Genomic DNA, 229,091 nt, shown 5'->3' on the forward strand with positions numbered 1-229,091 from the left:
CACGCCCGCACGCACGGCAACGGCGTGGGCTACGCGACCATCGTGGGCAGCGGCAAGCACGCCCCCACCCTGCACTGGGTGCGTTGCGACGGCCCCGTCCTGGAGGATGCGACGCTCCTGCTGGACATGGGCGTGGAAACCAACAGCTTCTACACGGCCGACGTGACCCGCACCTTCCCGGGCTCCGGCACGTTCAGCCCCATCCAGCGCCAGGTGCACGACCTCGTGGAGAAGTCACACCGCGCCGGCCTGGCCCAGGTGGGCCCGGGCAAGTACTTCGCCGACTTCCACGAGGCCTGCATGGAGGTCATTGCCAACGGGCTCAACGACTGGGGCCTGCTGCCGGTCTCCGTGGACGAGGCGCTTTCGCCCAAGGGCCAGCACCACCGCCGCTACCTGGTGTGCGGCGTGGGCCACCACCTGGGCCTGGACTGCCACGACTGCGCGCAATCCAGCTACGAAAGCTACCAGGGCGCCCCCATGGTGCCCGGCATGGTGCTCACGGTGGAGCCGGGCCTGTACTTCCACGAACACGACCTCACGCTGCCGCCGGAACTGCGCGGCATTGGCGTGCGCCTCGAGGACGACATCGTGGTCACGGCCACCGGCTCCGATGTCATCTCCGACGCCTTGCCGCTGGATGCCACCGGCATCGAGGCCTGGATGAAGCTGGTGCAAAAGGCCTAGCGCCACCGGCTGGTTGAAGCGCCCGCGGACCATGTGTTCCGCGGGCGCTTCCGTGCATTTGGGCCCTTTGACCCTTGAGGAATTTGTCCCTTCCATCACTTGTGTAATGTGACATTGCACTGTTAGTGTGAAGGCAGTCACTTTTCGATTCGACCACACCTGGCAAGGGAGCCTTTCATGACCAACCGCACGCAGCCCTGGCGGGGCATCCACGTAGCCACCGCCCTTCCGTTCAACGATGACCTGAGCGTCGATTACGCGGCCTTCGCGGACAATGTGGCCTGGCTTGCCGCCAACGGCTGCGACGGCGTCTGCCCCAACGGCTCGCTCGGCGAGTACCAGACCCTGACCGATGAAGAGCGGGCCAAGGTGGTCGAGACCGCCGTCGCCGCCGCACCCGTTGGCTTCACCGTCATGCCCGGAGTTGCCGCCTACGGTGCCGCCGAATCCCGCCGCTGGGCCGAGCAGGCCCGCGACGCCGGCGCGGCCTCCGTGTTGGCGCTGCCGCCGAACACCTTCCGCGCCGACGAGGAAACCGTCACGGCCCACTACCGCGAAGTGGCCAAGGCCGGCCTGCCCGTGGTGGCCTACAACAACCCGATCGACACCAAGGTGGACCTCACGCCCGCCCTCCTGGCCCGCCTGCACGGCGAGGGTCTGATCGTGGCCGTGAAGGAGTTCACCGGCGACGTCCGCCGCGCCTACGAGATCGCCGAGCTGGCCCCGGACCTGGACCTGCTGGTGGGCTCCGACGACGTGCTGCTGGAACTGGGGCTGGCCGGGGCCGTCGGCTGGATTGCCGGCTACCCCAACGCCATTCCGGAAAGCACCGTGGAACTGTACAACCTGGTCACGAGCGGCAACATGGATGACATTGCCACCGCGCTGCCCATCTACCGCGACTTGCACCCGCTGCTGCGCTGGGACTCCAAGACCGAATTCGTCCAGGCCATTAAACTGTCGATGGACCTTGCCGGTCGCAAGGGCGGCGCCTGCCGCCAGCCGCGCCTGCCGCTCAACGAGGACCTGACGGTGAGCATCAAGGCCGACACCGAAGCCGTGCTGGCCAAGGGCTACAAGTAAGACCAATCCGGACCACCACGTAAGGGACTTTAGCGATGCGCTCCAAACGGGTATTTCATGCCGTGGATTCCCACACCGAGGGGATGCCCACCCGGGTCATCACCGGCGGGGTGGGTACCATCCCCGGTGCCACGATGGCCGAACGCCGCCAGTGGTTCATGGAGAACAGCGACGACGTCCGCACACTGTTGATGTATGAACCCCGCGGGCATGCGTCCATGAGCGGGGCCATCCTGCAGCCGCCCACCCGGCCCGACGCCGACTACGGTGTGCTGTTCATCGAAGTCTCCGGATTGTTGCCCATGTGCGGCCACGGCACCATCGGGGTGGCCACCGTACTGGTGGAAACCGGCATGGTGCCCGTGGTGGAGCCCGTGACGACCATCCGGCTGGACACCCCGGCGGGGCTGGTCATCGCCGAGGTTTCCGTGGTGGACGGCGCGGCCAGGTCCGTCACCATCCGCAACGTGCCGTCCTTCTCGCTGGCGCTGGATCAGAGCGTCGCGGTGGAGGGCTTCGGTGAGGTCCGCTATGACATGGCGTTTGGCGGAAACTTCTATGCCGTCGTCGAACTGGCCGAACTGGGGTTGCCGTTTGAACGCGCGGCCAAGGACCGGCTGCTGGATGCCGGGCTGAAGATCATGGACGCCATCAACGCCCAAAACCCGCCCGTGCACCCCGAGCGCGCGGACATCACCGGCTGCCACCACGTCTACCTCAAGGCGCCCGGCTCGACGGCGGAACACTCCCGGCACGCCATGGCCATCCACCCCGGCTGGTTTGACCGTTCCCCGTGCGGCACCGGCACCAGCGCCCGCATGGCCCAGCTGCACGCCCGCGGGGAACTGGCGCTGGACACGGACTTCATCAACGAGTCCTACATCGGCACCACGTTCACCGGCCGGCTCGTGGCGGAAACCACGGTGGGCGGCCTGCCGGCGGTGATCCCCACCATCACGGGGCGGGCCTGGGTGACGGGCACGGCGCAGTACATGCTGGATCCCGAGGACCCCTTCCAGGCCGGATTCCTGCTGTGAACGCCCCGGCGCCGCACCGCACCTCCGCCGACGGACGCCCATGACGCTGCCGTACATCGACGCCGCCACGATCGCCGGACTGTTGCCCCCGGCGGCGGCCGTCGCCGCGCTGGAAGACGCCCTGCGCGGCGGCCAGGACCCGGAGCTGGATACGCCGCGCCTGTTTGCGCCGCTGGACGCAGGGGAATTCCTGCTCATGCCGGCACAGTCGGCCAGGTATGCCGGCATCAAGGTGGCTACCGTGGCGCCGGGAAATCCCGCCAAGGGCCATCCGAAGATCCAGGGAACGTACCTGCTCCTGGACCGGGCGACCCTGACGCCGCTGGCCGCGATGGACGGGGCGGAGCTGACCCTCATCCGCACGCCCGCCGTCACCACCCTGGCCATCAAGCACCTGCTGGCCGTTGGCTCCGGGCCGACTGCCGGCGCGCCATCCGCCGGAACCGTTGCCATCATTGGCACCTCATTACAGGCGGAGCGGCACATTGCGGCGCTGCACGAGGTGTGCGGGATTGGCGCACTGACAGTGATTGGCCGTCGCACCGAGGCGGCCGAGGCGTTGGCGCTCAAATGGACCGCCCGAGGGGTGCCGGCTCGCGCCGGTTCGCCCGCGGACGTGGCCAAGGCTGACGTGGTGGTGTGCGCAACGTCGTCATCCGTCCCTGTTTTTGACGGAAACTTAGTTCGGGACGGGGCCGTGGTGGCCGCCATCGGCTCCCACGGGCTGGCGGCGCGGGAGGTCGACACCGTCCTGGCGCGCAGGGCATCGGTGGTCGTGGAGGGCCTCGGTTCGGCATTGCGCGAGGCCGGGGACCTGATCCCCGCCCGGTCCGCGGAAGAATGGCGGGAGCACGGCCTGGCCACATTGTCCGATCTTGTCAACGGCCGCTTTGTTCCGGAGTCGGGCGCCCCGCTGCTGTACACCGGCGTCGGAATGTCCTGGGAGGACATCGTGGTGGCCGGAAGGGTTTTTGAAACATTTAGCGGTGCCGGGCCAAGCGTGGACTAAAATGTCATATTGTAGCGGGGCGCATGCTCCGTTTTGCCGAGTTACTTGGAGGGGACATGGGCTCGTTGGAAAATTCTCATCTGACCATGGTCAAGAAGAACGTCAGCCTGCGGGAAACGGTGACCCTGGCCCTGCGCGCGGCCGTCATCTCCGGGGAGATGAAGCCCGGCGAAGTGTATTCCGCACCCACGCTCGGCAAGCGTTTTGGCGTCTCGCCGACCCCCGTGCGCGAGGCCATGCTTGATCTGGCCAAGGAAGGCCTGGTGATCTCGCTGCCCAACAAGGGCTTCCGCGTCACCGAGGTCTCCGACGACGACCTGGATGAGATCACGGCGCTGCGCCTGCTCATCGAGCCGCCCACCGTCCGGGACGTGACGCCCTTGATTGACGACGCCGGACTGGCCCGCCTGCGCGAGATGGCCGTGGCGATCGTCGATTTTGCCAGTGAAGGAGACCTGATTGCGTACACCGAGGCGGACCGGAAATTCCACATCGCCGTCCTTGGCTACAGCGGCAACAAGCGCCTCGTCTCGCTGATCTCCGAGCTGCGTTCCCACACCCGACTGCTGGGCCTGGCCCCCCTGGCCGCCACGGGCGAGCTGGGTGAGATGGCGCTCGAGCACGTGGAACTGGTGGACCTGATGGCGGCTGGAAAGGCCGCCGAGGCGCAGGAGCTGATGACCCGGCACATTGGCCACGTCCGCGGGGCGTGGGCCCAGCACTAACGCGCCGCCAATTTCGGCGGGCGGAGTGAATTCTCATCGGCGGAGCCACTGTTTTTGATCAGTGACATGTGACATACTACTGAACATGAGTCTTCCCCGATTCGCCGACGTCGTGGTCATTGGCGGTGGCGCCGTGGGCGCCGCCTGCGCGTACTTTGCCGCGCAGGCCGGCCTGCGGGTCGCCGTCGTCGAACGCGGGCCTATTGCCGGCGGAACCTCCAGTGCCTGCGAGGGAAACCTGCTTGTCTCAGACAAGGAGGCCGGCCCGGAACTGGCCCTCGCCCAGTACTCGCAGGGCCTGTGGCGCGGTGAACTGGCCGAACACGGCCGGCTCTGGGAATTTGAGTCCAAGGGCGGGGTGGTGGTCTCGGCCCGCGAAGGGACCCAGGCCAACCTGGCCCGGCTGGCCCGCCGGCAGCGCGCCGTCGGCATCGACGTGGAACTCCTGGACGGCGCACAGCTCCTGGAACTGGAGCCCCACCTGAACCCGGCCATGGTGGGTGGTGCCTTCTACTCGCAGGACGCCCAGGTCCAGCCCATGCTCGTCACGGCCCACCTGCTGCGGCTGGCCCGGACCATGGGTGCCACCGTGCACACCGACACCCGCGTCACGGGGTTCACCCGTGCGGGGGATGCCGTGACCGGCGTCGAAACCAGCCGCGGCACCATCTCCGCCCCGTCCGTGGTGAACGCCGCCGGAACATGGGGCGGCGCCATTGCGGACCTGGCCGGCGTGAACGTCCCCGTCCACCCCCGCAAGGGCTACGTGATGGTCACCGAACCCCTGGCCGAGCTGGTGCGGCACAAGGTGTACGCGGCCGAATACGTCGACAACGTGGCCAGCTCCGACGCCGGGCTGCAGACCTCGCCCGTGGTGGAGGGGACCGACGGCGGCACCATCCTGATCGGTTCCAGCCGCGAACGCGTGGGCTTCGACAAGACCGTTGACCCGCGGGTGCTCGCCCAGATGGCCGGCAAAGCCATTGCGCTTTTCCCGTTCCTCGCGGACGTGAAGGCGCTGCGCAGTTACTTTGGCTTCCGGCCCTACTGCCCGGACCACCTTCCCGTCATCGGCCCGGACCCCCGGGCGCCCGGGCTGCTTCACGCCTGCGGCCACGAAGGCGCCGGCATCGGCTTGTCCGTGGGGACGGCGGCGTTGATCGCCCAATCCCTCACGGGTGCCGCGACAGCCCTGGACATGGCCCCCTTTGCCCCCGAACGCTTCGAGACCCCGCAGGAGCACGCGCATGCCTGAGCTTCACCTGACCCTTGACGGCGTGCCGGTGCCCGCGCGGCCCGGCCAAACCGTGGGTGCAGCGCTCACCGAGGCAGGCATCCTGTCCTGGCGCACCACCCGCAACGCCGGCCGCCCGCGCGGCTTGTTCTGCGGTATCGGCGTATGTTTCGACTGCCTGCTGACGGCCGACGGCGTGCCCAACCAGCGAGCCTGCCTCACCCCGGCGCGCGAGGGCATGGTGCTTCAAACCGGTGCGGAGGCCCCGGAATGAGCGTTGACGTTGCCATCGTGGGCGCCGGCCCGGCAGGCCTGTCCGCGGCCGTCCATGCGGCGGATGCCGGCCTGTCCGTGGTGCTCGTGGACGCCGGCACCCAGCCCGGCGGCCAGTTTTGGCGCCACCCAGACGAGGCCTCCGTTGACGCGACAAATCAACGTGACGACGAGGCCGACGGGCATCACGATTGGAAGCGGTTTGCCGGCCTCCGGTCCCGCCTGTACGCCCACGAGGCTGCCGGGACGCTCCACTACTGGCGCAACTCCGCCGTCTGGCTCATTGAGTCCTCCCCGGGCGGGACCACCACGCTGCGCCTGGCACCCACCGTGGATCCGGCTCCCTCCGTTGACGGGCCGGATCACCCCCGCGACGGCGGTGTCCCTGACACCGTCACCGCCCGGCACGTGATTCTGTGCCCCGGCGGGTACGACCGCCAGCTGCCCGTCCCCGGCTGGGACCTGCCCGGCGTCATGGCCGCCGGGGGAGTCCAGGCGCTCCTGAAAGGCAACCGGACCGCTGCCGGGCGCGTCGCCGTCGTCGCCGGCACCGGGCCGTTCCTGCTTCCCGTGGCCACGGGCCTGGCTACGGCGGGCGTGAAGGTGGCCGCCATCTGCGAAGCCAACAGCCCCACCGGCTGGTTGCGAAACCTGCGCGGGGCCGTCCGCGCCCCGGAAAAGATGCCCGAAGGCATCGAATATGCGGCGGCCCTGGCCCGGCACCGGATTCCGTACAAGGTGCGCACGGCCGTCACCGAAATCCACGGCACCGACCGCGTCGAGGCGGTCACGCTCTCCAAGCTGACCGCGGACGGCGCGGTTGTTGCCGGCACCGGGCGGCGCGTGGCGTGCGACGTCGTGGCCCTGGGCTGGGGTTTCACGGCGCAGCTGGAACTGGTGCTCGCCGCGGGGGCCGAGACCGCCGTGGACGTAGACGGCTCCCTGGTGGCAGTGGTCGATGAACGGCTCAAGAGCTCCGTTGCCGGCGTCAGCGTTGCCGGCGAGGCCACAGGTGTGGGTGGCGCGGCCATGGCCGTCGTCGAGGGCGAGCTGGCTGCCCTGTGCGTTGCGGCGGACAACGGCGGCCGGGCATCGGCCGGGGCCCCGGGCCTGGGCACGCGCATCAGCCGGCTGCAGCGTGACCGTGCCCGGTTGCGGAAATTTGCCGTGGCCATGCACCGCGCCAACCCGGTCCCGGGCCACTGGCAATCCTGGCTCACCCCCGCCACCGTGGTGTGCCGCTGCGAGGAAGTCAGCTACGGGGCGCTGTGCACGGCCCACACCGAGCTGGGGGCCGAGGATGCCCGCAGCCTGAAGTCGTTTGCCCGCCCCGGCATGGGCTGGTGCCAGGGGCGCGTGTGCGGCTTCGCCACGGCGGAAATCGCGGCGGACTTCGCCTCCCGCCCGACGTCGGCGGACGACTTGCGCGCCATGGCCAAACGCACCCTGGCCGCACCCGTGACCCTGGGCCGGCTTGCCGCCCTTGAATACTCCGACCCACCCGCAGACACCGCCCCACCCGCAGACACCGACCCACCCGCAGACACCGACGAAGGACACCGCTCATGACCAGCCCGGACCTTGGCGACACCACCCCCGCCGACCTCGAACACATCCTCGCCACTGCCAACACGGCTGCGAGCGAGTGGGCGCAGCGCCCGGCCGCGGACCATGCGGCCGCTCTGGTGGCCGTGGCCGACGCCCTCGACGCTGCCGGCGCCGAACTCATCACGGTGGCACAGGCGGAAACCAACCTGCCGGAAGCCCGGTTGACGGGCGAGCTCAAGCGCACCACGTTCCAGCTGCGTCTCTTTGCCGAAATGCTCGGCGACGGGGACTACCTGGATGCCCGGATCGATCACGCCGATCCCTCGTGGCCCATGGGTGCCCGGCCCGACATCCGCCGCGTCCTGGAGCCGTTGGGTCCGGTGCTGGTATTCGCCGCCAGCAACTTCCCGTTTGCCTTCAGCGTCATGGGCGGCGACACCTGTTCGGCGCTCGCCGCCGGGTGCTCGGTGGTCCTCAAAGCCCATCCCGGACACCCGCAGCTCTCCGCCGCCGTCGGCCGCATTTGTGCGGACGCCCTGGCCACGGCCGGCGCGCCCGCCGGGCTGCTGCAGCTGGTCTATGGCACGCAGGCAGGCCGGGACGCCCTGCTGGACCCGCGTGTCAAGGCCGCCGCGTTCACCGGCTCCATCCCGGGCGGCCGGGCGTTGTTTGACCTGGCCAATTCCCGCCCCGATCCCATCCCTTTTTACGGTGAGCTGGGCAGTGTGAACCCCGTGTTCGTCACGCGGGCCGCAGCCGCTGCCCGGGGAGCCGGGATTGTCCGGGAATTTGTGGCGTCCTACACGATGGGCGCCGGGCAGTTCTGCACCAAGCCGGGCATACTGCTGGTCCCGGCGGAGTCCTCCATGGTGGGCCTGCTGGCGGAGTCGGCGCGCCCCGCCCCGGCCAGGCTGCTCAATGACCGGATCCAGTCCGGATACACGGAGGCCCTGCAGCAACTGCGCGGGCACGGCTCCGTCCAGGTACTTGGCGCCGGAGACGGTGCATTTGACGCCCCTCCCGCACCTTCGCTGAGCACCACCACGGCCGAGGCCATCCTGGCCGATCCTGAAGGGCTGATCACCGAGTGCTTCGGGCCGACGGCGCTCGTGGCAACGTATCGCGACGAAGCGGAAATGCTGGCCGTGGCACGGATGCTTGACGGCCAGCTGACGGCCACCATCCAGGGCGAGGATACCGATTCCGTGGCCCCCGAGCTGGTGCGGGTGCTGGCCCGGAAAGCCGGACGGGTGCTGTGGAACCAGTGGCCCACCGGCGTTTCGGTCACCTATGCCCAGCAGCACGGCGGCCCTTACCCGGCCACCACGGCGCCCACCTCAACGTCCGTTGGAACGGCCGGAATAAGCCGTTTCCTGCGCCCCGTGGCCTACCAGGGACTGCCGGCGCACCTGCTGCCGGGCGCGCTGCGCGACGAGAACCCGCTGGGCATCCCGCAGCGCGTGAACGGCGTGCTCTGATTCACCGGTGATCGGGCCTGTCGGTGATCGAGCCTGTCGAGATTGGTGGTTTCGACAAGCTCAACCACCGGTGATCGAGCCTGCCGGGATCCGTGGTTTCGACAAGCTCAACCCCCGGTGATCGAGCCTGTCGGGATCGGTGGTTTCGACAAGCTCAACCCCCGGTGATCGGGCCTGTCTGGATTGGTGGTTTCGACGAGCTCAACCCCCGGTGATCGAGCCTGTCGAGATCCGTGGCCGCGCCCCGCTCCGCTTTTCGCACCCGTTTCCGGTTGGTGCGCCCGGTACACGGGGCGCGCCAACCGAAAACGGGCGCAGAAGTGCCGGTGCAACCACCCGGCGCGCTGCTAGAAGCCCGACGCCTTGCGGAAGCGCTGCATCTGCTGGTGCCGGCGCTGCAGGCTGTCGCGCCGGGGCGTCTGCTCGGCGGCGGCGTCCTCGGCGGTCAGGTCGATGTGGCTTTGGCCAAACTGCCACAGCAGCAGGTCATCGAGCAGCCGGTCGGGGCCGGGGGAGTACCTGTGGTCCAGGGCCTGGCGGACGTTGGAGATGATCTGGGGCTGCAGCAGGGCCGCCAGGTCGATCGTCTTGGTGAGCCCGTGCGCGGCCACGAGTTCGGCCGCCCAGCCCCAGTCGTCGTCGGCCTTCCTGTCGACGTGCGGCAGCAGGGTCTGCCAGACGGCCTTGATCCGGTTGGGGGTCAGCGACTCCCCGCCCTCGCCGTCGGCGTCCCAAAAACTCGTGACGGTTTCATACCTGTCGTGCAGTTCGGAGAATGCCTGCTCCACGGTCTCCAACATGGCCGCCGTGGCCGTGAACTGCCGGTCAAAGTAGGGGCTCCAGGCGCGCGGATCCTGGGCCTTGAAGCGGATGTCGTGCTCGATCTCGCTCCAGGCATGGGCAAAAATGGTGCGGATCTGGCATTCAAAAAAGTAGCTGCCGTTGGTCTTGGTGTCCGGATCCAGGATCTCCTGGTAGGCGCGGACAACTTCGTTTTGGATGCTGCGCAGGATCAGGTGCCGGCTGGAGTACCCGTAGGTTCCGGACTCGATGGAACCAATGTCCTTCTCCCTGTCGCCGCGGCAGTCAAAGATGTTCCGGCGCCGCTTGATCAGGTTCGCCGCCTGCGCATTCTCGCCCGGCAGCGTGGTGATGACGCGCACGCCCACCATGTCCGTGAGGTTGCGCAGCGGTTCCGGGAACTGCAGCGAAGGCGCGGCGTCGGGTTCCGGAACGGCCATCCGGGAGGCCTTTTCGCGGAACGACTCCACCGTCTTCGTGCGGCTCGTGACGAACAACGGCTTGTCGTCCGCGTCGTCCATGACCGCGCGCACCAGCGATTCCATCTCCGCGGTGACGCGTTCCAGCTGCGGGCGAATACGCTCATACTCCGCAACGGAGGCGCTCACGGCAGGGCGTAGCGAATCGTCGAGGCGGTCCCAATGGCTGCTCATATATTCGAGCCTATGCGCCGCGCCCCCGCAAGGTCGAGCGGCACCGCCGCCGGGCGACGTAAAACTACGGCTTAAAAGCGGCTGTGGCGGAGCGAAGGAATCCCTCCACACCGCCACAGCACTGGTTCTAGCCTTGGTAGCGTCCGCGTGATGAACGACGACGGCGGCCCAGGGTCAGGGTGCCGACCCCCAGCAGGAGCATCCCACCAAGGACCAGGGCCGCGACGTTCGCGCCGGTGCTGGCCAGCCCGCCCTCCGCACCGGCGCTGGTCGATGCCGCGGCGGCGGGGCTGAGCGGGGTGTCGGAACTGCCGCCAGCCGATGGAACTGTCGACGGAGTTGCGGTCGCGACGGCCGATCCCGAGGGCGCGGCCGAGGTTGAGTCGGTGGCGGTAGCCGTTGCGGTGGGCCCCGCCGTCGGTTCATCCGTAGGATCCGCAGTCGCAGTCGCAGTCGCAGTCGCCGTCGCCGTTGCCGTCTCGGACGGTGAAGGTGACGGCGAGGCGCCGGGCGTGTCCAGATCGAGGACCGCGTACCCGGCGGACGTCTCCGTTCCGGCGGTGGCCCGGTACTCAACCGTGGTGGGCTGGTAGCCGGCCAGTTTCACGGGCGCCGAGTAGGGCAGCCATGCGCCGGAACCCACCTTGTACTCGATCGCAGCCCCGGCCGCGGCGGCACCCGTGGCCGTCAGCGCCAGGGTTGGTTCGGCGTCGTACTTGCCGTCGCCGTTGGGGGCAATATCCAGCGCACCGGACACTCCGAGGCTGGTGAGGGCAGTGTTGCGGACCTCGATCTCGTAGGCGGAAAGGTAGATGCCCATGGTGGCGGCCTGGATCTCGACCTTGACGTAGCGGGCCGTAGTGGGCGCAAAGGACACCACGTCGGTGCGCTTGCCGTCGGCCAGGCCCGTCTTGCCGGCCACCACCGTCCACGCGGCGCCGTCCGTCGAGGTCGAGACGGTGTAGTCCCTGGCGGATGCGGCCTCCCAGGCGATCGTGACCTCGTTGACGGTCTGGGCCTTGCCGAGGTCGCCGGCAATCCAGCGGACGCCGTCGTAGTTTGCCGACCAGCGGGTGGCGAGGTTCCCGTCAAAGACCTGGCTGGCGGGCAGGCTCGGGGCCTCGACGCCGGAGGCCGTGGCGGCGGCGCCGAGGGCCACGTTCGTCACGCCCTGCACGCCGACGCTCCAGGCGCCAACATTGCCGGCGCTGCTGCCCGCCGCGCGGTTAGTGCTGCCGGCTGGTGCCAGCCCGGCCAGGCGCACGTAGCGGGCCATCGTGGTGGGGAATTGGACGGTGTCGGCGCCGGGCCCGGCCACCGTATGCGTGGCCGTGCGGTTCCAGAAGACGCCGTCGGAGGAGGTTTCCACGGTGAAGGAGGCCGGGGCGTTGGCGGCCCATTCGGCGCTCACGCCGCCCACCTTCTGTGCCGTGCCCAGGTCGATCGTGATGCCGGCAGGGTCCGCGCCGGCGGATTCCCAGCGGGTGTTCAGCACGCCGTCGGTCAGGTTCGACGCCGGGTGGCCGGCCGCGCTGGAGGACGCGGCCACGGCGGCACCGGCGGCAAGGTCGCCCGAGCCGGCAACCGCCGTCGTGCTCTTGACGGTGCCAAGGCCCGGGCCCATGCCCACCTTGTCGAGCGTGGTGTTAAACGTGGCAAACGGCACCGTCGGCGCCTTGGCGGTCCAGGTCTTTTGGGCCACGGAGGGGAAGGACCGCTCGATCAGGCCGTGGACGTCCTGCTGCGTGTACTTCAGGTCGACCTTGTCATTCCAGACGGCAAACATGGCGCCCATGACCTTGTCGGGGGCCACCGTCTGGTCGCCGGCCGTGTTGGGCAGCCAGTCCGTGTACAGGTACTGGTTGTTCAGCCCGGAGCCGTGGTAGTAATCGGCAAACGGCACCACGTACAGGGAAGCGTCGTTGGTGTTGATGAACTTCATGCCGTCGGCCGCCGCGGAGGTCAGACCGTACCAGGAGTTGTTCCACGAGTTGATCGTGACGTCCTTGTCGTAGCCGGCCACGCTGCCGCCCATGTAGCTGAAGCTGCCCCAGGCGTTGGGCTGCTTGCCCAGGGTGCGCAGGTAGGCGGCCATGGTGTTGTAATACGTGCGGAAGTCCGTGGTGAGGCTCGACGGGTATTCGTCGGCGCCAAAGCTGACCTCGGGACCCTTGAACCACGGGGTGAACTCGGCGAAGATCTCCTTCATGGCGGCGGTGGTTTCCGGCTTGCTCAAGTCCAGGTGGTCGGACTTGCCGTTGTCACGGCCAATGGCGGGACGCCAGGCGATGATCGCGGCGGCGTGCGCCGGGGCGTCGATCTCGGGGACAATTTGCACGCCGCGGCCGGCGGCGGTGGCCTCGAAGCCGTCCCAGTCCTTGCGGTCGTAGGAGCCGTCGGTCGCGGCGAGGCCCGCGAGGGCGGGGTTGTCGGACTTGAGCCGGAACGCCTTGTACGACTTCGTCCAGTCGTTGTTGGCCGGGGCGATCTCGTTGTCGTTCAAGTGGATTTGGAAGCGGTTGAGCTTGTAGTAGCTCATCATCTTGATGTAGTCGTTGATGAAATCCGCCGTGAAGAAGCGCCGTCCCACGTCCAGGATGAAGCCGCGGGCCGCATAGTCGGGCCAGTCGACGGCCCCGCCCACGGGCAGCTTGTTGCGGCCGTTGGACTGGGCCATGATCTGCAGGATGCTGCGTGTGCCGTAGTAGGCGCCGGTCTCGGTGGGGGCCGTGACCGTCACCCCGCTCGCGGATACGTCGAGCCGGTAGCCCTCCTTGTCGTAGCGCGCCCCACCTGCCGCGTACTTGTTGGCGAGGTCCAGCACCAGGGAGATGTCCCCGGCCCTGGCCGCGCCGGTGGTCACGGGCAGGGACAAGCCCGTCATCTCGGCGAGGTCCGCGGAAAACTCCCTGCCCGTATCGTCCAGGGCCGCGGAGACCACGATCCTGTTGGCTGGGGTGATTTCCAGCGCGCCGGTTCCCCCTGTCCATTCGTGCAGGGACGGCACGACGACGGGGGCCGGGTTGGGTGCCGGATCCGGCGCCGCAGCGGCCGGACTGACGGCCGCGATGCCGGCCAGGGGCATGCTCAGGGCGACCACCATCGCGATCTTGCGCCAAGAATGTGTCATGTTCAAAAGGCCTCTCCATCCATTGATTCGTGCTGGAATATGACGGTAAACAAAATGAAAATCTCACTAAAGATCATTGAAATTCGTTATTGAGGGGCATGTTCCCGCCAGTGGATATGAGTCGGAAGCCCCGGAAATCGGCGGTTTTTGGGTGGGATCCACCCCGTGTTTGCCATCACAATTGGTGCTCGGATTATAAGAGACCTGGATCACTTATGGGCCGGGTTCATAAAGTGTGACGAAGCCGGCCAACCCGGGGCCGCACCGTAGGCTGGTGGAATGTTGACGGTAATTGGTGAAACTTTGATCGATGAAGTGGTGCGGCCGGGCCTGGAGCCCGTCCCGCACGTGGGCGGCAGTCCCATGAACGTGGCTGTGGGGCTGGCCCGGCTGGGACACCCCGTGCAGTTCCTGGGCCGTTACGGCAAGGACGCCTACGGCGACATGGTGGCCGGCCACCTGCGTGATAACGGCGTGCTGGTGCCCGTGGCCCCCGATTCCCTGCCCACCTCCGTGGCCCGCGCCGTCCTCGACGCCGACGGTGCCGCCGTCTATGAGTTCGACCTTGACTGGGAGCTGCCCGCCGTGGCCTCCGGCGCCGACGGCAAGCCCAACTTCATGCTTGCCGCCACCTCGCTGCTGCATGTGGGATCCATCGCCACCATGCTGGCGCCCGGTGCGGACCACGTTTTCGGCGCCGTCGTGGCGGCCCACCCGTCCGCCACCATTTCCTACGACCCCAACGCGCGGCCCACCATCATCACCGACGTCGACTACGCCCGCGAGCAGGCGGAAAAGTTCGTGCGGCTTTCCGACGTCGTCAAGGCCTCCGATGAGGACCTTCAGTGGCTGTACCCGGGCGTCGATCCCAAGGAGTCGGCCCGCAAGTGGTTGGCCCTGGGCGGCGCGGAAGGCCCCGCCGTCGTGGTTGTCACGCAGGGCGGCGGAGGCCCGTGGGCCGTGTGCGCGGCGGGGGAGGCTGCCTGCCCCGTGCCGGCCACCACCGTGGTGGACACCGTGGGCGCCGGGGATTCCTTCATGGCAGCCCTGTTGTCGGCGCTCGTGGACCGCGAGCTTGACGGGGCACAGCGCCGCGACGCCCTGCGCGCCATCACCCGCGAGCAGCTGGCGGACGTGATCCACTTTGCGGCCCGCGCCGCAGCCATCACGGTGTCCCGGGCCGGCGCGAACCCGCCCAGCCGGGCCGAACTGCAGAAAGGCTAGAACCATGTACGACTACGATCCCTATGAGTTCCTGACCCCCGTGCCCGAATTCACGCTGGAGAGCTCCTCCATCACGGACGGCGCCGTGATGCCCCTGGCGCAGGTCAATCCCGGCGGCCACCCCGACGGCGGAGACCTGTCCCCGCAACTGTCATGGTCCGGTTTCCCGGAAGGGACGCGCGGCTTTGCCGTCACCATGTACGATCCCGACGCGCCCACGGCCAGCGGCTTCTGGCACTGGGCCGTGACGGGCATCCCCGCCACCGTCACCTCCCTTCCCGAGGGCGCCGGTAGCGCCGGTTCCACGACTCTGCCCGCCGGCGCGCTGACCTTGAACAACGACGGCGGCTACCCCGCGTACATGGGTTCCGCCCCGCCCGCCGGCCATGGCCCGCACCGTTACATGGTGGTGGTGCACGCGCTCGACGTGGAATCGCTGGACGTGCCGGCGTCGGCCACCCCGGCAGTGCTGGGTTTCAACCTGCACTTCCACACGCTGGGCCGGGCCCGGCTGACGGCGGTGTACGAGGCGTAGGAGCCGTGCCCGGCGTCGAACCATGAAGTTGGATAGCCTTGGGTATGCGATTAATTGCCAGTGACATTGACGGGACCATCCTCGGCCACGACGGATCCATCAGCGACCGCACCATTGCGGCGTTCAGGGATGCCGCGGACGCCGGGATCGACATCGTCTTCGTCACGGGCCGCCCGCCGCGCTGGCTGGACCCCATCCGTGAGCAGATTGGCCACACGGGGACGGTGATCTGCTCTAATGGCGCCGTCACCTACGACCTCCCCACCGAGGCCGTCATCACCTCGCACCTGCTGGATTGGGACACCGTGCAGCAGGTCCGCGACGTCATCACCGCGCTGGCGCCCGAAGCCCGTTTCGCACTGGAGAGCCTGGCCGGATTCCACGCCGAGGAGGGCTTCTACCCGCCCGGCGGGCCGGCCGTGGGCGAACGCATGGAACCCACGGTCCTGACCCCTGAGATGGCCGACGGCGGCATCGTGAAGATGCTGGCCGTGGTGCACACCGGCAACGCCGACGAGTTCCTGCATTTGGTCCAGCCCCGGGTGGGAGGACTCATTGCGCTGACCCATTCGGCGCCGGAGCTGGCCCTGTTGGAAATGGGGCCGCTGGGCGTCAACAAGGCAGTGGCGCTCGCCGAATATGCCGCCTCCAAGGGCATCGACGCCGCAGACGTGGTGGCCTTCGGCGACATGCCCAATGACATTGAAATGCTCGGCTGGGCCGGTGCAGGCTACGCCATGGCCAGCGGCCACCCGCACGCACTCGCCGCCGCATCGCTGACGGCGCCCGCCTTCGCCGACGACGGCGTGGCCCGGATCATCGAGGCCCGCCTGGCCGCGCTGCGACGGGCCTGAGCAGCCATGGATGCCGGAGCCGCCAAGCCATACCTGGAATCGCAGGCGCCCCTGGCCATTGCGCACAGGGGTTTCAGCCCCGAGGGCCTGGAAAACACCATCCCGGCGTTCCAGGCCGCACTGGACCTCGGATACACGCACGTGGAAACGGACATCCACACCACGGCCGACGGCGTGACGGTGGTCTTCCACGACGCCTCCCTCGACCGAGTCACGGACCGGGCCGGCGTTATCGCGAAACTGCCCTATTCGGCCGTCGCGAAGGCCAGGATTGGCGGGACGCAGCCCATTCCCACGTTGCGCGAACTGTTCGAGGCGCTCCCCACGGCCCGGTTCAACATTGACGTCAAGGATGCCGGCTCCGCCGCGCCGCTGGCCGCGTTGATCGAGGAGCTGGGCCTGCACGAGCGGGTCTGCGTGGCCTCGTTTTCCGGGGCGCGCCGGCGCCAGGTGTTCTCGCGCCTGACCCGCCCCGTTGCCGCTTCCCCCGGACAGGGCTTGTTGGCGGCCTACACCTTCCTGGCCTCGTGGCTGCCGGCACCGCTGGCGCGCTCGCTGATGCGGCGGGTGGATGTGCTGCAGATTCCGCGCAGCTTCGGCCCACTGACGCTGGTGAGCCGCCGCTCGGTGGCCCGCGCCCACCGGCTCGGCCTGAAAATGCATGTCTGGACCATCGACGATCCCGCCCAGATGCATGAGCTCTTCGAGCTGGGGGTTGACGGGATCATGACGGACCGGGCGGACGTGCTGGCCGCCGTCATGCGGGAGCGCGGCTACTGGAAGCAGTAACCGCGCCCCGGGTGAACGCCTAGATCCGGTCGTCCGTCAGTTCAAGCTCGACGCCGGGCCCAAAGCGGGCCTGGAATGCCGATCGGAGCATGGCCTCGATGGCGGCGGTGGGCATGACGCAATCCGAGCACGCCGCCCCGCTGGTCACCAGTTTCAGGCCCAGCTCGCTCGGCGCGATCCGGGACAGCAGGATCTCCGTGCCGTCGTTGTTCAGGGCCTCCCGGAATTCCGCCAGGATCGCGTCCACGGCGTCGTCATCCCGGCCGGGCACGATGCCGTCGGAAACCGGCTCCTCGGAGTCCGTGCCGTGGCCGTTGAGCAGGATGTCCTCGATCTCCACGGCCGCGGTGGCGGCGTCCGCCAGCAGCGCCGCCTCGTCCTTGCTCGTGACGGGGTGGCCGATCGCGACGACCCGGAAGTTCGCGGCCCCGTTGACGCGGGCGATCGCCGCGGCGGTGGGCAGGAACGGCTTGGAGATCACGATGGCGCTGGGGATCCCGGCGCGTTCGAAGTTCATGCCGTCAAATACGGAGCACGAGCTGCACGAGCCGCAGTCGCCGATGGCGCTGATGACGACCGTCGCGAACTCCTTGATCTCGGCCATTTGCTGCTGCGTGGGCGGGCCGCTGGGGTGCGGCTTCGTCCAGACCCGGACGTCGTCAATGCCGTATTTGGCCTGCAGGGCCGCGGCGACGTTGGCGAGCAGGAACTCGCCGTGGGTCTTGCCGTTGGCCAGCAGGGCGATCCGGGCCCCGTTGAGGTCCAGCGGGCGGGCCGCCTCCCGGAACGGTGCGGCGTCGGAGGAGGTGGTGGGGTTGACCAGGCGCAGTGTCATGGTGGTGTCCTTTCAGTCGATTGCCGTGGTGGTGGCCAGGCTGCCGCGGATCCGCGACCAGGACGGGAAGAAGGCGGAGTGCCCGCCCGCCTCGCCTCCGCCCACGGCGATGAGGATGTCCGCCGGCGAATGCCCGCGGTGGACCCATTTGGCGTCGTCGCCCGGTTCGGGGACGCTGCCGGCGCCTTCGAGCTTTCCCGACCTTTTCAAATCCGCCAGCGGGCGCTTGACGTTTTCGTACAGGTAGTCCGCCACCATTTCCCGGCTCCAGCCGCGGTCCGCCAGGTACTTGGCGTGTTCGGGGGCCATGACGATGAGGGATTCGCCTTCGCTGAAGCTGCCCCAGGAGCGCATGACGTCGACAAAGACGTCCAGGAGCTGTTCCGGGGACGTCATGCCGTGCATGAGGATGTTGTGGCCGGATTCGCCGGCAAACACTGTCACGGCGCTTTGTTCCGCCGCCAGGCCGCGGGTGGTGTGGAACGCCGGCCATGGGCTCAGTTCCTCGTTTTCGCCGAAGCAGCCCGAGTACTTGCCGAAGTTGCCCTGGGTGGACCGGTCAAGGGTGCCGGGGGTGGCGTCGAGGCAGTTGAGCAGGACCAGCCGGATGGCCCGGCCAATGCTCGAGTTGGCCCGGTTGCCGGGGCCAAAGAGGTTGGTGGAGCTGTTGATGCCGATGCCGGCGCGGATGGGGCCGTTGACCAGGATGAACGGGGCGGCCCCGCCGGTGCTGGTGACGGTGCCGTGCAGCACGTACTGGTCGGCGCTCATGGACGCCAGCGCCGCCTTGACCACGGGCAGGTAGCCGGGCTTGCAGCCGGCCATGATGGCGTTGGCCACCACCTTCTCGGCCGTGATGGAGCGGCCGCGGACCGGCTCGTAGGCCAGCACGTCGGCGCCCTGCCAGCCGGCAGCCGCCAGGAATTCCTCCACGAGTTCCTGCGTTGGCGGGATCACGGGCAGGCCGTCGGTCCAGCCCTGTTCGTGGCAGTATTCGATCGCGGACGCGAAGTCCTCGGTGACGTCCGGCTCGGCCGAAAACATGGTGCTCATGGTGCCAACTCCTGGAAAAGTGCGGTCATTTCATCGCGGGTCTTGCCGCCGGAGACGGTCTTGATGCGTTCGCCGTCGCGGTAGAACGCCAGCGTGGGCACGCTCATGACCCGGTGGTCGGCGGCGAGGTCGGGCTCCTCCTCGATGTTGGCCTTGTACATGGTCACAGTGCCGGCGTATTCGTCGCTGAGCTGGTCAAGGACGGGGGCGAGGGCCTTGCAGGGCCCGCACCAGGACGCCCAGAAGTCGATCAGGACGATCTTGCCGGGTTCGGCCACGGCCTGGCCGAAGCCGGCCTTGGTGACGGTGTTCAGTGACATGGTTCGACGCTCCCCTAAAGTGTTGCAAGCTCGGATTCGATGGACTCGCTGCTGTGCTCAGCGAGGAAGTGCTGGACGTCCAGTGCGGCGACGCAGCCGGAGCCCGCCGCCGAGATGGCCTGACGGTAGGTGGGGTCCACGAGGTCGCCGCAGGCAAATACGCCCGGGTGGGCGGTGGCGCCGCTGCGGCCGGCAACCTTGACGTACCCGCCGCCGTCGAACTCCACGGCGCAGCCACCCGCCGCGTTGGCCAGCAGCGACACTTGCGGGTCATGGCCGACGGCGGCAAACAGGCCGTCGATGTCGATCTCCATGGTTTCCCCGGTGGGGATGTGGCGCAGCGTGAGCCCGGACAGGGCGTCGTCCCCGTGCAGCCGCAGGACCTCCGTGTTGGTCTGCAGGGTGATCTTTGGATGGTTGCGGACCCGGTCAAGCATGATGGGACTGGCCTTGAACGTGTCGCGGCGGTGGATGAGCCGGACGCTGGTGGCGAAGCGGGTCAGGAACAACGCCTCCTCCATGGCCGAGTCGCCGCCGCCGACGACGGCAACCTCCTTGCCCCGGAAGAAGAAGCCGTCGCAGGTGGCGCACGTGGACACGCCCTTGCCCGTCAGCTCGGTTTCGCGGTCCACGCCCAGCGTGCGGGCAACGGAGCCGGTGGCCATGATGACGGCGCGGCACGAGTAGCTGCGGCCGTTGGCCGTGACCCGCTTTTCGCCGCCGCTGACGTCGATCGAGTCGACGTCGACGGAGACCAGCTGGGCGCCGAACCGTTCAGCCTGGAGGCGCATGTTGGCCATGAGTTCGGGACCGTTGATGCCCTCCGGGAAGCCGGGGAAATTTTCCACCTCGGACGTGCCCATCGGGGCCCCGCCGAACTGGGAGCCCTCCAGGACCAGGGTCCGGATTTGGGCCCGGGAAAGGTAGATCGCGGCCGTGTATCCGGCGGGCCCGGAGCCGATGATAATAGCGTCGAAGTACTCCATGATGACTTTCCGTTTCGGTGTGAAAACAACCCTGTCGGGGGCGGTGAATCAATTCCACCAACGCTTTGGACGGTTGTCTAAGACCTAGATGCGATAGCCGCTTAGGTGGAGGCTATGGCGTGGACCGGCGTATCGCCTCGGGGCTGAAACCAGCTGAAATCCAGCGGAAAACGGGCGGAAACTAGGCGAAAAGGTTCGCCCCGAGGCCGCGCCGGCAGGTTTCCAGGTACAGGGAATTGCCCCACATGTCGTTGGCGATGTTGACGTTTCCGCCAAAACGCTTCAGCAGCCACATCTCCATGGCCAGCACGTCGTGCTGGTGCACGCCGGGGATCCACGGCCCGGGAAGCTCAAAGACGCAGTCGTCGATCGTGGTGCCCTCCTCCAGCTGGCGGATCAGCTCCTCGTCGATGGCGCCGTCCACCATGAGTTCGGCGGCCTCCACGAGCACCTTGGAGCAGCCCAGTTCCATGAGGACGTTGACGTCGTCGACGATCTGGGCCGCGGTGCTCTTGACGTGCTTGCTGCCCACCTCGCCCAGCACCTCGAAGCCCATGTCGAGGGAGCAGGCGATGATGTCGGCCCGAGCGCCGCGGTCGATGGTCCGGGCGTTCTCGGACACCTCGAGGACCTCGTAGCCGAGGGCCCGGGTTTCCTTCAGGTATTCGGACACCAGGGAGTTCGCGTGGGCGTATTCCAGGAACATGCCGCCCGGGAAGGGTTTGACCGAATGCGCCTTGAAGATCTCGATCTTCTCGCGCATCTGTGCCTCCGGGATGACCCCGGCGATGCTGACCACCTGTTTGGCGTAGTCCAGGGTGTGCCCGGCAATGGCCAGGAAGTCCTGCTGGGCGGCCGGTCCCACGCCGAATTCGACGGCGATGGTCAGCCCCGTGGTGCGCGGTTTCGCGGGCCGGTGGCCCATCGGCACGCTTTGGTAGGCGCGGGTTTCCTCAATATCGGCAAGCATTTCAGGCCTCCTGGGCGGGCATGACCGGCAGCACCAGTTCGGTGGCAAGGCCCTGGCTGTGGTGGACGGTTTGGCGGGCCGTGCGCAGTTCCGCGGACACGGCGAAGTCGTGCTCCGTGTTGTGGTTCCGGTCGAAGTTCGGGAAGTCGGAGCTCGTGATGTCCAGCCGGATGCGGTGGCCGGGCTGGAAGCTGTAGCTCGTGACGGACATGTCGATGACGAATTCGGTGGGCGTCCCGGGAACCAGGAACTCCTCCTTCTCGTAGGAGTTCCTGTACCGGGCGCGCATGATCCCGCTGCACACGTTGATCGCGGAGTCCGGGCCGGCGTCGATGAGCCGCACCACCCAGTCTGTGTCCGGGGCGTCGGTGCTGGCCCAAAGCCGCACGCGCGGTGTGCCGGTGACATCCACCGGTGCCGTCAGGACGGGGCCCTGGTAGTGCAGCACGTCGGGCCGGGAGTCGTTGGGGGACTGGTCCTTGGGCGCGTGGTGGGAGTCGTCGAGCATGAGGCTCATGACCGGGTCGCGGGGGTCGTAGGAGTACTGGTCGGCCGGCTCGTCCCCGGGCGCCGGCGCGGACAGGGTTCCGTCCGCGCCGTCCAGGTTGGCCGCGGAGCCGCCGGAGTGCAGGAACAGGGACTGCTCGACGACGGCGGCTGGCGGCCAGGCGGGCGAGGTGCGCCAGGCGTTCTCGCCCACGTTGAAGTAGCGCACCGGCTCGGCGAGGGCGGCGTCGTCGTTCTTGAGCCGGGCGTCAAACCAGTCCACGAGGGTTTGCAGGTAGTCGAGCCCGCCCTGGCCGCCGGTTTCGGCGTCGCCCAGGTCGGGGACGAAGGTGTCCGGGTTGTGGCTCCACGGCCCCATGAGCAGGGTGTGCCGGGCTGCCAGTTCCGCCGGGCCGGCGGCAACGAGGTTGTTGTAGAGCTTGGCGGTGTCGGAGAACCTGTCCCACCAGCCGGTCAGGAATGCGGTGGGGACCTGGACCTTGTCCAGGACCTGATCGAAGCCCCACACCTCGACGTTGACGCGGGCCAGGTAGTCCTGGAAGAACTTGGACGCTCCGGTCAGGGCGTGTTCGGGCAATTCGGCCAGCGGCAGGAACCACAGCCACTTGCCGCGCTCGAAGTTGGCCCACCGGTCCGTCAGCTTCTTGTCCCGGTCCACGGGAACGCCGGCCGTCACGGTCTGCCGGTTGGCCAGGTCGGCACCGAGCGTGTAGCACCATTCCATCCGGCGGCCCGGGTCAAGGATGCCGCGGGTCATGTCCAGGAAGCGGGCAGTGATGCCGGCAATGTGCATGGTGGCCAGGCTGGGCGGTTGCAGGGCGGCGGTGCGCAGTTGCGACCAGCCGTCGTAGGAATGCCCCCAGGTGCCAACGGCGCCGTTGGAGTATTCGTAGCGTCCGCACCATTCCACGGAGTCGTAGCCGTCCAGGCCTTCAACGGTTTGGGCCTCGTCGGCGAAGGACCAGATGAACTCCCCGTCGGAGGCGCCGCGGCCGCGGATGTCCTGGATGATGACCACGTAGCCGGCCTCGGCCAGGCGGCGGCCAAACGGGCCCCAACCCTCCTTGCGGTACGGGGTCCGGCGAAACAGCACCGGGTACTTGTTGCCGTCGTCGGGGCGGTAGACGTCCGCGCGCAGCACTGTGCCGTCGCTCATGGCCATCTCGACGTTTTCTTGGATGATGTTCACTGCAGATCGTGTCCTTCGCATCAAAAAATTGGTGGGGAAATCCGGCAAGGCTTCAAGGGGCGGTTAATGCCCTTCCAGGCCCTGCATCTCAATGACGCGCCATCGCAGCAGCCGGCGTTCCACGAGCTCCAGGATGGCGGAGCAGAACAGCGAAACAATGACCAGCGCCAGCATGGCGCCAAAGAAGTTGTCGGTGTCAAAGGTGTTCATGGTCAGGGCCAGGTAGCCGCCGATGCCCTGGTTTCCACTGAGCATTTCACCGGCCACCGCACCCATGAATGAGTAGGTCAGGGCCAGCTGGATACCGGCGAACGTGGACGGCAGGGCCGCGGGGAGGATGAATTTGCGGAACCGTTCAAGGCGGGAGGCGCCCAGCGTCTTGGCGAGCAGCAGGTGGTCGCGGTTGGCCGACTGCATGCCGGCCCGGGTGTTGAAGGCGACGATGAAGAACGCCATGCTGACCACCAGGGCGATCCGGGACAGCGAACCGAGGCCGAACCACAGGATGAACAGCGGCGCCAGGGCGATCCGCGGAATGTTGTTGAAGCCCGTCATGAAGGGGCGCAGCACGTTGTCCAGCAGCTTCGATTCGGCCAGCAGGAACCCGGCCACGAGGCCCAGCACCACGGCCAGGGCGAAGCCCACGAACACCTCGAACAGCGTGGCGCCGAGGATGGGCCAGTATTCCCCGCTGGAGAACCCGACCACGAAGGCCTTGAAGAACAGCGAGGGCTGGCTCGTGAAGTTGGGGTTGATGAGCCCGGCGCGGGCCATGAGTTCCCAGGAACCGAAGAGGAGCACCGCGGCCAGCCCCTGGTACAGGCGGGTGCGGCCGCGGCCGGTGGGACGACGGGATTTGGCCGGTGCCGCCGTCGTTCCCTGGGAACTGCGGGTGGCGGCGCGGGAACTGGTCAGGGCGCTCATTGGGTTACTTCCTCACGCAGCAGGTTCCAGATGCTGTCATATAGTTCGTGATACTCCGGATCGGACTGCAGATCCAGCGGGTTGCGGGGCCTTTGCAGCGGGACCTCGAAGTCCTGCCGGAGCCGGCCGGGCCGGGAGGAGAACAACAGGACCCGGTCGGCGAGGGTGATGGCCTCGCCGAGGTCGTGGGTGATCAGGATGACCGTGGCCTTGATGTCCTCCCACAAGTCCATGAACACGCCCTGCAACAGGATCTTCGTCTGCGCATCCAAGGCCGAGAACGGCTCATCGAGCAGGATGATCTTTGGCTGCTGGGCGATGGTCCGGGCCAGGGCCACGCGCTGGCGCATGCCGTGGGAGAGCTGGGCCGGGTAGGAGCCGGCGTAATCGCCCAGCCCCACCCGGTCCAGGTAGTCCAGCGCCCGGCGCCGGCGCTCGGCCTTGGCCACGCCGCGCAGTTCCATGCCGAGTTCCACATTGCCGGCCACCGTGCGCCACGGCAGCAGGCTGTCGCGGGCAAACAGGTAGGCGATGTCCGGGTGGCCCGAACTTGGCGCGCCGCCGGAGATGCTGATGGCACCTTCCTGGAGCGGTTCCAGGCCGGCCAAAAGGTTCAGCATGGTGGTCTTCCCGCAGCCGCTGGCACCGACAATGGCGACGAAGTCGCCCGATTGGAGCGAGAATCCGACGTTGTCCAGTGCCGTGACACTGCCGGGGCCGCTGCCGAAGCGGTGCGAGACCTGGTCCACGGAGATGGCGCCTGCGGCATCGTTCGCCGGGCGGCGGGTGTTGTGAGTGGCCGTGACTGTCATTTTCTCAATCCTCAATATCGGGGTACTACTTGGCCTGCGCCGTGGTTTGCTCGGCGGTGGTGGCCATGGTTGGCGAGAGCAGGCCGGCACCCGTGACGTCGGCCTTGAGCAGTCCGTTCGACTTCCAGAAGTCCACATAGGCCTGCATGTTCGCGGGGGATGCGTGGGTGGTCAGGAACGTGACGGCGTAGGCAACATAGTTTTGCAACGCCTTCTGGTCGGTGATCTTGGCCGGCAGCAGCTTCATCTGCTGGAGCATGGTGGTCAGTGCCGGCAGGTTGGCCGGATCGTGGGCCCAAACATCGGCCTGGGCGATGGACCGCTGCACCTTCTTCACGAGCTCCGGGTTGCCCTTGGCCCAGCTGGACTGGGCAAAGTAGAACGCGCCGGGGGTGCCAATGACCTTGGCCAGTTCGCTGTCCACCTTGGCGCGGTCCTTGACCGCGGAGAACAGCACCTTTACGGACCCGGCCTGCTCGAGCTGGTACGTCTGGTCCGGGGTGATGACGGCGGCGTCGACCTGGCCCGTTGCGATGACGGCGGGCACCTGGGCGAACGGTCCGACGGCGACGAACTGGACGCTGGACGGGTCAACCCCGGCGGCCTTCAGATACGCCTGGGCGTAGTAGTAGGCCACCGATCCAAGTGAGGGGACGCCGATCTTCTTGCCCTTCAGGGACGCCACGGACGCGGGGAAGTCGGTGGGGCTGCCGGAGCTCTTGGGGGCCACCACGTCCCAGGACAGCTGGCCGGTGGCCGTGATGGCGGTGAACTTCTGGCCCTTGTTCAGGTAGGGGGAGACAAGGCTCAGGTCCTGGAAGGCCATGGTGATGTCGCCGCTGGCCAGGGCCGTGGTGGCCAGGGTGCCGTTGTCGATCTGTTTGAGTTCGGCGTTGACGCCGTTCTTCTTGAAGAAACCCTCGTTCTGGGCGATGATGCCGGCCCACGAGTAAAGCGTCGGGTTGTACTGGATGACGACCGGGCCCGTGGCGCTGACGGCGTCGGCGGAGCTACCGCCGGGGCTGGAGCAACCGGTGAGTGCGATCAGGCCGATGGTTCCGGCGGCAACAGCCTTGGCGGCTAATGTGGCAATTTTCAAAACGGGTCTCCTAGCCAACTGAGATGGGCCGCCGACGTCGTTCGCAGCCTGGGGAGGGAGACCTGCGTCACAACACGGTGGGGGTAGGTAAAGGCTAGGTGTCGGCGCTGCGGCCAGTCCAAGACGTAGCTTCAATGAGCCCATAGGCGGCGCCTACGTACCCCTGGGATTGCGGTGGCTTAGGCCTCGGGGTCGTGCAGCATGGCCAGGTTGGTGAAGGCCGTGACGGCCGGGGCCACCTCGCCGCGGCGGTGCCCGGTGCCGACGCTGTGCACCACCTGCGGTTCCAGCCGGAAGATCGTGGCACCGTCGCGCTGGGCCATGAGCGCGTAGGGCTCCACGAGGACGCCCACGCCGGCGCCCAGGCGCACCAGTTCAACGGCCGCCTCGATGCTGTGGACCTCGATCCCGATATTGCCGGACAATCCGTGCCTCTCGATCATCTTCCGGCTCACGGTATAGGGGGCCAGGCTGATCAGGCGGTGCCGTTCCAGCGCGGACCAGCTGATGATCTCCACCTGCGGGTCCGGGGCGTTGGGGGTGCCGGCCGGAAACACCGCGTACAGCTCGTAACTGAACAGCTTGTGCCGGACGATGCCCGTGGCACTGCCGGTCATCTCGAAAACGGCCACCTCGGCGCGGCCGTCGAGCAGCTGGTTGGCGGCCTCGGCGGAGTCGGCGGCTTCGCGGACCGTCACATTAACCCTGGGGTATTCGCGGTTGAAGCGGTGCACCAGCCGCGCGGTGGGGTAGGTGATCAGGGAAGCGGGTGCCACAATGTCCAGGGTGCCGCCCTGCACGTCGGTCAGTGAGCGCACCATTTCCCGGGCATCCTTGAGCGCCCGCAGGGCCCGGGAGGCGGGGGACATGAGCGCCTTGCCGCCGGGGGTCAGTTCCAGGCCGGACGGGAGCCGGACAAAAAGGTCCGTCTTCAACTCGCGTTCAAGGCTCTTGATGGACTGGGACAGCGACGGCTGGGCGATGTGCAGGGTCTTCGCGGCCTTAGTGAAGCTCAGCGAGTCCGCCACGGCCAGAAAATGTTCGAGTTTGCGCGGGTCCATCCCCTGCCTCCTTGACTGTGGTGGGCGCGTCGTTGCGCCGCCGACTATGGTTCCCCCGTCACCGCCGACAATACCGCCCCGGTCCCCGGGCGGCGCCATCGAGGTCACACATTGCACAACATGCGGGCGCTCGCAGGTGTGGCTGGCAGGATAGGGGCATGCGAATTTTGATTGCACCTGACAAGTTCAAGGGCACCCTGACCGGCGTCGAAGCGGCCGCCGCGATGAGCGAAGGCGCTCTGCGGGTCTACCCTGACGCCGTCGTGACTACGCTGCCCGTGGCCGACGGCGGCGAGGGCACCCTGGAGGCGGCCGTCGCGGCGGGCTTCGAGGAACGGCTCAACGCCGTGGTGGGACCCATCATCAAGCCCGTTGGCGCCGCGTGGGCGCTGCACGCGGAAACCCATGTGGCCGTCATCGAGACGGCGCAGGCCAGCGGCTACCTACTGGCCGAACCGACAGTGGAGAACGCGCTGCGGGCGCACTCCTACGGCTCCGGCCAGCTCATCGCCGCGGCCCTGGATGCCGGGGCCACGGAGATCATCATCGGCCTGGGCGGTTCGGCCATGACCGACGGCGGAACCGGCGCCCTGCGCGCACTTGGCCTGAAGCTGCTGGACGCCCACGGCAACCTGGTGCCGCTGGGCGGCGGCTCCTTGACCGAGGTGGCGGGCATCGATGCCTCCGGCCTGGACCCGCGCCTGGCCGCGACCCGCATCCGGATGGCCGTGGACGTGGACAACCCGCTGTACGGCCTCAACGGCGCCGCGCACATCTTCGGGCCGCAGAAGGGTGCCGACGCGGACTCCGTGGAGCTGCTCGACGCCGGATTGCGCCACCTGGCGTCGCTGGTCCGCGCGGACACGGGCGCCGACATCGACATTGCCGGCGCCGGAGCGGCCGGCGGGTTCCCCGCCACCTTCGTCGCCTATGCGAACGCATCCATCGAGCGCGGCTTCGACCTCGTGGCCGAGATGATCAACCTCGACGCCGCCCTGGCGGACGCGGACCTCGTCATCACGGGTGAGGGGTCCATGGACAGCCAGTCACTGTCCGGCAAGGCGCCCATCGGCGTTGCCGACGCCGCCCACGCGCGCGGCCTGCCCGTCGTCGTCGTCGCCGGGCGGATCCTGGTGACACCGGCCGAACTGGCAGCCCACGGCGTGGTGGCGGCCGTCAGCGCCACCGACGTCGCCGGTTCCCCGGAGGCCGCCCTGGCCGACGCCGCCCGCTATACGGTCATGGCCACGTCGGAGGCGTTGAACGGGATCTAGTGGTGTGCCGGCTCGGCATCCGGCAATTTGGGATCCTCGGCCGTGCCGCGCCATCTCGCGAGGGCGCTCATGCCGTGGTAGGTCACCAGGGCCGCGGCCGTGCCCAGGGCGATGCCGGCGAACTGCAGGTTGCCGATGGTCCAGGTGTAGTCGGCGATGCCGATGATGAGGGCGACGGCGGCCGTGGTCAGGTTGATGTTGTTGGAGAAGCTGACCTTGTTCTGCACCCAGATCCGCACGCCCAGCACACCGATCATGCCGTAGAGCAGGGTTGCGGCGCCGCCCAGCACGCCCACGGGAACGGTGGCGATCATGGCGCCGAACTTCGGCGAGAAGCTCAGCAGGAGGGCGGTGCACGCGGCCACCCAGTAGGCGGCCGTGGAGTAGACCTTCGTGGCGGCCATGACGCCGATGTTCTCGGCGTAGGTGGTGGTACCGGAACCGCCGCCGAAGCCGGCCAGCGTGGTGGCAACGCCGTCGGCGATCAGGGCGCGGCCGGCGTAGGGGTCAAGGTTCTTGCCCGTCATCAGGGCGACGGACTTCACGTGGCCGATGTTCTCGGCCACGAGCACCAGCACCACGGGGACGAACAAGCCGATCACGGCCACATGGAACGTGGGTGTCTGGAAGTCCGGCACGCCGAGCCAGGCCGCCTTGCCGATCTTGGAGTAGTCCACCTCGCTGCGCAGCACGGCCACGCCGTAACCGGCAAGCACGCCGACCAGGATGGACAGCCGGCCCAGGATGCCGCGGAACAGCACGCTGACCAGGATGATGACCACCAGCGTCACGGTGGCCGTGACGGGTGCCAGCAGGAAGTTTTTCTTCGCGGCCGGGGCCAGGTTCAGCCCGATCAACGCCACGATGGTGCCCGTGACGGCCGGCGGCATGAGCCGGTTGATCCAGCCCGCGCCAAACGCCTGCACAATCAGGCCGATCGCGGCCAGGGTGACGCCGGCCATGACCACCCCGCCCAGGGCCCCGGCCACGCCGAACTGCGTCTGTGAGGCGAGGATCGGGGCGATGAAGGCAAAGCTGGAACCCAGGTAGCTGGGCACCTTGCCGCGCGTCAGGACCAGGAACAGCAGGGTTCCGATGCCGGAGAAGAACAGTGTGGTGGCCGGCGGCATGCCGGTGAGGATCGGCACCAGGAACGTGGCGCCAAACATGGCCACCACGTGCTGGAGGCCAATCCCGATGGTGCGCGGCCAGCTCAGGCGCTCGTCGGGGCGGACCACCTCACCGCGCTTGATGGTCCTGCCGTCCCCGTGGACGCTCCATTGTGTTCCCAGTAAGCCCATAGTTGCCTTTCCAAAGCGTGGTCAAGGTGTGATCCGGCCACCGACAACACTATCCCCTGGTGGCATCGCCGGCAGCCGGATCTGGTGCTCCGTGGAACTGGCGGGTCAGGCCGTGGCGCGACGGGCGGACACCCGCGTGGACGCCCAGAACAGCAGGACCATGACGGCAATGCCGGCGGCCGCCAAAACGGCATGGGTGTAGTGCATAAGTGTCATTCTGTTGTCCCAGTGGTTGATTCCGGCGCAGTGCACGGAAGATGGGCGTGCCGGGGATCCGGCAGGCCTGGGCAGGTGTTCTCGCGAGGAACAAGTTTACTTAGGTTAGCTTAAGCTAACTTTTTGGGTTTGCCGTGATTGTGAAGGAGTGTTCCACCGCTCGGTCCGGACGCTAGGATCGCACTAGGTCCGGCATCCCGTGGCGCGTATCCGTCCGCGGCTTATGAGTCGGATCGGAGCGGGGTGGCGCATGTGCCGTTTGTTTGGACTCCACGCCGGGCCGGACCCGGTCAAGGCAACATTCTGGCTGCTCAAGGCTCCGGACAGCCTGGCCCTGCAGAGCCGGCGGGAGCCGGACGGCACGGGCATTGGCGTGTTCACCGCAGACGGCGAGCCGGAAATTACCAAGCAGCCGCTCGCGGCCTTTGCGGACCCGGAATTCGCCACGGCGGCCCGGGAGCTCAAGAGCCGGACGTTCGTGGCCCACGTCAGGTACGCCACCACGGGCGCGCATACCCTGGAGAATACGCACCCCTTTGAGCAGGATGGGCGGATCTTTGCCCATAACGGCGCGTTCGGTGAGTTGGAGAAGCTCGACGCGCGGCTGGCCGGGCTTGGCGGCGCGGACCTGGTCCGGGGGCAGACCGACAGTGAACGGCTGTTTGCCCTGATCACCGTGGAGACCAGGCGCCACGACGGCGATCTGCACGCCGGAATCTCCGCCGCCCTGGCCTGGATTGCGGAAAACCTGCCGGTCTACAGCCTCAACTTCATTCTCGCGTCGGCCACCGACATGTGGGCCGTGCGGTACCCGGCGACCCACGAACTCTATGTCCTCGAGCGGGCGCCCGGCGGGCATCGCAGGGGCCTGCCATTGAAGGCCGAGAGTGGCCGAATCCACGCGCACAGCCGGGAATTGGCGGGGCGGGGATCGGTGGTCATCGCCACGGAGCGCATGGACCACGATCCCGGCTGGCGGTTGTTGGCGCCGGGGGAGCTGCTGCACATTGATGCCGACCTCAACGTCAGCAGCAGCCGCCCGGTGACGCAATCCCCAGCCCGGGTGCTTGTGGTGGAGCCCCAAGCGACCCCGCCGGGCACCTGAGCCGCGGGCGCCCTAGGGGTGCCCGGCGTTGTGCTCCGGGTTCACCTGCAGGACGACGCCGAGCAGGTCGTTGAGTGCGTGGGCCAGGGCCGGGTGGGCCAGCTCGTAGCGCGAGCGGCGGCCTTCCTGGACGGCCACGGCCAGCCCACAGTCGCGCAGGCAGGAAAGATGGTTGGACATGCTCTGGCGGGACACGTCCAGCTTTTGGGCCAGTGCGGCCGGGTAGCTCGGGGTGATGGCCAGTTCCATGAGGATTTGCGCCCGGGTGGGGTCCGAGATGGCGTAGCCAAACCGGGCCAGGACCGCCGCGTTGCTAATGGGCTTCATTCTCAATATGGTACACCTTTTGATGGATTCAGCAATCGATGTACTATTGAGGCATGTCGGGACACGATCACTCACACGGCCACTCGCACGCGGGCGCACCCGGGGAAAGCCACCAGGGACGCATTGCCGTCGCGCTGGGCATCACCCTGGCCGTCTTCGTGGTCCAGCTCATCGGCTCCTGGCTGACGGGCTCACTGGCGCTGCTCTTCGACTCCGCCCACGTACTCACGGACGCCGGCGGCCTGGCCATGGCCCTCGTCGCAGCCCGGCTCATGGCCCGGCCCTCCACCAACCGGCGCACCTGGGGCTTTGCCCGTGCGGAGGTCCTGGCCGCAACCGCGCAGGCCGCCATACTTCTCGCCGTCGGGCTGGTGGTTTTGGTGGAAGGCGTGCAGCGGCTGTTCCATCCGGCGGACATCGCCTCGCAGGAGATGATCATTTTTGGCGTCGTCGGCCTGGTGGGCAACGTGATCTCGCTGTTTGTCCTGCTGGGCGGGCGCAGCAAGAACTTCAACATGCGCGCCGCGTTCCTGGAGGTCATGAACGACGCCCTCGGCTCGGTGGCCGTCATCATCGCGGCGATCATCATCACCACCACCGGCTGGGTGCAGGCCGACGCCGTGGTGGCCATGCTCATTGGCGCGCTGATCCTCCCGCGCACCGTCAAACTCCTGCTGGAAACCATCGGCGTGCTGCTCGAATCCACGCCCGCCGGGCTGGACCTGGCCAAGGTGCGCGAACACATCATGGAACTGGACCACGTGCACGGGGTCCACGACCTCCACGCGAGCCAAATCGCCACCGGGCTGCCCATCCTGTCGGCCCACGTGGTGGTGGACGAGGGCTGCTTCCACGACGGCCACGCCCCCACCATGCTCGACGCCCTGCAAAAATGCGTGGCCGGGCACTTCGACATCAGCATCGAACACTCCACGTTCCAGCTGGAGCCCGTGGGCCACGCCGAGCACGAGCCCGGGGCGCACCACTAGGATTCAAGCATGCAATATGTGGCGTTCTACTCTCCCAGCCCCACCGGATTCGGCAAGGTCGCCGAGGTCTATTCGCGGCACCTGGCCTACGTCAACGAACAGGGCGCCCTGGGCAAGATCATCGGGATCGGCACGTTCGACGCGCCCGAAACGAACGGCGCCATGTGCATTTTCACGAGCAGGGCCGCCGCCGAGGAATTCCTCGCCGGCGACCCGTTTGTGCAGGAAGGCGTGGTTGACGCCAGCGGGATCCGCGAATGGGATCCGCTGACGTTCACGGGCGCTACGAAATAACGCCGTCCACCAGCGCCTTCGCCTCGGCCTGGACCTGCGCCAGGTGCTCGGCCCCCTTGAAGGACTCGGCGTAGATCTTGTACACGTCCTCGGTGCCGGAGGGACGGGCGGCGAACCACGCGTTTTCCGTGGTCACCTTCAGCCCGCCAATGGCCGCGCCGTTGCCGGGCGCCTCGGTCAGCTTGGCCGTGATGGCCTCGCCGGCCAGGGTCGTGGCCGTGACGTCGGCGGCGGAGAGCTTGCCCAGCGCGGCCTTTTGCTCCCGGGTGGCGGCCGCGTCGATGCGCGCGTACGACGGCGCCCCAAAGCGGGCGGTCAGCTCACCATAGTGCTGGGACGGGGACTTGCCGGTCACCGCGGTGATTTCCGAGGCCAGCAGGGCCATCAGGATGCCGTCCTTGTCGGTGGTCCAGACGGAGCCGTCCTTCTTCACGAACGATGCGCCGGCGGACTCCTCGCCGCCAAACACGCCCTCGCCGGAGAGCAGCCCGGGCACGAACCACTTGAAGCCCACCGGTACTTCCACCAGTTTCCGGCCAAGATCGGCGGCCACCCGGTCGATGATCGAGGAGGACACCAGGGTCTTGCCCACGCCCGCCGTGGCCGGCCACTGTGAACGGTTCGTGTAGAGATACTGGATGGCGACTGCCAGGTAATGGTTCGGGTTCATCAGCCCGGCGTCCGGGGTGACGATGCCGTGGCGGTCGGCGTCGGCGTCGTTGCCGGTGGCAATGTCGTAGGGTGCGCCGTCCGCCAGCTTGTTGATCAGCGAGGCCATGGCCGACGGCGACGAGCAGTCCATGCGGATCTTCTCGTCCCAGTCAAGGGTCATGAACGCCCACTGGGGGTCCACCGTGGGGTTGACGACGGTCAAGTCCAGGTTGTGGCGTTCGCCGATCTCGCCCCAGTAGTCAACGGAGGCCCCGCCCATGGGGTCGGCGCCGATCCGGATGCCGGCGGCGCGAATCGCGTCAAGGTCCAGCACCGACGGCAGGTCGTCAACGTAGCTGGAAAGGAAGTCGAACTTGCCCGTGGACGGGGCGGTAAGCGCCTCGGCAAGCGGAAGCCGGCGCACGCCACGCAGTCCACCCTCCAGGAGTTCGTTGGCGCGGTTGGCAATCCAGCCCGTGGCGTCCGAATCGGCCGGGCCGCCGTGCGGGGGGTTGTACTTGAAGCCGCCGTCGCCGGGCGGGTTATGCGAGGGCGTCACCACGATGCCGTCGGAGAGGTCCGTGCTGCGGCCCTTGTTGTAGCTGAGGATCGCGTGCGACACGGCGGGGGTGGGCGTGAAGCCGTGCCGGGCGTCGATGAGCACCTGAACGCCGTTGCCGGCCAGCACCTCAAGGGCCGTATTCTGGGCCGGTTCGCTCAGCCCGTGCGTGTCCTTGCCCATGAACAACGGGCCCGTAATGCCCTGCCCGGCACGGTATTCAATGATGGCCTGGGTGATGGCGGCGATGTGGCCCTCGTTGAAGGAGGACTTCAATGACGAACCCCGGTGCCCGGAGGTGCCGAAGGCCACGCGCTGGGCGGGGTCGGCTAAATCCGGGGTGAGATCGTAGTAGGCGTCAATCAACGCTGTGAGGTCAACAAGGTCCTGGGGAAGGGCAACAGTGCCCGCGCGGCTAGCCATGCCACCCAGCATGCCAGAGCGGGGACGCCGCCGCACACGATTGTCACAGTGTGGACCGTTTGGGGCCGCAAGTCCGCGGGGATGGCCGCATGCTGGACTACGATGGGAGGCACGATTCCCCCTTTCCCCTTGACCCTTCATGAATGGGGTCCCTCGCGCAGGAGCCAGCAGTGTCCAATCAACCGGATCAGCCGCAGCAATACTCCGGAACACCGCCGGACCACACACCCCCGAGCTATGCGCCGCAGCCCGCAACACCGCCGGCCGGCAGTGAAAACCCGGCAGGCGGCCAGAACCCCTACGGGCAAAACGCCTATGGGCAAAACGCCGCCCAGAACTACGGGCAAAGCCCCTACGGCCAGAACCCCTATGGCCAGAACCCGTACAGCGCCCCGCAGACCGGCCAGTTCACCGCGCCACAGTTCGCCGCACCCACCTACTACCAGGGCGGTCCGGGCTATGTTGACGCCACGAGCGGTCCCCGCGGCCTGAGCCTGGCCAGCATGATCATCGGCCTGGGGTCACTGTTCCTCGCCGGATGGCTCATCATTCCGCAGATCGTCGGAATCGTGCTGGGCCATGTGGCATTGAAGAAGGAAAGCCCGCAGGGCAACCCCTTCTCCATCACGGGACTGATCACCAACTACCTGGCCCTGCTGATCTACATCGGCATCTACGCCTTCGTGATCTTCGCCCTGATGACCATGGGTGACTTCTCCAATGGCTCGGAAGCCACCTGGTCGGCCCGGCGCTAGAAAAGCAAGCCGAAAGCTGCCTTAACGTCCGGCGGCACCCAACCCTTCGCTCACGCGAAAGGAAAGGTGCCGCCGTCGTGCTTTAAGTGCTTGCCTTAAGGGCCTAGAGCACCCCGGCCATGAGCTTCTTGATGGGCTTTTGGCCCACCAGCAGCAGCACGCCGAAGCCAATCGAGACGAGGCCGATCACCATGAAGTACGGGGACTCGTTGGCGGGGTCGTACCACTGGGCCAGTACGCCGGACATGGCCGTGCCCAGGGAGACGGACAGGAAGAACAGTGCCACCATCTGGGTCTTGAACGCGGCCGGCGCCAGCTTGGTGGCCAGCGAAAGGCCCACGGGGGAGAGCATGAGCTCGGCCACCGTGAACAGCAGCAGGATGACCACGATGGCCAGCATCGGCACGGCGGCCATGCCGGCAAACGGGATGAACGCCAGGTAGGCCAGGCCCATGACCATCAGCGACACGGCGAACTTCACCGGTGTGCCGGGCTGGCGGGCGCCCCACTTGGTCCAGACCGCCGCGAACACGCCGGCCAGGATGATGATGAAGACGGGGTTGATGGACGTCACCCAGCTGGCCGGCATTTCCCAGCCAAACACGTTCCGGTCCAGGCGCTTGTCCGCATACAGTGCCACTACGGTGAACTGCTGCTGGAACAGGGACCAGAACACGGCGCTGGCAATGAACAGCGGAATGAACGAGTACACGCGGCTGCGGTCCACGCCGGTCACGGTCTTGTTGGCCAGGATCACGGCAAAGTAGGCGATCGTGGCGAGGATGACCACGGTCACGATGATCCATTTGAGGTTCTCGGCGGTGATGAGCTTCAGGACCACCGCGGCAACGATGAGTACGACGGCGGCACCGGCGAGGGCGCCGACCTTGCCGTAGCTCTTGGCCGGCAGCGGGTTCGGGATCAGGTGGGCGGATTCCGGCAGGTTCTTGCGGGTCAGGCCGTACTGGAGCAGGCCCAGTGCCATGCCGACGGCGGCGGCGGCGAAGCCGACGTGGAAGCCCCAGGTGACCTGCAGCCAGCCGGTGGCCAGCGGGCCGACAAGGCCGCCGATGTTGATGCCCATGTAGAAGATGGAGAAGCCGGCGTCGCGGCGTTCGTCGTCCTTGGCGTAGAGCGTTCCCACCAGTGAGGTGGCGTTGGCCTTCAGCCCGCCGGAGCCGACGCCGATCAGGATCAGGCCAATGGCCAGGCCCGCCGCGCCGGGGATCAGGGCCAGTGAGAGGTGGCCGGCCATGATCAGGATGGCGCTGTAGAAGAGCACCTTTTCGGAGCCCAGGAGCCTGTCGGCCACCCAGGCGCCCAGGATCGTGGAGAGGTACACGCCGCCGCCATAGGCGCCGACAATCCCCAGCGCGGTGCCGGTCTCAATGCCCAGGCCGCCCTCGGTGACGGAATAGTACATGTAGTAGGCGAGGATGCCCTGCATGCCGTAGAAGGAAAAGCGTTCCCAGAGCTCGACGCTGAAGAGGTTCAGCAGCATCTTGGGCTGTCCGAAGAACGAGGTGTCGCGGTGGTTTTGGGTGGCCGCAGCGTCAGGCGCCGGACTCTTTTGTAAGCTCACAGGACCAATTTTCGCATTTATGACGTGGGACGTCACATTGGGAGCTGGCCGGCTGCGCGTTCGCGGGGTGCTTTCCCGGCATCCGCGTGGCTCGCAGCGACTACGCTTGAGCTTAAAAGCAGCCCCCTTTTGCACAGGAGAAACCCCCATGAGCGACATCATGAACGTTACCGTTGCCGAGTTGGCCGATGACGCCGTGATCCTGGATGTCCGCGAAGACTACGAGTGGGAGGCCGGGCATGTTGACGGCGCCCTGCACATCCCGCTGGAACAACTGCCCGCGCGCCTCGACGACCTTGACCCGGACGCCGACCTCAACGTCATTTGCCGCACCGGCGGGCGCTCCTTCCGTGCCACCGCCTGGCTCACCGAGAACGGCTACACCGCGTTTAACGTGGTGGGCGGCATGGGTGCCTGGTTCGAGGCCGACAAGCCCATGGTCGCCGAAAACGGCGAAACCCCGCGCGTCCTGTAGTCCCCCACCTCCCCTCTCCCGACAGGCACCCCATGACTTCCGAGCCCGGCACCTCCTCCCTGCCCTACACCTTCCTGGGACCGGAGGGGACGTTCACCGAATCCGCCCTGCTGCAGGTTCCCGGCGCCGCGGATGCGGAGCGGATCCCCTCCACCAACGCCGCCGCCGCGCTGGCCAAGGTGCGCTCGGGCGCGGCCCGGGCCGCCATGCTGCCCATCGAAAATTCCATCGAGGGCGGTGTTCCGGCCACCCTCGACGCCATTTCGAACGGCTTGGAACTGCGGATCCTGCACGAGGTGGTGGTGCCCGTCAGCTTCGTCCTGGTGGCCCCCGCGGGCGTAACCCTGGCGGACATCACGCACGTGGGCACGCACCCGCACGCCTGGGCGCAGACCCGGGACTGGTTCCAGGACCACCTTCCCCACGCCGCCTACGTGCCGGCCAATTCGACGGCGGCCGCCGCCCACGAATTGTTGGGCGACGAACCGGCGTTCCAGGCCGCCGTCTGTGCGCCCCTCGTGGCCGAGCAGACGGGGCTGAGCATCCTCGCCGCCGGCATCGAGGACAACCTGGGCGCCGTCACCCGTTTTGTGCTGGTGGGCAAGCCCGGCCACCTGCCCGAACCCACCGGCGCGGACAAAACCACGCTGGCCATCCCGCTGCCGGAGGACCACCCGGGCGCGCTCATGGCGATCCTGGAGCAGTTTGCCAGCAGGGGCGTGAACCTGAACCGGATCGAGTCCCGGCCCACCGGCCAATTCCTGGGCCACTACATCTTCAGCGTGGACGTGGACGGGCATATTCGTGATGCCCGCGTGGCCGACGCGCTCCGCGGCCTGCACCGGGTCAGCCCGGAAATGCGCTTCCTGGGGTCGTACCCGCGGGCGGACAAGCAGCCGCCGATCATCCGTTCCTACAATTCCGACGGCGCCTTCGGCGAGGCGGCCGCGTGGGTTGAGTCGCTGCTGGGCTAAACGCCGTAACGGCTTTTCCGCAGGCTCTATCCGTGCGGGCGGTGCAAGCCTATGCTTTGCATATCCACACGCCGAACGGCGTGAGCGGAGGGATTCTTCCCACGAGGCAAGGCAAGGAGGCGACTGAGAATGGACCCGCATGGAGCCAAGGACAGCAGCCAGGAAGGCACGATCGTCAATCCGGGCAGGGATGAGGGTCGCGACACCTCCGTGGGGGACGAAGGCGACGACGCGAACGAGTTGCGTTTTGACGAGGAGCAGCGGCTGATCAACGAACAGTCGCATCGGCAGGAAGACGACTAGCAGCCGGCAGGGGCCCTTACGCCGGGGTGTTCGGCGCGGCCACGCGCACCAGCACGGCCTTCGGCTCCACGGACACCCGCACCACGGTCGCCGTGCCGCAGGGGTCGCCGTCGACCTGGGTTTCCACCGGCAGCACCGTGCGGATCACCAGGTTTTGGGACCGGTAAAAGTCAATGACCGGCAGGTGGTTCTTGTGCTGGAACACCACTTTTCCGGCCATCGCCATCCAGCCCAGGGCGCTGCGCGGGCTCACCACCACCACGTCCAGGACGCCGTCGTCGATCATGGCGGAGGGCACAAAGTCGATGCCGCCCGGCAACAGCCCGCAGTTGGCGAACAGGACCGAACGGACCTTGCGCTGCTGGGCGGGTTGATCGTCCAGGGCGATGCTGACCTTCTTGCGCCGCCCGGCCATGTGCCGCAGCCCGGCCTCACTGTAGGCGAGCCAGCCCACGTGCTCCTTCAGCTTCGAGTTGGTGTCGTTCATGACCTCGGCGTCCATGCCCAGGCCCGCAATGACCATGAAGGACTGCACGGACACGGCGCCGGTGACCTCGTTCTCGAGCTCCATCAGCCCGGCGTCGATGTGCCGCTGGTGGCCGAACAACGCCACCTGGACGTTGGCGGCAATGTCGTTGACGTCCAGGTCAAGGTTGCGGGCCAGCAGGTTTCCCGTGCCCAGCGGGATGATCGCCAGCGGCACCTCGGTGCGGCGCAGGGTCTGTGAGACGGCGCGAACCGTGCCGTCGCCGCCGCCCACGATGACGACGTCGACCTTCGCGTCGAGCGCGGCCCGCGCCATGGCGTACCCCGGGTCCGCGGCCGTCGTCTCAAGGAAAATCGGCTCCGGCCAGCCCGCCACGGAGGTGGAGCGCAGCAGCAGCGTCTTGGCCGCCTCGGCACCGTTCTTCGTGGGGTTGTAGATGAACGCAACCCGTTGGGCGGCCGCGTGGATCTTGTGCGGGACTCGGCCACGGCACTGCGCGTGTGCTTTTGGGCGAGCTTGCGCACCCCCAGCCAGCTAAAGACGACAGCGAGCAGGAAAATGAGCGCTATGACGGCGATAAGGACTTCAGTTGGCATGATTACACAACCATAGCCGTTCGACTTGGATTGATTGGATAGGCTTAGGGCGTGATCGATGTAAGAGACCTCTGCGAAAATCCTGCCAAATACCGCGCCAGCCAAAGTGCCCGCGGAGCCGACTCGTCCGTGGTGGACTCCATCATCGCCGCCGACGCCGCCAGGAAGTCCGCGATCAGCTCCTTTGAGGCCCTGCGCGCCGAGCAAAACGCCTTCGGCAAGAAGGTGGCCGCCGCCAAGGGCGAGGAAAAGCAGGCCCTGCTGGCCGAGGTCAAGGAACTGGCACAACAGGTCAAGGCCGCCTCGGCCGCCTCCGACGCCGCCAGTGCCGAACAGGACGCCCTGGTGCGCGCCCTGCCCAACCTGATTTCCGATGGCGTCCCCGAGGGCGGCGAGGACGACTTCATCGTGGTCAAGACCGTCGGCACGCCGCGCGCATTCCCCGACTTCACCCCGAAGGACCACCTGGAAATCGGTGAACTGATCGGTGCCATCGACATGGAACGCGGGGCGAAGGTCTCCGGTTCACGCTTCTACTTCCTCAAGGGTGTTGGCGCTCGCCTGGAAATGGCGTTGCTGCAGATGGCCATGGACCAGGCCATCGAGGCCGGGTTCGTCCCCATGATCACCCCCACCCTGGTGCTGCCCGAAACCATGGCCGGCACCGGCTTCGACGTGGCGCACGACGCCGAAATCTACCGCCTGGCCGAGGACGACCTCTACCTGGTGGGCACCTCCGAGGTGGCCTTGGCCGGCTACCACGGCAACGAGATCATCGACGTCAACGAGCCCATCCGCTACGCCGGCTGGTCCTCCTGCTACCGCCGCGAGGCCGGTTCGCACGGCAAGGACACCCGCGGCATCATCCGTGTCCACCAGTTCAACAAGGTGGAGATGTTCGTCTACACCACGCCCGAGAAGGCGGCCGAGGAACACCAGCGGCTGCTCGCCTGGGAAGAGGAAATGCTGGCCAAGGTGGAACTGCCGTACCGCGTCATCGATACGGCCGCCGGCGATCTTGGCGGCTCCGCGGCCCGCAAGTTCGACTGCGAGGCCTGGGTGCCCACGCAGGACGCCTACCGCGAGCTGACGTCCACCTCCAACTGCACCACCTACCAGGCGCGCCGCCTGAACATCCGTGAGCGCGTTGTCGCCGAGGACGGCGGCAAGGGCGGCACCCGCGCCGTCGCCACCCTCAACGGAACACTGGCCACCACCCGCTGGATCGTGGCCATCCTGGAACACCACCAGAACGCCGACGGTTCCGTCAACGTTCCGGTGGCACTGCGCAAGTACCTGGGCGGCATGGAAGTCTTCCCGGTCCTCTAATCCAGGGCCGGCACCCGCTTGGCGGGTGACGCCCGGGTAACGCCTGGGTAAACATCCACAGTGTGCATAACGCTGTGGGTGTTTACCTAGGCGTTTGCCTTTTCTGTGGAAAAGTCCGACGCCGGCGCCGCCTCCGCTGCGATCGCCGCGGCAACGGTGCGGGCCCGGCTCCGGGACGGCAGCCAGAATGCGGCCACCGTGGCGACGGCCAGGACCGAGGCTCCCACATAGATGGCCGGGATGGCCGCGCCGACGTATCCGGTGGGCGTCAACTGTCCGCCGGCGCCCGTGAAGACCGCAGTCAGCACGGCAACGCCGAGCGCCACACCCACCTCGCGCAGGGTTGAGTTGGCGCCGGAGGCCTTGGCGTGGTCGTCGTGGTGCATATTGGCCAGCACGGCCGTCGACATGGGAGCGAACACCAGGCCCATGCCGATGCCCGCGGCGAGGAAGCCGGGCACCAGGTCCTGGTAGGCGACCGTGGCGGTCATGACGGCCGCGAGCCAGAAGATTCCCGCCGTGAGCAACGCCAGGCCGGTGATCATGAGGGTGCGGGTGCCCAGGCGCGGGGCAAGCATGCCGGCCAGGGGAGCCACGAACATGGGGGCCAGCGTCCACGGCATCGTCATGACGCCGGCCTCCAGCGGGCTGTGACCCTGCACCACCTGCAGGAACTGGATCAGGATGAACACCGAGCCGAAGATGCCGAAGCTGAAGGTGATGCCCACAATGTTCGCCACCGTGAAACTACGGTCGCGGAACAGCCGAAGCGGCAGCAGGGGAGCGGCGGCCCGGGTTTCCCACACCACGAACGCCACGAGCAGGGCCCCGCCGCCCACCAGGGCCGCCAGCACCTCGGGACTTGACCAGCCGGCGTCGTTCCCGCGCACAATGCCAAACACCACGGCCAGCAGGCCAACGCCGGAAAGCAGCAGCCCGGCGACATCGGCCCGGACGCGGGCGCCAAAGCTGTTCGGCAGGGCCAGGAACACCAGCGGCATCGACACGATTCCCACCGGCACGTTCAGCCAGAAGATGGCCTCCCAGTTCCAGCCCTGCACCACGGCCCCGCCAATCAGCGGGCCCAGGGCAACACCCAATCCGGAGACGCCGCCCCAGATGCCGATGGCCAGGGGCCGGCGCGCGGCGCTGACGGAGCCCACCAGCAGCGTCAGGGACAGCGGCATCAGGGCCGCCGAGCCTACACCCTGCACGGCCCGGGCGGCAATGAGTTGGGTGGGATCGGAGCTGAGGGCGGCCGCGGCCGACGCCAGGGTGAAAATGGCAAGCCCGGCCAGAAAGACGCGGCGCCGGCCAAACCTGTCGCCGAGGCCCACGGCCAGCAGCATGAAGGTGGCAAAGCTCAGCGTGTAGGCGTTGACCACCCATTGCAGCTGTTCGACGCTGGCACCCAATTTTTCGTGGAGGACCGGCAGGGCGTTGGTGACCACCAGGTTGTCCAGGGTGGCCATGAACACGGGCAGTGAGGCGGCCAGGACGGCCAGCCAGACGGGAATGGGCTTTTTCATGATGGTTCCAGACGTTTCCTCGAGCGTTGTGGTAATCGAATGATTACTACGCCTGCAAATTTAGTTATCAACTGATAACATGTCAAGTGTGGTGAAGAAAACTAGCGAAGTTACCCCGGCAACCCGCATCCCGGCCGCCGAGCGCCGCGGGCTCATCCTCGAGGCGGCCACCGGCGTGTTCGCCCAACGGGGCTACGCCGGTGCCACCACAGACCAGATTGCCCGGGCCGCCGGCATCAGCCAGCCCTATGTGGTGCGCATGTTCGGCAGCAAGGAACAACTGTTCCTGGAGGCCTTCGACCGGGCCCTGGGCACCGTGCTCGACGCCTTCCGCGCCGTCATCGCCGCCTACGACGCCGGCGAGCTGGCCGAGCAGGTCGCGGCCATGGACCCCGCCGCGGGCACCCGCCGCGAGGACCACCTGAAGTACTTCATGGCGGTGACGTATGTGGACCTGATTGAGGACCGCGGCATCCTCATGATGCTCATGCAGTCGTTCGTGGCCGGCCATGAACCCGTGATCGGCCCGCGCTCCCGCGACGGTTTCTTGGCGATGTTCGCGCTCATCCGCGAGGAGGCCGGCATGGACGCCGACGCCGCCCGCGACTTCCTGGCCCAGGGCATGCTCATGAACACGCTGATCAGCCTGCGCCTGCCTGAGCTTTACGGGCAGGACGCCGGCGCCGACGAGCTCCTTGAATGCACGCTCAGGGCCAAGCTGTCCATGGTGCTGGACGCCAGCCGGGCCGAGGCCGCCTTCCGCTGAGTCGCTGCCGCGGCTTGTTTTTGAGCGCTGCCGGACGTGCGCCGGCTGCCGTGCGTTGGCGCGCTCCGTTCACCGAATGTTCATGGTTCCCGCAGCTGTTTGGCAGACTGGGTCCAACCCTTGATGCTTCACTGGAGATATGACTATGACAACGAATATGGCAGGACCCGGCATCGACGACCGGGCAACATCCGCACAAATCACCACTTTCAACCGCTACCTGGTGGCCCTTGACGTCGACGGCACGCTGGTGGACCACGACGGCATCATGAGCGACGCCGTCCGCGCCACCACCCGCGCCGTGGTCAACGCCGGGCACGAGGTCATCATCGCCACGGGCCGCTCACTGGGCGCCGTCTTGCCGATCGTGGAGATGATCGGCCTGGAGCGCGGCTACGCCGTCTGCTCCAACGGCGGCGTCACCCTGCGCCTGGACCCCGCACTGGAGCGCGGCTACGAAATCATCGACCGGGTCACCTTCAGCCCCCGGGACGCACTGACCACGCTGCGCGAGAAAATCTCCGGGGCTCGGTTCGCATTGGAGGACGCGGACGGGAACTTCCTGGCCACCTCCCGCTTCCAGGACGCGAGCTTTGGCATCGAGGCCCGCGAAGTGGACTTCCACCACCTCCTGGAGGCCAACGCCGTGCGCGTGGTGGTCAACAGCGCCGAGGCCAGCATGGAGGAATTCTCCGCCGCCATCTCCGCGGCCGGGCTGCAAGGGGTGACCTACGCCGTCGGCTGGAGCGCCTGGCTGGACATTGCCGCTGCCGGCGTCACGAAGGCCACCGCCCTGGAAAAGCTGCGTGCCCGCCTGGGCGTTGCGCAGCCCCGGACCGTGGCGATCGGCGACGGAAGCAATGACATCCAGATGCTCCGCTGGGCCGGGCGCGGCGTCGCCATGGGCCAGGCCGAGGCCGACGTCAAGGCTGTTGCCGACGAGGTCACCACCTCCGTGTACGACGACGGCGCCGCGGCGGTCCTGCGCAGCCTGCTCGGCTGACGTTCCCCCACCCGTTTTCGGGCAAATCAGGCGAATGCGACCCAACCGACGGCCACGACCAGGGCGACGACGCCGAGGATCAAGCTGGGGAGGAACGGTTCCTTCCGGCGCAGGTGCAGGGCCACCGCAACGACCATCATGGCGAGAAGCGCAACAGCGGCCACGGGCGTAAGCCAGGGCGCGATTCCCGTCGCGGCCGGCAGGATCATGCCGGCGGCACCGAGCACCTCGAGCGCGCCGATCGTCTTCAATTGCCCGGCGTTGATCGCCTCCACCCACTCCATCTTCTCGCGCACGTCACCGTAGGGCGTGATGACTTTCATGGATCCCGCCATGGCGAAGAGGGCTGCAAGGATACCGGTGACGATCCAAAGGGCGATCAACATATATATACTCCAAACTCGTTAGTTACTTATAGTGCATAACGCACCAGATGTTAGAGTATTCCATTCAAGGGGGACGCACTTTTTGCTTCGTCACGCACCTTTAGGTGCGTATTGGAGAGGAATGGACATGCAAAGCGGTCTTGAACAAACACCCGAACCCATCCACGTGCACGGCGACACCGAAGGTGCCGCGATGTGCAGCGTGGAGAACCCCGCCAGCCGGGTGATCCGCGAGGTCCTTGCCCGCGTCGGAGACAAGTGGAGCCTGCTGGTCATTGGGCTCCTGCATGACGGACCGTTGCGGTTTACCGAAATTCAACGCAGCGTCGACGGAATCTCGCACCGGATGCTCACCCAGACGCTGCGCAGCCTGGAACGTGACGGGCTCGTCTCACGAAAAAGCTACGCGGAGATCCCGCCGCGGGTCGAGTACGCGGTAACCCCGCTGGGCCGCTCCCTGTCCGAGCCGGTCATCACCCTCGTGGGCTGGGCAGCGGACAACCACCGTTCGATCCTCGACGCACGGGCAACATATGACGGCCCCGGCGCCTAGCTCACCACGCCTGGTTTATGACGTCCAGGGCGGCTGCGTAGTGGGCTGAGACGGCGACGGAGCCGGTTCGACGGCGACCGTACCGGCGGCGAGCACCCGGGCGGCCTTGGCGTGGCGCCGCAGGACCGTCCACAGCACCAGGATCCCGGCCACTGCCGTGAGGGCCACCCCCACCACGTAAAGGACCGACCCCAAGGGCGCGGCGGCCGCCTGGGAACTGGCCGGGATGAAGCCGAATCGCATGTCGGAGATGGTGGTCCCGGTCAGCAGCAGGGCCACCAGGGAAGTGATGCCGCTCATGGAATCCCACAGCCCGTGCAACAGGGCCACCACCACATAGGCGGCGATGATGGTGAAGCTGAACCTGTACCGGGCGCGCCCGCGGGCGGCACCGAACAGGACTGCGCCAAGGATTGCCGTCCACAGCACGTGGCCAACGGGCGTAAGGATGGCGCGCAGGGCCTCCGTCTGCAACATGGTGCCCAGGTCAAAGCCCTCTGCCGTGATGACGGCGTTGAACGCATAGCCGGCCGATTCAAACGCGGCGAACCCGGCGCCGACGGCGGCCCCGAGCAGGGCGCCCTGCCTGGCGGTTTTCGGCAGCACCTTCCAGCCGATGATGACGAGGATGGCGCCCTTGACGAATTCCTCGATGAATCCCACGCCAACGTAGGTGAAGACATTCGCCGGCAGGTCGGCTTCCAGCAGTGATGCGCCCAGGACTCCGCAGATCCCGCCGACCAGGAAGGCCAGGATCACCTGGAGGGTGGTGACGTTGCCGACGATGCGTTCAAGGACAAACAACACGACGCAGAACGGCACCAGGAAGCTGCCCAGCAGGATGAGTGTGGGAATCAGGTTGCTGTTCATGGTCACGGCCGTGACCCACACGGTCAGCCCCCAGAGGACAAGTCCTGTCAGCAGGGCCTTCCACCACCAGCCGTGCCGGTGATGGTGCGCTAGGGCCGCGGGTGGCGCCGCAATGGTGCTCATATTCTGTTGTCCCCTCATCCCGGGCCCTGTCCGGTGCGGTGGGCGGTGTTCCGGTGCAACCAGTCTTCGGGGCGGGCGGCACGGCGTCAACCCGCCCGAGGGGCCGGGCCCGCTCCCGCCGGTGGGGGTGCGGGAACGGGCCGGCTTCCTTCGTGGCACAGGCAGGAAAGGGAGGTCTCAGCTCCTTCGACTGCCCGTGCGGCTCCAGGACCTCCCGCGGCATCTGGGGGGCGGCCGGTCGGTGCTGAAGCATGGGAGGCGTTCCGCTCGTTTCCTTGTTCCGCGGCGGATAAATCAAGCCGGCGGCAGGGAATGACCCAACGGGGCCGAGGATCGAAACCCTCCCACGGGTATATGAGAGAGCGTTTCGCCGGATCGTGACGCCATTTTCGGAAGAAACAATGTTGCAGGCACGGAAATGGCAATAGCCCCCTCCCGAGGGAGGAGGCTATTGCGAACAGGGCTGCGAAATGTTGGGCCCAGGCATTTCCGGATCCGGAAGGACCTCGACAAGCTCGATCACCGAACTTTTGGGCCCACCCACGGCCGGATCCGGAAGGACCTCGACAAGCTCGATCACCGAACTTGAACTGCTCCCCGAAAGTTGGACTGATTAATTCGGTTCCTTACTTTCGGGGAGTTTTTTATGGATTCGCGGAGTTCGTTGAGTGCTCGGCAGCGGGTTGCTGCCATAGGGTTGTTCGAGGAAGGCTTCGGCTATGGTGCGGTTTCTTCTCGGCTGCAGGTCAGCAGGGATGCCTGTAAGCGCTTGGAGCAACGTTTCAAGATTTGGGGTAGGGCCGCTTTGGATAGACGACCGGCTGTGCCAGCGTATTCATTTGAGTTCAAGATCAAGGTGGTTCGTCAGTTCCTCGCTGCTGAAGCAACATCGACGGAACTGGCCCAGTTGTATCACTTGAGTTCGCCGAAACTCGTTCAAAGCTGGGTTCGGCGGTATCGCCAGGACGGTGAGGACGCTCTCAAGCCCCGGCCGAGGGGCCGCCCACACACCGCCGTGGACCAATTGCCTACCGAGGTTAGCGAGCTTGAGAAGCTGCGCCTTGAGAACCAGCGGTTGCAGGCCGAGAATGCCTACCTAAAAAAAGTACGGGCCCTGAGGAACCAACCACCGCGTTGAAGGTTAGCGCCGTGATCGCCCTCAGGGCCTCTCACCCCTTGCCCCTGCTCCTGGCCGCGGCCGGGCTGCCCCGCTCTACGTTCTTCCACCGCCAGGCCGCGCTCACGGCCCCTGACCGGCACGCAGAACTCCGTGCCCGGATCCACGAGGTCTTCACCGAGGCCAAGGGCCGCTACGGGCACCGACGCATCCATGCGTTCCTGCGCCGCCAGGGATGGCAGGTGGCGAAGAAGACCGTGTTAAAGCTGATGCGCGCCGAGAATCTGGTCTGCAAGGTCCGCAGCAGTCGCCGCAGGTATTCCTCCTACAAGGGCCAGGTCGGCAAGATCGCTGAAAACCTACTCAAGCGCCAGTTCGTCACCGCGGCACCGAACCTGACGTGGGTGACCGATGTGACCGAGTTCAAGGTCGCGGACCGCAAGGTCTACCTCTCCCCGGTCATGGACCTGTTCGACCGCTCCGTGGTCTCCTTCGCGGTCTCCGAGTCGCCCAACACGGCCTTCACCAACCGATCGCTCAGCGAGGCGATCAGCACTCTGGGACCGGGTGAGGCACCAATGGTGCACTCGGACCAAGGATTCCAGTACCAACACGCCAGCTGGCAGAAGCTGCTCAGCAACGCCGGCATGACCCAATCGATGTCCCGCAAGGGCAATTGCCTGGATAACTCAGTGATGGAGAACTTCTTCGGACACTTAAAAGAAGAGATGTTCCACCACCAAGAACACACCAGCCCCGAAAGCTTCATCACTGAACTCGAGGACTACATCCGCTGGTACAACAAAGACCGCATCTCGTTAACACTCGAGTGCCTGAGCCCGATGGAATACCGGGCCCAGGCACTCGCTACCTAGACTCTTATTTACCAAGTCCAACATTCGGGGACCAGTTCAAACTGTTGGGCCCACAGCTCCGAGGGGCCCCAATCTCGGCTCGCTCTAGCGAGACGGGATTGGGGAGGAGCTGGGGACTAGTGGCCCTCGGCCTCGAAGCGCTTGATGGAGGCTTCCAGCTCGGCTTCGGCGGCGGCGCGGTCGGCCCAGCCGTCGGCCTTGACCCACTTGTTGGGCTCCAGGTCCTTGTACGTGGTGAAGAAGTGCTCGATCTCCTTGATCAGGAAGGGATCGAGGTCACCGGCTTCCTGGATGTGGTCGAAGCGCTTGTCGGCGGGCACGCAGACCAGCTTGGCGTCTCCACCGGACTCGTCCTCCATGTTGAAGATGGCGATGGGGCGGGCATCCATCACGATGCCGGGGAACAGGTCCACGTCGGGGTACCAGACCAGGGCGTCCAGCGGGTCGCCGTCTTCGCCCAGGGTGTTGTCGAAGAAACCGTAGTGCGTGGGGTACTGCATGGACGTGAACAGCACGCGGTCCAGGCGGACACGGCCGGTCTCGTGGTCGACCTCGTACTTGACGCGTGATCCGCGGGGGATCTCGATGGTGACGTCGTGCTTCATCTGATGCTCCTCATGAGGGGGTGTGCGCGGCCCGACACGGCCGATCGCGTAATTTCCGTCTAGTATGAGGATATAGGCGCTTTTGTCGCGCTAAAAACCCACCCGTGTCATCCGTTGCGGGTTCCCTGCCGCCCGAACGTGTTTTTCCGTGCCGGGCCGCATCGCCGTAAAGGAATTGCCGCCACCATGGGACGCACGTCAAAAGTCGTGACGAGCGGTTTGCTCATCCTGGCCCTGGCCGCCGTCACGGTGCCGGCCGGAATCAACCTTGTGCCGGCCCTGCTGCCCAAGGATCCAGCCGCCGTCGTCGCCGCTACACCGGCCGCCCAACTGGCTCCGCGCACGCTGTCCACGCTCACCGGCATTGCCCCGCCCGCGGCCGATGCCCCGCTGCCCAAGGCGGGAACGCTGGCGGCGGACATGGCTGCGGCCCTGGCGTTCGACGGCGCCGGCCAGTTCAGTGCCTATGTTGCCGATGCGTCCACGGGCAAGGCACTCTATTCCGACGACGGCGACGAACTGCGCGCGCCGGCGTCGAACCTGAAACTCCTCACGGCCGTGGCGGCGCTTAAGACTCTCGGCCCCGCGACCCGGCTGAGCACGTCGGTGGTTGCCGGGGCAAACCCGAACACCCTGGTCCTGAAGGCTGGCGGCGATTCCATGCTGACCCCCGGCGACAGCGATCCGAATGCTGTCATGGGACACGCCGGGCTGGCCACGCTGGCCAAGGACACAGCGACCGCCCTGGCCAAGGCCGGCGTCAAGGGCCCTGTCACGATCTCCGTTGACGACACCCTGTTCACCGGCCCGGCGCTGAACCCGCACTGGGACTCCGGCGACGTCGAGGTGGGGGAAATCGCCCCGATCTACCCCATGGCCCTCTACGGTGGCCGCAGCGCCCCCGTCGCCGCGGCCGCACCCCGCCCCGCGGATTCGGCCCTGGCCGTGGCCGACGCGTTCACCGACGCCCTGCATGCGGCCGGCATCAACACAGCGGGGGAAATCGCCCGCGCCAAGGCCCCGGAAACCCCCGCAGCAGGCACGGCAAAAACCGCGCCCGGGACGGTGCTCGCCTCCGTCAGCTCCGCCACCGTGGCGGAGCAGGTGCAATACCTGCTGGTGGAGTCGGACAACTATGTTGCCGAGGTCATGGCCCGCCTGGTGGCCGCCCGGGAAAACCTGGAGGCGACAAATTCGGGTGCCGTCACCGCGGTCCGCCAGGTGCTGGCCGGGCTGGGCCTGCCGCTGGACGGCGCCACCTCGGTGGACAACTGCGGCCTGGGGCGCGGCAACCTGATCAGCGCCCACCAGCTCGCGCAAGTGGTGTCCTACATCGTGGCCCATTCCGACCAGGAGGTCGGGGCGGCCCTGCCGGGGTTCCCCATTGCCGGGCTCACCGGAACACTCGACAACCGCTTCGCCAGCCCCAACGCGCAGGCCGCCGCGGGCCTGGTCCGGGCCAAGACGGGCACGCTGAACCAGGTCTCCGCGCTCTCCGGATACGTCATCAACGCCCAGGGGCGCCTGCTGGTGTTCTCCATCATCGGCAACAAGCTCACGGCGGGCCCGGGATCGGCAACCCCCGTCATCGACGCCGCCGCGGCAGTCCTCGCGAAAAGCTGAACGCCGCTGCGGCCCCGCGCGGAAAGCTGCCAGCTAAATGTGATCTGATGGTTTTCATGAGCCAGCAGAGCAGCGACACCGCCGCACCGTCCACTCCCGCCAGCATGGTCAATTGGGATTTGGCCGCCAAAACGGCCGCAAACCTGGCCCCGGCGGGCCCAGCACTGAAGGCGGCGGAGATCTCCCGCGCCGTGGAAAACCTGCGCCTCATGGCCGACAAATCGGTGCACCACGTGCACCAGATCAGCAAGCTCGAGGCCGCACGCGACCTGCGCGACTCCGAGGTGCTGGTGGTGGACAGGGCGTCGTGGGCGAAGGCCAACACGCAAAGTTTTGCCGTCATGATGGACCCCATCATGGGCGCCCTTGCCGCAAAAGCGGCCGCGAACCGGACGGCCGGGACGCCCGCCAACTCGGCCGTGAGCGCCACCGTGACGGGCGCCCAACTCGGTGCCGCCCTGGCCTTCCTCTCCAGCAAGGTCCTGGGCCAGTACGACCCCTTTGCCTCCCTTTCCCCCGACGCGGCCGGCCGCGCGCAGGCCACCGGCGGGCGGCTGCTGCTGGTGGCCCCGAACATCATCACGGTGGAACGCGAACTGAAGGTTGACACCGACGACTTCCGGCTGTGGGTGTGCCTGCACGAACAAACCCACCGCGTGCAATTCGCGGCGGCCCCGTGGCTGCGCCACCACATGCTCTCCGAGATCGAAAAACTGGGCGGGCTGCTGGTGGGCGACACCGACAAACTAGGCGAACGGCTGATGCAGGCCGCCAAGTCGGTGGGCGGGCGCAAGGCCGCCGGCGACGGCACACCCAGCCGCGGCGGCGTCCTTGACCTGCTCCAGGACCCGGAACAAAAGGCGGCGCTGTCCCGGGTCACCGCCGTCATGAGCCTGTTGGAGGGCCACGCAAACGTCGTCATGGACGGCGTGGATCCCTCGATCGTGCCCACCGTGCGCACCATCCGCCAGCGCTTCAACAACAGGGGCAAAGAGCGCGGCGTCCTGGAAAAGTTCATTCGCAACCTGATGGGACTCGACGCAAAAATGCGCCAGTACAGTGACGGGGCCAAATTTGTCCGCGACGCCGTGGCGATCGTCGGCATGGAAGGGTTCAACACCGTTTGGACCCGTGCCGAAAACCTCCCCACCGAGGCGGAAATCCACAACGCCCGCCTGTGGGTTGACCGGATGGGCCTGTAAATGACGTCGGCAGCCAACCACCAGCCCCGGCGCCGCCTCGACCCGACAGTGGGCAAGGCCCGCGCCATGGTCGCATCCCTGCTGGGGCTCACCAGCACCGGCAAGTACCGCCCCGTGGACAACCCGCCGCTGGTGCTGGTGGGCTGCAGCGGTGGCCCCGATTCGCTGGCCCTGGCCGCCGTCACCGCCTTCTTCGCCACCCGCGGGGAAATCCGGGTCGGCGCCGTGGTGGTCGACCACCAAATGCAGGAGGGCAGCGCCGAGGTCGCCGCCCGGACCGCCGCCAAGCTGCGCGGCCTTGGACTGGACCCCGTTCAGGTCCGCACGGTCGACCTCAAGCACGACGGCGGCGGCCCGGAGGCCGCGGCCCGCGCCGCCCGCTTTGGCGCCCTCGACGCCGCGGCCCGGGACCTCGACGCACAGACCGTGCTGCTGGGCCACACCCTGGACGACCAGGCCGAATCGGTGCTCCTGGGCCTGGCCCGCGGCTCCGGCACCCGCTCGCTGGCCGGCATGCGCCCGCGCCGCGAACTCTACGCACGGCCCTTCCTGGGCCTGCGCAGGGATGAGACATTGGCCATATGCGAGGCCCTGGACCTTGACCCCTGGCATGACCCGGCCAACTCCGACGACGCCTACCTGCGGGTGCGTGTGCGGCAGAACGTGCTGCCGTTCCTTGCCGCCGAACTGGGGCCCGGTGTGCGCGAATCGCTGGCCCGCACCGCCATGATCCTTGGCCAGGACGCCGACCTCCTGGACGAGCTGGCCGGGGCCGAATATCGGCGCATTGCCGAGCCCGTTGCCCCCGGAGACGGGGGGCCCGTGCACGAAATCCGGCTCGACGCCGACGCGCTCCGGCTCCTGCCCCCGGCCCTGAGGATGCGCGTGTTGGCGCTGTCCGTCGTCGAACTTGGCGGCTACCAGCCCAGCCAGGAACGGCTCGCCTCCGCCCAGGCCCTGCTGGAGCGGAAGGGCTCCGCCGGGCCGGTGCAAATGGCCGGAAAGGTCAGTGCGTACCGAATATCGCGCAGCCTTGGAGTTCCCCAAGACGGGGCAGGCTATGGGAAGCTTGTCTTCAGACGCAGCGCGTAAGCTGCACCTGTACCAAACCAGTCAAAAAGTCCTTCACATTCAGGAGTCATTGGTGGATTCACAAGACGTCCAGGCCGATCTCAAGCACGTTCTCTACACCAAGGAACAAATCGACTCGCGCATCGCCGAACTGGCTGCCGCGATCGATGCGGACTACGCGGGGCGCGACGTCCTGCTGGTCGGCGTCCTCAAGGGCGCCGTCATGGTCATGGCGGATCTGTCCCGGGCCCTGCACAGCCACGTCACGATGGACTGGATGGCAGTTTCCTCCTACGGTTCGGGCACCCAGTCCTCCGGCGTCGTACGGATCCTCAAGGACCTCGAGACCGACCTGATGGGCAAGCACGTGCTGATCGTCGAGGACATCATCGACTCCGGCCTGACCCTGTCCTGGCTCAAGGCCAACCTGATCTCCCGCGGCCCGGCCTCGGTGGAAATCTGCACCCTGCTGCGCAAGCCCGACGCCGCCAAGGTCGACATCGACGTCAAGTACGTCGGCTATGAGATCCCCAACGAATTCGTGGTCGGCTACGGCCTGGACTTCGCCGAGAAGTACCGCAACCTGGACTTCATTGGCACGCTGGCACCGCACATTTACGAATAAGGCCCTTGCCGCACCGTACGTTCCCGCCCCTTGAAGCCACGGGGAGCGGGGGCGTACGTTCGTGCTTTAAGTAAAGATTTCCGCCTACAGGGAACTAATGGGCGTTCCCGTGCGTGTTGCACTACAAACGGTGCAAAGCTTGTACCGCTGGTGGTGCGTCTGCGCAGGCATGACGCCGCCACGGGATGAAAGTTTTCAAATTGGTTGAGCGGGAGGGACGGGGCCTGGCCCCGAACACATGAATGTGAAGAAACTCTTCAAGGGTCCGTTGATCTGGATCATTGTGGTGCTGGTGCTCATTGGCGCAGGACTGGCGACGCTGGCCGGTGGCGGCCCGACCACCATCCAAACCTCCGAGGCGCTGACCCTGCTCAAGGGCGACAAAGTGGTCTCCGCGAAGGTGTTCGGGTCCGAGGGCCGTGTGGACATGACCCTGAAGGACCCGTACACGACGGCGTCCGGCACGAAGGCCGGCACCGACGTGCAGTTCTACTACGGCGCCTACCGATCCGATGCGATGGTCACCATCATCGACAACTCCGGCCTGAAGTCCTTTGACGACCAACCGGCGTCGAACAACTTCTGGTCGAGCATCCTCTCGCTGCTGATCCCCTTCGCCATCATCGGGCTGATCTTCTGGTTCCTGTTCTCCCGCATGCAGGGCGGCGGTTCCAAGGTCATGCAGTTCGGCAAGTCCAAGGCCAAGCTCATCACCAAGGACCACCCGCAGGTCACCTTCAACGACGTTGCCGGTGCCGACGAGGCCGTGGAGGAGCTCCACGAAATCAAGGAATTCCTGCAGGACCCCGCCAAGTTCACCGCGGTTGGCGCCAAGATCCCCAAGGGCGTGCTGCTGTACGGCCCTCCCGGAACCGGCAAGACCCTGCTGGCCCGCGCCGTGGCCGGCGAGGCCGGCGTGCCGTTCTACTCCATCTCCGGTTCCGACTTCGTCGAAATGTTCGTCGGTGTGGGTGCCTCCCGTGTCCGCGACCTGTTTGAACAGGCCAAGACCAACTCCCCGGCCATCATCTTCGTTGACGAGATCGACGCCGTCGGCCGCCACCGCGGCGCCGGCATTGGCGGCGGCAACGACGAACGCGAGCAGACCCTTAACCAGCTGCTCGTGGAGATGGACGGCTTTGACGTCAAAACCAACGTCATCCTGATCGCCGCCACGAACCGTCCCGACGTGCTGGACCCGGCACTGCTGCGCCCCGGCCGCTTTGACCGCCAAATCCCCGTCGAGGCCCCCGACCGCCTGGGCCGCGAGCAAATCCTCAAGGTCCACGCCAAGGGCAAGCCCATGGCACCCGGCGTCGACCTGAACGCCGTCGCCAAGAAGACGCCAGGTTACACGGGCGCCGACCTTGCCAACGTGCTCAACGAGGCCGCCCTGCTGACGGCCCGTTCCAACGCCCAGCTCATCGACGACCGCGCCCTGGACGAGTCCATCGACCGCGTCATGGCCGGCCCGCAGAAGCGCACCCGCGTCATGAAGGAACTCGAGCGCAAGATCACCGCATACCACGAGGGCGGGCACGCGCTCGTGGCCGCGGCCATGCACAACACGGCCCCGGTCACGAAGATCACCATCCTGCCCCGCGGCCGCGCCCTGGGTTACACCATGGTGGTCCCGGAGGACGACAAGTACTCGGTGACCCGCAACGAGCTGCTCGACCAGATGGCCTACGCCATGGGTGGCCGGGTGGCCGAGGAGATCGTGTTCCACGACCCCTCCACCGGCGCCTCCAACGACATTGAAAAGGCAACCGGCACGGCCCGCGCCATGGTCACCCAGTACGGCATGAGCGAGCGTATTGGCGCCGTGAAGCTGGGCGCAGCCGGGGGCGAGCCGTTCCTGGGCGGCAGCGCCGGCCACGACCGCGACTACTCGGAATCGGTCGCCGCGATCGTCGACGAGGAAATCCGCAAGCTGATCGACCGCGCCCACGACGACGCCTACGAAGTCCTGATTGAAAACCGCGACGTCCTGGACCGCCTGGCCCTGGAACTGCTGGAACGGGAAACCCTGAACCAAGCCGAAATCGCCGTCATCTTCCAGGACATCCGCAAGCCCGCCGAGCGCCAGGTGTGGCTGTCCAAGGACTCCCGCCCGGTCTCCTCGCTGCCGCCCGTGGTCACGGATAAGGAACGCCGCGACGCCCTGGCGGCGGGCGAGCCCGCACCGGACTCCGTATCCCCGCAGGACCAGCTGGCCAACGCCCACCTGCAGGGTGAGGTCGACGCACCAAACCGCACCCCGGGCATCGACCTGGGCGGCGGAGACGGCGAAGCGCTGCCGGGCCGGCCCTCCTAACCGATAAGATCACATCCGTGACCAATTACAACGACGAAATTTCCGCAGCGGCCCCCGAAGCCAAGGGGGCCGCCACCGACGGCCACGGCGGGCACATGGACCTGCCCCGCATTGAGGCCGCCGTGCGGGAGATCCTGCTGGCGGTCGGGGAGGACCCCGACCGCAGCGGACTCGAAGACACCCCCAAGCGCGTGGCCAAGGCTTACGCCGAGGTCTTTGCGGGCCTGCACCAGGACCCCGCCGACGTCTTGGGCACCACCTTCGACATCTCCCACGAGGAGATGGTCCTGGTCAAGGACATCCCGTTCTACTCCACCTGCGAACACCACCTGGTGCCGTTCCACGGCAGCGCCCACGTCGGATACATCCCGTCCGCCGACGGCCAGGTGACCGGGCTGAGCAAGCTGGCCCGGCTCGTGGACATCTACGCCAAGCGCCCGCAGGTCCAGGAGCGGCTGACCAGCCAGATCGCCGACTCCCTCGTCGAACACCTCAAACCACGCGGCGCAATCGTCGTCATCGAATGCGAACACATGTGCATGTCCATGCGCGGCGTGCGCAAACCAGGGGCCAAAACCGTGACAAGCGCGGTACGCGGCCTGCTTCACGAGCCTGCAACCCGGGCCGAAGCCATGAGCCTGATCCTCGGAAGGTAACAAACACATAATGGATTCCCTCGCAGCCGCCCCGGGCACCGGTCCGGCCACCTCACCCCTGCCCGTGCTCCGGGCGCGCACGGCCGTGGCCGCGTTTGCCGGCCTGCCCACCGACCGCACCGTGGTGATGGGATTCTTAATTGCACCCCCGATTCGTTCAGCGACGGCGGCGAGTACAACTCGATGGACACCGCGATCGCGCACGGCCTGCGCATGTTCTACGGCGGTGCCGACATCATCGACGTCGGCGGCGAATCCACCCGCCCCGGTGCCGAGGACGTCGACGAGCTCCAGGAGCAGCAGCGCATCCTGCCCGTCATCGAGACGCTCGCCAAGGCCGGCGCCCTGATCAGCGTCGACACCCGCCACGCCTCCACCGCCGCCCTGGCCCTCGACGCCGGCGCCGCACTGATCAACGATGTCTCCGGCATGCACGTCCACCCGGACATGATCGCCCTGATCGCCGAACGCCAGGTGCCGTACGTGCTCATGCACAGCCGTGGCAACTCCCGCTCGATGGACTCACTGACCAAGTACGACGACGTCGTCGAGGACGTCGTGAAGGAACTTGGCGAGGTGCGTGAACGGTTCTACGCCGCCGGCGTCAAGCCCGAAATGCTCATCCTCGACCCGGGCATCGGCTTCTCCAAGAACGCCGAACAAAACTGGGAGCTGCTGGCCAACCTCGACCAGGTCGCCGCAATGGGCAACCGGATCCTGGTGGGCACGTCCCGCAAGCGTTTCCTCGGCTCGCTGCTGACCACGGCCGGCAAGGCCGCCGCGCCCAAGGAGCGCGACGACGCCACCTCGGCCACCACGGCGCTGGCCGCCGCCCAGGGCATCTGGGGCGTGCGCGTGCACGACGTCGGCGCCAGCCTTGACGCCGCCAAGGTCGCCGCCCGCCAGCTGGCCGGCAAGCGCAGCCGGGCCGCCCGCCTCGCTGCCCGGGACGCCCAGTGAGCGCCCCCGCACAGACGGACATCATCACGCTCACCGGCATCACCGCCATCGGGTACCACGGTGTCTTTGACCACGAAAAACGCGACGGCCAGCCCTTCATCGTCGACGCCGTGCTGCACACCGACATTTCCGCTGCCGCGGCCACCGACGACCTGACGAAGACCGCCCACTACGGTGAGGTGGCCGAGGTCATCGCGGCGCTGATCCGCGGCGACGCCTTCGACCTGATTGAAACCCTCACGGTGCGCATTGCCGAGGCCATCCTCGACGGCTTCCCCGGCATCTCCGGCGTCCAGGTGACGGTCCACAAGCCCAAGGCGCCCATCCAGGTGCCCTTCGGCGATGTGAGCATCACCGCGTACCGGGGCCGGTCATGACCCCAGTCCGACCGCTCACCCGGGTCATTCTGGCGCTTGGCAGCAACCTGGGCGAACGCCGCGGCACGCTGTCGGCCGCCGTCGGCGATCTGGTGGACCGCCCCGAGGTGCGCCTGCGAGACGTCTCCCCGGTGGTCTCCACCAAGCCGGTGGGCGGCCCGGCCGGGCAGCCCGACTTCCTGAACATGGTCATCGCCGTGGACACCACGCTGGATCCGTACGAGCTCCTGGCCCATTGCCAGGCCGTGGAGCTGGCCCACCACCGGGTGCGGGAGGTCCGCTGGGGTGCCCGCACGCTGGATGTGGACATCATTTGCTACGGGGAACTGCACAGCGACGATCCCGTCCTGACACTGCCGCACCCGCGCGCCGCGGAACGGGCGTTCGTGCTGTACCCGTGGTCGCTCATGGAACCCAACGCCACCCTGGCGGGCCGTTCCGTGGCAGCCCTGGCCGCCGACGCCGCGGACATGCCCGGCATCGAGCACGCCGAGCTGGAATCCCTGGGCGGGGAGTTCCCGCCGGCCTAGGTTTCGGCCGCCAAACCCGGCGCCGGGCTGGTGAAAGAACTGTACGGTTGAAGTAGAAAACGCAAGAGCAAATCGGTGAGGGAAAAATGAGGAGCACAATGCGGACCATCAGGCCTGCATGGTTGATAGCCGTGACGGTCGTCCTGGCCGCGGCCGGCTTCCTGGCCACGGAACTGACCAGCCGCGCCAGCCAGCCGCTTCCCGTGCTTCCCTTGAGCTCCCTGATCACGATGGGTCTGATCGTGGTGGTTTGCCTGATCCTGGGGCTGAAGGTGCGCCGCTGGCGGGATGGGAACCGGAAGAAGTTCCTGGACCCGCTGCTGGCCGCCCGCACCCTGGTCCTGGCCCAGGCCTGCGCGTACGCCGGTGCCGTCCTGTTTGGCTGGCACGCCGGCATCATCCTGGACCAGCTGCCCACCCTTGGGCTGCGTCCGGACCTCGGCGTGATCTGGCGGATCGTGGCACTCCTGGCCGGCGGCATCGTCATGGTGGCCGTGGGCCTCATGGTGGAGCGCTTCTGCAAGATTCCGCCCGAGGACAACGACCCGGACAATACAACCAAGCTGCGCGAAAAGCATGAAGGACGGGGGGACGAGGAATTTGCCTAGGCCACAAGGTTCCGGCACTGTCCACACCAGCGCCATCGACCCCGGGGACGTCACCTTCCTGCGGGTCTCCAACAAACTCATCATCGCCCGCCTCATCCAACGCGGAATCGGCGGGCTGGTGTTCCTGGCCATTTCGGCCCTGCCGTTGGTCCTGCACCTGACCGGGGTGTGGGACAGCTACCCGGCCGTCCTGGCCTGGGCCGTGCCCGCCGCGGTCCTGGCAATCGTCCTGTGGGTCCTTGCCCTGGTGCCCCGCCAGGTCCACGCCATCGGCTATGCCGAACGCAACGACGACCTGCTGATCCGGCACGGCATCATGTTCCACCGGATCATGGTGGTTCCCTACGGGCGCATGCAATACGTGGATGTCACGATGGGCCCGCTGGAGCGGATCCTGGGGTTGAGCACCATCCACCTGCACACCGCCTCGCCGGGCACCAACGCCATGATCTTCGGGCTGCCGGCCACCGAGGCCGCCCGGCTCCGCGAGCAGTTGTCCGCCCGCGGTGAGGCGAAACTGGCCGGCTTGTGAGCGAGCACGCGGCGCTACCCGGGACCGCCGGCGCACTGCCCGGCACCGGATTCCATACCGACAGCGCTGACTCCTGGCACCGGGTCCACCCCGTCTCCCCGCTGGTGCGCGGCTGGGTCGCCGTGGCCGCGGTGCTGTTCATCTTTGGCCGCAACTCCCTCGAATCGCTGTTCTCGGGCGGGCCCAACGGTGGCGGTTTCAGTGCCCCCGTTGGCGTGATCCTCGCCGTGGTGGGGGCCGCCGTCGTCGTCTTTGGCATTGGCTTCTTCCTCTCCTGGCGGTTCACCCGCTATCAGGTCACCGACCACCACGTGAACATCAACTCCGGGATCATCTTCCGCCAGCAACGCCGTGCCAGTATTGACCGCGTCCAGGCCATCGACGTGGTCCAGCCGCTCGTGGCGCGCGCGTTTGGGCTCGCGGAGCTGAAGTTTGACGTGGCCGACGGCGGCAAATCGGCGTTCAAGCTGTCCTTCCTCAAGCTTGACGAGGCCAAGCGGCTGCGGGCGGCCATCCTGGCCCGTGCCGCCGGCGTCGCGATCGACCCGCAGGCGCCCGCCCGGGTCACGGAGGCGCCCGAACAGCACGTGCTGGCGTTGTCGCCCGGACGGATCATCGGCTCCGTCGTGTTCAGCAGCCTCAGCGGCGCGGTCCTCGTGGTCCTGGCCGGCGCCATCGCCCTGACCGTGTGGAGCGGGGAACCCGGCGTGCTGATCGGCTTCGTCCCCATCTTCATCGGCCTCGGCGCCTCCTATTGGAGGTCCATCACGGGGGACTTCAATTTCCGGGTGGCGGTTTCCCCCGACGGCGTCCGGCTCCACTACGGCATGCTCGAAACCCGGGCCCAGACCATCCCGCCGGGCCGCGTGCAGGCCGTCGGCATCAGCCAGGGCCCGCTCTGGCGGCCGTTTGGCTGGTACAAACTGCACGTCAACGTGGCGGGCTACGGCTCCGGCGGCGCCGAAAACCGTTCCCGCACCGTGCTGCTGCCCGCCGGAAAACTCGACGAAGTCATGGCCGTGCTGGCCCTCGTCTTCCCCAACCCGGGCGTGGACAACCCCCGCGAGGTGTTCGCTGCCGGGCTGCGCGGTCCCGGCAACCGCCACGGCTTTGTCCACTCGCCACGCAGCGCGATCTGGATCGACCCCTTCGCCTGGCGCTACAACGCCTACCGGGCCACCGACACCGCCCTGCTGTGCCGGCACGGCATCTTCTTCCGCCGCCTCGAAGTGGTCCCGCACGAACGCACCCAATCGCTGAGCCTGCACCAGGGCCCGCTCATGGCCGCCCTGGGCCTGGTCAACTTCGAACTCCACTCCACCGTGGGACCCATCCGGCCCGTGGTGCACCACATGGCCGTCGACGCCGGCCGCCGGCTCTTCGACGAACAAGCCGCCCGCGCCGCCGTCGCCCGCCGCATCCACTCCGCCGAGCACTGGCTGGCCCCTGCAGACGATCCCCAGACACTTCCCAGTCTCGCAAGCTCGGCCGGGGACCTCTCGCGCCTGGGGCCCCATGTCGAGGCTCTTGTGGTCGACTCACCACCGGCGCCGGCTCCGGCTCCGGCGCCGGCGCCACCACGTCGCGGACGGCGGGCCGCCGGGCCTGTCGATGGCGGCGCGTCCGATCCCTTCATTTCACCCCAACAGGAGCAGCAACGTGGTGATTAAGCCTGGACGCCTTGGCGTTGGAATCATTGGCGCCGGCAAGGTTGGTGCCGTGTTGGGCGCCGCCCTGCGCGCGGCCGGACACGCCGTCGTCGGCGTTTCGGCAGTATCCGATGCTTCCCGCGACCGTGCCGAACTGCTGCTGCCCGGCGTGCCGGTGCTGGAGATCCCGGACATTGTGGAACGCTCCGAGCTGGTGCTGCTGGCCGTGCCCGACGACGCCCTCCCGGAACTGGTTGCCGGCCTCGCCAAGACCGGCGCCTGGCAGGCCGGGCAGCTCGTGGCGCACACCTCGGGACGCTACGGCATCGGCGTGCTGGCCCCGGCCAAGGCCGCCGGCGCGATCACCCTGGCGCTCCACCCTGCCATGACGTTCACCGGCATGAGCCTTGATCTGACCCGGCTCGCCGACTGCACCTTCGGCATCACCGCCGAGCCCGCCATGCTGCCGATCGCCCAGGCCCTCGTGGTGGAAATGGGTGCCGAGCCCGTGGTCATCGCCGAGGCCGACCGCGTCCTGTACCACGCGTCCCTGGCGCACGCGGCAAACCATATGGTCTCGATCGTGGCCCAGGCGGCCCAGATCCTCGGCGACATTGGTGTGGAGGCGCCCAACCAGGTGCTCGGTCCGCTGCTGCGCGCCGCCCTGGAGAACGCCCTCGCCTCCGGGGAGTCGGCGCTGACCGGTCCCGTGGCGCGCGGCGACGCCGGCACTGTGGCCGCCCACACCCAGGCCCTGCGCGAGCACTCCCTCGACACCGGATCCCCGGACATCATCGACGCCTACGTCGCGTTGTCCTCGGCCACGGCGGCCCGGGCGGCCCGGCGCGGCCTGCTCTCCGCCGCAAGTTTCCAGGCGGTCCGTGACGCGCTTTCCGCAGACGACGCCGGCCCGGACACCGGCGTCGATCCCGCCTCCTGACCCCACGCACCAACAAGTACGCACCAACGAAAGCGATTGACATGAGCATCACCCTGGTCACCACCCTTGCCGACTTGAAAGCCGTGAGCGCCGCGCTGTTGGCGGCAACGCCGGGCGGGGCCGGCACGCTGGGGCTGGTGCCCACCATGGGTGCGCTGCACTCGGGCCACGCCACGCTGGCGGCGGCCGCGGTGGCCGCGAACGACGTCGTCGTGGCCAGCGTCTTCGTGAACCCGCTGCAATTTGGCGATGCCAACGACCTGGCGCGCTACCCGCGCACCACGGAGGCGGACCTGGCCCTGCTCGACGCCGCCGGGGTGGACATCATGTTTGCCCCGTCCGTGGCGGAGATGTACCTGGGCGGCGAACCGGCCGTGCGCGTGACCGCTGGCCCGCTCGGGAACCTGTATGAGGGCGCTTCACGGCCCGGTCACTTTGACGGGGCCCTGACCGTGGTGGCCAAACTGCTGCACGTGGGACGCCCGGAGACCGGGCTTGCCGCACCGGACGCGGCCGGCCGGCCCGCCTACCGCGCCTACTTCGGCCAGAAGGACGCACAGCAGCTGGCCCTGGTGCGGCGCATGGTGGCCGACCTGAACTTCCCGGTGGACATTGTCGGCGTCCCTACCGTGCGCGACGACGACGGCCTGGCCCTGTCCAGCCGCAACAGGTTCCTGTCCGCCGAACAGCGCGAATCCGCGCTGGTGCTCTCGCGGGCGCTGCGGCTGCTGGCCGGCCGGGCCGCGGCCCACGAACCGCTCGACGTCGCTTCCGCCGCGGAACTGATTCGCAGCGCACCCGGCGTGGAACTGGACTACCTGGAGGTCGTGGACCCACAGACGCTCGCCGTCCGTGCCGAAAACTGCCAGGACACGCCCTTCACGGGTGAGGCGCTGGCGCTCGTGGCGGCCACCGTGGGCCCGGTCCGGCTCATCGACAACCTCCCCCTCGGCTAACCCAACGTTGAGAGCCCAGATAATCCCCGCACCCTCCCAACACTCGCAAGCTCGTGTCGGGTCCCTCGGGCGCGTGGGCCCAAAGCAACGTTGAGAGCCCAGATAATCCAAGGATTATCTGGGCTCTCAACGTTGGTGCAAGGGATGATCTGGGCCCTCAACGGGGGTTACAGCTTGGCGGCAACCTCGTCGGCGCTCGGGTACGCGGTCTGCGTGCCCTTGCGGGTAGCGGCCAGGGCGGCGGCCACGGACGCGAAGCGTGCCGCGGCAACCAGGGAGTCCCCGGCCGCAAGGCGTGCGGCGACCGCGCCGGTGAAGGCGTCGCCGGCACCCGTGGTGTCCACCGCGGTCACGACCGTCGGCGCAATGCGCACCACGGGTTCGGCCGGGTTGGTCGAATCCAGCACCACCGAACCGGCGGAACCCAGCGTCACCAGGACCTGCTTGAGCCCGCGCCCGGCAAACAGTTCGACGGCGTCGCGCCAGTCGCCCACCGGGGCGTCGGCCCCGGGCATTGAGGCGCCGCCCAGGAACTGCGAGGCCTCGTGGGCGTTGACCAGCAGGACGTCGGTCAGCCGCGCCAGCTCATCCGCCACGGGAGCGTAGGGCGAGAGGTTCAGCAAAACCGTTGCGCCGGCGTCGTGCCCGGCCTGGGCGGCAGCCTGCACCGTCTCAAACGGCACTTCCAGGCACAGGCACACGACGCCGGCCCCGGCAAACAGGGCCGGTTCCATCGAGGCGGGGGCCAGGGTGCCGTTGGCGCCGGAGGAGATGATGATGCTGTTCTCCCCGTGGCTGTCCACGGAAATCACGGCGACGCCGGTGGGCTCGGTGACCCGCCGGACGTGGCTGACGTCGACGCCGGCACCTGCCGTGGAAGCCACCAGCATGTCGCCGTTGGCGTCCTGGCCCACGGCACCGATCAAGGTGACGTTGCCGCCCAGCCGGCCGGCGGCCACTGCCTGATTGGCGCTCTTGCCGCCCGGGTTGACGGCGAATCCGTTGCCGTGCAGGGTTTCGCCCGGCTGCGGCAGACGGTCCGTGTAGATGGTCAGGTCGGCGTTCAGTGAACCGGCCACAATGATGCGTCGGGAATTCATGGCATGCCTTTCAAGGCTGTCGGCGGCAGTGTGCGTTGCGCGGGCTTAGGCGTGGACTTCGGCGTCAACCGGCTTGGGGATCAGCAGCGAAGCGGCCAGGCCCAGCGCCGTGACCACGAGGGCCACAACGATGACGGTGGTGTAGGACGCCACGACCCCCATGGAGCCGGCGGCCACCAGGATGGCCGGCAGCACCAGGAAGCTCAGCCCGGCACCCAGGTTGAATGCGCCGGCGTTCATGCCCGGCAGGAAGCCGGGGTTGCCCTTGGGGGAGTGGACCACGCCCAGGCCGTTGAGCATGATGTTCACGGTTCCGGCGTACATGATGCCCAGCAGCACGGTTCCGGTGATCAGCAGGCCCAGGTTGTGCAGGCCGAAGAAGCCGATGATGGCCAGGGCCACCAGGGAGCCGATCATGCCGATGCGCAGCACCGTGGTGTAGCCGAGGGTGGGTGCGAGGCGGCCGGTGATGGGGCCGAAGACCCAGCCGAGCAGCGCGTACGGGGTCAGGATGAGCAGCGACATTTCCGTGGCGCCAATCCCGAAGCCGGGGTCCGCCGCCTGCACGAAAGCGGGCACGATGCCGTTGATCACGGCGAAGATGCCGGTCATGGTCAAGGTGGTGGTCAGCAGGGTGGCCCAGGTGGAACGCTGGCGCAGGTGCACGATCTCCACCATGGGGTGGTTGGAACGCTTTTCCATGTTCCAGAACAGGATGAAGGCGATCACGGCGACAACGATCAGGACGATGGCCTGGGTCAGGATGCCGGCGTCGAATCCGCCCAGCAGGGTCGAGGCCTGGTTAAGCGCGGTCAGCAGGGCGCCGACGGCGACCACGATGAACAGCACGCCCCACCAGTCCATCTTGGTGCCCTCGGACGGCTTGGATTCGCGAGCCAGGAAGGCCACCAAAGCTGCGGCCACTGCGCCAAGGACCACCATCAGCCAGAAGATGCTGCGGAAGCCGTAGTGCTGGGCCATGAAACCACCCACGAACGAGTCAATACCGGCGATGCCGCCGTTGACGGCCGTGATGAGGCCCATCAGCACGCCGTACTTCTTCGGGTCCCGGACCTCGGAACGGAGCATGATCAGGGCCAGCGGCACGGTGGGGCCGCTGACGCCCTGGATGATGCGGCCAACGAACAGCCAGGTGATGTCCGGTGCCATGGCGGAGACGGCGGAGCCGATTGCCATCAGGATCATCATGCCCAGGAGCACCTTCTTGCGGCCGATGATGTCGCTGAGGCGGGGCAGGAACAGGGAGAACAGGGCGGCCGCGGTGAAGAACCAGGTCTGCGACAGGCCGATCACGGCCTGGTTGGTGTGCAGTTCCTCGCCCATGGTGACCAGCGCGGGGCTGAGCATGGAGGCGTTGAGCTGGAAGGCGACGCAGGCGGCCAGCAGGGCCACCATCAAGGCTGTGACGCTGGCTGCCTTGGAGGTTTTGTTGATCATCGTGTTGCTCATGCTTCCACTTCACCAATCCGGACGAGTGCGTCGGTGACCATGTTCCAGAACTTCTCGTGGTCCAGCTTGACGGCGACCGAGGTGTTGCAGTCGGCGGGGGCGGGGGCGCGGAAATCGGCCACGGTCATGCCCAGGGTCAGGGTGCCGGTCAGCTCGATGTCCACCGGGACCTTTTGGGTGGTCATGACCGTCGGGTCGATCACGTAGGCCACGGCGCACGGATCGTGGACCGGCGGGTAGTCGAAGCCCTGGGCGTCCTTGTAGGTCTTCGTGAAGAACTCCATGAGTTCCATGACGAACTTGGCCGGCTTGGTGCCGACGGCTTCGATCGCGGCGACGACGTCGGGGGTCGCCAGCGCCTGGTGGGTCAGGTCGAGGCCGACCATGACGACGGGCCACTTCTCGTTGAATACGATGTGAGCGGCTTCGGGGTCGATCTTGATGTTGAATTCGGCCACGGCGCTCCAGTTGCCCACGTGGTAGCCGCCGCCCATCAGGACGACTTCCTTCACGCGCTCAACGATGCGGGGTTCCTTGCGGGCGGCCATGGCGATGTTGGTCAGGCCGCCGGTCGGGACCAGGGTGATGGAGCCGGGCTCGTGCGCCATGATCGTTTCGATGATGAGGTCGACGGCGTGGCGCGGGTCCAGTTCGATCTTGGACTCGGGCTGGGCGGGGCCGTCCATGCCGCTGTCGCCGTGGATGTCGGGGGCGTTCTCGATGGTGCGCACCAGGGGGCGGTCGCAGCCGGCGGCGAACGGCACGCCGGTGATGCCGGCGATGGTGCCGACCGAGAGGGCGTTGCGGGTCACCTTGGCCAGCGTCTGGTTGCCGACGACGGTGGTCACGGCAAGCAGTTCGATGTTCGGGTTGCCGTGGGCCAGCAGGATGGCGACGGCGTCATCGTGGCCGGGGTCGCAGTCCAGGATGATCTTCCGGGGTGCGGTGGCGGTGCCGGATTCGTTGCCGGCGGGGGTGTGCAGTGCCGAGTTCACTCTAATTCTCCACGTCTTTGGGGCCGATACTAAAGGGCCGGGGGTGATTACAGCCCAGTTTGACATTGAAATCCTTGGCACGTCAAGCGCTTAACGTGATGTTCGTCAAGCGCTTGACGCGATAGTATCGATGAATGCACCAAGCTCAAGCACCCATCACGGCGCCTCCGGCCGCATCCGCGGCCCGTGCCACTGCCTCGATGGTTGCCGCCCGTGCCGGGGTCTCCGCCGCTACGGTTTCGCTGGTAACCAACGGCAAGACGGCCGGCCGGGTGTCGGCGGAGAACATTGCCAAGGTCGAAGCCGCCATCGCCGAATTGGGCTATGTGGTGGATGGATTGGGCAGTTCGCTGGCCAAGGGTCGCAGCAACATTGTGATCTTGGTTGCACCGGACGTCTCCAACCCCTTCTTTGCCAAGGTGATCGCCGGGGTCCGTGAGGCCATCGGCGACTCGTTCCAATTATTGCTCTCGGTAACCGATGCAGGCCAGACCCCGTCGTCGGCCGACGTGCGGAACCTGCTCTCGCTGCGGCCCGCCGGCCTGCTCGTGGACGCGCCGAGCGCGCAATTCCTGGCCGAACTGCCCGCCGCCGGCCCCATGGTGCTGCTGGATGCGGCCGGTGTGGCCAGTGACGCCCCCTCGGTGAACTTTGACGTGGCCCGCGGTGCCGAGATGCTCGCGGACCACCTGGGCAGCCTCGGCCACCGCACCGTGGCGTACCTGGACAGCGTGACCGGCACCGAGACGTTCAGGGTGCGTCGCGAGGCATTTTCCCGCCGGGCCGAGGCCCTGGGCATGAGCGTTGCGGCCTCGGAGGCCACCACGATCGACGTCGGCACCGCCGCGATGGCCTTCGCCGGGGCTTGGCCGGCCTGGGCGAAACTGGGCGTCACCGCAGTCGTCTGCTGCACCGACACCCACGCCTACGGGGTGCTGCAGGAAGCCCGCGTGGCACGGCTGGACGTGCCCGGTCAGCTGGCCGTAACAGGCTTTGACGACCTGCCCTATTCGGAAACCTCCAACCCCGGGTTGACCACGCTCAGGCTTCCCGCCGGAGAACTGGGAAAGGCTGCCGGTGAGCAATTGCTCCGGCTGCTGGACCGGGAGCACATCCCGGCGTCGAGGCTGATGCTCCAAGGCACCCTGGTGGTCCGCGGCTCCACGGTGGCGCCGGGTCCGGACTGAGTGGCCGGGCCGGCCCAATGACCTGGGCAGGGTAATCCGCCTCCTCAACGGAAACGCGGAGGATTCACCCAGATTCACCAACTAAACTAATCGATTGTGAGCGCAGAAAATACCGTGACCCTCGAACCCAGCGACGTTTCAGAGCAAATGCTTGTCCGATTGGATAAGCGTGCCAAATTGCTTGAACGGGGTGGGCAGGCCTACCCGGTTGGTGTTGGCCGGACCCACACCCTGGAGGAAATCCGGGCCAAGTACCCGGAATTGGAAGCCGATTCCACCACGGGTGAGATCGTCGGCGTCACCGGTCGGGTCGTGTTTGTCCGCAACACGGGCAAGCTGTGCTTTGCCACGCTGCAATCAGGTGCCGGAACGCGCCTGCAGGTCATGCTGTCCCTGGCCAACGTGGGCGAGGAACCGCTGGCCGACTGGAAGGCACTTGTCGACTTGGGCGACCACGTGTTCGTCAAGGGCGAGGTCATCAGCTCCCGCCGCGGCGAACTTTCCATCATGGCCGATTCCTGGGCCATGGCGTCCAAGGCCCTGCGCCCCCTGCCCGTACTGCACGCCGACCTTTCCGAGGAAATGCGCGTGCGCCAGCGATATGTTGACTTGATTGTCCGCGATACCGCGCGCGAGCAGGTTAAGACCCGCTCCGCCATTGTCAAAGCTATTCGCGACACCCTCCACGGCGAGGATTACATTGAGCTGGAAACCCCCATTCTCCAGCTCATTCACGGAGGCGCCGCCGCACGGCCTTTCCGGACGCACCTGAATGCCTTTGACCAGCCCATGACGCTGCGCATTGCCATTGAACTTTATTTGAAGCGTGCCGTGGTGGGCGGCATGGACAAAGTGTTTGAAGTGGGACGTATTTTCCGCAATGAGGGCGTTGATTCAACCCACAGCCCCGAATTCACCATGCTGGAAGCCTATGAAGCCTACGGCGACCAATTCAGCATGGCGAAAATCATGCAGCGAATCATTTTGGCTGCGGCGGATGCCGTGGGTTCCCGAAGCATTGAAACCGAACGCGGAACCATTAACCTCGACGGCGAATGGCCGTGGCTTCCCGTGTACCAGGGACTTTCCGAGGGTGTCGGCCAGGAAATCACACCCGAAACAACGGCGGAACAATTGCGCGCCATTGCGGTTGCCCATGACGTGAAAATTGATCAGGCATGGGACGCCGAGAAGCTCGTCGTGGAATTGTTTGGCGAAATTGTTGAACCAACCCTGATTCAGCCCACCTTTGTTTGTGATTACCCGCCCTCCGCCCAGCCGCTGGCCCGCCCGCACCGGGACAACCCGAACCTCATTGAGGCGTGGGACCTCATTATTGACGGCAAGGAAACGGGAACGGCATTCTCCGAACTGGTGGACCCCGTCATCCAGCGCGAAAGGCTTACGCAGCAATCACTGGCTGCGGCGGCCGGCGACCCCGAAGCCATGCAGCTAGATGAAGATTTCTTACGTGCCCTTGAATATGGTGCCCCGCCCATGGGTGGACTCGGTTTGGGTGTTGACCGCCTGGTCATGCTCTTTACCGGTGTGGGAATCCGTGAGGCAATCCTCTTTCCCCTGATGAAACCCGAGTAGGAGCGGCAGGATTATGGAATATGTTGCAGTTATCGTCCCTTCGTTGGGCGTTGGCGTTCTCTTTTACTTCGCCATGAAGGCGATTTTCAATGCCGACCGTTCGGAACGTGAGGCACTTGCGCGGGCTGAACAAGAGTCCGAGCACAACTCAGAGCACCCCTGATATTAGTTTCGGCAATAATTCTTTGACGCGGACCGGATTTCGCAGCATAATTTAGTTGAAGCAATCATCCAACATTACGTGAGGCGATTTCCCCATGGCACAGAAGATTCATGTCACCCTTGTCGACGACATTGACCAGAGCCCCGCAGATGAGAGCGTCACGTTTGCACTTGACGGGATCAATTACGAGATTGATCTCTCCGCCAACAACGCCGAGGAATTGCGCAACGCGTTGGCAAAATTCATTGACGCCGGGCGCCGCGCCGGTGGCCGCGCAGTTCGTGGCCGCGGCCCCGCAGCTGCACCCAAGGGTAAGAGCGACGTAGGTGAAATTCGCGCTTGGGCCAAGGAAAACGGTTACGACGTGCACGAGCGCGGCCGTATCCAGGCTGAAATTCGCAACGCCTACTACGCCGCACAGGGCTAGTCCCCAAAACTTTTGGGATGGCCCATAGGGCATGAACGACGGCGGGATTCCTTGGGGAGGATCCCGCCGTCGTTCGTTTAAGTGGCCGCCATTAACCGGATGGTGGGTGATATTGACCACCCGGCTGATTTCATATTTCCCGCCCAATTCAATGGAGTAATTGCAGTGGGCTGCATTTCTGTGAATTGCCTAGGAATATAACCGGAAATTGCCGGGACTCTTGACGATCCTGCTCAGAGTCCCCGACTGTCCGGGCTCGTCGGAAGCCGGGTGCGTGCCGGCCTAGGCGGACCGCGCCAGGCTGTGGCCGCGAGACACCCAACCAGGGCCCGGAATGGCGCCCCGGCGGGGCCGCCGTCGTCCCCGCGGAGGCCGGCGGGAAACGGCCGGTATTTCCCCTGTGGCGAACAAGCCCCCACGACGGCCCGGCACTGCGTAGCATCAAGGTACGCAGTAAAAGGAGTGTGGCGAAAATGTTTGAGCGATTTACCGATCGAGCCCGACGCGTTGTTGTGCTGGCCCAAGAAGAGGCCCGCATGCTCAACCACAATTACATCGGCACCGAGCATATTCTGCTCGGACTCATCCACGAGGGTGAGGGTGTTGCCGCCAAGGCGCTGGAGTCCCTAAACATCTCACTTGATGGTGTCCGGGAGCAGGTCCAGGAGATCATTGGGCAGGGCCAGCAGGCTCCCAATGGCCACATTCCGTTTACGCCGCGCGCCAAAAAGGTGCTGGAGCTCTCGCTGCGCGAGGCCCTGCAGCTTGGCCACAACTACATCGGCACCGAGCACATCCTGCTCGGCCTCATCCGCGAGGGTGAAGGCGTTGCCGCACAGGTTTTGGTGAAGCTGGGCGCCGATCTGGGCCGTGTGCGCCAGCAGGTCATCCAGCTGCTCTCCGGCTACCAGGGCAAGGAGCCCGTGGCCAGCGGAGGCCAGCAGCAGGAAGGCACCCCGGCCGGTTCGGTGGTGCTGGACCAGTTTGGCCGGAACCTGACCCAGGCTGCGCGCGAAAACAAGCTCGACCCCGTCATTGGGCGCGAGCAGGAGATGGAACGCGTCATGCAGGTCCTCTCCCGACGAACCAAAAACAACCCCGTGCTGATTGGCGAGCCCGGCGTCGGCAAGACCGCCGTCGTCGAAGGCCTGGCACAGGCCATTGTGCGCGGCGACGTCCCGGAAACCATCAAGGACAAGCAGCTGTACACGCTTGACCTGGGTTCCCTGGTGGCCGGTTCCCGGTACCGCGGCGACTTTGAAGAGCGCCTGAAGAAGGTGCTCAAGGAAATCCGCACCCGCGGCGACATCATCTTGTTCATCGACGAGATCCACACGCTGGTAGGTGCCGGTGCGGCCGAGGGCGCCATTGACGCGGCCTCGATCCTCAAGCCCATGCTGGCCCGCGGCGAGCTGCAGACCATTGGTGCCACCACGCTCGACGAGTACCGCAAGCACATTGAGAAGGACGCCGCACTTGAGCGACGCTTCCAGCCGATCCAGGTGCAGGAACCCACGGTTCCGCTGGCCATCGAGATCCTCAAGGGCCTGCGCGACCGCTACGAGGCACACCACCGCGTGTCCATCACCGACGGCGCCCTGACGGCGGCCGCGACGCTGGCCGACCGCTACATCAGTGACCGCTTCCTGCCGGACAAGGCGATCGACCTGATCGACGAGGCCGGCGCCCGCCTGCGGATCCGTCGCATGACGGCTCCGCCGGAGCTCAAGGCCATGGACGGCGAAATTGCCGCGGTCAAGAAGCGCAAGGAAGACGCCATTGACGCCCAGGACTTCGAGGGCGCCGCGGCACTGCGCGACGACGAACAAAAGCTCATCACGGCACGCGCCGAGAAGGAGCGCCTGTGGAAGTCCGGCGGACTTGATGACATTTCCGAGGTCGATGAGGAACTCATCGCCGAGGTTCTGGCAAACTCCACCGGCATCCCGGTCTTCAAGCTGACCGAGGCCGAGTCCTCGCGCCTGCTGAAGATGGAAGACGAACTGCACAAGCGCGTGATCGGCCAGAACGAGGCCATCAAGTCCATCTCGCAGGCCATCCGCCGCACGCGGTCCGGCCTGAAGGATCCCAAGCGCCCCGGTGGCTCGTTCATCTTCGCCGGCCCCACCGGCGTCGGCAAGACCGAGCTGGCCAAGGCACTCGCCGAGTTCCTGTTCGGTGAAGAGGACGCCCTGATCACGCTGGACATGTCCGAGTACTCGGAGAAGCACACCGTGTCCCGCCTGTTCGGTGCCCCTCCCGGCTACGTCGGCTACGAAGAGGGTGGGCAGCTGACCGAAAAGGTTCGCCGCCGTCCGTTCTCCGTGGTCCTGTTCGACGAGGTGGAGAAGGCCCACGCGGACCTGTTCAACTCGCTGCTGCAAATCCTTGAGGACGGCCGCCTGACCGACAGCCAGGGCCGGGTGGTGGACTTCAAGAACACCATCATCATCATGACCACGAACCTCGGTACGCGGGACATCTCCAAGTCCGTCTCCACCGGATTCAACTCCGGCTCGGACACCCAGACCGGCTACAACCGGATGCGGGCACGGGTCACCGAAGAGCTCAAGCAGCACTTCCGCCCCGAGTTCCTCAACCGTGTTGACGACGTCGTGGTGTTCCCGCAGCTGACCCAGGACGAGATCATCGAGATCGTCGACCTCATGGTGGCACGCCTTGAGGGCCGTCTGGCGGACAAGGGCATGGGCATCGTGCTCACGCCGGCCGCCAAGGTCCTGCTGGCTACACGCGGTTACGACCCCGCCATGGGTGCCCGGCCGCTGCGCCGGACCATCCAGCGCGAGATCGAGGACCACCTCTCGGAGAAGATCCTGTTCGGCGAGATCAAGAGCGGCGACATCGTGGCCGTTGATGTCGAGGGCGAGGGCGACGACGCGCAGTTCACGTTCGTCGGCACGGCCAAGCCGAACATCCCGGACGCCATCACGGCTTCCGCATAACAGTCCCAAAGTTGCGGGGGCACACCCCCGTAAACACGTTGAGAGGCCAGATAATCTAAGGATTATCTGGCCTCTCAACGGCTTTAACGGTGGACTATCTGGGCCCTCAACGGCTAGGCGGACCTGGGCTGGTGCTGGGTGATGCAGTGGATGCCGCCGCCGTGGGCAAAGATCTCCCGGGCATCGACCGTGACGACCTTCCGCCCCGGGTACACCTCCGCCAGGATTTGCGCGGCCACGGCATCATTTTCATCGTCGAAGGAGCAGGCGATGACGCCGCCGTTGACCACCAGGTGGTTGACGTAGCTGTAGTCGACCCAACCGTCGTTGTCCTTGAGCACGGCCGGGGCCGGAATGTCCCGCACCTGCCACGGTTGGCCGTCGGGCGCCGTGGAGTCCTCGATGGCGGCCCGGACGACGTCGTACAGGAAGAAGTCGGGGTGTTCCGGGTTGTGCTGGCGGTGGAGCAGGATGGTGTCGGGTGCCGGGATGGTGGCGACAATGTCCACGTGCCCGCGGGTGCCAAAGCGCTGTGTGTCCCGGTAGAGGCCGCGCGGCAGCCAGACGGCGGACGTGGCACCAAGGGTGCGCTCCAGCTCGGCCTCGATGGCGTTGCGGGACATGCCGGGATTGCGGAACCTGTCCAGTTGCACGGTGTCGGTGAGCAGCACCGTGCCTTCGCCGTCGACTTGGATGCCGCCTCCCTCATTGACCATGGGGGAGTCGATGAGCTGCGCGCCTGCCAGTTCGGCAACCAGTTTGCCGAGCTTGGCATCCTTCTCCCACGTGGCCCATTCCTGCTGGCCCCAACCGTTGAAAACCCAGTCGACGGCGCCCAGCGCACCCTGTTCGTCGAGCACGAACGTGGGGCCGGCGTCGCGCAGCCAGGCATCGTCGAGCGGTGCCTGGACGATGTCGATGTCCGCGTGCAGCAGCTCGCGGGCCAGTGCCGCGTCCCGCGGATCGGCCAGCATGGTGACGGGCTCGAATTCGAGGACGGCGTGGGCCACGGCAACCCAGGCCGTGCGCGCCTGCGCGGCGTCTTCATCCGTTGCGCCAAAGGTTTCCCCCAGTGGCGGGAACGCCATCCAGATCCGTTCCTGCGGCGCGCATTCGCTTGGCATTTTCCAGTGGCTCACTGGCTTGTCTCCTTTGATTCAACCAACGGTAGGTTCCGTTGGTTATTGGCTTGTAGTTGTCAGGATTTCCCGGGGCAGGGTGCTGTCCAGGCCGCGGCCCAGGGCGGCCCGGGCCTCCTCCGTGGTGATGAGGCCGGAAAGCCAGCGTCCGGACAATCCTTCGACGAGCGCCGTCAGCAGCAGCGCAATTTCATCGGCCCGCTCCTGGGGGATCCCCGACTGTTGCGTCAACAGCCCGGCAAGATGGTCCTGCCACACCTTGGTGGAGTTCGCCAGGTGCTCGGCAAGCAGGGGTTCAAAGACGGCGATGGCGCGGATTTCATTCCACACGATCGACTTGGCGCGCACGGATTCGTCGTCCCTGATCTCATCCAGCAGCAAGGTGCGGATGGCGCCGAATGATCCGGTGTCACCGGAGGCGGCTGTGCCGTGGTCCGCCAGCGAGGAGACGTTGACGTATTCCAGGGTTGCGGCCAGGAGCCCGTCGCGGTCGGTGAAATGGTAATAGAGGAGGCCCGAGGAAACCCCGGCCTTCCTGGCCACGTCCTGGACGCGCATTCCCCGCACGCCGTTCTCGGCGATGCAGCTGCTGCACGCCTCCAGGATGCGCGTTTGGTTATCCAGTGCCACGTTGTGCCTTCCTAAGATTCTTTGCCAGCGCCAACGGATGTGGCGGCTGTGCCCTCCGGGAACAACCGTATCGACAGCGCATACAGGGCGCCAGCCACCACGGCGGCGACCGGCAGGCTGATGTCAACGCCTCCTGCGATGTTTGCCCAGGGTGCGGCATAAAAGTCGTTGCTGACGATCAGCAGCCCCACCACGGAGCCGACGGCGAAGGGGACCACCGCGCGCAGGTTCCAGCCGCCCGTGAACCAGTATTTGCCGCCTTTGAAGCCGGTGCTGAAGACCTGGAGGTCGTGCGGATCGTAGACGCCCTTGCGGGCCATGAAGAAGCCAACCACGTTGATGGCGATCCACGATCCGGCGACGGCGTTCAGGAGCACGGTCATGCCGGTGATCGAATTGATCGCGTTGGCCGAGACAACGCCCAGGTACATGACCGCCATGGCAATGCCGGAGGTGATGAGCGTGGTCTGCGTCCGGCTCAGTTTCGGAATGATGGCCTCCAGGTCCAGGCCGCTTGCGTAAATGTTGATGACACCCTGGCCGAGGCCGCCGGCGAGGGCCAGGATAAGGATCGGGACCACGTACCAGACGGGCGCGTAGTGGATCAGGTCGGCCACATAGGATGCGGACAGTTTGCCGAAAGTGCTGGCCGTGTAGGCGCCAAAGACGGCGGCCGCAAACAGGCCAAGGAAGATGCCGCCGCAGGCCGCTACGACGATCTGCCGGTCGCTGAAACGCTTGCGGGAGATGCGGCGCGTGTAGTCGCCAAGCGATGGTGCATAGGAAAGCGGGCCGCCCATGGAGATGGTCACGGCAAAGAGCCAGGTTGGCCAGAAGCCGCCCATGAGGTAGCCGGTGTGTACGGCCGTCGGATCAAAATGCGGGGAGAAGGCAATGACGCCGGCGATCAGCAGGATAGCAGCCACCGGGATGACGAACTTCTGCATGGCCACCACGGTGCCGTGGCCGAAAAGGGCAATGACGACAATCTCGACGGCGATGATCGCGTAGCCGACCATCAGCGCGCTCTGTCCGTCAGGGGTGCCGAACAGGCGGTTGAATCCGACGATCAGCGCCTCCCCTGACGTCCAGACGGCGATGGCCGCGTAGGCGATGGCGAAAAGCAGGGTGATTCCGGAGCCAATCAACCGCCCGCGGATGCCGAAGTGGGCGCCGCTGGAGACGGGGTTGTTGGTTCCCGTCCGCGGCCCGAGGAGCGTCATGGGGAAGATCATCAGCAAGCCCAGGACGAGGCCTGCCGCGGCCGATGTCACGGCCTGCCAAAAATTCAGTCCAAAAGTGATGGGCAGCCAGCCGAAGATAATGACCGAGAACGCAAGGTTTCCGCCGACGAACACGGAGAAGACGTTTCGGGGCGAGGAATGCCGGGACTCCTCGGGCAGGTACTCGACACCGGCCTGTTCGATCTGCCCGAACTTGTCGCTTCCGGCGGGCTTGTCCTGCTGCAAATGCTCTACTTCCAGGATTCGTGGCACTTCCGTCATGGCAGTCCTTCCGCAGAAATTGTTAAGTGGGTCACATGGTGATGTGGATTACAAATTAGCATTAACTGAAAATCCAGTCAATCGTGTTTTTGGGCTACACTTCCTAGCAGATACGCAGTTCAAACACGCTGCGTAGACCTGCCCGTACACATGGAAATTCCAAGGAGTGCCCAACGATGACTGCACCGTTCAACCTTTTTGAGGCCTCGATTGACCAGGTCCTGGACGCGCTGGACCGGGGCGCCGTGACCGCCGTCGAACTCGTTGGCAGCTACCTTGCCCGGGTGGGTGGCTATGACCGTTCGGGGGTGCGGCTGAACGCCATCCCCGTCCTGAATCCGAACATTTTCGCGGAGGCGGAGCGCTCAGACCGACGCCGCCGTGCCGGCGTGGCGGGCGCGCTGGAAGGCGTCCCGTTCACCGTCAAGGACAGCTACATGGTCAAGGGCCTCACGGTGGCCGGCGGGTCCCCGGCATTCAAGGACCTTGTGGCGGGCCACGACGCATTCACCGTGGCCCGCATCCGGGCCGCCGGCGGCGTCCTGATCGGCAAGACCAACATGCCGCCCATGGCCGACGGCGGAATGCAGCGCGGCGTCTACGGCCGGGCCGAGAGCCCCTACAACTCCGGCTACCTGGCGGCGGCGTACGCCTCGGGCTCCTCGAACGGCTCCGGCGTTGCCACGGCCGCCAACCTCGGAGTGTTTGGCATGGGCGAGGAGACCGTCTCCTCCGGCCGCAGCCCGGCCTCCAACAACTCCCTGTGCGCCTACACGCCCTCGCGCGGGGTCCTCTCCATCCGCGGCAACTGGCCGCTGTTCCCCACCCGCGACGTGGTGGTGCCCCACACCCGGACCATGGCCGACATGCTGGCGCTTCTTGACGTGATCGTCGTCGACGACGAGAAGACCGAGGGCGATTTCTGGCGTGAGCAGCGGGCCGTCACCCTGCCCGCCGCATCCGAGGTCCGCCCGGAGAGCTACCGCGCCCTGGAAGACGCACGCTCCCTGGCGGGGAAAACCTTTGGCGTGCCAAAAATGTACCTGGGCAAGGACCCGGCCTTCCCCATCGACGTGCGCGAATCGATCCTGACGCTCTGGGAGAACGCACGCACCAGGCTCGAATCGCTGGGGGCCACGGTGGTCGAGGTGGCGCTGCCCGTCGTTGAAAAGTACGAAGGCGCCATGCCGGGCGGGGAGCAGCTGGGGAAGCTGGGCGTCCTCCCCAAGCCGTGGATGGACTACGAGTTCAATGAATTCATCACCTACGGGTGGGACGCGTTCCTGCGCATCAACGGCGATCCGGCCCTCCACCACCTTGCCGACGTTGACCATGCGCGGATCTTCCCCAACCCGCCGGGCGGGCTGCCCGACAGGTATTCCGAGGTCGACGACTACGAAAACCGGTACCGGGACGTCGTGGCGATGGCGGCCGACGGGGTGCCCGATCTTGGATCCCTGCCCGGATTCGCGGACGGACTGCGGGCGCTGGAGGCGATGCGCAAGGAATGGTTCGAGGATTGGCTGCGTGCGGAAGGCCTTGACGGAATCGTGTTCCCCGCGAACGCCGACGTGGCACTGGCGGACTCCGACCTGAACGTCGAGCCCGCGGACCTCGCCTGGAAGAATGGCGTGTTCTACTCAAACGCCAACTACGTCCTGCGACACCTTGGCATCCCCAGCATCACGGTTCCCATGGGCGTCATGGCCGACACCGGCATGCCCGTGGGGCTGACGATCGCCGGCGCCGCCTACGACGACAACGCCCTGCTCGCCTACGGCTACGCCTTCGAGGCTGCCGGGTCAATGCGCCGGGCGGCACCGCTGGCCCCGCCGCTGCCGTCGGACACCTTTTGCCCGCGCCAGTCCCGGCCAGCGTCCGACGACGCCGTCGCACCGGAGCTCACCGTCGCCGCGAGCTTCGCGGACGGCCCGCTCAACGAGGGTGCCCGGCTCGTCAACGTCCGGGGAACCGTCACCGCCGATCCGGACGCCCAACTGCACCTGACCATCAACGGGGTGCCCGCGGCCGCCATCCGCACGGGTGGCACCTGGAGTGCGTCGGCCGTACTGCCCGCGCAAGCCGAACCGCAGGAGATCGGCGGGAACCCGCTGGCCAGCCGGGCACTCGTGGTGGTGCACGTCGTCGAACCAAACGGATTGGCGGCGGGGGCATTTATGGAACTGTAGCCAGCGCCGCGCGCATCCCCTAGATTTGGGCTTGTGGGCAGCCATCGGGGAAGTCGCAGGAACGTCGCACCGCAATCAGATCCGGCGAAGCATGCGGAGCTGATTGCGGAGCACGAGGCACGGTTGCGCCACGGTGCGCACACCGACAGGACGGTGTTCTTCAGCGATGCCGTGTTCGCGATCGCCATGACGTTGTTGGTGCTCGATCTGAAGCTGCCCGCCATGCCGGCCGACATTACGGGAGCCCAGCTCAACCGGATCCTGCTGGAGCAGCGCGACCCGCTGGCCGGATTCATCCTGAGTTTTGTGCTGGTGGGTCGCCTCTGGATTTCCCACCACCGGCTGTTCAACGCGATCAAAAGCTACGACGCCGGGCTGCAGGTCATCAACCTCGTGGCGCTGTTCTTTGTGGTGTTCCTGCCCGTGCCCACCTCGCTGCTGTTTGAGGCAAATTCACAATCGCCCTGGCCGCCGGTGATCTATGCCGTGACCATCTCGGGCAGTTTCCTGAGCCTGAACTGGCTGTGGCGGCATGCCTACCGGGCCGGCCTGATGCACCCGTGGGTCGACTACCCCATGTACCGGCTGGTGCTGCGGGGGCAGGATCCGGCCTGGGTGGTATTCGTGCTGTCCATTCCGGTGGCGTTCATCCGGCCCGACTTTGCCTTGTATTCATGGATCCTGATCATCCCGGTCTCGGTGGCCTTGGACAAGTACCGGAAACGCCAGTTTGTCCGGGCCGAGTCCGCCCGCCTTGACGCCGCCGGCCGGGACGGGGTCTTAGACTGAACGGGTGACTTCTGCCCTGTCGATCCGCCCCGCCCGCACCTCAGACGTATACGCCATCAAGGAATTGGTGGCGCCGCTGGCCGAGCAACGAATCCTGATTTCCAAGGAGTCGGTGGCGTACTTCGAGTCGATCCAGGAGTTCTTCATCGCCGAGCTCGACGGCGCAGTGGTCGGCTGCGGCGCCCTGCACGTCATGTGGGAGGACCTCGCGGAGATCCGCACCCTCGCCACGGCCAACTCCCTGCGCGGCCAAGGGATTGGCCACACCTTGGTGGAACGCCTGCTCGAGCAGGCGCGGGCCGTCGGCGTCAGCCGGGTCTTCTGCCTGACCTTCGAAGTGGACTTCTTCGTGCGGCACGGCTTCGAGGTCATGGCCGACCAAAGCGCCGTGGACCCCACCGTGTACTCCGAACTGTTGCGTTCCGCCGATGAAGGCGTGGCCGAATTCCTTGACCTGGCCCGGGTCAAACCCAACACGCTCGGCAACACCCGCATGCTCCGGCACCTCTAAACGCCCGCCGCCGCGGACCGTTATTGGCCCGCCGTCGTGATCACTACAGTCTCGGCACTGTTTTCCGTGGCGTCCTTCCTCGCGCTGACCCGCACCGTGGTCCCCACCGCCAGGTCGGTGAGGGATCCCTGGGTCACGGAGCCTGCCCCGGGCGGGCCGCCCTGCGTGGACTGGCTCGTGTCCGCCTTGCTGACGGTGGTCGAGGTGCCCAGGGCATAGCTGAGCGAGACGCCGTCGGCGCTCTTGACGGTCAGGGACGTGGCACTGACGGCCGTGATCTCCCCCGTCTGGGTCAGCATGGTGACGTAGCTGCCGCCGTCGGAGACCACATATTCCCCGTGCAGGGCCGTGGCCAGGCCGGCACCGCCCATCATGGCGCCGGCGCCCGTTCCGCCGCCCGTCCCGCTGCCGGTGCCGCCGCCCGGAAGGGCTTGGCCGCCCGCAAGCTGGCCGGATGCGGAGGTGGTGCCGGCCGAACCTGCCGCCGCATGGACGGCCGCGGCGCCGCCGCCGGCAACCACCACGGCGACGCCGATGGCCAGGGCTGTGTTCTTGCGCGTCCACCGCAGTTTGCCGCCCGGCCGGGGCGTGCCGGCCGCGCCCCATGCGGCAGAGGTGCCGGCAGGGTCGGTGGGCGGGTAGATGATCGGTGCGGTGCCGGGCGCCGGTGCGGGCTGGGGGAGCGGCTGGTGGGGGGCTTGCTGAGTCATGGCTGTTTTCCTTCACTGTTTATCCTGTCCGGGACGTCGCTTGCTCCCGGTGTGGCTAACTCCATGCTGCTCGGCAAGGATTAATCCAAGCTGTGCCGGATTGCATCCGTTCCTGTGACTTGCCCCGGCCGCCCGCGTCATTCCGGCAAACTCCGGGGCCGGTTCACACAGCTTGCGCACATCCTGCGCCTAAGATGGCGTAACGGACGCGAAGGAGGATGGAGGCATGGCACAACTCCAGGGCAGGGACGCATTCCTCGATCAGCTCCGCACACTTTCACATCCCGACGGGTCCCCCATCAGGGCGCTCGTCGCCGACGACGACCCTCATCTGGCGGAGCTGATGGGCATTGGCCTGCGGATGGCCGGCTGGAGCGTTGAACTCGCCGCCGACGGGCCCGAGGCGGTCCGCAAGGCGCGGGAATTCCAGCCCGACATCCTGGTGCTGGACGTCATGATGCCCACCTTCGACGGCGTGGAGGCGCTGTCCCGCATCCGCAGCTTCCAGCCGGGCGTGCTGGCGTTGTTCCTGACGGCGAAGGACTCCGCCCAGGACCGGGTGGACGGCCTGGTGGCCGGCGGCGACGACTACGTGACCAAGCCCTTCAGCATGGAAGAGGTGCTGCTGCGCCTGTACCGGCTCATCAGCCGTTCCGGCCTGGCCGATCTGGGCGGCAACGAATTGGTGGTCAGCGACCTGGTGCTCAACGAGGACACCCGGGAGGTCAGCCGGGGCGGGGACGAGATCACGCTGACCACCACACAGTTTGAACTGCTCCGCTACCTGATGGACAACGCCCGGACCGTGGTCAGCAAGGGACAGATCCTTGACAACGTGTGGCACTCCACGGGAGGGGACCACGGGAACATCGTGGAACTGTACATCTCCTACCTGCGGAAGAAGATCGACGCCGGCCGGGCGCCACTCATCCACACTGTGCGGGGTGCGGGCTATGTGCTCAAAGCGGCCAAGTAGGTCCATGCCTTTCCCCGGGAGGGCGGGATTCCCGGCGTGAGGGGTGGCGGCCCCCGCCCGCCCCGGCGCCGGATGCGGCTGCGCACCAAGTTGATCGCGACGTCGCTGCTACTTTTGGCGTTTGTCGGTGCCGGGATTGCCGTGGTGAGCTACCTTGCCATGGATACGTACCTGACGGGCCAGCTGGACCAGCAGCTGCGCCGCTCCGCCCAGGCGGCCGCAGGCGCGCCCGGGGAACGTCCCGGCGGGTCCGGCTCCGGAACAACGCCGCCCAACCCCTTGCAGGCCCCCGGCCAGGGCGAGGGAATCCTCATGCTGTACGTCGTGGATGGGGCCGTGGACCAGACCCGTTCGGGGTGGATCGACCTGGCGTACCAGCAGCACCAGCTCACGGCCGCCGACACCGCCAAACTCAGGGCACTCACCGTCGGTGCGGCGCCGTCGAACGTGGACCTGGCGGTGGGCGCCTACCGCGCCGAGACCCTCGAAACCGCCAGCGGCAGCCTTGTGACGGTGGGGCTGCCGCTCGGAACCCTCAATGACACCCTGTCCTCGCTGGGACTGACCATGGTGCTCGTGGCCGCGGCGGGGCTTGTGGCGGCCGGCGTGGCCGGCACCGTGCTGATCCGCCACAACCTCAAACCCCTGGAGCACGTCTCCGCCGTGGCCAACCGCGTTGCCGAGCTGGAACTGGACACGGGCGACGTGGAGCTGATGGAGCGCATCGAACCCAGCGACAACGACACCGAGGTGGGCCGGGTGGGCTTTGCGCTCAACCGCATGCTGGACAACGTTTCCGGCGCGCTTGCCGCACGCCAGGAAAGCGAAAGCAAGGTGCGCAGCTTCGTGGCGGACGCCAGCCATGAACTGCGCACACCGCTGACCTCGATCAGGGGCTATTCGGAGCTGGTGGTGCGCACCCAGCACCTCGACGACGGCGGCCGCGACGCGATGGAGCGGGTCCGGTCGCAGTCGCTGCGCATGCAAAATCTGGTGGATGACCTGCTGCTGCTGGCCCGCTATGACGAGGGCCGGGCACCCGCACTGGCGGAGCTGGACCTGACCGAACTGGTCGTGGAGGTCGCCACGGACGCCGAAATCTCCGATGCGGCCGCCTCCGCGCGCACGGGCGCGCCGGCACACAAGTGGAGCATCGCCGTGCCCGATGCCGCGGTCATGGTGCACGGCGATGAAAGCCAGCTCCACCGGGCCGTGGCGAACCTGCTCAGCAATGCCAAGAAGCACACGGACCCGGGCACGTCCGTCGCCGTTTCCCTGGTGTCCGGCCCCGACGCCGTCGTGATCACGGTCAGCGACACGGGCGCGGGCATCGACCCCGGCTTCCTGCCGCGCATCTTCGACAGGTTTGCCCGGGCGGACTCGGCCCGTTCCGGCACGGACGGCACCACCGGGCTGGGCCTGCCCATCGTCAAGGCGATCGTGGAATCCCACGGTGGCAGCATTGCCGTGGCAAGCAGCCAAGCCGGCACCGAGTTCAGCATCTCGCTGCCGGTAGCCGGCCCGGCCTGACACCTCGGCCTGGCCGGCGTCGGACCCGTTCCACAACCCACAGCCTGCACCTAAGTTCGGTCTAAACTGGGCTGATTTTGCCCCGCGATGGTTGAACCATGACGACAACATCGAGCCCCCAAGAACTCCTGGAACCGCGGGCGTCCCGGGAACCCGCGCCGCAGGACGCCCCGTCCGGCCAAACCGCCGGCATGCCCCACACCGCGCCGGCCATGGTGGACATCACCATTCCGGTCTACAACGAGGAACGGAGCCTGGAAAGTTGCGTCCGGCGACTGCACCGCCACCTCGCCGAGAACTTTCCCTACACGTACTCCATCACCCTGGCGGACAACGCCAGCACCGACTCCACGCTCGCCATTGCCACCGAGCTTTCCCGCGAGATCAGCGGCGTCCGCGTGCTGCACCTGGGCATGAAGGGCCGCGGGCACGCGCTGCGGACGGCGTGGCTGGCCTCGCAATCGCCCATCGTGGCGTACATGGATGTGGACCTTTCCACGGACCTGAACGCGCTCGGCACCCTGGTTGCCCCGCTCGTCTCCGGCCACTCGGACCTTGCCGTGGGGACCCGGCTGTCCCGGACGTCCCGGGTGGTCCGCGGCCCGAAGCGCGAGTTCATCTCCCGCAGCTATAACCTGCTCCTGCGCGGATTCCTCGCCGCACATTTCAGCGACGCCCAATGCGGCTTCAAGGCCATCCGGACCGACGTGGCACGCCAGCTCCTGCCCCACACCCTCGACGATGCCTGGTTCTTCGACACCGAACTGCTGGTGCTGGCGGAGCGATGCGGGCTGCGCGTCCACGAGGTTCCCGTGGACTGGACGGACGATCCCGACTCGAAGGTGGACATCAGGGCGACGGCCGTGGCAGACCTGCGCGGAATGCTCCGGATCAGCCGCGACCTTGTCAACGGTCGCATCCCGGTCGCGGAACTGCGGGCGGCCATGGCGCGAAAACCGCTTGCCGACGACGGCGCGGCGGGGCGGCACAGGCTGGTGGGCCAGCTCCTGCGCTTCGCCATGGTGGGGCTCGCCTCGACGCTGTTCTATGTGCTGCTGTTCCTGGCCTTCCGCCTAGTGGCCGACGCCCAATGGTCCAACTTCGCGGCGCTCCTGCTCTCCGCCGTCGCCAATACGACCGTCAACCGCAGCTTCACGTTTGGCCGGACTGGCCCAGCCGGAGCGTTCCGGCACCAATTCCTGGGACTGTTGGTCTTTGCCGTGGGCTGGGTGCTCACTGCGGGCGCATTGTGGGGCATCCACGCCGTTGGCGGCCCCAACAGAACCGTGGAGGTGGTGGCCGTGGTGCTCGCCAACCTGATGGCAACGCTCGTGAAGTTCCTTGCCTTCCGGCTTTGGATCTTCCGAACCCCCGCGGGGACCATCCCAACAGCAATATCAACAACAGCAGCGAGGGAGACAGGCAAATGAGTACCTTCACCAGAGAATCCGCCGTCCACGCCACGCCTCCCACGCCCGATTCCGGCCGTGCCGCAGTCCCGAAGCCGCCGGCTCCCGCCGTGCGGCCGCGCTGGCAACGTCCCTCCGCGGTGGCGCTCATGATCGCCACCGCCTTCCTATACCTCTGGAACCTGAACAATTCGGGCTACGGAAACAGCTTCTATGCCGCGGCGGTGCAGGCCGGCACCAAGAACTGGACCGCCCTGCTCTTCGGCTCGCTCGACGCCGGCAACGCCATCACGGTGGACAAGCCCCCGGCCTCACTGTGGATTCCGGCCCTGCTGGGGCGAGTCTTCGGATTCTCCCCGTGGACGCTCCTGCTGCCGCAGGCCCTCATGGGGGTGGCCGCCGTCGCCCTTCTGTATGCCGCGGTCAAACGCGTCAGCGGCCCCGCAGCCGGGCTGATTGCCGGGGGAGCGCTGGCGGCAACGCCCGTCGCGGCCCTCATGTTCCGCTTCAACAATCCCGACGCCATGCTGACCCTGTGCCTCGTGGCCGCGGCCTACGCCGTGGTCCGGGCCATCGGAAAGCCCGGCTGGCGCTGGCTGGCCCTGGCCGGTGCCCTCATTGGGCTGGCGTTCCTGACCAAGATGCTGCAGGGCTTCCTCACCATCCCCGCACTGGGGCTGGCCTACCTCTGGGCGGCGAACACCACACTGGGCCGGCGGATCGCCCACCTGATGGCAGCCGTCGGCGGAATAGTAGCCGTCTCGGGCGCTTATCTGCTGGCCTTCCAACTGACGCCGGTTTCGGTGCGGCCCTACATGGCCGGCTCCTCGAACAACAGCTTCTGGGACCTGGCCCTGGGTTACAACGGACTGGGCCGGATCCTGGGCGGGAGCGGCAACGGCGGAGGCGGCGGTGCGGGTGCTGGCGGCGGACTTGGCGGTGGCGGAAACACCGGATTTGGCGGGGCCACGGGGATCCTGCGGATGTTTGGCAGTTCCTTCGGTGCCGAGGTCTCCTGGCTGCTGCCGGCGGCCCTGATCGCCCTCGTGGCCGGGCTCTGGTTCACCCGCCGCGCACCACGGACCAGCCAGGTGCGCGCCTCGTTGATCCTCTGGGGCGGCTGGCTCGTGGTCACCGCACTGACCTTCAGCTTCATGGAAGGCACCATCCACCCGTACTACGTGGTGGCGCTGGCGCCGGCCGTGGCAGCGCTGGTGGGGATCGGCGCCGTCGAACTGTGGCGCGGACGGGAACATGCCCCGGCCCGGGTGGTCCTGGCGGTTCTGGTGGCCGGGAGTGCCATCTGGTCGGCCGTGCTGCTGGCCCGCGACCCGTCGTGGCTTCCGTGGTTGAAGTTCGTGGTCATTGCCTGCGGTGTTATTGGCGGGGCGGCCATCATGACGGGGCTGGACCGGTGGCGGGTGGGAGCCTTCAAGGCCGGGGCAAGCATCGCGATTGTGTTCTCTCTGCTGGCCGGGGGCCTGGCGCCGGCCGCCTGGACCCTGGCGACGGCGGCCCAGGGGCACACGGGCTCCATTCCGACGTCGGGCCCGTCCTCCTCGGGGCAGGGCGCCGGACCGGGCGGCGCGGGTGCGGCTGGCGGTGGATCAGGCGGCGCGGGCCTTGGCGGCGCCGGCAACTCCGCGGGCTCGTCCACCGCGCTGTACTCGCTGTTGGAACGGACCACCACCAAGTGGTCGGCAATCATCTCCGGGGCCAGCAGTGCGGCCGATCTTGAGCTCGCCACCGGCACCTCGGTCATCGACCTGGGCGGCTGGAGCGGATCGGACCCGTACCCCACGTTGGCGCAGTTCAAGGCCATGGTGGCCAACGGCGAAGTCAGCTACTTCATCGCCGGCGACATGGGCGGCGGCGGTGCGGGGGCCGGCCAGGGCGGCAGCTCGAGCATTGCCACCTGGGTGGCGCAAAACTACAAGGCCACCACGGTGGGCGGCTCCACCGTCTACAAGCTGGTTGGCTGATGGACGCCCGGCCCGGTTGCCCCTACCAAGCGGCAACCGGGCCGGGTAGTGTTCAAGCCAGAACGCGGCCACGTCGCGTTTACTTACTCACTGTGCGATTCGGAGGGTTCCGCCATGAAAAAACTCATCAATGATCCCAAGGCAGTAGTTGACGAAGCGGTGGAAGGGTTCGGCAAGGCGCACGCCGCCCACGTCACCGTCCACCCCGACCCGTTGTTCATCACCCGCAAGGACGCCCCGAAGCCGGGCAAGGTGGGGCTGATCTCCGGCGGCGGCAGCGGCCACGAACCCCTCCACGCCGGCTATGTGGGCTACGGCATGCTCGACGCCGCGATCCCCGGTGCGGTGTTCACCTCGCCCACCCCCGACCAGATCATTCCGGCGACGGCCGCAGCCAACGCGGGCGCCGGCGTCGTGCACATCGTGAAGAACTACACGGGCGATGTGCTGAACTTCGAAACGGCCGCCGAGATGGCCCAGGCCGACGGCATCGAGGTGCGCACCGTGCTGGTGAACGACGACGTCGCCGTGGAGGACTCCCTGTACACGGCCGGACGGCGCGGCGTGGGCGGCACCGTGCTCGTGGAAAAGATTGCCGGGGCCGCGGCCGAACGCGGTGACGACCTCGACGCCGTGGCCGCCATTGGCCGGCGCGTCAACGACAACGTGCGCACCATGGGCGTGGCCCTGAGTGCCTGCACCGTCCCGCACGCCGGGGTGCCGAGTTTTGAATTGGCCGAGGACGAGATTGAGATCGGCATCGGCATCCACGGCGAACCCGGCCGTCACAAGATCCCCATGGAAAACGCCGACGGCATCACCGACAGGCTGCTCGAACCCATCCTCGCGGACCTGAAGCCGGCAGCGGGGGACAAGGTCCTCTTGTTCGTCAACGGAATGGGCGGCACCCCGGCAAGCGAGCTGTACATCGTGTACCGGCACGCGGCGAAGGTGCTCGAGGACGCCGGGCTGGTGGTGGAACGCTCCCTCGTGGGCAACTACATCACGGCGCTGGAAATGCAGGGCTGCTCCATCTCGGTGCTGCGCCTGGACGACGAAATGACGGCATTGTGGGACGCACCCGTCAACACGCCGGCACTGCGATGGGGGATGTAAATGGCTGACACTCCTGCCGGGAACACCCTTGGCGCGGCCTGGGCGGCGGACTGGCTGCGGCGCAGTGCCGCCGTCGTGGCCGAGAACCGAATGGCGTTGATCGAACTTGACCGGGCCATTGGCGACGGCGACCACGGCGAAAACCTCGACCGCGGCTTCACCGCGATCCTGGCGAAACTGGACGAGGAAACACCCGCGACGCCGGGGGCTGCCTTCAAGATGGCCGCCATGACGCTGATGTCCAAGGTGGGCGGCGCCGCCGGCCCGCTGTACGGCACCGCATTCCTGCGCGCAGCCACCGCTGTGGGCGATGCGCCGGAACTGGATTCCGCGCTGCTGGCGGCCGCACTGACCGCTGCCCGCGACGGCGTCGTGGCCCGCGGCAAGGCCGAAACCGGGGACAAGACCATGATCGACGCCTGGACGCCCGCCGTCGACGCGGCCGTCGCTGCCGCGGGGAACGGGGAAACGCCTGCCGCCGTACTGACCGCCGCCGCGACTGCCGCCGAGGCAGGCGCCGTGGCCACGGATCCGCTCATCGCGCACAAGGGCCGGGCCAGTTATTTGGGGGAGCGGGCCATCGGGCACCGCGACCCCGGCGCTGCGTCGTCCGCGCTGATCCTGCGCGCCGCGGCCCAGGCAGCGGAGAGCGCTGCATGAGCGTCGCATTGGTGATTGTCTCGCACAGCTCCCAACTGGCTGCCGGGGTGGTGGAGCTGGCCGCCCAAATGGCGCCAAACGTCACCCTGCTCGCCGCCGGCGGCACGGACGACGGTGGCATCGGCACGTCCCTGGACAAGGTCATGTCCGCGCTGGAATCAGCCGGGACCGGCGACGGTGTGGTGGTGCTTGCCGATCTGGGCTCGGCCGTCATGACGGCCGAATCGGCACTTGAATTCCTCGGAAACCCCGCGGACATCCTGCTGGCGGACGCCCCCCTCGTGGAAGGTGCCGTTGCCGCGGCCGTCACGGCGCAGGGCGGCGCCGCGCTCGCCGTCGTGGTGAAGGCGGCGGAAACCGCACTTCAGCCGGCAGCGGCCGCTTTGCCGGCGGCCGCCCAGCCTGTCCCGTCCGCCGGTTCCGCGGGGGCCGTGACGGCGTTGTTGAAGCTGATCAACCCCATGGGCCTGCACGCGCGCCCGGCCGCGGTCCTGGCCGGGGAGCTGGGTGCCCTGGATGTGGAGATCGAAATCAACGGCGTGGACGGGCAATCGGTCATGATGCTCATGACCCTGGGCGCCGGTCAGGGCACCGAGCTGGCGGTCAGCGCCACCGGACCCGACGCCGAACGCGCCGTGGACCTGGTCCGCAAAGAAGTGGAGAACGGCTTCGGCGAACTCTGACCCCAACCGTTGAGGGCCCAGATCACCCCGCCAAAAACGGTTGAGAGCCCAGATAATCCCAGGATTATCTGGGCTCTCAACAATGCTGGAGGGGATTATCTGGGCTCTCAACAATGCTGGAGGGGATTATCTGGGCTCTCAACGCGGGGTGATCTGGGCTCTCAACGGGGAAGGTGGTAGCCGTCCGCGGAGTGCTGGGCCAGGCCGTCGGTGACGAGGCCGGCAAGGGCGCGTCGGAGTTGGGGGGCGTGGGTGTTCAGCCCGTGGAGTTTGCCGAGAGCAGCCGCCACGCCGGCCGGGTGTGCCAGGTGTGCCGCGGCGGCGTCCTGCTCGGTGGCCGGACCCCACAGCAGGTCTGCGTGCACGGGCGCCTCCGCGGCACGCAGCACGGCCATGACGGCGCCGCGCACCTGCCGGTCGGTGCCCGCCCACGGCTGGCCCTTGGGAATGTAGGTCGGTTCGGGCTGGCCGGCCTTGATCCAGGCGCACTGCTCCCGGACGGGGCAAAAATCGCATTTGGGGCTCCGCGCCGTACAAATCAAGGCGCCCAGCTCCATGACTCCGGCATTCCATTCGACCGATTCGGCGGGGTCGGCCGGCAGGAGTTCGGCGGCCAGTTTCATTTCCGCGGACGTCAGCGCGGGCGACGGCAGTGCCTGGCCAATGACAAGCCGGGCGTGGACGCGGCGGATGTTGGTGTCCACCACTGTTTCCCGGCGGCCAAAGGCAAAAGCGGCGACGGCGGCCGCCGTGTAGGTGCCAATGCCGGGCAGCGCCAAAAGTTCCTCGAACGTGTCCGGGACCGCGCCGTCGTGCTTTTCCACCATCATGGCGGCGGCCGCGTGCAGGCGCAGGGCCCGGCGCGGGTAGCCCAGCCGGCCCCAGGCGCGCAGCACCTCCGCGGGGGATTCGGCGGCAAAGGCGGCGGGTGTCGGCCAGCGTTCCAGCCACTCCTCCCAGACGGGTTGGACCCGGACCACGGGGGTTTGCTGCAGCATGATCTCGCTGACCAGGACGCCCCAGGGGGAGCAGTCACCCCGCCACGGCAGGTCCCGCGCCGTTTGGCGGAACCATTGCGCCACTTCCTGATGCAAGGTGTCTCCTTTTGCCCTCGATTTGCCGCCCCGTGGGCAGTTCAACTCTAGAACATGCCGGGCAAGATCACAGGTTCGCGCGGCGGCGTGGTTGGTTCGGCGGCGTCCCGGATTTCGCTACTCTGGAAGGGTGGTTACATCAGGAAAAAACGGGCAGGGCGGCGGCGTGCGCCAGCCTGCCCGCAGGCCCAAGGTTTCCGCCAAGGTTTACCGCCGACGGCGCCAAGTTGCGGCCGCGCTGGCGGTCCTGGTGCTCGCGGCGCTGGTTGCGGGCGGGATTGGCCTGGCCGGCCTGATCGCCTCCCGTGGGTCCGGGAAGTCCGACGGCGTGCCCGCGGCCGCCGCTCCGGCAGCCACCACGCAGGCCACCCAATCGCCGGCCAACCCGGTCGCAAAACCCGGCACCCCGGCGTCGGGCGTGTGCGACGAGGCCGGCATCAAGGTCGGCGGCACGGTCGACAAGACCTCCTACCCGTCCGGCCAGGACCCGAAACTCACGCTCAAAGTCACCAACACCGGCAAGTCGCCCTGTGACATCAACGTCGGCACGAGCCAGATGGAATTCAAGGTCACCAGCGGCGACGACACCGTCTTCAACTCGCGGGACTGCCAGGCGGAGTCCACCGACCTCGTGAAGAACCTGCGGCCGGGCGCGTCCGAAACCGCCACCTTCACTTGGAAACGCAACCGCACGGCCCCGGGATGCGCCAAGGGCACCAGCACCGCGGTAAGCGGCGGGGGAGCCACCTACGTATTCGTGGCGACACTGGGCAAATGGTCCAGCGACAAGGTTGTGTTCACGCTGAAATAACCGGCCGCTATTGCGAGGCTGCGGAACTGCCTTGCGCGGAGCTGCTTAGAGGAAGCGGTCCAGCAGGCTGGCTTCGGCAATGCGGGACAGGCCCTCACGCACGGTGCGGGCGCGCAATTCGCCAATCCCGTCAACCACCATGAGCTCGTCGATCGTGGCCGCCATCAGGTTCTGCAGGCCGCCGAAGTGGTCCACCAGGCGTCCGGCCACCGCGCGCGGCACGGCCTTGAGCTCGGACACCAAGCGGTAGCCGCGGGGCTGGATGATCATTTCCAGGGAGTCTGAGGTGGGCAGCCCGACGATCCCGGCAATCAGGTTCAGGTCGATGAGGTCGGCCTGGTCGATCTCCTGCAGGGCGGTGACGGCGGCGTCGACGTCGGTGACGTCCGGATCGGTGTAGTCGCGGATCACCATGTCCGCGCCCGAACCGCGCGTTGCCGACAATTCGTCCAGCTGCAGGGAAAGCAGCCGGCCGTCCGCGCCAAGTTCGAGCACGTACTGGGCGATTTCCTCGGAGATGCGGCGCACCATTTCGTGGCGTTGCAACGTCACGGCGACGTCGCGCACCGTGACCATGGCTTCGATTTCCAGGGCGGAGAGCGAACTCGTCACCTGGTCCAACCGGGCGCGGTAGCGTTCCAGCGTGGCCAGGGCCTGGTTGGCGCGGGCCAGCACCTTTTCCGAACCCTCCAGGACGTAGCGCAGCCCGTCCACGTACAGGGCGATGATCTGCATGGACTGGCTCACCGAAACCACGGGGAGGCCGGTCTGGATGGCGACGCGTTCGGCCGTGCGGTGCCGGGTGCCCGATTCCTGGGTCTCGATGCTGGGGTCCGGCACCAATTGGACGGCGGCGCGCAGGATCTTTGTCACGTCCTTGTCGCACACGATGGCGCCGTCCATCTTGGCCAGTTCACGCAGCCGGGTGGGGGCAAAATCGATGCCGATTTCAAAACCGCCGGAGCAAAGGCTCTCCATGGTCTTGTCCATGCCGAGCACGATCAATGCCCCCGTGCGCCCGCGAAGAATCCGTTCAAGCCCGTCGCGCAGCGGCGTTCCCGGGGCAACACGGGCAAGAGTAGCCTTGAGGGCCTCTTCGGGGCTGCGAAGCATTGACGAATCCTTCTTTTCAAGCGCGGGAATCCGCACAAGTCACAATGCCCATAATAGTGGGAACCGCCCGCATTTGCGGTTATTCGCCCCCGTGCAGCAGCAACTCCGTGGCCTCGGCAATGTGCTCAATCTGCTTGACCGTGAAATTGGGTGGAATGGTCCCGGGCCCGGCCGGGCTCAACGGGACCAGGGCATGGGTGAACCCCAGGCGGTGGGCCTCGTGGATGCGCTGGGTGATGCCCGGGACGGGGCGCACCTCCCCGGCCAGCCCCACCTCGCCAAACGCCACCATTTTGTGGTGCACGGGCTTGTTGATCTTGGCCGAGGCGATGGCCAGGGCAACGGCCAAATCCATGGCCGGTTCGCTCAGTTTGGCCCCGCCCACCGTGGCCACGTAGCTGTCGTCGGAATCCAGGCGCACGCCGGCCCGCTGCTGCAGCACGGCCAGCAGCATGGCGACCCGGGCGGAATCGAGCCCGCTGGTGGTGCGGCGCGGCTGCGAACCCATGGACGGGGCCAGCAGTGACTGCACCTCCGCCAGTAGCGGGCGGCGCCCCTCCATGGTGACGGTGATGCAGGTCCCGGCCACGGGACGGCTGGTGCGGGAGGTGAACAGGCCGCTGGGATCGGCCAGCCCCTCGATGCCGTCATCGGTCAGGTCAAAGCAGCCCACCTCGTCAGTTTGGCCGTACCTGTTCTTCACGGCCCGCAGCAGGCGCAGGCGCGAGTGGCGTTCGCCGTCGAACTGGCACACCACATCCACCAGGTGCTCCAGCAGGCGGGGGCCGGCAATGGAGCCGTCCTTCGTCACGTGCCCCACCAGCAGGGTGGTCATGTTCAGCCGCTTGGCGGCGGCAATGAGCGACGCCGCAACCTCGCGCACCTGCGAGACGCCGCCGGCGCTGCCATCCACCAGGGTGCTGCTGAACGTCTGCACGGAGTCCACGATCAGCAGGGCCGGCTGCACGGCCTCCACCTGGCCCAGGGCCGTACCGAGGTCGGTTTCGGCACCAAGGTAGAGGGTGTCGGCGACGGCGCCGATGCGTTCGGCGCGCAGCTTCACCTGGGCGGCGGATTCCTCGCCCGTCAGGTACAGGACCTTCTGCGGCTCCCGGCCGTGGTCGTTGCGGGCAAACTTGGCGGCCACGTCCAGCAGCAGCGTGGACTTGCCGACGCCTGGTTCCCCGGCCAGCAGGATCACGGCACCGGGCACCATGCCGCCGCCGAGCACGCGGTCCAGTTCCGGAACGCCCGTCAGGTTGTGGGCGGCCTTGGACGCGTCCACCTCGGAGATCAGCTGGGCGGGGTGCACCACGGTGGTCGCGGCGGTGGTGCGCACCACCACGGTGCCGATCTCCTCAACCGTGCCCCAGGCCTGGCATTCCCCGCAGCGGCCCACCCATTTGACCGCAGTCCAACCGCACTCAGTGCAGCGAAAATTTTGTCCGGTGTTGCTGCGAGCTGTCTTTGTTGCCATGGTTCAACCCTAGCGCCGAGCACCGACATCCCACCGCGTCTTCCAAACAGCGGGCGTCCGGGCACCGGGCAGCGGGCCGGGCTCAGAGCTTCGGCAGCAGGTCCCGGGCCTCGGCCGGATCCATCTTGGCCGTTTCCAGGATGTCCACCATGAGCGTGCGGAACAACAGCACCAGCGCCTCACCCTCCATCCGGGTGATTTCCAGGTTAGCCGGATGGAGCCGGGTGGCAATGTCGGCCAGCGAATCGCGGGCATGGCTGAGTGAGGCCTTCCCCGCACCGGCGGGGTCATGCGCCAGGGCCGCGGCCAGTTCGTCGACGGCGGCCGCGGACTCGCTCATGACCTCCGCAAGGTGCATGGTGCCGGCGTCGGACAACGCGGCATTGTTGATCACGCTGGTCAGCCGGCGGGCCAGGATCCGGCTGGAGCGCATGGCGTAGTCCACCCGCTCCATGAGCCGGGCCAGGCCGTCCACCTCCTCAAAATGCCTGCGGTACAAGGGCGAGAGCCGGGCAATTTCCACGGAGCTGCGCAAGCCCTGGCGCATGGAGTCAATGCGGGGCTGCAGATTCCGGGCCCGCACCAGCGCATGCCAGGCGGTGGTGGCGTCGTTGTACGACAACGCCGACGCGCATTCGCGCAGCACAATGGCCAGCTCGCCCAGCATGATCTTGAGGTCGTCCTTGGGCTCGCGCCGCGGATCCCGGGGCACCAGCAGCGTGGCGGCCAGCGCAAAGCAACCGCCGACGACGGCGTCGATGCTGCGCGTGAACGGCCCGCCGACGGGGACGGGAAGCAACACCACCAGCAGGGACTGCAGGGCAAGCTGGGTGGTGAAAATGGCCCCGCTGTCCAGGAAACGGGCCAGCATCACCGAAAGGAACACCACCAGGGCCGCCTGCCAGATCCCGGATCCCAACCAGTGCAGCAGCGCATCCCCCACCGCAATGCCGATGGTGCAGCCAAGCCCCACCTCCAGGACCCGGCGCAGGCGCGGATCCCGCGAAAACCCGAGGGCGATGATGGCGCTCGTGGCGGCGAACAACGGCCCGTGATGGCCCAGCACCCGCTCGGAGAAGAAATAAGCGCCCACGGCACAGACGGTGATCAGCAGGGCCGGCAGCAGCGAGTTGAAACTGCGCCGCAGCCCAAGGCGCACCCGCCGTTTCAGGAACAGCACGGTGGTCGCGGGCCTGCCAAACTCTGCCATGGGCACAAGTCTATGTCGGCGCGAACCCGCGCCCGGACAGCCTAAAGACGTCCCGGCCGTTAGCGCAAGGTGCCCACAACGGCCCCCGGCCATTAGCGCAAGGTGGGCCCCGCCGTCGTGCCTATCAACCAAAAGTCCCACCAGCGTTAACTTTCCGTTCACTTGAGGTGGACCGTCGCTTCATGTGGCGCTCGTACCGTCTAAACGTAAGGAATTGCAAAATAACCCATCGAAGAGGTAAATCGAGTGAAGGCACTTCACATTGGCCGCGTGGCCGCAGTACTCGCAGTCGGCGCACTGGCACTGACGGCCTGTGGAACTGACAACGTTGTGAGCCCCGGCAACGGCGGCTCCACGTCTGCAGCAACCGGCGCTTCCGTCTCCGGCACCTTGACCGGTACGGGTGCAACTTCCGTCTCCGCCGCCATGGACGCCTGGACCGCCGGCTTCACCGCCGCGAACCCCAACGCCAAGATCCAGTACTCTCCGGAAGGCTCCGGTGCCGGCCGCAAGGCACTGATCGCCGGCGCCGTGCAGTTCGCCGGCTCCGACGCCTACATGAAGGACGCAGAGCTCGCCAGCGCGAAGGCCAAGTGCGGCCCCGCCGGCGCCATTGACGTCCCCTGGTACATTTCCCCCATCGCCGTGACGTTCAACGTCCCCGGCGTGAAGGACCTCAAGCTCGACGCCGACACCATCGCGAAGATCTTCCGCGGCGACATCAAGAACTGGAACGACGCCGCCATCAAGGCCACGAACCCGTCGGTCACCCTGCCGAACCTGGCCATCACCCCCGTGCACCGCTCGGACAACTCCGGCACCACGCAGAACTTCACGGACTACCTGGCCCAGGCCGCCAAGTCCGTCTGGACCGATGCAGCCTCCGGCGACTGGCCCACCTCCCTGCCGGGTGAAAACGCCAAGGGTACCGCCGGTGTCATCTCCACCGTCACCTCGACCTCCGGTGCCATCGCCTACGCCGACGATTCCGCCGTCACCGACGCACTGGGCAAGGCCGAGCTGAAGGTTGGCGACAACTTCGTCGCGATCTCCGCCGAGGCCGCCGCCAAGGCCGTAGACCTGGCCACCCCGGTTGCCGGTCGTGGCGCCAACGACCTCTCCCTGAAGCTGGACCGCACCACGACCGAAGCCGGCGCCTACCCCGCCGTCCTCGTCTCCTACGGCGTGTTCTGCGCAACCTACCCGGACGCCGCAACGGTTGACCTGGCAAAGGCATTCGGCAGCTACGTGGTCAGCACCGCCGGCCAGCAGACGGGTGCCCAGGCAGCCAAGAGCTCGCCGTTGTCCGCCGCCCTCGCCACCAAGGCACAGGCAGCAATCAACTCGATCACCGTCAGCAAGTAAGTAACCAGGACGTCAAGCAAAGGGTAGAGATTGTCCACCACCAAGCTCAGCAGCGGTGTTGGCACCGGTCGCGCCGGAGATAAGGTTTTCTCCGGCGCGGCGCTCGGCGCCGGCGTCCTGATTCTCGTAGTTCTTTTTTCGGTCGCATTGTTCCTGTTTGTCCAGGCGCTGCCGGCGTTCTCCGCGAACCCGGCAGACGTGACGGGAGGGAACGGGTTCTTCCCCTACATCCTCCCGATCGTGATCGGCACGCTCATCGCGGCCGCCATCGCGCTGGTCATTGCGACCCCGATTGGTGTGGCGGTGGCCTTGTTCATCTCCCACTACGCACCGCGCAAGCTGGCCCACGGGCTCGGTTACCTGGTGGACCTCCTGGCCGCCATCCCGTCGGTTGTCTACGGCGCCTGGGGTGCAACGTTCCTTGCCAGCCAACTCAAGGAACCGTACCAATGGCTTGCGGACAACCTGGGTTGGATCCCGATTTTTGCCGGACCGGCCTCCGCCACCGCAAAAACCATGCTGACCGCCGGGATCGTGCTGGCCGTCATGGTCCTGCCGATCATTGCCTCGCTGTCGCGTGAAATCTTCATGCAGGCCCCCATGCTGCACCAGGAAGCGGCGTTGGCGCTGGGTGCCACCCGTTGGGAAATGATCCGCATGGCCGTATTGCCGTTCGCCCGCGGCGGCATCATCAGCGCCGTCATGCTTGGCCTGGGCCGCGCCCTCGGTGAAACCATGGCCGTGGCGCTGGTACTGTCCTCGGGGCCGCTGATCGGCAGCCTCATCCGGTCCGGCAACCAGACGGTCGCCGCCGAAATTGCCCTTAACTTCCCGGAGGCCTTCGGCCTGCGCCTGAACGAGCTGATCGCCGCCGGCCTGGTCCTGTTCTTCATCACCCTGGTAGTGAACGTGGTGGCCCGCTGGATCATCAGCCGCCACAAAGAATTCTCGGGAGCCAACTGATGTCCACTCTCATGAGCGAACGCAAAAGCTCCGCACTGACCCGCGGACGCCTGCCCAAGTACACCCCGTATGTGGTGGCCGGCTCCGCAATCGTGGTCGCCGCCGCCCTGATGTCACTCATCGGCTTCAACGCCTTCGGCTGGGGTGTCCTCTCGGCCATCCTGTTCGCACTTGGCACCGTGGTGAGCGCCGCCGTCGTCGAAGGCCGCCGCCGGGCAGTGGACAAGCTCGCCTCCGCCCTCGTGGTGGGTGCCTTCCTGGTGGCGCTGCTGCCGCTGGTCTCCGTCATTTGGACGGTGCTGGTCAACGGCATTCCGGGCCTCCTGTCGCCGGGCTTCCTGTCCACGTCGATGAACGGCGTGACGGGCATCCAGGACAACGCCGCCACGACAAACCACACCCCGGTGCTCGGTGGCGCCTACCACGCACTGATCGGCTCCGTGCTGATCACGCTCTGGGCCACCATCATCTCGGTGCCGGTGGGCCTGCTGACCTCCATCTACCTGGTTGAATACGGTGCCGGCAACAGGCTCTCGAAACTGATCACGTTCTTCGTGGACGTCATGACCGGCATCCCCTCGATCGTGGCCGGCCTGTTCGCCGCGGCGTTCTTCGCCATGATCATGGGCCCCGGCACGAAGACCGGGTTCGTGGCCGCCGTCGCCCTCTCGGTGCTCATGATCCCCGTGGTGGTGCGCTCCAGCGAGGAAATGCTCAAGATCGTGCCCAACGAACTCCGCGAGGCCTCCTACGCCCTCGGTGTCCGCAAATGGCGCACCATCCTGAAGGTCGTCATTCCGACGGCGATCTCCGGCATCGCCTCCGGCGTCACCCTGGCCATTGCCCGCGTGATCGGCGAGACGGCTCCGCTGCTCGTGACGGCCGGCTTTGCCACGACCATCAACTACAACGTGTTCTCCGGCTGGATGGCGTCACTGCCCACGTTCATCTACACGCAGATCATGTCGCCCACGTCGCCGTCGAACCCGGACCCGTCCAACCAGCGCGCCTGGGCCGCGGCCCTGCTGCTGATCCTGCTGGTCATGCTCCTGAACCTCGGCGCCCGCCTGGTGGCACGCATGTTCGCGCCAAAAACCGGCCGCTAAAACGAAGAAACGGAATCAATCCCATGTCTAAACGCATCGACGTCAGCGAGTTGAACGTCTACTACGGCGACTTCCTGGCCGTGGAAGACGTCAGCATCACCCTTGACGCGAAGTCCGTCACCGCCTTCATCGGCCCGTCCGGTTGCGGCAAGTCAACGTTCCTGCGCACCCTGAACCGGATGCACGAGGTCATCCCCGGCGCCCGCGTCGAAGGCAAGGTGCTGCTCGACGGCGACAACCTGTACGGCGACGGCGTGGACCCCGTGACGGTGCGCAGCCAGATCGGCATGGTGTTCCAGCGGCCCAACCCGTTCCCCACCATGAGCATCCGCGACAACGTGCTGGCCGGTGTGAAGCTCAACGGCCGCCGCATGTCCAAGTCCGACGCCGACGACCTCGTGGAATCCTCCCTGCAGGGCGCCAACCTGTGGAACGAGGTCAAGGACCGTCTTGGCAAGCCCGGATCCGGCCTCTCCGGCGGGCAGCAGCAGCGCCTGTGCATCGCCCGCGCCATCGCCGTCTCACCCGACGTGATCCTGATGGACGAGCCCTGCTCCGCCCTCGACCCGATCTCCACGCTCGCCATTGAGGACCTCATCAACGAGCTCAAGGACGAATACACCGTGGTGATCGTGACCCACAACATGCAGCAGGCCGCCCGCGTGTCCGACAAGACGGCGTTCTTCAACATCGCCGGCACGGGCAAGCCGGGCAAGCTCATCGAGTTCGCCGAAACCGCCACGATCTTCAACAACCCGGCGCAGAAGTCCACCGAGGACTACGTCTCCGGCCGCTTCGGATAACCCACCCTTTTTCCATGCGCACGACACGCGGGCGTACCTTGCGCTCCCTCGGGGGCTGCGCAACGCGCACCGGTGTGTCGTGCGCATTTCCGAAGGCATCCGAAACATTGTGTCGGCCACTGTGGTGCCGCATAGGCTGAAATCATGACTACGCTTCCCGCCGTGCGCGGCGCCCACCTCGTTGGATCCATCAACCAGCCCACCGCGGAGGACACCCTGCGCGTCGTGGCCGGCAACCTGGGCGGCCATGTTGCGCGGATACCCGACGGCGAGGTTGGCGAACGCTTCCACTGGATCCTTTTCCAGGGTGCCGCGTTCGACGCCGTCGACGGCCTGGAGCGCGTCGCCATCGACCCGATCGTCGCCGCCGGTTTCGACGTCCGGCCGCTGACCCTCGACGGCAGTGTTCCGGCCGCGGAACTCGCCTTTGGACCGTTGGGTTACGCCGATGCGGCGCTGGCAAGCTACGCGGACTTCAAGGCCCTGCGCGACGCCGGCGTCATCGCGGCGGGAACCCGTTTCCAGGTGTGCGTGCCCACCCCTTTGGCGCCGCTTTCGGTATACGTCACCCCGGCCGAACGGCCCGCCGTGTACCCCGCCTACGCGGCCGCGATCCGCCGCGAGATCGCCCAGATCGCCGCCGGCATTCCCGCAGCGGACCTGGCCATCCAGATCGACATGGCAACCGAGTTTTCCTACATCGAACAGGTGGGCGTGCGCGGCACGAAGCCCTTCCCCTGGTTCGTGGCGGGCCTCGCCGAAGGCGCCCAGGCGTCAACCGACGAGGTCATCGCCGGATGTGCCACCCTTGCCGCCGAGGCGGCCGCGTCGGTGCCCGACGCCGTACAGCTCGGCTTCCACCTTTGCTACGGCGACGTGGCCGAGAAGCACTTCGTGGAGCCCGCCGACGCCGCCAACCTGGTCGCCGTGGCCAACGCCCTTGCGGCCAAAGTGGCGCGCCCCATCGAGTTCCTGCACCTGCCGGTCCCGATCGAGCGCGACGATGCGCAGTATTTTGCGCCCCTGCGCGGCCTCGCGTTGCACCCGGAAACCTCGCTTTTCCTCGGCCTGGTGCACCACGAAGATGGCACGGAGGGTGCGCTTCGCCGCCTGGCCGCTGCCCGGCCGGCACTGGCCGACGCCGGCCTCACCGAGTTGGGCATCGCCACCGAGTGCGGTTTTGGCAGGGGTCCCGCGGAACGCACGGCACCCCTGCTGCGCCTGCACGCGGACGTCATTGCGGCCGCGAACGCCTGAGCCTCCGTTGAGGGCCCAGATAATCCCCGCGTTGTCGACAACCGGTGCGGCGGATTATCCGGGCCCTCAACGGCTGATCTGCCGGGTCCAGCCCTGGGCGCGGAGCGCTTCGCGGACAAGCGCGACGGCGGCCTTGTCGCCGTCGTTATCCAACATCGCCTTGGTGATTCTCAACTGTCGCCAGCCGAGCCTCGCCATCAGGGCATCGCGCGCGTTGTCGATGGCCCGCTGCCTCGCTGTTAGGTGGTGGCGGCCGTCGTACTCGATCGCCACTTTCCACTCCGGCAAGGCAAGGTCCGGCCAGGATGCGTCCGTCCCGTTCCAGTCCTTGACCACATAGTTGAGTGTCAGCTCGGGGATTCCGGCCCGCTCCAGGCTGAGCCGCAAGAACGATTCAGGTGCCGAATCAACTCCGACGCGTATCAACGTCGCAGCTTCCCTGGCCAGGACAATCCCGCGACGGTGGAATTCACCCCTGACTGCGTTCCTGAGATCCGCAAGCTGCACCAGGGGGATGCGTTTGGGCCCAAAGCTGCGCTCATGTTCACAGACCAGGAAGTCTCCCGCCGCGACCAGGTCGTCGAGGGTAAGGACTGCAGCCAGGTCCAGCCACGTTCGAAGGGGCGATGTGACGGCGAGCCCATGGAGCCAGCGAATGTCCCCGGGACAAATTTTGGTGCGATGCCCGCACACGCCATTGCGCCGCGGCGATTTCGCCGACGCTTCGCGGCTGACGTGGATGCCAAAGTCGCCGGCAAGCCCCGGAGGCAGCGGGATGCCCCAAAGCAGCGCTGCCGTCGCATGGCTGACGACGCCGTCCGGAGTCACCTCAAGCACGGGGCGGATCAGCTCCGGCAGGGCCTGCGCTACGTCCCACGGGACCCTGATGCCGCGGCTTGGTGTGTGCATCCCCGTGCCGGTGGTTTGCCGTCGGGGGACACCGCACGCGTCCGATTCAGCCAGGGTGAAGGACCTGCCCCGGAGGAACTGCGGAAGTGATGAGTCGGAGTCCATGGTTTAAGTCTGGACCGGCAATCCGGCACGCATTCGAGTTATCCACAGTTTGAGGGCCCAGATAATCCGGACAATGCGGCGGATTATCTGGGCCCTCAACCCCGGTGGGGCGGATTATCTGGGCCCTCAGCGTCGGTGGGGCGGATTATCTGGGCCCTCAACGGCTCAGGACAGCGGCGACAGCGCCAGGTAGAACACGGCGCCGAGGAAAGTGCACGCAAAGGGAGTGATCACCCACATGCCCAGGATGCGCCGCATGAAGCGCGGATTCATCATGGGGAAGCGTTGGTTCCGGCCGGCCCCGGCGATGGCCGAGGTCACCGTGTGCGTGGTGGATAGCGGCAACGCCAGCCCGATGGCGCCCACGAACAGCAGGGCAGCCGCCACGAATTGGGCCACAAAACCGCGCATCGGATCCACCCGCACCAGCCGTTGTCCCAGCGTGTAGGAGATCCGCCAGCCGCCGAACAAGGTGCCCAGGGTCAGGAAAACGGCCGTGAAGATCGGCACCCACACCGGCAGCTCCCCGGCCCCGCTGACACCGGCGGCCAGCAGCGCGTACAGGACCACCGCCGTCGTGCGCTGGCCGTCCTGGAGCCCGTGCCCAAACGCGACCGACGCGCCGGCCACCGACTGCAGCTGCCGGGTGCGCCGGTTGACCAGGTTCGGGGCGGTGTTCCTGGACGCCCAGGCGGTGGGGTAGACGGCAACGTAGCCGAGCACGAACGCCACCACGGGGGAGATCAGCAGCGGCAGCACCACCAGGGTCAGCAGCGTGGTGTTGATGCCCTGCAACGGCGGATGTCCCAGCAGCGTCGCACCCAGGGAAGCGCCCACCAGGCCGCTGATCAGCCCGTGCGTGGACGACGACGGGTACCCGCGCCGCCATTGGTAGACGCCCCACAGGCAGGCGCTGGCCAGCCCGGCAAGGAGCATCAACAGCCCCGTACGCCCGGACGGGACGGTGAACAAGCGGTTGGCAAAAACGGAGACCAGCGCAACGCTTATGAGTGCGCCGAGACAGTTGAAGAGCCCGGCCAGCAGCACGGCGACGGTGGGTGTCAGGGCGTGGGTGCGCACGGAAAGTGCGACGGCGGAGGAGACGTCGCGGAAGCCGTTGAGGAACGCGAAAGCCGCCGCGGCAACGATCACGGCGCCGAGCAGGAACGTCACCAAGCTCAAGATTCCTTGACGATAAGGCTGCCCACCTGGGCGGACACCGAGCGCATCTGGCGGCTGGCCGCGGCAAATTGGTCGGCGACCGTGCGGTACTTGATGAAGCTGCCGGTGCTGTGTTCCTCCAGGAGTTCGGCAACCAGGACCCTGTGCGTGTGGTCGGCCCGTTTGGCCAGGCGCAGGACCTCCAGCCAGTAATCCTCCAGTGAATCCAGGTCGTTGAGGCGCTTCATGGCGGCGGCGGTCAGCTCGGCCTGGCGGGAGAGGATCTCCAACTGGTCCGCGGCACGGGCCGGAATCCGTTCAAGGGAGTACAGCTCGATCAGTTCCGCGGCGCCCGTGAGCATTTCGCTGGTCTCGTTGAGCAGCCGGCCCAGGGCGTACAGATCTTCGCGGGGGAGCGGATTGATGAAGCTGGTGCGCATGTGCGTGAGCAGGGTGGCGAACTCGGCCGTCGACGCGGCCTCGTGCTGGCGCATGGTTTCGGCCAAGTCCCCAAAGTCGGCCCGCCGGGCCCCAAGAAGCTCGGCCAGGGTGTGCGTGCCGGCCAGGACTTTTTCTGCCATGCGGGCCAGGGTATCCAGTCCCGCAGTCTCTTGAGGGAAGAATCGCAGCTTCACGTGGGGGAGACCTTTGTTTCGGTGGATCCAGGGCATAAAAGTGGTGTCGAACCGGGAGCGCCTCTCGGCACAGGGCCGCTCAAAGCGGCTAAAAAATGGAGCCCGGGGGTTCCGCAGTTCGACACCACTTTCAGTGTTCTACGTTGCGTCCCCGCTGTCAACCGGAGCCCGCGAACCGCGCTTTGGACAGGTGGCGGGAGTCACAAATATGCCGCCGTTTTCTAGTCCAGTTCACCCTTGCGCCAGGATGCCGCCGCGCCCTCGAGGTCCTCGGCCGTGCGCACCAGCTGGTGGGCCTTCTTGGTCAGCGCCGCGGCATGCTCGGGGTGGGCGGAGTCGCGATCGTTCGCCACGAGGGCCTGGCCCAGGGCCACCACGCGGCAAAACGCGGCCGAGCGTTCCAGCGCAACGTCAAAGTCGCCGTCGAACGCCCCCGACAGGATGGCGTCGGCCATCGTGGTGATCTCGTCGGCGCCGGGCGGCTCGGCCACCCCGGCCACCGCGTTCGCCACCTGGGCCTTGTGCTGGCCGGCGCGGAAGAACACGCTGATGCCCTCCGGGTCCTGGATGGTGGCGGCACGCAGGGCATACAGCCGCCACAGCGCTCCGGGCAGGGATCGGGCGGGGCTCGCGGCCCACATTTCGGCTATCGCCTCAAGGCCTTGTTTGTCGGCAAGCTTGACGAGGCGCTTGGTAATTTCGGGGTCATTGCTCTCCCGGCCGCTGTTCACGAGGGCGCGGGCGGCAAGGTGCGCGGCCTCGGAAACGCGGGCGGGATCGGTCCCACCGGCGAACGGCTCAAAGTCCACTGGCGCAAAGGGCAGCGGCTTGTGCGGTCGGGGGACGCTGTTGCCTGGTACGTGGTTCATGACATGACACTACGCCTGCTGCAGGGCGTGGTCGAGACTGCGGGAGTGCGGGGCGCGCAACCACGCACGACGGCGCCCGTCCGCGGTGCGGCGTGTGGCGGCGGGCGGGCTGTGGCGGAGCCATTTTTCCGCGCCGATCCGGGCTTAAATTGCAATCCGGGCCGTGCCGTGGGGTAGTGTAATGTCCGATAACTTTTCCGTGCTGGATCTTTTCCCGCGGAGGGTTGTCGCTAGGTCGGGCCTTTAGCTCAGTTGGTAGAGCATCGGACTTTTAATCCGTGGGTCATGGGTTCGAGCCCCATAGGGCCCACCGACCGAAGAGCCCCGGATTTCAAGCAACACTTGAGGTCCGGGGCTCTTTCCTTAGGATCTTCACTTTGGTCAGCGGGTGCTCCGGCGCCCCTTGGCTCACGGCCGTCCGGTGCGCAGAGGCACCTGGCGGGTTCACGCGACGGTGGCCGCGGTTGTGGCCGGAATGGAACGCACGTGCACAAAGTAATCGCCCGCCTGGCCGGGGCCCTGGCCCTAACTGTGGCCGTGACCGCAGGGGTCGCCGCCCCCGGAAACGCCCTGACAACAAACGCACCGGCAACAAACGCACCGGCAACAAACGCACTGCCCGGAATTGCAGCCGCCGGGACAGCAGCAGCGGCAGTGGCGCCCGCAGCGGCGTCGGACCTCATCAAGGACAGCAACATCGCCCAGCTCGCGGAGGTGCTGACCGGGATCAACAAGTTCCGGGCGTCCAAGAAGCTGGCGCCGGTCAAGTTCACCCCCGCGATCGCGCAGGTGTCCCAGGGCTGGTCCGACACCATGGGGGCCAACGCGAACTTTTCGCACAACCCGAACTACTTCAAGGGATACCCGGCGGGCTGGACGAACGCCGGCGAGATCATTGCCGCCCGGTGGGACCGCAGCGGGGCGGGCCTGGTACAACAGTGGATCGACTCGAAACCGCACAACGCCATCATGTCCGATCCGGCATATACCACCGTGGGCATCGGGATCGCTTTCACCAACGGGGTGCCGGCCGCCACCCCGACGCGTTACACCATGTACGGGACGGTGAACTTTGCCGCTTACAAGGTGAACCCGTCGCCAAGCTACGCGACCGTGCAGGAGTGGCAGGACCAGGTCAATACCCCGGCCGGGCCCGCCATCAAGGCCGGAAACCTGGTGGCCAGGGACGGCGCCGGCGTGCTGTGGAACTACGGCTCGCCGACCCTTGGCAATCGCAAGCAACTGGCCACCGGCTGGAATGCGAACACCGCAACGTTCGTCGTCGACTGGAACCAGGACGGCATCATGGACCTGCTGACCCAGGGAAACAACGGGGACTTGAGCATCCGCTTCGGCAACCGTACCGGCACACTGGCGGCTCCCGTGGTGATTGGGCGCGGCTGGCAGGGCCTGGCCGTCACCGTTGGCAAATGGAACAAGGCAAACAAGTTCCCCTCCGTCGTGGCCAAGGACGCCGGCGGCAAGCTCCTGTACTACCCCAATGTGGACGGCAGGTCCTTCGGCGCCAAGGTGGTGATCGGCTCGGGCTGGGGTCCGCTCACGATCGTCCAGATCGACTTTGACGGCAACGGGACCAACGACCTGCTGGCCCGCGCCGCCGACGGCAAGCTGTACCTGTACAAGGGTACGGGCAGCAACGGTTTTGCCGGCGCACGCACCCTGGTCGGCAGCGGCTGGGTCGGGATGACCCTGACGCCCGCGCACGGCCTCAAGGGCGCCGGCGCCCGCGGGATCGTGGCCAAGCGGACCGACGGCACCTTGCTGTACTACGGCATGGGCGCCGGCAGCTGGAAGCCGGCCGAGAAAATCGGCAACGGCTGGTCCGCCTACTCGGTGGCCGCAAGCAGCGACTAGGCCCGTCCGGCCGGGTGTCCGCTTCGGCGCACCCGGCACCCGGATGGCAAGATGGTTCCATGACTTCCTCAGCGATTAGCGCCCCCGCCCTTGCCCTGACCATTGCCGGTTCCGAGGCGACGGGAGGGGCCGGTGCGCAGGCGGACCTGAAGACGTTCCAGGAACTTGGCGTGTTCGGGATCGTGAACCTGACCTGCATCGTCTCCTTCGACCCCAAGGACAACTGGAACCACCGCTTCGTGCCCGTGGACCAGCAGGTCATCGCCGACCAGCTTGAAGCGACGACGGCGGCCTACGGCAAGGCGTCCGGCGCGCCCACCGTCCTGGAGACCGTGAAGATCGGCATGCTGGGCAGCCCGGCCACGATCGGCACAGTGGAAACCGCGCTCAAGGACGCCGCGTTCACGAACGTGGTGCTGGATCCGGTGCTGATCTGCAAGGGCCAGGAGCCCGGCCACGCGCTGGACACCGACCAGGCGCTCAAGGCCCAGATCCTGCCGCTGGCCACCTTTGTCACGCCCAACCACTTCGAGGCCGAATCCCTCTCCGGCCTGACCATCAACAATGTGGACGATCTGGTGGCCGCGGCCCGCAAGATCCACGAGATCAGCGGCGCCGCCGTCCTCGCCAAGGGTGGGGTCCGGCTGGAGGGTGCGGACGCCGTCGACGTCTTCTTTGACGGTGAGACGCTGGAAATCCTCTCTGCCCCCAAGGTGGGCGAGGTGGCGGTTTCGGGTGCCGGCTGCTCGCTGGCAGCGGCCGTGACGGCCGAGCTGGCCAAGGGCGCCACCCCGTTGGAGGCGGCCAGGACGGCCAAGGCGTTTGTCACCGAGGGCATCAGGAACCGCGTGGTTTCCGGCGCCCCGTTCACGGCCCTGTGGCAGGGTGGCGCCGGGCGCTAACAAGCTGTTGCCAGCACCGTGGCATTGTGCCAAGCTCGCCTTATGAGCGAGGAAACCGAAGGGCGCGGCGACGCATTTGAGGCCGATGTGGCCATGACGCGCAACGATGCACATCACAGGTACGAACTGCACGAGGCCGGCCGGTTGGCGGTGGTCATCGTCTTCCATGACCTTCCCGGGCACATCGACCTCATCCACACCGAGACGCAGCCCGGCTTCGAGGGCCGCGGGCTGGCCAAGGTGTTGGTCCGCTACGCCCTTGACGACGTGGTGGCCTCCGGCAAGCGCATCATCCCCCATTGCCCCTATGTGGCCCGGTTCGTGGAGAAACATCCCGAGCTCTACACGCAGTACACGGACCTTCCGGACGGGCTGTAGGTGGGTCGCCCCATCGCGCTGGTCACAGGCGCCACCGCCGGCCTGGGCGCCGAGTTTGCCCAGCAGCTGGCCAAGTCCCACTATGACCTGGTGTTGGTGGCCCGCGACGCGTCCCGGCTTCACGCCAAGGCGGCGCGGTTGCAGCAGGACTTCGGCGTCGACGTCGAAGTGCTGCCCGCCGATCTGTTGACGGACGACGGCGTGGCCGCCGTGGGTGCCCGGCTCGCCGATGCCGGGCGGCCGGTTTCCCTGCTGGTCAACAATGCCGGGTTCGGGCTCGTGACACCCTTTGAGGAAAGCACGCTCGACGACGAATCCCGGCAGCTGCGAATCCTTGCCACGACCCCCATGGAACTGATGCACGCGGCACTCGGACCCATGCTGGAGCGCGGGGAGGGCCGCATCATCAACGTGGCGAGCGTCGCCGGGTTCATACCCCGTGGATCGTATGGGGCGGCGAAGGCCTGGGTCATCAACTTCAGCCGCTTCGCCAATCTGCGCTACGGTTCGCGCGGAGTTTCCGTGACGGCCGTCTGCCCGGGGTTTGTTCGCACGGAATTCCACCAGCGCATGGGCGCCGACCTGGGCCGCATCCCCACCTGGATGTGGTTGAAACCGGCCCAGGTGGTCAGGGAGGGGCTGGCCCACAACGCCGCCGGCCGTGCCGTGTCCATCCCGTCCAGGCGGTATTCCACGCTGATTGCGCTGAGCCGGCTGGTCCCGGACAAACTGGCTGCGGCCGCCGGCAACCGCGGCCGGTAGTTGGGCCCGGCGATCGAGACTGTCGAGAACTGTTGAGAGCCCAGATAATCCCAGGATTATCTGGGCTCTCAACGCCTCTGCCGGGTCAACGGGGCGTCAGGATTGGGCCGTTCGCCGTATGGAAGGCGTTAAAAACGCCTCCGGTCGGTCCGTGCGGTGCTCCCATTGAAGTGAGGGACATGACGGTCACAAGGAACCGCCAGCCCATCCTTCATGGGAGTGACGCGAAGCATGGAAGCAATGGAAAACCGGACACAGCAGCTTGTTGCCGAATCGGTGGCGGGTGCCGGCGGGTTCGTGGCCGTGGACGACGCCGGGGAATTCACGTTCTACCCCTCGGAGGCGGCGCTGCTGGCCGACTTTGAATACACGGCCGAGGCCATCTGCATCGTGGGCCGCGACGGCGGCGGATTCCGGCTGGTGCTGGATGCGGAGCGCAAACTGGCCATGTCCACCGGTCTGGGGCCCGTTGACTTTTCCTGGTTGCGCCAGGCCTGGCTGCGGGCCCAGCGGGACAATCCTGCACATTACCCGCTGCGTCGGTTCTACCCGGCAGGCCGGGACACCCTGCTGGCCTGCCTGTTTGAAACCCTGTATCTGGAAAACGCGTTGGAAGCCGTGGAATGGCAGCTGCTGATGAACGGCACGGAAACGCACCCCGTGACATTGCGCGACGTCGACGCCCGGCTGGGCGCCCGTGACTCCTTGGAGCATGCGCGGGTGCGGGACCCGTTTGGCCACCACTACCGCCCCGTGCGGGTTCCGGGCCATCCTGCCCGGTCCGGCGGCCGCCACGGCAACGTCACGATCTACGCTGAAATTGCCGAGGCGGTCCGCGGGGCCTAGGGCCATGAGGTTGGGCCCGGTGTTTAGGGCACCGGATCCAGTTCGCGGGCCTCCGGCAGGCCCACGGTCACGGGGATGCCGCTACCCGGCGTCGGCGGCTCATAGGTGTCGTCGAAGGGCATGTGGTCCATGTCCAGGAGCGGGTTGTCGTCCTGGGTGGCGACAAGTTCGCGCGCCTCGGCCAAGGTGTCGACGCTGGGCATGGAGCCCGGCAACGGCTTTTGCGCCGATTCCCGCAGGAAGAAGATCGCCACGGCGCCGATGAGCGAGGTGAGCATCAGGTAATAGGCCGGCATCATGTCATTGTTGGTGAGATTGATCAGGCCCTCGATGATGAACGGCGTGGTTCCGCCAAAGATCGCCACCGAGAAGTTGTACGCGATGCCCATGCCGCCGTAACGGCTGGACGTCGGGAACAGTGCCGGAAGTGACGACGCCAGGTTGGCAACGTAGAACGTCACCGGGAAGGCGACCAGGGCAAGCCCGGCCAGCGTGGTCCAGACATTGCCGACGCCGATCAGCAGGAACGCCGGTATCGAGAACGCCACGGTGCTCAACGCGCCCACCCAGAGGACCGGCCGGCGGCCAATCTTGTCGGAGAGCCGCCCCGTCAAGGGGATGCAGGCGGCCATGATGACCAGCACGGGGATGGTCAGCAGGGTGCCGTGGAGTTCGTCGTAGCCCTTGGATTCGGTCAGGTACGTGGGCATGTACGAGGTCAGCGCGTAGCCCACCGTGTTGGCGGCGGCCACCAGGACCATGGCCAGCACAATCTGGCGCCAGTAGACCTTCACGAGCCGGATGGGCCCGCTGGCCGTGTCCTCGTCGGAGGCGACGGCGGTCTTGGCCGAATCGGCCTGCGCATCCAGGGCTGCCTGGAATTGCGGAGATTCCTCGATCTTGCTGCGGAAGTAGATGGCGATCAGGCCCAGTGGACCGGCCACCAGGAACGGGATGCGCCAGCCCCACTCCTCCATGGCCGCTTGGCCAAGGGTCAGTTGGAGCACCGAGACCAGGGCCGCACCGAGCGCGAAGCCCAGGTAGCTGCCCATGTCCAGGAAGCTGGCAAAGTAGCCGCGGCGCTTATCGGGCGCGTATTCACTGACAAACGTCGTGGCACCGGCATATTCGCCACCCGTGGAGAACCCCTGGACCAGCTTCAGCAGTACCAGCAGGGCAGCAGCCCAAATGCCGATCTGTGTGTAGCCGGGCAGCAGGCCCACGGCGAATGTCGATGCCGCCATGATCATCAGCGTCGCGGCCAGCACCTTTTGCCGGCCGACCTTGTCACCCAGCCAGCCAAAGACCACGCCACCCAGGGGGCGGGCCAGGAAGGTGGCTGCAAAGGTTCCAAGTAGGAACAAGGTCTGGACGCTCTTGTCGGCCTCCGGCAGGAAGACGGGTCCCATCGTGGTGATGAGGTAGCCGAACACGCCGACGTCGTACCATTCCATGGTGTTGCCGACGATGGTTCCGCCGATTGCTTTTCTCAGCATGGGCTTGTTGACGACGTTGACGTCATCCACGGCAAGCCGCCGTCGTTTGAGTTGTGGCAGGCGGGGCAATTTGGGCCGGGCCTGCGGTCGTTCTGCGGTGTCCTTAACACCTGTTTCCGGTTGAATCGTGCTTCGGTCTTTGGGCATTTGTACATCCCCTTACGGAGGTCATTTGCTTGCGACTTTCTGCTGCATCGCTACGGGCAGACTATAAATTCTAACAGATGGACTAATTCAAGGCCCATTGGAGACTCCCGTCACGTACCAAAAAACCCTTGAAAATCCGCGGATTTTGCGGCCCTCAAGGGTTATTTGGCACAGCGAAGCTAATTAATTTGGGTGTGGTGCTTGGTGCCGTTTAGGCGTCGTGGTCGGTCTCCAAAATGCGCACCAGGGTCTCCAGTGCGTCGTCGGCGCCGGGGCCCTCGGCGCGGAGCACCACGACCTCGCCGTGCTCGGCACCCAGGCCCATGATCGAAAGCATGCTTGACGCGTCCAGGGCGTCCTCGGCGGGCTCGCCCAAACGGGCGATGGTCACCTCGAGGCCAAGGTCTCCGGCAGCCTCGGCGAAGATGGCGGCGGGGCGGGCGTGGAGTCCCACGCGGCTGGCAATGGTGGCGGTACGTTCACTCATGATGAGCTCCTTACGGTTTGGCTGAAATTGTTGGTTGGGGGGCGGTGGTTGAGCTTGTCGAAACCCGAGCCTGTCGAAACCCGGATCTCGACAAGCTCGATCACCGGTGGTTAGAGGCCCAGCTCGGCCAGGACGGGCAACTCGGCCCGCACCAGCTCACGGGCTTCGGTGGCGGAGGCGGCCGCAACGGCCCGGGTGGCCAGGCGGCGGGCCAGCTCCGGGGTGACGGAACGCAGCACGGTGCTGACGGCCGGGATGGCCCGGGCCGTCATGGACAGGGAACTTACGCCCAGCCCGGCCAGGACGACGGCAAGGGCCGGGTCCGCGGCCGCCTCGCCACACACTCCCACGGGCTTGCAGGCCGCGCCATTGCCGGCAGCGGCGGCCTGCGCGGCCGCCCCGTCAACGGTGGCCTGGACGAGGGTCAGGACGGCCGGCTGCCAGGGATCGTTGAGCGTGGCCAGCGGGCCCAGCTGGCGGTCCGCCGCCATGGCGTACTGGGTGAGGTCGTTGGTGCCGAGGCTGACGAATTCCACCCGGTCCAGCAGGTGCCGGGACGTTAGCGCTGCGGATGGAACCTCCACCATGACGCCGGGAGTTTTCAGCCCGGCCGCACCGCAAAGCGCGGCGAAGTCGGCGGCCTCCGCGGCCGTGGAGATCATGGGCGCCATGACCCACACGTCGGCGCTGGCTTGTCCGGCGGCGTCGGCAATGGCCGCGAGCTGCCGGGCCAGGACGCCGGGGGAGGTGGTGTCGGTGCGGTAGCCGCGCACGCCCAGCGCCGGGTTGGGCTCGGTGGAATCGGTCAGGAACGGCAACGGCTTGTCGGCGCCGGCGTCGAGCGTTCGCACCACCACCTTCTTGCCGGGGAATGCGTCAAAGACGCCCTTGTAGGCGGCCACCTGTTCGTCGTGGCCGGGCTCGGTGTCGTGCCCCAGGAAGCAGAACTCGGTGCGCAGCAGGCCCACGCCCTGGGCATTCGCTGCGGCCGCGGCCACGGCATCCTTGGCACCGCCCACATTGGCCAGCAGGTCGAGGCGGGTGCCGTCGGCAAGCTGCCCGGCGCCGTCGAACGCGCTGAGCAGGGAAGCCTGCTCACGCCACTTCGCGGCGGCGGCCAGCTCCGGCTCGCCGGGATCGGTGGTGATGGTACCGCCGGCGCCGTCGACGTAAACGACGTCGTCGTCGGCTAGTTCCAGCACCCCGGCGGCGGCCACGACGGCCGGCAGGCCCAGGTTGCGGGCAATGATGGCGGTGTGGGACTGCGGTCCGCCGCCGGCGGTTACCAGGGCGATCACCTTGGTCGGGTCAAGCGTTGCGGTGTCGGCCGGGGCCAGGTCCTCGGCAACCAGGATGAACGGAACGTCCGCATCCGGGATCACGGGGGCCGGCACACCGCGCAGCGCCGCAACAATGCGGGAGCGCACGTCCAGGACATCGTGGGAACGTTCGGCCATGTACCCGCCCAGGCTGATGAGCATGGCTGCCACGTCGTTGCCGGCGTCCCAGATGGCGCGCTGCGCGGAGGAGCCGGCGTTGATGAGCTTCACGGCGGCCTTGATCAGCATGGGGTCGGTGGACATCAGCGCGGTCGCCTCCAGCACGGCCTTGCCGTCACCGGTGGCCCGGCCGGCCCGCTCCTGCAGCTCCGCCTTGACCTGGGCTGCGGCGGCCTTCAGGCTGGCGGCGGCAGCCTCGGCCGGCGTCGTGCCCGAACCGTCGGCGGCGGGCAGCCGTTCGCCGGAGGGCGGTGCGCTCAGGGCCGGCGGCATGATCCGCACGGGGCCCACGACCCGGCCCGGGGTGACACCGACTCCAACATAGCTTTGCATCAGGGTTCCTTTGAAAGTCATGGTTCGCGGGCTAGCTGTTTTGGCTGACGAGTTGTTGTGCGCCAACAGTATCAACGGGCTTGCGGACGGCCCAGCGTTTGAGCGCCACGACGGTGAAGGCGGAAATCACCATGCCCACCAGGATCGCCAGTGCGAACATTCCGAAGTTGCCGATCGCGAAGAACACGAAGATTCCGCCGTGGGGTGCCTGCGAGGTGACGTGGAAGGCCATGGTCATGGCACCGGTGACGGCGCCGCCCAGCATGGTGGCCGGGATGACGCGCAGCGGATCGGCCGCGGCGAACGGGATGGCGCCCTCGGAGATGAACGACGCACCCAGCAGCCAGGCCGCCTTGCCGTTTTCACGCTCAGCCAGGGAGAAACGCTTCTTGTCGACCACGGTGGCCAGGGCCATGGCCAGCGGGGGCACCATGCCGGCGGCCATGACGGTCGCCATGATTTCCCACGGGGCGTGGTTGAGTGCGGAGCCCGTGCCCAGCCCTGCCACGGCGAATGCGTAGGCGACCTTGTTGACGGGACCGCCCAGGTCGAAGCACATCATGAGGCCAAGGATCACGCCGAGTACGACGGCGGAGGCGCCGGACATCCCCGTCAGCCAATGGTTCAGGCCGTTGGAAAGCGCGGCGATGGGTGCGCCGAGGAGCAGGAGCATGGCTCCGGAGGCGATGATGGAACCCAGTAGCGGGATGATGACCACCGGCATGAGCCCGCGCAGCCAGCGCGGCACCCGCCAGGTGCCGATCCAGTACGCGGCCAGGCCGGCCAGCAGGCCGCCCACCAGGCCACCCAGGAAGCCGGCGCCCATAAAGACGGCCACGGCCCCGGCCGTGAAACCGGGCGCGATGCCGGGTCGGTCGGCAATGCCGAAGGCAATGTAGCCGGCCAGTGCGGGGACCAGGAAACTCATGGAGAGCTGGCCGATTTGGAACGCCACGGCGCCCAGGTACGCCCCGAGCGGTCCGAGCGCGTGCGCGGGATATTCGGTGGGCAAGTTGCCAAGGCTGTTGTTAGCGAGGATTTTGCCGGCGGCACCGGCAATCTCGAAGCCGCCCAATAGGAAGCCCAGCGCGATCAGCAGGCCGCCACCGGCCACGAACGGGATCATGTAGCTGACACCGGTCAACAGCACTTTTTTGGTCTTGGTGCCCAGGTGCTCGTTCGACGACTCGGCCTGGTGTTCCGCAGTCTCCTCGGCGCCAAAGTGGGGCACGCGGTGCGCGTTCGGATCCCCGGCGGCCGCAACGGCCTCCTGGATCATCTTGGCCGGCTCGTCAATGCCCCGCTTGACGGGCGAATTGACCAAGGGCTTGCCGGCAAAGCGTTCCTTGCCGCGCACGTCCACGTCGACGGCGAAGATCACGGCGTCGGCGGCGGCAATCACGGCCGGGTCCAGCGGAGTCACCGCTCCCGAGCCCTGCGTCTCGACCTGCAGGTCAATGCCGGCTTCACGCGCGGCTTCCACGAGCGAATCGGCGGCCATGTAAGTGTGCGCAATCCCGGTAGGGCAAGCCGTCACGGCAACGAGCCGCAGCGGACGACCGGCGGTCGCCGTCGCCCCGCCCGGCAACTGCGAAGCCGCTGGGTGAAGTCCGGGAGCGGCTTCGGGCGCCCGCGAAGCGGGCGGGACTTCACCCAGCGGCGCAGCAGTTGCTGAGGCCGGCGACTGTGCCGCCGGCTTGTCCGCGAGTGCTTCTTCGACGAGGGCGACGATCTCCGCGGGCGTCTTTGCGGCGCGCAGGGCGGCCGTGAAGTCCTTCTTGATGAGGGAGCGGGCCAGCCTGGAGAGCAGTTTGAGGTGCTCGTTGTCGGCGCCGGCCGGGGCCGCGATGAAGAAGATGATGTCCGCGGGGCCGTCCTTGGCGCCGAAGTCGACGGCGGGGTTCAGGCGCGCCATGGCGAGGGTCGGCTCCAGCACGGACTCCGAGCGGCAGTGCGGGATCGCGATCCCGCCCGGGACGCCCGTGGACGTCTTTTGCTCGCGGGCCAGGGCGTCGGCGTAGAGGCCCTCGGCTCCGGTGGCGCGGCCGGTAGCGGCGATGACGCCGGCCAGGTGACGGATCACCGAGGAAGTGTCGGCACCGAGGTAGGTGTCCAGGACGACCAGGTCGGTGGTGATGAGAGTGGTCATGAGAGTTCTCCAAGACGTGCGTCCAGGGCCGTTACGACGACGGCGTCGGGGTTGGTTTGGTGCAGGGCCGGAACCATGGTTCCGGGGAGGGAAGCGGCGGCCGCCCCATGGGCCACTGCTTGCTGCAGGCAGGCTTCGGGCAGATCGCCCCGAAGCGTGCTCAGCAGATATCCGGCGAGGGAGGAATCCCCTGCGCCGACGGTGCTTTTGGCTGCGATGACGGGCCCGTTGGCCAGCCAGCGTCCGGAGGCCGTGACCAGCACGGCGCCCTGGGAGCCAAGGGTTGCCAGGACGGCACCCACTCCGCGGTCCACGAGCGTTTGTGCGGCGCTCGCGGCCAAATCGGGGTCGGCTTCCAGGGAGGTCCCGGTGCCGATGCCTGTCAGTTCGGCAAGTTCCTCGGCGTTGGGCTTGAGGAGGTCGGGGCCGGCGGTGATGCAGGCGGCCAGCGGGGTGCCGGAGGAATCCACGGCGATCCGCGGAGCGCTGGCGCCGTGACGGGTGCGCACCGCGGCAATCACCTGGGCATAAAAGTCGGCGGGTGCGCCCGGCGGGAGTGAGCCGGCCAGCACCAGCCAGGCGGCGCCGTCGGACTTTTCCACGGCGAGCTCCAGCAAGCCGGCAAGCTGGGCGGCCGTGAGGACCGGGCCAGGTTCGTTGACCTTGGTGGTGGTGCCGTCGGGTTCGGTGATGGCGACGTTGCTGCGCAGGGCCGCACCGATGGGCAGCGACACGTGCGGGATGCTCTCCACGTCAAGGGCGCGGACCACGGCGTCGGCGGCGTCGCCGGGCAACAGCGCCAGGGCCTCGACGCCGGAGGCGGCCAGGGCGCGGACGATGTTCACGCCTTTTCCACCGGGATGGGTGGAGACGGCAACGGCGCGCTGGACCTCGCCGCGAACCAGGGCGTCCTCGAGTTCGATGGTCCGGTCAAGGCTGGGGTTGGGGGTCAGGGTGAGGATCATGCGATCACCACGTCGACGCCGGCGGCGGCCAAGGCGGCGGCCAGATCGGGTGCGGGTTCGGTGCTGGTTATCAAGGTGTCGATCTCCTCGAGGGTGGCGAAGCGGACAAGGGTTTCCGCCCCGAGCTTGGATGCGTCGGCCAGGATCACCACTTGGCGGGCGGCGCGGACCATGGCGGTCTTGGTGGCGGCCTCCACGGGATCCGGGGTGCTCAGACCGAAGTCGGCGTGGATGCCGTTGGTGCCGAGGAATGCGATGTCGGGGCGGAGGGCGCCGAGCTGTTCGGTGGCGCGGGCGCCGACCACTGCACTGGTGAGGCCGCGCACCCGGCCGCCCAGGATGTCCAGGAGCAGGTTCGAGTTGGTGCTCAGCGAGGTGGCGATGGGCAGCGAGTTGGTGATCGCCATCAGCTCGTCGCCGTCCTTGGCGGGCGCCCAGTCGGCCAGTTGGTCGGCCAGGGCGGCCGTGGTGGTGCCGGCGTCGAGCAGGATCGAGACCGTCTGCGCGTGCGGGATCAGGGCCATGGCGGCCGCGGCGATGCGCTGCTTCTCGTCGAGCCGGCGGCCGGAGCGTTCGCTGAGGCTGGGCTCGGAACGGCTGAGCTTGTCCAGGGCGACGGCGCCGCCGTGGACGCGGCGCAGGATGCGTTCGCCTTCCAGGGTGGCCAGGTCGCGGCGGACGGTTTCCTGGGTGATGGAAAAGAGATCGGCCAGTTCGTTGACGCCCACGCGCCCCTGGTCACCGACGAGTTCGGCAATGCGCTGGTGCCGTTCCTCTGCAAACATGGTGGTCCTTCTTCTCTCGCCTGCACCGCGTGACTCGGGTCACATGATGTTGTTTCAGATGACTTTATCTGTGATTCTCTGCGTTTGTCAAAAAATAACCACATAAACACAGATTCGGGCGGCGTGGGAGGGATTTGGAGGTGGTTCGGTAGCGCCTTCGACGCCGAAAACGGGGCGTTCCCGACGCTTCCAGGCGCCCTTCACGCCGAAATCGGTGCCAACTCGCGGGGAAGGTGGGTCTCCGCACCGTTTTCGCGGGTTGGCACCGTCGCCGCGAGTTGGGCCCGTTCTCGCGGCGGGTGGCGGGGTGTGCGTAGTCTTGGCCCATGGATGCCGTTGCCTGGTCCCGACCACCGGAAGAGCGCGCGGGGACGCCGCTGCTGTTGATGCTGCACGGCTATGGCTCGGACGAGTCCCGCATGGCCGCCTGGTTTCAGGCCATGCCCGGCGGCTTTACGTGCGCCGCGCCCCGCGGTCCGCTGGACATCTCCGGCGACTACGGCTGGTTCCTGCTTGACTATTTCCTGGCCAATGACTTCGCCGAGGTGGCCGGTGCCGCGTCGGCCCTGCTGGCCTGGCTGGACACGGTCGTCGCCGAGCACCGCTTCAGCTCGGTGTCATTGTTGGGGTTTTCGCAGGGCATGGCCATGGCCACCACGATCATGAGGCTGCGCCCGGAGGCATTCACGGCTGCCGTGGGACTGTCCGGCTTTGTCCTGCACAATGAGCTGCTCGGCGCCATGGAGCCGTTGGAAACAAAAATCCCGTTCTATTGGGCTCGCGACACCGCCGACCTCGTGATCAATCCGGACGCGACGGCATTCACGGCGGGCTGGCTGTCGGCCAACACCGATCTGAGCGAGGCGCGCTACAAAGGGCTGGGCCACAAAATCGGGGACACGGAAATGCGCGACGTCGCGGCCTTCCTGACGGGCCACGTGCCGGGATCGTTCGTGCCCCGGGAGTAGCTTCCGCGGTTGGCCCATCCTGCCATGGACCCGTGCACGATCAACCGAATGGTTGATGGAGTTCGGAGCGCCGTTTCCTAGGCTGGAGGAAATGGCTCGCACCGGGCCGTCATCACAAGGGGGCACCGCATGAAGAAACTATTCTATTCGGCGTTTGGCTACATGGTCATTGGCGTACTTTCGGGCCTGTTTTACCGCGAATTCACCAAGGGCAAGGACTTTACCGGCTACACACAGCTCTCCATTGTGCACACGCACCTGCTGACCCTTGGCTTCATCGTGCTGTTGATCGTGCTGATTCTGGAGAAGCTGTTCACACTGTCCCGGTCCAAGCTATTCACCTGGTTCTTCTGGACGTACAACACCGGTCTGGTCCTGACGGCGGCTATCATGGTGTGGCACGGCATCCTGCAGGTTGACGGTGTCACCGAGGTCTCCGGCGCAATCCCGGGGATCGCGGGATTGGGACACATCCTGCTCTCTGTTGGCATGGTGCTGCTGTTCCTGGCCCTGCGGACCCGGCTGGTTGGCAGCGCCGTGAAGCACGACGACGCCCGGGCCGCCGTCGCCGACTGACGGCCTCGGGAGCTCGTCTAAAACCCCGGCTGACTACCGCATCTCCAGGACTCGTTTTGCTGCCTTGGTGCCTTTTGCCGCGCCGACAAGGATGCCTGCCAGCAGCAGCCCGCAACCAACGAGGATGGCCGTGGCCTGCAAGGGCTCAGCAGGCAGGAACGCTGCAAGGACCGTGGCGGCCATGGCTGCATAAGCGCCGATGAGCGTCGGCGTTTTGGCTGCTTTATGGGCGGCGAGCCAGGTTTGCTCATTGGTCATGATGGTGGGCGTCCTGATCCCCGCCATCCCGTTGACGCCAATCCGGCCGTCAGCGCAACGGATGGCGACAAAGACAATCAGGAAATAGCAAACAATGAGCAGGACCACGGCGAAGATCATGGTTCCAGTCTAAGGAAACGGCACCCGGCGGAGGGCCACCCAACGGGCTGGCTTCATGCGAAGGCTATGATCCTTGCCTATGAAACCCGAGCCACACCACCACATCCGCATCGCACGCCCGAGCCGTGACATTGAAGCCGCCATTCGCTTCTGGGTCGACGGCGTTGGCCTCACCCTCCAAGGGCGCAAGGACGACGGGGGTACCGGTCACAAGCTTGCGTTCATCGGCTGGCCGGAGGCCGCCTGGCACTTGGAAATCGTCGAAGACGGCGCCTTGCAGCCGTCACCCACCGCCGAGGACCTCCTGGTGATCTACCTTGGAGGGCCCATCGACGCAGGCGCCGTGTCGCGGATCGAGGATGCCGGAGGCGTTCGCGTTGCCGCACGCAACCCCTACTGGGACGAGCACGGCATGACCTTTACCGACGCAGACGGGTATCTCCTGGTACTTGCCACGCGCGACTGGGCGTAGGGGGCCGGAGGCCGGGGGCGGCGCAATTGGCGGCCTCAGTCCCACCCAACTTCGTCGACGCCCGTGATCGCGAATCCCGGCGGACACGGCGTCCGCAGTTCTAACCCGCCGGTGTCGCTTTCCGTCGAACGACTAGCCAGCGAGTGGCGAGCAGTACGGCGGTGAGCGCGAGGGCGCACATCGCGATCAACCCGTCGGAGGGGCCCAGGAATGCAGTCAGGACAGGGTGTTCGGCGGTGGTGGCCGGGTCAAAGGTCCATGAGACGTCCCGGGAGCGGACTCCGGCTCCGGTGGCATGTCGCTCGCCACCAAGCGCGCGGGCAAGCCCCGGACGCACCAACGCATTGAGCAAAATTCCCACCGCGAGTGGTGCGATCATGCACAACAAAAACACCGCGTCCTCGCGGCGAAAACGCCGGCCTTCACTCATGTGCCTGTCACCGCCACCACGCCGCCAAAGGGTCCACGCCTGAAAAATACCACACCGGATGGCGCGGAGACGGCCATTAACGGGCGGCCGCCCAAAGCCCGGGTGCTATCCGAGATCGAGGTCCAGGCATTCGGGGCCGAGCGCCGGAACGATGATCCGGGCGTGTTCCTTGAGGACCTCGATCGGGTGCGTGCCTTCCACGCAGATCGCGATCATGCCGGCGGCCTCGACGGCGCCCAGCCCCGGCAGCGAATCCTCGAACGCGGCAACCCGGGCCGGTTCCGCCAGGCCCAACACCGCAGCGGCGCTAAGGAATCCCTCCGGGTTCGGTTTGCCATGGGCCACGTCCTCGTCCGTCACAACCACGCCAAACAGATCCAACAGCCCCGCGCGTTCCAGGGCGGGAATCACCTGCGCCCGCCCGGCCCCGGTCACGACGCCGAGCTTCAGGCCCGCGGCGTGCAGTGCATGGACAAGGGCTCTGGTTGCCGGATGGATCGGGCTCTGCCGGGCCACCCGGGCCTGGTAGTCGGCGTCGATGAGCGGCAGGAAGAAGTCCACCCCGCGATCCTGGACGTCCGCCGGGGCGAGGGCCAGGATATCCGCCATGATCTCCCGGTCGCTGCGCCCGGCCAGCTCCGTCTGGTACTGCAGCTTGGTGACGGTGACCGAGCACTCCGTGGCAGCCAACTCGATGTAGAGCGCCCTGAGTATGCCCTCGTCATCGGAGAGCGTGCCGTTGAAATCAAACAGCACCCCGTCCAGGGAAGTCAGGGTCAACGTGGTGGCGGCTACGCCCATGGCAAGGGTCCTCTTCTGCAAGTGATGGTGGGCCCGCAGCGGTCCGGCCGGCCGGCCGCACGCCGGGTGCCCGTCGTCGTGCGCTCCCGGGCCAGGCCGGTTGGCGCACTCGTGGCACACTAGCCCGGCCGAGTTAACGCCGGGCAACATCGCGGCCAACGCTGGGAATCGAAAATTGCCGGGCGCCCGGCTGGTTGCCGGGTTGATGTTCTACCCTTGGAGCACAGCCTGCGAAAGGGGCAGCATGGCAGCGACTTCCAGCGGCCAAGGCATGGAGAATTCAACCGGTAAGGACAAGGGAACCGGCCGGGGCAAGCGGCAGGGGCCGCCAAACCCCGCCGTCGTCATCGCCACATCGGCGGCCTTTGACGAGCGGGGCAAGCCGAAACCCGCCGTGCACGGCATGCTGCTGAAGGCCGTGGAGGTGCAGCGGCCCCTGGTCCTGGCAAATTTGCGCCGGCTGCGGCGGAAGTACCCCAACGCCACCGCTTTTGAGCTGAGCCGGCGCTTGGAACGCGACTTCCTCAACGGCGTGGGCACGGGCGGGGCCGCCATTGGCGCCACGGCCATCATCCCCGGCATCGGCACGGTTGCCGCACTGTCCATTTCGGCCGCGGCCACCTTGGTCTTCCTCGAGGCGACGGCCCTCTACGCCCAATCCGTGGCGGAATTGCACGGCATCCGGCTGGCCGATCCCGAGTTGGCCCAGGTCACCGTCATGGCCATCATCTTGGGCGAGGAAGGCACCGCCATGTTGCAGGGCCTGACCGGCCACGCGCTGGGCAACGGCCGCACCCCCATGCAGGCGTGGGGCAAAACCGTGGGCAAGAGCCTGCCGGTTTCCGCAGTCCGGGGCATTGCCGCGTCCATGCAAAAACGGTTCCTGAAGAAAATGGCCGTCAAGGGCAGCGTCTCCGTGGTGGGCAAGGCCCTGCCGTTCGGTGTCGGGGCGGCGGTGGGCGGCGTCGGAAACTATATGATGGGCCGGGCCGTCATAGCCTCCACCCAGCGTGCGTTCGGGCCTGCCCCGCTGGAGATCCCGGCCGAATTGCGGGCCGAACTGGACGCGCCGAGGGGCAGGAAGGCGATCGAGGCCATGGGCCCCAAGGCCGACCCCGCCTGACGGAACCGGCGGAAGCGGCGCGCCTAGCCGGGCCTAGTGGAACACCAGGGTGGCCACGGTGAAGATGGCCAGCCCGGCCAGGGACCCCACCACGGTGCCGTTGATGCGGATGAACTGCAGGTCCTTGCCCACCTGGAGTTCGATCTTCTCGCTGGTCTCCACGGCGTCCCAGCGTTCCACGGTGTCCGTGATGATGGAGGCGATCTCGTGCTTGTAGGTGCGCACCAGGTAGGACGCGGCATCTGAAATCCAGGCGTTGGCCTTGCCCGCCAGCTCGGGATCGGTGGCCAGGCGCGTGCCAAAGTCCTGCACGGCGGAGGTGAATTTCAGCCGCAGCTCCGAGTTGGGATCGTCGACGGCGGTGAACAGGGCGGTCTTGACAGTTTCCCAGGTGCGTCCGGCCAGTTCGCGAACCTCGGGATCGCCCAGGACCTGGGCCTTGATGGATTCGGCGCGGGCGATCATGACCGGATCGTGCTGGAGTTCCTGGGCTAGGTCCTTCAAGTAGTTGTCCAGTTGCAGCCGCAGCTCATGCCGGGGATCCTCCTGCACGGCCCGGGCAAACTTGTAGATCTCGGTGTAGATCTTGTCGCCCACCAGGCCGTCGACGAATTGTGGCACCCAGCTGGGGGAGCGGTCGGAGACCAGCCCGCTGATGGTGGCGTGGTTGGCCTGGATCCACTGGGTGGAACGGTCCACCAGGAGGTCCACGAGCGCGTGGTGGTGCCCGTCGGCGAAGACGCGTTCGGCCACCTTGCCGATGGGCGGACCCCACGCCGGCTCAACCACATGCTTGCGCACCATTGACTCGATGACGTCCTTGACGTCGTCGTCGTTCAACACGGCCATGGCCCCGCGCATGGCGGCGGCACCTTCCGTGGCCACGCGCTGGGCGCTGGCCGGCTTGGACAGCCAGCCGCCCACCTTTTGGGCGATCTGAGTGTTGGCCAGCTTGTCCGCCACAACGGTTTCGGAGAGGAAGTTGGTCTCCACGAACTCGCCCAGGGACGCGCCGATCTCATCCTTGCGGTTGGGGATGATGGCGGTGTGCGGGATCTTCAAGCCCATGGGGTATTTGAACAGGGCCGTGACGGCAAACCAGTCGGCCAAGGCGCCCACCATGCCGCCCTCGGCGGCCGAGCGCACGTATCCGAGCCACGGGTACCGGCTCTGGAGGGCGAAGGCGAAGCAAAAGATGACGGCCATGGCAATCAGCAGCGCCAGCGCAATGTTCTTCATCCGGCGCAGCGCGGCGGCTTTTTGCGCATCGGTATCCGGGCGAAGGCTTGTTTTACTGCCGGGCTGTTGTAGTTGCGCCATGAGGCAAGCGTAGCGTGGTGCCATGACAGTACAGGTCTACGCCCACCGCGGTTCCAGTGCCCGCTTTGCCGAACACACCCGCGCCGCCTACCTGCAGGCCCTGGCCGACGGCGCCGACGGGGTTGAGTGCGATCTCCACCTCAGCGCCGACGGGGCCCTGGTGCTGCTCCACGACGATGACGTCGACCGGACCTCGGACGGCACGGGGCCCGTGGCGGAACTGACCCTGGCCCGGTTGCGGGAACTCGATTTCAGCAGCTGGAAGGGCGCGGCAATTCCGCCCGAATACGGCGGCACCTACGAACAACTCCTCACCCTCGACGAGCTGTTGGATATTTTGGCTGCGGCCGGGCGGCCCGTGGGCCTCGCCATCGAGTTCAAATACGGTGTGCGCTTTGACGCCGATCTGGTGGACGCCGCCCTGGAACGGCTGCGCCTGCGCGGCTGGGCCCCGGCCGGCCCGGCGGCAGGCAACGTGGCCGTCTCCTTCATGAGCTTCCACCCGGACGCCGTCAAATACCTGGCGGAGCGGGTGCCGGCCCCGCAGCTGTGCCAGCTGCTGGAGGAGGTGGACGCGGCCGACCTCAGTGAAGACCTCGATGTGGGCCCCATCGCCGGGCACACCCTGGCCTTCTTGCTGCGCCGCGCCATGGCCGAGGGTGAGGAACTGCTCGACGACGGCGTCGCCGGGATTGCCGGACCCGGCGTCGAGTACCTGCGCGCCAACCCGGACAACGCGCTGCGGTGGCGCGATTCCGGGCGCACGTTCCGGGTATGGACGGTGGACACGGCCGGGGACCTGGCCCTGTGCCTTGAACACGGAGTGGCCGAGGTGACCACCAACCGGCCGGCCGAAATCCGGGCACTGCTGGCCCCTGTGTGATCGCAGCCGCGTGTGGTTGCATGGACACATGGCATCGCGCATTGAGGACTATGCACTTCTTTCGGACATGCACTCGGCCGCACTGGTCGGGCGGGACGGAAGCATCGACTGGCTGTGTTTCCCGCGGTTCGATTCGCCGTCGGTGTTCACGGCACTGCTCGGAACCGAGGAGCACGGGCGGTGGCGCATTGCGCCGCTGGAGGCAACCATCACGAGCCGGCGCTACGTGGGCAGTTCATTCGTGCTCGAAACCGTCTGGGAAGGGCCAACCGGGAGCGCACGCGTGCTCGAGTTCATGCCCGTCGGCGACAACCCGGCCTCCGTGGTGCGGCGCATCGAGGGAATCTCCGGCACCCTGAAATTCCATGAGGAAATCGTGATCCGGCCCGGCTACGGCAAGGTGCTGCCGTGGGTGCGCCGGCTCCACGACGCCCCGGGGCGGCCCGCCATCCTGGCCGTGGCCGGGCCCGACGCCTTGCTGCTGCGCGGCCACCACCTGCCCGTCGCCGTCGACCACAAACACAGCGGCACGTTCTCGGTGAAGGCCGGCGGGCGGGTGGAGAAGGAGTTCATCTGGTACCCGTCGCACCGACCGGTGCCCGAGGACGTCGACCTCGACGCGGCGCTCGCGGCCACCCTGGCCCACTGGCAGGGCTGGGCGGAAAACTGCGCCCAGGACGGCAAGTACATGCCGCTCGTGGAACGCTCCCTCCTGGTGGTGCGCGCCCTGACGGACGAGGAAACCGGTGGGATCGTGGCCGCTCCCACCACCTCGCTGCCGGAGGATTTTGGCGGCGCCCGGAACTGGGACTACAGGTTCTGCTGGCTGCGCGACACCGCCCTGACCCTGGCAGCCATGCTTACCCACGGCTACGAGGACGAGGCGCTGAAGTGGCGGGACTGGCTGCTGCGCGCCGTGGCCGGCGACCCCGAAGACCTGCAGATCATGTACGGCCTCGCCGGCGAACGCGACCTGGTGGAGGGCGAACTGGACCATTTGCTCGGCTACGAGGGCTCGGCGCCCGTGCGGATCGGCAACGGCGCCGTGAACCAGTACCAGGCGGACGTGGTGGGCGAGGTGATGGTGTCCCTGGAAAAGCTCCGGCTGGCCGGCGGCGAGGAGGACCATTTCTCCTGGCCGCTGCAGCTGTCCATGCTGGATTTCGTGGAACGGCACCTGGGGGACCGTGACCACGGAATCTGGGAAATGCGCGGGGAACTGCAGAATTTCACGCACTCACGCGCCATGATGTGGGCCGCCTTTGACTGTGGCGTCCGCGCCGTCCGCGACCACGGGCTCGAGGGTCCGGACTGGCGGTGGGAGCGGCTGCGGGACCAGCTCCGGGACGAAATCATGGAGCACGGCTTCAACAAGGAACTGAACACATTCACGCAGACTTACGACGGCACCACCACGGACGCGGCCCTGCTGGTCCTTCCGCATGTCGGCTTCATCGCCTACGACGCCCCCGAGATGGTCGGCACGGTCGCGGCCATGGAGCGGGAACTGCTGGATCCCGACGGGCTGCTCATGCGCTACCGCACGGACACCGGCGTGGACGGGCTGGCCCCCGGCGAGCACCCGTTCCTGGCCTGCTCGTTTTGGCTCGTGGAGCAATACGCGCACACGGACCGGCGCGAGGACGCCATTGCCCTCATGGACCAGCTGGCCGGGTACGCCAATGAGCTGGGACTGCTTGCCGAGGAGTACGACGCCGGGAACTCACGGATGGCCGGCAACTTCCCTCAGGCCTTCTCCCACCTCGCCCTGGTGCGGGCCGCCGATGCGCTGCACGGCACGGAGTTGCTGAGCCTCGCCGCGGGCGCCGCCGCTCCAGCTGCCGCCGCCGTGCCGGTGACTACCGTGCCGGCCTCCGGCGCCGGCCGTGAAAGCATGGGGTCATGAAGCTCACCACAGTCAGCGCCTGGGCCATGGCCGCCCTCCTGGGCACCAGCGCCGTCAACCACCTGCGCAAGCCGGAGTTCTACTACGTCATGGTGCCGCCGGAGCTGTGCACCGACAAGGGCGGCCGCTTCGGCGTCATGACCCGGCGCCAGTGGGTGCTGGCCTCCGCCGCGCCCGAGGCGCTGGCCGCCGTCGGACTGCTCCTGCCCGGCACCCGCAAGGCCGCAGCCACCGCCACGGCCGCCATGTATGTCGGCTTCACGGCCGGCCACGTGTCGGCGCTGCGGCGGGCCTGGGGCCCCGACGGCTCACCCAAGGCGCGCTGGATCCACGCCGTCCGCCTACCGCTGCAGGCACCCCTCGTGGCCTGGGCCTGGAGCCTGCGCAAGGCATGAAGCTAAGGGATTCACCGGCGGCGAAGATCGGGGCCTCGATCGCCATTGCCACCGGCTTGTACGGGGTGTCCTTCGGGGCGCTGTCGGTGGCCTCGGGCATGAGCTTTTGGCAGACCATGGCCCTGAGTTTGCTGCTCTTTAGCGGCGGTTCGCAATTTGCGTTCATCGGCGTGATTGCCGGCGGCGGCTCCGGGCTGGCCGCCATGAGCGCCTCAGCCCTGCTGGGGATCCGCAACGGCGTGTACGGCATGCAGCTGAACGCGCTGCTGCGCCCGTCCGGCTGGCGCCGCTTTGCCGCCGCCCACGTGACGATCGACGAATCCACGGCCACGGCAACCGGCCAGAGCGAGCCCGACGAGCAGAAGCGCGGCTTCTGGGTGGCCGGCCTGGGCATCTTCCTGTTTTGGAACATCATGACGGCCGTGGGCGCCTTTGTGGGCGACGCCCTCGGGGACCCCAAGCAGTGGGGCCTGGACGGGGCCGCCGTCGCCGCGTTCCTGGGCCTGTTGTGGCCGCGCATCAAGGGCTTCCAACCGGCCGCGATCGCCGTGGTGTGCGCCGTGGTGACCCTCCTGGCGGTACCTTTTGTGCCGGCCGGGGTGCCCATTTTGGTGGCGGCCCTGGTGGCCGGGCTGATCGGCTGGTTCCGGCCCGGCCATGGTGCCGGGCACGACGGCGACGGCATGGAACCGGACATTGAGCCGTACCGACACGACGCCGGTACGCACCCTGCGCACGATTCCCGCCGCGGCGACGGGGTTGGGGAAGGGGCCGGCGGATGAGCCTGTGGTTGTGGGTAATTATCGCGGCGGTCATCGCGTACCTGACAAAACTGTTGGGTTACCTGGTCCCGGCCAAGGTGCTCGCCAATCCGCGCATGTCACGCGTGGCCGGAACCCTGACCATCGGCCTGCTCGCGTCACTGACCGTGGTGAACGCGGCGGCGAGCGGGCACGCCGTCGTCCTCGATGCCCGGATGGGCGCGCTGGTGGCAGCGGCGGTTGCGCTGTGGTTCAAGGCGCCGTTCCTGGTGGTGGTGCTGGTGGGCGCTGCCGCTGCGGCGGGGCTGCGGCTACTGGGCTGGTCCTGAGCCGGGCTGGTTGGGGTTAAGCGGGTCCTGGTGGACGCCAGGCTGACCGTGCTGCCGGGCGTACCACTGGGCGTATTGCTGCTGTGCCTGCCATTGCGCATATTGCTGGGCCTGCCACTTTTGTTCGGGGCTCAGATAGGACGGGCCGCGGTACCGGGCGTCGCCGTAGGAGAGCATGGTGGCGAAGACCACGGGCACCAGGACCAGGCCGGCCGTGTAGGCGGCGTCCTTGCCGAAGGATCGGGCCACGTCGTAGTAGGTGCAGACGGTCCAGTAGATGCCGACGTACGGGATGAGCTGGAGCCAGAAGTGTGATTCCGGGCGGCCGGCGATCTTGACCAGGATCCACGTGTTGTAGAACGGCACGAAGGCCTTCCATTTCGCGTAGCCGGCCTTGTCGAAGACGCCCGCCCATGTGATGCCGGTGACCACGAACGCCACCGCGATGAACAGCATTTCGAAGGCGATCAAGGCAATGAAGAATGCCGCACTGACGGCCAGGTTGGGGCCGGAATCGTCGTAGTAGGAGGGGGTGGTGGCAACAAGTGCGGTGGCAAGCAGTGGGACGGGCATGGTTGAACCCTACAACTTCCAGGACCGGACCATTCCGCGCCGAACCCGCCGTGAGTTTTGCGCCAGACAGTGACCGGCGCAAAACCCGCCGCCGGTTGTACGCATAATGGAACACAACCTTAAGGAGAACCCCATGATTGTGGCATTTTCAGTGGCACCCAGCGGCACCCCCACGTCCGATCCGGCGGGCACGGGCGACGACGCCTCCGTCCACACCGCCGTGGCCGCCGCCGTCAAGGTGGTCCGCGACTCCGGGCTGCCCAACCGCACCAGCTCCATGTTCACCGAGATCGAGGGCGACTGGGACGAGGTCATGGATGTGGTCAAGCGCGCCACCGAGGCCGTGGGCCGTTACGGCTCCCGCGTGTCCCTGGTGCTCAAGGCGGACATCCGCCCCGGCCACACGGGCGAGCTCACCGGCAAGGTGGAGCGGCTCGAAGGCGCACTGGGAACCCTCGCGGACTAGCCCTTTTCCCGCACGCCGGGCAGGCCTACCGCCTAGTCGCCCTCCCCAAACTCGCTTCGCTCGCTCGGGGCCCCTGGCGCTAGGCTTAGGCCATGGTTGAGCATCGGAGCAAGCCCGGCTGGGTCGGCGTGGAAAAGTACTTGTCCGAAACACTCGTGCAGGGCGGCGCCGGCATGGACGCCGTCATCGACAGCATTGACGCCGCCGGCATGCCCCGGATCGAGGTGGCGCCCACGGCCGGCAAGCTGCTCATGCTGCTCCGCCCGCATCCAGGGCGCCCGGCGGGTGCTGGAAATCGGCACCCTGGCGGGATTCAGCACCATCTGGCTGGCCCGCGGCCTGCCCGACGACGGCCACGTCACCACCTGTGAATTCCTGCCCGAACACGCCGCCGTCGCCCGGAAGAACATCGATGCCGCGGGCATGGGCGCCAAGGTTGATATCCGGGTAGGTCCGGCCCTGGACACCCTGCCCACACTGCTGGGCGGCGAGCCGTACGACTTCGTGTTCATCGACGCGGACAAGGGCAACGACACGAACTACCTGAAGTGGGCGCTGAAACTGACCCGCCCCGGCAGCGTGATAGTGCTGGACAACGTGATTTGGGAGGGCGCCATCCTGGACCCGGGTGACGACCCCGACGCAGCCGCCATCCGCGCCGCACTCGACTTCATGGGCGCCAGCGATTCCCTGGACGCCACGGCCATCCAAACCGCCGGCTCCAAGGGCTGGGACGGCTTCGCCATTGCCGTGGTGAAGTAGCCCCTGCACTACGCTGATTGAATGAGGATCTCGCTGCGCCCCGCCACCGTTGACGACGCCGAAGCCGTTGCGCACCTGCACCTGCGGTGCCATGAGGAGGCGTACGGCCGGCACCTGCCGCCGGAATTCTTTATCGAGCGCCGGGCCAGCCTGCCCGCGCGCATGGAGAGCATGCGCGAAGCCATTGCCAAGGGGCATGTGCCCACGCTCGCGTACGACGACGACGGCCTGCTGGGCATCGCCAACGCGGGTCCGGCGCGCGACGACGACGCCCCCGCGGAGGTTGAACTGTTCATGATCTACACGCTGGAACGCGCCTACGGCAGCGGGGCCGGGCAGATGCTGCTCGACGCGGCCATCGGCACACAGGCAGCCTTCCTCTGGGTGCTGGAGGACAACCCCCGCGCCCAGGCGTTTTACGCGAAGAACGGCTTTGCCTTCGACGGCACCCGCAAGCTGCTGCCCGAAAGCTGGCACAGCCTGCCCGAGGTCCGCATGGTCCGTTCCGCAGTGGCCGGCTGATGGGCCGCCAACGCGCACCAAAGAACGCCGTGGCGGAGCCCGAGCCCGGTACGGGCGGCCCTGTTGCCGGGAAATACACCACAGATACGGGCACTGCCGAGCTGGTGCCCGACGGCGACAACCCCAACGGCTGGCTGCTGCTGCTCAACGGCGTGCAAAGTTCACATGTGGACCTGGCCGACCCGCTGCGCCTGGACTTTGAGTACATGCGCTGGATCATGGCCCTGGTGGCCGACCGATGGGGCGCCTCGGAGAAGCTGCGCACCCTGAGCCTGGGCGGCGCCGCCTGTTCCATGCCCCGGTATCTGGTGGCCGCGTACCCCAACTCACGCAACGTCGTCGTCGAGATCGACGGCGCGCTCGCGGGCCTGGTCCGCGACTGGTTTGACCTGCCGCGGGCGCCGCTGCTGAAGATCAGGGTCGGCGAGGCCCGCCAGGTCACCGAATCCCTGACCGAATCCAGCCGCGAGCTGATCATCCGCGACGTGTTCGCCGGGTCCAAGACCCCGCACGCGCTGACCACGGCCGAGTTCACGGCCGCGGCCAAGAACGTGCTGGTGCCGGGTGGCGTCTACGTGGTCAACTGCGGCGACTCGCCGGCCCTGGCCGTGGCGCGCCGCGAAGCCGCCACGATCGCCGCGGCGTTCGTGCACACCGTGATCATCGCCGATCCGCCCATGCTCAAGGGCCGCCGTTCTGGCAATGTCATCATCGCCGGCAGCGACGCGCCGCTGGGCGACGGCGCGGGCCTGCCCCGGGCGCTGCTCGGCGGCGCCATGCCGGCCCAGCTGTGGGACGACGAGAAGGTTCGCCAATTCGGCCAAAGCGCCGTGGTCCTCAGCGACGAGGATCGGTGACTGACGCCCGCTGGTCGAGCTTGTCGAGACCCGGTTGTCGAGCCATGCCTGTGATCGAGCCATCCCGGTGATCGAGCTTGTCGAGATCGCCCTGACTGATTCGCGCTACTGGCCCAGCTCGCGCTGATACCAAGAACCTTGCTTGCCGCCGATGCTGGCCGGGTCGGCCGGACCTGTCGGGACGAATCCGGCGTTGAGCAGGACCTTTTGGGACGCGAGATTCCCGGCGGAGGCGGCCGCCGTGAGCGTGTGGACCCCATGCCGCGAGGGCGCAAACCGGCAGACTTCCAGAACGGCGGCGGTCGCCAGGCCACGGCCGGCGGCCTCCTGCGCGACCCGGTAACCCAACTCTGCAACGCCGTTGTCGACGAAGATCAGGTTGAACCGGCCCAAGACGCTGCCGTCCCCATCGACGAGTACGTAGAAAACGCCGGCTCCGGCCTCCTGTTCGGCCAGCAACGCCGCATGCCGCTGGGCGAACTGTTCGAAGTAGTCATCGCCCCGGTCGGAGATCGAGGCCGCGAAATAGTCGCGGTTCGCCAGCTCAAAGGCCAGCACCGCCGTGGCATGATCCATACGTAGGCGCTGCAACTCGGGCATTTTTCGATCCTACCCACAGGTCGAGACCGGTGATTGAGCCTGTCGAAATCTGCCTGTCGAAATCAGCCCGTCGAAATCAGTGGGCCGTGGTCTCGACAGGCTCGACGGCCGGTACTTGCGACCCAACTACAGCGGCCGGTGCCGATTCGTCCACAAGGACGGCTCGGCGTCGTCCGTCACCGCGCACCCAGAGCCGGAACGCGGCGGCCAGCAGCACGAGCCAGGCGCCGCCCACCCATAGGGCCACGCGGGTGTCCGGGTAAAGGCCCAGCAGCACGATCACCCCGGCCATGAACAGGGCCGTCGCGGCGGAGGCGGCGGGCCACAGGGGGACCGGGAACGCCGAAGGGGCCAGCTTGTCGCGGGAGATTTCGCGCTTCATGGCGATGTGCGAGGCCAGGATCATGATCCACACCCAGACCGTGGCAAACGTGGCAATCGAGGCGATCACCAGGAACACGTCCTCCGGGATCACGGCGTTGAGCAGCACGCCCACCAGCAGCACGCCCGTCATCATGACCACCGTCATCCACGGCACGCCCGCGCGGGAAATCCGGCCAAACGCGGCCGGGGCATGGCCCTGCCGGGACAGCCCGAACAAGATGCGGCCGGCACCGAAAATGTCGCTGTTCACGGCCGACAGCGCCGCCGTGATGACCACGGCGTTGAGGATGTGCCCGGCCGCCGGGATGCCCAGCGAGGAGAAGATCTGCACGAACGGGCTGGTCTCACCGTTGATTTGGTTCCACGGGAAAAGGCTCATCAGCACCCCGATCGTGAGCACATAGAACAGCAGCACCCGCACGGGCACGGTGTTCACGGCCGCCGGGATAGACTTGGCCGGGTTCGCGGCCTCGCCCGCCGTCACCCCGATGGTCTCGATCCCGCCAAAGGCAAACATGACGACGGCGAACGCGGCCAGCAGCCCGCCCCAGCCGTTGGGCAGGAATCCGCCGTGGGCCACCAGGTTGCCTACACTCGGTGCGGCCGCCGCGGCATCGACGTGGAAGCCAAAGACGATGATGGCCACGCCGCCGGCGATCATCGCGATGATGGCCGCCACCTTGATCAGCGAGAACCAGAACTCAAGCTCGCCAAACACCTTCACGCTGAACAGGTTGATGGCGGCCAGGAAGAAGATGATCGCCAGCACCCAGATCCAGCGGGGCACGTCGGGGAACCAGAAACCCATGTAAATGCTGAATGCGGTGACGTCGGCGATCGCCACGATCGCCATTTCAAAAACATACGTCCAGCCCGTGACGAAGCCGGCAAACGGACCCAGGTAGCGGCTGGCGTACTGGCCAAACGATCCCGACACGGGGTGGCGCACGGCCAGCTCGCCCAGGGCCCGCATCACCATGAACACGGCCGCACCGGCAACGATGTACGCCAACAGCACGGCGGGGCCGGCCTTTTGGATGGCGTCGGCGGAGCCGTAAAACAAGCCGGTTCCAATGGCCGAGCCCAATGCCATGAAGCGGATGTGGCGGGCGTTCAAGCCGCGGGAGAGCGGGCTTCCCAGGGTGTTCATGCGTGAGCCTTCTAACATCGCGGCGCCCGGACATCGCGGAGAGGTGGGTCACCTCGGGGCAAAAATAGTGCCGGGCGTCACGGAAAAGTGGTGATTTTGCCTCCGAAAATCCCCTAAATCTGGGATTTCAGACGCCAATATTCTATATTGGCGGAAGGGGGTTGGCTATTTCGGTAACCGTTGAGGCTGCAGTCACTAGGCCGGTCACCAAACGAGGGAGCAATGGCAAACATGGAGCGGACCCCGTCCAAGGTTCCCGCGGCGGACAACACGCTGCGCATCCTGAAATTGCTGTCCTCAAAACGCGGACCGCTGGCTGCGTCCACCATCGCCACCACGCTCGGATTGCCGCGCTCCAGCGTCTACCACCTGCTGGGCGTCATGGAGCAGAGCGGCTTCGTCATGCACCTGCACGAGGAGCAGCGCTACGGGCTCGGCATTGCCGCCTTTGAACTCAGCAGCGCCTACTCCCGCCAGGAACCGTTGTCCCGGCTTGGCCGCCCGTTGTTGGAGGCGCTGGTCGACAAGATCGGCGAAAGCGCGCACCTCGCCGTGCTGCACGGACGCGATGTGCTGTACATCGTGGAGGAGCGGGCCAAGCACCGGCCGTCCCTGGTGACCGACGTCGGCGTCCGGCTGCCCAGCCACCTCACCGCCAGCGGCCGCGCCATCCTGGCGGCCCTGCCCAAATCCCAGGTGCGGGCGCTCTACCCCAACGCGGCGGCGTTCAGCTCGCGCACCGAGGTGCCGGACCCGATCGGCAAGTACTCCACGCTTTCCGCGCACCTGGACCAGGTGCGCCAGCGCGGCTACTCCACTGAGCACGGCGAGGTCACCGACGGATTCGGCTCCGTGGCAGCCGCCGTCACCGACCACCTTGGCTGGCCCGTCGCCGCGGTGGCCGTGACGTTCCTCGAGGAAAAAGTGCCGGTATCCGAATGGCCGGCCCTCGCCGAACGCGTCACCAAGGTGGCCGGCGAACTGTCCACGCGGATTTACGGCCGCCGCGACGCGTAGCCCCGGGGTCGGTTTCGACCCACCCGGGCACTGTCTGAAATCCCGGATACCCGGACCGTGAAGCGGCAGATTTCCGCGTGAAAAAGCGGAATAGTGGCTAGCAAGCCCTCCCGCACACAAAGGAAATGCCATGACCACAGTCGTTCTCTCCCACTCCGGCGTCACCCCCGAGGACGTCATCGCCGTCGCCCGCCACGATGCAAAGGTGACCATCAGCGCGGAGGCGCTGGCCGGCGTCGAACGGGTCAGGGCGCACATCGACGAGCTGGCGCACTCGGAGACCCCGGCGTACGGCATCTCCACCGGCTTTGGGGCACTGGCCAACCGCCACATCCCCACGGACATGCGCACGCAGTTGCAAAAGTCGCTGATCCGCAGCCATTCCGCCGGCATGGGCCCCGCCGTGGAGCGCGAGGTGGTGCGCGCGCTGATGTTCCTGCGCGCCAAGACCCTCGCCAGCGGTCGCACCGGCGTGCGCCCCGTGGTGGTGCAGACCATGGTGGACGTGCTCAACGCCGGCATCACCCCGGTAGTGCGCGAATTCGGCTCGCTGGGCTGCTCCGGCGACCTCGCCCCGCTGTCCCACTGCGCCCTGGTGCTCATGGGCGAAGGCGAAGCGGCGGGCCCGGACGGCGTGGTCCGTCCCGTTCCCGAACTGCTCGCCGAGGCCGGCATCACGCAGATCGAGCTCGCTGAAAAGGAAGGCCTGGCGCTGGTCAACGGCACCGACGGCATGCTCGGGATGCTGCTCATGGCCATCGCCGACCTGCGCCTTTTGCTGACGACGGCGGACATCACCGCCGCGCTGAGCGTCGAGGGCCTGCTGGGCACCGACCAGGTGTTCCTGCCCGAACTGCATATGGAGCTGCGCCCGCACCCCGGCCAGGCCGCCAGCGCCGACAACATGCTGCGCGTGCTGGCCAACTCGCCCATCGTGGCCTCGCACCGGGTGGGCGATTCCCGCGTCCAGGATGCCTATTCGCTGCGCTGCGCCCCCCAGGTGGCAGGCGCCGCCCGCGACACCGTGGACCACGCGCTCATGGTGGCCACGCGTGAGCTTGCCGCCTCGATCGATAATCCCGTGGTGCTGCCCGACGGCCGGGTGTCCTCCAACGGCAACTTCCACGGCGCCCCTGTGGCCTATGTTTTGGACTTCCTGGCCATTGTTGCGGCCGACGTCGCCTCCATCGCCGAGCGCCGCACCGACAGGATGCTGGACCCCGCCCGCAGCCACGGCCTGCCCGCCTTCCTGGCCGGCGACCCCGGCGTCGACTCGGGCCTCATGATCGCCCAGTACACGCAGGCCGGGCTCGTCTCCGATTCCAAGCGCCTGGCCGTCCCGGCATCCGTGGACTCGATCCCCAGCTCCGCCATGCAGGAGGACCACGTGTCCATGGGCTGGCATGCGGCCCGCAAGCTCCGCCGCTCCGTGGAGAACCTGCGCCGCGTCCTCGCCATCGAGCTCGTCACGGCCACCCGCGCCATCGACATGCGCACCGACATGTCCGACGGCGAACTGGTCCCCGGCCCTGCCGGCGCGGCCGTGCTTGAGGTGCTGCGGGCCACCGTGCAGGGTCCGGGCAGCGACCGTTTCCTGTCCCCTGAACTGGAAGAGGCCGACCGCCTGGTGGGCTCCGGTGCCATCCGCGCCGCCGCCGAAAAGGCCACCGGCCGGCTCAACTAGGCCTCACCGGGGCCCCAAGCAAAGCCGCCGGCGCGTCTTCGCTTGGGGCCCTGCGCGGGTGTGGGTCCGGTCCCGCCCTCCCATCGGCCGGCTCCAGCGCGTGCTGACTGGGCCGGGACGGGTGCGATTTATGCGCATAGACTGTTGTCCTGACGAGGAGGCGTGATGGCCAAGGGACCAACTGTTTATGACGTGGCGCAGGAAGCGGGAGTGTCCATCGCGACGGTGTCGTTCACGTTTCGCCAACCGGACCGCGTTAGGCCGGCCACGCGGGAAGCCGTGCTGACGGCTGCCCGCCTGCTGGGCTACGTCCCCAGCGCCAGCGCCCGCGGCCTGGCCCGCGGCCGCACCGGTGCCCTGGGCCTCTTTGCCTTTGACTACCTGATCGACTCGGCTGCTGTGGCAGCCGGGAGGTCCGACGTCGAATCCTTGCCGGAGGATCCGAATGAAAGCTACAGGATCTTCCCCTTGTATGTGGATGAGATCCAGCGCGGCGTCCAGCTTGAATGCTGGAAGCGCGGATACGCCCTCATGGTGGGCGGCGGCAATCCGAACACCACAGAGACCACGCTGACCGACATTGCCGGCAGGGTTGACGGTCTGGCGGTGTTCCCGAACTCGCTGCCACAGGCCATCCTGGAGCGCATTTCCCAGCGGATTCCGGTGGTCGAGGTCTCCGAAACGCTACTCAACAGGGAACTCGACCACGTCACGGTGGACAATTTTGGCGGCATGCGTTCCCTGGTCCGGCACCTTGTGGACGTCCATCAACTGACGGACCTGCAGTTCGTGGGCGGGCTGACATCCTCGGACAACCGGGCCCGCTGGTCCGGCATGGCCGCGACGTTGAAACAGTACGGGATTGCGCCCCGCCCCTTGGCGCAGGAGGGCGAGTTTTCGCGGGAGGACATCGGCAATCTAGTTGCGTCCCTCCAGGCGGCCGGCACGCTGCCGCAGGCATTCGTCTGCGCGACGGACGAGGAAGCCCTGAAGACGCTCGAAGCGTTGAGTGAGGCCGGCATTGCGGTACCCGGCACCGTGGCCGTGACGGGTTTCGACGGCATCGTGGCCGGAAGAATTGCCCGCCCGGCACTGACCACCGTCCGCCAGCCCATGGAGGAGATGGGCAGGGCGATTGTGGGCCTGCTGATCAACCGCATCGAGAATCCGGAACGGGCACCGGTGGTGCAGGAGCTTCCCGTCAGGCTCGTGGTGCGCGAAAGTTGCGGCTGCCCCGCGCCCTGACCACCCATCCCGGGCGGGCGGCGGCTCTTCTTCGAAATGTGACGGATTTTCCTTGCCAAGCCTCGATCAATGCGCTTAGATCTTAACAACACAAGAATCTATGCGCTTATATTCTTAGTCCCGGCACCGATCTCCCCAGGTCAGTATCGCCGCGACAACGGATGGCAGGTCTGCGCTGACAGGTATTTCGAAAGGACCAACGATGTTCCAATCCAAAGCAAGCGGGGTAGGCAAGGCAATCGCCGTCGGCCTCGCCGCAACACTCTTGATGACCGGCTGCGGCCGCGCCGCGGAATCGGCCGGCGGCCCCGAAAAGGCCGCGCCGCTGGCGTCCGGCCCCGCAAAGGGCACCGTCACGGTGTGGGCCCAAGGTGCCGAAGGCGCGGCCCTGCCCGCCGTGGCCAAGGAATTCGAGGCCGCGAATCCGGGAGTCAAGGTCAACATCACCGCCATCCCCTGGGACGCGGCGCACAACAAATACCAGACGGCCATCGCCGGCGGGACCACCCCGGATGTGGCCCAAATGGGCACCACCTGGATGGGTGACTTCGCCAATGCCTTTGACCCCACCCCCGCCGAAGTGGACACCAGCGGCATTTTTCCGGGCTCGTTGAAGTCGACCGAAGTGGCCGGCACCACCTATGGCGTGCCCTGGTATGTGGATACCCGGGTGGTCTTCTACCGCAGCGACCTCGCTGCCAAGGCCGGGCATGACGCATTCCCAACCACCTGGGACGGATTCAAGGCCCTCGCCAAGGACTACCAGGCCAAGGCCGGAGCCAAGTACGGCTTGGGACTTCTGGCCGGTGGCGACGGAACGCTTCAGGGAATGCTGTCGTTTGCGTGGTCCAACGGTGCGGAGCTGACCAACAAGGACGCCACCAAGTGGACCCTGGAAACGCCGGAAATGGTCCAGTCCATGAAGTACTACAACAGCTTCTTCAGCGAAGGCATCGCCAACAAGGCGCCGGGCACCGACGCCGGTGTGGCCGAGGCCGCGTTCGTGGACGGCAGCATCCCCATGTTCATCGACGGCCCGTCAAAGATCGGGCTGCTGGAAAAAGCGGGCGGACCCGGATTTGCCGACAAGTACAAGGTGGCCCTTGTCCCCAAGGAAAAGTCGGCAACGTCCTTCGTTGGCGGATCCAACCTGGTGGTCTTCAAGAAGTCCGCCAACCGGGACGCGGCGTGGAAGTTCGTCCAGTTCCTGAACGAGGCCAAGACGCAGGCAAGCTGGTACAAATCCACCGGTGACCTGCCCTCGCAGCAGGCCGCCTGGAAGGATCCGTCCCTGTCGGGGGACTCCAAGCTCGCGGTATTCGGCGAACAGCTCAAGGACACCAAGGCTCCGCCGTCATTGACCAGCTGGACCGAGGTATCCGGCGCCGCCGACACCATCATGGAACAAATGGTCAAGGCCGGCAAGGACCCTGAGACCGCCATGAAGGAACTGCAGTCCAAGGCTGACGCGATCGGAATGGGCGACTAGGCATGTCAGCGATCGACGCCGGCACATTGCCGGATGCCGCGCGACGCCGGAGCCGGGGGTCGCAGACGCCCTCGGCCCGGCGCCGGCGCCAGGCGCTCATCGCCTGGATGTTCGCCCTCCCGTTCGTCGCCATCTTCGCGGTGTTCATGCTGGTGCCTCTGATTTCATCGTTCGTGATGTCCTTCACCGACTTCACCAGCCGCGACGTGCAGGATCCCACGGCCGTCGAGTTTGTCGGACTCAAGCAGTACCTCGATTTGTTTGCCGACCCGCAATTCCTGCGCTCCATGCTGAACACCGCCTACTTCGTGGTGGTCGGCATACCGTTGACGATGGCCGTGGCGCTGCTGCTCGCCGTCGCACTGAACAATGGCATCAAACGCTTTCGGACGGTGTTCCGGGTGGGTTTCTACACTCCCGTGGTCACGAGCATCGTGGCGGTCGCCGTCGTCTGGCGTTTCATCCTGCAGCCCGACGGCCTGCTGAACGAAGTGCTCGCCGCCGTGGGCATCCACGGCCCGGATTGGCTCAACGACCAGGCCTGGGCCATGCCATCGCTGATCCTGATGGCCGTCTGGCGCAACATGGGCACGCTGATGATCATCTTCCTGGCCGGCTTGCAAACGGTGCCGGAGGAGATGCTGGAGGCCGCCGCCGTGGACGGGGCAAACGCCTGGAAACGCTTCACCCGGATCACCATCCCGACCATCCGGCCAACCTTGCTGCTCGGTGCCGTGCTGCTCTCCGTGGGATTCCTGCAGTTCTTTGAGGAACCCTTCGTCATGACCAAGGGCGGGCCGCTGGATTCCACGCTGTCCATCAGCTACTTCACCTACAACCAGTTCGGCTTCGGAAAATATGGGACGGCCTCGGCGGCCAGCTACGTGCTCTTCGTGGCGATCGCGCTCCTGAGCCTTGTCCAGTTCCGGGCACTCAGGTCCAAGGACTAGGCGAAAATGACACTTCAAAAAGAATCACTCCTACCGGCAGCGAGCCTGGAACGGACGACGCCGTTGCGCCGCAAGCGCCGCTCGGGGCTTCGCCCGGGCCGGCTGGCCGTCTACGCCGCGCTGGTGCTCGGTGTGGCGGCAACCCTGCTGCCCTTTGCCTGGATGCTCCTGGGGTCGTTCAAAACCCAGGGTGAGCTGCTCCAACGGCCCATCACCTGGTGGCCGCAGAACCCGACCCTGGAGAACTACATTGCCTGGTTCACGGACCTGCACATCGACAAGTTCTTCACGAACAGCCTGATCGTTGCCGTCGTCACCGTGCTGGGAAACATGCTGTTTTGCTCCATGGTGGGCTACGCGCTGGCCAAGATGGACTTCCCGGGCAAACGCTTCCTGTTCCTGCTGGTCATGGTGACCCTGATGGTTCCCGGGGTGGTCACCTTTGTGCCCCTCTTTGTCATGGTCAGCAAACTGGGACTCGTGAGCACCTATGCCGCGTTGATCCTGCCGTTCCTGGCCGGACCCATCGGGGTGTTCCTCATGAGGCAGTTCATGCTGGGCATTCCGGACTCGATCATCGAAGCCGCCCGCATCGACGGGGCCAGCGAACTGCGCATCTTCCTGCGCGTGGTCATGCCGTTGTGCGCCCCTCCGCTGGCGACCCTGGGGATCCTGACCTTCCTGGGCTCTTGGAACAACTTCCTGTGGCCGCTGGTCGCCGCCCAGAGCGAGGACATGTACACGCTGCCCGTGGCGCTTTCCTTGTTCTCGACGGGGGAGAACGCCACCAACTACGGGCTGCTGCTGGCCGGCTCCGTCCTGGTCATCACCCCCATCCTGCTGCTGTTCGTGGCCCTGCAGCGCTTCTTCATCCAGGGCATCGCCGCAACCGGCATCAAGTAACCATCCTCCGCCGCCCCGAGAACTCCGAGACCCCCGAGGTATCACCGTGAACCACCTGACAACGTCCGTCGCACCCGATGGAACCCGCTTCCGCGACCTGAACGGCAACGGCACCATGGAGCCGTACGAAAATCCGGCGCTGACCCCCGAAGAACGGGTTGCCGACCTGCTGCCCCGGCTAAGTGTCGAGGAGAAGGCCGGCCTGCTCTTTCACACCGTCATCGAGGCCGGCGCCAACGGCGAACTCCTGGAAGAACCCGGGAAGATCAGCAAGTCGGCCACCTCCACGGTCGTTGCCGGGAAGTACATGAACCACTTCAACGTCCACCAACTGGGCGACCCCAGACTGGCCGCGCGGTGGTCCAACGCCCTGCAAAAGCTGGCCGAGGCGACCCCTCACGGGATCCCGGTCACGGTCTCCACGGATCCGCGCCACGCCTTCATCGAGAACTCGGGAGTGTCCTTCACCGCGGGATACTTTTCCCAGTGGCCCGAGCCCATCGGCCTGGCCGCAACGGGCAATGCGGAGCTGGTGAGGCGCTTTGCCGACATCGCCCGCCAGGAGTACGTCGCCGTCGGAATCCGGGCGGCCCTGCACCCCACGGTGGATTTGGCCACCGAGCCGCGGTGGGGCCGCCAGGCCGGCACCTTTGGCCAGGATATGGCACAAACCGCACGGTTCGCCGTCGAATATCTCAAAGGCCTCCAAGGCGAAGGAATTGGCGCGGGGTCCGTGGCCTGCACCACCAAGCATTTTCCCGGCGGCGGCCCGCAAAAAGATGGTGAGGACGCCCATTTCCCGTACGGCCGCGAGCAGGTGTATCCGGGCGGCAGGTTCGCCGAGCACCTCGAACCGTTCCGCACGGCGATTGCCAACGGCACCAGCGCCATCATGCCCTACTACGGCATGCCCGTGGGCCTTGAACTGGACGGCGAAGCCGTCGAGGAGGTCGGCTTTGGCTACAACCGGCAAATCATCACCGGGCTGCTCCGGGAAAAACTGGGGTACGACGGCGTGGTCCTCAGCGACTGGGAACTCGTCAACGACAACGTTGTGGGGGACCAGGTGCTGCCGGCGCGGGCCTGGGGCGTCGAGGAGCTCACCGCCAAGGAACGCATGCTGAAGATCCTGGCCGCCGGCGTTGACCAATTCGGTGGCGAGGAATGCACCGACCTTCTCCTGGAACTGGTCCGGGAAGGGCTGGTCACCGAAGGACGCCTCGACGAATCGGCCCGCCGGCTCCTGCTGGTGAAATTCCAGCTGGGCCTCTTCGACAACCCCTATGTGTCCGAGGTCGACGCCGCCGCGGTGGTTGGCAACGCCGGTTTCCGTGCCGAGGGGCACCGGGCCCAGGCCCAGTCGGTGGTGGTCCTCGCCGACGCGGATGCCGCGGGACACCGGATCCTGCCACTTGCGGGACTGCCGAAGGTCTACGCCGAGGGGCTCGCACCCGAGGCCTTGGCGGGCGTGGGGATTCCCGTGGCGACCCCCGAGGAGGCCGATGTGGCGATCATTCGCATCGCCTCGCCATGGGACCACCGGGACGATTTGTTCCTGGAGGAGTACTTCCACGCCGGTTCCCTGGAATTCCCGCCCGGGCTGGTTTCCAGGTTGCGGGCGCTCGCCTTGAAGGTTCCCCTGATCATCGACGTGAGGCTCGACCGCCCGGCCATACTGACGCCGTTGGCAGGGTTCGCCACCGTTTTGGTGGGCACCTTTGGGGTCAGCGACGCCGCATTCCTTGACGCGATCACCGGCAAGATCCTCCCCCTTGGCAGGCTGCCGTTTGAGTTGCCGTCGTCCATGGATGCCGTCCGGGCCTCACGGCCGGACGTCCCCTCGGACACGGCCTGCCCCTTGTTCGGCTTTGGCCACGGGCTGTCGCTGGACGTCGTGGCAAGCCAAGACTGAGAGGCGGGCCTGGACTACCGCAGCAGGGTGTCCACGAGCCGGGCCGCAACCTTGGCGGTCCGGTTGTCGATGTCGAACTCCGGATTCAGTTCCGCCACGTCAAAGTGGAACAGCTTCCCGCTCTGCGCCACCTGCCGGCACACGGCGGCGATGACCGGCAGCGGCACCCCGTAGGCGGCCGGGGCGCTCACACCGGGCGCCACGGCCGCGGGCAGCACGTCCAGGTCGATCGTCAGGTACACCACGTCCACGGTCTCCAGGAACGCCGCCACGAACGCCTCGCTCCGCTCCTGTGAGCAGTCCTCGTCCAGCAGGTACTTCACGTCCAGGCTGTGCGCGGTGTCAAAAAGCACCCGCGTGTTGTTGGGTTCGCTAATACCGACGACGGCGTAGTTGAGTTCGCGCCCGGCGGCCGCTTCGGCGCGGGCCATCTGCAGGAACGGCGTCCCGGAACTGGGGGTCGGCGCGTCGCGCAGGTCAAAGTGTGCGTCAAGGTTCAGCACGCCCAGCCGGGCACCGTTGGCGACCGCGGCCGTGCCGGCCACGCCAAGGTAGCTGGCAAACGCGGTCTCGTGCCCGCCACCGAGCACGAAGGTGAGCTGGCCGGCGTCGAGCAGGGCTGTCAGGGCAGCCCCGGCGCGTGCCTGGCCGTCCTCGAGGGCGTTGCCCGCAACCACGACGTCGCCCACATCGGTCACGGCCCGCTCGCCGTGGAAGGCCAACGACCCCAGGGCGCCGCGGATCGCTGCCGGCGCCGCGGCCGCACCCACCCGGCCCAGGTTGCGCCGCACGCCCTCGTCCGAGCAAAAGCCCAGCAGTGCTGCAGGCCCCGGCCGGGACGGGTCGACGCCGGCCGAGGCCGTGGCGGGGGTGGCGACGGCCTGCCACCAGCGGCGGTGGCCGGGCCCGTCGCCGTCGTTCCGGCCGGTCCACGGCTGGGCGGGGGAGTCCACTGCAAGCAAAGAAAAGTCCATGGTTCCAGCCAACAGCAGGCCCGGGCGGAACGCCAGCACGGCTGGGCCCCGGCAGTCTCGCATGGCAGATTCACGGCTTAAAAATCGAACGGGGAGTTGTTGTTGATGTTCGCGGAACATCAACAACAACTCCCCGTTCGATGGGCGTGGGGATTACTTGATGCCGAACAGCTGCTCGATCGGGCCAATGCCGAAGAACACCAGGAACGCGGCGGCCACGGCCCACATGAGGGGGTGGATTTCGCGGGCCCGGCCCTGGAACAGGCGGATCAGCACGTAGCCGATGAAGCCGGCGCCGAGGCCGTTGGCGATGGAGTACGTGAACGGCATGAGCGTGAACGTCAGGAAGGCCGGGATCGCGATGCCCCAGTCGGACCAGTCGATCTTGCCTACCTGGGAGACCATCATGAAACCAACCACCACGAGGGCGGGGGCCACGGCCTCGAAAGGCACCAGGGAGATCAGCGGGGTGAAGAACATGGCCACGATCAGCAGCAGGCCCGTGACAACGGACGCCAGGCCCGTGCGGGCGCCCTCGCCGATGCCGGCGCCGGACTCGACGAAGATCTGGTTGGAGGAAACGGAGGTGCCGCCGCCGGCAATCGCGCCGAAAGCGTCCACGAGCAGCACGCGGTCAACGTTGGGGATGTTGCCGTCCTTGTCCACGGTGCCGGCCTCGTTGGCCAGGCCCACCATGGTGCCCATGGCGTCGAAGAAGATGCTCAGCAGGATGCTGAACGCCAGCAGCATGGCGGCCAGGGCGCCCAGGTGGGCGAAGGAACCAAACAGGTTGACCTTGCCGAACAGGGACAGATCCGGCGGGGTCAGCGCGGAGAAGTGCGGAACCACGAGGGACCAGCCCTGCGGGTTGGCGGTCTTGCCGTCGAAGCTGGGGCCGATGTTGAAGACGGCCTGCAGGATGTTGGCCAGTACGGAGGACGCGACGATGCCGATCAGGATGGCGCCCTTGACCTTGCGGACCACCAGGGCGATGGTCAGGACCAGGCCGATCACGAAGACCAGGGTGGGCCAGCCCAGCAGCTTGCCGTCGAAGCCGAGGCCCACCGGGACGGTGGTGCCGGCAACGTCGGGGATGCGGCGCACGAAGCCGGCGTTGACCAGGCCGATCAGCGCGATGAACAAGCCGATGCCCACCACGATGGCGGTTTTCAGCCCGGCCGGGACGGCGTTGAACACAGCCGTCCGGAAGCCCGTGAGCACCAGGATGAACATGGTGATGCCGGAGAGGACCACCAGGCCCATCATGTCCGGCCAGGTCAGGCCCGGGTGGGAGGCCACGGTGACGGCCACGAACGCGTTGACGCCCAGGCCGGTGGCCAGCGCGAACGGGTGCTTGGCCCAGGCCCCCATGATGATGGTCAGCACGCCGGCCACGAGGGCCGTCATGGCGGCCACGCGGGCCGGGCCCAGGACTCCGCCGGTGGAATCGGCGCCGCCGAGGATCAGCGGGTTCAACACCACGATGTAGCTCATGGCGAAGAACGTGGCGAAGCCGCCGCGAATTTCGCGTGAGTAGTTGGAGCCGCGCTCGGTGATCTTGAAGTATCTGTCTACCGCTGACAAACGAGTTGTCGTCTGGGATGCCATGAGGAGCCCTCCGGGGCGAAGTAAAAATGGGAAAAGTCAGTCGAGGAAATACTAGCCCTTGCCGTGGTTGGGCATAATAGGCGTTAGGTGGCCATTCTCACCGAATTTGTTGCGCGCCGCCGTGCCGCAGCCACCGCCCGCGGTAAGCGGCCCCGAACGTGCCGCTTACCGCGGATCGGCGGCGATCTGGCGCAGGAATTTCCCATGGTGTTCGGTTAGTGTGGGTAGCTACCCCTTTGTCTACTGCAAGGAAGCAATGCCGTGAATCACCTCTCCCGCCAACGGGTCAATGAGACGAACATGACAGTGCCGGACGCCGCCGGAGCCCCGATTCCGCCCCGCGGGAGCCGGACCGGCGCCAAAGCGGGCACCAGGGCCCTGTGGCGCGCCCTGGCCGCTTCCGCCGTCGTCGTCATGGCTCTGGTGGGAGGTTCGACGGCGGCCCTGGCCCACGACCAGGTGGAGGGCACCGCGCCGGCGGACGGCTCCACCGTGGCCGCCATGCCGGTGAAGGTGCAGATCACGCTCAGCAACACGCCGGCCGCCCTTGGTTCGCAGGTCAACGTGGTGGACGCCGCCGGAACCAACTGGTCGGTGGGCAGCGTGGACGTGCTGGACAACGTCGCCACGCAAAACATCAAGGGTGGCGCACCGGCGGGCAAATACACCGTCAAGTGGCGCCTGGTGTCCTCGGACTCCCACCCCATTGAGGGCCAATTCACCTTCACGACCTCCGCGGCCGGCAGTGCGTCGGGAGCCGTGGCGGGTCCCGTGCAATCACTGCAACAGGTCATTGCACCCGTGCCCGAGCAGGCGCCCACCAGCGGCGGCGTGCCGTGGAGCGTGGTGGGCCTGATCGGCGTACTCGTGGTGGTGGTTGTGGCCATGATCGTGGTGGCCAGGCGCCGTTTGGGCGCCGGGGACCAGTCCTAGGGGACCAGTCCTAGGGGACCAGTCCTAGGGGACCGAACCTAAGGGGCCGACCCCGGGGCCCAAGAGCCTTGGGGCCGGTCTTGCAGGCCTAGGCCGGGAGCGCCGCGAAGCCGCCCTCCCGGGACGCGCCGCGGGCCGAAATTGACTGCCCGGCGCGCTTGGCCTGGTGCAGGATCTCGTGCGTGGTGGGTGCCACCATGCCGCCAACGCCCACCAGGTAAAGACCCAGGGAATGCATGGCCGCGCTGAAATCACGGCTCGTGTGCACGCCGACACTGCGCAGCACCCGGCGGAGCTGGTTCAGTGCGCCCCGGGTGAAGACGATGCTGTAGGCGGTCAGGGTGCCGTGCGCGGTTTGCACCGTCCACGGGCGCTCCGCGGGCAGCGTTCCCGGCGTGCGGGTCAGTTCCAGCGCACAGGTGGCGGGGCGGATGTCCAGCTCATTGCGGCGGGCGTAGTGCTCCAGCAGGCGCAGGATCTCCGTGCGTTCGCTCAACGCCTCCAGGCTGATGCTGCCCGTGGCAGGAGCCGGCGCGCTCGGCGTCAGGGGGCGGAAGCTGTCCACCACAATCGCCTCGATGCCCTGGCGGTTCAGTTCGGCGGCCACTGCCAGGCCGGAAAGCCCCGAGCCGATCACGATGGTGGTGGTTGATTCCATGCGCTGCGCGCCGTTGGGGCACGGCGGCAAGGCGCTGGCAGGCGCAGACGGCATCGGCACAAGTGCCTCCTCGAACGGTAGGAGAACTCTGGCGGCGCCGCCGGGAGCGTGGCTGCGCCGTGAAGCGATTTAGTTGAGTACGCGATCCAGGTAAGTGTTACGGAACACATGCTCCGGATCAACGCCATTCCGAACCCTACCGAACATTTCGAAGTCTGGGTAGGCCTGCATAAAGTCCTTCGACTGGAGAAAATGCCACTTGCCCCAATGCGGGCGCCCGCCATGTGAACGGAAGATTTCCTCGGCCGCCCGGAAATAGTCGAAGGCGTCCGTTTTCACGTGCTGGTGGATGGCGATGTAGCCGGTTTCGCGGCCGTTTGCCGTGGACAGGGGGATGCCGTCGGCTGCCGCGCAGCGCACCTCCACGGGAAACGAGATGGTGAACCCGCGGCGCTGGATCATGGCGTCCAGTTCAACCAAAATTTCCGCAACGTCCGCCAACGGCACGGCATACTCCATCTCCCGGAAACGCACCGTCCGCGAGGTGGCAAACACCTTGTGTGAGGCGTCGGCGAACTCCCGGTTCCCGGTCAGCGAGGAGGCCAGCGCATTGACGCGCGGAATGACCCGCGGCGTCTTCCCCGTGACCGTGCACAGCGCCGAGAACAGTTTGTTGGACACCAGCACGTCATCCACCAGGTGCGCCCGGAGCGAGAGCGGCTTCACGCCGTCGGGCCCCTGGCCGGGAGCGTGCCGGGTGTTGGTCTTGGTGAGTGCCATGGAGGTGTGCGGGAACCAGTAGAACTCAAAGTGGTCCACGGCGCGCTGGCGCTCCTCCAGGGCTTCCAGCACGCCCGCCAACGGCTCGGGGCGTTCCACGGCGTGAAGGGTGAATGCGTCGACGCACTGCAGGGTCACGGACACGATGATGCCCAGTGCGCCCAGGCCCACCCTGGCCGCGGAAAACAGCTCAGGGTTCTCCGTCGCGGAACAATGGCGTACCTCCCCGGTACCCGTGACGAGGTCCAGTGCCCGCACTTGTGTCGCGATCCCGCCAAAGGCCACCCCGGTGCCGTGCGTACCCGTGGAGATGGCTCCGGCGATGGTCTGGCGGTCGATGTCGCCCAGGTTTTCCATGGCCAGCCCATACGGTGACAGCAGGGCTGGAATCTCAAAAAGGCGCGTCCCGCCGGCCACCGTCACCTGGCGTGCGGCCCGGTCCACCGACTGCAGGCCGCTCAAACCGTCCAGCTGCAGCTGGGTGCCGCCGGTCAGGGCGATGTCGGTGAAGCTGTGCCCGGCCCCGACGGCCTTGACCGTGGTGCCGGCATTGGCTGCCGCGGCGACGACGGCGGAGATCTCGGCGACCGTCGACGGGTGCAACACCTGCGCCGGCCGGCAACGCTGATCCCCGGCCCAATTGCGCCATTCGCTCATATGAAAGCCTTTCCTTCTCCGCGATACGTCAGCGCCCTGCCCACCCTGCGGCCGGCGTCGAGCAGTTCTAGGGCGTCCACGTGCTCGCACACCTCACCGGACTTTGCGTGCCGGAACCAGACGTTGTCGCCAATGCGAAGCCCGGACGCTATGGCGCCGCGCAACGGGGTCTGGACCTCGCCGGCGCCTTCGGTGCCCAGCATCGAGAGCCCCGACGGGTACACGGGGACGGGGGAACGGTCGGCGCCGTGGGGCCCGGAAGCGATCCAGCCGCCGCCCAGCACCGTGACGATGTCCGGGGCAGGGCGCCGCACCACGGGGGCGGCAAAGCCCACCGCGTGTTGCGGGGTGAACCGCGAATAGCCGTCAAAGAGCGTGGGGCCGAACAGACCTGACCCGGCGGCGAGTTCCGTCACCGACGCGTCCGCCGCCGTCAGTTCCAGGCTTCCCGTGCCGCCCCCGTTCACGAATTCCAGGTCCGCCACGTTCCGCACCGCCGCAACCACATTGGCCCGCCGCTGCGCCACCTCGGCCATGGACGCGTGCTGGATCTGCTTCAGGACCTGGGATTTGAGGACGTCGGCCACCGGGTTGCCCGTGTGCGGGGTGTCCTGGAGGCCGGCAATCTGGGCCTCATACGACATGAGGCCCACCAGCGTGAACAAGGGACGGCTCCCATGGCGGCGGGCGGCGATGTCGAGTGTAAGGGCCAGCGCGTCGACGCCGGTGCGGACGGGGGAGCGGCGCACGCCAATGTGGCCCATGGCCCGCCCGCCCACGCTGGGCCGCCACGAGGCGTCAAGGTCGATGGCCAGCCGGATCGGGGCCGCGGGGCTGATGTCGGCCAGCCGTGCCGCCATCCAGTCAAGCTGTTCGGGCGAGTCCACCATGAGCGTGATGCGCGAACCGGCCCGCGGATCCTGGGCCAGGGCGGCAAGCGCCGTTGCGTCCGCCGTCGGATAAGCCACCACGACGTCGGAGAACGCGTCGTCGGCAGCCAGCCACAGCGCCTCGGGCAGCGTGAAGGCCAGGATCCCGGCGAACCCGTCCTGCGCCAGCACGGCCCGCAGCACGTCCCTGCTGCGGATGGACTTGCTGGCCACCCGGATGGGCACCCCGCGGGCCCGGCGCAGCAGCGACCCGGCATTGTGCGAAAGCGCCGGCAGGTCGAGCACCGCGAAGGGCGCCGCCAGCCCCGCGCAAGCCGCATCGGCCTGGGACCAGATCGAGGAACCGGACCTGCCAGGTTCCGCTCCGGCGCGGCCGAGGGCGACGTTCGAGTCCAAAAGTTGCACAGTTGACTCCCCTGGGGCGTTGAGTAATTGCTGGGGCAACTCTGTCATATGGGAGCGGGTTTGGGCAGGAAAGTCCCGGGTGTGACGGAAGATTTTCCGCCGGTCCGGCGAGTAACTTGACGCGCGCCCGCGGTGAGACAATAGTCACAAGTACAGGCCGCGACGGGGAGGCGGGCAGCAGTCTCCCACCCCTGCGGCACACGAATTTGAGGAGGCGCACAATGAGCAATCAACAAGAAACTTCCCCGGTTGCCCAGCCCGACCCCATCCCTGCCCCCACAGGAATCGTCGTGGGAATCGATGGTTCCGAGCAAAGCAATTGCGCGCTGATCTGGGCCGCCCGTGAGGCGAAGGCCCGCCAGGTGCCGCTGCATCTGGTCACCGCCTACACCGTGCCGATCTTCGCCGCGTCGGGCCTTGACGGCGGCTACGCCACCGTGGACGACGACGTCATCCGCCAGGGTGCCGAGGCCGTGCTGCGCGAGGCCGCCGGCAAGGTGTCGGAGATCGACGTCGAGCTGGACGCCCGCGTTGAAAACGGCGACGCCGCCGGCGTGCTGCTGGAATTGAGCGAAACCGCGGAGCTGCTGGTTTTCGGCACGCGCGGCCGCGGCGGCTTCATCGGCCGGTTGCTGGGCAGCGTCAGCTCCGCCCTGCCGGCACACGCCCAATGCCCCACCGTCACCGTGCCGCTCAGCTGCGCGGCCCGCCTGGGCGCGGACGCCTCCGTGAAGCCTCCCGTGATTGAAAAAGTGGTCACGGTGGGCGTCGACGGCTCGGACGAGGCCCGCTACGCGGTGCTGGTCGCCGCGGAACAAGCCGAACGGTCCGGGTTGTCGCTGCGCATCATCTGCGCCGTCCACCCGTACACCGGGTCCCTGTCCTGGATGCCGGCCCCCGTGGACCGCGATTCGCTGTTCGCGGAGATCCAGGAACAGCTGGACGCCGGCGAAAAATGGATTCGCAACCACTTCCCGAAGCTCGACATCGACGTCCAGCTCATTGAGGGAACCCCCGTGGATGTGCTGGTGAAAGCCTCCGAAACCACCGAGTTGCTGGTGCTGGGCACGCGCGGGCGCGGGGGTTTTGCGGGCATGATGCTCGGCTCGACCACCGACGGCGTCCGCCACCATGCGAAGAGCCCCATCATGGTGGTCAAGGACCGTGAGGATCCGCGCCAGGACGACCGCGCCGCGTTTGGTCCGCTCCTGCAGGCCTAGATACGACGCCGGTAAACGGCGAGTGCGCAGATAAGGCGGCTTCCAGGCTCTGGAAGCCGCCTTATCTGCGCACTGGCGGGCAAGACGGCGGTCTGAGTCGCCTTATCTGCGCACTCGGATACGGTGAGTGCGTTTAGTAGCGTGCCGCGTACGGGTACAGGGTCATGCCGGCCTGCAACATGCCCGAGATCGAGTAGACGCCGGTGGGGAAACCGGGCGCCAGGGCCTGCACCACCTGGTCGTTGCCGACGTAGATGGCGATGTGGCCGAATTGGCCGGAGCCCGGCGCGGATTCATCAAAGACCAGCAAATCGCCGTACCGCATCTGGGACAGCGGCACCCGTGTCGGAGCACTCCAGAACTGGTCGGTTCCCGTGCGCGGAACCGAGATCCCGGCGGAGGCGAACGCCTTCATGACCAGCCCGGAGCAGTCGTAGTAGGGATTTCCGGTGCCGCCCCACTGGTATGGCAGGCCGCTCTGGGCCTTGGCGAAGTTCACCATGACGTTGATGTAGGAGCCCGACGGCGGAGCGACCACGGGTGGGGTGACCACGGGCGGAGCAACGACGGGCGGGGTTACGACAGGCGGTTTGACCACCGGGGGCTTGACCACGGGCGGTTTGACGACGGGCGGGGCAATGACAGGAGGCTGGACGACCACGGGCGGTGCCGGTGCGACCACCGGCGGTTGCGCCGGCGTCGTGTTCCCGTTGCCGGTGTTGCCGGTGTTCCCCGGGTTGGTCGGCGCGACGGGAGAAACCGGGTTCACTGCTGCCGGCACCACGGGGGCGGGGGCAGCGGCGGAGTCCTTGATCTGCTGGGCCAGCGCCGCCTCGCGGGCTTGCTGCTCCAGGCCGTCGACCCGCGCGCCTTCCAGGGCCGTCGTCGTGTCGTGGAGGGTTGCCAACTGTTGGATCAGCACGCCGCGCTGGGCCTGGTTTTCCTTGACTGCGGCCGCAAACGCATCGGTGGCGGCCTGGGCCGCGCGCTTTGAGTCCTGGGCCGTCTGGGCGGCCTTGTCGGCTGCCTGCTGGGCAGCGACGGCCTGCGCCTGCAGTGCGGCGGAGGTGGAGGATGCGGCCGACGCGGAGTCAAAGGTGTTGGCCCGCTCGGAGGACAGCGCCATCAGTGTGGAGGCCTGGTACATGGTGTCGTCGGCGCTGGAGCTGCCCAGGAATGCCTGCACGCTCGGGTTCAGGCCGCCGTTTTTGTACATGGTCCCGGCAAGCTGCCCCAGCTGGGCCTTGGCGGTCTTGTATTCCTTGGCGGCGGCGTCGGCCTTGGCTTTGGCGGTGCCGGCCTCGGTGCGGCGCTGGTCAAGGGCTACGAGCGCGTTCGTGTAGTCGTTGTTGGCCGCGATGGTGCCGGCCATGGAGCCCTGGAGGCGGTCGTTGGCGGTGCCGATCAGGGCGTCGATCTTGGCCGATTCCGCTGCCGTGGCTGCCTCGGACTTCTTGGCCTTTGCAATGTCGTCGGTGCTGGGAATGGCCGGGCTGAGCGGGATGCGCACCAGCGTTCCGAACGACGACGCCGGCGCGGGCGATCCGGCGAGGGCAGCTTGTGCGGGGGCCAGGACGGCGGTGGTGGCAAGCGCGGCGCAAGCCACGGCCGCGGTTCCGCGAACCAGGAAAGGCAAACTCATCCGTGAAGACCTCACTGCTGAAAGGTGACGGTAAATGCGTGCGGTGATATTCCGCGCCATCCCGGCAAAAATCGCAGGGGCATTTACAGGGCAATCACGACACTACGGCCACTGACTTTGCTTTGGCAACACTAGTAACACCAGTAACTTGAACAACATTGGTGTAACCACACGGCTGTAATTTGCCGGGTTATCCCCAGCCCAGATCGTGGAGGCGTTCGTCGCTGATGCCAAAGTGGTGGGCAATTTCATGCACCACGGTGACCGTGACTTCATGGATTACCTGTTCGCGCGTGGAACAAATATCCAGGATCGGCCGGCGGTAGATGGTGATCCTGTCAGGCAGGGAACCGGCGGCCCACCAGGAATTCCTTTCCGTCAGCGGGGTGCCCTCATACAGTCCCAGCAGCACGGTGTCCGGGTGCTCGCCCGGGCCCGGAACGTAATCGTCGTCGACAAAGATCGCCACGTTGTCCATCTCGGCACGCAAATCCTCCGGAATGTTTGCCAGCGCCGCCTGGACGGCCGCATCAAACTCGGCCTCGTCCATGTGGAACGGGCCAAAGGAGGGGATGGACGCCAGCGGGTTCTCACTCATGGCTCCAGCCTAGTGAGATCTCCGCGGAAAAGAGCCGGGAGGGAGCCTGCCCCAAACTGCCGAAAATCGGGGCGATCACAGGTGCCGAGCCCGCCCGCGGACGGGGTCCGGAGGGGTGTCGGGATGCTCGTTTTGTGTTCTGGCGAAATAGGCCCTATAGTTTTTGGAGTCCACTTCGGACGGACCCGCAGGGAACTGCGGACCGGACGACAGTGACGATGCCCCCATCGTCTAGCGGCCTAGGACACCGCCCTTTCACGGCGGCGGCACGGGTTCGAATCCCGTTGGGGGTACTTTGCGAGTGAGTGGTAATTCAGTATGAAAAATGCTGGTACGATATAACTCGTGAATTTCACTTGAAAGAGTGAAAGAAGCAATAAAAAGCAGTAAATGAGTATGGCCCTGTAGCGCAGTTGGTTAGCGCGCCGCCCTGTCACGGCGGAGGTCGCGGGTTCGAGTCCCGTCAGGGTCGCTGAGGTTTCATTGGATTCGTCCAAAGGAATCTGGTGACTAAAGCTTTATCAGTTCACCAAGGCTCTGTAGCTCAGTTGGTAGAGCGTTCGACTGAAAATCGAAAGGTCACCGGATCGACGCCGGTCGGAGCCACCAGCTAGAACCCCGAGGAATCGGGGGTTTTTTGCTTTAACACCCCTTTGCAAGACGTGTGTTGTTCATCACGAATTTGATCACCTGACCTTTTCGCCGGCACTCGTGCCACGTTTGGTGCGCCCCGCTTTAACCGGGAAAGTGAATTGCCCCGGCGTTGCCCCCTCATAAAGCGGTGCATAGGCTTACCGTAAAGGAAACAAGAAAGGGCGCGTTTATGGATGGGCAAAGCGGGTCGTTGGAAGCTTCGGAATCCTCCGACCAGGAATTTACGCAGGGCCGCACGGTGATTTCCGACACGGCCGTGGCAAAAGTGGTGGGGGTTGCGGCGCGCGGCGTCCCCGGCGTCCATGCCCTGGGCTCCGGAGCCTCACGGTCCATCGGCGCCATCCGCGACGTGGTGGGAGCCACCGACCTGACCCAGGGCATCCGGGTCGAGGTGGGTGAATCGCAGGTGGCGGTGGACATCATCCTGATGGCCGAATACGGCTACCCCCTGCAAACCCTCGCCAACACCGTCCGGGCTGCCGTATATGAAGCGGTGGAGGGCCTGGTGGGGCGCAATGTCATCGAAGTCAATATCGAGATCACCGACGTCTTCATTCCCACGCCCGACGGCGACAAGCCCCAACGGCCCCGCCTGACCGAGCGGCTCGGCGCCGGCAAGCCCGCCACAGCATCCAACGATCAAGAGGAACAGCCATGAACCTGACAGTGGTGTGTGCGGCATTTGGCGCCTTTTTGGCGTTCATGGCCTTTCAATTCGGCTTCTGGGGCCTGGTCATCGGCGCGATCTTCGTGGCCGTTGGCGCATTCGTGGGCCGTGCGGCGGGCGGCAAGCTCGACTGGCGCGGAGTCCTGGACGCGCTGACGGGGCGGCGATCGTCGTCGTGAGCGTGGCCGCCACGCTGCCGGGCCGCGAGCTGGCCGGGCACAACAGGATCAGCACCCAGGCGTTGACCTCGGTGGCGAGGGCCGCGGCCGCCGAGGTTTTCGCCGTGCCCGCCTCCGCCGTGCGGGTGAGCTGGACGGACGACGCCGGCGCGCTGGCCCTCTCGCTGTCGTCACCCATTAGCGCGCCCACCCTGTCCGTGGTGCGCAACAATCCGGAGCGCGTGGCCCGCAGCGGCGGCAGCATCGTCAGCAGGGCCACCGAGGCAAAGGCGAAGATCCTGGCCCAGGTGGAACATTTGAGCGGCTCCCGCCTGAGCCGCGTGGATATCCGCATTTCCGGCATCCAGGCCACCGACGAAGGGCGGGTCCAATGAGCGAACCGACAACGCGCATCCTCAAACGGGAAACCCACTCATCCCGCGCACCGCTTTCCGTCATTGCCGCCATTGTGGTGTCCTTGCTGGCTGTCTACGGGCTGCTGGAGACCATGCTGCGGGCGCTGGGACAGCCGCCATGGCTGATCGACCCGCCGGACGCCGTGCGGCGCATTTCCGAACTGCCGGCCGGGACCACCCCCGTGCTGCTTGGCGTGGCCGGCGTTCTGTTGCTTCTGCTCGGCTTGATCCTGCTGGCGAACGGCGTGCTGCCCGGTCGGCGGGCCCGCCACGTCATCACCGACAACCGCGTGGCCGTCGTGGTGGACGATGAGGTCATTGCCGCGGCACTGGCGCGCCGGGCCCGGCTGGCCGCGGGCGTCACCCGCGAACAGGTCATGGTGGTGGTTTCCGCCCGTACCGTCCAGGTCAACGTCAGGCCAACCTCCGGGATCTGGCTGGACGAATCCCAGATCCAGGCGGCAGTCGAGGCGGAGCTGGCGGCCATGGCCCTTGACCCTGCGCCCACCGTCAAGGTCAACCTCGCCAATACGGGGGTGATCGGGGTATGAACGGCACACCGAGGGGATTCAACCGCTTCATGCTGGTCCTGCTGGGGCTGGTGCTGATGGTGCTCGGCGCCGCGCTTCTCGCGCTGGCGGCCATTCCGGCATTTGCCCGATGGTGGCAGGACTGGGCCGGGCGGCAAGTCGTGCAGCTGGGGGACCTGGCCGCCCAAACCCGCATGGGGTCCGGGGCGGGAAGCTGGATCTGGCTGATTGTTGCGGCAGCCCTTTTGGTGCTGGTGATCGTCATGGTCAGCTGGATCGCGAACCAGGGCAAGGGGCGCACCAACGTCCTGTTCGACCGTACGGGCACCGCGGACGACGACGGCGCCGCCGGGAAGGTCGTGCTCAGTTGCGCGGTGGCCGAGCAGGCACTGAAGTCCGCCCTGACGGAACGCAGCGACCTGCTCAGCGCCTCCGTGACAAGTTATGACTTCCGGGGCGAGCCGTGTGTCCGTGTCCGGGTGCTGCCGCGCCAGGGCGTTGCGCCGCACCAGGTGGCCGGGGATGTCGGGGCACTCGTGGAAGCCATGGACGCCCTGTTGGGTGTTGAGGTGCCGGTATTGGTCAGCATTGGTTCCGCCGCGCGCGTTAGGTTCACCAAAGCCGAGCGAGTCCGCTAGTCTGTTGCCGTAATCACCCTTGGGTGCACGCAGCTTGGGGGTTCGCGTTTGAGACCGAAGGAGACACGCATGTCTGAAAACTTTACCGGCCAGGCCGCTGACGCTGCTGACCAGGCCAAGAATGCCGCTGCGGATGCATCGAACCAGGCCAAGGACGCCGCCGGCGACGTGGTCGGGAACGTGAAGGATTTCGCCGGCGATGCTGCGGCGAAGGCCAAGGACGCCGCCGGTGACGCCGCGGAAAAGGCCAAGGAATTTGCCGGTGACGCCGGTGAAAACATCAAGGACTTCGCCGAGGATGCGGTTGAGAACGTGAAGGAATTTGCCGAGGATGCCGCCGAGAACGTCAAGCACCTGGGCGCCAAGATTGCCGGACTTTTCAAGCATGACAAGTAGGTAAAAGCGCTCAAAGGGAGGGTGGTTCGCCTCCGGGAAACCGGAGGCGAACCACCCTCCCTTTGTTGTGCCGCCGTCAGGCGGGTGAAAATCCGTCAGGAAATCTTTCGGTAATGAAATGGTCACAATCTTGCGTAAGCGCTTGCACTCGCGCTGGGGATCTGCCTACAGTGATCCACATCACCCTTGATTTGGTGCCTCCGGCGGAGGCGCCCCCAACCCTTAGCCGGTTGTTTTTCATTGACGAGAAAGAGCGTGGAATGAGACATTCAAAGAAGATTGCGCCCCTGGCCATTGTGTCCGTGCTGGCCATGACGTTGGCGGCCTGTAGCGGCGGCACCGGGGGCAGCGGTGGCGGTGCGGCCCAGCAGAACCTCGATGGCCGGGGTCCCATCACGTACGTGCAGGGCAAGGACAACTCCAATGTGGTCCGCCCGCTCATTGACAAGTGGAATGCGGCCCACCCCAACGAGAAGGTCACGTTCAAGGAACAGTCCGATAACGCAGACCAGCAGCATGACGACCTGGTCCAGCACTTCCAGGCCAAGACGGGCGACTACGACGTCGTCGACGTCGACGTCATCTGGACGGCCGAGTTTGCCGCCCAGGGCTGGCTGCAGCCGCTCAACGACAAGATGGCCATCGACACCACGGGCTTCCTGCCCGCCACGGTCGCCACCGGCACCTACAAGAACGTCATGTACGCCCTGCCGCAGACGTCCGACGGCGGCATCCTGTACTACCGCAAGGACCTGGTCCCCACGCCTCCCAAGACCTGGGACGAGATGATGGCCATGTGCCCCGTCGCCAAGGCCAAGGGGATCGACTGCTATGCCGGCCAGTTCGCCCAGTATGAGGGCCTGACGGTCAACGTTGCCGAGGCGATCAACACTGCCGGCGGCACCGTCGTCGACAAGGACGGCAAGCCCACGGTCAACACCCCGGAGGCCAAGGCCGGCCTGACCAACCTGGCCCAGGCTTACAAGGACGGCAACATCCCCAAGCAGGCCGTGACCTACCAGGAGGAGCAGGGCCGGCAGGCATTCGAGGCCGGCAAGCTGATGTTCCTGCGCAACTGGCCGTACGTGTACAACCTGGCCAAGACCGACGGTTCCTCCACCGTGAAGAACACCTTCGGGATTGCACCGCTTCCCGGCAAGGACGGCCCCGGCGCCTCCTCACTGGGCGGGCACAACCTGGCCATCAACGCCGATTCCAAGTACAAGGCCACGGCCAAGGACTTCCTGACGTTCATGACCAGTGCCGAAACTGAAAAGTTCTACGCAACCCAGGGCTCCCTGGCCCCGGTCCGCGAGGGCCTGTACACGGACGCCGACCTGGTCAAGCAGCTGCCGTACCTGCCCGTTCTGCTGACCTCCATCAAGAACGCGGTCCCGCGCCCCGTCACACCGTTCTACCCGGCCGTCACCCAGGCCATCCAGCAGAACAGTTTCCAGGCCATCAACGGCACAAAGTCCGTTGACCAAGCCTTGACGGACATGCAAGCCGCCATCACGACGGCCGTCTCAAAGTAACCGCGCCCGCAGCACCAAGCGCCGGTCCGCAGGGCAAATACCTGCCCTGCGGACCGGCGCGGCGCAAGCGGTGAACCGCATCGCCACCCGCGCGATGCCCAAAGAATTTTGTTGTGAAAGGAACGCAGCATGTCAACACAAGTAGAACCGGGAGCGCTGCCCGGACGGAAAGCCTCCCGCAAAGGCGGTGACAACAAGGGCGTCAACAAGGAAGTGGGTGCCGACCGCAAGGAAAAAACGCAGGGACGGGCGGCAACACTGCTGATTGCGCCGACACTGATTGTCCTGGCCATCGTCATCTTGTACCCGGTCATCAACGCCGTCATCATGTCCTTCCAGCATGACCAGGGCCTGGATGCGGCCACGGGACTCTTTGTCACCGGCGGATTTGCCGGGGTGTCCAACTACGTGCACTGGCTGTTCCAGCAATGCCCCACCTCCGGGGGAACGGGCAGCTGCCCGCCCGGCACGCTTGGCGCCCAGTTCTGGAGCGCCACCGGCGTCACCTTCTTCTTCACCGTGGTCACGGTGTTCTTCGAGACGCTGTTTGGTTTTTGGATGGCCCTGATCATGGCCCGCACCTTCAAGGGCCGCAGCGTGCTGCGCGCCGCCGTACTGGTGCCGTGGGCCATCCCCACCGCCGTGACGGCCAAGCTGTGGTTCTTCATCTTCGCCTTCGACGGCATCGTCAACACCCTGTTCCACAGCTCCATCCTGTGGACCGGCAGCGAAGGCCCCGCACGGGCCGCCATCATCATCGCCGATGTTTGGAAAACGACGCCGTTCATGGCCCTGCTGATCCTGGCCGGGCTGCAGATGATCCCGGCGGAAGTCTATGAGGCGGCCAAGGTCGACGGCGCCAGCGCCTGGCAGCGCTTCCGGCTCATCACCCTGCCGCTCGTCAAGCCCGCCCTGATGGTTGCCATCCTGTTCCGCGTCCTGGACGCGCTGCGCATGTACGATCTTCCGGCCATCATGACCGGTGGCGCCAACGGCACCACCACCTTGTCCATCCTGGTGGTTGACCAGATCCGGGTCGGCTTCAACTCGGCCGCGGCGCTGTCGACCATTACGTTCGTGATCATCTTCATCGTCGCGTTCATCTTTGTGCGGTTCCTTGGGGCGAACGCCGTCGAATCCGCCAGCGGCGGAGCAAAGGGGAAGCAGAAATGAGCACGGCAACCACCACCCTGAATACCGGGACCGCGAAGGCAAAGTCCGTAGCGCGGACCCGGGAAAACTGGGCCAGCACCCGCACCTACATCAGCGCCGCCATCATCGTGATCTGGTGCCTGCTGCCGTTCTACTGGATGATCGTCACGGCGTTCCGCGACGTCGGCTACACCTTCGACTCCACACCGTTCTTCACGCACGTCACGTGGGACAACTTCAAGACGGCGTTCTCCGCGGAGTTGGGCAACCACCTGGGCCGGGCACTGTTGAACTCCCTGTTCATCTCGTCCGTCACCACCATAGTGGCGTTGCTGTTCGGTGTTTTTGCCGCCTATGCCCTGGCCCGGCTGAACTTCCGCGGCAAGTTCCTAGTGCTCGGCCTGATCCTCGGGGCCTCCATGTTCCCCGGCGTCGCGATCGTCACCCCGTTGTTCCAGCTTTTTGGCAACATTGGCTGGATCGGCACCTACCAGGCCATGATCATCCCCAACATTTCCTTTGTGCTTCCGCTGACCGTCTACACGCTGACGTCGTTCTTCAGGGAAATGCCGTGGGAGTTGGAGGAGGCGGCCCGGATTGACGGCTGCACCCAGGGCCAGGCGTTCCGCAAGATCATCATGCCGCTGGCTGCCCCGGCCGTGTTCACGACGGCGATCCTGGCGTTCATCGCATCCTGGAACGAGTACCTGATTGCCAGCATCCTCTCCAACGACGCAACACAAACAGTTACCGTCGCGATCGCCCGGTTTGCCGGTTCCCAGCCGCACCAGGAGCCGTACACGGCCGTCATGGCCGCCGGAACGGTTGTCACCATTCCCTTGGTGGTGCTGGTGCTGGTCTTCCAGCGCAAGATCGTGGCCGGCCTGACGGCAGGGGCGGTGAAGTAGCCGTGGCATTCCAGGGGAGAAACCGGAACAAAGAGCCGGAGGCGCCCGGAAGCCTGCATATCCCCTCGAGCCGGCAAAAGAGCGGTGAGGACTTTGACATCATCATCGGCTTCCTCGGATTCTGGACGCTGGTGGTCTTTGCCATCACCGTTTGGCAGGAACTCACCGGCGGGCCGGCCCTGATCTGGGCGCTCGGGCTGCTCGCCGCCTGTCTGGCTCTCTGGGGTATGATTCGGCTTCGAAGGAGGCTCCCCGCCCGGCGCGGTAGGCGCGAACAATAACGCACGGCGACGTCCGCCGTCGTGCCTTGCATCGACGGGACGTGCCGTGCACGGCGGCTCAGACAACCGCATGAACCGGGAGGGGGAAACGATGGGCGTATGTATTGACGACGTTGCGGCGCGGGCCCAGGTTTCCACGGCGACGGTCTCACGAGCACTGAGGGGGCTTCCGCGGGTCAGCGACGCCACCCGGGCCAAGGTGCTGGAAGTGGCCGAAGCGATGGGGTACGTGCCCTCGCCGTCGGCCAGCGGACTGGCCACGGGGCGCACCAAGACCGTGGGGGTCCTGGTGCCGTTCGTGGACCGTTGGTACTTTGGCCACGCCATCGAGGGCATCGACCAGGTCCTGCGCGACCACGGCTACAACCTGCTGCTCTTCAGCCTGGGCGGCTATGTGCACGGGCAAAAGCGCAGCTTCACCAAAAGCATGGTGCGCAAGCAGATCGACGCGCTGCTGGTGCTCTCTCTGGGGTTGTCGGACGAGGAACTTTACCAACTCCACCACACCGACATCCCGCTGCTTTCGGTGGGCGGACCCGTGGAAGGTTGCCCCGGGGTCTATATCGACGATATCGCCGCAACGACCGCCGCCATGGACCACCTGATAGGCCTTGGCCACCGGAAGATCGGCTACCTGCATGGCGGTGTGGAGGACCAGCGCAACTTCCGCGTCCCGGCCCTGCGCACCGTGGCGTTCGAGGCCGCCATGGACCGGGCCGGCCTGGAGGTTTTGCCTGATTGGAGCGTCCCCGGCGACTTCACCGTGGCCGACGGCGTGCGCGCGGCGGCCCAGATCTTCGACTCGCCGGCGGGGTTGCCCACGGCCATCTTCTGCGGCTCGGACGAGATGGCGTTGGGGCTCATGTTCGAGGCCCAACGCCGCGGGATCCGGATCCCGGAAGAACTCTCCGTGGTGGGGATTGACGACCACGACTTCTCCGCCCCGGCCGGGCTCACCACGATCGCCCAAAGCCCCTGGGAGCACGGCCGCACGGCAGCCAGGATGCTGCTGGCCGAACTTCGCGGCACCGCCGACTCCGTCCAGGACACGACGATGCCCTTTGAACTCGTGGTGCGCACCAGCACGGCCCCGCCGTCCCGGTGATTGAGCCCGCCGAAACCACGCCGTGACTTCCGGTCGGGGAAACACTTGGGGGCTGAAACAAGGAGGGATCCAATTGACATCCGAGTACATCCACCAGCACCTGGGGCTCCTCATCATCGACCCCTACAACGATTTCCTGGCTGCGGAAGGGAAGATGTGGCCCGCCGTGGGCACAGTCGCCACGCGTCTGGACACGGTGGCCAATATGCGGGCCCTGGCAGCGGCTGCGCATGCTGCCGGCGTCCACAGGATCTTCGTACCGCACCGGCGCTGGTCGCCCGGAGACTACACCGGCTGGAAATTCCCAAACCCTTCGCAACGAGGGGTCGACCGCATACGGCTTTTCGAGCGCGGTTCCTGGGGTGGCACGTTTCATGCGGACTTCCCGGTCTTGGAGGGCGACGGTGTCGCCTCCGAACACTGGGCCCAGAACGGCTTTGCCGGAACCGATCTCAATACCCGGCTCACCCAGCACGGCATCACCCACGTCATAGCTATCGGGTTGTTGGCCAACACCTGCACCGAGTCGACGGCTCGCTTCGCCATGGAATTGGGGTACCACGTCACCTTGGTTACGGATGCCACTGCGGCGACGTCGGAGGAAGCGCTCCATGCCGCCCACGCCATCAATGCCCCTACGTATGCCCACGCAATCCTGAGCACCCAAGAGGTCATCCAACTGATTCAGGAAACGGGAAATGGTGGGTAAGCGAACGCACGCTGACGGCCGAACAGGGCCGCTGAATCACGGCGTCGATCGCATGCTTACTCAACGGGCGGCGCGCCCAGCTGTGGTTTTGCCTAGTCCGCTTTCAGGCGGCGTTGTGTCGTGTGGGCTGCCGCTCGGATATGGCTGCAACGGTCGTGTAGTCGATGGTGAGATTGCCGCCTGCGGCGTCGATCGCGGCGCCCATGCCGTTTAGGAGGGCGTCCAGTTTGTCCTTTGGGAGTCGATTGATTCCGCCCGCGGTTGAGGTCTGCTCAAGCCACGCATCGCGCGTGGCGGTCGCCTGCCAATTGAAGGAGAACCGCTCAAGTTCGCCGAACGCTCCTGTCGTGCGCAGGCCCGCTGCGGCCGCGTCGATGATGGTCCCATAAGGGTCGGCTCCGGACATGGGGGCCCAGGGATTGAACGGCAATCCGGTATTAAGTGAGCTAAAGACTGCCGCGAACTCGGCGGCGAGTTCGCCAGACGGGCGTCCTGAATTCCAGAAGAGCGCAAGGCTGCCGCCCGGCGGAAGAACGGAAGCGGCCTTGGCGGCGCCCGCGGTCGGGTCGACCCAGTGCCACGTCTGTCCGGCGATAATTGCGTCGAAGGTTTGCCCTGCGGCCTCCCACTCTTCGAATCTGGCGATCTCGACCACGAACCCTTTGGCCCGTGCAAGCTCGGCCATCTGTAGGTCCGGTTCGATCCCATGTACGGCGAATCCGCGGTCCCGGAAAGGCTCGGCGGAAATTCCTGTCCCGATCCCCACATCGAGGATCGAGCGCCCTTGCATGCGGTCAGCGATGGCATCAACCAGGGCTGTCGGGTAATGCGGGCGGGTGCGGTCATAGCGTTCGGCATTCTTGCCGAACGACTCTGCGAGTTCGCGGTGTCGATGCGAAGCATCGTCGGCGGGCGTGACCGGCAGCGGCAGTGGAACCATGCGGCCAGTCTAAGTGGGCATCCGCAGATTCTGAACAAAACGGAGCGCCTCTCCTTTTGATTCCCGGGCTTTGCGCAGGCCTGCGGGCTTGCCTCGGCACCGGCTTGGAGCGGCGCCTGGCAGTCACGCAGTTGCACCCGGAACGCCGCCCTGACATGCTTCGGAAATGACGATCCGGGAGAGATACCTCCAGGCCTACGATGAGCAATTGCGAACCGATGCGGAAACCCCAGGGGCGCTGCGTGTGACGTGCTTGGGCCCATTGCGTTTGGCCACGTTTCCCGGTGGCCTGGGTTTTGTCACCCACAGGGATCTGAGTGACTCGGCGGCACACAGTGTGCCCGGCTTGGTGACTGGCGCAATTGAGCAATTCCTTGCCGATCCCGAGATCGACAAGATTTTGTGGAAGCTGCGCCAACACGACAGGAACCCAGGGCTGGCCGAGGCCCTCATGCAGCAGGGCTTCTCTCCCGGGAATGAAGAGGCCATCATGGTGGGGCCGCTGGAAGGGCTGTGCACCGGTGTCCCAGAGCCCGCGGGGGTGGCACTGAGGCGAGTCGCTTCTGAGGCCGATGTCAGAGCCGCGTGCGCCATGGCCGACGAAGCCTTTGGTGAGCCCACCGACTCGCGCACAGCCGACGCCATGGTGGATCGCCTGGCGCGGAAGGACGGCATGGAGCTCTGGGTGGCCGAGGCCGATGGCAGGATCGTCAGCAGCGGGCGGCTTGAACCGGTTCCGGACAGCGATTTTGCCGGCATCTGGGGTGGCGCCACCCTGAGGGCCTATCGCGGGCGTGGAATCTACCGGGCGCTGACTGCTGCCCGGGCCCGGTCGGCGATCGCCCAGGGAAAGACCCTTGCCCACAGCGAATCAACCGAGTTTTCCCGCCCGATCCTGGAACAATCCGGGCTAATCAGAATTTCCACAAATACCCCCTACTGGCGAAAGTAGCATTGTAGGCGCTGCCGAGCATCGAGATCAGTGAGGTGTGCCCAGCCGTCGCCCCCAACTGACGCAATGGCCAACTACGCGCGATTTACCGGAACCTTCCCGCCACGAAGTGAGTGAGGAATAATGCTTTCCATGACTAGCGGGGAGATGGGCAAGCAGGACGCTCGAAAGCCGGCCACGCGCTCGGCGGCACCCGCGGGCGTCGCCTTCACTCTGCCGGAAGCCATGACCGGCAGGGCAAGCCCCGCGAAGGCGGCGGTCGGAGACAAGCCCGTCTTCGCGTACATTGCCAGCCTGCCGCAGCCGCAGCGCGGCATCGCCGAAGCCGTCGACGCGCTGGCGGCCAGGACGCTGCCCAACCTCCAGCGTTCCGTGAAGTGGGGGATGTCGTACTACGGTGTCGGCGACGGGTGGTGCTTTTGCTGCGGCGGATTTGCCGGCCACGTCAAGCTCATGTTTATCAATGGCGCGGCGCTCGATCCGATACCGCCGGTGACACCGGTGGGGATGGGCAAGTCGACGCGAGGTGTGGAACTCGAATCCGTCGATGACATTGATGAACGACAAATCGCTGCGTGGATGAACCAAGTCGCGTCCGTGCCCGGTGTTGGAGGCAAGAAGCGCTGAACCCGACGCTTGCGGCCGAGACAAACGGCATGCGGGACCATTTGGCGAAGCGTCCTGATTGCAACGGGTGTTGGCTGCAGCCTTGATCTGACGGAAATCTCCTATGAGCCCGAAGTGGTCGGGAGTAAGGTGGGCAACGTGAACAGCCGTATTGGGCGCATCGCCCTCATCGCCGTCGGTGTGATCGCCGTGATCATCGGTGGAGTATTCGCCGGGCAGGGAATGAACCTGATCCCGGGAAGTTTCATGACCGGAAATCGAATGTGGCTCACCATCGGGCTGATCGTCGCGGCCGTCGGCATCATCCTGGTGGTGCTCGGCCTACGTCGACCCAGGGCAGGCCGCCCGGGTAAATGAGGCCCAGCTAGGCCGCAGGTCCAGGGTTGTCCGGGTTCTGATTTCCAAGCAAAGAATAAGCCCCGAGGTGCCGGTACCTGGGGGTCTCGACAGGCTCGACCGCCGGGAGTCTCAGTTGGCGCGGGCCAGCTGCCGGATCGGGATCCAGCGGCTGGCCAGCCGGCGATACGCCGCGGCGGCGCCGGCCAGGTCGCCGTCGGCCAGGCAGGCCAGCCCGGCATGGACGTCTGCGGGGGAGTCGTCGGGGTGGACGCGGTTGGCGATGGGGCCGTAGTCGAGTTCCACGACGCCGTCGTCGCTGAATCCCTGCAGCCAGCTGTGGAGGTCGTCAAGCTCCTCGAACAAGTCAAGGTCGGGCGCCATTTCGGCCAGCATCTTCAGTGTCCGCCCGGCGCGGGCCGCAGCCACGGCCACCGGCACCTGGATGCGCACCGTCAGCACGCGTCCGTTGGCCTCCACCACTTCCATGCGGTCGTTGGCGAACACCAGCGTGAACCAGCTGAACGGGATGCCCCAGGTGGAGGTGCGGGTTTGCACCTCGGTGTCGAGCTCGGGTGCGCCGGCGGCCCGCTGCAGGTTTTCGCTCCATTCCGGCTCCGGCACCACCAGCCGGGCCAGTTGCGCCATGGGACCGGAGAGCAGTTCCGCGGTGGCCGAGATGGACCGGGCCACCACCTGGTTGGGGGCGTAAAGCAGGGGCGAGTTCTCGCTCATCTGCAACACGCGCACCCTGTCCACGGCCGGCGTCGGCAGCGGGTTTGCCGAGGATCGGCTGACCCGGCCCAGGGAATCCGCCAGCTCCTGGGCGTCGACGGTTACCGCGTTCTGGTCCTCCTCCAGCCGGCCCTGGAAGTAGCCGAACTGTTTCTCGGTGTACGCCTCGCGGGGCAGGTAGACGCGCAGGCTGGAGACAAACGGCAGCTGCACGCCGCCCAGATACAGCCCGTTGTGCATGGCCTAGCCCAGCTCCACAATGACGGGGGCGTGGTCCGAGGCGCCCTTGCCCTTGCGCTCCTCGCGGTCAATCCGGGCGTCGCTGACGCGGGCGGCCAGGGCCGGGGAGGCCATTACGAAGTCAATGCGCATGCCTTCCTTCTTCGGGAAGCGCAGCTGCGTGTAGTCCCAGTAGGTGTAGACGCCGGGGCCCGGGTGCAGGGGGCGGACGACGTCGGCAAATCCGGCCGTTTCAAACGCGGCGAAGGCGGCCCGCTCGGGGGCGCTGACATGGGTCAGGCCCTCGCTGCGGAAGTAGTCGATGTCCCAGACGTCGTCGTCCTGGGGGGCAATGTTCCAATCGCCCATGAGTGCGATCTGGGCGTTGGGATCCTCGGCCAGCCAGCCCGTGGCCTGGTTCTTGAGCTCGTCGAGCCACTGCAGCTTGTACGGCATGTGCTCGTCGTCCAGGGCGCGGCCGTTGGGCACGTACAGGCTCCAAATGCGCACCCCGTTGCAGGTGGCGCCAATGGCGCGGGCCTCCTGGACGGGATCCTTGCCGCCCTTGCCAAACGCGGGCTGGCCCACGAAGGTCCGCTCCACGTCCTCCAACCCCACCCGTGAGGCAATCGCGACGCCGTTCCACTGGCTAAAGCCAAAGTGGGCCACCTCGTAGCCGTTATTCTCAAAGAGCTCCCACGGGAAGTTCTCGTCCTTGCACTTGGTTTCTTGAATGGCCAGGACGTCGGCGTCGGTACGGCGCAGCCAGTCCTCCACACGGTCGGCGCGGGCACGGAGCGAGTTCACATTCCAGGTAGCAATCAGCACCTGTCCAAGCTATCAAGTTATCCCGCCGGGCGCTTGGTTTCCCGCCCCGCTTCACCTGCGTCAGCCCGCGGGGAACTCGGAATCCGAATACTCCCGGCCCAGGCCGGATGGAACGGGCGCGCCAGGCCCGGAGCCGGTGCCGTGGCGGGCTTCCTCGTTGGCGCGCAATTCCACGCGGCGGATCTTCCCGGAGATGGTCTTGGGCAGCTCGGCGAACTCCAGCCGGCGGATCCGCTTGAACGCCGGCAGGTGCTCGCGGCAGAACGCAAAAATCTCCCCGGCCAGTTCATCGCTGGGATGGTAGGCGGCCGCCAGCACCACGTACGCCTTGGGCACGCTCAGGCGCAGGGCGTCGGGGAGGGGACCACGGCGGCCTCGGCGACGGCCGGGTGCTCAATCAGCACGCTTTCGAGTTCAAAAGGGGACAGCCGGTAGTCGGAGGACTTGAAGACGTCATCGCTGCGGCCCACGTAGGTCAGGATGCCGTTCTCGTCCCGGCTGGCAACGTCGCCCGTGTGGTAGTAGCCGCCACGGAAGGCCTCGGCAGTCTTTTCGGGGTCGCCGAAGTAGCCCTTGGTGAGTCCCACGGGGAGGGGGTCCAGGCGCAGGCAAAGCTCGCCGTCGTCGGCCTCCTCGCCGGTCAGCAGGTCAACGAGCACCACGTCGTAGCCCGGCAGCGGGCGGCCCATGGACCCGATCTTGATGGGCGCCCCGGGGGTGTTGGCGACTTGCACGGTGGTCTCGGTCTGGCCGAAGCCGTCCCGGATCAGCTGGCCCCAGGCCCGTTCCACCTGGCCGATGACCTCGGCGTTGAGCGGCTCGCCGGCGGAGACCACCTTGGTGGGCGGGGTCTTCAGGAGCGTGAGATCGGCCTGGATGAGCATGCGCCACACGGTGGGCGGAGCACAGAAACTGGTGACGTGCTCGGCGTCCATCTGGGCCATGAGCGCCGCGGCGTCGAAGCGGGTGTAGTTGTAGACGAACACGCAGGCCTCGGCGATCCACGGGGTGAAGACATTGGACCACGCATGCTTGGCCCAGCCGGGGGAGGCGACGTTGAGGTGGACGTCGCCCGGTTCCAGCCCGATCCAGTACATGGTGGACAGGTGCCCTACGGGGTAGGAGGTGTGCGTGTGCTCCACGAGCTTGGCCTTGGAGGTGGTGCCGGAGGTGAAGTACAGCAGCATGGTTTCGTCGGCTTTTGTGGGGGCGTCGGGCGTGAAGTCCGTGGCCGCGTCCGTCGAATCGGCGTAGTCCAGGACGTCCCGCCCCGCGTCCCCTTCAGCATTGGATCCGATGGTGATCAGGGTGTAGCCGCCGGGCACATCCGCGAACTTGGCGGTGTCCTCGGCCCGGGCCACCACCCATTGGGCCGCGCCGCGTTCCACCCTGTCGCGCAGGTCCGCCGGGCCCATCATGGTGGTTGTGGGGATCATGACCGCACCCAGTTTGATGCACGCCAGCATCAATTCCCACAGCTCCACCTGGTTACCGAGCATGATGATCACGTGGTCGCCGCGGGACACGCCGCGCCCGCGCAGCCAGTTCGCCACCTGGTTGGACCGCAGCGAGAGGTCCTTGAAGGTGCGGCGGGTGGCGGTGCCGTCTTGTTCCACGATCACCAGGGCCGGGTTGTTCGACGTCGCCGGGTCCGCGGCGAGCCGGTCCATCCAGTCCAAGGCAAAGTTGAACTCGGTGAAGTGCGGCCAGCGGAATTCACTGCGCGCCTGCGCATAGTCGACGCGCATCTCCAGCAGCCGGTTGCGTGCCGCACGGAATTCCTCAGTGACGCCCATTGTGTTCACCCTTCGGCCTCGTTGCCGGCCTGCGGCGTGGACCGGCAGGCTGTATTCAGTTGAAATATACGCGCCGCCCTGCCGCCTTGGCGATGGGACCGGATTCGGGTTCGCTTACCGCCACCAGTTGTCAAGCAGTGAAACGGGGACGGTGCGCTTGTGCCGGGACTGGCGGAAACGGCGTTCGATGGCCTCAGCCGCCGCCTCGGGGACGTCCTTGCCCTCCAGGTAGTCGTCGATGGTTTCGTAACTGATGCCGAGTTCGTCCTCGTCGGTGCGGCCGGGCGTGCCATCCAGGAGATCAGCCGTGGGCACCTTGCTGTAGAGGGCCTCGGAGGCGCCAAGTTCCTTGAGCAGCGCACGGTTTTGGCGCTTGTTCAGGGTGAACAGCGGCAGGATGTCGGCTCCGCCGTCGCCAAACTTGGTGAAGAACCCCGTGACTGATTCGGCGGCGTGGTCGGTGCCGATCACCAGCAGGTTGTCGTGGCCGGCCAGCGCGTATTGGGCGATCATGCGTGAGCGGGCCTTGATGTTGCCCTTGTTGAAGTCCGTGACGTCGTGGTCGTTGGTTTTCGCGAATTCGCCCTCGAAGCCGTCCACCGCGGGGGCAATGTTGAACGTCCGGTTCGTCTTGGCGTTGATGAATTCCAGGGCTGCCTGGGCGTCGTCCTCATCGTGCTGGACGCCGTAGGGGAGGCGGACGGCGATGAAGTTCGCCTCAACGCCTTCTGCCGCAAGCTCCTCGACGGCAAGCTGCGCCAGCCTGCCCGCCAGTGTGGAATCGATGCCGCCGCTGATGCCCAGGACAAAGCCCCTGGTGCCGGTGGCCCGGAGGTAGTCCTTGAGGAACTGCACGCGCCGGGTGACTTCCGCGGCCGGGTCGATCCGGGGTTCGACGCCGAGCTCTGCAATGATCTGTGCCTGGATTTCTCGCATGGGCTAAGGGTAGCGCGTGGACGTGACGGGCTTGTTACGGCCAAGGCGCCGGCGAGAGCGGTCAATCCAAATCCATCGGGGTTACGAAGACATTGCAACTGGACCATGGAGGCCGTTGTGTACATCTCACTCATCTTGATCGGGGTACTGGGCGGGCTCATCACGGGAATTTCCCCGTGCATCCTGCCCGTCTTGCCGGTGATCTTCTTTTCCGGCGGAGCGCAGAGCGCCCGCGGCAACGAGAAAGCCGCGGACCGAGCGGAGCCGGGTGCTTCCGGTGCGCCGGCGCAAGGGGGAGGGGCCGGCGTCGCGGTTAAGGACAAGCCGGAGGCGACGACGACGGGCGCCTCCCGGTGGCGGCCGTACCTGGTGATCCTGGGTCTGGTGCTGAGCTTCAGCGTATTCACGCTGGCGGGTTCCTTCATCCTTGCGCTGCTGGGCTTGCCGCAGGATGTGCTGCGCTATGCGGGCATCGTGGTGCTGGTCCTGATCGGCGTGGGCTTGATCGTCCCCCGGATCGAGGAGCTGTTGGAGAAGCCGTTCTCCTGGATCCCGCAACGGCGCGTGGGCACCGAGGGCAACGGCATCTTGCTGGGCATCGCACTTGGCGCGGTCTACGTGCCCTGCGCCGGGCCGGTGCTCGCGGCCATCACGGTTGCCGGTTCCACCGGACGCATTGGATTCAACACCGTTGTCCTGACGCTCTCCTTTGCCGTGGGTGCCGCAATTCCGCTGCTGATCTTTGCGCTGGCGGGCCGGCGCGTGGCCGAGCGGGTCAAGACGTTCCGCCGCCACCAGCGGGCCATCCGGATCGGCGGCGGTGTTTTGATGGTCGCCCTGGCCGTAGGCCTGTTCTTCAACCTGCCGGCCGCCCTGCAGCGGCTGGTCCCCGACTACACGGGTTCCCTACAAAGCCAGCTGGCGCAGAACCAGGACGTCAAGCAGGCACTGAACCTGACAGGCCTCGTCAACGACCAGAACAAGGACCTGAGCCTGTGCAGCAACAACGCCCAGACGCTTGAAAGCTGCGGAACGGCGCCGGACATCCAAGGAATCCAGCAATGGTTCAACACCCCGGGCAACCAGCCGATCGACCTGAAGTCGCTGCACGGCAAGGTGGTCCTGGTGGACTTCTGGGCCTACTCCTGCATCAACTGCCAGCGCGCGGTTCCGCACATCGTGGCGCTCAACAAGGCCTACGCCGCCGACGGCCTGGTGGTGATCGGGATCCACTCACCCGAATACGCCTTTGAAAAGGACGTCAACAACGTCAAGGCAGGCGCCGCGTCGCTGGGCATCACCTACCCCGTGGCCATCGACAACAAGCTGTCCACCTGGACCAACTACCGCAACCAATACTGGCCGGCGCACTACCTTATTGATGCCTCCGGCACCGTCCGGAACATCCAGTTCGGCGAAGGCAACGACCAGCAGACAGAGTCCATGATTCGCCAACTGTTGCTTGCGGCCAACCCCAATGTGCAGCTGCCCGCACCCGTGCAGTCCGCCGACACGGCCGCCACGGCGAACCTCACGCCTGAGACGCGCCTGGGCTGGAGTCTCGAGAGCAACTTTGGCGGATCCCAGAAGTATGAACCCATCACCACCGGCTTCACGTTCCCGGCCAGCCAGCCCGCGAACACGTTTGCACTGAACGGCACCTTCAAGCTCCAGCCCGACTTTATTTCCGCCACGGGGAACAACTCCACCATCCGGTTGAACTTCCACGCCAAAGTGGTCGAAATGGTGCTCTCCGGCAAGGGCGAGGTCAACTACACGGTCAACGGCGTGGCCAAGAAGATCAACGTGACGGGCGTACCCAACGCCTACACGCTTTTGACGTCGGCCAATCCCGTCTCCGGGAACCTGGACGTCACGTTGCCGCCGGGCGTCGACGCCTACTCCTTCACCTTCGGATAAGGCTGCTCTTCCCGTCCGTCGTGTTCGACGCCGGCGTACCCGGTCAGGCGATGGTGTAGGAGTTCTGCGGCCGGCCCGTGGCGCCGTAACTGAGGTCCAGGACCACCAGGCCCTTGCGTTCCAAAGCCCCCAGGTAGCGCTGGGCGGTGGGCCGGCTGACCCCGAGGCTGGAGGCGATCTCCGCCGCGCCAATGGGCCCGCCGGCGGTCCGGACGGCGTCGAGCACCTTTTGCATGGTGGGTTGCAGGCGCGGCGCCGGAGCCGGCTGGCGCACCGCGGCGGACCGGGTGCTGTACAGGCTGTCCACCACCGCCTGGCTGGCCGACGGCGCCGAATCCAGCGCCTGCCGCCACCGCTGGTAGGCCTCCAACTGGGTGCGCAGCTGGTCAAAGCTGAACGGCTTGACCAGGTAGTACACGGCGCCGCTGCTCATGGCCGACCTGACCGTGGCGAGGTCGCGCGCCGCAGTAATGATGATGCAGTCAATCTCGGTGCCGGCCGCCTGCAGGGATCGCAGCAGCGACAGCCCGTCCTCGTCGGGCAGGTGCACGTCCAGCAGGAGCAGGTCGGGGGACAGCCGGGCGATCGCCTCCCGTGCGGCGGCGGCACTGTAAACCTCGCCAACGCATTCAAAACCGTCCACCTTGGCCACCCGTGCCGCATGGATGCGGGCCACTCGGAAGTCATCGTCGACCACCAATGTCTTGATCACTGCGCGTCCCTCATGTCTGTTCCGGACGTGTCCGCCGTTCCCGGCAGCCACACCTCAAAGTTACCGCCCGGACCCGGGAACACGTCGAGAGTGCCCCCGGCCCGGTGCACGATCCGCCGCACCAGGGCCAGCCCAATTCCTCGGCGCATGCCCGGGCGGGTGTCCTTCGTGGAGTAACCGTCCACGACGACGGCGTCGATCTTGTCGGCCGGCACCCCGGGTCCGTTGTCGCGCACCGCAATGAAAACGCCGTCGGCGTCGTCAAGCTGCACGCTCACGGTGCGCGGCCGGGGTGTGTTGGCCAGGGCGTCGACGGCGTTGTCCAGCAGGTTGCCGACGATCGTGAGCAGTTCGGCCTGGTCCACCATGGGGTGTTCCAGGCGGGATTCGTCCGTGACCTCGATCAGCACGTCCTGCTCGCCCGCCACCGTGATCTTGGCCAGCAAGAGTGCAGCCAGTTCGGGCGGGGCGATCCGGGACCGCAGCCCCTCACCCAGGGAGCGGGATTCAGCGGAAATTTGGGACACATAGGTTCTGGCCTGCTCCACGTCGCCAAGTTCCAGCAGCCCGTCCACCACGTGCAGCCGGTTGGCGTACTCGTGCTCCAGGGCGCGCATGGCCTCCATCAACCCCTGGACGGAGTGCAGATCCCGCACCAGCCCCTCGATTTCCGTGCGGTCGCGCAACGTCACCACCGAGCCGATGCTCCGGCCGCCGATGGCCACGGGCATGCGGTTGACCACCAGCAGCGCATCCTGGGTCAGCGCCACCTGGTCGGCGCCGCCCAGGGTTCCGGTGAGCAGGTCGCGCAGCCGGCCCGCCGGAACAAGGTCCGTCACGGGCGTGCCCAGCGCCGTGCCCTCCACCTGGAGCAGGCGCCGGGCCTCCTCGTTGATGACCGTGACGCGGCCGTCGTCGTCCAGGCCCACCACGGCCTCCCGGATGCCGTGCAGCAGGGCCTCGCGCTCCTGGAGCAGGAACGCGATCTCCGCCGGCTCGAGGTTGAAGGTGACCCGCTTGATCCGTCGTGAGAGCAGCAGGGAGCCCGCCACGCTCAGCAGCAGCACCAGCGCCGAAAACCCCGTGATGAGCCAAATGTTCTGGAGCTGCTCGTCCTGTTCCTTCGTGTCCAGGATGCCCACCGACACCTGGCCGATCACGGAGCCGTCCGCACCAAAGATCGGCGCCTTCGCATTGGCCGAACGGCCCAGGCTCCCCGGGTCGAAGCCAAGGTGCGTCTGCCCGTCCAAAACGGCCACCGGCTCCTCCAGCTTCTTCCCCACCAGCGCCGGGTTGGGGTGGGAGAACCGGATGCCGTTGCGGTCCGTCACCACCACATAGGCGGGCTTGGCCGCCGCCATGACCTGGGCCGCCAAACCCTCGATGAGATGCCGCGGATCGCCGGCCGCCAGATCCTCACGGATCTGCGGCATCGCTGCGGTGGTGGTGGCGATGCCCAACGCACGCAGCTGGTACTGCCGGTCCAGGGTCTGGTTGCTCAGCATGGTGAAGAGGAACCCGCCCAGGACGACGGCGAGCACCAGCAGGGACAGGATGCCCAGCAGGATCTGCGTGGTCAGGGTCAGGGAACGGTGCCGGCCGCGCCGGGCGCGAAGCTGCGCGAGCCGGGTCACGGGAGCCGGATTCCGGGGCATTGGGCGCCGTTGCTGAAAACGCACAAAACGTGCACATTCGCGGTTAATTTGCACAACTTACTGAAGTCTTCTGGCACTGCACATCGCTTTCTAAGCTCGTCATAGCTTATGTGATCGAACTCACGGCGGCGAAAGTGACCTAGGAAGGGAACCAGTGACAACGGTGTCAGTATTACATGGAAAGAGCCGCACGCCAACGGCCCGTGAGGGAGCCGAGGACGCGGCACGGATCGAACTCCGCGGCCTGACCAAGCGCTATCTCACGCCAAAAGGCGAGACATTCACCGCCATCAACGACGTGACGCTCACGGTGGAGCCCGGCCAGTTTTGTGCGATCGTCGGGCCCACGGGCTGCGGCAAGTCAACCACGCTCGCCCAGGTGTCCGGGCTGGAACGGCCCAGTGCCGGATCGGTGGGCGTGGGCGGACAAATCGTCGACGGCATCACCAACGGCGTCAGCTACATGTTCCAGGCGGATGCCTTGTTCCCCTGGAAAACAGTCCTCAACAATGTGCTGATCGGGCCGGTGCTGCTCGGCACACCCAAGCGGGAGGCCACCGAACTGGCCATGGACTGGCTGCGGCGCGTGGGCCTGGCCGGCTTCGAGGACCGCTACCCGCACCAGCTCTCCGGCGGCATGCGCAAACGCGTCGCCATGGCTGCGGCACTCATCAACAACCCGCGGATCCTGCTCATGGACGAACCTTTCGGCGCCCTCGACGTGCAGACCAAGGCGATCATGCAAAACGAGCTGCTCCAGCTCTGGGAGGGCCTGCGCCCGTCCGTCCTGTTCATCACCCACGACCTCGACGAGGCCGTGGCGCTCGCCGACAAGGTGGTCATCATGACCAGCAGCCCGGGCTCCGTCAAGGACGTGTTCGACATCGACCTGCCCCGGCCCCGCGGCGACGTCCAGCAAATTCGGCACGAGGAACGCTTCCTGGAACTCCAGGGCCAGATCTGGGCATCCCTGAAGGACGAGGTCACCCGGGCCTACAAGCAGAGCGCAGGAGCACCGTCATGACCTCCATAACGCACCACACAATCCCCGTCCACGAACAAGCCGCCGCACTCAAGGTTGCGGCCCGGCGCACTGTTTCACGCCGCAGGGCGTGGATCTGGGCCGGACGGATCCTGCTCGCCGTCGTCGTGCTTGGCGGCTGGCAATGGTTCACCATGGCCGGCTGGGTGGACAAGTTCTTCTTTGGCCAGCCCACGGAGGTCTGGAACTCCCTGGTCAAGCTCTTCACGGACGGCACGGCCTTCGGCACCATCTGGGAAAACCTGTGGATTACGGTGCAGGAGGCGTTGTTGGGCTTCCTGCTCGGCACGCTTACCGGCGTCGTGCTTGGCATCCTGCTGGGCTCCAACAAGTACCTTTCGGAGGTCGTGGGCCCCTACATCCGGATCGTGAACTCGATCCCGAGGATTGTCCTTGGCTCGATCTTCATCGTCGCGTTCGGCCTGGGCATGGGCCCGAAGGTGCTCCTCGCCGCAGTCCTGGTGTTCTTCGTGGTCTTCTTCAACGCCTTCCAAGGCGTGCGGGAGGTGGATCAGAACCTGATCTCCAACGTTCGCGTCCTGGGCGCCTCGCCGCTGCAGGTGGCCATGCACGTGACCATCCCGTCGGCCATGACCTGGATCATTGCCAGCCTGCACACCGCCTTCGGCTTCGCCATCATCGGCGCGCTCGTCGCCGAGGTCCTCGGCGCCCAGCACGGCATCGGGTTGATCATCAGCCAGGCGCAAGGCACCTTCGACCCCAACACGGTGTTCGCATGCATGGTGATCATCGCCGTCATCACACTCGGCGCCGAATACCTCATCAGCCTGCTGGAGCACTCCCTGCTCAAGTGGCGGCCGCCGAGCAAGTCCGAGGCCCAGGCCATCTGAGCCCGTTCACCAACCCGGTTTTCAACGCCCGAAAAGTTCGGGACCAAGCAAAAGGAAAACGCATCATGATCAAGCACAAGATCTACGCCGTCGCGGCCACCGGAGCAATGGCGCTCAGCCTCGCAGCCTGCGGCGGCGCCGCCGGAAGCGGCAGCAACGCGGCCGATCCCTCGCTGCCAACCGTCAAGATGATGGTGGGCGGCATCGACAAGCAGATTTACCTGCCCTACCAGCTCGCCCAGCAGTTGGGCTTCTACAAGAAGTACGGCGTCAACGTGGAACTTTCCACGGAACAAAACGGCGGCGTCGGTGCCGAGGACGCCATGGCGTCCGGGCAGGTCGACATGGCCGGCGCCTGGTACGTCCACACCGTCGACTTCCAGTCGAAGGGCAAGGACGTCATCAACCTGGTCCAGCTTTCCGGAGCCCCTGGGGAACGCATCATGTGCGGCACCGACAGCGGGGTCCACTCGGCCTCGGACTTCAAGGGCAAGACCATGGGCGTCACCGACCTCGGTTCAGGCACCGATGAGCTGACCCAGTTCGTCGCCTCCAAGGCCGGGGTCACCAAGAAGGATTACCACACGCTCGCCGTGGGTGCCGGATCCACGGCGATCGCCGCAATCCAGCGCAAGTCCGCGGACTGCGTCATGACCACGCAACCCACTGTCGGCGCGCTGGAAAGCAAGAAGCTCGGCTACACCGCAGTGGACCTGGCCACCTCGTCCGGCGCCACGAAGGCGCTGGGCGGCGATTGGCCCGCTGCCGGGGTCCTGGCCAACGCCAGTTGGGTCAAGGACCACGAGGACGCCGCCCAAAAGGTGGTGGACGCCCTGGTTGCGACCATGCACTGGATCAACACGCACTCGGCAACGGACATCGCCAACGCGCTGCCGTCGTCGTACGTGCAGAACAGCACCATCAGCAAGGCCCAATACATTGCCGGGCTGACCACGGACAAGGGACAGTTCCTGCCCGACGGGATCATGCCCGCCGGCGGACCCAAGGTCATCTTCGCCATGGAGAAGGGCAACGGGGTGGACACCTCCAAGGTCACCATCGCCGGCACGTTCACCAACAAGTACGCCCTGGCCGCCAACAAGCTGGAGGGATTCACCACCACCACGGTTCCCGCCGGCGCCGACGGCTGATCCGGAAACCGGCCGCAACCGCCGGTCGGAGACGCTTTGAAGGACGAAGTGGCCCGCAGGGAAAACCCTGCGGGCCACTTCGGGCGTGATGCCTCGTCCCACTAGAATGGAAGCCATGACCCAGACTCTTGCCGCTGACCGCGCCCGCCTGCTCGAACTCATCAAGGAACTGGCCGTGGTTCGCGGCAAGGTGATCCTCTCCTCCGGCAAGGAGGCCGATTACTACATCGACCTTCGCCGCATCACGCTCCACCACGAAGCCTCCCGCCTCGCCGGCCGCGTCATGCTGGCCATGCTCGACGACGCCGGCATCGAGTTTGAGACCGCCGGCGGCCTGACCATGGGTGCAGACCCCGTGGGCACCGCCCTCATGCACGCCGCAGCCGACGCCGGCCGCGCCGTCGACGCGTTCGTGGTCCGCAAGGCCCAAAAGTCCTACGGCATGGGCCGCCAGGTGGAAGGCCCCGGCGTTGACGGGCGCGACGTGGTGGTCCTCGAGGACACCTCCACCACCGGCGGCAGCGCACTGACCGCCGTCGAAGGCGTGCGAAAGGCCGGCGGCAACATCAAGGCCGTCGCCGTGATCGTGGACCGCAACACCGGCGCCAAGGAGCGCATCGAGGCCGAGGCCGGCGTTCCCTACCTGTTCGTCTTCGGCAAGGACGAGCTCGGCCTGGAATGACGCGTATCCGGCGGAGTCGACGTTTTTCCGGCTGGGCCCACGAGCGCGAGGGACCCGCTGCGAGCTTGCGAGCAGTGGGAGCGCTTGGGGACTATCCGACGCGTCGGCCGCGGGCGGCCTTTGGCGTCTCCTTTACGCCGGACTACAAAAAACGTCGATTCCGCCGGTGATCGGGCTTGGCGAGGCCGGTTTCGACAAGCTCAATCACCGGTGGGAGCGCTTGGGGACTCTAAACCGACGTCGTGATTTCGTGGATTTCGTCGGCGGTGTGGCCGGCGCGTTCGTGAACGCGCTGCACGGCCTCCGCGGACGGACCCTCCGAGAGGCAGAAGACCTTTCCGCTGACGGGATCGGCCCAGGCGTTCTTGAAGACCACGCCTTCCTCTCCCTGGATGGCCAGGTCGGCCTCGTGGGCGGCCTTGAGATCGTCGGCAGAAATGCCCTTCATACTGTTGTGGACGTCCATGAACTCGGGCATGGCGCACTTCCTTAGTCGTGAAGGTTTCACGAGTGGCTGATGATCGTTCAACTCTATTGCGCCGGTGATCGGGACACTAGGAGTACGGGCCCGTAACTTCCGCACTGTGCACCACCTATTGAAAGGACCGTTTTGGCGAAGCTGTATTTCCGTTTCGGCGCCATGAATTCCGGCAAGTCGACAGGGCTTTTGCAGGTGGCGTTCAACTACGAGGAACGCGGGCAGCGGGTGCTGCTCGCCAAGCCGGGCATCGACACCAAGGGTGCCGGGGAGATCGTCTCCCGGCTCGGCATGACGCGCAACGTGGACTTCCTGATCCAGCCCGAGGATGACGCCCGGGCCGTCTTTGCCACGCACGCCGCGGGCGACGACCCCGACGCGCTGCTGGAGCACATGGCGCTGCCGCCCGTCGCCTGCCTGCTGGTGGACGAGGCCCAATTCCTCACGCCCGCCCAGGTCGATGACCTGTTCCGTATCGCCGTGCTCGACGGCGTCCCCGTCATCGCCTACGGCATCCGCACCGACTTCCGCACCCGCGCCTTCCCCGGGGCGGCCCGCCTGCTGGAAATCGCCCACGCCCTCGAGGAGTTGAAGACCATCTGCCGCTGCGGCCGCAAGGCGGTCTTCAACACCCGCCGCGTTGGTTCGGAAATCGTGTTCGACGGCGACCAGGTCGCGATCGACGGCGAGGACGTCCGCTACGAATCCCTGTGCGGCAACTGCTACCTGGAAGCCTCGGGCGGCAAGCTCTTGTCCTAGACCCGGTCGTAAGCGGCGGCCCGGGGCTCCAAAATCAGCATTCCTGTGAAGAAATTTAGAATAATCAAGAAAAACGTTGACTTGCTAAAAATCTTCACTATAGTTGTGTGAGTTGGATCACCTACTGAAGGGCAGGCCAATGACCACCGAGATTTCCGCTCCCGCCGCCCCGGCAACGAGTGAATTGCTGACCACCGTCGGCAACAAGGTTCGCGCCATGCGCAAGGAAAAGGGCATGACCCTCGCGGACCTCTCGGAAATCACCGGGCTCAGCCCGGCAATCGTGAGCCAGATCGAGCGCGGCCTGGCGAACCCTTCCTTCACCACCCTGGCGCAGCTGGCCCACGGCCTGGACATTCCTGTCGGCAAGTTCTTCATCGGCCAGGAAGCCTCCAAATCCCCGGTGGTTCGCAGCTCCGAGCGGAAAAACCTCAAGGGCGTCACCCGCGAATCCGTCGGCGGGGCAGTTCACGAACTGCTTACGCCGGGGGTCAACGGTGGCATCGAAGCCCAATGGATCATGACGCCGCCCGGCCATGACACCAGCTCGACTCCCTTCAGCCACAGCGGCGAGGAGTTTTGCTACATCATCTCCGGCCGGAAGGACGTCTTCCTGGACGGCGTCCGCCACACACTCGGCGAGGGTGACTCCATCACCTACTCCTCGGAGATTCCGCACTGGTACAAAAACAGCTACGAAGAGGTATGCGTAGCGATCTGGGTTAACGCACCGCACGCCTGGTAAAACGGCCACCCGGCCGCCCCCAAGTCCTTAACCCCTGCATTTATTGCGCCCAAAAATGGGCTCAATCCTTCCTTGCCACCTTCGCATCCGCCCCTGCAGTCCCATTCCGCGATGCGTCATACCCTCTGGCGTCCCCCCCCATGGGCGCCACAGTAAGGACAAGAAAATGCTAGACACCGTCGTCACAGCAAATAAGTCGTCCCAAAGGCTCACCCCCCAAGTTCGCAAGGGGTTGCTCGGTTTGGGGCTCGGCAACGCCCTTGAATGGTACGACTGGATGGTCTTCGGCCTCCTCTCCGCCTTCATCGGACCAAACTTCTTTCCCTCGGCGGATCCGCTGTCCGCAACCTTGAACACGCTGGCCGTGTTCGCCGTCGGATTCGCCTTCCGCCCGCTGGGTGGAATCCTCTTCGGCACCCTCGCCGACAGGATCGGCCGCCGCCGGGTCATGCTGATCTCCATCTCCATGATGGCGGGGACCACGCTCGTCATCGCCCTCACCCCCGGCTACAGCGTGATCGGCCCCTGGGCCGGCATCATCCTGGTGGCCTGCCGCATCGTCCAGGGCATCTCCACCGGTGTTGAGGCGCCACTGTCCACGGCGCACGCCGTGGAACTGGTCCCTGCCGGCCGCGAAGGCCTGGTCGCCGGCATCATGGGCTTCTACGTCAACATCGGCATCCTGCTGGCATCGCTGGTCAGCTTCCTGTGCAGCCTGACGATCGGCGGGGCAGCCATGGGCGCCTGGGGATGGCGTGTGCCGTTCATCGTCGGCGCCATCTTCGGCATCGTCGTCGTCTACCTGCGCCGGGCACTGCCCGAAACCATGCACCCGGAAGAAATCGAAAACAGCACCACCAAGGCCGTCTGGTCCGGGGTTGGCAAACACTGGCTCAGCGTCCTGGCCATCATCTTCATCGTCGGCGCAGTCCAGGCCTACAACTACGCATGGAACGTGGGCCTGCCCAGCGCCGCCCGCAGCAACTTCAAGGAAGACCCCACCGCAGTCTTCGCCGTCACCACCGCACTCGGCGTGGTCCTGGTGATCGGCAGCTGGATCATCGGCAAGCTCGCCGACGGCAAGGCCATGTCCCGCTGGTTCCTGTGGACCCGCTGGCTCGCCGTCCCCTCCGTATTCCTGATGCTCCTCTACACAAAGCCCGGCATGCTCGGCTTCGCCGCAGTGGTCCTGGGCGGCTCGGTCATCCTGGTGCTGAACATGACCCTCTACAACGTCGTCAGCACCTCGCTCATGCCCAAGAGCTGCCGTGGCACGGGGGTCTCCCTCGGCTACGGAATCGGCGTGGCAGTCTTCGGCGGCACCGCATCCTATCTGCTCGTCTGGCTCCAGTCCCAGCACCTTGACTGGATCTTCCCGGTCTACGTTGCCGTGCTGTCGGTACTGAGCATCATCTTCTACCTCCTCGCCCGCCGCGCCAACGGCATCTTTGTCGGAAAGTAAGGAAAAAACCATGACACACCTCGATCTGCGCATCACCACGGACGATCTGAAAGCCCCCGTCATCAACCGCTCCCAGGTACTGGTCGTCGGCGGCGGCCCCGCCGGCGTCGCCGCCGCCGTGACGGCCGCCCGCTCCGGGGCCACCGTAACCTTGCTGGAACGCTACTCATCCCTGGGCGGCCTCGCCTCCGGCGGCATGGTGCTGGTGCTCGATGACATGATCAACGGTGCGGACATCACCGTCACCGGCATCGTCTCCGAGTATGTGGAGCGCCTGCAGGCACTGGGCCTGGCCGTGGTTCCGCCGGTCGAGGACCGCAAGACCTCCGAGGAACTCTGGAACAAGTGGGGCCGCTACGGCACCTTCGACTTCCACTCGCACACCACGCCCAAGCCCATCTGTTACGCCGCCGCCTTCGACCCCGACGGCTGGAAGCGGGTCTCCAACGACCTGGTTCGCGAGGCCGGCGTCAACCTCCGCCTGCACTCCTGGTTCTCCCGCCCCATCGTGGACAACGGCGTCATGAAGGGCGTGGTGTGCGAAACCAAGTCCGGGCCGCAGGCGTTCCTGGCCGACGTCGTCATTGACACGACCGGCGACATCGACGTCGCCTCCCGGGCCGGCGCCAGCCACATCAAGGACAGCTACATCACCACCCTCGTCTTCCGCCTCGGCGGAGTGGACACGGACGTGGCCGAACGATTTGAACAGGCCAACCCCAAGGAGGCCCGCGCCATCAACCGCAAGATCAAGCGCCTCCTCGGCGGCGCCTGGGAACTGTGGTGGCTAAAGACGCCGATCGAGGGAGTTGTCTGGTGCAACGCGCCGCACATGAGCGGCTACGACGGCACCGACCCGGCGGACCTGACCGCGGCCGAATTTGCCGCCCGCGACCGGATCAGCGAGGCCGTGGAGTACGTCAAGGAAAACCTGCCCGGCTTCGCCAATTGCCACATCCTGGACGTCGCACCGCAAATGGGCGTCCGGCAGACCCGCCTGCTGCAGGGCGAGTACGTCATGACGAAGGACGACGTCACCACGCGCCGGCACTTCGCCGATTCCGTGGCCCGCGGCCGCGACTACTACTACCCGTACCGCACGCTGCTGCCCAAGGAAGTGGACCAGCTGCTGGTGGCCGGACGCCACTTCTCCGCCACCCCGGAGGCGCAGAAGATGTCGCGTGAAATCCCGCCCTGCATGGCCATGGGCCAGGCGGTGGGCGTTGCCGCGGCACTCGCCGTGCAGGATGGCGTGACGGTTCGCGAGGTCTCCGCCCTGGACATCCAGGCCGGCATGCGCCGCCACAACGCCGACCCCGGGGACATACCCTCCGCGAACGCCACGATCGACGCCGATGCGGCGGTGGCGGTATGAGTACCATGGCCGAGGAACGCACCATCGCACCCCAGCTGGCCGGGCCGGCGCAGCCGCTGGCCGGCATCAAGGTCATCGACTTCACCCAGGTCTTCATGGGGCCCAGCTGCACCCAACTCCTGGGCGATTACGGCGCCGACATCATCAAGGTGGAACGCCCCGGCGCGGGGGACATCTCCCGCAATTCCTTCCCCGACGCCGACGGCCAGGACAACCCGATCTTCCTGGCCATCAACCGCAACAAGCGCAGCATCAGCGTCGACACGCGCACCGAGGACGGCAAGGCCGTGCTGCGTCGGCTCATGGAGGACGCCGACGTCGTCGTCAGCAACTTCCGTGCCGGCGTCATGGAACGCATGGGCTTCGGCTACGAGGACCTGAAGGAGTTCAACCCCAGCATCATCTGGGCCTCCGGCACCGGCTTCGGCACCGAGGGTCCGTACTCGCACAAGGGCGGCCAGGACGCGATCGCGCAGGCATACTCGGGCGTCATGTGGCGCCGGAACGACGACGACGTTGCCCCCGTGATCTACCCGACCACCCTGTGCGACTACACCACGGGGATGCACCTGCTGCAGGGCATCCTGCTGGCGCTGCGCACCCGCGACGTCTCCGGCGTCGGGCAAAAGGTGGAGGTGACCATGTACGACTCCATGCTGCACATGCAGATGCAGGAGGCGTGCATGCAACTGAACCGGGGCTACGAGGTGAACTGGGGGCCATGCCGCTCAGCGGGGTCTTCACCACCACCGACGGCGCCATCTGCATGGTGGGCGGCTTCACCGCGGACCCGCTGCTGCACATCTCCCGGGCGCTGGGCCTCGACGAGGACCTCACCGAACGCCCCGGTTTCGGCACCCTTGAACAGCAGTTTGAGAACAAGCCGGCGCTGCAGGCCATCTTCCGGGAACGCTTCGCCACCAACACGACGGCGTACTGGACCGGCCGGCTCGAGGACGAGGGCCTGCTCAACGCCCCCGTGCTGACCCTGGAACAGACCCTCGCGGATGAACAAACCCGCGTCAACGGCATGATCGTGGAGGTTGAACACCCCACGGTGGGCACCGTCAAGATGCTCAACGCCCCGATCCGCCTGTCCGCCACCCCGGCATCGATCCGGCGCAGTGCACCCCTCCTGGGGGAGCACAACGCCGAGGTGCTCAAGGAAAACGGATTCGACGACGACGCAATCGCCCGCCTGCAGAGCCTGGGAGTCCTGAAATGACACTTGAACAGCCCGTCATCGACGAGGTGGAACTGACCATCGACAACGGTGTGGCCACCGTGGTCATCAACCGCCAGCATGTGCTCAACGCCGTCGACGGGGCAACCACCACGCGACTGAACCAGATCTGGGACCAGCTGGAGGCCGACCGCTCCATCCGGGCCGTGGTGGTGACCGGCGCCGGGCCCCGGGCCTTCTGCGTCGGCGCCGACATGACGGCGTCGGCCGTGGAGGAGACTGGCCTGCAGTACTGGGCCGGGCTGGACCCGAACGGCTTTGGCGGGCTGAGCCTGCGCGAAACCCTCGACGTCCCCGTCATTGCCAAGGTCAACGGCTACGCCCTGGGCGGCGGCATGGAGATCGTGCTGGGGGCGGACATCGTGGTGGCGGCCGACCACGCCAAGTTCGGCCTGACCGAACCCCGTGTGGGCCGGCTGGCCCTGGACGGCGGCATCCACCAGCTGGTCCGCCGGATCCCGCACACCCAGGCCATGTCCATGCTGTTGACGGGCCGAAAAGCCGACGCCGCTGAGATGGCGTCCATGGGCCTCGTCAACGAGGTGGTCCCCGCCGCGGAGCTGGACACCGCCGTGGACCGTTGGCTCGAAGCGATCCGTGCCTGTGCCCCGACCTCGATCCGCGCCGTCAAACAAATGGTCACCCGCACCAGCCACCTGAGCGCCCGCGATGCCCGCGGGCTGCGCCTGCCGGCCCTCATGGACGCCCTGGACAGCAAGGATTCGGCCGAAGGCGTGCTGGCATTCCAGGAAAAACGCGCACCCGTCTGGCCCGGCGAATAAGCACCCGTACCAACCGCAGAAGTAAGGAAACACAATGGCACAATCACTGGAAGCGGGCGTGTGGGGAGTCATCCCCACCCCGTTCCACGGCAGCACCCAGGACGTCGACGCCGACAGCCTGGCCGGTCTTGCCGAACACTACGAGGCAGCCGGCGCCGTCGGCCTGACGGCGCTGGGCGTCTTTGGCGAATCCCTGGCCCTGACCGCCGGCGAACGCCGCCTGGTGCTTGAAACCATCGTCGAGGCCACCACCTTGCCCCTCGTGGTGGGCATCAGCTCGCTGGCCACCCGGCCGGCCATTGAAGAGATCCTCGCCGCCCAGGACGTGGCCGGAACCCGGGTCCGGGCCGTCATGGTCCAGGTGAACTCGGCCGGGGCCGACGCCGTGGTCAACCACCTGCAAGCCATCCACCGGGCCACCGCGGCGCAGATCGTGCTCCAGGACTACCCAGTTGCCAGTGGCGTTGGAATCGGCGGAGCCGCACTGGCCGAAGTCGTCAACCGGTGCAGCTTCGTGGTGGCCGTCAAGGCCGAGGCACCGCCCACCTCCGTGGCGATCGCCCAGCTCACCGCGGCCGTCCGGGTGTCCGTCTTTGGCGGGCTGGGCGGGCAGGGGCTGCTCGACGAACTGGCGGCCGGTGCGGCCGGCGCCATGACGGGCTTTTCCTTCCCGGAGGCACTCGTGGCCTGCGTCAGGGCCTGGCAGTCGGACGGCTATGAGTCCGCCCGTGACGTCCTCACCCCCTTCCTGCCGCTCATCAACTTTGAACAGCAGGCCAAGATCGCCCTTTCCGTCCGCAAGGAACTGTTCAAAAACCGCGGACTGATCAAGGAATCCTCCGTCCGGGCACCTGCCGCACCCTTCCCGGAAGTCCTCCGCGACGGCGTGAACCGGCACCTGGCCGAGGCCGGCCGCGCCCTCGACAACCTGGCCGCCACCACCGCAGGGAGCATCTGATGGATCTTGGCATCAGCGGGAAAACCGCATTCGTGGCGGCCTCCACCGGCGGCCTGGGCCTCGCCGTCGCCCGGGCACTCGCCGCCGAGGGCGCCAGGGTGGCCATCACGGGCCGGCGCCGGGAACGCGCCGAGGAGATAGCGGCCGAACTCCCGGGCGCCATCGCCATCGAAGCGGACCTGAGCACTCCCGAGGGCGTTGCCGCCGCCGTCGAACGCACCGAGCGGGAACTGGGGCCCATCGACATCCTGGTCCTCAACGGCCCCGGCCCCAAGCCCGGGGCGGCCGCCGCCCTGACCGCCGACGACCTGGCCTCCGCGTTTGAGACGCTGGTGCGCCCGCATCACGCACTCGTCTCCCTGGTGCTGCCCGGGATGCGCGAACGCCGCTGGGGGAGGGTGCTGGCCATTGGCTCCTCCGGAGTTGTGGCGCCGCTGCCCAACCTGGCCGTCTCCAACACCGGCCGGGCCGCGCTCGCCGCTTATTTGAAGACCCTTGCGGCGGAGGTGGCCCTGGATGCCGTCACCGTGAACCTGCTGCTGCCGGGCCGGATCGGCACCGACAGGGTGGCCGAACTGGACCAGGCTGCCGCCAAGCGGCGCGGCGTCACGGTGACCGACATTGAACGCGAATCCCTGAAGACCATCCCCGTGCGCCGGTACGGCAACCCCGAGGAGTTCGGTGCGGCCGCGGCCTTCCTGTGCAGCGCCCCGGCGTCCTACATCACCGGCGTCGCGCTGCGGTGCGACGGCGGCCTCATCCGCAGCCTCTAGCTTTCCTTGAACCACAAAGACTAAGGACCATCATGACTTCCACAACGTTTGCCGCCCCCACCGACGCCACCGCCCTGGAGGCGCCGGTTGCCCGGCACCTCATCAACGGCCAGTGGCTGGGCGGGGCCGACGCCACCCGGATGAATCCCGCCCGGCCCGACCAGGTTGCCGCCCACTCGCCGCGGGGCGGTGCCGGGGAGGTCGACGCCGCCATCACCTCGGCCGTCGCGGCGCAGCCGGACTGGGCCGCACTGCCCGCCCCCGCCCGCGGCGCCATCCTTATCGCGGCCGCCGGCCTGCTGGAGGAGCGCGAGGCAACCGTGGCGGCGGACCTGGTCCGGGAGGAGGGAAAGACGCTCGCGGAGGCCAAGGGCGAGGTGAAGCGCGCGGTGGATGTGCTGCGCTTCTTTGGTTCGCTCGGCTGGGCGGCCACGGGGGACGTCCTGCCCAGCGGCACCCCCGGCACCACCATCACCACCCGGCGCGAAGCCATGGGCGTGTTTGCGCTCATCACGCCCTGGAACTTCCCGCTCGCGATCCCGGCCTGGAAGAGCGCGCCTGCCCTGATTTCCGGCAACGCCGTGGTGCTCAAGCCGGCCGAGCTCACCCCGCTGTCTGCCACCCACCTGGCCCGCGCCCTGCACGACGCCGGGGTGCCCGCGGGCATCTTCAACGTGGTCCACGGCAAGGGCAAGGTGGTCGGTGACGCACTGGCCCGCGATCCGCGCATCGCCGGGCTGTCCTTCACCGGCTCCACGGGGGTTGGCCTGGGCCTCCAGAGCATCCTGAACGCCCGCCGGGCCCGCGTCCAGCTTGAAATGGGCGGCAAGAACGCCGTCCTGGTCCTGGACGACGCCGACGCCGCCGCGGCAGCGCAGGTTGTTGCTGCCGGGGCCTTCGGGCTGACGGGCCAGGCCTGCACGGCAACGTCGCGGGTGTACGTGACCCCCGGCGTGCGGGAGGCATTCCTGGCGGAGCTGGTGGCCGCGGCCGCCGCCTATGTTCCGGGAGACGGCCTGGCCCCCGGCGTGCGCCTGGGTGCCGTGGTCAGCGCCGACCAGTTCAATCAGGACGTCGCCGCCGTGCGCGGCGCGGTGGAACGCGGTGGCAGGCTCCTGCACGGCAGTGCTGATCCGGATTCCACTGACGGCTTCTTCTTCGCCCCCGTGGTCCTGGCCGGATTGTCCGACGACGACCCGGCCGTGACCGAGGAGATCTTCGGGCCGATCGTCGCCGTCGTCGAGGTGGCCGACTTTGAGGCCGGGCTCGCGGCCGTCAACAATTCCCGGTACGGGCTGACGGCCGGCATCTGCACCAACAGCCTGAAGTTCTCCACCGAATTTGCCGCCCGCGTGCAGGCCGGAGTGGTGAAGGTCAACCGGCCCACCTCGGGCCTTGATTTGAACGTGCCGTTTGGCGGCGTCAAGGATTCCTCCACGAACACCTTCCGCGAGCAGGGCCGCACGGCGCTGGACTTCTACACCTGGGGAAAGACCGTCTACACAGGGATCTAATCCGCTCCACCACCGTTGAGAGCCCAGATAATCTCAGGATTATCTGGGCTCTCAACGGCTTTAAGGGGTGATGTGCCCCCTCAACTTTTCCCTAGAGCGCGTGCGAGGCGCTCCTGCGGCGGCGCATGATGACGCCGCCGGTCACCAGTGCCATGGCCGCCAGGACCCAGCCGGCCACGGTGGTGCCGGTGACGGCCAGTGAACCCGGGCGGTCATTCCCGCCGGTGGCTGCAGCCGCTGCGGCCGTGCTCGCCTGGTTGCCGGGCAGGGTGAGTGCCGGGGCGGACGACGCCGTTGCCGGAGCCGACGACGACGGCGTTGCGGCGGTCGGTGAGGTTCCCGCCGTCGTGCTCGGTGAAGGGCTTGCCGACGGGCTGGCCGTGGGGAGGACGGCCGCCGGATCCAGCGCCAGGGTCCGGGTCACCGTGAAGAACAAGTCCGTCTGGTCGGTCAGTCCCACCACATTGGCGGCACCGGGACCGTAGGCGGCAATGCGCAGCTGGGAGCCGGTGTGCCCCTGGGATGCGCCCTCGTCGGCCGTGCCGTACGCCATGGTCATGGTTTCGCCATCCGCCGTGGTCAGGCTGCGGGTGAGGCCCGGCGTGGTGCTGCCGGGGTAGATGATCTGGCTGCTGTGGGCGTGGTCGGCCGTCACCACCACCATGGTGTGGCCGTCGGCCTTGGCAAAGTCCAGGGCCGTGGTGACTGCCTCGTCCAGGTCAACGGTCTCGCCGATCTGGCCGCAGGGGTTGGCGGCGTGGTCCTGCTTGTCGATGCTGGCGCCCTCAACCTGCAGGAAGAAGCCCTTCGGGCCGTCCTTGAGCAGCTCGATGGCCTTGCCCGTCATCTGGGACAGCGACGGCTGGGCCGCGGTGCGCTCAGGATTGTCGGTGCACTTGATGGGCGCCTCCGCACCACCCGTGTGGGTGGCGAGGGCGCCCTGCCAGCGGACGGCCATGTTGCCCGGTGCGAACAGCCCCAGCAAGGGTGCGTCGGCGTTGGCGTCCTTGACGGCGGCCAGCTCGGCGGCGGTTGAAACCGTCGTGTATCCGCGGTCCGCTGCCTGCTGGGCGAGGGTCTTTCCGGTCCAGGCGCCGGCTTTGGCGGTCTCGGCAAAGGTGGCCGATCCGCCGCCGAGCGATACATCGGGACGGGTGTTGAGCATCTGCTCCGTAATGGAGCCGGCGCCGCCGTTTTCAAGGGCGTTCTCCGGGCAGCTCTTGGTGGTGGCCACGGGGCCGTAGCAGCTGCGGCTGCTGACCGAGGCCACCTGGACGGCGGGCGTTGCGTCCTGGAGTTCGGCCGTGGAGACGTTGCCCGTCTTCAGGCCGTTGGCCTTGGCAATTTGCAGCATGGTCTTTTGGGCCTTGCCCTTGACGTCGACCGAGATGGCGCCGTTGTAGGACTTTGTGCCCGTGGCCCAGCCGGTGCCGCTGGCCGCGGAATCGGTGGCGTAGTCGGGTCCGCCCGTCTTCTTGTTCAACGCGTAGGTGGTGTACTGGCCGGTCAGCGGCAGGGCGTCGATGCCGGGAAAACGGCCGGCCGCGCCGTAGGCGTAGTTGCGGGCGGCCGTGATTTCCGAATCTCCCATGCCGTCACCGATCAGAAGGATGACGTTCTTGGCGGGGCCGTCGACGATCGAGGCCTTGATGTCCTCCACATGTGATGACGTGGAGCGCTGCGCGCCGCCGTGGGCCGTGATGTCCGGTGTTGCGGCCAGGGCTGGTCCTGCCGCGCTCACGGTGCAGGCGGCCAGTGCCGCGGTGGCCAGGGCGAGTCGTGCGGCCCTGCGATGGTGCGGATTCTTCTTGTCCTGCTGATGCACGTTTGGTCCCCTCAAAGTGAATGACGATCGCTTCTGCGACGCGATGCACAATCAGCTTGCTCGGGGAAGAGGTGGCCTTTCTGGATGTTTTCTGGAATTCGCGCAAACCCTGGGTGAACAAATGGTGGTGTTTTATGCGGAATACGGGTCGCGTTTTCCACAATCCGGCAGTGACCCGTTGAACCGCCGGCGGAGCGGCCATACGGTCAAATTCCAGTCGTTGCGGCCCGGGCCGTCAAAGATGAAGGAGCGCACATGTCACCACAGTCACCCTGGCTGGACCCGCCAAGCCCGACGCCGGCACAGCCACAGCTGGCGCAGTCGTCGCGCACCGTTCCCGGCGGCGCGCGCGGGCATCCCAAGACGAGGCTGTCCCTGTCCTGGATCATCGGCGGTTCCGTGGCAGCAGCCGCGGCGTTCGTCGTGCTGCTGGTACTGGTGCTGAGCGCGCTGCTTGCCCCGCCGACGCAGCCGAAATCCGTCTCCGCGACCCGGGAAGCCGTGTTCAGCTATCCGGCCTCCTGGGTTCAAACCCAGCAGAATGTCACAGTCGTCAAAAGTGATGGGAACAGCCCTACCGAACGGTTTGTCGTGGAGAATGCGGACCGGGACTCCACTGCCCTGGCCGTCTATGAGGGATCGGCCAAACCCCGGGGAGTCGTCACCAGGGAGAAGATCCACGAGCGCATCGACACCGGCCTGCGAGGCCAGCTGGCGGCCTCGCAGGCGCAACTGGTCTACCTGCGCGGAACATCGGGCTTTGGCTGCCTGGCAAGATTCGCCTACACCAGGCCTCCCGCCATCGTGGACAGGGACGGCCTGTACGGCTTCAGCTACGGATACACCTGCGTGTCCGCCGAAGGTCCCATCGACGGCGAATACCTGGTGGGCATTGACACCACCGGGGTGTCCCACCGCCTGACGGTGGAGGCAACCGCTACGGAATGGGCAGCCCACAAGGCGGCACTGGAGGCGATAGTGCCGTCCCTCAAGCCGCTCGCCTAGATCTCCGGGATCAGGTCCGCCACGGAGCCTAGCGCCTGGTCGGGGCGGAACGGGTACGCGTCAATGTCCTCGGGCTGGGTGATGCCGGTGAACACCAGGACGGTGTGCAGCCCGGCCTCCATGCCGGCAATGATGTCGGTGTCCATGCGGTCGCCGATCATGGCCGTAGTTTCCGAATGCGCCTGGATCCGGTTCATGGCGGAGCGGAACATCATGGGGTTCGGCTTGCCCACAATGTACGGTTCCCGGTTGGTGGCCTTGGTGATCAGGGCGGCGATGGCGCCGGTGGCCGGCATGGGGCCCTCCGCGGACGGTCCGGTGGCGTCAGGGTTCGTGGCGATGAACCGCGCGCCCTCGCCGATCAGCCGGATGGCGCGGGTGATCGCCTCGAAGGAGTAGGTGCGGGTTTCGCCCAGCACTACATAGTCGGGGTCCTGGTCGGTGAGGATGAAGCCGGCCTCATGCAACGCCGTCGTCAGTCCGGCCTCGCCAATCACGAACGCCCGCCCGTGCGGCATCTGGGACTTCAGGAATTGGGCCGTCGCGAGCGCCGAGGTCCACAGGTTCTCCTCCGGCACCTCGAGCCCGGAGGCGCGCAGCCGGGCGGCAAGGTCGCGCGGGGTAAAAATGGAGTTGTTGGTCAGCACCAGGAAACGCTTGGACGTGTCCACCCAGCGCTGGATCAGCTCGGCGGCACCCGGCACGGCCTGGTTCTCGTGGACCAGCACGCCGTCCATGTCGGTGAGCCAGCATTCAATGTCAGCGGGCTTGCGATTGCTCAGCTTGCTCATGGTGCCTCCTTGGGGCGGATACGGTCTTGGAACCAGTCTTGCAGATGGGCCTGCCGTTGACACGCCGCCCGCCCGCGGCCCGGAGGCGAGCGGCTAAAGTTGGACGGTGAGCATTCCCAGCAACACCCCAGCCCCGGACGCCCCCGAGCACGCCGAATCGTTCCACCTTGAACTGCACCACGAGGTGGGTGTGGGTCCGTGGGAGGGTGAACTGCCCGACGGCGAGCACTGGGACCCGGAGCTGTTGGCGGAGGGGGATCGCCGCAACGTCCTGGACCAGTACAGGTACTGGAGGATGGACGCCATCATCGCCGAGCTGGACACCCGCCGCCACGACTTCCACATCGCCATTGAAAACTGGCAGCACGACATGAACATCGGCACCGTGGTGCGCACCGCCAACGCGTTCCTGGCCAAGGAAGTCCACATCATCGGCCGACGCCGGTGGAACCGTCGCGGCGCCATGGTCACCGACCGCTACCAGCATGTCCGGCACCACCCCACCGTGGAGGACTTCGTGGCGTGGGCCGAATCGGAAGGGCTGGCGATCATCGGGATCGACATCTTCCCCGACTCGGAAAAGCTGGAAACCTACGAACTGCCGCGCAATTGCGTGCTGGTGTTCGGCCAGGAAGGCCCGGGACTGAGCGAGGAAGTGCACGCCGCGGCGCAGACCACGCTGTCGATCGAACAGTTCGGCTCCACTCGTTCCATCAACGCGGCGTCGGCGGCCGGCATCGCCATGCACGCGTGGATTCGCCGGCACGTATTCAACCAGCGCGTGCAATAAATAAATATTCATGGATTCCTCACAGACCCTAGCCAGTTAAAACACAGCGGGTTTAGGCTCGGCACTGTGTGGGCGCAAAGGGCGCCCAGCCGGTTAAGGATCTCTGATGAGTGCATCATTCAAACCGAGAACTTTTGTCTCAAAAATTCTGGCTGTTGGCGCTGCCACAGCCTGCGTCGTGGCTCTGGGAACCACGGGCGCCATTGCATCACCTATCTCGCCGGACACCCCGTACCCGGGGGCCGTTCCGAGTTGGGCCCAACCGGCAAACAACGAAGGCGCGGCCGCGGCGGCCGACACGGTTGAGGGCGAAATCTACTTCCAGCTGCGCGACCTCAAGGGCGCCGAAGCCCTCGCCACGGCCGTCTCCACCCCCGGAAACCGCAGCTACGGGAAATCGCTGACCCCCAGCCAGTGGATCAGCAAATATTCGCCAACGCAGAAGTCCTACTCGTCGGTGGTGAAGTACCTCAAGTCGCAGGGACTGGTCATCACGGGCTCCCCCGACAGCCGCCTGTTCGTGGTGTTCAGGGGCACGGTGGCGCAGCTGAACAACGCCTTCGACGCACAGCTGCACAACTACAACTTCAAGGGCACCACACTGGTGGGGCCGTCAAAGACGCCAACCCTGCCGAAGGGCGTATCCGCTGAGGTTTCCGGCGTATCGGTGGACCAGGGCAGCCTGCTCACCCACCCGAACTACGCCACCCCCGGTGGCGGAGACCAGCCGACACCGCAGGCGCGAACCGCCCGCCCGGCCACCCCGACGCCGGACTGCTCGAACTACTTTGGGCAGTACCAGGACACGGTCCCGGCCGCCTACGGCAAAACCAGCTTCCCCACCTACCTGTGCGGCTACACGCCCAGCCAGATCCAGTCGGCCTACGGCAGGCCCGCGTTGACGGCGGCGAACCACGGCAACAGCAGCGCCACCGACGGCCACGGGCAGACCGTGGCAATCATCGACGCCTACGCCTCCCCGACCATGTTTTCGGACATCAACCGGTACTCGGCAACCTACGGTCTGCCGCAAATGACCTCGCGCACCTACCAGCAGGTGGTGCCGGCACCGAGCGAGTTCATGGATCAGGACCTCTGTGGCGGGCCCAGCGGCTGGCAGCCGGAGCAGTCCCTCGACGTGGCGGCCGTTCACGGCACCGCGCCCGGGGCCAAGATCCTGTATGTGGGCGGCTTCAATTGTGGCGGCGGCATTGACGTTGCCATGTCCAAGATCCTTGACCACAAGCTCGCCAACATTGTCAGCAACAGCTACGGCAACGTGGGCGAGGCACTCCCGGCCGACGTCATCTTCGGTGAGGTCAACATCCAGCTGCAGGCTGCCGGTGAAGGCATTGGGCTGTACTTCTCCAGCGGCGACGACGGCGATCAGGCCGCGAACCTTGGCTACACGTCCCCGGACTTCCCGGCCAGTTCGCCGTGGGTCACCGCGGTGGGCGGCACCAGCCTCGCCGTGAAGCAAAGCGGCGCCTACAATTTTGAAACCGGTTGGGGCGACTACCGCGACCAGATCGTCAACGGCGCCTATGTTGCACCGCTTCCGGGCACCGAATTCAGGGGTGGTGCCGGCGGCGGCGTGAGTGCCGTGTTCGCCCAACCCGCCTACCAAAAGGGTGTTGTGCCCACCTCGCTGGCCTTTGGCCGGCGGGTGGCCCCGGACATCTCCTCCCTGGCGGATCCCTACACCGGATACGTGATTGGCATCAGCCCCATCAACAACGACGCGACGCTGACCACCGACCCATTTGGCATCCAAACCTACGGTGGCACGTCCCTCGCCTCACCGTTGTCGGCCGGACAAATGGCCGTGGCACAGCAGGTCAGCGGCAGGACGCTGGGCTTCGCCAACCCCGTCATCTACGCCACCGGCAAGCAGAAGCCGGGAACGTTCACCGACGTCATGTCGCCCAAGACCCAGCAGGCATTGGCCTTCACCAACCCCACCACCGGGAACAAGTACCTTGTCTCGCTGAACATGGACACCTCGCTTAAGACCACCAAGGGATTCGACGACGTGACCGGCATCGGCAGCATGAGCTACAGGTTCGCCCAAGCCATCAGCGGCAACCACCGCTAGGCCAAGGACGCACCGACCGCACCAACAAATAAGCACGACGGCGGGCCCCGGCACCCAAGCCGGGGCCCGCCGTCGTGCTTTCGCCAACGTCCACAAAGTGGGCGCCGGCTTCATCTTCTTCGACACTGTGACGGCAATCGCTAAGATGGGGATAGCCATACGGGAGGCGGCCAACGGCCGCCTCTTTGTACCGTTTCGCCCCAAGGAGCTTTCAATGCCCATTGCAACACCGGACAAGTATGCCGAAATGATCGACCGCGCCAAGGCCGGCGGATTCGCCTACCCCGCGGTCAACGTGACGTCCTCCCAGACGCTCAACGCAACGCTCCAGGGCTTCGCCGATGCCGGCACCGACGGCATCATCCAGGTCTCCACCGGTGGCGGCGCCTACTGGTCCGGCGCCGGCGTCAAGGACATGGTTGCCGGTTCCCTGGGCTTCGCGGCCTTCGCCCGCGAAGTGGCCAAGAACTACCCCATCAACGTGGCCCTGCACACCGACCACTGCCCCAAGGACAAGCTGGACGGCTTCGTGCTGCCCCTCCTGGAAGCCTCCGAGCGCGAAGTTGCCGCCGGCCGCAACCCGATCTTCAACTCCCACATGTGGGACGGCTCCGCCGAAACCCTCGAGGAAAACCTGCGGATCGGCCGCGAACTGCTGGCCCGCACCTCCGCAGCCCACATCATCCTTGAGGTTGAGATTGGCGCCGTCGGCGGCGAGGAAGACGGCGTGGAGAACGCCATCAACGACAAGCTGTACTCCACGGTCGCCGACGGCCTGGCCACGGTTGAGGCCCTGGGCTCCGGCGAGAACGGCCGCTACATCACGGCCCTGACGTTCGGCAACGTGCACGGCGTGTACAAGCCCGGCAACGTCAAGCTGCGCCCGGAGATCCTCAAGGACATCCAGGAGCAGGTCGGTGCCAAGCTGGGCAAGAACAGCCCGTTCGACCTGGTCTTCCACGGCGGCTCCGGCTCCTCCGAGCAGGAAATCCGCGACGCCGTCTCCTACGGTGTCATCAAGATGAACATCGACACCGACACCCAGTACGCGTTCACCCGCCCGGTTGCCGGCCACATGCTCTCCAACTACGACGGCGTGCTGAAGATCGACGGCGAGGTCGGCAACAAGAAGACCTACGACCCCCGCGTCTGGGGCGCCTCGGCCGAAAAGGGCCTGGCCGCACGCGTGGTCGAAGCTGCACAGCAGCTCGGCTCCGCAGGCAAGACCTTCGCGTAATGAGCGACGAATTCCGCCGCAACCTCCTGGGACCGGAGCCCACGCTGCTCCCGGTCGAGGAGGATGTCCAGGCACGCCTGGCGGCAGGGGACGAGGCAGTCGATTTGGCGGCCAAGCACCCCACGTCCTCGCTTTTGTGGGCCATCCTGGCCGATGAGGCGTATGCGGAGGGCCGCACCATCGAGTCCTACGCCTATGCCCGCACCGGCTACCACCGCGGCCTGGACGCCCTGCGCCGCAACGGCTGGAAGGGCACCGGTCCGGTCCCGTTCTCGCATGAGGGCAACCGCGGTTTCCTGCGCGCGCTGTATGCGTTGGGACGTGCGGCCGGCGCGATCGGCGAGTCCGATGAAGCCGCCCGCATTGCGACGTTCCTGAACGACTCCGATCCGGCGGCGACCGCCGCGATCGAGGCCGCTCTGTAGGGAGCAACCCCTGCGCTCGAAAAGGGACGGCGCTTGCGGTTAAAGACGGGGGTAGACCGCCGGCTTTAACCGCAAGCGCCGTCCTTTTTGCTGCCCGGGTGCTCGACGCCGGAGCGCGCGTCGGGCATGATCGTCCGTATGGAGAAACTCGTGCCGTCCCAGGCCGCCGTCGACGCATTCGACGCCCTCGCCGCCGATCTCACCCAGGCCGGCGTGGGCGTGGGGAAGATGTTTGGCGCCACCTCGCTCATGGTGGGCACCAAGGCGATCGGCTGCCTGCACGGGGACGGCGTGGCCTTCAAGCTGGGCCGGGACACGCGCGGCCACGCGGACGCCTTGGCGCTGCCCGGCGCCGTCCTGTTCGACCCTTCCGGCATGAACCGCCCGTTCAAGGATTGGGTGCTGGTGCCCGTGCGATCGGTGCAGCGGTGGCCGGAACTGGCCGACGCCGCCCTCTCCGCACTCAGCGCCTAAGCACGCCACGCGGCTTCACAGTGTCCGCGCGCCCCGCCCCAAGGTGCATGCGGGGCGGCGTTCCGGTAAACTTAGGACGCAAGACCCCCTTTGATTGCCTGCCAGGCTACAGCCATGCTGGAGACGGCCGGCGGTTTCCAAGGGGCATTTTCGTGTCCGGACGTTGTACGGCGGAACAACCGCCGAATCCCGCAGCGCCCGGCTCAACTTATGAGCAAGGGGGAGGATCCCATGCCAGCAATCGTGATCGTCGGCGCCCAGTGGGGCGACGAGGGCAAGGGCAAGGCCACTGATCTATTGGGCGGCCTGGTCGACTATGTGGTGAAGCCGAACGGCGGCAACAACGCCGGGCACACCGTTGTCGTAGGCGGTGAGAAGTATGAGCTCAAGCTCCTTCCGGCCGGCATTTTGAGCCCCAACGCCACACCCATCATCGGCAACGGCTGCGTGGTGAACCTTGAGGCGTTGTTCCAGGAGATCGACGGCCTGGAAGCCCGCGGAGCCGACACCTCCAAACTGCGAATTTCCGCCAACGCCCACCTGGTGGCCCCGTACCACCAGGTGCTGGACAAGGTGACGGAGCGTTTCCTGGGCAGCCGCGCCATCGGCACCACCGGCCGCGGCATCGGCCCGGCCTACATGGACAAGGTGGCCCGCCTGGGCATCCGCGTCCAGGACGTCTTTGACGAATCGATCCTGCGCCAAAAGGTAGAGGGCTCGCTGAAGCAAAAGAACGAACTCCTGGTCAAGGTCTACAACCGCCGCAGCGTGGAGGTCGAAGAGGTCGTGGAGTACTTCCTGGCCTTCGCCGAGCGCCTGCGCCCCATGGTCATCGACTCCACGTTCGTGCTGAACGAGGCCCTGGACCGCGGCGAAGTGGTGCTCATGGAGGGCGGCCAGGCCACGTTCCTGGACGTCGACCACGGCACCTACCCGTTCGTGACCTCCTCCAACCCGACCGCCGGTGGCGCCTCCGTGGGCTCCGGCATCGGCCCCACCCGCATCACCCGCGCAGTGGGCATCATCAAGGCCTACACCACACGCGTTGGTGCCGGCCCGTTCCCCACGGAACTCTTCGATGAGATGGGCATCTACCTGCAGACGACGGGCGGCGAGTTCGGTGTCAACACCGGCCGCCCCCGCCGCTGCGGCTGGTACGACGCCGTCCTGGCCCGCCACGCCTCCCGCGTCAACGGCTTCACGGACTACTTCGTCACGAAGCTCGACGTGCTCACCGGCATCGAGTCGATCCCGGTCTGCGTGGCATACGACGTCGACGGCGTCCGCCACGACGAAATGCCCATGACGCAGACCGACTTCCACCACGCCGTACCGATTTTCGAGTACTTCCCGGGGTGGACCGAGGACATCAGCGGCGCCAAGACGCTCGAGGACCTGCCGGTCAACGCGCGTGACTACATCCTGGCGCTGGAAGGCATGTCCGGCACCCGGATCTCCGCAATTGGAGTGGGCCCGGACCGTGACCAGACAATCGTCCGGCACGACCTCATCAACGACTGATCCCCACTTGCCGGCCTGAATAATCGCTCGCGCGATTGTTCAAGAACCTGGCGCGGGGCCCCAGCCTAGGGGAGGGTCGGCGGCGGAACGCACGTTCCGGCGTCGACCCTCCCTTATTTTTGGCCCGGCTCCGGCGCAAGCGCCAGCTCGACCGCGGCCTCGGCGTGGATCCTGGTGGTGGGGAAAACCGGCAGCGGGCTGGACGCCTGGTCAATGAGCAGCTCGATCTCCGTGCAGCCCAAAATGACGCCGTCCGCGCCCCGGTCCCGCAGCGACTCAATGGCCCGGACAAAGCGTTGCCGGGAGCTTTCCGAAACCACGCCCACCACGAGTTCCTCGAAAATGACCCGGTGGACGTCGTGGCGCTGGGCGGCGTCGGGAATCAGCACCTCCAGCCCGTGGCCGGCGATCCTGTCCTTGTAAAAGGCCTCCTCCATCGTGAAAGCCGTGCCGAGCAGGCCCACCTTCTTGACTCCCGCGGCTGCGACGGCGTCGGCCGTGACATCGGCAAGGTGCAGCAGCGGGATTTCCACCGCCCCCTCAATGGCATCGGCCACCTTGTGCATCGTGTTGGTGCACAGCACGATGAAATCGGCACCGCCGGCCTCCAGCCCCCGGGCCTGGTCCGCCAGCAACTCCCCGGCCGCCTCCCACTGCCCCGTCGACTGGAGGTGCTCAACGTCGGCGAAGTCGACCGAGGCCATGACGCAGCGGGCCGAATGCAGGCCGCCCAACCGGTCCCTGACCATCTCGTTGATGAGTCGGTAATAAAGTGCGGAGCTTTCCCAGCTCATCCCGCCCAGCAGCCCAATTGTCTTCATCCCTGCAGCATACTTTGAGCCCGCCGCCGCCAAAAAGACTACGCTTGAAGCCAGGACAATTTACGGGTGAGGGAGATGTTATGAAGGTCAGCGTTGGGCAGTTCAACCCGGGCGGGGACGTTGCTGAAAACCTTGCGGTGATGCGCCGGCTGGCGGTGTCCGCACAGCAGGACGGCAGCAGGCTCATCGTGTTCCCCGAGGAGTCCATGTTTTCGGTGGGCAGGGTCGACGGCGACTTTGTGACCGCCGTGGACGCCCACTGGACCACGTTTGTCCGGGGAGTCTCCCACATTGCCGCGGACAGCGGCATCGCCGTCATCGCCGGCGGCTACGAATCCAGCGGCGAGGAACGCCCCTACAACACCGTGGTGGCGGTCGACGACGACGGCGCCATCCTGGGCACCTACCGCAAACTGCACCTGTACGACGCGTTTTCCTACCAGGAGTCGCGGAAGATCAAGCCCGGCGACAAGGGCATCTGCGTGGTGGAGATCGGCGGCTTCAAGGTGGGCATCATGACCTGCTACGACATCCGCTTCCCCGAACTGGCCCGCGCCCTTGCCCTGGAAGGCGCCGAACTGATCGCCGTGTCCGCGGCCTGGTTCAAGGGCGACCACAAGGTGGAGCACTGGGAGACGCTGCTGAAGGCCCGGGCCATCGAGAACACGTGCTGGGTGGCGGCCTCCGGGACCTCCAGCGACCACTGCGTGGGCCATTCGGCGATCCTTGACCCCATGGGAATCCCGCAGGATTTCCTGGCCGAGGAGGCCGAAGGCGTGGCCACCACGGACGTTACGCACAAGCGCGTGGAGGAAGTGCGCGAGTTTTTGCCGGTGCTGCTCAACCGCCGTTTTGAAAGCAATTCGGTGGTGGTTCCAGCAGGCTGAGAATATCCATTGACGGCGTCACCGGCGGTGGTTAGTGTCAGGAATAGGGATAGGAGGACGTCATGAGTGATTCCAAGATCTGGGCCGCACTGGAACCAATGTACCCGTCGGCTTTGGAAGACATTCCCCTGGACGGCCAATGGCTGAAACCGCCGTTTGCCGACGATCCCGGAGGTCGCGCCGTGGTGTGCAACGACGGCGACTTCCAGTTTGTGGTGGTGGACAGGAAGAAGGGCACGGTCCTGTACGTCTGCGAGGACGACGAGTCCGTCATAGCCTCCACGCTGGAGACCTTTGTGCAAATTGTGGCCGCCTGGGAGTCCATTGACCGGGATACCGTGGGCCCCGAGGACGACGACGGATTCTCGGCCGTGAAGAAATCCTTCGAGTCCCAGCTGAAAACCCTTGACCCCCTGGCCGCCGGGCCCAACGAGTTCTGGTCCCTGTACACGGAGGAACTGACCAGCGAGGACTATGTGGACGTCGACGACCTCGACGAGGAACTCGACGATGAGCTTGGCGAGGAGGAGGCGGAATTCGAGGACTCCGGCGACGACTTTGACGAGGACGACGACTACTCCGACGGCGAGCCCGACGAGCTGCGCATAGACGCATAGCGTTCACTTGCGGCAACGCGCCCGTAGCTTCCGGCATCCGCGGCGTCCCCGCAGTTAAGCTGGGTCCATGGCACATGCAAACGATCCCGCCGTCATCGACCGGCTGCTGAAAACACCCGGCCGCTGGGCCGTCGTGGGGCTCTCCAACAACCCGTTGCGCCCCGCCCTGGACGTTTCACGCTACCTCCAACAGCACCTGGGCCAGGAGATCATCCCCGTGAGCCTGAAGGGCGACGACGTCCACGGCGCCAAGGGATACAAGACCCTGGCGGAGATTCCCGGCACGATCGACGTCGTCGACTGCTTCGTCAATTCCGGCAAGGTCGGGGCCGTCGTGGACCAGGCCATCGCGCTGGGCGCCCGTGCCGTGTGGCTGCAACTGGGCGTCATCGACGAGGCCGCAGCGCAGCGCGCCGAGGACGCCGGCCTGGAGGTCGTCATGGATACCTGCCCCAAAATCGAAGCCGCCTACCGGGGCCTGTAGGCCCCATTGGAAAGCCCCATGCCACGTCATCTTCGCAACAGTGCCGCCACTGGCCGGACGATTACCATAGCCGTCGTCATCGTCGTCCTGTGCGCCGTCGCCCTTGGGGTGTGGCGCTTCAGCTCCGACGCCGCACCATCGGCGGCCCCGGGCGGTGCGCCGACGCATCCGGCCGCCACGCCGTCGCACCCCGCCGGCGGGCCGGCGTCGTCCCCGGCAACCCCCAGCAGTGCCCCGAGCCCGACACTTGCCCGAACCGGGCGCGTCGACACGCTCGACGGCCTGGTTCCCGACTACACGCTGCCACCGGTCGAGGACGGGATGGTCCCGGTCATCACCAAGATCCCCACGGAGCAAAAAGTGGTGTTCCTGACCATCGACGACGGCGCCGTCAAACGGGAATCGGACCTGAAACTGCTCGAGAAAAACGGGGTGAAGGCGTCCCTGTTCCTGGCGCACACCTTCATTGCCGGGCATGCGGCCTTCTACAAGAGCTACCTCGACGCCGGATACCTGATCGAAGACCACACCATGAGCCACAACCTGGGCTTCATCAACTTGAGCTTCGCGCAGCAAAAAGCCGAAATCTGCGGCATGGCCGACTACGAGGAACAGCAGTTTGGCCGTCGCCCCGTCTTCTTCCGGCCACCGGGCGGACCCTATACGCAGTCCGTTCGCCGGGCCGCGGCCGAATGCGGCATGAAGGCGATCGTGGACTGGGAGGCCAAGGCCAACGCCGGCGGCATGGACTACCAGGTGGGCAAGGTGCTGCGGCCCGGGGAAATCGTGCTCATGCACTTCCGGCCCGAATTTCCGGCCGACCTGGCCGCGTTCGTCAAGGCCCAAAAGGCGGCCGGGCTGAAGGTTGTGCTGCTGGAGGACTACCTGGGCGTGAAGTGAGCCCCGGATCGGGCCGCGATGCGGGTAGCGTTGTGGCCATGACCCGCATTGTTTACTACACGGCCAGCACGCTCAACGGTTTCCTGGCCGACGCAGAGAACTCGCTCGCCTGGCTCTTTGCCGTGGACGACGCCGGCGCCCCGGACATCGCGGCGTTCATGGACGGCATGGGCGTCTTCGTGGAGGGCTCCACCACGTACGAATGGGTGCTCCGCGAGGAAAAACTGTTGGAGAACCCCGCCAAGTGGGCCCAGTTTTACGGATCCCGGCCCACCTACGTTTTCACGAGCCGTGAGCTGCCCGTTCCCGAGGGCGCCGACGTCCGCTTCGCCTCCGGCCAGGTCTCCGACGCGCTGCCGGAGATCATCGCGGCGGCGGGCGGCAAGGACGTCTGGGTGGTTGGCGGCGGAGACCTTGCCGGCCAGTTCCTGGACATCAACGCCCTCGACGAACTGGTGATCACCCTGGCCCCGGCACTGTTAACCGGCGGCGCACCCATGCTCCCGCGCAACCTTGGCCCCGACCGGCTGACCCTGCGCGACGCCGTGGCCCGCGGACAATTCGCGCAGCTGACGTACGCGGTGTCGAAATGACGCTGGATGCCCAAGGGTTCCGGGTCGCGGCTCTGGCCTTCCCGGGAGCGTATGAGGATTTCCCGTTCGGCGAGGAGACCAGCGTCTTCAAGGTCAAGGCGCCCAGCAGCGGCGGGAGCACCTGGGTGGGGAAGATGTTTGCCATTGGCCGCCTGGACCTGCCAACGCTGAGCGTCGGGTTGAAGTGCGAGCCCGTGCTGGCCGCACAATTGCGCACCGTCAACCCCGGCATCATCCCCGGCTACCACCTGAACAAGCGGCACTGGAATACGGTGGACTGTGCCGTGGTGGATGCCGCCATGGTGTTGGACATGCTCGAGGATTCATACGACCTTGTGGTGGCCGGGCTGCCCAGGAAACAACAAACCGCCTTGGAATGGAGCGCCCGTGCCGGCAAATGACAACCGCGCAAGACTGAATTACCCCCAGCTGGGACGCACCCGCACCATCGCCGCGGAACCCACGGGGGCCGGCGAATGGCCCGACGGCTTTGACCATGTGGACACGCAAATCCGGGTGGGCAGCGGGGATGCGGCATTCACCGCGCTGGCCGAGGGCATCCTGACGTGGCAGATCCAGCGGCGCGCGGGCCTGCGGGTTTCCGCCCCGCCGCGAGCGGTTCCCGGCGCCCGGATCACGAGCGGCTTTGGGGTGGGAAACCTGCGCCTGCCCGTCCCGTGCGAGGTTGTCTGGGCGCTGGAGCCCGGCCGGGCCGTGCGCACGGACGGCGCCGAGGTGGAGCTGGCCGGATTCGGCTACGGCACCCTGCCCGGGCATCCGGCACTGGGGGAGGAGGCATTCCTGGCCATGAAGACCGGCGACGGCGGCGTGTACTTTAGGATCCTGGCCTTCAGCAAGCCCTCCGGCCTGCTGTTCGCCCTGGGCGCGCCGGTGACAAAACTGACCCAGCGCAACGTCACCAGGTCCTATCTGCAGGCGGCCCGCTCCCTGGTGGCAGGGAAATAACCCCGGCAATTCACAGGATCCTGTGAATCAAATTCGCGCACGGGGGATTGTGCAAGGTAAGTTGTTCCTCGTGGCTGACCAACGACGGACTCCGGGCTCTCAGACTTCACTTCGTGAAGCCAACAGGTCGAGAATTATCGACGCTGTGAAGAAGCACGGCGGGCTGACGCAGGTGGAACTGGCCGGCGCGACGGGGCTTTCCCCGGCAAGCGTCTCCAACATCGTGAAGGAACTTTCCAGCTCCGGCATCCTGCACACGGCCCCCAGCACGCGCAGCGGCCGCCGGGCGCAGTATGTAACTCTCGCCCGCCGGCTGGGACTGGTCGCCGCCGTGGACTTTTCCGAACGCCACATGCGCGTTGCCCTCGCCGACAGCGCCCAGACAATCCTCGCCGAAAAGCACATGCCGCTGGCCCGGGACCACCGGGCGGACAACGAGCTGGACCGCACCATGATGATGCTCGCCGACATGCTAGATTCCGTGGACGCCGGCATGGACGAGGTGCTGACCCTTTGCGTGGGGTTGCCTGCTCCGCTGGTCCGCACCACCGGCGTCATCGCCCGCCGCGGAATCCTGCGGGGCTGGGACGGGATCCCCGTGGCCGAGGTCCTTGAGCGCAGGCTCAACCGCCGCGTTTTCGTGGACAACTCCTCCAACCTGGCGGCACTGGCCGAACACCGTTACGGCAGCTCCAGGGGCATCAACACCTCGATCTTCATCAACGTCGACGACGGCATCGGCGCCGGGCTCATCCTCAACGGCGAGGTGTTCCGCGGCCGCAACGGGACCGCCGGGGAGGTGGGCCACATGACCATCCTCGAGAACGGTCCGCTGTGCCGGTGCGGAAGCCGGGGCTGCCTCGAGGCCATCGCCGGGGGAGCGGCCATCCTGGAAGGTTTGCGGGACCACTTGGGAAGCCTGAAGCTCAACGAGGTGGTGGTCCACGCAATGGCCGGTGACGCAGCATGCCTGCGCGCCGTGGCGGATGCCGGCCGGCACATCGGGATTGCGGCCGCGAACCTGTCCAACGTCTTCGACCCGGAGCGGATTGTGGTGGGCGGGCAACTGGCGCGGGCGGGGGAAATCCTGCTCGGTCCACTGCGCCACACCGTGGAAAGATCCGTGATCGTGGAGCAGGAAATCATGCCCGACATCGTGCAGGGACAACTGGGCAACCGGGCCGCCCTGCTGGGCGCCGTGGCCCACGCCGTGGACAGCATGCACATCGCTACCGGGTAGTAAGGATTCGCGGGTAAAAAATCCTTGTCTTCAAGTCTTGACGCCAATATTGAAAACTGTCATGCTCATGCCAGTCATCAAAGACGGTGACGGTCGACCGGAGGTTATATCAATGAAGATCACCACCAAAAGGGCAGCGGTCACAGCGGCAACGCTTCTGCTCGCCGTCGGTTCACTAAGCGCTTGTTCCAACGGGGCACAAAACACCACGTCCCCCACGGGCAATGCATCATCGGCGAAGATTGGTTTGCTCCTTCCCGATTCCGTCACCCCCCGCTACGCGTCCGCGGACCGCCCCGACTTCACGAACAAGATCACCGCGCTGTGCCCGGGTTGCTCCGTGCTGTACGCGGATGCCGACGGCGATGCGGCGAAGCAGCAACAGCAGGCCGAGTCGATGCTGACCCAGGGCGTGAAGGTCCTGGTGGTTGACGCCCAGGATGGCGAGGCGGCGGCGTCGATCGTTGCCGAAGCCAAGCAGAAGAATGTCCCGGTCATCTCCTACGACCGCCTGATCGACAGCCCCGACCTGTCCTACTACGTCTCCTTCGACAACTTCAAGGTTGGCGTCCTGCAGGCCACGGCCCTCGTTGGCAAGCTCGGTTCGCTGGGCGTCGCCAAGGGCGACGGCGGCATCCTGATGGTCAATGGTTCGCCCACCGACAACAACGCAACGGAGTTCAAGGCCGGCGCCAACTCGGTCATCGACAAGAGCGGCTACAAGGTCCTGGCCGCCTACAGTACGCCCAACTGGGACCCGACGCTGGCACAGAACTGGGTGGCCGGCCAGATTACCCAATTCGGCAGCAAGATCAAGGCCGTCTACGCGGCCAATGACACCACCGGCGGCGGCGCCCTCGCGTCCCTGAAGGCGGCGAATGTCTCACCCATCCCGCCCATCACGGGACAGGACGCGACCCTCACCGGCATCCAGAACATCTTGGACGGCAACCAGTACATGACCGTGTACAAGGCCATCAAGCCCGAAGCCGAGCAGGCCGCCACCCTGGCCATCGACCTGGCCAACGGCAAGAAGACCGCGGCACCCACCACGGCCCAAACCCCCGGGGTCTCCAGCGCGAAGACCAACGTGCCGGCATTCCTGCTCGATCCCGTTGCGGTGACGGCCAGCAACGTGGAGAGTGTGATCGTGCAGGGCGGCTTCTACACGGCAGCCCAGATCTGCACCTCCGCCTACGCGGCAGCCTGCACCAAGTACGGCGTCAAATAGCGCACCCGGGCCGCCCGGAAGCCAATCCGGCCGGCCCGGGCACCAGCATCTTCCTCACCTGCACAAAGGAGTGACAATGACCGCTGAATCCGCCGTTGCGGAGCCTGTTTCACCCACCCGGAACCCCATCCTCTCGCTGCGCGGCGTCAGCAAGGGGTTCGGGGCGGTGCAGGCACTGACCGACATCAGCCTCGACGTATACGCCGGGGAGGTCGTGGCACTTGTTGGCGACAACGGCGCCGGAAAATCAACCTTGGTCAAGATCCTGGCCGGCGTGCACTCGCACGACGCCGGAACCGTCGCCTTTGACGGGGACACCGTCCAGATTCCGTCGCCGGCCGCATCCCGCCAGCTCGGCATCGCCACCGTTTTCCAGGACCTGGCCCTGTGCGACAACCTCGACGTCGTCGCCAACCTCTTCCTTGGCCGTGAAATTTCGCACGGCACCCTCCGGGAGGAGGAGATGGAGCAGCGTTCCTGGACGCTGCTGCGCCAGCTCTCCGCCAAGATCCCCTCGGTGCGGATCGCGGTGGCGTCCCTTTCGGGCGGCCAGCGCCAAACCGTCGCCATCGCCAGGTCGCTGATCGGGGACCCCCGGGTCGTGATCCTCGACGAGCCCACGGCGGCCCTGGGCGTCGCCCAGACCGCGGAGGTGCTCAACCTGATCGAGCGCCTGCGTGAACGGGGCCTCGGCGTGGTCCTGGTCAGCCACAACATGGCGGACGTCCAGGCCGTGGCCGACCGCGTGGCCGTGCTGCGCCTAGGCCGCAACAACGGCGTTTTCCGGGTGCCGGACGTCAGCTACGAAGAGATCATTTCCGCCATTACCGGCGCCACCGACAACGTGGTCACACAACGTGCGCAGGCTCGCGACAAGTCGGCCGCCCGCTCAGACGAATCGGAGAATCCGCAGCCATGACAGCTCTCCATGACTCAAACGAGATCAACCGCGGCCTGGACCTCCACGATGAGCGGCTCATCCTCAACGAGGGCCTCCTTGGCTCCGTGAAGGGCTTCGGGCAGCGGATTCGGCGCGGTGACCTGGGCTCCCTGCCGGTGGTCATTGGCCTGGTCATCATCTGGGGAATCTTCCAGATCCTGAACCCGAATTTCCTCTCCGCCAACAACCTGGTCAACCTGACTCTGCAATGCGCGGCGGTCGGCACCATTTCCATCGGCATCGTTCTGGTGCTGCTGCTGGGCCAGATCGACTTGTCGGTGGGCTCCGTCAGTGGCCTGGCCGCGTCCATTGTGGGCATTGGCTTCATCAAGCTGCACCTGCCGCTGATCGTCACGATCATCATCGCCCTGGCCGTCGGCGCACTCATCGGGCTGATCTACGGCGCACTGTTCACCCGTTTCGGCGTCCCCAGCTTCGTCATCACGCTTGCCGGATTGCTGGCGGTCCTCGGCTTCCAGCTCTATGTGCTGGGGCCCAACGGGTCCGTCAACATCCCCTTCAACACGTGGCTGGTGGGATTCGCCCAGCAGTGGTTCCTGCCGCCCTGGGTTGCCTACCTGCTGGCCCTCGTCGCGGCGGGCGGCTTGTTCATGTCCGATTTCCTGCGGTCCAGGCGGCGCAAGAATGCCGGCCTTTCCACGAGTTCGCTCACGGTGACGCTGGCCAAGTCGGTCATCCTGCTGATTGCCCTCTGCGTGGCTGTTTGGTACCTGGCCACCGACCGCGGCGTCGGGGTGATGTTCCTCTTCTTCGTGTTGCTGGTGGTCTTCACGAACTTCATGTTGACCCGCACCCGCTGGGGCCGGGCCGTCTTCGCCATTGGCGGTTCCGTGGAGGCGGCCCGCCGCTCCGGCATCAAGGTCAACCGCATCTATATCTCCGTGTTCATGCTGTGCGCCATGCTGGCGACGGTTGGCGGCATCCTTGCTGCGGCACGGCTCGCCTCCGCCGATCTTTCCAGCGGCGGTGGCGACACCAACCTGAACGCGATCGCGGCGGCCGTCATCGGCGGAACCAGCCTGTTCGGCGGCCGCGGCAGCGCGTATTCGGCACTGCTGGGCATCTTCGTCATCCAGTCGATCTCCTCGGGCCTGACGCTCCTGAGCCTGAACTCCGATGTCCAATACATGATCACCGGCGGCGTGCTGCTCCTGGCGGTCATCATCGATTCGCTCTCGAGCCGCTCCCGCGCCTCCCACGGCCAGGCTTAGGCATAACCACCCAATGGGGTGGGCGACGGCGGCACGCGCGTGCCGGCGTCGTCCACCCCTTTGCTTTGCCCCGGCAGGGCGCGGCGGGCGGCCGTCCGTCATGCGCACTGCGGGGGCCGAGTCTTGCGCCAGTAGGGTGGCGGAGCAGGACTGCGGGCGAGTCCGGCGCATAACTGCCGGGCAATACGACGCCCGTGCGCCCGGCTGCGGATTCGGGCCACTCACCCGTAATAATTCCTCGGACGTGGGACATCCGATGCGCGGACTGCTAGCCTGCAACAGCCGCACAGTGTTATGGATCACATAACCATGTCCTGGGTTCGTGCGGCTCCACCGTTCGAGCTAGGAGTCAATTGATGCGCAGATTTTCCGCCGTGGCGGCCCTGTCGGCCGCAGTGCTCACCGGGGTGATGGCCCTGCCACTGGGCGCCCCCGCCGTCCAAGCCGCCCCGCCCCCCGTCGCGATTGCCCCCGGTGCCTATTCGCTGAGCAACGTGTTCTCGGCGAAGCAGTTGGATGTGGCGGGTGTTTCGGTGGCTGCCGGAGCCGGACTCACCCAGAGTGTGTCGCGGGGATCCGCCGCACAGTCCTGGTGGGTGGCACAGGTGTCGCCCGGCGTCTACAAGATCAACAGCGTCAACAGCGGTTTGTGCCTGCAGGATGCCGCGGCCGTGGGCGGGACGTTGACGCAGGCGGTATGCCAGGACACCTCGGCGCAGCAGTGGAAAATCGTGCAGGGCGACGGCGGCTTTACGCTGAGCAATGTGGCCTCGGGCCATGTGGCCGGGGTGGCCGACGCCTCCGCGGGTGCCGTGGTGGCGCAGGATCCGGGGACCGCCACCACCCAGCAGTGGACGCTGGCCGCCAACAGCGTGAGCCGGGTGTCCGTGTGGCGGTCCGCCCTGACGAGCGGCGGTCCGGCCGTTGCCGACCAGACGATCCGCATGGTGGTCCACCCCAACCTGGCCGGTTTTGCCCAGCGGCTGACCCTGTCGAACCGCTTTGGCACCACGCCGCTGGTCATTGGCGCCGCGAGCGTGGGCTACCAGTCCTCGGGCCTCACGGCGTCGGCCGCACCGACGTCCGTGATGTTTGGCGGCGCCGCCACCATCACCATTCCGGCCGGGCAGGAGGCCGTCAGTGATCCGTTGAATGTGGAGATCAAGCGCGGCACCAACCTGCTGGTCAGCCTGTATGTCTCCGGTTCCGTCCCCACTTCCACGTTCCACAACCTCGGGCTGGCCTCGAACTCCATGGCCGCCGGCAACCACGCCGCCGATACCGCCGCGGACAGCTTCACCCAGGCAACGTCGTCGTACTTCTTCCTCAAGGGCATCGACGTCATATCCGCAACGTCCAAGGGGACCATGGTGGCCCTGGGCGATTCGATCACGGACGGCTACGGATCAACGCAAAACGGCTTCAACAACTGGCCCGCGCAGCTCGCCGACAAGATCACCGCCAACGATTCTTCGCTGGCCATGGCCAACGTGGGCATCAGCTCCAACCGGCTGACCCTCGACTCGACGTCGTCGTCCCTCTCCAGGGGCATGAGCGCCATCAACCGGTTCAGCTATGACGTGGCCGCCGTGCCGGGCGTGAAGAGCGTGTTCTTGTTCGAAGGGATCAACGACATCCCGGACGGTGTCAGCAGCGACCAGCTGATCGCGGGCTACCGCAACGTGATCGCCCAGGCGCGGGCCGCCGGGCTGAAGATCTACGGTGCCACCATGACACCCACCAAGGGCGTGGCCTCCTTCACCGCCGATCGCGAACTAACCCGCACTACCGCGAACCAGTGGATCCTGACCAGCGGCGAGTTCGACGGCGTGGCCGATTTCTCCGCGGCTGTCGCCGACCCCGCCGATCCCCAGAAAGTCCTGGCGGCCTACGACAGCGGCGACCACATCCACCTCAACGCGGCCGGCTACGGCGTCCTGGCCAAACTGGTCGACGCCGCGCCCTTCACCCGCGACTACAAGGCGGTGGCGACGGGTCCGGGTGCGGCCGTCACGGCGGGCACCGCGGCCGTGATTTCCGGGTCCGGCTTCGCCGCGGGCGAGAAGGTGACGCTGGAGGGCGACTGCCTGGCGGCACCCGTCACCGTCACGAGCACCGCGGAGGGTGTCTTCGCCGCCGCGGCGGGCATCGATGCGTCCTGCCCCGCGGGCACCACCACGGTCACCGCCACGGGCGCCGTGTCCCGCGTGGCCGCGCGGGCGACCATCCAAATCCTGGCGGCGCCGGTTGTGACGCCGTCCGCGACGCCGACGGTCACACCGACTGTTGAACCGACCGTGGCACCGACTGCTGATCCGACAGTGGAACCCACTGCTGGGCCGACTGTGGAACCCACCGTCGAACCGACTGCTGCGCCGACGACCGACCCGACAACGGATCCGACGGTGGCACCCACGGCTGCGCCGACGGAAACGGCAACCACGGAGCCCACTGTCGAGGCAACGACGGAGCCGGCCAGAGAACCGACGGTTGACCCGACGGTGAAGCCGACAGCGGCCCAGACGTCAGCGCCCACTGGAACGCCCACAAACAGCACCAAGGCCGCGGTGGTCGCAACGGCGTCGAGCATGGCGGTGGAAGCCACCACGGAGGCGGCGGTTTCCCGCGAGCTGGCATCGACAGGCAGCACCTCGACCCTGCCGCTCATGGCGGGCGGCGCGCTGTTGATCGCCGGCGCAGTGCTGGTGGCGGCCCGGAAGCGCGGACGCCGGGCCTAGCCCCAACGCGAAACAGACCCCGGGCTGCGAAACAGACGTATCTAAACGCCTGTTTCGCAGCCCGGGGTCTGTTTGACGCCTGGGGCGGAAGTGGAGCCTAGCCGAAGTACTTCGGCAGGGTCCCTTCGTGGGCAACGCGCAGCTCATCGAGCGGAGCGGAGAACACGCCCTGGAAGTCCAGGGCGGCGCCGGCCGCGTCCACCACGCCAATGCGGGCCACCGGGAAGTTCCGGGCCGTGCACATGTCGTTGAAGCGGACCTCTTCGCTGCGCGGGACGGACACGATGGCCCGGCCCTGCGTCTCGGAGAACAACAGCGTGAACGTGTCGACGCCATCGCGGGCGGCAACCTCGTCCAGGGCAACCCGGGCACCGGTGTTGTAACGCAGCGCGGACTCCACGAGTGCCGCCGCGAGGCCGCCCTCGGAGAGGTCGTGAGCGGAGTCGATCATGCCGTCGCGGGAGGCGTTGATGAGGATCTCGCCCAGTTCACGCTCGCGCGCCAGGTCGACCTTGGGCGGCAGGCCGCCCAGGTGGGAACGCAGGTTGGCCCATTCGGAGCCGTCCATCTCGGCGGCCGTGGTGCCGAGCAGGTAGATGGCCTGGCCATCCTCCTGCCAGCCCGACGGCGTGCGGCGGGCGACGTCGTCGAACTTGCCCAGCACGGCCACCACGGGGGAGGGGTGGATGGGCGTCGAGCCGGTCTGGTTGTACAGCGAGACGTTGCCGCCGGTGACCGGGATGCCCAGCACCATGCAGGCGTCGGACAGGCCGCGGATGGCCTCGGCCAGCTGCCACATGACGTCCGGATCCTCGGGGGAGCCGAAATTCAGGCAGTCGCTGACGGCCATCGGGATGGCGCCGGAGGTGGCCACGTTGCGGTACGCCTCGGCCAGGGCCAGCTGCGCACCATGGTACGGGTCAAGGAAGGTGTAGCGGCCGTTGGCGTCGGTGGCCAGGGCCACGCCCAGGCCGGTTTCCTCGTCCACGCGGATCACGCCGGCGTCGTCGGGGAACGCCATGGCGGTGTTGCCGCCCACGTAGCGGTCGTACTGGTTGGTGATCCAGTCCTTCGAGCACATGTTCGGCGAGGCGATGAGTTCCAGCACGGCGGCCTTCAACTCCTCGCCCGTGGAGGGGCGGCCGGCGTCCTGCACGGAACCGGTGAAGGTGTCCGCCTGCAGGGCATCCTGCCATTCCGGGCGGGCGTACGGGCGGTCGTAGACCGGTCCGTCGTGCGCCACGGTGCGGGGATCGACGTCAACAATGACCTCGCCCTCCCACTTGATGATCAGGCGGCCCGTGCCGGTGACTTCGCCGAGCCAGGAGTATTCCACGGCCCACTTGTCCATCACGGCTTCGAACGCTGCCATGTTCTCCGGCGTCACCACGGCCATCATGCGTTCCTGCGACTCCGACATCAGGATTTCGCCCGGGGTCAGGGTGGGGTCACGCAGCAGCACGGACGTCAGCTCGACCTCCATGCCGCCGTCGCCGTTGGAGGCCAGCTCGCTCGTGGCACAGGAGATGCCCGCGGCGCCGAGGTCCTGGATGCCCTCAACGAGGGAGCCCTTGAACAGTTCCAGGCAGCACTCGATCAGCACCTTCTCGGCGAAGGGGTCACCCACCTGCACGGCGGGCCGCTTGGAGGGCTTGGTGTCGTCGAAGGACTCGGAGGCCAGCACCGAGGCGCCGCCAATGCCGTCGCCGCCCGTGCGCGCACCGAACAGGACAACCTTGTTGCCCTTGCCCGAGGCGTTGGCCAGGCGGATGTCCTCGTGGCGCATGACGCCCACGGCCAGCGCGTTGACCAGCGGGTTGCCCTGGTAGATGGAGTCGAAGACCATTTCGCCGCCGATGTTCGGCAGGCCCAGCGAGTTGCCGTAGCCGCCGATGCCGGCCACCGCACCGTGCATGACGCGGGCCGTGTCCGGGTGGTCGATCGCGCCAAAACGCAGCGGATCCATGACGGCCACGGGGCGGGCGCCCATGGAGATGATGTCGCGGACAATGCCGCCAATGCCGGTTGCGGCACCCTGGTAGGGCTCCACGAACGACGGCGAGTTGTGGGACTCGATCTTGAACGTCACGGCCCAGCCGTCGCCGAGGTTGGTGACGCCGGCGTTTTCGCCGATGCCCACGAGCATGTCCTTCTTCATTTCCTCGGTGACCTTTTCGCCGAACTGGCGCAGGTGGTTCTTGGAGGACTTGTAGGAGCAGTGCTCGCTCCACATGACGGAGTACATGGCCAGTTCCGCGCCGGTGGGGCGGCGGCCCAGGACCTTCACGACGTCGTCGAACTCGTTTTGCTTCAGGCCCAGCTCGGCCCAGGGCAGTTCAACGTCGGGGGTCGCCGCGGCGTTTTCCACGGTGTCGATGTTGAACTTCTGCGTGGAAGTCTCGGACATTTATTTGCCTCCCAGAAGCGTGTTCAGTGCAGAGGTAAAGAAGCCCAGGCCGTCGGTGCCGGTGTGGCCGGGGCCGTAGCCGGCTTCGACCGCGTGCTCGGGGTGCGGCATGAGGCCCACCACGTTGCCGGCGGCGTTGGAGATGCCGGCGATGTCGCGGCGTGAACCGTTCGGGTTCATGCCGACGTAGCGGAACGCCACGCGGCCCTCGGCCTCAAGGGCGTCGAGGGTCTTCTCGTCGGCGATGTACTGGCCGTCCTGGTTCTTCAGGGGGACGGTGATTTCCGCACCCGCGGCGTAGGCGTTGGTCCACGCGGTGGTGTTGTTTTCCACGCGCAGCACCTGGTCGCGGCACAGGAACTTCAGGTGGTCGTTCTTGATCATCGAGCCGGGCAACAGGTGCGCCTCGGTGAGGATCTGGAAGCCGTTGCAAATGCCCAGCACGGGCAGCAGGGCGGAGGAGTTCGCTGCGTCGACGATCTTGCCCATCAGCGGGGCGAAGCGGGAGATGGCGCCGGCGCGCAGGTAGTCGCCGTAGGAGAAGCCGCCGGGGATGATGACGGCGTCGACGTCGCCCAGCTCGGAGGCGCCGTGCCAGAGTTCGACGGCGGTGGCTCCGGAGAGGCGGACCGCACGGGCGGCGTCGCGGTCGTCCAGCGTGCCGGGGAACGTCACGACGCCGATGCGGGCGCCGGCCAGGCGTGTGTCAACGGGCGCGGCAGGTGCCCCGCCAATCAAGGGAGTTTCGGTCATGGCTAGTCCGCCACAACTTCTACGTTGACCACGTCTTCGATGACCGGGTTGGACAGCATGGTTTCGGCGGCCTCGCGGGCCTGCGCCAGGATCTCGTCGGTCACCTCGCCGTCAACGCTCAGTTCAAAACGCTTGCCCTGGCGGACAGCTGAGAACGCGGTGAATCCCAGGCGGGGGAGGGCTCCGACAATTGCTTTCCCCTGCGGGTCCAGAATTTCGGGCTTGAGCATGACATCGACAACGATCCGGGGCATCCGGGAACTCCTGATGTTAAAAAGGGGTGGCCACGGATTGCCGTCTTACGCCGTCTTGAGGGCCAGGTGGAAAGGACCTGAAAACCGGAAAGGCGAGCGCTCCGCGAGCTTGCCCTCCCATTCTACGCAAGTGTTTGCAAAGTCCGGAATTTATCCGGCGGCTCCGGGCCCCGCAACGGCCGGGTGTGATTCATGCCATGGCGGCGCGCCAAATGGGGGTGGCCATGTGATTCGCCGCACTGTACCGTTGTGGGATGTTCCATGTCCGATGAATCACATTTTCGGCCGGAACAGTTCATACCAGGGCGAAAGCCGCGCGGCCAACGAAGGCCGCAAGGAAAGGACCACATGAAATCCACCGACACTTCACGCGGATGGAAGAAGCCCGGGGCAGTGGCAGTCGCGGGGGCACTGACCGCCGGCCTGCTGACCGCCACCATGGCGCCGGCTTTTGCACAGGACGCCGCGCCGGCCCCCAGCTACACCGAACAGGTGCTGGCCCAAAACGGCGACAACGCGATCGACCCCGTCCTGGGCAAGTATTACCGCATCCCTGCCCTGGCCGATCTGGGCAACGGCGTGCTGCTCGCTTCCTATGACGGCCGCCCCGACGGCGGGGACTCGCCGTCGCCCAACTCGATCGTGCAGCGACGCAGCACCGACGGCGGCAAGACCTGGGGTGTGCCCACCTACATCGCCCGCGGCCAAATGCCCGCGACCGGACAGCTGCGCTACGGCTTCAGCGACCCCAGCTATGTGGTGGACAAGGAGACCGGCACGGTCTTCAACTTCCACGTCTACTCCAAGGACGTCAGCTTCCAGGCGGGCGCCTTCGGCAACGACGACGCCGACCGCACCATCACCAGCGCCGAGGTCTCCGTCTCCACGGACCAGGGCCTGACCTGGTCCACCGATCCGGCCAACATGCCAGTTCTCCCTCCGTCGGCTTACGCCCCCGGGTCCGCATTCGCAAACTTTGCCGGGCCGCTGGTGACCGGCGTCGTCAAGCCGGTGGGCACCACCGTGGCCGGCGTCGACAACGTGGGAGGCGTGGCGGGTGTGTTCGCCGCCTCCGGCGAAGGCATCCAGCTCAAGTACGGCGCCCACAAGGGCCGGTTGATCCAGCAGTTCACCGGCAAGGTCAAGCTGGCCAGCGGCGCCACCGACTATCAGGCGTACAGCGTGTTCTCCGACGACCACGGCAAGACCTGGCAGCGCGGCGCCTTTGTGGGTACGGGCATGGATGAGAACAAGACCGTGGAGCTCTCCAACGGTGACGTCATGCTCAACTCCCGTGCCAGCAGCGGCGGCAACGGCGGCCGCAAGGTGGCCATCTCCAAGGACGGCGGCGCCACCTACGGCCCCGTCACGATCGATACCTCCCTGACGGATCCCGTCAACAACGCCTCGATCACGCGCATGTTCCCGGATGCCGCCCAGGGCACGCCGGATGCGAAGATCCTGCTGTTCTCCAACGCGAACAACGCCTCGAGCCGCTCCAACGGCACCATCCGCTACTCCTGCAACGACGGCGCCACCTGGAGTGCCGGCAAGCAGTTCAAGTCCGGTGCCATGAGCTACTCCACCCTGACGGCGCTTAGCGACGGCAACTTCGGCCTGTTCTACGAGGGCGACAACAACACCATGACGTTCGGCAAGTTCAACGCCGCCTGGCTCGACGTGCAGTGCGGCGCCGAACTCGCCGCCACCGCGGTCTCCGGCGCCAACGGCGCCACCGTCTCCGCTGCGGTCACCCTCCGCAACGAGGGCACCACGGCGCTCCCGGCCTCCACGGTGGGCGTCGACGCCAAGGCCGGCTGGACGTTCGGCAGTGCCGCCATGCCGGCCGTTGCGCCGGGCGATTCCGCCACCGTGAACGTGCCCGTCACGATCCCCGCCTACGCCAAGGCGGGCTCCCTGAACCTGACCGCGCGTGCCAACTTCGGTTCACGCAGCGTCACCGCCGTCCTGCCCGTCACCATCACCGGTGGGGCCACAAGCTCCATCGTCGGGCTCGACATCACGGGCTCGGCCACGGACACGGCCCGCAACCTGGCCACCAACCCCTACGCCGTGGGCGACGCCGTCCCCTACCAGTTCACGGTGAACAGCCTGAGCAACATTGCCTCCAACGCCATCCCGGTGGGCGGCAACTTCAAGCCGCTCATCCCGGCCGACGGCGCCGGCAACTGCCGCTGGAGCAACCTGGCCGTCTGGGCCGGCTACACCTGCGGGACCCCTCGCCACATCGTGTCCGCTGACGAACTCGCCAACGGCTTCTTCGTCCCGTCCACCACCTGGCAGGTCACCGGTACCGGAGCCCCCACCGTGAACTACACCATCACCGGTGCGGAGGTTGACCTGGTGGCCCGCAATGCCGCCCTGACGGGCACGGCCGCCGTGTCCTGGAACGACGTCGACGGCAGCGGCCTGGCCAACACCGGCGACACCGTCACCACCACCGCCACCGTGGTGAACTCCGGCAATGTGGTCCTCACCGGCGTGACGGCGGCAGGCCTGGACGGCTCTGCAGCCACCCTGGCCCCCGGCGCGTCCGTGGTGTTCACCTCGACCCGGGCCGTGACGGCCGGTGAACTTGCCACGGGCCAGGTTTCGGCCTCCACCCTCACGGCAAGCGGACACAATGGCGCCAAGGCCGCCGGCGTCGAGCTGGCCGTGGCGGCCCTGCCGCTGGAAACCCACCCGCCCAAGCCGGGCAGCGACCCCGCCGTCGACCGGGCCAAGCTCAAGGGCCAGCCGCCCGTTGACCTGGGCCTGAACGCCGGCAAGTACAGCGTGGGCGACACCGTCACGCTGCACGGAGCCCCGGCCAACCAGTGGGGCTACGTCTACCTCAACCAGCACGGGCAGCGGTTTGGCTGGTACCTGGCCGACGCCGACGGAACCATCACGTTCACGGTGCCCCAGGGCACCAAGAACGGCAATGACACGCTCGTTTTGCTTGATGCCGACGGCGCCCAGGTCTCCTTCGGGACCTTCCACGTCACCCCGTAACGGGTGATGGACCCGCACTAAACGCTCCGATGCAAGGGGGCTGCCCCGCCGAATGGCGGGGCGGCCCCCTGGTTTTTTTGGGCGGTGGCCGGGCGGTCCGGAGCCCGGGTTCGTAACAAAGGAAAATCGCGTGCATGTGATGCATAACACTGCTATGTTGTAGGTCATCCTATGTCCGTGGTTTGGGGTCGCGACGACGTGTGAAGAGTTACCGAACAGGATTTGCGAATTTTCCGGCCAACGAGGGCCGTACTGAAAGGACCAAATGAATTCCACCAAAAGCTTTCGGCGCCAGGTGAGCCCGCGCGTCGCCGTCACTGCGGGGGTGTTGGCCGCCGGATTGCTCACCACCACCATGGGCCCGGCCTTTGTCCAGGCGGCCGCGGCAGCCACACCGGCCCCCAGTTACGCCGAGCAGGTGCTCGCCAAGAACGGTGACAAGGCCATCAGCTCCTCGCTGGCGCCGTACTACCGCATTCCGGCCCTGGCCGACCTTGGCAACGGAGTGGTGCTCGCCGCCTATGACGGCCGGCCCGACGGCGGCGACTCGCCCTCGCCGAACTCGATCATCCAGCGCCGCAGCACCGACAACGGCAAGACCTGGGGTGCCCCCACCTTCATTGCGCGCGGCCAAATCGCTGCGGGCAGCTCCCTGCAATTCGGCTTCAGCGACCCCAGCTACGTGGTGGACAAAGAGACCGGCACCATCTTCAACTTCCACGTCTACTCCAAGGACCAGGGCTTCTTTGGCAGCGTCCTGGGCACCGACGACACCAATCGCAACGTCACGGGCACCGAAGTCTCGGTTTCCACCGACCAGGGCCTGACCTGGTCCACTGACCCGGCCAACATCCCCAACCTCCCCGTCCCGCAGGCCTACGCCGCGGATTCCCCCTACGCAGCTTTTGGCAGCCCCCTGGTCACCAGCGTGGCAAAGCCCGTCGGGACCAAGGTCGGCTCCGTCAACAATGTCGGCGGCGTGGTGGGCATGTTCGCCTCCTCGGGCGAAGGCATCCAGCTCAAATACGGCGCCCACAAGGGCCGCCTGATCCAGCAGTTCGCCGGCCGTGTCCTGAACTCCATCGGCAGCGAAGTGATCCAGGCCTACAGCGTGTACTCCGACGACCACGGCAAGACGTGGCAGCGCGGCGGCTTCGTGGGCGCCGGCATGGACGAAAACAAGACCGTGGAACTCTCCAACGGCGACGTCATGCTCAACTCCCGCGACAACGCCGGCGGCGGCGGACGCCGCGTGGCCATCTCCAAGGACGGCGGCGAAACCTGGGGCCCCGTCACCTACAACAGCACCCTGACCGACCCCCGCAACAATGGCTCGATCACCCGCATGTACCCGGATGCCGCGCAGGGCTCGGCCGCGGCCCGGATGCTGCTGTTCTCCAACGCCAACGATCCCTCCAGCCGGGTCAACGGCACCATCCGCTACTCGTGCGACGACGGCACCACCTGGAGCGCCGGCAAGCAGTTCAAGGCCGGCACCATGAGCTACTCCACCGCGACCGCGCTCAGCGACGGCACGTTCGGCGTGTTCTACGAGGGTGATAACAACACCATGACGTTCGGCAAGTTCAACGCCGACTGGCTGGATGTCCAGTGCGGCACACCCCTGGTCGCAACCCTGGCCGCCGCTCCCGTCTCGGGTGCCAACGGAGCCACCGTGCAGGCCCAGCTGACCGTCACGAACACCGGCACCACCGCGCTCGACGGCGCCACGGCGTCGTTCCAAGCGAAGGCCGGCTGGACCCTTGGCTCGGTGGTGGTTCCCTCCATCGCCGCCGGGGCCTCCGCCGTCGTCTCCGTTCCGGTGACGATCCCCGCCTACGCCAAGGCCGGATCGGTCAACCTGATGGCCACGCTGACCCTCGGCCCGCAGGCCGTGAACCAGCCGATGCCCGTCACGATCACCGGCGGCGCCGCCACCGACATCGTGGGGCTGAAGATCACCGGCTCGGCCACCGACACCACCCGCAACCTGGACACCACCCCGTACGCCGTGGGCGACGCCGTCCCGTACCAGTTCGTGGTGGACAGCCTCAGCAACGTCACGGCGGCCGCCGTGCCGGTGAGCGGAAACTTTAGCCCGTTCGTACCCGCCGGAGCCGGCAACTGCCGCTACTCGGCGCTCGCGGTATGGGCCAGCTACACCTGCGGCACCCCCCGGCATGCGGTCACGGCCGACGATCTGGCCAACGGCTACTTTGTTCCCTCGACCACGTGGGACGTCACCGGCGGAACGGCCGCCAAGCAGAGCTACACCATCACCGGCGACGAGGTTGACCTGCTCGTCCGCAAGCCGTCGCTGTCCGCCACCTACACGGGCGCCAAGCTGGTCGACGTCGACTCCAGCGGCTTCGCCTCCGTGGGGGACACCATCAGCTACACCGCGGTCGTCACCAACAACGGCAACGTCCGGCTCACCGGTGTCACGGTTGCCGGGCAGGACGCTTTTGACCTGGCCGTGAACGAAAGCAAGACCTTCACGTCCGTCTACACCCTGACCGCCGCGGACGTCGCGGCCAACAAGGTGGTCCGCGGGCTCGTGGCCACTGCCAAGAACGGCAGCAAGCCCGCGGGTGTATCGGTCTCGGCCGATCCCGTTGCGGCCTGCTCCGACAAGCTCTGCGGCCAGGCGCCCCCCATGGACAACCTGATCCCGCAGGAGCAGATCAGCATTGCCTCGGTGTCCTCCGAGGAGCTGACCGGCGAGCCCGCTCCCAGCGGCCCGGCCGCAGCCCTGCTCGACGGAAACATCAACAGCTACTGGCACACCAAGTGGACCACCGGGAATGACACGTTCCCGCACTCGGTGGTCTTCGACCTCGGCAAGAGCTACTCGGTGACCGGCTTTGAATACACCCAGCGCCAGAGCGGCAGCAACGGCAAGATCAAAGACTACGAAATCTATGTATCCGACAGCGTCGCCGACTTCGGCACCAAGGTCTCGAACGGCTCCTTCGCGGACGTCAAGACACCCCAGCGCATCGCCATCGGCGGCAACAAAGCCGGCCGCTACGTCAAGCTCGTGGGCCTGAATTCGATTGCCGGCAATGCCTTTGGCGGCGGCGCAGAGGTCAACATTGGCGGGCTTCCCGTCGTGGCCGGGGCGGCAACCGTCTCCGCGTCGCCCGGCGCCATTGCGGCCGGCAAGGACGTCAGCATCACCCTGGGCGGCTTCCCGGCCGGCACGCCGGTGGCGCTGTCCCTGGACGGCGGCATCTCCCTGGGCAGCGCGACGACGGATGCCACCGGCGCCGTCACCAAGACTGTCACGGTTCCCGCCGGAACGGCCGCCAAGAGCTACACCCTGACCGCCACGGCCGGCGCAAAAACCGCCACGGCCGCGCTCGTCGTGACTGCGCCCGCGCCCGTCCTCGGGGCCACCATCAAGGGTTCCCGCGGCGACACGGGACGCGACCTGGCCGCAAACCCCTACGCAGTGGGGGATCAGCTGCCGTACAACTTCGCGGTCACGAGCACCTCACCGGTCACCACCGCCGTCTACCCCACCGCGGGTGACCTCACGGGCTTCAACATCGACGGAACGCCCAACTGCCGCTACAAGGTCCTCGCGGCCGGGGCCGGCTACAACTGCACCACGGCAAAGCGCGTCATCACGGCCGACGACGTCGCCAACGGATTCTTCCAGCCCGTCACGCAGTGGGCGGTTGACGCAGCCGGATCCACCAGCGTCAACTACACCATCACCGGCGACGAGGTTGATCTGTTGGTCCGCAAGCCCTCGCTCGCCGTGACCGTTGGTGCCGGTGTCCTTGAGGACAAGGACAAGGACGGCTTTGCCAGCGCCGGGGACATTGTCACCTTCCCCGTCACGGTCAAGAACGACGGCAACGTCGCCCTGACCGGAGTCTCGGTCCCGGGCATTGACGGCGCGGCGGCAACGCTTGCGGCCGGTGCCGGCACCAGCGGCAACATCAAGCACACCGTTGTGGCTGCCGACCTGGCAGCTGCCAAGGTCGACGGCCCGACCATCGCCGCTGCCGCGAAGAACGGCGCCACACCGGTGGCCAAGTCAGCCACCGGAATCGCGTTCGCGTTGACCCTGGCCCCGGAACCGACGGCAAGCCCGACGCCGACCCCCACCGTTGCGCCGACGACGGACCCGACTGTTGCACCGACGACGGACCCCACCACGGAGCCCACCGTATCCCCGACGACGGATCCGACTGTTGCTCCGACGACGGATCCGACCACGGATCCGACGACCGACCCGACCGTCGCACCGACGACGGAACCCACCACGGATCCGACCACGGACCCAACGGCATCCCCGACGGCTTCCGCGGATTCAAACCCGACGGCCGCACTCGGCGCGGGAACCGTCGTCGTCGGTGGTGAACTCACCGTGACGGGCAAGAACTTCAAGCCCGGCACCACGGCGACGTTCACGCTGCACTCCAAGCCGGTAGTCCTGGGCACGGCAGTCGTTGGCGCCGATGGGACCGTGTCCCTGACCGCGAAGGTCCCCGCCGGGGTCCCGGCCGGAGCGCACACCGTGATCATCGCCGGCACGGACGTCAACGGGAAGGCGGTTGAGGTCGACATCGCCCTGGTGATCGCCGCCGGCAGCACCACGGGTGCCACCACCCCGGCTGCATCCGCAACCACCAAGGCCGCGGCCGGTGCCACCACCCCGGCCGGAACGGCCACCTCGGCCACCTCGGCCACCTCGGTCGAGCAGGCCGGAAACCTGGCCAGCACCGGCTTCAACGGCCTGGCGATCGCCATTGGCGCCGGCATGTTGCTGCTGCTCGGCGGGCTGATCGTCGCCCGCCAGGCACGCACCCGCGGCTCGCGCCACTAACAGGCAACAGCGCACCCGGAGCGGGGTCCGTCCACGTCACGACGACGCGGGCGGTCCCCGCTTTTGCATCCCCCAACGCCCGTTATCGTGGCGTCCATCAGGCCGGGCAACCAGCCAGAATCGATAGAATAAGGCTATGAATTCAGTTGCTGCGCAGTGGTCGGGAATGTTCAAGGTTTTCACCGAAGATGACGGGACGCAGCGGTTCTCCCGGCTGGATCCGGCCGGCTACATGCCGCCATCCACGGACGCCCTGGCCAACCGTGCCGCCATGGCCGCGGGCGTGCGTGCCGGCTGGCGCAGCAGCGGCGGAACCCTGACCATTGCGGGGGAGGGTGCGCCGGACTGCGCACCCTACGACGTCCTGGTCAACGGGGAGCGCGCCCACCGGCTGCCCGCGGCCGGCCGGCACCGCCACGAGCTGGTGTTGGCTGATCTGGACCCCGGTTCCCTCATCCAGTTGTGGCTGCCGCACTTTGGCGACTTCCGCCTGGAAACCGCGGAACTGTCCGGCCCGGACGTGGCGGCGGCGGAGGAGGAGGGTCCGCGCTGGCTGACCTACGGAAGCTCCATCACGCATTGCCAGCAGGCCGACGGACCCACCCAGACCTGGCCGGCGCTCGTGGCCCGGCGCGAAGGGTGGCGGTTGAGCAATCTGGGCCTGGCCGGGGAATGCCAGCTGGATCCCGCCGCCGCGAACACCATCGCCCAAACGCCCGCCGAGCTGATCTCCCTGTGCGTGGGCATCAACAGCTACAACGCGGCCACCTACTCGGAACGAACCTGGGCCGGAGCATTGCAGGGTTTCCTGGGCACGGTCCGCCGGGCCCACCCCGAGGTGCCCATTGCCGTGATTACGCCCGTGCTGTCCCTGCCGCGCGAGGACAAGCCGAACGCAGTCGGCTGGACCCTGGCGGACTACCGTCGCGCCACGGCGGAAGCGGTGGAGGTACTCCGGGCAAAGGGCGACACCCACCTGCACCTGGTGGACGGTGCCGCGGTGCTGACGGCACAGGAGGCCCTCGAGCGCCTGCCGGACACCCTGCACCCGGACACCGCCGGCTACGCCATCATGGCCGAGCGGCTCGCGCCCGTGCTGGCCGGGATCCTCTCAAGCCCCGTCAACTCAAGCCCTGTCCTCTCAAGCACCGCCAACTAGCGCGTCCACGGCGGCGCTCAGCCGCTCGCGGAGCACGGCCGATTCCGCGCTGAACCCCCGTTGAAAGCCCACATAATCGGCCTTGCCGGCGGCCGTCTCGATCGGGATCGGCGGGTAGCCCCATGCGGCAAGGTCGTACGGGGAGGCCTGCATGTCCATGGCCCGGATCCGCCACGACAGTTCAAAGCAGTCCATGACCAGTTCGCTGGGCAGCGCCGGCGAGAGCTTGTACGCCCACTTGTAGAGGTCCATGTTGGCATGCAGACAGCCGGGCTGTTCAAGGTCGCGTTGGTTCTCGCGCGTGGGCGTGAGCTCGTTGAGCACGCTGGCCTGCGGGGTGTAGAAGCGGTAAGCGTCAAAATGCGTGCAGCGGATCTTATTCTCCTCCACCACGGCGTCCGTGCCGCCGGAGCCAAGGCGCAGTTCCAGGTACTCGTGCCGGACCTCGTTGGCTTCCTGCTTGTAGACCATGGCCCATTCGTGCAGCCCGAAGCAGCCAAACTGGGCCGGGCGGGCGGCCGTGCGGCCCAGGATGATCCGGGCAAACTCCACCGCCTCCTTGCGCTGGGCCAGGAACGCCTGTGCATCAAGAACGACGGCGGCACCTTGGGTGGGTGCCCCGCAGGCCTCCCGTTCGGCGTCGGTCGCTGCACGGTAGAACTTCCAGCCGAGCCGCTCAGCCGCGTCGTCCCCGTGCAGCACCACCCCGGCGCCGGGGTGCCAGCGCCGCAGCTGGCCCGGCTTCTGGGTGTAGTAGGTGAACAGGAAGTCCTCCACCGGATGCTTCTGCCCGGCGGAGCGGCGCGCCAGGTACGGGACGGCGTAACGGTCAACGCGTTCCGCGTGGGCCACGGCCCGGGCCTGCCAGGCGTCCCGGTCAAGGAGCTGGAGTGTCGGTGTCCTCATGCCTCAATTATCCGGCACGGCGTCCGCATGGGTCGCGGCCTCGATCAACGCCATCATGGTGCGATGCAGCGCCATGGCGGAATCCCTGTCCAGGCCCAGCCGCGCCATCATGGTCCCGGGCACGGCGAGGGCCTTGCTGCGCAGTGCGGCGCCGGCCTCGGTCAGGTCAACGGCAAGCGCCCTTTCATCGGACGCCGACCGCTGCCGGGTCACATAGCCCAGGGCCTCCAAGCGCTTGAGGAGGGGGGAGAGGGTGGCGGATTCCAGCAGCAACGCGTCGCTGAGGTCCTTGACCTTCCGCGGCGCCTTTTCCCACAGGGCCAGCATGACCAGGTATTGCGGATGCGTCAGGGAAAGTTCGGCGAGCACGGGCTTATAGGCCGCGATCACGCTGCGTGAGGCAACACTGAGGCCAAAGCACAGCTGGCGCTCCAAGAGCAGGTCATCCACCGATGTATCGGTGTCCAAATCGGTCATGGGATCCTCCTGGGCTGCGGTGGGGCGGCACCCCAATTACTTAGTGCACTAACTAACAGGGTACTATGGATTTAACAGTTGTCACGAATACTGCAAAGGGGCTCCATGAAAGACGAACGATTTGTCCACAAGTTCATGCGTTTCACCGGCCATCTGCGCACCATTTTCGGCCCGGCCCACAGCAGCCCGCTGGATCATGAGATGACGGCGGAAAACAAGGCCCTCCTGAAGGCCCAGGAGGCGGCCGCGGAACAGTGGACCACGCTCACGCGCCCCGACGGCAGCACGTACCTCGTCCCCAAGGATCCCGACGACCAGTCCCTGCGCTAACCCGCGGGGCAGGAACCTGCCCCGTGCCATTGCGGCCGCACCGGCGTAAGATTGTGAGACATGCATCACACGTCGTGCGGTGCTGGGAATGTTTGGCGCTGGCAATGCGTGATGCTGAGAATGTGTGGCGCTGGGAAGAGGTGTTGGTGATGGCTGGTGAGGGAACGTTCGTCAACAAGTTCATGCATGCGACGGACCATGTCCGCAAGGTCCTGGGCCCGGCGGACCAGGGCGACATGGATTCACCCGTAGTGCACCGCCACGACGCGTTCGAGGATGAAAGCGATGCCGAACTCTCGCAGATCATCCAGCGCACGGATTCCTCCGGCCACCATTACGCGATCCGCCGGGATGAGGCAACGGACTAGTTAAAAAGCTAACGCAAGGGATGCAGCCGGTTCTTGAGGTCTCAAGGCTGCAGCCCTTGCGTTTTCACGTGTGTGGAAACGGTGATCGAGCTTGTCGAGATCTCGACAAGCTCGATCACCGTTTCATGCCGGCGGTTGCTAGCGCCCGGTGCCGCCGTAAACGGTTGCCTCGTCGTCGCCGTCGAGGTCAAAGGCCTGGTGCACGGCGCGCACGGCGTCATCGAGCAGATCGGCCCGTGTCACCACGGAGATGCGGATCTCGGAGGTGGAGATCAGATCGATGTTGACGCCGGCGTCGGACAGGGCCTGGAAGAAGCGGTAGGACACGCCCGGGTTGGAGCGCATGCCGGCGCCGATCAGCGAGAGCTTGCCGATCTGGTCGTCGTAGATCAGGTCCTCGAAGCCGACGTCGGCCTGCTTGGCGCGCAGGGCGTTCAACGCGTCCTCGCCCTCCACCATGGGCAGGGTGAAAGAGATGTCGGTCTTGCCGGAACCTTTCGTGGAAATGTTCTGCACAATCATGTCGATGTTTGAATGCGCACCGGCGATGATGCCGAAAATCATGGCGGCCTTGCCGGGGATGTCGGGCACGCCGACAACGGTGACTTTGGCTTCCGAACGGTCGTGGGCCACGCCGGAGATGATTGGCTGCTCCAAGGCAACTCCCTCTGAGATCTTGATTTTGTCGTCGGGGCTGGGCAAAACCCAGGTACCCTCATGGTCGCTGAACGAGGACCGCACGTGAATGGGCAGTCCAAATCGCCGGGCGTATTCAACGCAGCGCAGGTGCAGGATCTTGGCGCCCGAGGCCGCCATTTCCAGCATTTCCTCGCTGGAGATCTTGCTGATCTTTTGGGCGCTGGAGACTACCCGGGGATCGGCCGTGTAGACGCCGTCGACGTCGGTGTAGATTTCGCAGACATCGGCGTCCAGGGCTGCGGCCAGCGCCACCGCGGTGGTGTCGGAGCCGCCGCGGCCCATGGTGGTGATTTCGTTGGTGGCCCGGCTCATGCCCTGGAAACCGGCCACGATGGCCACCTTGCCCTTGTCAAGGGCGGTGCGCACGCGGTGCGGGTCAACATCGATGATGCGGGCCTTGCCGTGGATGCCGTCGGTGATCATGCCGGCCTGGCTGCCGGTGAACGACTGGGCCACGCCGCCCTGGGAGCTGATCGCCATGGCCAGCAGGGCCATGGAAATTCGCTCACCGGCGGTCATGAGCATGTCCAGCTCGCGGGCCGGCGGGTGCTCGGAAACCTGGGCGGCCAGGTCCAGCAGCTCGTCGGTGGTGTCGCCCATGGCGGAAACCACCACGACCACTTCATGGCCGTCATTTTGGGTTGCCATCACGCGGCGGGCAACACGAAGAATGCCCTCGGCATCGGAGACGGATGATCCGCCGTATTTTTGAACGATCAAGCTCATGGGTGCACACTCATCGGCTAACCTAACGCAACAAAAACAATCGTGACTTTGGAAAATCTTTCGCTGCCGCTCACGCCGAAACCGCGCCACTGCGCGGGGCCGGTGCGGCAATGTTGGCGCGGGAGGCAGTTGAGGCAAGTTTAGACCCGGGAGGGCAGCAACTTGGAATTGCGGTGTCCACATGACGGACCGATGTGTGTCAGCACTCGGTCATTTGGCCGCCGGGCCGCCCCAAAACTACGACCCCGGGATGACGCCCGGGCTGCGAACCTCGCCCTAGGATGGGGAAAAGGCCCACATCGGGGCCATGGGGGAGGGGGCGTTGCCATGAGTGATCCGGTTCCACAGACAGGTCCATTGGGTGGACATGACGTGCCGGGAGCGGCCGCCGCGGCACCGCCCGGGCCATTCCGGGGCCTCGCCGCCACCGGCATTTCGCGGCGCTTCGGCAGCGTCCCGGCCGTGGTGGACATGGACCTCCACGCACCCTCCGGCGAGGTCACGGCCCTGATCGGCCCCAACGGCGCGGGAAAGACCACGCTGCTGCTGGTCCTGGCCTCGCTGCTGGCCCCGGATACGGGCCACGTCAGTGTCATGGGCATCGACCCCGGCAAGGACCCGGTGGCCGCCCGCGCCAGGATCGGTTGGATGCCCGACACCCTCGGTGTTTGGGAATCCCTGACGGCCCGGGAAATCCTTGCGGCCATGGGACGGTTCTACGCCCTGCCCAAGACGGCCATCCCCGGCCGGGTCACCGAACTTTTGGAGCTGGTGAACCTGACTGGGCTGGCTGACCAGAAGGCCCGGGTGCTTTCCCGCGGGCAGCAGCAGCGGCTCAGCCTGGCCCGGGCCTTGATCCACAACCCCGACGTGTTGTTGCTCGACGAACCCGCATCCGGCCTTGACCCGGGATCCCGGGTGTCGCTGCGCCACATCCTGCGGAAGCTGGCGGCGGAAGGCAAGGCAGTGGTCGTCTCCTCCCACGTGCTGGCGGAGCTCGACGAAATCGCCGACCGGGCGGTGTTCGTCAACGCGGGCCGCACGGTGCTGGCCCAGACCGTGGCACAGGCGTCCACCCAGGGCCGCCGCTACGCCATCGCCGCACTCGACCCCGGCCGGCTGACCGCGGAACTGGCGCGGCTCGGCGTCGTCGTTGCGCCTGAACCCGGACGGCAGGGCTCGGTGCTGGTGGCGCTGGGCACCGAGGCCGACGCCGCACGGCTGTTGGCTGACCTGGTCCGCGCCGGTGTGCCGGTCTCGGCCTTTGCGCCGGCGTCGGGCGCCCTGGAGGAAACGTACTTGAGCATGGATGTGGAGCAGCGATGACCAACAGTGTGCAACTGCCCGACGCGGCCGTTCCCCCATCCGGGGGCCGGCGCGGATTTGGCGGATATGTGGCGGGAATTGCGGCCGTGACGTCCCTGGAGATGCGCCAACGCCTGCGCTCCCGCGGCTGGTACATCATGCTCGGCGTCTGGTTCGTGATCATTGGCGCGGTGACGGCGCTGACCTGGTTCAGCTGGGACAACGCGAGAAGTGCCAATGGCGACTTCGGCAACAGTTCCGTGCCGGGCTCGCTGATCTTTGAGATTGTGCTGGCCTTTGTGCTGTTTTTTGCCTTGCTGGTGGCGCCGGCATTTTCCGCGAACGCTGTCAACGGCGACCGGGCCGGCGGCACGCTCGCCATCTTGCAGGTGACGCTGCTGCGCCCCGGACAAATCCTGTGGGGGAAGTTCCTGGCGTCCTGGCTTGCCGGGCTGGCCTTCCTGGTGGCGAGCGTGCCGTTCCTGGTGTTCGCCATCCTGCTGGGCGGACTAGGCGCCGGCCACATCTTGGTGGCATTGCTCATGCTTGCCGTGGAGGTGGGCGTGGTTTGTGCCGTGGGCGTCGGGGTGTCGGCCCTGGCCAACAGGCCGTTGTTTTCCATTGTGGTCACGTACTTGTTGGTGGCCGCCCTGGGGCTTGGGACTGTGATCGCCTTTGGCCTTGGCACGCTGGTGGCCACCCCGGGCACCGTGCTGGCCAACCAGAGCTACTACAAGGGGCAGGCCGTCGAGCTCGGCGGGCAGGGGCTTCCCCCAGGCATCACCGACCAGAACAGCGAGTACGCTTGCTTTGGGCCGCTGACCGAGCAGCCTGCCGCGCACACGGAGCGGCTTGCCTGGCTGCTGGCCATGAATCCGTTTGTCGTGGTGGCCGACGCCATTCCCTACCGGGTGCCGGCCTCGCAGGACGAATCGCCCAGCGGCATCTTCGAGGTCATCAGCCAAGGTGCACGGGCCGCCGAGGCCGGGCCGGCTGCCACCACGCAGTGCGCCAACGGCAGGGTCAGCCCCGCGTACCTGAGCCAGACAACGCCGCTGTGGCCGCTGGGACTGGGCTTGCAGCTGCTCGTGACCGCGATCCTGCTGGCGCTGGGCTGGCGCGCACTGCGCACCCCTGCCAGGAAGTTGGCCACGGGGACGCGCGTGGCGTAGCGGGGAAGCACACCATTCACCGGTGGTCGAGCTTGTCGAGACCACGTGGCCTCGACAAGCTCGTGGCCTCGACAAGCTCGTGGCCTCGACAAGCTCGTGGCCTCGACAAGCTCGACCACCGGCGTTGCCGGCTACTGCAACACGGGCACCGAGGTCCGCGGCGCCGTCATCATGACTGCGTCCTCCGGGATCTGGCGGACGGCACCCTTGTCGGCGCTCGTCGCCATGGAGGCGTAGGCGCGCAGGGCCGCGGAAACCTCGCGAACACGGGCCGCCGGGCGGTAACCGGTGGTCGACTCGAGCAGCTCGCGGCGGGCATCCAGTTCGGCCGGGTCGACCATGAGCTCCAGGCCGCGGTTGGGGATGTCGATCCGGATGATGTCGCCGTCCTGCACCAGGGCGATGGTGCCGCCGGAGGCTGCCTCGGGGGAGACATGGCCGATGGAGAGCCCGGAGGTGCCGCCGGAGAAGCGGCCGTCGGTGATGAGCGCGCAGACCTTGCCCAGGCCCAGGCCCTTCAGGAACGACGTCGGGTACAGCATCTCCTGCATGCCGGGGCCGCCGCGCGGACCCTCGTAGCGGATGACCACCACGTCGCCGGCCTTGACCGTCTTGGACAGGATCTTTTCCACGGCTTCGTCCTGGGATTCGCAGACCACGGCGGGGCCCTCGAACGTCCAGATGGATTCGTCGACGCCGGCGGTCTTCACGACGGCGCCGTCCACGGCGATGTTGCCGCGGAGCACGGCCAGGCCGCCGTCCTTGGAGAATGCGTGCTCAACGTCGCGCAGGCAGCCCTCTGCGGCGTCGGTGTCCAGGGACGTCCACTCGGCCGACTGCGAGAACGCGGTGGAGGAGCGCTGGCCGCCCGGGGCTGCGGTCCACAGCGCCAGCGCCTTTTCGGTGGCCTTGCCGCCGCGGATGTCCCAGTCGTCAAGCCAGCCGGTCAGGTTGTCCGAGTGCACGGACTTCACGTTGGTGTGGAGCAGCCCGCCGCGGTTCAGCTCCCCGAGGAGTGCGGGGATGCCACCTGCACGGTGCACGTCCTCCATGTAGAACGTCTTGTTGCCGGCCACGTTCGGGGCAACCTTGGCCAGGCACGGCACCTTGCGGGACTTCGCGTCGATGTCCTCGAGGTCGTACTTTAGGCCGGCCTCCTGCGCTGCGGCCAGCAGGTGCAGGATCGTGTTGGTGGAGCCGCCCATGGCGATGTCCAGGGCCATGGCGTTGTCGAACGCCTCGAAGCTGGCGATCGAGCGCGGCAGCACGGAGTCGTCGTCGTCCTCGTAGTAGCGCTTGGCCAGGGCGACGGCGGTGGCTCCGGCGCGCTGGTACAGCTCCTTGCGGGCGGTGTGGGTGGCCAGCAGCGAGCCGTTGCCCGGCAGGGACAGGCCAATGGCCTCGGTCAAGCAGTTCATCGAGTTGGCGGTGAACATGCCCGAACAGGAACCGCACGTGGGGCAGGCATTGTCCTCGATGAGTTCGATGTCGGCGTCGGAGACCGTGGCGTCCACGGCGTCGGAAATGGCGTTGACCAAATCCAGGGAGCGGATGGAACCGTCGGTCAGGGTGACCCGGCCGGCTTCCATGGGGCCGCCGGAGACAAACACGGTGGGGATGTTCAGGCGCAGCGCGGCCATGAGCATGCCGGGGGTGATCTTGTCGCAGTTGGAGATGCAGACCAGCACGTCGGCGCAGTGGGCGTTGACCATGTACTCGACGGAGTCTGCGATCAAATCGCGTGAGGGCAGCGAGTAGAGCATGCCGCCGTGGCCCATGGCGATGCCGTCATCCACGGCGATCGTGTTGAATTCGCGGGCGATTGCACCGGCTTCGTGAATGGCGTCGGAGACGATCCGGCCCACGGGTGCGAGGTGGGTGTGGCCGGGGACGAACTCGGTGAAGGAGTTGGCGACGGCGACGATCGGCTTGCCGATGTCGGACTTGGCAACGCCGGAGGCCATCATGAGGGCGCGGGCGCCCGCCATGTTGCGGCCGTGGGTGACTGTGCGTGAACGTAATGGAGGCATGTCTAACAGTTAACCAGCTGAGAGCTTGCTGGAGAAGACGGTGCTGATACTAGTAGTGGCAGTGCTAGATTTACGTGGGTGAATGAAGAACGACGCCGGGAGCTGGGACAGTTCCTGCGCGACCGCCGCGCCAACCTGGTCCGCGCCGAGCTGGGACTGCCGCCCATTGGCCGCAGCCGCACCCTGGGATTGCGGCGCGAGGAGATTTCCGCCTTCGCGGCCGTCAGCGTCACCTGGTACACCTGGCTGGAACAGGGCCGGGACATCAACCCCTCACGCCAGGTGCTCGAATCCATTGCCCGCGTGCTCCGCCTGACCGCCGCCGAACAGTCGTATCTGTTGGCGATGGGCGGGTACGCCGCCGTGCCCACGGCCGAGGTGGTGCCGATCGAGGCGGCCCCCGCACATCTGCAGGCCCTCCTCGACGCCCTCGATT

The 229,091-nt window shown here is 66.7% G+C and carries 212 protein-coding genes, 4 tRNA genes and 5 pseudogenes (2 of these 221 running past the window's edge); 148 read left to right on the plus strand and 73 right to left on the minus strand.

The genetic code is table 11. The features are described 5' to 3' along the window. The 9 genes from AL755_RS00485 to AL755_RS00525 form a co-directional block, all read left to right on the plus strand. Window positions 1-687, plus strand: partial view of an aminopeptidase P family protein gene (locus AL755_RS00485; protein ID WP_237762436.1) — the end only. Its footprint begins 780 nt before the window's first position; 687 of the gene's 1,467 nt are visible here — the last part of the coding sequence; its start codon lies beyond the left edge, outside the window; its stop codon occupies window positions 685-687. 177 nt (window positions 688-864) lie between these two features. After that, entirely contained in the window at window positions 865-1,770 is a 906-nt protein-coding gene (locus AL755_RS00490; RefSeq protein ID WP_054009242.1) for a dihydrodipicolinate synthase family protein, read from the plus strand. 35 nt (window positions 1,771-1,805) lie between these two features. Beyond that, entirely contained in the window at window positions 1,806-2,807 is a 1,002-nt protein-coding gene (locus tag AL755_RS00495; protein WP_054009243.1) for a proline racemase family protein, read from the plus strand. Between the two features lie 40 nt (window positions 2,808-2,847). Then, the gene (locus AL755_RS00500; RefSeq protein ID WP_054009244.1) at window positions 2,848-3,816 is read left to right on the plus strand and encodes an ornithine cyclodeaminase family protein; all 969 of its coding nucleotides are present in this window, start codon (window positions 2,848-2,850) and stop codon (window positions 3,814-3,816) included. A 56-nt stretch (window positions 3,817-3,872) separates the two neighbouring features. Next, window positions 3,873-4,541, plus strand: coding sequence for a GntR family transcriptional regulator (locus AL755_RS00505; RefSeq protein ID WP_054009245.1), 669 nt, complete (start codon window positions 3,873-3,875; stop codon window positions 4,539-4,541). 85 nt (window positions 4,542-4,626) lie between these two features. Next, window positions 4,627-5,796: an NAD(P)/FAD-dependent oxidoreductase gene (locus tag AL755_RS00510; RefSeq protein WP_054009246.1), complete on the plus strand. Its 1,170-nt coding sequence runs from the start codon at window positions 4,627-4,629 to the stop codon at window positions 5,794-5,796. Further along, window positions 5,789-6,049: a (2Fe-2S)-binding protein gene (locus tag AL755_RS00515; protein ID WP_054009247.1), complete on the plus strand. Its 261-nt coding sequence runs from the start codon at window positions 5,789-5,791 to the stop codon at window positions 6,047-6,049. Before AL755_RS00510 ends, AL755_RS00515 begins: the two co-directional genes overlap by 8 nt. Then, a complete protein-coding gene (locus AL755_RS00520; RefSeq protein ID WP_054009248.1) occupies window positions 6,046-7,617 on the plus strand; it encodes an NAD(P)/FAD-dependent oxidoreductase in 1,572 nt (523 codons plus the stop codon). The genes AL755_RS00515 and AL755_RS00520 overlap by 4 nt, the downstream gene beginning before the upstream one ends. Beyond that, window positions 7,614-9,074: an aldehyde dehydrogenase (NADP(+)) gene (locus tag AL755_RS00525; protein ID WP_054009249.1), complete on the plus strand. Its 1,461-nt coding sequence runs from the start codon at window positions 7,614-7,616 to the stop codon at window positions 9,072-9,074. Before AL755_RS00520 ends, AL755_RS00525 begins: the two co-directional genes overlap by 4 nt. A 347-nt stretch (window positions 9,075-9,421) precedes the next feature. Here the strand turns inward: AL755_RS00525 and AL755_RS00530 are convergent, their stop codons facing one another. Both AL755_RS00530 and AL755_RS00535 read right to left on the minus strand, forming a co-directional pair. Then, window positions 9,422-10,528 carry a GTP pyrophosphokinase gene (locus AL755_RS00530; protein ID WP_054009250.1) on the minus strand — a complete coding sequence of 369 codons (1,107 nt, stop codon included), beginning with the start codon at window positions 10,526-10,528 and terminating at the stop codon, window positions 9,422-9,424. Window positions 10,529-10,655: 127 nt separating this feature from the next. After that, a complete protein-coding gene (locus AL755_RS00535) occupies window positions 10,656-13,658 on the minus strand; it encodes a discoidin domain-containing protein (protein WP_082368772.1) in 3,003 nt (1,000 codons plus the stop codon). A gap of 279 nt (window positions 13,659-13,937) precedes the next feature. Here AL755_RS00535 and AL755_RS00540 point away from each other — a divergent pair, with 279 nt between their 5' ends. From AL755_RS00540 to AL755_RS00555, 4 genes are read left to right on the plus strand one after another with little or no spacing between them, the layout of a single operon-like run. Then, complete coding sequence (locus AL755_RS00540) at window positions 13,938-14,882, plus strand: carbohydrate kinase family protein (RefSeq protein ID WP_054009252.1); 945 nt, start codon at window positions 13,938-13,940, stop codon at window positions 14,880-14,882. Window positions 14,883-14,886: 4 nt separating this feature from the next. Further along, window positions 14,887-15,417, plus strand: a complete 531-nt coding sequence (locus AL755_RS00545; protein WP_054009253.1) for a YbhB/YbcL family Raf kinase inhibitor-like protein — start codon at window positions 14,887-14,889, stop codon at window positions 15,415-15,417. 44 nt (window positions 15,418-15,461) lie between these two features. Next, entirely contained in the window at window positions 15,462-16,271 is an 810-nt protein-coding gene (locus AL755_RS00550; RefSeq protein ID WP_054009254.1) for an HAD family hydrolase, read from the plus strand. Between the two features lie 6 nt (window positions 16,272-16,277). Then, on the plus strand, window positions 16,278-17,060 hold the full coding sequence (locus AL755_RS00555) for a glycerophosphodiester phosphodiesterase (protein WP_054009255.1): 783 nt from the start codon (window positions 16,278-16,280) through the stop codon (window positions 17,058-17,060). A gap of 19 nt (window positions 17,061-17,079) precedes the next feature. Here the strand turns inward: AL755_RS00555 and AL755_RS00560 are convergent, their stop codons facing one another. From AL755_RS00560 to AL755_RS00605, 10 genes are all read right to left on the minus strand, one after another. After that, on the minus strand, window positions 17,080-17,895 hold the full coding sequence (locus tag AL755_RS00560; protein WP_054009256.1) for a UGSC family (seleno)protein: 816 nt from the start codon (window positions 17,893-17,895) through the stop codon (window positions 17,080-17,082). A gap of 12 nt (window positions 17,896-17,907) precedes the next feature. Further along, the gene (locus AL755_RS00565) at window positions 17,908-18,948 is read right to left on the minus strand and encodes a hypothetical protein (protein WP_054009257.1); all 1,041 of its coding nucleotides are present in this window, start codon (window positions 18,946-18,948) and stop codon (window positions 17,908-17,910) included. Then, window positions 18,945-19,268, minus strand: a complete 324-nt coding sequence (gene trxA, locus AL755_RS00570) for a thioredoxin (RefSeq protein WP_054009258.1) — start codon at window positions 19,266-19,268, stop codon at window positions 18,945-18,947. Before trxA ends, AL755_RS00565 begins: the two co-directional genes overlap by 4 nt. A gap of 14 nt (window positions 19,269-19,282) precedes the next feature. Continuing rightward, entirely contained in the window at window positions 19,283-20,254 is a 972-nt protein-coding gene (trxB, locus tag AL755_RS00575) for a thioredoxin-disulfide reductase (RefSeq protein ID WP_054009259.1), read from the minus strand. Window positions 20,255-20,435: 181 nt separating this feature from the next. Continuing rightward, the gene (locus AL755_RS00580) at window positions 20,436-21,224 is read right to left on the minus strand and encodes a phosphosulfolactate synthase (RefSeq protein WP_054009260.1); all 789 of its coding nucleotides are present in this window, start codon (window positions 21,222-21,224) and stop codon (window positions 20,436-20,438) included. A 1-nt stretch (window position 21,225) separates the two neighbouring features. After that, complete coding sequence (locus AL755_RS00585) at window positions 21,226-22,920, minus strand: CocE/NonD family hydrolase (RefSeq protein ID WP_054009261.1); 1,695 nt, start codon at window positions 22,918-22,920, stop codon at window positions 21,226-21,228. 63 nt (window positions 22,921-22,983) lie between these two features. Then, the gene (locus AL755_RS00590) at window positions 22,984-23,844 is read right to left on the minus strand and encodes an ABC transporter permease (protein ID WP_054009262.1); all 861 of its coding nucleotides are present in this window, start codon (window positions 23,842-23,844) and stop codon (window positions 22,984-22,986) included. After that, window positions 23,841-24,656 carry an ABC transporter ATP-binding protein gene (locus tag AL755_RS00595; protein WP_054009263.1) on the minus strand — a complete coding sequence of 272 codons (816 nt, stop codon included), beginning with the start codon at window positions 24,654-24,656 and terminating at the stop codon, window positions 23,841-23,843. The genes AL755_RS00590 and AL755_RS00595 overlap by 4 nt, the downstream gene beginning before the upstream one ends. A 25-nt stretch (window positions 24,657-24,681) precedes the next feature. Further along, window positions 24,682-25,755: an ABC transporter substrate-binding protein gene (locus tag AL755_RS00600; protein WP_054009264.1), complete on the minus strand. Its 1,074-nt coding sequence runs from the start codon at window positions 25,753-25,755 to the stop codon at window positions 24,682-24,684. A gap of 179 nt (window positions 25,756-25,934) precedes the next feature. Continuing rightward, window positions 25,935-26,816 carry a LysR family transcriptional regulator gene (locus AL755_RS00605; RefSeq protein ID WP_054009265.1) on the minus strand — a complete coding sequence of 294 codons (882 nt, stop codon included), beginning with the start codon at window positions 26,814-26,816 and terminating at the stop codon, window positions 25,935-25,937. Between the two features lie 158 nt (window positions 26,817-26,974). Between AL755_RS00605 and AL755_RS00610 the strand changes: the two genes are divergently transcribed. Then, on the plus strand, window positions 26,975-28,090 hold the full coding sequence (locus AL755_RS00610; RefSeq protein WP_054009266.1) for a glycerate kinase: 1,116 nt from the start codon (window positions 26,975-26,977) through the stop codon (window positions 28,088-28,090). Here the strand turns inward: AL755_RS00610 and AL755_RS00615 are convergent. Continuing rightward, window positions 28,087-29,391 carry a uracil-xanthine permease family protein gene (locus AL755_RS00615; protein WP_054009267.1) on the minus strand — a complete coding sequence of 435 codons (1,305 nt, stop codon included), beginning with the start codon at window positions 29,389-29,391 and terminating at the stop codon, window positions 28,087-28,089. The two genes, AL755_RS00610 and AL755_RS00615, sit on opposite strands and share 4 nt — an antisense overlap. A gap of 466 nt (window positions 29,392-29,857) precedes the next feature. Between AL755_RS00615 and AL755_RS00620 the strand changes: the two genes are divergently transcribed. Next, complete coding sequence (locus AL755_RS00620; RefSeq protein WP_054009268.1) at window positions 29,858-30,712, plus strand: class II glutamine amidotransferase; 855 nt, start codon at window positions 29,858-29,860, stop codon at window positions 30,710-30,712. 12 nt (window positions 30,713-30,724) lie between these two features. Here AL755_RS00620 and AL755_RS00625 read toward each other — a convergent pair whose 3' ends face one another. Then, on the minus strand, window positions 30,725-31,039 hold the full coding sequence (locus tag AL755_RS00625; RefSeq protein WP_054009269.1) for an ArsR/SmtB family transcription factor: 315 nt from the start codon (window positions 31,037-31,039) through the stop codon (window positions 30,725-30,727). A 53-nt stretch (window positions 31,040-31,092) separates the two neighbouring features. Between AL755_RS00625 and AL755_RS00630 the strand changes: the two genes are divergently transcribed. Together AL755_RS00630 and AL755_RS00635 are read left to right on the plus strand one after the other, a co-directional pair. Beyond that, on the plus strand, window positions 31,093-32,028 hold the full coding sequence (locus tag AL755_RS00630) for a cation diffusion facilitator family transporter (protein ID WP_054009270.1): 936 nt from the start codon (window positions 31,093-31,095) through the stop codon (window positions 32,026-32,028). Between the two features lie 9 nt (window positions 32,029-32,037). Further along, window positions 32,038-32,322, plus strand: coding sequence for a YciI family protein (locus tag AL755_RS00635; protein WP_054009271.1), 285 nt, complete (start codon window positions 32,038-32,040; stop codon window positions 32,320-32,322). On the opposite strand, the gene pgm is transcribed toward AL755_RS00635, so the two are convergent. Then, window positions 32,312-33,955 carry a phosphoglucomutase (alpha-D-glucose-1,6-bisphosphate-dependent) gene (pgm, locus tag AL755_RS00640; protein WP_192841603.1) on the minus strand — a complete coding sequence of 548 codons (1,644 nt, stop codon included), beginning with the start codon at window positions 33,953-33,955 and terminating at the stop codon, window positions 32,312-32,314. The genes AL755_RS00635 and pgm overlap by 11 nt on opposite strands. 170 nt (window positions 33,956-34,125) lie before the next feature. Between pgm and AL755_RS00645 the strand changes: the two genes are divergently transcribed. Beyond that, the gene (locus AL755_RS00645; RefSeq protein WP_054009273.1) at window positions 34,126-34,710 is read left to right on the plus strand and encodes a DUF4190 domain-containing protein; all 585 of its coding nucleotides are present in this window, start codon (window positions 34,126-34,128) and stop codon (window positions 34,708-34,710) included. Between the two features lie 103 nt (window positions 34,711-34,813). Here the strand turns inward: AL755_RS00645 and AL755_RS00650 are convergent, their stop codons facing one another. Next, the gene (locus AL755_RS00650; RefSeq protein WP_445290302.1) at window positions 34,814-36,211 is read right to left on the minus strand and encodes a peptide MFS transporter; all 1,398 of its coding nucleotides are present in this window, start codon (window positions 36,209-36,211) and stop codon (window positions 34,814-34,816) included. 229 nt (window positions 36,212-36,440) lie between these two features. Here AL755_RS00650 and AL755_RS00655 point away from each other — a divergent pair, with 229 nt between their 5' ends. From AL755_RS00655 to AL755_RS23375, 3 genes are all read left to right on the plus strand, one after another. Further along, window positions 36,441-36,767, plus strand: coding sequence for a rhodanese-like domain-containing protein (locus tag AL755_RS00655; RefSeq protein WP_054009274.1), 327 nt, complete (start codon window positions 36,441-36,443; stop codon window positions 36,765-36,767). Between the two features lie 32 nt (window positions 36,768-36,799). Next, window positions 36,800-37,741, plus strand: coding sequence for a prephenate dehydratase (gene pheA / locus AL755_RS00660; RefSeq protein WP_054009275.1), 942 nt, complete (start codon window positions 36,800-36,802; stop codon window positions 37,739-37,741). Window positions 37,742-37,870: 129 nt separating this feature from the next. Continuing rightward, window positions 37,871-38,044 carry a hypothetical protein gene (locus AL755_RS23375; RefSeq protein WP_160318819.1) on the plus strand — a complete coding sequence of 58 codons (174 nt, stop codon included), beginning with the start codon at window positions 37,871-37,873 and terminating at the stop codon, window positions 38,042-38,044. Window positions 38,045-38,060: 16 nt separating this feature from the next. Here the strand turns inward: AL755_RS23375 and AL755_RS00665 are convergent, their stop codons facing one another. Further along, window positions 38,061-39,065 (minus strand): diacylglycerol/lipid kinase family protein, encoded by a 1,005-nt coding sequence (locus AL755_RS00665; protein WP_337589550.1) that lies wholly within the window; start codon window positions 39,063-39,065, stop codon window positions 38,061-38,063. 113 nt (window positions 39,066-39,178) lie between these two features. On the opposite strand from AL755_RS00665, the gene serS reads away from it, so the two are divergent. Continuing rightward, window positions 39,179-40,456: a serine--tRNA ligase gene (gene serS, locus AL755_RS00670; RefSeq protein WP_054009276.1), complete on the plus strand. Its 1,278-nt coding sequence runs from the start codon at window positions 39,179-39,181 to the stop codon at window positions 40,454-40,456. Window positions 40,457-40,542: 86 nt separating this feature from the next. Here the strand turns inward: serS and AL755_RS00675 are convergent, their stop codons facing one another. Beyond that, window positions 40,543-41,985, minus strand: a complete 1,443-nt coding sequence (locus tag AL755_RS00675; protein WP_054009277.1) for an MFS transporter — start codon at window positions 41,983-41,985, stop codon at window positions 40,543-40,545. 88 nt (window positions 41,986-42,073) lie between these two features. Here AL755_RS00675 and AL755_RS00680 point away from each other — a divergent pair, with 88 nt between their 5' ends. Then, a complete protein-coding gene (locus AL755_RS00680; protein WP_237762438.1) occupies window positions 42,074-42,751 on the plus strand; it encodes a TetR/AcrR family transcriptional regulator in 678 nt (225 codons plus the stop codon). Between the two features lie 139 nt (window positions 42,752-42,890). After that, window positions 42,891-43,754: an HAD family hydrolase gene (locus tag AL755_RS00685; RefSeq protein ID WP_054009279.1), complete on the plus strand. Its 864-nt coding sequence runs from the start codon at window positions 42,891-42,893 to the stop codon at window positions 43,752-43,754. A gap of 26 nt (window positions 43,755-43,780) precedes the next feature. On the opposite strand, the gene AL755_RS00690 is transcribed toward AL755_RS00685, so the two are convergent. Beyond that, entirely contained in the window at window positions 43,781-44,140 is a 360-nt protein-coding gene (locus tag AL755_RS00690; protein ID WP_054009280.1) for a DoxX family protein, read from the minus strand. A gap of 127 nt (window positions 44,141-44,267) precedes the next feature. Between AL755_RS00690 and AL755_RS00695 the strand changes: the two genes are divergently transcribed. Then, window positions 44,268-44,693 carry a winged helix-turn-helix transcriptional regulator gene (locus AL755_RS00695; RefSeq protein WP_337589545.1) on the plus strand — a complete coding sequence of 142 codons (426 nt, stop codon included), beginning with the start codon at window positions 44,268-44,270 and terminating at the stop codon, window positions 44,691-44,693. A gap of 15 nt (window positions 44,694-44,708) precedes the next feature. Here AL755_RS00695 and AL755_RS00700 read toward each other — a convergent pair whose 3' ends face one another. After that, window positions 44,709-45,686: a PrsW family glutamic-type intramembrane protease gene (locus tag AL755_RS00700; protein WP_082368777.1), complete on the minus strand. Its 978-nt coding sequence runs from the start codon at window positions 45,684-45,686 to the stop codon at window positions 44,709-44,711. A gap of 646 nt (window positions 45,687-46,332) precedes the next feature. Here AL755_RS00700 and AL755_RS24425 point away from each other — a divergent pair. Next, a protein-coding gene (locus AL755_RS24425; RefSeq protein ID WP_445290182.1) for an IS3 family transposase occupies window positions 46,333-47,678 on the plus strand; the annotation gives its coding sequence in 2 pieces (ribosomal slippage) (window positions 46,333-46,795 and window positions 46,795-47,678; 1,347 coding nt in all). 116 nt (window positions 47,679-47,794) lie between these two features. Here AL755_RS24425 and AL755_RS00715 read toward each other — a convergent pair. Then, window positions 47,795-48,283, minus strand: coding sequence for an inorganic diphosphatase (locus tag AL755_RS00715; RefSeq protein ID WP_054009283.1), 489 nt, complete (start codon window positions 48,281-48,283; stop codon window positions 47,795-47,797). 186 nt (window positions 48,284-48,469) lie between these two features. Here AL755_RS00715 and dacB point away from each other — a divergent pair, with 186 nt between their 5' ends. The 14 genes and pseudogenes from dacB to panC all read left to right on the plus strand — a co-directional run bounded on the left by dacB (window position 48,470) and on the right by panC (window position 62,329). Then, window positions 48,470-49,906 (plus strand): D-alanyl-D-alanine carboxypeptidase/D-alanyl-D-alanine endopeptidase, encoded by a 1,437-nt coding sequence (dacB, locus tag AL755_RS00720; RefSeq protein ID WP_082368778.1) that lies wholly within the window; start codon window positions 48,470-48,472, stop codon window positions 49,904-49,906. Window positions 49,907-49,962: 56 nt separating this feature from the next. Next, window positions 49,963-51,108 carry a zinc-dependent metalloprotease gene (locus AL755_RS00725; protein WP_445290257.1) on the plus strand — a complete coding sequence of 382 codons (1,146 nt, stop codon included), beginning with the start codon at window positions 49,963-49,965 and terminating at the stop codon, window positions 51,106-51,108. After that, window positions 51,109-52,200, plus strand: a complete 1,092-nt coding sequence (tilS, locus tag AL755_RS00730; RefSeq protein ID WP_054009286.1) for a tRNA lysidine(34) synthetase TilS — start codon at window positions 51,109-51,111, stop codon at window positions 52,198-52,200. 52 nt (window positions 52,201-52,252) lie between these two features. After that, the gene (gene hpt, locus AL755_RS00735; protein ID WP_054009287.1) at window positions 52,253-52,804 is read left to right on the plus strand and encodes a hypoxanthine phosphoribosyltransferase; all 552 of its coding nucleotides are present in this window, start codon (window positions 52,253-52,255) and stop codon (window positions 52,802-52,804) included. A 238-nt stretch (window positions 52,805-53,042) separates the two neighbouring features. Beyond that, complete coding sequence (gene ftsH, locus AL755_RS00740) at window positions 53,043-55,121, plus strand: ATP-dependent zinc metalloprotease FtsH (RefSeq protein ID WP_082368779.1); 2,079 nt, start codon at window positions 53,043-53,045, stop codon at window positions 55,119-55,121. Between the two features lie 95 nt (window positions 55,122-55,216). After that, window positions 55,217-55,777, plus strand: coding sequence for a GTP cyclohydrolase I FolE (folE, locus tag AL755_RS00745; RefSeq protein ID WP_192841607.1), 561 nt, complete (start codon window positions 55,217-55,219; stop codon window positions 55,775-55,777). A gap of 10 nt (window positions 55,778-55,787) precedes the next feature. Then, window positions 55,788-56,737: pseudogene (gene folP / locus AL755_RS00750) on the plus strand (dihydropteroate synthase). Then, window positions 56,734-57,114 carry a dihydroneopterin aldolase gene (folB, locus tag AL755_RS00755; protein ID WP_054009289.1) on the plus strand — a complete coding sequence of 127 codons (381 nt, stop codon included), beginning with the start codon at window positions 56,734-56,736 and terminating at the stop codon, window positions 57,112-57,114. The pseudogene folP and the gene folB overlap by 4 nt, the downstream one beginning before the upstream one ends. Next, window positions 57,111-57,644 (plus strand): 2-amino-4-hydroxy-6-hydroxymethyldihydropteridine diphosphokinase, encoded by a 534-nt coding sequence (gene folK, locus AL755_RS00760; RefSeq protein ID WP_054009290.1) that lies wholly within the window; start codon window positions 57,111-57,113, stop codon window positions 57,642-57,644. Before folB ends, folK begins: the two co-directional genes overlap by 4 nt. 98 nt (window positions 57,645-57,742) lie before the next feature. Next, the gene (locus AL755_RS00765) at window positions 57,743-58,252 is read left to right on the plus strand and encodes a DUF3180 domain-containing protein (protein WP_054009291.1); all 510 of its coding nucleotides are present in this window, start codon (window positions 57,743-57,745) and stop codon (window positions 58,250-58,252) included. Then, on the plus strand, window positions 58,245-58,784 hold the full coding sequence (locus AL755_RS00770; RefSeq protein ID WP_237762439.1) for a PH domain-containing protein: 540 nt from the start codon (window positions 58,245-58,247) through the stop codon (window positions 58,782-58,784). The genes AL755_RS00765 and AL755_RS00770 overlap by 8 nt, the downstream gene beginning before the upstream one ends. Next, window positions 58,781-60,454 carry a PH domain-containing protein gene (locus AL755_RS00775; RefSeq protein WP_107503774.1) on the plus strand — a complete coding sequence of 558 codons (1,674 nt, stop codon included), beginning with the start codon at window positions 58,781-58,783 and terminating at the stop codon, window positions 60,452-60,454. The genes AL755_RS00770 and AL755_RS00775 overlap by 4 nt, the downstream gene beginning before the upstream one ends. Further along, window positions 60,447-61,373, plus strand: coding sequence for a Rossmann-like and DUF2520 domain-containing protein (locus AL755_RS00780; protein ID WP_054009293.1), 927 nt, complete (start codon window positions 60,447-60,449; stop codon window positions 61,371-61,373). Before AL755_RS00775 ends, AL755_RS00780 begins: the two co-directional genes overlap by 8 nt. 41 nt (window positions 61,374-61,414) lie before the next feature. Continuing rightward, entirely contained in the window at window positions 61,415-62,329 is a 915-nt protein-coding gene (gene panC, locus AL755_RS00785; protein ID WP_054009294.1) for a pantoate--beta-alanine ligase, read from the plus strand. A gap of 167 nt (window positions 62,330-62,496) precedes the next feature. Here panC and AL755_RS00790 read toward each other — a convergent pair whose 3' ends face one another. From AL755_RS00790 to uriH, 3 genes are read right to left on the minus strand one after another with little or no spacing between them, the layout of a single operon-like run. Beyond that, window positions 62,497-63,429: a ribokinase gene (locus AL755_RS00790; protein WP_054009295.1), complete on the minus strand. Its 933-nt coding sequence runs from the start codon at window positions 63,427-63,429 to the stop codon at window positions 62,497-62,499. Between the two features lie 45 nt (window positions 63,430-63,474). After that, on the minus strand, window positions 63,475-64,899 hold the full coding sequence (gene uriT, locus AL755_RS00795) for a uridine transporter UriT (protein WP_054009296.1): 1,425 nt from the start codon (window positions 64,897-64,899) through the stop codon (window positions 63,475-63,477). Further along, the gene (gene uriH, locus AL755_RS00800) at window positions 64,896-65,894 is read right to left on the minus strand and encodes a uridine-preferring nucleoside hydrolase UriH (protein WP_237762440.1); all 999 of its coding nucleotides are present in this window, start codon (window positions 65,892-65,894) and stop codon (window positions 64,896-64,898) included. Before uriH ends, uriT begins: the two co-directional genes overlap by 4 nt. Before the next feature lie 200 nt (window positions 65,895-66,094). Here uriH and AL755_RS00805 point away from each other — a divergent pair, with 200 nt between their 5' ends. From AL755_RS00805 to AL755_RS00820, 5 genes are all read left to right on the plus strand, one after another. Then, the gene (locus AL755_RS00805; RefSeq protein ID WP_054009711.1) at window positions 66,095-67,081 is read left to right on the plus strand and encodes a LacI family DNA-binding transcriptional regulator; all 987 of its coding nucleotides are present in this window, start codon (window positions 66,095-66,097) and stop codon (window positions 67,079-67,081) included. Window positions 67,082-67,228: 147 nt separating this feature from the next. Then, complete coding sequence (gene lysS / locus AL755_RS00810; RefSeq protein ID WP_054009712.1) at window positions 67,229-68,677, plus strand: lysine--tRNA ligase; 1,449 nt, start codon at window positions 67,229-67,231, stop codon at window positions 68,675-68,677. A gap of 13 nt (window positions 68,678-68,690) precedes the next feature. Next, window positions 68,691-68,840: a hypothetical protein gene (locus AL755_RS23565; RefSeq protein ID WP_192841604.1), complete on the plus strand. Its 150-nt coding sequence runs from the start codon at window positions 68,691-68,693 to the stop codon at window positions 68,838-68,840. A 94-nt stretch (window positions 68,841-68,934) separates the two neighbouring features. Then, window positions 68,935-69,267: a histone-like nucleoid-structuring protein Lsr2 gene (locus tag AL755_RS00815; protein ID WP_054009297.1), complete on the plus strand. Its 333-nt coding sequence runs from the start codon at window positions 68,935-68,937 to the stop codon at window positions 69,265-69,267. 473 nt (window positions 69,268-69,740) lie between these two features. Continuing rightward, window positions 69,741-72,230, plus strand: coding sequence for an ATP-dependent Clp protease ATP-binding subunit (locus AL755_RS00820; protein ID WP_054009298.1), 2,490 nt, complete (start codon window positions 69,741-69,743; stop codon window positions 72,228-72,230). Between the two features lie 113 nt (window positions 72,231-72,343). Here AL755_RS00820 and AL755_RS00825 read toward each other — a convergent pair whose 3' ends face one another. Genes AL755_RS00825 through AL755_RS00835 form a run of 3 tightly spaced genes read right to left on the minus strand, consistent with a single transcriptional unit; the run spans window position 72,344 to window position 75,504 of the window. Beyond that, window positions 72,344-73,354, minus strand: a complete 1,011-nt coding sequence (locus AL755_RS00825; protein ID WP_054009299.1) for an agmatine deiminase family protein — start codon at window positions 73,352-73,354, stop codon at window positions 72,344-72,346. A gap of 57 nt (window positions 73,355-73,411) precedes the next feature. Beyond that, window positions 73,412-73,999: a TetR/AcrR family transcriptional regulator gene (locus AL755_RS00830; protein WP_054009300.1), complete on the minus strand. Its 588-nt coding sequence runs from the start codon at window positions 73,997-73,999 to the stop codon at window positions 73,412-73,414. Between the two features lie 11 nt (window positions 74,000-74,010). Further along, window positions 74,011-75,504, minus strand: coding sequence for a purine-cytosine permease family protein (locus tag AL755_RS00835; RefSeq protein ID WP_082368780.1), 1,494 nt, complete (start codon window positions 75,502-75,504; stop codon window positions 74,011-74,013). A 176-nt stretch (window positions 75,505-75,680) separates the two neighbouring features. Between AL755_RS00835 and AL755_RS00840 the strand changes: the two genes are divergently transcribed. Genes AL755_RS00840 through AL755_RS00850 form a run of 3 tightly spaced genes read left to right on the plus strand, consistent with a single transcriptional unit; the run spans window position 75,681 to window position 78,993 of the window. Further along, entirely contained in the window at window positions 75,681-77,693 is a 2,013-nt protein-coding gene (locus tag AL755_RS00840; RefSeq protein WP_054009301.1) for an amidase, read from the plus strand. Window positions 77,694-77,726: 33 nt separating this feature from the next. Next, window positions 77,727-78,482, plus strand: coding sequence for a TMEM175 family protein (locus AL755_RS00845; RefSeq protein WP_237762441.1), 756 nt, complete (start codon window positions 77,727-77,729; stop codon window positions 78,480-78,482). A gap of 4 nt (window positions 78,483-78,486) precedes the next feature. Beyond that, window positions 78,487-78,993, plus strand: coding sequence for an amino-acid N-acetyltransferase (locus AL755_RS00850; RefSeq protein WP_054009302.1), 507 nt, complete (start codon window positions 78,487-78,489; stop codon window positions 78,991-78,993). A gap of 20 nt (window positions 78,994-79,013) precedes the next feature. Here the strand turns inward: AL755_RS00850 and AL755_RS00855 are convergent, their stop codons facing one another. Further along, a complete protein-coding gene (locus AL755_RS00855) occupies window positions 79,014-79,703 on the minus strand; it encodes a hypothetical protein (protein ID WP_054009303.1) in 690 nt (229 codons plus the stop codon). A gap of 226 nt (window positions 79,704-79,929) precedes the next feature. On the opposite strand from AL755_RS00855, the gene AL755_RS00860 reads away from it, so the two are divergent. The 7 genes from AL755_RS00860 (at window position 79,930) to dhaM (ending at window position 88,059) form a co-directional block, all read left to right on the plus strand. Continuing rightward, entirely contained in the window at window positions 79,930-80,679 is a 750-nt protein-coding gene (locus AL755_RS00860; protein WP_054009304.1) for a response regulator transcription factor, read from the plus strand. 36 nt (window positions 80,680-80,715) lie between these two features. Next, window positions 80,716-82,209: a sensor histidine kinase gene (locus AL755_RS00865; protein WP_150116973.1), complete on the plus strand. Its 1,494-nt coding sequence runs from the start codon at window positions 80,716-80,718 to the stop codon at window positions 82,207-82,209. A 98-nt stretch (window positions 82,210-82,307) separates the two neighbouring features. Then, on the plus strand, window positions 82,308-83,639 hold the full coding sequence (locus AL755_RS00870; protein ID WP_082368781.1) for a bifunctional glycosyltransferase family 2/GtrA family protein: 1,332 nt from the start codon (window positions 82,308-82,310) through the stop codon (window positions 83,637-83,639). Then, window positions 83,636-85,600 carry a glycosyltransferase family 39 protein gene (locus AL755_RS00875; RefSeq protein ID WP_082368782.1) on the plus strand — a complete coding sequence of 655 codons (1,965 nt, stop codon included), beginning with the start codon at window positions 83,636-83,638 and terminating at the stop codon, window positions 85,598-85,600. The genes AL755_RS00870 and AL755_RS00875 overlap by 4 nt, the downstream gene beginning before the upstream one ends. 114 nt (window positions 85,601-85,714) lie before the next feature. Next, complete coding sequence (gene dhaK / locus AL755_RS00880; RefSeq protein WP_054009306.1) at window positions 85,715-86,716, plus strand: dihydroxyacetone kinase subunit DhaK; 1,002 nt, start codon at window positions 85,715-85,717, stop codon at window positions 86,714-86,716. Beyond that, on the plus strand, window positions 86,717-87,376 hold the full coding sequence (dhaL, locus tag AL755_RS00885; RefSeq protein ID WP_054009307.1) for a dihydroxyacetone kinase subunit DhaL: 660 nt from the start codon (window positions 86,717-86,719) through the stop codon (window positions 87,374-87,376). Beyond that, window positions 87,373-88,059 carry a dihydroxyacetone kinase phosphoryl donor subunit DhaM gene (gene dhaM, locus AL755_RS00890; protein WP_054009308.1) on the plus strand — a complete coding sequence of 229 codons (687 nt, stop codon included), beginning with the start codon at window positions 87,373-87,375 and terminating at the stop codon, window positions 88,057-88,059. Before dhaL ends, dhaM begins: the two co-directional genes overlap by 4 nt. A 161-nt stretch (window positions 88,060-88,220) precedes the next feature. On the opposite strand, the gene AL755_RS00895 is transcribed toward dhaM, so the two are convergent. Continuing rightward, on the minus strand, window positions 88,221-89,153 hold the full coding sequence (locus tag AL755_RS00895) for an A/G-specific adenine glycosylase (protein ID WP_237762442.1): 933 nt from the start codon (window positions 89,151-89,153) through the stop codon (window positions 88,221-88,223). 130 nt (window positions 89,154-89,283) lie between these two features. Between AL755_RS00895 and AL755_RS00900 the strand changes: the two genes are divergently transcribed. Next, on the plus strand, window positions 89,284-89,964 hold the full coding sequence (locus AL755_RS00900; RefSeq protein WP_082368783.1) for a hypothetical protein: 681 nt from the start codon (window positions 89,284-89,286) through the stop codon (window positions 89,962-89,964). Between the two features lie 45 nt (window positions 89,965-90,009). Here AL755_RS00900 and disA read toward each other — a convergent pair whose 3' ends face one another. The 3 genes from disA to AL755_RS00915 all read right to left on the minus strand — a co-directional run bounded on the left by disA (window position 90,010) and on the right by AL755_RS00915 (window position 93,764). Beyond that, a complete protein-coding gene (gene disA / locus AL755_RS00905; protein ID WP_054009311.1) occupies window positions 90,010-91,077 on the minus strand; it encodes a DNA integrity scanning diadenylate cyclase DisA in 1,068 nt (355 codons plus the stop codon). A gap of 79 nt (window positions 91,078-91,156) precedes the next feature. Next, window positions 91,157-92,554, minus strand: a complete 1,398-nt coding sequence (radA, locus tag AL755_RS00910; protein WP_054009312.1) for a DNA repair protein RadA — start codon at window positions 92,552-92,554, stop codon at window positions 91,157-91,159. A gap of 82 nt (window positions 92,555-92,636) precedes the next feature. Continuing rightward, the gene (locus AL755_RS00915) at window positions 92,637-93,764 is read right to left on the minus strand and encodes an FUSC family protein (RefSeq protein ID WP_054009313.1); all 1,128 of its coding nucleotides are present in this window, start codon (window positions 93,762-93,764) and stop codon (window positions 92,637-92,639) included. 246 nt (window positions 93,765-94,010) lie between these two features. Here AL755_RS00915 and pstS point away from each other — a divergent pair, with 246 nt between their 5' ends. From pstS to AL755_RS00940, 5 genes are all read left to right on the plus strand, one after another. Next, window positions 94,011-95,129 carry a phosphate ABC transporter substrate-binding protein PstS gene (pstS, locus tag AL755_RS00920; RefSeq protein ID WP_054009314.1) on the plus strand — a complete coding sequence of 373 codons (1,119 nt, stop codon included), beginning with the start codon at window positions 94,011-94,013 and terminating at the stop codon, window positions 95,127-95,129. 30 nt (window positions 95,130-95,159) lie between these two features. Then, on the plus strand, window positions 95,160-96,092 hold the full coding sequence (pstC, locus tag AL755_RS00925) for a phosphate ABC transporter permease subunit PstC (RefSeq protein WP_054009315.1): 933 nt from the start codon (window positions 95,160-95,162) through the stop codon (window positions 96,090-96,092). Next, window positions 96,089-97,198 carry a phosphate ABC transporter permease PstA gene (gene pstA, locus AL755_RS00930; RefSeq protein WP_054009316.1) on the plus strand — a complete coding sequence of 370 codons (1,110 nt, stop codon included), beginning with the start codon at window positions 96,089-96,091 and terminating at the stop codon, window positions 97,196-97,198. The genes pstC and pstA overlap by 4 nt, the downstream gene beginning before the upstream one ends. Before the next feature lie 23 nt (window positions 97,199-97,221). Continuing rightward, a complete protein-coding gene (pstB, locus tag AL755_RS00935; protein WP_054009317.1) occupies window positions 97,222-98,001 on the plus strand; it encodes a phosphate ABC transporter ATP-binding protein PstB in 780 nt (259 codons plus the stop codon). A gap of 144 nt (window positions 98,002-98,145) precedes the next feature. After that, window positions 98,146-99,258, plus strand: coding sequence for a hypothetical protein (locus AL755_RS00940; protein ID WP_054009318.1), 1,113 nt, complete (start codon window positions 98,146-98,148; stop codon window positions 99,256-99,258). A 66-nt stretch (window positions 99,259-99,324) separates the two neighbouring features. On the opposite strand, the gene AL755_RS00945 is transcribed toward AL755_RS00940, so the two are convergent. From AL755_RS00945 to AL755_RS00960, 4 genes are all read right to left on the minus strand, one after another. Further along, complete coding sequence (locus AL755_RS00945) at window positions 99,325-100,272, minus strand: endonuclease domain-containing protein (RefSeq protein ID WP_054009319.1); 948 nt, start codon at window positions 100,270-100,272, stop codon at window positions 99,325-99,327. Window positions 100,273-100,437: 165 nt separating this feature from the next. Next, window positions 100,438-101,445: an inorganic phosphate transporter gene (locus AL755_RS00950; RefSeq protein WP_082368851.1), complete on the minus strand. Its 1,008-nt coding sequence runs from the start codon at window positions 101,443-101,445 to the stop codon at window positions 100,438-100,440. 5 nt (window positions 101,446-101,450) lie between these two features. Further along, complete coding sequence (locus AL755_RS00955; protein WP_054009321.1) at window positions 101,451-102,068, minus strand: DUF47 domain-containing protein; 618 nt, start codon at window positions 102,066-102,068, stop codon at window positions 101,451-101,453. Between the two features lie 221 nt (window positions 102,069-102,289). Continuing rightward, window positions 102,290-102,937: a hypothetical protein gene (locus AL755_RS00960; protein ID WP_054009322.1), complete on the minus strand. Its 648-nt coding sequence runs from the start codon at window positions 102,935-102,937 to the stop codon at window positions 102,290-102,292. Window positions 102,938-103,174: 237 nt separating this feature from the next. Here AL755_RS00960 and AL755_RS00965 point away from each other — a divergent pair. The 6 genes from AL755_RS00965 to AL755_RS00990 all read left to right on the plus strand — a co-directional run bounded on the left by AL755_RS00965 (window position 103,175) and on the right by AL755_RS00990 (window position 107,700). Next, window positions 103,175-103,247 (plus strand) — tRNA-Lys (locus AL755_RS00965). 176 nt (window positions 103,248-103,423) lie between these two features. Beyond that, window positions 103,424-104,812 carry a CAP domain-containing protein gene (locus AL755_RS00970; RefSeq protein WP_054009323.1) on the plus strand — a complete coding sequence of 463 codons (1,389 nt, stop codon included), beginning with the start codon at window positions 103,424-103,426 and terminating at the stop codon, window positions 104,810-104,812. A gap of 59 nt (window positions 104,813-104,871) precedes the next feature. Beyond that, window positions 104,872-105,714, plus strand: a complete 843-nt coding sequence (locus AL755_RS00975) for a hydroxymethylpyrimidine/phosphomethylpyrimidine kinase (RefSeq protein ID WP_054009324.1) — start codon at window positions 104,872-104,874, stop codon at window positions 105,712-105,714. A 42-nt stretch (window positions 105,715-105,756) separates the two neighbouring features. Next, on the plus strand, window positions 105,757-106,092 hold the full coding sequence (locus AL755_RS00980) for a GNAT family N-acetyltransferase (RefSeq protein ID WP_054009325.1): 336 nt from the start codon (window positions 105,757-105,759) through the stop codon (window positions 106,090-106,092). Continuing rightward, window positions 106,093-106,854, plus strand: a complete 762-nt coding sequence (locus AL755_RS00985) for an SDR family NAD(P)-dependent oxidoreductase (RefSeq protein WP_054009326.1) — start codon at window positions 106,093-106,095, stop codon at window positions 106,852-106,854. Window positions 106,855-107,094: 240 nt separating this feature from the next. Then, entirely contained in the window at window positions 107,095-107,700 is a 606-nt protein-coding gene (locus tag AL755_RS00990) for a hypothetical protein (RefSeq protein WP_054009327.1), read from the plus strand. Window positions 107,701-107,723: 23 nt separating this feature from the next. On the opposite strand, the gene AL755_RS00995 is transcribed toward AL755_RS00990, so the two are convergent. The 6 genes from AL755_RS00995 to AL755_RS01020 form a co-directional block, all read right to left on the minus strand. Next, window positions 107,724-109,343 carry an MFS transporter gene (locus tag AL755_RS00995; protein ID WP_054009328.1) on the minus strand — a complete coding sequence of 540 codons (1,620 nt, stop codon included), beginning with the start codon at window positions 109,341-109,343 and terminating at the stop codon, window positions 107,724-107,726. Window positions 109,344-109,554: 211 nt separating this feature from the next. Beyond that, window positions 109,555-109,830: an HPr family phosphocarrier protein gene (locus tag AL755_RS01000; protein WP_054009329.1), complete on the minus strand. Its 276-nt coding sequence runs from the start codon at window positions 109,828-109,830 to the stop codon at window positions 109,555-109,557. A 110-nt stretch (window positions 109,831-109,940) separates the two neighbouring features. Next, window positions 109,941-111,662: a putative PEP-binding protein gene (locus tag AL755_RS01005; RefSeq protein WP_054009330.1), complete on the minus strand. Its 1,722-nt coding sequence runs from the start codon at window positions 111,660-111,662 to the stop codon at window positions 109,941-109,943. A 31-nt stretch (window positions 111,663-111,693) separates the two neighbouring features. Then, entirely contained in the window at window positions 111,694-113,811 is a 2,118-nt protein-coding gene (locus tag AL755_RS01010) for a PTS fructose transporter subunit IIABC (RefSeq protein WP_054009331.1), read from the minus strand. After that, window positions 113,808-114,776, minus strand: a complete 969-nt coding sequence (locus AL755_RS01015; RefSeq protein WP_054009332.1) for a 1-phosphofructokinase family hexose kinase — start codon at window positions 114,774-114,776, stop codon at window positions 113,808-113,810. The genes AL755_RS01010 and AL755_RS01015 overlap by 4 nt, the downstream gene beginning before the upstream one ends. Further along, window positions 114,773-115,561, minus strand: coding sequence for a DeoR/GlpR family DNA-binding transcription regulator (locus AL755_RS01020; RefSeq protein WP_054009333.1), 789 nt, complete (start codon window positions 115,559-115,561; stop codon window positions 114,773-114,775). The genes AL755_RS01015 and AL755_RS01020 overlap by 4 nt, the downstream gene beginning before the upstream one ends. A 326-nt stretch (window positions 115,562-115,887) precedes the next feature. Between AL755_RS01020 and AL755_RS01025 the strand changes: the two genes are divergently transcribed. Continuing rightward, window positions 115,888-116,529, plus strand: coding sequence for an alpha/beta hydrolase (locus AL755_RS01025; RefSeq protein ID WP_054009334.1), 642 nt, complete (start codon window positions 115,888-115,890; stop codon window positions 116,527-116,529). A gap of 129 nt (window positions 116,530-116,658) precedes the next feature. After that, complete coding sequence (locus AL755_RS01030) at window positions 116,659-117,105, plus strand: DUF2871 domain-containing protein (protein ID WP_054009335.1); 447 nt, start codon at window positions 116,659-116,661, stop codon at window positions 117,103-117,105. A gap of 33 nt (window positions 117,106-117,138) precedes the next feature. Here the strand turns inward: AL755_RS01030 and AL755_RS01035 are convergent, their stop codons facing one another. Then, window positions 117,139-117,483, minus strand: coding sequence for an SdpI family protein (locus tag AL755_RS01035; RefSeq protein ID WP_054009336.1), 345 nt, complete (start codon window positions 117,481-117,483; stop codon window positions 117,139-117,141). Between the two features lie 79 nt (window positions 117,484-117,562). Here AL755_RS01035 and AL755_RS01040 point away from each other — a divergent pair, with 79 nt between their 5' ends. Continuing rightward, the gene (locus AL755_RS01040) at window positions 117,563-117,955 is read left to right on the plus strand and encodes a VOC family protein (protein WP_054009337.1); all 393 of its coding nucleotides are present in this window, start codon (window positions 117,563-117,565) and stop codon (window positions 117,953-117,955) included. Window positions 117,956-118,490: 535 nt separating this feature from the next. Here AL755_RS01040 and AL755_RS01050 read toward each other — a convergent pair. Beyond that, window positions 118,491-119,186, minus strand: a complete 696-nt coding sequence (locus tag AL755_RS01050; protein WP_054009339.1) for an HAD family hydrolase — start codon at window positions 119,184-119,186, stop codon at window positions 118,491-118,493. A gap of 244 nt (window positions 119,187-119,430) precedes the next feature. Between AL755_RS01050 and AL755_RS01055 the strand changes: the two genes are divergently transcribed. Next, window positions 119,431-120,309, plus strand: a complete 879-nt coding sequence (locus tag AL755_RS01055) for a hypothetical protein (protein ID WP_237762443.1) — start codon at window positions 119,431-119,433, stop codon at window positions 120,307-120,309. A gap of 33 nt (window positions 120,310-120,342) precedes the next feature. Here the strand turns inward: AL755_RS01055 and AL755_RS01060 are convergent, their stop codons facing one another. Then, on the minus strand, window positions 120,343-121,629 hold the full coding sequence (locus AL755_RS01060; RefSeq protein ID WP_054009341.1) for a DUF445 domain-containing protein: 1,287 nt from the start codon (window positions 121,627-121,629) through the stop codon (window positions 120,343-120,345). Between the two features lie 22 nt (window positions 121,630-121,651). Between AL755_RS01060 and AL755_RS01065 the strand changes: the two genes are divergently transcribed. The 5 genes from AL755_RS01065 to AL755_RS01085 are packed head-to-tail and all read left to right on the plus strand — an operon-like array spanning window position 121,652 to window position 125,903. Then, a complete protein-coding gene (locus tag AL755_RS01065) occupies window positions 121,652-122,512 on the plus strand; it encodes a glycerophosphodiester phosphodiesterase (protein ID WP_054009342.1) in 861 nt (286 codons plus the stop codon). Between the two features lie 28 nt (window positions 122,513-122,540). Further along, a complete protein-coding gene (locus AL755_RS01070; protein WP_082368787.1) occupies window positions 122,541-124,418 on the plus strand; it encodes a glycoside hydrolase family 15 protein in 1,878 nt (625 codons plus the stop codon). Beyond that, on the plus strand, window positions 124,415-124,813 hold the full coding sequence (locus AL755_RS01075) for a DoxX family protein (protein WP_054009344.1): 399 nt from the start codon (window positions 124,415-124,417) through the stop codon (window positions 124,811-124,813). The genes AL755_RS01070 and AL755_RS01075 overlap by 4 nt, the downstream gene beginning before the upstream one ends. After that, window positions 124,810-125,595 carry an AzlC family ABC transporter permease gene (locus tag AL755_RS01080; RefSeq protein ID WP_054009345.1) on the plus strand — a complete coding sequence of 262 codons (786 nt, stop codon included), beginning with the start codon at window positions 124,810-124,812 and terminating at the stop codon, window positions 125,593-125,595. Before AL755_RS01075 ends, AL755_RS01080 begins: the two co-directional genes overlap by 4 nt. After that, window positions 125,592-125,903: an AzlD domain-containing protein gene (locus AL755_RS01085; protein ID WP_054009346.1), complete on the plus strand. Its 312-nt coding sequence runs from the start codon at window positions 125,592-125,594 to the stop codon at window positions 125,901-125,903. The genes AL755_RS01080 and AL755_RS01085 overlap by 4 nt, the downstream gene beginning before the upstream one ends. Here the strand turns inward: AL755_RS01085 and AL755_RS01090 are convergent. Beyond that, window positions 125,886-126,476 (minus strand): DUF5684 domain-containing protein, encoded by a 591-nt coding sequence (locus tag AL755_RS01090; protein WP_054009347.1) that lies wholly within the window; start codon window positions 126,474-126,476, stop codon window positions 125,886-125,888. The two genes, AL755_RS01085 and AL755_RS01090, sit on opposite strands and share 18 nt — an antisense overlap. Before the next feature lie 133 nt (window positions 126,477-126,609). On the opposite strand from AL755_RS01090, the gene AL755_RS01095 reads away from it, so the two are divergent. The 4 genes and pseudogenes from AL755_RS01095 to AL755_RS01110 all read left to right on the plus strand — a co-directional run bounded on the left by AL755_RS01095 (window position 126,610) and on the right by AL755_RS01110 (window position 129,083). Then, window positions 126,610-126,942: a thiamine-binding protein gene (locus AL755_RS01095; protein WP_054009348.1), complete on the plus strand. Its 333-nt coding sequence runs from the start codon at window positions 126,610-126,612 to the stop codon at window positions 126,940-126,942. A gap of 92 nt (window positions 126,943-127,034) precedes the next feature. Beyond that, window positions 127,035-127,704 (plus strand): annotated as a pseudogene (locus AL755_RS01100) (O-methyltransferase). A gap of 21 nt (window positions 127,705-127,725) precedes the next feature. Beyond that, window positions 127,726-128,226, plus strand: coding sequence for a GNAT family N-acetyltransferase (locus AL755_RS01105; RefSeq protein WP_054009349.1), 501 nt, complete (start codon window positions 127,726-127,728; stop codon window positions 128,224-128,226). Further along, window positions 128,226-129,083: a spermidine synthase gene (locus AL755_RS01110; RefSeq protein ID WP_054009350.1), complete on the plus strand. Its 858-nt coding sequence runs from the start codon at window positions 128,226-128,228 to the stop codon at window positions 129,081-129,083. The genes AL755_RS01105 and AL755_RS01110 overlap by 1 nt, the downstream gene beginning before the upstream one ends. A gap of 105 nt (window positions 129,084-129,188) precedes the next feature. Here the strand turns inward: AL755_RS01110 and AL755_RS01115 are convergent, their stop codons facing one another. Continuing rightward, window positions 129,189-129,683, minus strand: a complete 495-nt coding sequence (locus tag AL755_RS01115; RefSeq protein WP_054009351.1) for a GNAT family N-acetyltransferase — start codon at window positions 129,681-129,683, stop codon at window positions 129,189-129,191. Window positions 129,684-129,759: 76 nt separating this feature from the next. Further along, window positions 129,760-131,217: an amino acid permease gene (locus AL755_RS01120; RefSeq protein WP_237762444.1), complete on the minus strand. Its 1,458-nt coding sequence runs from the start codon at window positions 131,215-131,217 to the stop codon at window positions 129,760-129,762. Between the two features lie 222 nt (window positions 131,218-131,439). On the opposite strand from AL755_RS01120, the gene AL755_RS01125 reads away from it, so the two are divergent. The 7 genes from AL755_RS01125 (at window position 131,440) to AL755_RS01155 (ending at window position 140,417) form a co-directional block, all read left to right on the plus strand. Next, a complete protein-coding gene (locus AL755_RS01125; RefSeq protein WP_054009353.1) occupies window positions 131,440-132,234 on the plus strand; it encodes an IclR family transcriptional regulator in 795 nt (264 codons plus the stop codon). Window positions 132,235-132,364: 130 nt separating this feature from the next. Then, the gene (gene hutH, locus AL755_RS01130) at window positions 132,365-133,918 is read left to right on the plus strand and encodes a histidine ammonia-lyase (protein ID WP_054009354.1); all 1,554 of its coding nucleotides are present in this window, start codon (window positions 132,365-132,367) and stop codon (window positions 133,916-133,918) included. A gap of 165 nt (window positions 133,919-134,083) precedes the next feature. Beyond that, on the plus strand, window positions 134,084-135,163 hold the full coding sequence (locus tag AL755_RS01135) for a LacI family DNA-binding transcriptional regulator (RefSeq protein WP_054009355.1): 1,080 nt from the start codon (window positions 134,084-134,086) through the stop codon (window positions 135,161-135,163). 202 nt (window positions 135,164-135,365) lie between these two features. Continuing rightward, window positions 135,366-136,652 (plus strand): extracellular solute-binding protein, encoded by a 1,287-nt coding sequence (locus AL755_RS01140; RefSeq protein ID WP_054009356.1) that lies wholly within the window; start codon window positions 135,366-135,368, stop codon window positions 136,650-136,652. A gap of 2 nt (window positions 136,653-136,654) precedes the next feature. After that, a complete protein-coding gene (locus AL755_RS01145; RefSeq protein WP_054009357.1) occupies window positions 136,655-137,602 on the plus strand; it encodes a carbohydrate ABC transporter permease in 948 nt (315 codons plus the stop codon). Between the two features lie 6 nt (window positions 137,603-137,608). Beyond that, on the plus strand, window positions 137,609-138,505 hold the full coding sequence (locus tag AL755_RS01150; protein ID WP_054009358.1) for a carbohydrate ABC transporter permease: 897 nt from the start codon (window positions 137,609-137,611) through the stop codon (window positions 138,503-138,505). Window positions 138,506-138,545: 40 nt separating this feature from the next. Continuing rightward, the gene (locus tag AL755_RS01155) at window positions 138,546-140,417 is read left to right on the plus strand and encodes a glycoside hydrolase family 3 protein (protein WP_054009359.1); all 1,872 of its coding nucleotides are present in this window, start codon (window positions 138,546-138,548) and stop codon (window positions 140,415-140,417) included. Between the two features lie 14 nt (window positions 140,418-140,431). Here AL755_RS01155 and hutG read toward each other — a convergent pair whose 3' ends face one another. Together hutG and AL755_RS01165 are read right to left on the minus strand one after the other, a co-directional pair. Beyond that, window positions 140,432-141,391 (minus strand): formimidoylglutamase, encoded by a 960-nt coding sequence (gene hutG / locus AL755_RS01160; RefSeq protein ID WP_054009716.1) that lies wholly within the window; start codon window positions 141,389-141,391, stop codon window positions 140,432-140,434. Window positions 141,392-141,544: 153 nt separating this feature from the next. Next, on the minus strand, window positions 141,545-142,999 hold the full coding sequence (locus AL755_RS01165) for an NCS2 family permease (RefSeq protein WP_054009360.1): 1,455 nt from the start codon (window positions 142,997-142,999) through the stop codon (window positions 141,545-141,547). A gap of 261 nt (window positions 143,000-143,260) precedes the next feature. On the opposite strand from AL755_RS01165, the gene AL755_RS01170 reads away from it, so the two are divergent. Then, the gene (locus AL755_RS01170; RefSeq protein ID WP_237762445.1) at window positions 143,261-143,932 is read left to right on the plus strand and encodes a copper resistance CopC family protein; all 672 of its coding nucleotides are present in this window, start codon (window positions 143,261-143,263) and stop codon (window positions 143,930-143,932) included. A gap of 88 nt (window positions 143,933-144,020) precedes the next feature. Here the strand turns inward: AL755_RS01170 and AL755_RS01175 are convergent, their stop codons facing one another. The 3 genes from AL755_RS01175 to AL755_RS01185 form a co-directional block, all read right to left on the minus strand. Further along, window positions 144,021-144,590, minus strand: coding sequence for an FAD-dependent monooxygenase (locus AL755_RS01175; protein WP_054009718.1), 570 nt, complete (start codon window positions 144,588-144,590; stop codon window positions 144,021-144,023). Window positions 144,591-144,719: 129 nt separating this feature from the next. After that, a complete protein-coding gene (locus tag AL755_RS01180) occupies window positions 144,720-146,027 on the minus strand; it encodes a D-arabinono-1,4-lactone oxidase (protein WP_054009361.1) in 1,308 nt (435 codons plus the stop codon). After that, window positions 146,024-147,322: an alanine racemase gene (locus AL755_RS01185; protein ID WP_337589546.1), complete on the minus strand. Its 1,299-nt coding sequence runs from the start codon at window positions 147,320-147,322 to the stop codon at window positions 146,024-146,026. The genes AL755_RS01180 and AL755_RS01185 overlap by 4 nt, the downstream gene beginning before the upstream one ends. A gap of 221 nt (window positions 147,323-147,543) precedes the next feature. On the opposite strand from AL755_RS01185, the gene AL755_RS01190 reads away from it, so the two are divergent. Beyond that, window positions 147,544-148,542: a universal stress protein gene (locus AL755_RS01190; protein WP_054009362.1), complete on the plus strand. Its 999-nt coding sequence runs from the start codon at window positions 147,544-147,546 to the stop codon at window positions 148,540-148,542. Between the two features lie 133 nt (window positions 148,543-148,675). On the opposite strand, the gene AL755_RS01195 is transcribed toward AL755_RS01190, so the two are convergent. Both AL755_RS01195 and AL755_RS01200 read right to left on the minus strand, forming a co-directional pair. Continuing rightward, a complete protein-coding gene (locus AL755_RS01195) occupies window positions 148,676-150,184 on the minus strand; it encodes a C40 family peptidase (protein ID WP_150116974.1) in 1,509 nt (502 codons plus the stop codon). A 190-nt stretch (window positions 150,185-150,374) separates the two neighbouring features. Continuing rightward, window positions 150,375-150,782: a metallopeptidase family protein gene (locus tag AL755_RS01200; protein WP_054009364.1), complete on the minus strand. Its 408-nt coding sequence runs from the start codon at window positions 150,780-150,782 to the stop codon at window positions 150,375-150,377. A 220-nt stretch (window positions 150,783-151,002) separates the two neighbouring features. Between AL755_RS01200 and AL755_RS01205 the strand changes: the two genes are divergently transcribed. From AL755_RS01205 to AL755_RS01275, 15 genes are all read left to right on the plus strand, one after another. After that, window positions 151,003-151,075: transfer RNA gene (locus AL755_RS01205), tRNA-Glu, on the plus strand. Window positions 151,076-151,180: 105 nt separating this feature from the next. Beyond that, a tRNA-Asp gene (locus tag AL755_RS01210) sits at window positions 151,181-151,254 on the plus strand. A 61-nt stretch (window positions 151,255-151,315) separates the two neighbouring features. Further along, window positions 151,316-151,391: transfer RNA gene (locus AL755_RS01215), tRNA-Phe, on the plus strand. Between the two features lie 214 nt (window positions 151,392-151,605). After that, window positions 151,606-152,094, plus strand: a complete 489-nt coding sequence (locus tag AL755_RS01220; RefSeq protein ID WP_082368790.1) for an Asp23/Gls24 family envelope stress response protein — start codon at window positions 151,606-151,608, stop codon at window positions 152,092-152,094. Further along, window positions 152,091-152,282 carry a hypothetical protein gene (locus AL755_RS01225; RefSeq protein WP_054009365.1) on the plus strand — a complete coding sequence of 64 codons (192 nt, stop codon included), beginning with the start codon at window positions 152,091-152,093 and terminating at the stop codon, window positions 152,280-152,282. Before AL755_RS01220 ends, AL755_RS01225 begins: the two co-directional genes overlap by 4 nt. Further along, window positions 152,279-152,656 carry a hypothetical protein gene (locus AL755_RS01230; RefSeq protein ID WP_054009366.1) on the plus strand — a complete coding sequence of 126 codons (378 nt, stop codon included), beginning with the start codon at window positions 152,279-152,281 and terminating at the stop codon, window positions 152,654-152,656. Before AL755_RS01225 ends, AL755_RS01230 begins: the two co-directional genes overlap by 4 nt. After that, entirely contained in the window at window positions 152,653-153,228 is a 576-nt protein-coding gene (locus AL755_RS01235; protein ID WP_054009367.1) for a DUF6286 domain-containing protein, read from the plus strand. Before AL755_RS01230 ends, AL755_RS01235 begins: the two co-directional genes overlap by 4 nt. Next, window positions 153,225-153,845: a hypothetical protein gene (locus tag AL755_RS01240; protein WP_054009368.1), complete on the plus strand. Its 621-nt coding sequence runs from the start codon at window positions 153,225-153,227 to the stop codon at window positions 153,843-153,845. The genes AL755_RS01235 and AL755_RS01240 overlap by 4 nt, the downstream gene beginning before the upstream one ends. Window positions 153,846-153,914: 69 nt before the next feature. Then, complete coding sequence (locus tag AL755_RS01245; protein ID WP_054009369.1) at window positions 153,915-154,241, plus strand: hypothetical protein; 327 nt, start codon at window positions 153,915-153,917, stop codon at window positions 154,239-154,241. Window positions 154,242-154,501: 260 nt separating this feature from the next. Further along, window positions 154,502-155,776, plus strand: coding sequence for an ABC transporter substrate-binding protein (locus tag AL755_RS01250; protein WP_054009370.1), 1,275 nt, complete (start codon window positions 154,502-154,504; stop codon window positions 155,774-155,776). 129 nt (window positions 155,777-155,905) lie between these two features. Further along, the gene (locus tag AL755_RS01255; protein ID WP_054009371.1) at window positions 155,906-156,949 is read left to right on the plus strand and encodes a carbohydrate ABC transporter permease; all 1,044 of its coding nucleotides are present in this window, start codon (window positions 155,906-155,908) and stop codon (window positions 156,947-156,949) included. Further along, window positions 156,946-157,836 (plus strand): carbohydrate ABC transporter permease, encoded by an 891-nt coding sequence (locus AL755_RS01260; protein ID WP_054009372.1) that lies wholly within the window; start codon window positions 156,946-156,948, stop codon window positions 157,834-157,836. Before AL755_RS01255 ends, AL755_RS01260 begins: the two co-directional genes overlap by 4 nt. Window positions 157,837-157,838: 2 nt before the next feature. Continuing rightward, on the plus strand, window positions 157,839-158,117 hold the full coding sequence (locus AL755_RS01265; RefSeq protein ID WP_082368791.1) for a hypothetical protein: 279 nt from the start codon (window positions 157,839-157,841) through the stop codon (window positions 158,115-158,117). A gap of 91 nt (window positions 158,118-158,208) precedes the next feature. Further along, a complete protein-coding gene (locus tag AL755_RS01270) occupies window positions 158,209-159,222 on the plus strand; it encodes a LacI family DNA-binding transcriptional regulator (protein WP_237762446.1) in 1,014 nt (337 codons plus the stop codon). A gap of 73 nt (window positions 159,223-159,295) precedes the next feature. After that, complete coding sequence (locus tag AL755_RS01275) at window positions 159,296-159,931, plus strand: cysteine hydrolase family protein (RefSeq protein ID WP_054009373.1); 636 nt, start codon at window positions 159,296-159,298, stop codon at window positions 159,929-159,931. 103 nt (window positions 159,932-160,034) lie between these two features. Here AL755_RS01275 and AL755_RS01280 read toward each other — a convergent pair whose 3' ends face one another. Continuing rightward, the gene (locus tag AL755_RS01280) at window positions 160,035-160,871 is read right to left on the minus strand and encodes a class I SAM-dependent methyltransferase (protein WP_054009374.1); all 837 of its coding nucleotides are present in this window, start codon (window positions 160,869-160,871) and stop codon (window positions 160,035-160,037) included. 166 nt (window positions 160,872-161,037) lie between these two features. Here AL755_RS01280 and AL755_RS01285 point away from each other — a divergent pair, with 166 nt between their 5' ends. From AL755_RS01285 to AL755_RS01295, 3 genes are all read left to right on the plus strand, one after another. Beyond that, window positions 161,038-161,823 (plus strand): GNAT family N-acetyltransferase, encoded by a 786-nt coding sequence (locus tag AL755_RS01285; protein ID WP_054009375.1) that lies wholly within the window; start codon window positions 161,038-161,040, stop codon window positions 161,821-161,823. 132 nt (window positions 161,824-161,955) lie between these two features. After that, window positions 161,956-162,450 (plus strand): DUF1801 domain-containing protein, encoded by a 495-nt coding sequence (locus AL755_RS01290; RefSeq protein WP_237762447.1) that lies wholly within the window; start codon window positions 161,956-161,958, stop codon window positions 162,448-162,450. Between the two features lie 138 nt (window positions 162,451-162,588). Further along, a complete protein-coding gene (locus AL755_RS01295; RefSeq protein WP_150116975.1) occupies window positions 162,589-162,807 on the plus strand; it encodes a hypothetical protein in 219 nt (72 codons plus the stop codon). A gap of 111 nt (window positions 162,808-162,918) precedes the next feature. On the opposite strand, the gene AL755_RS01300 is transcribed toward AL755_RS01295, so the two are convergent. From AL755_RS01300 to nadE, 4 genes and pseudogenes are all read right to left on the minus strand, one after another. Continuing rightward, window positions 162,919-163,761, minus strand: a complete 843-nt coding sequence (locus tag AL755_RS01300) for a hypothetical protein (protein ID WP_054009378.1) — start codon at window positions 163,759-163,761, stop codon at window positions 162,919-162,921. Between the two features lie 3 nt (window positions 163,762-163,764). Then, window positions 163,765-164,568, minus strand: coding sequence for an exodeoxyribonuclease III (locus AL755_RS01305; RefSeq protein ID WP_054009379.1), 804 nt, complete (start codon window positions 164,566-164,568; stop codon window positions 163,765-163,767). 60 nt (window positions 164,569-164,628) lie between these two features. Beyond that, window positions 164,629-166,364 (minus strand): annotated as a pseudogene (locus AL755_RS01310) (AMP-binding protein). A gap of 114 nt (window positions 166,365-166,478) precedes the next feature. Next, complete coding sequence (gene nadE, locus AL755_RS01315; protein ID WP_054009380.1) at window positions 166,479-167,300, minus strand: ammonia-dependent NAD(+) synthetase; 822 nt, start codon at window positions 167,298-167,300, stop codon at window positions 166,479-166,481. Between the two features lie 117 nt (window positions 167,301-167,417). Between nadE and AL755_RS01320 the strand changes: the two genes are divergently transcribed. After that, window positions 167,418-169,220: a cytochrome c biogenesis protein DipZ gene (locus AL755_RS01320; RefSeq protein WP_337589547.1), complete on the plus strand. Its 1,803-nt coding sequence runs from the start codon at window positions 167,418-167,420 to the stop codon at window positions 169,218-169,220. A 43-nt stretch (window positions 169,221-169,263) separates the two neighbouring features. Here AL755_RS01320 and AL755_RS01325 read toward each other — a convergent pair whose 3' ends face one another. Both AL755_RS01325 and AL755_RS01330 read right to left on the minus strand, forming a co-directional pair. Continuing rightward, the gene (locus AL755_RS01325; protein WP_054009382.1) at window positions 169,264-169,932 is read right to left on the minus strand and encodes a response regulator; all 669 of its coding nucleotides are present in this window, start codon (window positions 169,930-169,932) and stop codon (window positions 169,264-169,266) included. Further along, on the minus strand, window positions 169,929-171,587 hold the full coding sequence (locus AL755_RS01330; RefSeq protein ID WP_082368793.1) for an ATP-binding protein: 1,659 nt from the start codon (window positions 171,585-171,587) through the stop codon (window positions 169,929-169,931). Before AL755_RS01330 ends, AL755_RS01325 begins: the two co-directional genes overlap by 4 nt. 229 nt (window positions 171,588-171,816) lie before the next feature. Here AL755_RS01330 and AL755_RS01335 point away from each other — a divergent pair, with 229 nt between their 5' ends. The 4 genes from AL755_RS01335 to pyrE all read left to right on the plus strand — a co-directional run bounded on the left by AL755_RS01335 (window position 171,817) and on the right by pyrE (window position 175,313). Continuing rightward, a complete protein-coding gene (locus AL755_RS01335; RefSeq protein WP_054009723.1) occupies window positions 171,817-172,611 on the plus strand; it encodes an ABC transporter ATP-binding protein in 795 nt (264 codons plus the stop codon). Then, window positions 172,608-173,480, plus strand: a complete 873-nt coding sequence (locus AL755_RS01340; protein ID WP_054009383.1) for an ABC transporter permease — start codon at window positions 172,608-172,610, stop codon at window positions 173,478-173,480. The genes AL755_RS01335 and AL755_RS01340 overlap by 4 nt, the downstream gene beginning before the upstream one ends. A 65-nt stretch (window positions 173,481-173,545) precedes the next feature. After that, window positions 173,546-174,631 (plus strand): ABC transporter substrate-binding protein, encoded by a 1,086-nt coding sequence (locus AL755_RS01345; protein ID WP_054009384.1) that lies wholly within the window; start codon window positions 173,546-173,548, stop codon window positions 174,629-174,631. 115 nt (window positions 174,632-174,746) lie between these two features. Then, a complete protein-coding gene (pyrE, locus tag AL755_RS01350; protein ID WP_192841605.1) occupies window positions 174,747-175,313 on the plus strand; it encodes an orotate phosphoribosyltransferase in 567 nt (188 codons plus the stop codon). A gap of 229 nt (window positions 175,314-175,542) precedes the next feature. Here pyrE and AL755_RS01355 read toward each other — a convergent pair whose 3' ends face one another. Continuing rightward, the gene (locus AL755_RS01355; RefSeq protein ID WP_054009386.1) at window positions 175,543-175,791 is read right to left on the minus strand and encodes an SCO4226 family nickel-binding protein; all 249 of its coding nucleotides are present in this window, start codon (window positions 175,789-175,791) and stop codon (window positions 175,543-175,545) included. 132 nt (window positions 175,792-175,923) lie between these two features. Between AL755_RS01355 and AL755_RS01360 the strand changes: the two genes are divergently transcribed. The 9 genes and pseudogenes from AL755_RS01360 to AL755_RS01400 all read left to right on the plus strand — a co-directional run bounded on the left by AL755_RS01360 (window position 175,924) and on the right by AL755_RS01400 (window position 185,402). Further along, entirely contained in the window at window positions 175,924-176,550 is a 627-nt protein-coding gene (locus AL755_RS01360) for a thymidine kinase (RefSeq protein ID WP_054009387.1), read from the plus strand. Between the two features lie 139 nt (window positions 176,551-176,689). Continuing rightward, window positions 176,690-177,295 carry a helix-turn-helix domain-containing protein gene (locus AL755_RS01365; RefSeq protein ID WP_054009388.1) on the plus strand — a complete coding sequence of 202 codons (606 nt, stop codon included), beginning with the start codon at window positions 176,690-176,692 and terminating at the stop codon, window positions 177,293-177,295. 166 nt (window positions 177,296-177,461) lie between these two features. Next, on the plus strand, window positions 177,462-178,757 hold the full coding sequence (locus tag AL755_RS01370) for an MFS transporter (RefSeq protein ID WP_054009389.1): 1,296 nt from the start codon (window positions 177,462-177,464) through the stop codon (window positions 178,755-178,757). A gap of 10 nt (window positions 178,758-178,767) precedes the next feature. Continuing rightward, a complete protein-coding gene (locus AL755_RS01375; RefSeq protein ID WP_054009390.1) occupies window positions 178,768-180,132 on the plus strand; it encodes an FAD-dependent oxidoreductase in 1,365 nt (454 codons plus the stop codon). A gap of 95 nt (window positions 180,133-180,227) precedes the next feature. After that, window positions 180,228-181,357 (plus strand): annotated as a pseudogene (locus tag AL755_RS01380) (CaiB/BaiF CoA transferase family protein). Continuing rightward, window positions 181,354-182,157: an enoyl-CoA hydratase-related protein gene (locus AL755_RS01385; protein ID WP_054009391.1), complete on the plus strand. Its 804-nt coding sequence runs from the start codon at window positions 181,354-181,356 to the stop codon at window positions 182,155-182,157. Before AL755_RS01380 ends, AL755_RS01385 begins: the two are co-directional and overlap by 4 nt. 34 nt (window positions 182,158-182,191) lie before the next feature. Further along, window positions 182,192-183,115 (plus strand): dihydrodipicolinate synthase family protein, encoded by a 924-nt coding sequence (locus tag AL755_RS01390; protein WP_054009392.1) that lies wholly within the window; start codon window positions 182,192-182,194, stop codon window positions 183,113-183,115. After that, entirely contained in the window at window positions 183,115-183,888 is a 774-nt protein-coding gene (locus AL755_RS01395) for an SDR family oxidoreductase (protein ID WP_054009393.1), read from the plus strand. Before AL755_RS01390 ends, AL755_RS01395 begins: the two co-directional genes overlap by 1 nt. A 32-nt stretch (window positions 183,889-183,920) precedes the next feature. After that, the gene (locus AL755_RS01400) at window positions 183,921-185,402 is read left to right on the plus strand and encodes an aldehyde dehydrogenase family protein (protein ID WP_054009394.1); all 1,482 of its coding nucleotides are present in this window, start codon (window positions 183,921-183,923) and stop codon (window positions 185,400-185,402) included. A 403-nt stretch (window positions 185,403-185,805) separates the two neighbouring features. Here the strand turns inward: AL755_RS01400 and phoA are convergent. After that, window positions 185,806-187,173, minus strand: a pseudogene (gene phoA / locus AL755_RS01405) (alkaline phosphatase); the annotation flags it as partial. Window positions 187,174-187,482: 309 nt separating this feature from the next. Here phoA and AL755_RS01410 point away from each other — a divergent pair. Continuing rightward, complete coding sequence (locus AL755_RS01410; RefSeq protein ID WP_054009395.1) at window positions 187,483-188,232, plus strand: hypothetical protein; 750 nt, start codon at window positions 187,483-187,485, stop codon at window positions 188,230-188,232. Here the strand turns inward: AL755_RS01410 and AL755_RS01415 are convergent. Beyond that, a complete protein-coding gene (locus AL755_RS01415) occupies window positions 188,229-189,023 on the minus strand; it encodes an HAD-IIA family hydrolase (RefSeq protein ID WP_054009396.1) in 795 nt (264 codons plus the stop codon). The two genes, AL755_RS01410 and AL755_RS01415, sit on opposite strands and share 4 nt — an antisense overlap. Before the next feature lie 172 nt (window positions 189,024-189,195). Here AL755_RS01415 and AL755_RS01420 point away from each other — a divergent pair, with 172 nt between their 5' ends. The 6 genes from AL755_RS01420 (at window position 189,196) to AL755_RS01445 (ending at window position 195,565) form a co-directional block, all read left to right on the plus strand. Then, a complete protein-coding gene (locus tag AL755_RS01420; RefSeq protein ID WP_054009725.1) occupies window positions 189,196-189,813 on the plus strand; it encodes a TrmH family RNA methyltransferase in 618 nt (205 codons plus the stop codon). A gap of 106 nt (window positions 189,814-189,919) precedes the next feature. Continuing rightward, the gene (locus tag AL755_RS01425; protein ID WP_082368795.1) at window positions 189,920-191,908 is read left to right on the plus strand and encodes a S53 family peptidase; all 1,989 of its coding nucleotides are present in this window, start codon (window positions 189,920-189,922) and stop codon (window positions 191,906-191,908) included. 214 nt (window positions 191,909-192,122) lie between these two features. Continuing rightward, complete coding sequence (fbaA, locus tag AL755_RS01430) at window positions 192,123-193,145, plus strand: class II fructose-bisphosphate aldolase (protein ID WP_054009397.1); 1,023 nt, start codon at window positions 192,123-192,125, stop codon at window positions 193,143-193,145. Beyond that, complete coding sequence (locus AL755_RS01435) at window positions 193,145-193,570, plus strand: DUF3151 domain-containing protein (protein ID WP_054009398.1); 426 nt, start codon at window positions 193,145-193,147, stop codon at window positions 193,568-193,570. Before fbaA ends, AL755_RS01435 begins: the two co-directional genes overlap by 1 nt. 138 nt (window positions 193,571-193,708) lie before the next feature. Continuing rightward, complete coding sequence (locus AL755_RS01440; protein WP_054009399.1) at window positions 193,709-194,044, plus strand: hypothetical protein; 336 nt, start codon at window positions 193,709-193,711, stop codon at window positions 194,042-194,044. A gap of 231 nt (window positions 194,045-194,275) precedes the next feature. Further along, entirely contained in the window at window positions 194,276-195,565 is a 1,290-nt protein-coding gene (locus tag AL755_RS01445) for an adenylosuccinate synthase (RefSeq protein ID WP_054009400.1), read from the plus strand. A 113-nt stretch (window positions 195,566-195,678) separates the two neighbouring features. Here AL755_RS01445 and AL755_RS01450 read toward each other — a convergent pair whose 3' ends face one another. Beyond that, a complete protein-coding gene (locus tag AL755_RS01450) occupies window positions 195,679-196,386 on the minus strand; it encodes an aspartate/glutamate racemase family protein (protein ID WP_054009401.1) in 708 nt (235 codons plus the stop codon). 80 nt (window positions 196,387-196,466) lie between these two features. On the opposite strand from AL755_RS01450, the gene AL755_RS01455 reads away from it, so the two are divergent. The 12 genes from AL755_RS01455 (at window position 196,467) to AL755_RS01510 (ending at window position 208,214) form a co-directional block, all read left to right on the plus strand. Further along, window positions 196,467-197,273: a carbon-nitrogen hydrolase family protein gene (locus AL755_RS01455; RefSeq protein WP_054009402.1), complete on the plus strand. Its 807-nt coding sequence runs from the start codon at window positions 196,467-196,469 to the stop codon at window positions 197,271-197,273. 62 nt (window positions 197,274-197,335) lie between these two features. Further along, on the plus strand, window positions 197,336-197,890 hold the full coding sequence (locus tag AL755_RS01460) for an SUKH-4 family immunity protein (RefSeq protein WP_054009403.1): 555 nt from the start codon (window positions 197,336-197,338) through the stop codon (window positions 197,888-197,890). Between the two features lie 67 nt (window positions 197,891-197,957). After that, complete coding sequence (locus tag AL755_RS01465) at window positions 197,958-198,374, plus strand: CoA-binding protein (protein WP_054009404.1); 417 nt, start codon at window positions 197,958-197,960, stop codon at window positions 198,372-198,374. An 18-nt stretch (window positions 198,375-198,392) separates the two neighbouring features. Further along, on the plus strand, window positions 198,393-199,274 hold the full coding sequence (locus AL755_RS01470) for a polysaccharide deacetylase family protein (protein ID WP_054009405.1): 882 nt from the start codon (window positions 198,393-198,395) through the stop codon (window positions 199,272-199,274). A gap of 38 nt (window positions 199,275-199,312) precedes the next feature. Then, entirely contained in the window at window positions 199,313-199,867 is a 555-nt protein-coding gene (locus AL755_RS01475; protein ID WP_054009727.1) for a dihydrofolate reductase family protein, read from the plus strand. Then, entirely contained in the window at window positions 199,864-200,268 is a 405-nt protein-coding gene (locus tag AL755_RS01480) for an MmcQ/YjbR family DNA-binding protein (protein ID WP_054009406.1), read from the plus strand. The genes AL755_RS01475 and AL755_RS01480 overlap by 4 nt, the downstream gene beginning before the upstream one ends. Further along, the gene (locus tag AL755_RS01485) at window positions 200,255-200,833 is read left to right on the plus strand and encodes a DUF1990 family protein (protein WP_237762448.1); all 579 of its coding nucleotides are present in this window, start codon (window positions 200,255-200,257) and stop codon (window positions 200,831-200,833) included. Before AL755_RS01480 ends, AL755_RS01485 begins: the two co-directional genes overlap by 14 nt. Window positions 200,834-200,978: 145 nt before the next feature. Further along, window positions 200,979-202,073, plus strand: coding sequence for an ROK family transcriptional regulator (locus AL755_RS01490; protein WP_337589548.1), 1,095 nt, complete (start codon window positions 200,979-200,981; stop codon window positions 202,071-202,073). Window positions 202,074-202,185: 112 nt separating this feature from the next. Then, window positions 202,186-203,304, plus strand: coding sequence for a sugar ABC transporter substrate-binding protein (locus tag AL755_RS01495; protein ID WP_054009407.1), 1,119 nt, complete (start codon window positions 202,186-202,188; stop codon window positions 203,302-203,304). A 76-nt stretch (window positions 203,305-203,380) separates the two neighbouring features. Beyond that, window positions 203,381-204,223: an ATP-binding cassette domain-containing protein gene (locus tag AL755_RS01500; protein WP_054009408.1), complete on the plus strand. Its 843-nt coding sequence runs from the start codon at window positions 203,381-203,383 to the stop codon at window positions 204,221-204,223. Further along, entirely contained in the window at window positions 204,220-205,476 is a 1,257-nt protein-coding gene (locus AL755_RS01505; protein ID WP_054009409.1) for a sugar ABC transporter permease, read from the plus strand. Before AL755_RS01500 ends, AL755_RS01505 begins: the two co-directional genes overlap by 4 nt. Window positions 205,477-205,832: 356 nt before the next feature. After that, complete coding sequence (locus tag AL755_RS01510; RefSeq protein WP_054009410.1) at window positions 205,833-208,214, plus strand: GDSL-type esterase/lipase family protein; 2,382 nt, start codon at window positions 205,833-205,835, stop codon at window positions 208,212-208,214. A gap of 97 nt (window positions 208,215-208,311) precedes the next feature. On the opposite strand, the gene purL is transcribed toward AL755_RS01510, so the two are convergent. From purL to purS, 3 genes are read right to left on the minus strand one after another with little or no spacing between them, the layout of a single operon-like run. Continuing rightward, entirely contained in the window at window positions 208,312-210,621 is a 2,310-nt protein-coding gene (gene purL / locus AL755_RS01515) for a phosphoribosylformylglycinamidine synthase subunit PurL (protein ID WP_054009411.1), read from the minus strand. After that, window positions 210,622-211,374: a phosphoribosylformylglycinamidine synthase subunit PurQ gene (purQ, locus tag AL755_RS01520; RefSeq protein WP_054009412.1), complete on the minus strand. Its 753-nt coding sequence runs from the start codon at window positions 211,372-211,374 to the stop codon at window positions 210,622-210,624. A gap of 2 nt (window positions 211,375-211,376) precedes the next feature. Beyond that, complete coding sequence (purS, locus tag AL755_RS01525) at window positions 211,377-211,628, minus strand: phosphoribosylformylglycinamidine synthase subunit PurS (protein WP_054009413.1); 252 nt, start codon at window positions 211,626-211,628, stop codon at window positions 211,377-211,379. A 348-nt stretch (window positions 211,629-211,976) separates the two neighbouring features. Here purS and AL755_RS01530 point away from each other — a divergent pair, with 348 nt between their 5' ends. The 3 genes from AL755_RS01530 (at window position 211,977) to AL755_RS01540 (ending at window position 220,642) form a co-directional block, all read left to right on the plus strand. After that, on the plus strand, window positions 211,977-214,643 hold the full coding sequence (locus AL755_RS01530; protein WP_054009414.1) for an exo-alpha-sialidase: 2,667 nt from the start codon (window positions 211,977-211,979) through the stop codon (window positions 214,641-214,643). Between the two features lie 265 nt (window positions 214,644-214,908). Beyond that, the gene (locus AL755_RS01535; RefSeq protein ID WP_054009415.1) at window positions 214,909-219,483 is read left to right on the plus strand and encodes a discoidin domain-containing protein; all 4,575 of its coding nucleotides are present in this window, start codon (window positions 214,909-214,911) and stop codon (window positions 219,481-219,483) included. A gap of 136 nt (window positions 219,484-219,619) precedes the next feature. Then, window positions 219,620-220,642, plus strand: a complete 1,023-nt coding sequence (locus AL755_RS01540; protein ID WP_082368797.1) for a GDSL-type esterase/lipase family protein — start codon at window positions 219,620-219,622, stop codon at window positions 220,640-220,642. Here AL755_RS01540 and AL755_RS01545 read toward each other — a convergent pair. Both AL755_RS01545 and AL755_RS01550 read right to left on the minus strand, forming a co-directional pair. Then, window positions 220,625-221,548: a hypothetical protein gene (locus AL755_RS01545; protein WP_054009417.1), complete on the minus strand. Its 924-nt coding sequence runs from the start codon at window positions 221,546-221,548 to the stop codon at window positions 220,625-220,627. The genes AL755_RS01540 and AL755_RS01545 overlap by 18 nt on opposite strands. Window positions 221,549-221,551: 3 nt before the next feature. Beyond that, window positions 221,552-222,025 carry a MarR family winged helix-turn-helix transcriptional regulator gene (locus AL755_RS01550; protein ID WP_054009418.1) on the minus strand — a complete coding sequence of 158 codons (474 nt, stop codon included), beginning with the start codon at window positions 222,023-222,025 and terminating at the stop codon, window positions 221,552-221,554. A gap of 105 nt (window positions 222,026-222,130) precedes the next feature. Here AL755_RS01550 and AL755_RS01555 point away from each other — a divergent pair, with 105 nt between their 5' ends. Continuing rightward, on the plus strand, window positions 222,131-222,355 hold the full coding sequence (locus tag AL755_RS01555) for a hypothetical protein (RefSeq protein WP_054009419.1): 225 nt from the start codon (window positions 222,131-222,133) through the stop codon (window positions 222,353-222,355). 104 nt (window positions 222,356-222,459) lie between these two features. Next, window positions 222,460-222,723, plus strand: coding sequence for a hypothetical protein (locus tag AL755_RS01560; protein WP_337589549.1), 264 nt, complete (start codon window positions 222,460-222,462; stop codon window positions 222,721-222,723). A 138-nt stretch (window positions 222,724-222,861) separates the two neighbouring features. On the opposite strand, the gene AL755_RS01565 is transcribed toward AL755_RS01560, so the two are convergent. Beyond that, window positions 222,862-224,148 (minus strand): aspartate kinase, encoded by a 1,287-nt coding sequence (locus AL755_RS01565; protein WP_054009420.1) that lies wholly within the window; start codon window positions 224,146-224,148, stop codon window positions 222,862-222,864. 327 nt (window positions 224,149-224,475) lie between these two features. On the opposite strand from AL755_RS01565, the gene AL755_RS01570 reads away from it, so the two are divergent. Further along, entirely contained in the window at window positions 224,476-225,474 is a 999-nt protein-coding gene (locus AL755_RS01570) for an ABC transporter ATP-binding protein (RefSeq protein WP_054009421.1), read from the plus strand. Next, a complete protein-coding gene (locus AL755_RS01575; RefSeq protein WP_082368798.1) occupies window positions 225,471-226,625 on the plus strand; it encodes an ABC transporter permease in 1,155 nt (384 codons plus the stop codon). Before AL755_RS01570 ends, AL755_RS01575 begins: the two co-directional genes overlap by 4 nt. Window positions 226,626-226,756: 131 nt before the next feature. Here AL755_RS01575 and ilvD read toward each other — a convergent pair whose 3' ends face one another. Then, the gene (gene ilvD, locus AL755_RS01580) at window positions 226,757-228,655 is read right to left on the minus strand and encodes a dihydroxy-acid dehydratase (protein WP_054009422.1); all 1,899 of its coding nucleotides are present in this window, start codon (window positions 228,653-228,655) and stop codon (window positions 226,757-226,759) included. A gap of 78 nt (window positions 228,656-228,733) precedes the next feature. Between ilvD and AL755_RS01585 the strand changes: the two genes are divergently transcribed. Next, window positions 228,734-229,091: the 5' portion of a helix-turn-helix transcriptional regulator gene (locus AL755_RS01585; RefSeq protein WP_054009423.1), read on the plus strand. The gene runs 476 nt beyond the window's last position; only the first 358 of its 834 coding nucleotides appear in the window; it begins with the start codon at window positions 228,734-228,736; the stop codon falls past the right edge of the window.

The sequence above is a fragment of the Arthrobacter sp. ERGS1:01 genome (assembly GCF_001281315.1).
In the GTDB taxonomy this organism is placed as follows: domain Bacteria; phylum Actinomycetota; class Actinomycetes; order Actinomycetales; family Micrococcaceae; genus Specibacter.

Coding starts and splice junctions, on each gene's coding strand:
- AL755_RS00490 (WP_054009242.1), top strand. CDS start 865: ATGACCAACCGCACGCAGCCCTGGCGGGGCATCCACGTAGCCACCGCC.
- AL755_RS00495 (WP_054009243.1), top strand. CDS start 1,806: ATGCGCTCCAAACGGGTATTTCATGCCGTGGATTCCCACACCGAGGGG.
- AL755_RS00500 (WP_054009244.1), top strand. CDS start 2,848: ATGACGCTGCCGTACATCGACGCCGCCACGATCGCCGGACTGTTGCCC.
- AL755_RS00505 (WP_054009245.1), top strand. CDS start 3,873: ATGGGCTCGTTGGAAAATTCTCATCTGACCATGGTCAAGAAGAACGTC.
- AL755_RS00510 (WP_054009246.1), top strand. CDS start 4,627: ATGAGTCTTCCCCGATTCGCCGACGTCGTGGTCATTGGCGGTGGCGCC.
- AL755_RS00515 (WP_054009247.1), top strand. CDS start 5,789: ATGCCTGAGCTTCACCTGACCCTTGACGGCGTGCCGGTGCCCGCGCGG.
- AL755_RS00520 (WP_054009248.1), top strand. CDS start 6,046: ATGAGCGTTGACGTTGCCATCGTGGGCGCCGGCCCGGCAGGCCTGTCC.
- AL755_RS00525 (WP_054009249.1), top strand. CDS start 7,614: ATGACCAGCCCGGACCTTGGCGACACCACCCCCGCCGACCTCGAACAC.
- AL755_RS00530 (WP_054009250.1), bottom strand. CDS start 10,528: ATGAGCAGCCATTGGGACCGCCTCGACGATTCGCTACGCCCTGCCGTG.
- AL755_RS00535 (WP_082368772.1), bottom strand. CDS start 13,658: ATGACACATTCTTGGCGCAAGATCGCGATGGTGGTCGCCCTGAGCATG.
- AL755_RS00540 (WP_054009252.1), top strand. CDS start 13,938: ATGTTGACGGTAATTGGTGAAACTTTGATCGATGAAGTGGTGCGGCCG.
- AL755_RS00545 (WP_054009253.1), top strand. CDS start 14,887: ATGTACGACTACGATCCCTATGAGTTCCTGACCCCCGTGCCCGAATTC.
- AL755_RS00550 (WP_054009254.1), top strand. CDS start 15,462: ATGCGATTAATTGCCAGTGACATTGACGGGACCATCCTCGGCCACGAC.
- AL755_RS00555 (WP_054009255.1), top strand. CDS start 16,278: ATGGATGCCGGAGCCGCCAAGCCATACCTGGAATCGCAGGCGCCCCTG.
- AL755_RS00560 (WP_054009256.1), bottom strand. CDS start 17,895: ATGACACTGCGCCTGGTCAACCCCACCACCTCCTCCGACGCCGCACCG.
- AL755_RS00565 (WP_054009257.1), bottom strand. CDS start 18,948: ATGAGCACCATGTTTTCGGCCGAGCCGGACGTCACCGAGGACTTCGCG.
- trxA (WP_054009258.1), bottom strand. CDS start 19,268: ATGTCACTGAACACCGTCACCAAGGCCGGCTTCGGCCAGGCCGTGGCC.
- trxB (WP_054009259.1), bottom strand. CDS start 20,254: ATGGAGTACTTCGACGCTATTATCATCGGCTCCGGGCCCGCCGGATAC.
- AL755_RS00580 (WP_054009260.1), bottom strand. CDS start 21,224: ATGCTTGCCGATATTGAGGAAACCCGCGCCTACCAAAGCGTGCCGATG.
- AL755_RS00590 (WP_054009262.1), bottom strand. CDS start 23,844: ATGAGCGCCCTGACCAGTTCCCGCGCCGCCACCCGCAGTTCCCAGGGA.
- AL755_RS00595 (WP_054009263.1), bottom strand. CDS start 24,656: ATGACAGTCACGGCCACTCACAACACCCGCCGCCCGGCGAACGATGCC.
- AL755_RS00605 (WP_054009265.1), bottom strand. CDS start 26,816: ATGGACCCGCGCAAACTCGAACATTTTCTGGCCGTGGCGGACTCGCTG.
- AL755_RS00610 (WP_054009266.1), top strand. CDS start 26,975: ATGCGAATTTTGATTGCACCTGACAAGTTCAAGGGCACCCTGACCGGC.
- AL755_RS00615 (WP_054009267.1), bottom strand. CDS start 29,391: ATGGGCTTACTGGGAACACAATGGAGCGTCCACGGGGACGGCAGGACC.
- AL755_RS00620 (WP_054009268.1), top strand. CDS start 29,858: ATGTGCCGTTTGTTTGGACTCCACGCCGGGCCGGACCCGGTCAAGGCA.
- AL755_RS00625 (WP_054009269.1), bottom strand. CDS start 31,039: ATGAAGCCCATTAGCAACGCGGCGGTCCTGGCCCGGTTTGGCTACGCC.
- AL755_RS00630 (WP_054009270.1), top strand. CDS start 31,093: ATGTCGGGACACGATCACTCACACGGCCACTCGCACGCGGGCGCACCC.
- AL755_RS00635 (WP_054009271.1), top strand. CDS start 32,038: ATGCAATATGTGGCGTTCTACTCTCCCAGCCCCACCGGATTCGGCAAG.
- pgm (WP_192841603.1), bottom strand. CDS start 33,955: ATGGCTAGCCGCGCGGGCACTGTTGCCCTTCCCCAGGACCTTGTTGAC.
- AL755_RS00650 (WP_445290302.1), bottom strand. CDS start 36,211: ATGCTGCTGAACCTCTTCAGCGTCGAGCTCTGGGAACGCTTTTCCTTC.
- AL755_RS00655 (WP_054009274.1), top strand. CDS start 36,441: ATGAGCGACATCATGAACGTTACCGTTGCCGAGTTGGCCGATGACGCC.
- pheA (WP_054009275.1), top strand. CDS start 36,800: ATGACTTCCGAGCCCGGCACCTCCTCCCTGCCCTACACCTTCCTGGGA.
- AL755_RS23375 (WP_160318819.1), top strand. CDS start 37,871: ATGGACCCGCATGGAGCCAAGGACAGCAGCCAGGAAGGCACGATCGTC.
- AL755_RS00675 (WP_054009277.1), bottom strand. CDS start 41,985: ATGAAAAAGCCCATTCCCGTCTGGCTGGCCGTCCTGGCCGCCTCACTG.
- AL755_RS00685 (WP_054009279.1), top strand. CDS start 42,891: ATGACTATGACAACGAATATGGCAGGACCCGGCATCGACGACCGGGCA.
- AL755_RS00690 (WP_054009280.1), bottom strand. CDS start 44,140: ATGTTGATCGCCCTTTGGATCGTCACCGGTATCCTTGCAGCCCTCTTC.
- AL755_RS00695 (WP_337589545.1), top strand. CDS start 44,268: ATGCAAAGCGGTCTTGAACAAACACCCGAACCCATCCACGTGCACGGC.
- AL755_RS00700 (WP_082368777.1), bottom strand. CDS start 45,686: ATGAGCACCATTGCGGCGCCACCCGCGGCCCTAGCGCACCATCACCGG.
- AL755_RS00715 (WP_054009283.1), bottom strand. CDS start 48,283: ATGAAGCACGACGTCACCATCGAGATCCCCCGCGGATCACGCGTCAAG.
- dacB (WP_082368778.1), top strand. CDS start 48,470: ATGGGACGCACGTCAAAAGTCGTGACGAGCGGTTTGCTCATCCTGGCC.
- AL755_RS00725 (WP_445290257.1), top strand. CDS start 49,963: ATGAGCCAGCAGAGCAGCGACACCGCCGCACCGTCCACTCCCGCCAGC.
- tilS (WP_054009286.1), top strand. CDS start 51,109: ATGACGTCGGCAGCCAACCACCAGCCCCGGCGCCGCCTCGACCCGACA.
- ftsH (WP_082368779.1), top strand. CDS start 53,043: ATGAATGTGAAGAAACTCTTCAAGGGTCCGTTGATCTGGATCATTGTG.
- folE (WP_192841607.1), top strand. CDS start 55,217: ATGGACCTGCCCCGCATTGAGGCCGCCGTGCGGGAGATCCTGCTGGCG.
- folK (WP_054009290.1), top strand. CDS start 57,111: ATGACCCCAGTCCGACCGCTCACCCGGGTCATTCTGGCGCTTGGCAGC.
- AL755_RS00765 (WP_054009291.1), top strand. CDS start 57,743: ATGCGGACCATCAGGCCTGCATGGTTGATAGCCGTGACGGTCGTCCTG.
- panC (WP_054009294.1), top strand. CDS start 61,415: ATGAGCATCACCCTGGTCACCACCCTTGCCGACTTGAAAGCCGTGAGC.
- AL755_RS00790 (WP_054009295.1), bottom strand. CDS start 63,429: ATGAATTCCCGACGCATCATTGTGGCCGGTTCACTGAACGCCGACCTG.
- uriT (WP_054009296.1), bottom strand. CDS start 64,899: ATGAGCAACACGATGATCAACAAAACCTCCAAGGCAGCCAGCGTCACA.
- AL755_RS00805 (WP_054009711.1), top strand. CDS start 66,095: ATGGTTGCCGCCCGTGCCGGGGTCTCCGCCGCTACGGTTTCGCTGGTA.
- lysS (WP_054009712.1), top strand. CDS start 67,229: ATGCTTGTCCGATTGGATAAGCGTGCCAAATTGCTTGAACGGGGTGGG.
- AL755_RS23565 (WP_192841604.1), top strand. CDS start 68,691: ATGGAATATGTTGCAGTTATCGTCCCTTCGTTGGGCGTTGGCGTTCTC.
- AL755_RS00815 (WP_054009297.1), top strand. CDS start 68,935: ATGGCACAGAAGATTCATGTCACCCTTGTCGACGACATTGACCAGAGC.
- AL755_RS00820 (WP_054009298.1), top strand. CDS start 69,741: ATGTTTGAGCGATTTACCGATCGAGCCCGACGCGTTGTTGTGCTGGCC.
- AL755_RS00825 (WP_054009299.1), bottom strand. CDS start 73,354: ATGCCAAGCGAATGCGCGCCGCAGGAACGGATCTGGATGGCGTTCCCG.
- AL755_RS00835 (WP_082368780.1), bottom strand. CDS start 75,504: ATGACGGAAGTGCCACGAATCCTGGAAGTAGAGCATTTGCAGCAGGAC.
- AL755_RS00840 (WP_054009301.1), top strand. CDS start 75,681: ATGACTGCACCGTTCAACCTTTTTGAGGCCTCGATTGACCAGGTCCTG.
- AL755_RS00855 (WP_054009303.1), bottom strand. CDS start 79,703: ATGACTCAGCAAGCCCCCCACCAGCCGCTCCCCCAGCCCGCACCGGCG.
- AL755_RS00860 (WP_054009304.1), top strand. CDS start 79,930: ATGGCACAACTCCAGGGCAGGGACGCATTCCTCGATCAGCTCCGCACA.
- AL755_RS00870 (WP_082368781.1), top strand. CDS start 82,308: ATGACGACAACATCGAGCCCCCAAGAACTCCTGGAACCGCGGGCGTCC.
- AL755_RS00875 (WP_082368782.1), top strand. CDS start 83,636: ATGAGTACCTTCACCAGAGAATCCGCCGTCCACGCCACGCCTCCCACG.
- dhaK (WP_054009306.1), top strand. CDS start 85,715: ATGAAAAAACTCATCAATGATCCCAAGGCAGTAGTTGACGAAGCGGTG.
- dhaL (WP_054009307.1), top strand. CDS start 86,717: ATGGCTGACACTCCTGCCGGGAACACCCTTGGCGCGGCCTGGGCGGCG.
- dhaM (WP_054009308.1), top strand. CDS start 87,373: ATGAGCGTCGCATTGGTGATTGTCTCGCACAGCTCCCAACTGGCTGCC.
- disA (WP_054009311.1), bottom strand. CDS start 91,077: ATGCTTCGCAGCCCCGAAGAGGCCCTCAAGGCTACTCTTGCCCGTGTT.
- radA (WP_054009312.1), bottom strand. CDS start 92,554: ATGGCAACAAAGACAGCTCGCAGCAACACCGGACAAAATTTTCGCTGC.
- AL755_RS00915 (WP_054009313.1), bottom strand. CDS start 93,764: ATGGCAGAGTTTGGCAGGCCCGCGACCACCGTGCTGTTCCTGAAACGG.
- pstB (WP_054009317.1), top strand. CDS start 97,222: ATGTCTAAACGCATCGACGTCAGCGAGTTGAACGTCTACTACGGCGAC.
- AL755_RS00940 (WP_054009318.1), top strand. CDS start 98,146: ATGACTACGCTTCCCGCCGTGCGCGGCGCCCACCTCGTTGGATCCATC.
- AL755_RS00945 (WP_054009319.1), bottom strand. CDS start 100,272: ATGGACTCCGACTCATCACTTCCGCAGTTCCTCCGGGGCAGGTCCTTC.
- AL755_RS00960 (WP_054009322.1), bottom strand. CDS start 102,937: ATGAACCACGTACCAGGCAACAGCGTCCCCCGACCGCACAAGCCGCTG.
- AL755_RS00975 (WP_054009324.1), top strand. CDS start 104,872: ATGACTTCCTCAGCGATTAGCGCCCCCGCCCTTGCCCTGACCATTGCC.
- AL755_RS00980 (WP_054009325.1), top strand. CDS start 105,757: ATGAGCGAGGAAACCGAAGGGCGCGGCGACGCATTTGAGGCCGATGTG.
- AL755_RS00990 (WP_054009327.1), top strand. CDS start 107,095: ATGGAAAACCGGACACAGCAGCTTGTTGCCGAATCGGTGGCGGGTGCC.
- AL755_RS00995 (WP_054009328.1), bottom strand. CDS start 109,343: ATGCCCAAAGACCGAAGCACGATTCAACCGGAAACAGGTGTTAAGGAC.
- AL755_RS01000 (WP_054009329.1), bottom strand. CDS start 109,830: ATGAGTGAACGTACCGCCACCATTGCCAGCCGCGTGGGACTCCACGCC.
- AL755_RS01005 (WP_054009330.1), bottom strand. CDS start 111,662: ATGCAAAGCTATGTTGGAGTCGGTGTCACCCCGGGCCGGGTCGTGGGC.
- AL755_RS01010 (WP_054009331.1), bottom strand. CDS start 113,811: ATGACCACTCTCATCACCACCGACCTGGTCGTCCTGGACACCTACCTC.
- AL755_RS01015 (WP_054009332.1), bottom strand. CDS start 114,776: ATGATCCTCACCCTGACCCCCAACCCCAGCCTTGACCGGACCATCGAA.
- AL755_RS01020 (WP_054009333.1), bottom strand. CDS start 115,561: ATGTTTGCAGAGGAACGGCACCAGCGCATTGCCGAACTCGTCGGTGAC.
- AL755_RS01025 (WP_054009334.1), top strand. CDS start 115,888: ATGGATGCCGTTGCCTGGTCCCGACCACCGGAAGAGCGCGCGGGGACG.
- AL755_RS01030 (WP_054009335.1), top strand. CDS start 116,659: ATGAAGAAACTATTCTATTCGGCGTTTGGCTACATGGTCATTGGCGTA.
- AL755_RS01035 (WP_054009336.1), bottom strand. CDS start 117,483: ATGATCTTCGCCGTGGTCCTGCTCATTGTTTGCTATTTCCTGATTGTC.
- AL755_RS01040 (WP_054009337.1), top strand. CDS start 117,563: ATGAAACCCGAGCCACACCACCACATCCGCATCGCACGCCCGAGCCGT.
- AL755_RS01050 (WP_054009339.1), bottom strand. CDS start 119,186: ATGGGCGTAGCCGCCACCACGTTGACCCTGACTTCCCTGGACGGGGTG.
- AL755_RS01055 (WP_237762443.1), top strand. CDS start 119,431: ATGGCAGCGACTTCCAGCGGCCAAGGCATGGAGAATTCAACCGGTAAG.
- AL755_RS01060 (WP_054009341.1), bottom strand. CDS start 121,629: ATGGCGCAACTACAACAGCCCGGCAGTAAAACAAGCCTTCGCCCGGAT.
- AL755_RS01065 (WP_054009342.1), top strand. CDS start 121,652: ATGACAGTACAGGTCTACGCCCACCGCGGTTCCAGTGCCCGCTTTGCC.
- AL755_RS01070 (WP_082368787.1), top strand. CDS start 122,541: ATGGCATCGCGCATTGAGGACTATGCACTTCTTTCGGACATGCACTCG.
- AL755_RS01075 (WP_054009344.1), top strand. CDS start 124,415: ATGAAGCTCACCACAGTCAGCGCCTGGGCCATGGCCGCCCTCCTGGGC.
- AL755_RS01080 (WP_054009345.1), top strand. CDS start 124,810: ATGAAGCTAAGGGATTCACCGGCGGCGAAGATCGGGGCCTCGATCGCC.
- AL755_RS01085 (WP_054009346.1), top strand. CDS start 125,592: ATGAGCCTGTGGTTGTGGGTAATTATCGCGGCGGTCATCGCGTACCTG.
- AL755_RS01090 (WP_054009347.1), bottom strand. CDS start 126,476: ATGCCCGTCCCACTGCTTGCCACCGCACTTGTTGCCACCACCCCCTCC.
- AL755_RS01095 (WP_054009348.1), top strand. CDS start 126,610: ATGATTGTGGCATTTTCAGTGGCACCCAGCGGCACCCCCACGTCCGAT.
- AL755_RS01105 (WP_054009349.1), top strand. CDS start 127,726: ATGAGGATCTCGCTGCGCCCCGCCACCGTTGACGACGCCGAAGCCGTT.
- AL755_RS01110 (WP_054009350.1), top strand. CDS start 128,226: ATGGGCCGCCAACGCGCACCAAAGAACGCCGTGGCGGAGCCCGAGCCC.
- AL755_RS01115 (WP_054009351.1), bottom strand. CDS start 129,683: ATGCCCGAGTTGCAGCGCCTACGTATGGATCATGCCACGGCGGTGCTG.
- AL755_RS01120 (WP_237762444.1), bottom strand. CDS start 131,217: ATGAACACCCTGGGAAGCCCGCTCTCCCGCGGCTTGAACGCCCGCCAC.
- AL755_RS01125 (WP_054009353.1), top strand. CDS start 131,440: ATGGCAAACATGGAGCGGACCCCGTCCAAGGTTCCCGCGGCGGACAAC.
- hutH (WP_054009354.1), top strand. CDS start 132,365: ATGACCACAGTCGTTCTCTCCCACTCCGGCGTCACCCCCGAGGACGTC.
- AL755_RS01135 (WP_054009355.1), top strand. CDS start 134,084: ATGGCCAAGGGACCAACTGTTTATGACGTGGCGCAGGAAGCGGGAGTG.
- AL755_RS01140 (WP_054009356.1), top strand. CDS start 135,366: ATGTTCCAATCCAAAGCAAGCGGGGTAGGCAAGGCAATCGCCGTCGGC.
- AL755_RS01145 (WP_054009357.1), top strand. CDS start 136,655: ATGTCAGCGATCGACGCCGGCACATTGCCGGATGCCGCGCGACGCCGG.
- AL755_RS01150 (WP_054009358.1), top strand. CDS start 137,609: ATGACACTTCAAAAAGAATCACTCCTACCGGCAGCGAGCCTGGAACGG.
- hutG (WP_054009716.1), bottom strand. CDS start 141,391: ATGGACTTTTCTTTGCTTGCAGTGGACTCCCCCGCCCAGCCGTGGACC.
- AL755_RS01165 (WP_054009360.1), bottom strand. CDS start 142,999: ATGGCATCCCAGACGACAACTCGTTTGTCAGCGGTAGACAGATACTTC.
- AL755_RS01175 (WP_054009718.1), bottom strand. CDS start 144,590: ATGGAATCAACCACCACCATCGTGATCGGCTCGGGGCTTTCCGGCCTG.
- AL755_RS01180 (WP_054009361.1), bottom strand. CDS start 146,027: ATGAGCGAATGGCGCAATTGGGCCGGGGATCAGCGTTGCCGGCCGGCG.
- AL755_RS01190 (WP_054009362.1), top strand. CDS start 147,544: ATGAGCAATCAACAAGAAACTTCCCCGGTTGCCCAGCCCGACCCCATC.
- AL755_RS01195 (WP_150116974.1), bottom strand. CDS start 150,184: ATGAGTTTGCCTTTCCTGGTTCGCGGAACCGCGGCCGTGGCTTGCGCC.
- AL755_RS01200 (WP_054009364.1), bottom strand. CDS start 150,782: ATGAGTGAGAACCCGCTGGCGTCCATCCCCTCCTTTGGCCCGTTCCAC.
- AL755_RS01220 (WP_082368790.1), top strand. CDS start 151,606: ATGGATGGGCAAAGCGGGTCGTTGGAAGCTTCGGAATCCTCCGACCAG.
- AL755_RS01225 (WP_054009365.1), top strand. CDS start 152,091: ATGAACCTGACAGTGGTGTGTGCGGCATTTGGCGCCTTTTTGGCGTTC.
- AL755_RS01235 (WP_054009367.1), top strand. CDS start 152,653: ATGAGCGAACCGACAACGCGCATCCTCAAACGGGAAACCCACTCATCC.
- AL755_RS01240 (WP_054009368.1), top strand. CDS start 153,225: ATGAACGGCACACCGAGGGGATTCAACCGCTTCATGCTGGTCCTGCTG.
- AL755_RS01245 (WP_054009369.1), top strand. CDS start 153,915: ATGTCTGAAAACTTTACCGGCCAGGCCGCTGACGCTGCTGACCAGGCC.
- AL755_RS01250 (WP_054009370.1), top strand. CDS start 154,502: ATGAGACATTCAAAGAAGATTGCGCCCCTGGCCATTGTGTCCGTGCTG.
- AL755_RS01255 (WP_054009371.1), top strand. CDS start 155,906: ATGTCAACACAAGTAGAACCGGGAGCGCTGCCCGGACGGAAAGCCTCC.
- AL755_RS01260 (WP_054009372.1), top strand. CDS start 156,946: ATGAGCACGGCAACCACCACCCTGAATACCGGGACCGCGAAGGCAAAG.
- AL755_RS01270 (WP_237762446.1), top strand. CDS start 158,209: ATGGGCGTATGTATTGACGACGTTGCGGCGCGGGCCCAGGTTTCCACG.
- AL755_RS01280 (WP_054009374.1), bottom strand. CDS start 160,871: ATGGTTCCACTGCCGCTGCCGGTCACGCCCGCCGACGATGCTTCGCAT.
- AL755_RS01285 (WP_054009375.1), top strand. CDS start 161,038: ATGACGATCCGGGAGAGATACCTCCAGGCCTACGATGAGCAATTGCGA.
- AL755_RS01290 (WP_237762447.1), top strand. CDS start 161,956: ATGACTAGCGGGGAGATGGGCAAGCAGGACGCTCGAAAGCCGGCCACG.
- AL755_RS01300 (WP_054009378.1), bottom strand. CDS start 163,761: ATGCACAACGGGCTGTATCTGGGCGGCGTGCAGCTGCCGTTTGTCTCC.
- nadE (WP_054009380.1), bottom strand. CDS start 167,300: ATGCGAGAAATCCAGGCACAGATCATTGCAGAGCTCGGCGTCGAACCC.
- AL755_RS01330 (WP_082368793.1), bottom strand. CDS start 171,587: ATGCCCCGGAATCCGGCTCCCGTGACCCGGCTCGCGCAGCTTCGCGCC.
- AL755_RS01340 (WP_054009383.1), top strand. CDS start 172,608: ATGACCTCCATAACGCACCACACAATCCCCGTCCACGAACAAGCCGCC.
- AL755_RS01345 (WP_054009384.1), top strand. CDS start 173,546: ATGATCAAGCACAAGATCTACGCCGTCGCGGCCACCGGAGCAATGGCG.
- pyrE (WP_192841605.1), top strand. CDS start 174,747: ATGACCCAGACTCTTGCCGCTGACCGCGCCCGCCTGCTCGAACTCATC.
- AL755_RS01355 (WP_054009386.1), bottom strand. CDS start 175,791: ATGCCCGAGTTCATGGACGTCCACAACAGTATGAAGGGCATTTCTGCC.
- AL755_RS01365 (WP_054009388.1), top strand. CDS start 176,690: ATGACCACCGAGATTTCCGCTCCCGCCGCCCCGGCAACGAGTGAATTG.
- AL755_RS01370 (WP_054009389.1), top strand. CDS start 177,462: ATGCTAGACACCGTCGTCACAGCAAATAAGTCGTCCCAAAGGCTCACC.
- AL755_RS01375 (WP_054009390.1), top strand. CDS start 178,768: ATGACACACCTCGATCTGCGCATCACCACGGACGATCTGAAAGCCCCC.
- AL755_RS01385 (WP_054009391.1), top strand. CDS start 181,354: ATGACACTTGAACAGCCCGTCATCGACGAGGTGGAACTGACCATCGAC.
- AL755_RS01390 (WP_054009392.1), top strand. CDS start 182,192: ATGGCACAATCACTGGAAGCGGGCGTGTGGGGAGTCATCCCCACCCCG.
- AL755_RS01395 (WP_054009393.1), top strand. CDS start 183,115: ATGGATCTTGGCATCAGCGGGAAAACCGCATTCGTGGCGGCCTCCACC.
- AL755_RS01400 (WP_054009394.1), top strand. CDS start 183,921: ATGACTTCCACAACGTTTGCCGCCCCCACCGACGCCACCGCCCTGGAG.
- AL755_RS01410 (WP_054009395.1), top strand. CDS start 187,483: ATGTCACCACAGTCACCCTGGCTGGACCCGCCAAGCCCGACGCCGGCA.
- AL755_RS01415 (WP_054009396.1), bottom strand. CDS start 189,023: ATGAGCAAGCTGAGCAATCGCAAGCCCGCTGACATTGAATGCTGGCTC.
- AL755_RS01425 (WP_082368795.1), top strand. CDS start 189,920: ATGAGTGCATCATTCAAACCGAGAACTTTTGTCTCAAAAATTCTGGCT.
- fbaA (WP_054009397.1), top strand. CDS start 192,123: ATGCCCATTGCAACACCGGACAAGTATGCCGAAATGATCGACCGCGCC.
- AL755_RS01435 (WP_054009398.1), top strand. CDS start 193,145: ATGAGCGACGAATTCCGCCGCAACCTCCTGGGACCGGAGCCCACGCTG.
- AL755_RS01440 (WP_054009399.1), top strand. CDS start 193,709: ATGGAGAAACTCGTGCCGTCCCAGGCCGCCGTCGACGCATTCGACGCC.
- AL755_RS01445 (WP_054009400.1), top strand. CDS start 194,276: ATGCCAGCAATCGTGATCGTCGGCGCCCAGTGGGGCGACGAGGGCAAG.
- AL755_RS01450 (WP_054009401.1), bottom strand. CDS start 196,386: ATGAAGACAATTGGGCTGCTGGGCGGGATGAGCTGGGAAAGCTCCGCA.
- AL755_RS01455 (WP_054009402.1), top strand. CDS start 196,467: ATGAAGGTCAGCGTTGGGCAGTTCAACCCGGGCGGGGACGTTGCTGAA.
- AL755_RS01460 (WP_054009403.1), top strand. CDS start 197,336: ATGAGTGATTCCAAGATCTGGGCCGCACTGGAACCAATGTACCCGTCG.
- AL755_RS01465 (WP_054009404.1), top strand. CDS start 197,958: ATGGCACATGCAAACGATCCCGCCGTCATCGACCGGCTGCTGAAAACA.
- AL755_RS01470 (WP_054009405.1), top strand. CDS start 198,393: ATGCCACGTCATCTTCGCAACAGTGCCGCCACTGGCCGGACGATTACC.
- AL755_RS01475 (WP_054009727.1), top strand. CDS start 199,313: ATGACCCGCATTGTTTACTACACGGCCAGCACGCTCAACGGTTTCCTG.
- AL755_RS01480 (WP_054009406.1), top strand. CDS start 199,864: ATGACGCTGGATGCCCAAGGGTTCCGGGTCGCGGCTCTGGCCTTCCCG.
- AL755_RS01495 (WP_054009407.1), top strand. CDS start 202,186: ATGAAGATCACCACCAAAAGGGCAGCGGTCACAGCGGCAACGCTTCTG.
- AL755_RS01500 (WP_054009408.1), top strand. CDS start 203,381: ATGACCGCTGAATCCGCCGTTGCGGAGCCTGTTTCACCCACCCGGAAC.
- AL755_RS01505 (WP_054009409.1), top strand. CDS start 204,220: ATGACAGCTCTCCATGACTCAAACGAGATCAACCGCGGCCTGGACCTC.
- AL755_RS01510 (WP_054009410.1), top strand. CDS start 205,833: ATGCGCAGATTTTCCGCCGTGGCGGCCCTGTCGGCCGCAGTGCTCACC.
- purL (WP_054009411.1), bottom strand. CDS start 210,621: ATGTCCGAGACTTCCACGCAGAAGTTCAACATCGACACCGTGGAAAAC.
- purQ (WP_054009412.1), bottom strand. CDS start 211,374: ATGACCGAAACTCCCTTGATTGGCGGGGCACCTGCCGCGCCCGTTGAC.
- purS (WP_054009413.1), bottom strand. CDS start 211,628: ATGCCCCGGATCGTTGTCGATGTCATGCTCAAGCCCGAAATTCTGGAC.
- AL755_RS01530 (WP_054009414.1), top strand. CDS start 211,977: ATGAAATCCACCGACACTTCACGCGGATGGAAGAAGCCCGGGGCAGTG.
- AL755_RS01535 (WP_054009415.1), top strand. CDS start 214,909: ATGAATTCCACCAAAAGCTTTCGGCGCCAGGTGAGCCCGCGCGTCGCC.
- AL755_RS01540 (WP_082368797.1), top strand. CDS start 219,620: ATGAATTCAGTTGCTGCGCAGTGGTCGGGAATGTTCAAGGTTTTCACC.
- AL755_RS01545 (WP_054009417.1), bottom strand. CDS start 221,548: ATGAGGACACCGACACTCCAGCTCCTTGACCGGGACGCCTGGCAGGCC.
- AL755_RS01550 (WP_054009418.1), bottom strand. CDS start 222,025: ATGACCGATTTGGACACCGATACATCGGTGGATGACCTGCTCTTGGAG.
- AL755_RS01555 (WP_054009419.1), top strand. CDS start 222,131: ATGAAAGACGAACGATTTGTCCACAAGTTCATGCGTTTCACCGGCCAT.
- AL755_RS01560 (WP_337589549.1), top strand. CDS start 222,460: ATGCGTGATGCTGAGAATGTGTGGCGCTGGGAAGAGGTGTTGGTGATG.
- AL755_RS01565 (WP_054009420.1), bottom strand. CDS start 224,148: ATGAGCTTGATCGTTCAAAAATACGGCGGATCATCCGTCTCCGATGCC.
- AL755_RS01570 (WP_054009421.1), top strand. CDS start 224,476: ATGAGTGATCCGGTTCCACAGACAGGTCCATTGGGTGGACATGACGTG.
- AL755_RS01575 (WP_082368798.1), top strand. CDS start 225,471: ATGACCAACAGTGTGCAACTGCCCGACGCGGCCGTTCCCCCATCCGGG.
- ilvD (WP_054009422.1), bottom strand. CDS start 228,655: ATGCCTCCATTACGTTCACGCACAGTCACCCACGGCCGCAACATGGCG.